The following is a 230,686-nucleotide window of genomic DNA, read 5'->3' as shown; positions in this document are numbered from 1 at the left end:
CGGTTTCTTTCATGTAAATGCGATTTATGATTCTTATGAATGGTGCGAAATTCAGATGAAACGAGTAAAAGGACAACATGCTCTAGGCGTAGCCGCCAAGCTGCTCGGTCCAGTATCCGGATTTATATTAAGCACACCAGCGGATGGTTCCATTTACATCGTCGGTGACTGTATTTACACGTCAGAAATTGAAGCGGTGTTTCGAGAATATCAACCAGATATCGCGATTGTGAATACGCCGCGCGCGCAGATGTTGTTAGGGACCATTATCACGATGACGGCTGAAGATATTGTCCGTATTGCTCACATATCTCCAACCACGAGAATTGTTGCCGTACATATGGATGCAATCAGCCATTGTACATTCAAGCGCGAGCATCTCCAATCCTTTCTGAAGGCGCGAAGCCTCGAACATGCTGCTATTGTTCCTTACGATGGGGAGGTTATCTCATTCTAACAATAACCAATTGCAGCAACCAAATACGGAACACCGGAGGTTCTCCGGCTCAAATTCTTGGAGGTGAACAACATGGTAGTAGGAGATGCTTCTTTAGATATTGACTTGCTCGTCATCGGAGCTGGCCCAGGTGGTTACGTAGCAGCCATTCGTGCAACTCAACTTGGTCAAAGCGTTCTAATCGTAGATAAAGCGGAATGGGGCGGCGTGTGCTTGAACAGCGGCTGTATCCCTTCCAAAGCGTTGATCTCTGCTGCTCATACCTATGAGCAAACACAGCACGCGGACAGCATGGGTATCACTGTAGAGAACGTGAAAGTGGACTTTGCGAAGGTACAAGCTTGGAAAAACAGCATTGTTGCCAAACAAACAGGCGGCGTGAGCGGCTTGCTTAAAGGCAACAAGATCCAAACGTTCCAAGGAGAAGTGATGTTTATCAATGAGCACGAAGCACGTGTGTTCAACGATGCGGAAGCTCCTCGCTACCGTTTCAAAAACTGCATCATCGCGACGGGGTCTCGTCCAATCGAGCTGAAAGCATTCCCTTTCGGCGGAAGAATCATTTCTTCCACCGAAGCACTCAGCCTGCATGAAATTCCAAAGAGCATGATTGTGATCGGCGGCGGCTACATCGGAATCGAGCTCGGGCAAACGTATGCGAAGTTTGGTACGAAAGTTACAGTGCTTGAAGGCTCCGATCACGTGCTGCCTGGCTTCGAGAAAGAATTCACGAAGCTGGTTGCACGTAACCTGGATAAAGTTGGCGTAGAAGTTCATACTGAAGCGTTGGCACAATCCTGCACGAAAAGCGACAACGACGTGACCGTTACGTTCACAGTCAAAGGCGAAGAAAAACAAGTCACGGCAGATTACGTTCTTGTAAATGTTGGTCGTCGTCCGAATACAGATGGCGAGCTTGGTCTAGATCTTATTAATTTGAAAATGACGGATCGCGGCTTGATCGAAGTCGATAACCAAGGCAGAACAAGTATCCCGCACATTTTTGCGATTGGTGATGTTGTGCCTGGTCTTGCTCTAGCGCACAAAGCTTCTTATGAAGCAAAAGTGGCTGCAGAAGTGATCGCAGGTCACACCAGCGTCGTAGACTACAAAGCTATTCCTGCTGTTGTGTTCTCCGATCCAGAAATTGCCAGCGTAGGACAAAGCGAAACCGAAGCTAAAACACAAGGCTTCCATGTAGTGATCGGTAAATTCCCCTACGCCGTGAATGGCCGCGCAAACTCTTTGAACGCAGGTCAAGGCTTTGTGAAGCTAGTCGCAGACAAAGAAACAGGCACTCTCCTTGGCGGTCAAATCGTAGGTCCGGAAGCTTCGAACTTGATTGGCGAGCTTGCACTTGCAGTTGAGATGGGCGCTAACCTGGAAGACATCGCACTTACCATTCACGCACATCCAACCTTAACAGAAATGATTAAGGATGCAGCCGAAAGTGCGCTTGGACATCCGATTCACACGCTTAAATAAATGACGGGAAAAGAAGCAAAGGGACGCTATTACAATCGGTAGGAGCAGTAGGATTAAGATGAAAAATCCGCAACCTCAATGGTTACGGATTTCTCATTTTTTATAGCGTATAGGAAGATCAAACCCCTGAGCCCATCGATGCCTGCAATTAACTGAAACCTCTCAACTGTTTGCGGATAGCCCATTCGGCCACTGCTAGGTTAATCACCCAGCCCGCGCCCATCAGCAGCGCTTCACTGAGCTCACTCGGCGGACCGATAATCAATTCCCCGGCCAATAGGGTCAGCACTTGCGTACCAGCCCCAAGCCCAATAGCATAGCCGCGTATCATCCAAGCGCGGTGCCGGATCACATCTCCTCGCCGGATCGTGGTGAAGCCGAGGAGCATGGACACGACCATGGCCGACCCGAATAGGAGCCGCAATGCATAAAGCAGCTCACCGGTGCCATCTGGGCGTGGATAAAACAGGGTCATCCACAGTCCTGAAAGCCCAACTATTAGTCCGCATAGAACCAATAACCGTCCGGCAGCACGGTGCCAGCCGGGCCTGCGCCGCCGGAAACCAGTTGCGAACTGGAACGCGCCCAGGACAGCATAAACACTAGCGCTCACGATATGAAGAACCACCGGCAGGGGCGCCGCAAAAAACCGTGCGTTGGCTGAGGTGATTTCCGTGCCACCAGCCAGCTCGGTTAGACGAATCGCGCCGAAAGTGAGCGGAATGACGCTTAGTAAGAGCAGTACGGCGACAAGCCACCCTGCCGAAAAGGGTTTGGTCGGTGTTTTGTTTTTTTGAGACTCAGGTTTCCCTAACTCATTGTGTTGAGGCACATCGGGGGCTCTGACTTTATCGGTGACATTCACTTGGCTGCAGTTTGACGGAGCTTGGGGCTTGGGCTTGGGACGGGTTCCGAGACTTGCTCGCGCCTTTCCGACCAGAGGGCATAGCCCAGCCAGGCCAAAGCTACCCCCACCGGCACCGCAACTTTCGGCTCGTGCTCGGGCGGAAGCAGCGCAGCCACGGGGGCCAACACGCACCCGACGGCAAGCAGACCAGCCGCTAAGCGTGGAAGGATCCTGGCACGGAATGTCGCGATGCCAAATAGCAAGCCGCCGAGGATATACAAGGGCGCCGTGAGCGTCCATAGATTTGCGAGGAGTCCGAAGTTCGTCTCGCCGGCGGAGCTGGTGAAGATCCCTATGAAGCCCTCCGCAAGCGTCGGTGCCTCCGTCGCCAACAGCGGCAAGATCGTGAATTCGGCCATGGTAAAGGGCGCTGTGAGCACCCAATTGAGGCTAAACAGGAGAAAGCCGGCCAGACCAAGCCACCCTGCCTCTTTCACTTGCCTGGCGTAGAGACCCGTAATGCCGAGCAGGAAGAAGAAGCACATGGCGGTTGCCAAGGCGTGGACTATTGCCCATTGCGTGGTGGTGACTGACGAAAGAATGTTAGGTTGATGGAATATTCCAACAACCACGTAAAATATCCCTGCTACCATAGCAGATAGACCTGCCCAACGGATGAGGCTCGAGTTTGTTATCTTCATTTTGCTCTCCTGATTGTTTCCTTCAATAACTGCGGTTCTACGATTGGAATTCATGTGTTTCTCTCCTTTTTCGAACGATTGTGATTTGTGTCGGTGTTGAAATCTAGCCCACTCGCCTGTTTGGGATCAATCTGAATGACCGAGATCAATGGCAGGACGAGATCACGTACTTTCCTCAGCAAGCCATGTAATGCGGCCTGATCGGCCACTGGGCCAAAGAGAATGGTCGTTCCGTCGCTTTCGTGGGTGAGGCTCATGCCCTCAAACTGGTCTGCCCAACGGGCATCTAGGCATCCCTTGAGCCGAATTTCGTACTGTCGAGGCTCAAGACTGCCCTCTGTTGATACGTGTGTTTCACTCATTCCGCACCTCCTTCATGTTCCTCCTGTGGATGTATCTCCATGTCGTTGCATGCCTTCCTTACTTCATTAGAATACACGTTCACTTGGTGATGAGGCATCACCACATGTGGTGATTGTTCTGGTGATTTATACATCAGGAGGCTGTCATTACATGAGCTATTTCTGCGCACAAACTGCTTTTGCGAAATTACTTCATACGTTCTCAAAACTGTGGTTCAGTGTTATATTTAACTTATGAACATTCCAATTTTAGCGACTAAACTATATATTCCTCCCACTCGCTCTTCCGTTGTCCGCTCGCGCTTAATCGAACGGCTAAATGAAGGTCTGGACCGCAAACTTACCCTAATCTCTGCCTCCGCTGGCTTTGGCAAAACTACACTGATCAGCGAATGGGTCGTTGGTTGTGATCGTCCTGTCGCATGGCTGTCACTGGACGAAGGAGATAACGACTCTACACGCTTCTTGACTCACCTTGTCGCTGCTCTGCAGACGATTGCGGAGAATATTGGAGAAGTCATCGTTAGTGCGCTCAAATCCTCACAGCTACCCTCAACAGAATCGATTTTAACGAGCCTTCTTAATGATATCTCAGCCCTCCCTTTCAAATTCATCCTCGTCCTTGACGACTACCATGTGATTGGTGCCAAACCGATCAACGATGTCCTTATCTTCCTACTTGAACACCTCCCGCCACAGATGCACCTTGCCATCGCCACCCGTGAAAATCCACAGCTTCCACTGGGCCGGTTACGCGCTCGTGGCAGCCTGACCGAGTTGCGTGCCACCGACCTGCGCTTTACTTCAGGCGAAGCAGCCATGTTCCTCAACCAGCTGATGGGCCTGAGGCTCTCGGCAGACGAAATTACTGCGCTGGAGACTCGTACCGAAGGATGGATTACGGGGCTGCAGCTGGCTGCACTCTCGATGCAGGGGCGCGAGGACATTCCTGCGTTCATTCGTGCATTCGCTGGAGACAATCGGTACATTGTGGACTATTTGGTCGAAGAGGTCCTGCAGCGTCAGCCCGACCATGTCCGGAACTTTTTACTTCAGACTTCCATTCTCGATCGATTGCATGGCTCACTGTGCGATGCCGTCACCGGTCAGGAGGAAAGCAACGCACGGCTCGAGGTCCTTGAGCGAGGCAACTTCTTTATTATTCCACTGGATGACAGACGTCACTGGTATCGCTATCATCACCTCTTTGCCGAGGTTCTCTCTGTGCATTTGAGGGCGGACCGGCCCGATGAGGTAGCTACGCTGCATCGGCGCGCGAGCATGTGGTACGAACAGCATGGCTCAGCGGCTGATACGATTCGCCACGCGCTAGCCGCCGAGGATTTCGCACGAGCAGCGGACCTAATTGAGCTGGCATGGCCAACCATGCAAAGGAGTAGACAGGAAACTGTCGTGTTGGGCTGGCTGAAGGCGCTCCCCGAAGAGCTGGTTCACTGCAGGCCAGTGCTCAGTGTCCAGTATGTCTGGGCGTTACTGGTTTGTGGCGAGTTGGAGACTGTCGAGAACCGACTGCAAGACGCCGAACGGTGGCTGGGGACGACAACAGAGATACATGAGCGACCGGAAGTCCCATTGGCTGAGATGGTCGTCGTGGACGAAGAGGAATTTCGCCGTCTCCCAGGTTCGATTGCCTTGTTCCGTGCCGCATATGCCCAAGCGCTGGGTGATGTATCCTCCACTATGAAATACGCCCGGCGGGTGCTCGACCTCGCACCTGAGGACGACCATATCCGGCGCGGATCAGCAGTTGCGATCCTGGGACTCGCATCCTGGACGGGCGGGGATCTTGAGTCAGCGCACCGGATGTTTGCCGATGGCATGGCTACTGTGAAGCAAGTCGGGAGCATCTCTGACGCAATCGGGGGCTCAATCGCTCTGGCTGATATACGGATTGCGCAAGGTCGACTCCGCCAAGCGATACGCACCTATGAACGGGGATTGCAGCTTGCAAAAGAGCAAGGCGAGCCTGCACTCCGGGGAACGGCAGACATGTACGTGGGAATGAGTGAGCTCTACCGTGAACATAACGATCTGCATGCTGCCACGCAGCACCTGCTGAGAAGCAAGGAGCAGGGCGAACACACCGGGTTCCCGCAAAACCGGTATCGCTGGCGCGTCGCAATGGCTCGAATACAGCAGGCTCAAGGAAATCTGGACGGTGCACTCGACCTGCTCCACGAGGCAGAGCTTCTATATGTGAGTGACTTTTTCCCAAATGTGCGTCCTATTGCGGCATTAAAGGCACGGGTGTGGGTCGTTCAGGGGAGGTTGGGTGAAGCCCTCGACTGGGCACAGGAGCATGGCTTGTCCGCCCGGGATGACCTAAGCTACCTGCGCGAATTCGAGCACATCACTCTGGCCAGGGTGCTCCTAACCCAGTATAAGTGCGACCGCACAGACCGCTCCTTGCTTGAGGTTATGAGATTCCTGGAGCGACTCCGCCAAGCAGCAGAAGAAGGCGGGAGGACGGGAAGTGCGATCGAAATTCTGGTCTTGCAGGCACTTGCTTACCATGTGCTAGGCGATATCCCTGCTGCGCTTATGCCGCTGGAACGCGCCCTGACCCTGGCTGAACCAGAGGGCTACATCCGCACCTTTGTGGACGAAGGTAAACCCATAGCGGCCCTGCTGGAAGCGGCCTTGAAACAGGGGATCGCTCTGAGCTATGTCCGTCACCTCTTGTCAGCCTTTGGCAAAGCTGAGAGCAGAGCATCTGTCAAACAGAGTTTGACTGAGCCACTCAGCGAACGTGAACGTGACGTGCTTCGACTGCTCGGAACCGACTTGAGTGGCCCGGACATTGCCCGTGAACTCATGGTGTCCCTGAACACCCTTCGGACCCACACCAAGAACATTTACGAGAAGCTTGAGGTGAACAACCGTCGGGCAGCAGTCCGCCGTGCTGAGGAACTCGATTTGTTCTAGGGGTTCAGCGCACGCTGCATAATTCAATACCAAATTCCAATAAATAAAAGAGCCGAATGGATCGTTCTCATCCACTCAGCTCTTTGGGTTACTTTACAATAATTTGTATAACATCACTTACCGTTGTTCCATTTCCATTCATAAACTCACCGCGATATTGATAAATGCCAGGAGCTTTGCCTGAAATTGATGACTGGACCCGATACGGGAAGGATGACCACTTGTTGACTTCCTTTGTGATATGCTCTCCGCCATTAGTCATTTTTTAGGGCGATTCACGTTTTCAGTAGATTTAACTCAGCGAACTTGTGTATTTGGCATTAAAGTGCCTCCTGTGTCTTTTATGTGAGATTTAAATTTGGACTACGATTTTACCGAAATATTGCTTTCCTTCAGCCATGAGCGCGAATGCTTCTCCAATTTGATCCAAAGGGAATACACGGTCGATGACGGGATGTAAACGATGATGGGCAATCGCTCGATTCATCTTTTCAAAGTGATCCCGATTGCCGACTTGACTACCGCGAACAGTTGCGGCTTTCTGCAAGATGCCGGTGACATCGTAATCCGGAATGGTCAAGCCCGATAAGAACCCGACCATACTCAAAGTCCCTCCAATGCGAAGCGCATTTATGGATTTCCCCATCGTAGCCGCTCCTCCAACATCCAGAACGTGATCGACGCCGCCAGTCAGCTCTAACGCTGCCTTATCCCAATCGGGAACTGTCGAATAGTTGATCGTTTGCCATGCACCGAGAGCCTTTGCTTGTTCCAGCTTGGCGTTGCTGCTCGATGTAATGATGGTTCGTGCTCCAGCCATCAGAGCGAATTGAAGCCCGAAGATGGAAACACCGCCTGTTCCTTGCAACAGCACGGTATCCCCCGCTTGCAAACCACCGTATTCGATTAGCATGCTCCATGCGGTCAATGCTGCGATCGGCAAGGTGGCGGCCTCCTCATAAGAGAGGTGATCGGGAATAGGCACGATTCCGTCTTCATGGAGAACGACGTACTCAGCCGCTACTCCGTTCAGCGGACCTCCCAGACTGTCTTCTAATACCCCCGGTCTTGGGTTGCCGGCAATAAATCGCTGTTGCAAATTACCCGCTACTCGGTGTCCGACCTGAAACCTTGTTACTCCTTGGCCAACGGCTACAATTTCTCCCGTTCCGTCTGATAATGGAATAAAGGGGAATTTGATTTCAATCGGCATTAATCCGCTGAGGATCACTAGATCCCGGTAATTGAGAGAAGCTGCCTTCATGCGGATCAGCACTTCTTGCGGACCCGGCGTTGGTATGTCGAGTTCCACCAAAGTCAGTTCCTCAAAGCCGAAGCCACTTGTCAGTTGTATTGCTTTCATCGAATTGCCCTCCCTGCAAGATCAGATTGATTACCCGGATTCTTATTACTGCCAGATCCCTCACGCGGACGAAGCATGCCTCCAACAAGTCGAAGACCTTGCTTGCGTGTTATGAATCGCGATAACTGCGCCCCGATATAATTCTGCACACCCGGAACGACGTATATTTTCCCTTCCTTCAACGCGCGAAGCGCAACCTCTACGACTCTTTCCGGCGTATCTTTTTTTCCGACGGATGCTTCTTCCGCTCCTACCACATGAAAGAAACTGGTGTCCGTCGAACCGGGGCAAAGCGCGAAAAATTTGATGCCGCGTTTGCGGTTTTCCCACCATAATGCTTGTGTAAACGACAAGACAAAAGCTTTCGTCGCCCCATATACGGCCATAAAGGGAAGCGGTTGAAATCCTGCCGTTGAAGCCACATTAATAACTGCTCCTGAGTTTTTGCGCAACATGTTTGGCAAGAACAAGTGCGTCATATCTACAACAGCAGCGACATTGAGCATAACTTCTTCATGTTGACGCTCACCTGACACTTGCTCGAACAAACCATGTGTAGCAAAGCCAGCATTATTGATTAGCAGTTCGATATCCACTTTCAAAAGTTCACATTGCCGATATAACTCGCTCGGTGCGCCCTCTTTCGCAAGATCCATAGAGATAACCTCGGCTTTGATGCCATACATCTTTCTAAGCTCATCTGCCAGGCTCTCAAGCTTACTTGTTGATCGAGCCACGAGTACCAAGTGGCTGCCTTGTTTGGCCAGTTGTCTAGCGAATTGTTCTCCAATACCGGAAGAAGCTCCCGTGACAAGCGCCCATTTCCCCTGAATTGTCATAACTCTACTCTCCTTTTAGTTACTACGTCATAATTATGAAACAACGTTACCAATTAGTCAGAAGCACCCCAAATTCCCAAGGGAAGTTAAGAATAAACATTTCTTTTTGGTAACAATGTTTCTATTGAGATTCATTGTAACTTTCCTTTTTAAGAAAGTCAACATGCGCTTTCCCACATTCTCGATCTCATTGACATCTCTCTAACAACTGTTTAGAATTTCTGATAAGAGAGTCAGAAACTTTGTTTCCTGACAAAAACACGAGAACCTAAGGTGATGATTATGAGCGACCAAGATATCCCTTCCAATACGAACACACGAATTTTGAAAACCTACAAAGAAGCTCGCTTGCAAAATAATGAAAATCTCCGCAAACTGGTTGTTGATGTGGCGGCAACGCTTCTGCAAGAAGAGGGCCCGGAAGCCGTTACGGTACGCCGAGTAGCCCAGGAAATGGATTGCTCTACAAAGATTATTTATAGCTTGTTTGTCAATAAAGAGGGTTTGGCACAGCAGTTGTATTTGGAAGGTTGTAAGCTTCTTGCTTACGAATTCGAGGGGACGCCGCAGACGAATGATCCCGTACAGCACTTACTGAATTTAGGCGAAGCCTTTTGGCAATTCGGGCAGCATTACTCCGGCTATTATAAATTGATGTTCGGAGGAGCCTTTGCCGATTTCAAACCGGATGAAGAAAGCATGCATGGCACCTTAACGGCCATGAGGCAATTTGTGATGGCGATTAGCAAAGCGCAAGAGCAAGGACTGATTCCAGCCCATTATGATGCCGAATCTGTTGTGCGTATATGCTGGGCCTCGCTCCACGGGGCTATACATCTGTACATGGGTGGGCACTTGGGAGATGTACAAGCAGCCTATGCGGTATATAAGCAAACGTTATCTTTGATTGTCAGCTCATTGTTACCGGATCATAGCACCTAAAATGACAAAAGACGAAATCATTAAAAAACGGAGCCGCAGATACTACGCGATCTCCGTTTTTTAGTTTTCCTATACCAAGCTTACTTAGTTACTTTTACAATCATCGTATCACTGGATGTGGCTCCGGCATAGTTGACGAGCTCACCACGATACTGATAGGTGCCAATTGCTTTATTCGTTACGGTCGTTACTTCCGCTTGGGCATACGGAGTATGATTCGTCAGTGCGTGCGTATAGATATGAACATCGTTCTCATATAAATGATACACCCCGCCATTGGTTCCCCACCACATGTTCATGCTGACTTTGAAATTTCCGTCACCATCCCAGTTATCGTTGGATAGAACTGGTTTGTTCGGCGCTGCTTTCGTGACTGTTACAACGTGCGTACTGCTCGTCGTTGTGCCGAACGCATTGGTAAGCTCCGCAATGTAACGATAAGTCCCATTCTTATTGGCGTAAACTGCGGTTACTACCGTTTGTGCGTTTGGTGAATTGTCTGTAAGGATTTTCGTATCGATTAAAACATCATTCTCGTAAAGCTTGTAAATTCTACCATTGTCTCCGTGCCACATGTTCATCGTAACATTGTAATTACCGTCTTGAAGACCTGTATCGTACCCATTGTCATCTGAAAGGATCGGCACACCCGGTATGGCTTTACTCTTCGATACGATATTGTTCACAATCGCCATTACCGTGCCATGATTTCCTGCTGCATCGACAATTTCAAAGGTAGAACTGCTATTAAAGTAGAACGTAGTGCTGCTTAAACCCCCGTTGTTCGTGATCGTTACCGGTTCACTCGGTGTCATCGTTGCGACAACTTCTTGTGTTGTGGGCGTTACTTGGCTGTATGCAAAAGTTGCGGTCGGTGCAGTCTTGTCAATCTTAAAACTGATCGTTTTCGCAACCTCTTCATTGCCTGTTTGGTTTGTCGAGCGATAGCTTATGGTATAATTGCCATCTTGTTCAAAGGTAACCGGCGCTGAATATAACTGCCATGTTATTCCTCCATCGAGACTGTATTCTGTTTTCGCTACCTCTGACAAATTGTAGACCGCGGAGAGGCCTACTGTAACTGGACTCACGTACCAGCCATTTTGTCCATCCGGTTGGCCAGGTGAGACGGCCGCACTCGTAAGGGGTGGCGTTTTATCTGCCGTTACCGTTACCGCTATGCTGCCGACAAAGGGACCGTATGATGCTTGAATAATCGCGTTGCCTTCCCCAATCGCCTTTACTGTGCCATAAGTATCCACAGTTACGCTTGATGGATCAGATGAATGCCAAACAGCTTTGCCAGATACATCTATAAACCCGCTTGCCGTCAGTCCATGGGCACCCAGAGTCTGTGTTTCTCCCTCCGTCATACTCGTTTGAGCTGCTTCAACAACTAGCCCATTCAACATCCACACTTTCCCATATTTCGCCGGATTTTTATCACTGCCAATCCCGCTACTCCACTCAAGCCATCCAAGCCGACCGCTGCCGTTATTGTCGTTGACCAGCACAGACAGTCGAAGTGGACTTTTCGGATCATGTACATAAGGATACAATTCAGAAGAATTCACATGGATATAATAAGTCGTTTCATTGGGGACTGTTTGATCTACCTTGAGGGACGCGTACTGTGCTACGCTGTTGCCCGGTGTCCAATTGGTTGGTAAATTGCCGCCAACATAAGGAACCGATTGTTTATATAGCACTGAGCCCTGCGGTGTCAGTGCTGCCTGGAATTCCACTTGATCTCCCGTAAATCCCTGTCCGAATGTGTCAATCGCGAACTGTACACTGTCACCTTTCCAGTAGCTTCCGAGTGGATTATCCTGAACAAATGTCCCATCCTTCACACGAACGATCAGGTCTAGCCCGCTTTCTGAATACCCCGCCGCAAACGAAGCGTCAAAATCCGCTGGTTTCGTCGACTGGGCAGCTGCTTTATACGCCCAATTATCGGTAGTCCATACAGCATCGTCAGCGACTTCTAATGTGGCAGGATTGAACAGTTCTCCGCTAGTTCCCTTCGACTCAGGGACATCGATTTGATTCGTATTACGGTCGAAATCCGAGATCAAAAACGGCTCTGAGATCGGTAGTAGCGCTAATGCTGCGCTATCCGCATTACTTATCCAATAAACCTTGCCAGGATGTACGCTAAGTAGGTTATTGGCACTTTGCACTTTCCCCTCCCAGTCCGTAACGAAAGTCTCACCCGTGAATGCAGCCGCTAGACGCGAATCGATCGGAGCTTCTGAAGATGCGTCAGACCACAACCCTATGAGCCGGGCTCCGTCATTGTCAAGTACAACTGCTTTTTGTCCTCCCTCGAGAACATACTCCCCTTTATAAACGAGCGATTGGCCAGCAAGATCGAGAAAATGATGGGCTACTGACGCTGCGAGTCTCGGCTCCACTCGCGGCTTAGAGCGGAATAAACCCGATGCATGCGTAACAGTACCGGTGCTCTTTGCATAAGATAACGTTTCCATCTCCGATAAATTCAGCATATGAAATAGGGCAATTTTTTGCGTTCCCCATTTGAGCTGCGACAGGAAGTCAACAATCATGCGCTTGGCGATCTCAGATTCCGTAGGCACTGTGCCTGTTACTGAATTGGAATTGACCAGAATCGCATGACTCTCCGAATCGGCCCACGGCTTGGATGCGATCCCAAAAGCCTGATCAATACGCTGGAATTCGCGAGGATCTGGCAGGTAACCATGCAGCGAGAGCTTATCAAAATAGGAAGCTCCGCCCAAGCTGAGCAGCTCTTTATAAAATGACAAATAGTTGCGTCCTGCAAGTCCGCCAATCCATACATCTGAATCCGGCTGCTCCTCTTTAATTGTCTGATACGCAGTTTTCAACAGCTCAACGAAACGTTCAGTCGAATCCAGCCAAAAAACGCTCAACCCCGGCAAGTTTGGCTCATTCCATACCTCCCACGTCTTAATCCGAGTATCGTATCGAGTAACGACGGCACGAACAAAATCTTCCCAGTCCTTCATATCCACAGGAGCATAAGCAGAATAGGCCGGCACACTAATATTCGCCTGCGTTTGCTCCGGATGCGGTGATGCCCACTGCGGCGTGTATAACAGATTTCCAATCATATCAAAGCCGTAACTTGACAGCTTGTTGATTTGGTCATCGAATCTCGACCACTCATAAACACCGCGTGACGGTTCAATCGCCCAGCTCGTATCGCGGAACTGCGATCCCCATGGCACTGCGTGAATTCGCGCAAAGCGAAATCCCACTAAATCAGCCAGTTTCATAGCATTCTCACCTTCCGAAAGCTGATAGCTAAAGCCCATCGTCGGCCATCTTTGCGATACTGGTTTTGTTGGACCCTGACTTACTACCAATGAATATCGCTCACGTGAAAACGTAGTAAGATCCGTCTGTGAATACGTATATTTGATGGGTAGGTCAGTTAAATCCGTAGAACCGTTCTGTTGATACGCAAAAGCAATTTCGTAATACCCCGGCTCTGGAGGCGTCCAGCTCCAGCCTGTATCGAGAAATGTCTGTCTCGATACAGGCACTTGTGCTACCAATTCATTGTCAGAATTGTAAGCGCTACCAATAATGGTATTAACGGAACTCGCTACTGCTCCGGCGTTCAATTGATACACTACGGGGTCCCCCAGATTCCACCAGCTAGCAAATTTATTGCTTTTCAACGTAAAAACAACCGGTCCCAGCGATTGATTCGACGCTTCCGCTTTCACATCATCGTAGTATAGTTTTCCGCTTGCTGGTGTCGCAGCATTTATGCTGGTAGTCGTCAAATTCAGCACAAGCGTGTTGGTCCCGGCCGGAAATTGGCTTCGATCAACGGTAAACGACACCTCTGTCCAATCCGCAAGGGACAAACCATCCGTCTTATCCGTCGTGTAGGAGCCTAAGAACGTCCCATTGTTCTGGAACGAAACCCAAAACCGCGGTTTATTCCCCAAATAATCTGGCGATGCCTTCAGCTTGGCTGTTATTCGAAACGATGTCATATTCGATGGGAGCGTTATGGGACTCGAAACCCACCCCGCATATCCACTGCTGACACTGCCTATAAACACCGAGCGCAGACCGCTGCTTTTTTCATTCTCTGTATAATTCGCTGCCGAAACTGGCGGATTGTTTGCTGATCCGTTCCACCACCACGTTTTCCAATCTTTTGGACTGCTAACGCCATTCGTCACGGTCAATGTCTCGAAGCTCGGATTCGAAACAGGTAGTTGCTGTACAACAGGGATCGGTTCTTCCGACGCTTCCACCTTCACATCATCGTAGTAAATTTTGCCGCTTACTGGTGTCACCGAATTGATACTGGTTGTCGACAGATTCAATACAAGCGTGTTGGTGCCTGCCGGAAATTGACTTCGATCGACGGTAAAGGAAACTTCCGTCCAATCTCCAAGTGACACCCCCTCCGTCTGATCCGTCGTGTAAGAGCCTAAAAAGGTCCCGTTGTTCTGGAACGAAACCCAGAAGCGTGGTTTGTTTCCCGCATAATCTTGGGATGTCTTCAGTTTGGCAGAAATTCGAAACGACATCATATCCGAAGGAAGCGTTATGGGATTCGATACCCACCCGGCATATCCCGTGCTGACACTGCCTATAAATACAGAGCGTTGACCGCCGCTTTTTTCATCCTCCGTATAACTTGCTGCCGAAATCGACGGATTGTTTACGGGCCCGCTCCACCACCACGTCTTCCAATCTTTCGGACTGTTGATACCGTTCGTTACGGTCAGCGTTTCAAATCCTGGGTTCGAGACAGGCAACTGCTGTATAACCGCTGCATGTGCGGCACGTGCTCCAATTACCATAAAAAATAATAGCCCCAAAACACAAACAAAATTCTTATATTTCCTCATAATTCCCCTCCTCGTATTCATGCATGGATAAAGTAAATCTGAGGACCGCAGATTCGTATAACGGCCCCCATCCTTTGTTAAATACGCGTTGCTTACTTCTTCATTTGCGCTTGTTTGGCAACGGTCTCCCATAAATCTTTCATCATGAAACTGCTGTCCTTACTGGTTTTATACCACTCGATTATGAAGTCGTCCATTTGTTTGCCGCCCGCTTTATCCCATGAAGTCTGAACGTCCTTAAAGGCTTGATCAACCGTATATTTGTCTCCGCTTAAGACTGCTTTCAACCACGTATCGGTAATTTGCTTTTTAACGGTGTTAAATGACGTTTGCATATCTTTAGGGAAAGACGGTATCAGCTCTTGCAAGGTGACGAAACGATATTTTTTAGTCGAATCGAGATATAAGGACTCGGCTTTGTTAAACATATCCAGCCCCGCTTTTTGTTCTGGAATGTCAGGATTGAATTGATTTTGGAAGAACGAACACTTCCCTAGCAGCAAACGGGAATAGGATTGCGCATAGTCGCCCGCCCAGCTAATTTCTGCTTTAGTTTTATTCGGATCGATGATTTGCGGACATCCGTTTGCATCCTTCTTATAATGCGTACCTTCCAATCCGAAAAGGAGGCTGGTACCCGTCGAGACACGATTGATAAAGTCGATGTATTTGATCGCCGCAACCGGATCTTTCGTCTTTGCATTAATCGCAGTTGTCATTTGCACTGGACTTTGTACGTCCGGAATAAATTCACCTACTGGACTTTTTGGCAGTGCGATAGGGATCACATCGGCATCTGGAACAGTCTTTTTCAAGGTTTGTATATCCGTTACTGTCGAATCGAACCAACTTCCTACAAAAGTCGGGAAAATGCCCAGCTTGCCATTCAAATAGTCTTGTTTGGCCTTTGCTCCATTTTTGTCATTTACGAAGTCTTTATCGATTAGCCCCTCGTCAAACAATCGTTTTTTGAACTCCGTCGCCAATTTCGCATTTTCAAATGCACGGCTCGGTTGATCGTTTACAAGACCATACATCTCAACAGGGTTCCCGAACATCATATCGATCGCAAACTCCGAACGAAAACTCAATGCCATCCCGTATGTGTCCTTCTTTCCGTTGCCGTCAGGGTCTTGCTCCGCAAATGCTTTTGCTACTTTATACAGATCCTCGGTCGTTTTCGGTACGTCCAGATTTAATTTTTTCAACCAATCTGCACGGACAAAGACCGCATAACTTGGAAATGATTCCAACACCCGTCCAATTTTGTACATCTTCCCGTCGGGGCTGGTCGCGACTTTCTTCAATGCGGGATAATCCTGAAGAACCTTCTTGTATTCAACACTGTTCTTGTCGATCAGGTCGTTTAGCGGCATAAGCTGCTTCTGATCGATGAGCGGGTTCACTATATTTGGATCAAACTCGTTAATAATGTCAGGCGCCGATCCCGAAGCAAACAGTACATTGAATTTTTGTGCCGCATCGTTGCGCGGAATTGGCACATATTTGACATTCGCAGGGCCGTTTTCATTAATAAATTTTGTCCAACGATTATCTTCTAATGTTCCTTCTGCAGCAGGAATACTTCCACGGTCATAAACCGATACGGATATATCCCCTTTCTTGGCTGGAGTTGTTGATACTGTTGGAGTTGTTGAATTAGCAGAGGAACTCGGCTCTACGGTAGGTTTCGTACTGCATGCCGTTAGAATCATTGAAGTCGATAATGCCATCGTTAGTGATGTCGCAAGCCATTTTTTCATGTTTGATAAACCCCTTTTGAATTCATTATTTGTTTGCTTAAGCTTACCTCATCGGATCTTTGGGTACCAGATTCTCCTTTGCAGCACCACCTCCTTATCGCATTCATGTTGCCTTAACCTTTCACGGAACCAAGCATCACGCCTTTGACAAAGTATTTTTGCAAAAATGGATAAACCACCAACATCGGGGTAATCAGGACGATCACGCCTGCAGCTTTAATTCCTTCCTCCACCACATGAACCTGATCGTCAGGCTGCACTAAGGTTTGCTGCAGCACGCTCTGATTTTGAATCATTTGCTGTACGAGCACGGTTAAGTTGTGCTTATCGGTATCGTTGATGTAAATCAGCATACTAAAAAAAATATTCCAGTACGCAACACCATAAAAAAGCGTTAATGTCGCGAGAACAGGCATAGAAATGGGCAATACAACTTGAAGTAGAAGACGTACTTCGCTGCAGCCATCCATTCGCGCCGCATCGTCAATTTCAGATGGGATGTTCTCAAAGTACGTGCGTAGAAGCAACATGTTATACGTACTTACTAAACCTGGTAACCATAGAGCCCAATAGGAGTTAACCAGTCCCAAACTTTGGATGACAAGGAAAGTAGGGATAATTCCTCCCGTAAAGATCATCGTAAAGATCATCGAGAGCGTAAAGAAGCGTCGTGCATAAAAGTTGGGACGTGATAAGGGATATGCGGCCATAATTGTGGTGAGCATACTTAACGTAATACCTACGAACGTGATCACAGCACTGTTGCTGAATGAGCGGATGATCGGTGTTCCCTTGATCAAAACATTAAACGTATCCCAGGTGAAGCCGATGGGCCACAGATTTACTTTCCCGGTTTCGATGGCGGATGAACTACTAATGGAAAGCGCAATCAAATGAAGAAGTGGAAACAAGCTAGAGCAGGCAATTAAGGCTAATACGATATAGTTCGTGAAGTAGAAAATTTTATCTCCATTGGATGGACGCATCTCGATTCCTCCTTTCTAAAATAGCCCCTGCTGAAAGCGACGTGCAATCCAATTGACAGAGAGCAGCAAAATTAAAGCAACGACTGATTCAAACATGCCCATTGCTGTAGTTAAGCTAAATTGTGCGCCTTGCAGTCCAACGCGATAAATATACGTGCTGATGACATCCGAAACGTCGTTCACTGCAGCATTTTTCAAGACGTAAATGGGGTCGAATCCGACTTCCATCACGCGCCCCATAGAAAGAATAAAGACCAAAATGATGGTCGGCGCAATTCCGGGAATCGTAATATGAATAATCTGTTTCCACTTATTAGCACCATCCATACTTGCTGATTCGTAAAGCGACGGGTCAATTGTCGTCATTGCCGCCAAATAGATGATGGCACTGAAACCCATATCCTTCCATATTCCCGCACCAACAAAGATGGTGATCCATGATTTGATATTGTATAAGAATGGAAATGGTTCCATCTTAAAAAGGGTCATCAAATGACTTAACCAGCTTCCTTCGATTCCGAAAATACTAAAGACGATCCCACCGACAATAATCCATGAATAAAAGTAAGGTAAATAAACAAGCGTTTGAACGATCTTCTTGAACCACATTTTTCTCACTTCGTTCAAAAGAATAGCTAATAGAATCGGAAACGGAAATCCCACGAATATATTTAGAGAGCTAAGTAGAAGCGTGTTTCGGATAATTTTTAATGTATTTGCGTCATTGAACAGCTTTTGAAAATGTTCAAATCCAACCCAAGGACTGTGAAACACCCCATCAAAAAAGTTATAATCTTTAAAAGCAATGATCAGTCCAGCCATTGGCACGTATTTGAAAATTAAGTAAAATAAAATGACGGGTATGAACATCAGGAGAAGTGGAATATTCTCCCTTAATCTCTTCATGTCGATTCCCCTTCGGTCTATTGCTTTCATATCGTTCCCTCTTTCTTTGTAGTTGTCTGCGATCCAACTGTACAACTGAAAGGTAAGGTAGAACAATCGTTCATTTTCCCTCGATCAACAATATTCGCAAATAAAAAAAGAACCGTCATCCCTGGCTTTTTCACCAGTGAATCCGATCCTATGGCCATCCAAATCCTATTCATCAACAAAAAACACCAATCAACAAAGTTCATCTTTATGATTTCACTTGAGCAGTCTTCCGAAAGTCTCCTGGTGTTTGACCAACCAGCTTTTTGAATGATCGAATGAATGTGTTCGGATGCAGATATCCGATTCTGACCGTAATCTCTTGTATGGAATGTTCGGTTTGAACCAAAAGCTCTTTCGCATGTTCCGTACGAATTCGCGTCAAATAATCAATAAAATTCTCACCAATTTCTTCTTTAAACGTACGACTAATACTTTTCATATGCACATGAAAAACATCGCTTAAATGAAGCAATGATAAATCCGGATTCTGGTAATGTTCCTCCATATACATTTTAATTTTGCGAATAAGCATATGATTGCTGCTCATCTCACGCAACGTCGCCATCGCTTCTGTTGTTTCCGTAAGAACATTTCTCAACATATCCTGTAGTTCGTCCACCGTGTCCCAGTCGTCTACTGCCTTTTGCAGTTTATTCTTCAAACCGTCTGCCCCTATTTTTTGCACGCCCGCTGGTAGGTCTGTAAACTCTTTATCAAGGAAAAATATCATGTAGCTCATTAGGTTGTCCAATTCCTTACGCGCATATCGACCGGCTCGAATACCATCGAAAAGTTGTGCGAAGCTAACCTGCCAATCTCCTTCCCCCGTTCGTAATGAAAAGGCAATCGCGCGGATATATTCGAGAAGATCGAGTGACTGTTGCTTACCCTCGGGTTTAATCTGCCAATAACAGATCACGCTATTCTCACCTAGTGTAGGTTTATATTGAAGTGCTTCCAACGCTTCAACGTATGCATAATGTACAAGTTCTATGCGATCGACTCCTGAACCTATGCCCATTGTAATATTAAAACCAAGGTAGGTCTTCACCCATTGCATCATGTCATTCGCTATATCATTCGCGATCTGCTCGGGCGTACTTTCCGACGAATCGTTCCGGACCAAGTGCAGCAAAGTCAATTGATCCTTGGACGTCCACTCGGTCCATATGGTTACATTTCGGCCAAATGCGATTTCCTTAATTACGCTACACAAAACGAATTTAAGCAAATTTTGATCATGATCTGAATAAAGATTAGCGAATTTACTATATTTATTAATTTCGAGCACACTCACACATAGCGAGTCAAAATCGCATGGCATTCCGAGGCTCTCCATCTCCTGTTGCCACTCTTCAACCTTCAAGGGACGATTCCCATCCATCCATTCGAAAAAGAAGTGTTTTCGCTTATAAATTAAATCTTCCTCGTGCTGCTTCTGATAGGCATTTGACTGCTCCATCAAATTTACCAAGGCGGTATCGATGAACTTAAATTCGTCTTGATTGCCTTTACGGAACAGTTCAGCACTTTTTTGCTGGGAGAATAATTGGATACGCTGTATGATCGTTTCTACAGGCTTATAGTTGCGTCGGGTAACCACAACAATCCATATCACACCAATACTAAAGAAAATCGCACAAACGAATATCCAATATTTAGATATCGCAGAGACAAGACGAAACAAATTACCATTCGCCACACTGCTGAAAATGGTCCATTCGGAATAATCAGAGTGCATCTCCGTCATCAGAGAATCGTTCCCATGAATATCACCATAAATAGGCGTACCCTCGCGGTCATAAAGGCTGAGATGATTGGAATTTTCCGTCGTCAGTGTTTGAACGAAACGGGCAACCGCTTGAAGCTGCACATTAACAACGATTAAACCGTCATTACCGGAATTCAATGGGACATATCGCACTAACGATACAAATTCGGTGGGTTCTCCTTGTTCCGTGTAGCCTTTCCGCACATCTGTCCATTGCTGATTTAGTCCGGATTGCTTCAAAGCTTCTATAATCAATTGTTTATCGTTAAATGCACCTAACTTGGAAACGGAGTAGGGTGTCTGCACCGTATCGTCCGACAGCCTGTATAAATAGATCGAGTCGATGAGAGGCATCGTTGCCATGAGACTTTTCACTTTGACAGACGACAAATAGCCTGAATAAAATCGGTCGTCGCGTAAAGCAGGATTAAAAAAAGCAAATAGCATATCATCGCTGGCAATCTCATTCGTAAGCGTGTTATCGATCAACTTCATCTGATTGTCTACGGATTGGAGCACTTGCTTGGTGAAAATTTTATTCGATTCAACCGCGGTTTTTCGAGACAACTCACTGAATGCCATCAACAGGATAAACATGAGGAGAGGCACAATAAACAGGAAAATCGTTACATAAGAAAACAGGAGACGACGAAACCATGTCTTGTTCAGCGAGATGTTCTTTATCATCGTTTACTCTCCTTTTTACAAATATTTTTTATCGTCAGTGTCGGATCACCCGTACTTGTTGCGGGAAATCCTGGGCCCACTGTCCATGGTTGTATGCAAGCCGAATCATACCAGAAGGGACTCGGACTTCCAGCGTAAAATGCTCCCAGTGTGCCGGAATTTTTGGTGAAAATGAGATCTCCTTCCACCCCGGTTTGGACGGTTTCAGTCCGATGATTTCCTCAATTAGCAAGGGTACAGGGGCGCTTGCCCAAGGGTGACAAAGACTGGTATTCCACTTTTGGTCTTTCCCCCAGGCCTCAAAACAAGTCGTAGCCCCTTCTTTCAGCATATTTCCCCAAGAATGTTCTTCTTCAGAGCTCATAAGCTCGTAAATCAACGTATGCTCTCCAACTCTCGCCAAAGCTTTTAGGACAAAATAGGAAAAGTACACGCCGCACGAAAATCTTTTCTCGCGAATTTGATCTACAATCGATGGAACGGATTCCTCCGGAGCCAGATCAAACAGCAAGGGCAGTACATTGGCATGCAGCGCGTGATGACTGCTTCCCTCCGCATCTGTAAATAAACGGCGAGTCGGATCATAAAAAACTTCGATGAAGCGCCTTTTTAACCGTGGAAGATCATCCTTGTAAGAAATCCCCAGCAAATCACGTATCTCATTCACTGCTTGGATGCAGCCAAGATAAAACGCATTAACCACGTTATGGCAACCGGGACCTATCGGCTTCGATAGCTCAAAATCGTATTCATCGCGCAGCTCCTTTGGCCAATCAACCAAATTCCATTTATCAGTGATTTCGTGTAACAATCCGTCGCCTCGATCATAAGCTTGAAAATGACAGAGCAATTGCTCCGCATATGGATACATGTCTCCCAAAAAAGTCAGATCCCCGCTGTAGCGATAATATTCCAACAGCTGCAGCGGCCACTGAAGTGAAAAATCAGCAATCTCTTGCATAAAGTTTCCCGGAACGACTGACATGAGACCCGGGCACGTAGAGGAACTAAGTGCAAATTGCTCAATTGCCTTCTTATACAATCGTAAATCGCCGCTGAGGAGCATGTGAGCATGCCCGATCACCGTATTATCGCCCAAGTATTGTCCTTTCTCACGGGTCGGACAGTCTACAAAGTTTTCTTGGGAGCCATATTTGACGCCGCTTTTACATATTTGAAAAATTTGGTTCATCAATTCATCCGAGCTTTGAAAACGGCAGCTTTCTTCATTAAAGGGATAGTGTCTGACGATCGCTTGAAACGAATCAGGGCGAATCGCTTGTTCGGGGCCAAACACTTCCACGTATCGAAAGCCTTTGTAATCGTAAAAGTCCAGTCTATCGCAATCCCCGGATAGCGTCCAACGCTCTTGATACGTACAGTTGCAGCGCATGTTAAATCTGACCGCTTGTCCGTCCGCTTCAAGTTCTTCCCCGCAGCGGATTTCGATTTCCGCGCCTGCTTCCCCTTCCGCCTCCATGGTAAACTGACCCGTGATTTCTTCTCCGAAATCAATCCAGTAATGACCGGGAGCCCTTCTTTCTACGCGATACGGCTTCTTCTCATAAACCGATAAAACAGGTGTCGGCTGCTCCATGAGCGTATAGTCCGCTTGATCGTTCGTGTGGACGGGAAGCCAAGCGGAATCATCAAAGGAAAGCTCCTTCCAGCCTTTCTCCGACTTTCTGGCATCGATATGTTCTACAAATTGAGTCAAATAGCCAAAAGTCTCCCCTTTTATGTATTCTGCTGCTCGTTTAGCTCGCCAAGACTCATCGGTTTTCACGAGAACACGTTCGCCCGTTGTCAGCTCTGCGATAAGCCCCTGCCTGTAATCGCCGCTGTTATATGCCCGATTAACTAGTCCTTGGTAATACACGTGGACAGCGATGGCATTGTTCCCCGCTTGGAGAAAGGAACCAACCTCGATCCGATTGTAATAGTAGTGGCCGGCATCGTTCTGAGCCGGTCCCTGAGCAACAAAACGGCCGTTCAGATACAGCTTGTAGTAATCATCCGCTGTGATATCCATATATAAGGAAACGGCTTCAAGATCAACAGACGCCAGATTAAATGTGGTCCTTACAAGCCAATGATGATGCTGCAAATCCTCGCGATGCGCCTCTGATTCAGCTGCATCCATCTCTTTATGAAATAAATCCAATGGTTCCATCGATCTAAACGGGGTATCTGTTATCCAACGTGCTTGCCAATGTTTAGACAAATCTTATCTCTCCCCTAAAGTTGAATTCGAATATTTGTAGTTTAACAGGAGAACTACAATTCTCCTGCGATCCAACTGTACAATTGAAAGGTAAGGTAGAACAATCGTTCATTTTCCCTCGATCAACAATATTCTCAAACAAAAGTTAAAACTTAAATTTCTCTCTGCAGCATCCCACTGATTCCCTTGCCTTTCTTTACCATAATCCTAGTGCTGTACTTGATTTAAGGCAAGCGCAACATTCACATATTGCAGCTAGTTGTCCTCTCGCTGGATACGCTCCTTGAATTGTCAGAGGGAAATTTATGCTTCTTCGCTACAGTGAATGTCTGACGCCGTTATCACACTATATTTGATTTGTTACAACAACCTGAGGCGACTTAGCTCTTACAAATATGTGAAAATGCCCTTCCCCTATAGACAAGGGAAAGGGCAACTAACAAATTAATGCTGGTCAATCAAATATTGAGCGTCTCGCAGCAGGTAAGATGCAGCTTTACTCGAAATATGTTTTCCGTTTTGTGCATGCACTTCGTGAACAAACGACTCTAGATTATTTTTCCCCAATTTTTGAAGCAAACTATTGGCAATTCCAGCATTATCGATTTGATGATCACTTGTAAAACGTGTGACTAGTGACTTTAAGGCATTGATGCTTGTTGAAGTTTCGAAAGTAATAATTTGACTCTTTTCGTTTCCGGCCATATCGCTTGCTCTCACAACATACGTATGCATACCAAGCGGCAGCGTATATAGGGCAATCGGCGTACCTTGTTGTACTACATTCGAATCCAGCGTTACCGTTACCTTGACAGGATCAACGCCCGACAACTGATCGTCCAACTCGATAACGGATGTAATATCCACAGAATCGCTGTACGTACCGTATACCAGACCGGATACCGTAATCGTCGGTGCAGTCGCGTCCAAATTGAAGCTGATCGTTTTTGAAACTTCCACATTGCCGGCGTTGTCCGTCGAACGGTATTTTACCGTATACTTGCCGTCTTGGCCCAATGTTACGGGCGCAGTGTAGCTTTGCCATGTGCTGCCACCGTTCAGACTGTAATTCATTGTAGCCACACCGGAGAGATTGTCGGCTGCGCTTAAGGTGATTACTACCGGATTCACATACCAACCATTTTGTCCATCCGGCTGCGCAGGCGTCACCGCAGCTGTTGAAACGGGTGCAATCGTTTCATGGACCGTCAACGTGAGGGACGCCGTCTTGACTGTGGATCCAATGCTCGCGGTCACCGTGATCTTAGAGCTGCCCGGCTTGATCGCTGTAACTAATCCGAGCGCGTCCACGGTCATTACGGACGTGTTATCGCTGCTATAAACCACAGTAGCTACGCTCATATCCACAGAGGAACCGTCCTCCATCTTCCCGCTAAGCTGCAATTGCGCAGTCTTGCCCGCTTCCACATATGGCACAACATGGGATAAGCTTATAGACTGAACTACAGGGCCTCCCGGCTGATCCGACTGCCAGGTCGCTATGCTAACGATGTTACTCAGCCCCGAGAGATTACCGCTGTCATCAAACGCCCTGAGCGAATAGGCATACGACGTTGACGGAGTAAGAAGCTGATCGGTATATGCATATACATCAGCGGCTACTGTCTCTAACGGCAGCTCATTCCGGTAAATCCAATAGCCCTTTACCGATCTATTGTCGATGTATGGCTCCCAATGAATCCTGATCGCTTGAGCCGACAGGGCTGCTCCATCGAGCGGCTGGCCCACGGTCGCCACAGGCGGCTCCATATCGGGCTCAGCCCGCTTGGTTGTGATCAGCAGATAAGGCTCATTCACCTTTCCCTTGCTCTCGATGACAGCATTGATGCTTGCTACAGGCAGCGTCAGGCCTAGGCTGATCTGCCCATTGGAGCCATCGGCTTTTACCAGACGTATGGCCTCTGTCAGATCGGTCTCGCTCCATCCCCAATCGGCGGCGAGTCCTAGTCCGGCCAACCGGTCCAGCCGGGCGGGCTTCGTATTCCACGTCACCGTCCCTTCCGACCAAGCCGCGTTAGTCCGGTACACGTCCGCTGTGACCGCAGAAGGGCTTCCAATGCCGTACATCATCAGCCTAGCATTCGTAATTTCGCCATCCAGACCGCTCACATCAAACTTGATGAAGCTTTCACGGGTAAAGCTCTCGCTGCCGTCCTTCTTAATCTCGAGATTACTCGTCCGGTAATTCGAGTTAGCATAGCTGCCTCCACGCACATAAGCATCATCGGTTGGCAGCAGTTTCGTCACGTTACCGTCGATCACCTGGATAAAGCTTTCTGCGCTACGCGAAACGCCGTTCAGCGTTACCGTAACGCGAATGACCGCTGTGCCTTCACCCAGCGCCGTGACCTGTCCAATGGTATTGACCTCCGCCAAGCTGGGCGTAAGGCTCTCATACCGGATCATCGCACTCCCAAGCTGTGCCGCGAAACCCGAGTTCATCACTCCAGCCGTTTGCAACTGTGCCTGCTGGCCTATGCCTAGAAGCTGTTTGTCGGCCGTAAGTGTGACGCTCTCCAGCTCACGCGTTGCGGACGTCTCAATCCGTAAGTATGGCTGATGGTCGCTCGTCTCCCGGCTGTTGAACAGTGTGTACACACCCAGAGAAGTATCCTGCACAACTGCGAGCGACACGATCCCCGCGGCCGCTTCGTGATCACCACCGGCGTTCAGCTGCGCCCTCACATAATCTGTAGCATCGAAAACCCGCCACGCATAATCGTCCTTGGTGAAGAGCGCCGTCGACAGCTTACCGCCCAACGCAGGCTTATTCGCCCAGACCATACCGGAGCTACCAGACTCGATCCAGTCGTCGCTGTCCACACCATACAGGCTGTTCACCGTATCGCTGCCCGAGGCCGAGGCCCTACCGTATACCAGTAGCTTAGCCAAGCTGACAGATCCGGTGAGGGTGCCCAGATCAAACTTCAAAAACGACTGGCGCGTGGAGAGGTTATTACCTCCCTGGACGATCAACGATCTATCCGTCCCCGTATTGGTCGATGTCCCTTGTCGGACCGACACATCGGCCACTGGTACAAAATCGCGCACTGTCACCGTCCGGTTGTCATAGTCGATGCCCGTATTGCCCGACAATTCATTGCCGGACAGCACAATCCCCGTGCCCGCCTCGATGAAAATTCCGTTCGTATTGCTCACGATCCGATTGCCTTCAATCCTGATGTCGCGGGGCTCACCTGCGCCGTTGCCCCCGTCGCTTGGATTCCCGATATCGTACAACGTATGAATTGCCCAGAAGCCCGGCCCCGTATTGTTCTCAATCACATTATCCCGAACCTGGGTGCCCGGAGCATTTTTCAATCGGATTCCCGTCGTACTGGGCTTCATGAAGTTGGCGATGACATTATGGGCAATCACCGTATCTGGTGACCCCAGATAAACCTGAATCCCATACAGGGCCGAATTCTCGATACGGTTGTGATGGATGTAGTTGCCCGGTCCGGCTGCGTCATGCGTCGCCCCCGGATTGCCGACGCCGAAGCCTGCTTCGCCGCTGCCGATCACAGTGTTACCAACGAATTCATTCATATATTCATCCTCGCCGTGCATATCGATCGAGTCCAGCTTCGTCTGATACAGCTCATTGTCCGCAATCAGATTATTATGCGTCCAATTGCTCAACAGGATGCCATGGCGAAGGGACGGCCCATAGAAGCGGCTGTTGCGCACCACGTTGAATAGCGAATCGTTGGCCCGGCCCAACCGGCTTTCCTTTGACACCCCCTCCAACGACACCCCGTAGCCCGCTCCGCCCTCGGCGGTATCAGTCGCATTGCGTAGCGTGGCATACTGGATAACGACATCGCGGCTGCTGCGGACAAGCACGCCAACGCGCTGGAACTTCTCGATCGTCACATGGTCGAGAATGATGTCGCGCGACGGATTCCCGTTGGCCGCCGTAATCAAGACAGCGGTCTTCGGACCGCCCCGCTCGGGATTGGCTACCGTCGTGCTCGTCGGATACGCACCCTGCCAGCTTGCCGTCAGCGTCATGCTCCGAACGGCAATGCCCTGCTGACCCGCGATACGCAAGATGATGCCTTCATTCGTCGCATAGTCGCCGATGTTCTTGGCATGGTCGGAGACGAGCAGCACTCCTTCCTCGCTTTCCCCACGAAGCTGAATGCCTGAGTGCAGCAGCAGGTGCGAAGCGCTGTCACTCGCCGTGCTGGTTAACTGGTAATGCCCATTGGGAAAGTACACCTCGTCCCCGGGCTGCGCCGCTGCGATCGCTGCCCGGATCGCAGCGGCGTCTTCCGTCCCGGTATCCGCCGTCGTCGCACCGAAATCCACGACATTAAGCGTCCGCCCCGTCACCACAGGAAGCTCGGGCACCGAATGGGACGTCCCGTCCGGCTCATACAGCCCCGGTCTCGTATGAGGCAGCGCCGCCGGATCGGGACCGGTCGGGGGAAGCTCAAGCGGACTCAGTACGAAGCCGTCCGGATGCGGCTTATATACCTGGACCTCAGTAATACTGTTCCAGTCCGTCGATCCGGCGCCGAGCCCCACAATCCGCACATATCTGCCCGTGGTTGGGGTGAAACCGAACGCCTCCAGTTGCACCGAGGTGCCGCTACCGCTGCCCGAGAACACGGTCGTCCAGGAGTCGGCATCGGCGGACACCTGAATATCGAACTTCAGACTACGCTGGTCGCCCCGATAAAAGGCCATGCCGATATAGCCGATCGGCTGTATCGCCCCCAAGTCGAGCTGCAGCCATTGACCGACGCCACTAGCCGACCAACGGGTCGTCAGATCATGATCGATCGCATTGTCAGGGATATTCTCATCACTCATACTAGCGCTGGCAGCCACAATCGTAAGCGCTTTCACAACTTCGGTTGCAGAAGCAGCCTGAACCACTGTCTCGCCGGCCCCAAGCTCTTGTCCGCCTCCGTTTGCTTCTGCTCCCTGAGCCGGTGCCCATGCCAGCGAAGAAAACAGAAGCAGCCCCGCCACTCCCGTGCTCAAAATCCGTTTTATCCTCTTCATCCTATGTCCCTCTTTCTCGTTAGGATAAGCCGATCCGTACGCCCGGTCATCCGGGCGAACGATCAACCGTTTTCCATATCGCTAAGCCTATTTCATATACCGGTCATAAGCAGCCTGCTGAATACTGATCACTTCATCCAGTCCCATCTCCTTGAGCTGCTGACGGAACTTCTCGAAGTTGCCAGCTACCGGCTCAGAGCCCAGCACCCACTTCTGGAATTTCTCGTCGGTGAACGTCTGGATGCTCTTCATGATCGAATCAAGCTTTTTCTTCTCCCCATCCGTAAACGTCAGCACCGGAAACTGCTCGATCGGGTATTTCTTCTCGTTGTATTCCTTCACTCCGGCCAACGCCGTCTTGTTCGTCCATTGCTCCTCATAGGCAAAATCCTGATGGAAGCCAACTTCCATCTGCGCCCCATCCGCCTGCAGCGCCTCAAGCACCGGCTTACTGCCTGTCAGCAGACTGTTCTTGAATTTCGGCTTGCCGTCTACGAGATCGTAGTGAATGCCTTCGATCCCAAAGTTCATCAGTCTCCGTCCTTCCGGAGTAAACCAGAAATCGAAATATTTGATCGTTTCGACCTGATGCTTATTAGAGCTGGAAATAGCCCACCCACTTTCGCTTACCGTAGCCCGCTTCGTCTCTTCACGGATGACCCCGTCGCTGCTGGCCGGGGGGGCCATCGGTGCGAACAGAATGCCCGGTACCTTATCCTTGAGAGTATCATTATAGCCCGTCGTACTGGAGAACCAGTCATGTGAAACGCCACCGACGTTATCGCCGAGCAGCACCTCGCGCGCCTTCGCCCCGCGGGTGAAAATTTCTGGATCAATCAAACCTTCCTTATACCACTTGGCAATATTCGCGACCGCCGTCTCGTAGTTTGCCTCATAAGGGCCATACTTCACCTTGCCCTGGTCCGCATATATGCCGCGGTATGAATTCCAGAACAGCAGCAGATCTTGTGCTCCTCCTTTGTTCACACGGTTGAAGTACGGAATTTCATCAGCCTTGCCATTCTTATTGGGGTCCTTCTCCTTGAACGCCTTTAGTACCTGGTACAGCTCGTCAACCGTTTTCGGCTGCTGCATATTAAGCGCTTTCAACCAATCCTGGCGGATAAACCAGCCCTTCGCGACCAGTCCATCCGGGACGAACGAAAGGAAATACATCTTGCCGTCAGGTGCCGTAGCGAATTTCTTCACATCCGGCCGTTGCTCCAGGAACGCCTTAATATTGGGCGCATGCTTGTCGATCAGCTCATTTAATGGAGCGAACGCGCCTTCGGAGCCGTATTTGTTGAAATCCCCCTTCACGTTGTAATGCACAATGTCGGGAATGTCGCCGGATACCATCATCAGATTGAACATTTCCTTGCTGTTGGTCGCCGTCTGCGATGCGGTTCCCTTCAACGTCACATTCGTACGCTTAGCCGCTTCCTTGAACACCGGGAAATTGTTGTCGTAAATATACCGGTCACCGTAATGCATATGCATCGTCAACTCCACCGGCTTGCCCAACTCCCGGCCTTGATCCGGTGCAGACGAAGGCACTGCTTCCTTGGCATCCTGACCGCATCCTGCCGCCGATAAAGCCACAACCAACGTCAGCGCAGCCCCTACTCCTTTTTTCCATACCAGTTGCTTCATATTTATACGTCCCCCTTATGTGTAGTGGAGCCAACTTACCCTTTCACCGAACCGACCAAGGCCCCTTTGGCAAAATATTTCTGAATTAGCGGATAGACGACCATCATCGGGATGATGGAAACAATAATAGTGGCGTAAATGACCGTCTCCTGGGAAACGAGTGTCGCGGAGCCGAAATCGACCAACTGCTCGCTCAGGTTGTTTTCCACAATCAGCTTCTTCAGCAGCACCTGCAGCGGAATTTTATCTTTATCCTTCAGGACGATCATCGCCCAGAAGTACCCATTCCAGCGTGTAACGGCATAGAACAACCCGACCGTCATCAGCGAAGCCCGGGACAACGGCAAGTACACCGTCCATAAAATCCGGTAATCGCCTGCGCCGTCAATCTTCGCCGCCTCCTCCAGTTCCACGGGCACGCTTTGGAAAAACGTACGCAGCAGAAACACATAGAAGGTCGTCACCGCGAACGCGATAATGATGGTAAAGCGCTCATTCAGCATGCCCATATCCCGCAAATTCAGATAGAAAGGAATCATCCCGGCGTGAAACCACATCGTCAGCGCGATCAGAAAGTTGATGACTCCCTTCCCCTTCAACCTTTTCTTGGATAGTGGGTAAGCCCCACAAATCGTCAGAAACAAGCTTACCAACGTGCCCACGACCGTGTAATAGAGCGTGTTGGCGTAGGCCACCCAGATGCTTTTCTGCATCAGGACTTTGACATAAGCCTCAAGATTGATGTTCACCGGCAGCAGCAGCACCTTGCCGGATACGACCGCATCGCCAGAGCTCAGCGAGGCCGACAGCACATACACGAACGGATACAGCGCAGCAAGTCCAATCATCGATAACAAGAGCGTATTGACCGCATTGAAGCATTTATCACCTAACGAGGTTCTCATTCCATTCACCTACCAAAGTCCAGTCTCGGTCAGCTTCTTGCTGAGCCGGTTAGCCATAATAACGAGCAGCAGACTGACGCTGGCGTTGAACAACCCAGCGGCTGTCGCCAGATCGTACTGCCCTTCCTGCAGACCGGACCTGTACACATAGGTGCTGATCACGTCCGCCGTCTCATATGTTGCGGGCTGATAGAGCAGTATAATCGCTTCGTAGCCAACTTCCATCAGTTGTCCGATCTTGAGGATCAGCATGATCGCAATCGTCGGAATGATCGAAGGCAGCGTGACATTCCATATTAGCTGGAAGCGGCCAGCCCCGTCGATCTTCGCCGCCTCGTACAGCGCCGGGTTCACCCCGGCCAATGCCGCAATGTACACGATGGCGCCGAAGCCCATCTCCTTCCATATATCCATGGAAATAATATAGATGATCCGGAAGTACTCCGGCTTCGTCAGGAAATACAGCTTTTCCCCCCCGAACAGCTGGAGGATGGAATTGACGACACCTGTCGAAGGGGCGAGAAAGTTCGTGACGATGCCTGCCACCACCACGATGGAAATAAAATGCGGCAAATACGTAAACGTCTGGACGAATTTCTGGAAAAGCCGGTTTCTCACTTCGTTCAGCAGCAGCGCCAGCACGATCGGCGCTGGGAAGGCGAAGATCAGCTGATATAAGCTGAGCAGCAGCGTGTTTTTCAGCGTTCTCCCGAAATACGGGCCATTAAAAAATTGTTTAAAATGCTCCAGCCCGACCCAGGCGCTGCCCTCGATGCCTTTGAACAGGCTGAAATCCTTGAAGGCGATCTGCAGACCATACATCGGTTTGTACATAAATAACGCATACCAAGCCAAGAATGGTATCAGCAGTAAATACAGCCGCCATTCCTGTACAATATGCTTTCTGATCGTTACCACCAAAAGCGCTTTCAACTCCCCCTACTTCTAGGATCATTTGTCGTATCCCGGATACAGTTCTCACTTTAACGAACAGGGTTGGAGGCGTCTATCACCATGATTTTGGTATCACCATCATTTCACGAAAAGGAGGAAAATCGACGTATTTTAGCTATCGAGCTTCGTTCAGACCCGCTATTTCTTCGCATATTGACCGGGAGAGATACCCTCATATTTACGGAACATGCGGATGAAGGTGTTAACGTTATTGCAGCCCACCCGCAAAGCCAGCTCAGCGATTTTCACCTTCTCCGTGTCCATAATTTCTTTGGCCTTCTTCACCCGATACAGGTTTAGGTAATCCTTGAAGTTTTCACCCGTATGCTTCTTGAAGGCTCCGCTAATATAGCCAAGTGAGAATCGATGCATTTCCGCAATCTCCGACAAAGACAGGTCGCGAGTGTAATGCTCATGCACGTAGTCGACGATGCCCTGCATCTGTGTCTGATCCAGCATCGTCTGCTCCGAATGAATGAGTCCGATCAACCGCTCGAACAGCTCAAACAAGGCTGACCTTGCCTCGACATCCTCAGCCGCATGATGAAGCTTCCGGAGTGCCTCCGCCACTTCGCCCTCATCCGTATCCAGTACTTTGTTCAACTGCTGGAGAATCCGGTTTACCGTGTTTTGTAGTGCGTATACGAAATGCGTCCAGCCGGTTCCGCCGATCGCCTCCCTGCTCCGATTCTCATCCAACAACCGCTGCAGCAGGAGGAAAACGTTCTCCCGTTGTCCGCGAATGACACTCCCGATCAGCTCGCGCTCCCCATCGAGCGGATAATAAAACCGGTCGTTCATCTGTCCGTCCAGATCGCTTCGCACGATGACGAGACGGGAGGTGCGCAGTACCCCATAATCCAGCCACTGCACCGCCTGCCGGTAAGCCCTTTCCCACTCGCCGCCCGCCAGAACCGGGTCGCCCAGCGCAGCGACCAGACGCAAGCCGACGCTCGCCTCGATCTCCATCAGCACCGAGCTTACGATCCGCTTCGCCAGTTCGCTATCGTCCCCCTGCAGCATGATGCCCATGCGACGGTAGTCGAAATCGAATACTTCGCACAAGCCTTCCTTACTCAGCCGCTCCGAGAGCAGCAATTGGAGCTGCGACTTAAACGTAACGAGAGCTTCCTTCGTGTAGTGGCTCGCCACCTCCGAATAGCTGGCGAATTCAACAACGCATACCAGGCTTGGCGAGGCTAGCCAGACGAGGCCGTGCTTCTCCAGCTCAGCGGCCGCCCGTTCCTGCGGCAGCAAGCCATGGAGCATGTCCCGCAGCAGCTTGTCCTTGAGCGAAACCTTGCTTTGCATCATCGCTTGCCGCATCTGTACGTTAGCCCTCTTCATCCGGGCTGTCGTATCACGTATAAACGTAAATTCATCCCTTTCCTCCGAATCCTTCTCCTCTAGGTCTTCATCCGAGCGCAGCAAGCTGACGACATGGCCGATCGGCAGGTACATCCGGCGGGAAATCCAGTAGGCCAGGCCCCCGCCGAGCAGCAGCAGCAGTACATAGACAAAACCCGTTACCGTTAACTGTTCCTTCATCGCCGACCAGGGGGCGAACCGTTCCGCCACGTAGACAAACGTCCAAGTTGGCAACACCTGGGAGCGCAGCGTATGCACGGACAAACCGTCTCGGAACGAAAGGCCGTCTTTTCCTGACTGAACCGTCGGCAGCACGTTATCGCGAACCTCATCTTTCCGCTCCGGCTGGAAAGCGGACTTGTAGGCGAGCAGCCGCTCCCCATCCAGAATGGCGATGGCACTTTCGCCGTCAAGCCCGAGTACCGGCAGTAGATAACGTTCGTGGAAGGATAAATAGAAGTACAAAGCGCTGCCCGAGAGCACTTCCACTTTTTTCGTAAGTGTAATCAGAGTATCGGCTTCGTATGGCTTCGGAGTCCGCCGCACCCCCATGTCTTCGGCCTCGTTCGAATCGGGCGTCAAGCCCATTTCGTTCCAGTACCGGTCCTTTGTAATCGTGTAGCTGGGCGTGATGACCAGATCGTCATTGTCCTTGGTAATGTCTATCCGGTAGCCGAAGTCACGGAACGCATTGCTGCTCTTCTGAAGCTCATTATAGATGCTCGTAATGTTCGCATAGTCCCGCTGCGGATTGCGCGCGTACGCGACAATCGTCTCCTGTTCCTTCATCTGGTCCGACAGCGTAAGTGCGAAGCGCAATTTCATATCCGCCTGATCGCGCATTTGTTCCAGATAGACCGCCTGCTTGCGGTACAGTTCCCGGTTGACGTGCTCGTTGCTCTGGTAAATGAATAAGCCTGCCGCAATCAGTGTATAGAGAATCACCAGCACCAGATAGGCGGACAGCAGCTTGAGAAAAAATCTTTTTTTGATCATGGGAACCCTCCTCTATCTACGAAAGAGATTCAGATACTATAACCGTAAGGCGACGGTCTGTCTATCATCAATATTTTGCTATCGCGATTTCTTCACGAATCTGCTCTCGGAAGTGTCGTACTGCCGCGCAGATCGCGTAGATTGATGGTTTTCCGCAAAAACACAATTAGTTCCTGCAAACGTATTTGGACAATCACCAATTGTGAAAATGAAATAAAGCAAAAATCCATCCCTCAAGGATGGATTTTTGTAATTGCGACCTGTTTTCAGATTGGGGTTAAATGAGCCTCGCCATCAGTAAAATTTTAACGTGCTTATGAAAAAACACCTTAATTTGATCTTACTACTTGGTTACATTTACTATCTTCGTATCACTGGAAGTGGTTCCCGCATAGTTGACGAGCTCACCACGATATTGATAGGTGCCAATTGCTCTATTCGTTATGGTCGTTACTCCCCCTTGGACGTACGGTGAATTACTCGTCAGTGCTTGTGTATAAATGAGAACACCGTTCTCATATAAATAATACACACCGCCATTGGTTCCCCACCACATATTCATGCTGACTTTGAAATTCCCGTCGCCATCCCAATTGTCATTTGAAAGGACCGGTTTAGCCGGTGTTGCCTGAGTAACGATAACGGTCATAATGTCACTTCTCGTTGTGCCAAAAGTATTGGTGAGTTCAGCGTAGTAGCGGTAGGTCCCATTCATCTTGTAGGTAACTGACGTTACGGTAGATTGGGCACTCGGTGAATTATCCACAAGAATTTGGGTCTCGATGAGCACATCATTTTCATACAGCTTATAGATTCTACCGTTATCTCCCCACCACATATCCATTTTCACCCTGTAATTACCGTCTTGAATGCCAGTATCAAATCCATTGTCATTAGATAGATCAGGTTTTCCCGGCACACCTTTGCTTTTCGTAATCATGTTGTTTACGGTTGCGGTCGCAGTACCTTGATTGCCTGCATCATCAACAAATTCAAAAGTAAAGCTGCCGTTCATGAGGAACGAGTAGCTGTTTGCCCCCCCGTTGTTCGTGATCGTTACATGTTCGCTTGGCGTAATGGACGCTACTACAATATCATTGGTCGGTGTTGTGCTGCTATATGCGACCGATGCAGTCGGCACTGTCATGTCTGCAATGTCTACGATCGTCATCGAATAAGGCTTCAATTGGATCTGTCCGGCAAAACTTGAGACAGGTGCCTCTGGCAACGGATTGACCTGAGGAGCGTCCAGCCAGCTCGCATTCGGATTGGTGAGGTAATCCGGCAAAGGATTTTCTCCCCCGTATATCCAATTCGTCTTGAGCGCCGCTCCTGGTACGGATACGTTAACTGGGTTCATCGTGCGGTTGGCAAATACGACCTTCTTAATGCCGCTTGCATCGCCGAATCCCCATGCGCCAACATCCGCGACATTATAATATACATTCGTTGCTATAAAGCGAAGTTTTTCATTTTGAACATTGCCCTGTGCGAGATTGATCTTGTAGAAACTGCTGTTTGCGTCAAGCAAATCGCCCAATGCTTTAAATACATGAAAATTCGGTAATTTGACGAGATCGCCATTCGATGCCTGCTGCACGATTCCAAACCCCTGAGTATCCACCATCGCGTGCACGTCGGTAATCGTCACTGCGCCTGACTCGATCATTTGCAGCACCCGTTCCATACTGTGGATCGCAAATCCTGGTGTCTTCATGAACTGTTTGCGTGCCTTCTCGTTTAAGTCCGTCTCTCCGAAAATGACCGTCGGAAGCGAGGACCATTCCGTTACCCACATTTCCTTGCCCGGGAATTGATTTTTTTGAATGATGAGCCCTTCCAATGCGCTTTGGTTATACGTATACAAATAGTCCATCATCTTGCTGTTCGTCAAATCATTCAGATACGGAATAGGGGAATACACATGGACGATGATCGCATCGTAGAAACTGGTGTCTTGCGCCAGGCTCTGGTTCCAAGCAGCAACCCGTCCCCCCTGCGTTGCTCCCCAGTCGACGTTAGGATCTGGCTGATTATTGGGGTCAGCAGCGATCCTGTCTTCAAGGTCTTTTGCGACCGCGACAATACCAACTTTTATGGTTGGGTCGATGTTTTTGATGCCCTGATAAATCAATTTGCATTTTGCAATGTACTCGTTTACCGATGGAAATGCTTTATCAAAGAAAATGGAATATAGCTCATTCCCCATTTCCACATAAATAGGCTGGGTTGTCAGCTGCTTCATCTGCCGAATTTGAGTCATAATTTCATCTACCGACTGTGAGATGACGTTCAAGTCATATACGTACGGCACACCCAAAGTATTAGCCAGATGGTACGAATTCGCAAGGGATAGCCCAGGAAAACCCGGCTTTAAGCTTACATTTTCAATAGCCCCGATCGTTTTATTTCCGTAAAATTGCTGATAACGCGGATCCTTCGAATTAATAAGGGTACCTTCGTTATACATGTAGAAATCAGCACCTGTTCCATCCGGACCACGCACGTTTTGCAGCTTGAGTTCCATGCCGAGATTATCATGACTTGCAGGTTGAAAATCGGTCACCCTGCCGATTTTTAAAACTTGTTCGTTATGCACCCCTAATAGATAAGGCGACAAAGCATTCGGAGTCGTATCGATCTGGAATTCCGCCGATGAAACGGTTGGACCCGGTATAGGATTCACCGTAACCTGGGTTGTGGCCGAAAATCCGCCGTCTACCGTAGTAACAGTAACCGTCGTCGTCCCGGCGGACAACGCTTTGATGGCTCTAGACTTGCTTGCTCCGCCGACCAAGCTTGCCACGGATGGGTCGCTGATTGACCATACGGTGAACAAGTTATCGGCATCAGTTGGAGCGATCGTCGCTGTAAGTTCCTCGGATTCCCCTACATATAGCGAAGTACTGGCCTTATTTAGGGAAACGCCTGTTGGCCGGACATAGACGACAACGTCACTCTTATCATGATAAGAACCGTCATACGTTGCAGCGGTAATAGTAGCCTGCCCCTTTGCGACGGCTGTGACAACACCAGTTTGATCGACTGTTGCTACAGCATGGTTGCTTGAGCTCAATACGACATTCTTGCCAGTTTTATTGGTGATCGGAATAGGCGCGCTATTTCCTCTGGCGTAAGCGGCCAGCTTGGTGCCCATGACTAACTTCGAGCTTTCATGGTTCCAAATTTTAATATCATCAATAGTCGCCTTTAGATTGTAAGTAGTCAACTGCACCTTGCCAAATGAATAAGCAACGTTGGAAATGGCTCCCGCAAACGTATAATCAGCATCCGCTGCGGTTTTTACATATACTTGAACCGAATCGTCCAAAGCAGCCAGTTTGATATCGTAATCTACCCCTTGATTAAATGTCCCGGAATAAAAAGACTGCTCCGTACCGCCTGCTTTAATATAGCTTAATCCGGTCCCCCTGATCAGCAGCCGTGTGTAATCGGATTCGCTCACATATCTAAGCTTAATGGAAATGAAGTTTCCGGCCAAATTGTCTCCACGATTAAACCGCATCGCAATCGTCTGATTTCTCCATTGTGCATTCGCCCCTTTGAGTTCAATCAGAGAGGAAGCGGTTGTTGTCGAAGATAAGCGGGAATTATCAACCATCCAAGTGCCCTGTACAGGATTCCATAGATTCATACCATTGCTGAAATCGTCCTGGAACTGCAACACCCCTATGGAATCCACCGGATCTTTCACATAGATATCGAATTTCACTTGCGACAAATTGTCTGCCGTAGCGGCAGTAATAGTAACTAGTCCTCTGCTTAACCCGGTAACCACACCGTTTCCATCAACAGTTACCTTCGCCGCATCGCCAGAAGTCCATATAACCGAATTTCCAGTCGCATTTATTAATTGCAAATTGGATTGACTTCCCACGTTCAAAGAAGACAATATGTTTCCGTTAGCCATAAAAGCCGAATCGCGCAAATTGACAACGCTTACATTATCGAGCTGCGCTTTATCGTTGAAGGTTGAAAATCTGACCTTTCCGCTTTGAACGGGTACACCCGTAATCGTTCCTACACTCGTATAATTGGTTTCCGATTCAGTTTTTGCATATACGGTTGCCGTGCTTCCCGATATATTCATCTTGATGTCGTAGTTACTGCCAACGGTAAATTTATAGCCGGAAAGGGACACCTCGCTAGACCCATTAATGGTATAACTTAACCCGATAGGCCGGATCATCAAGCTCAAATTGCTGGTATTGCTACTATATCTCGTATATACTCTTGTAAATCCACCTCCTGGCGTTTCCAAGATTTTCAGCCTAAAATCAACGATTTGATCCTGCCAAACCGAATTCGTCCCTTTCATCTCAATATTGTTCGAGCTGGACGATGTAACGCGAAGTGCGCCGTTATCGACGACCCATGACCCGTTAATTCCATTCCACAGTGACATCCCTGCACTGAAATCATCCTGAAATTGAAGGACGCCTGTACTTCCGGCGGCAAATCCTTTAGGTAGCGGGAGTAACAACGAAACTAGAAGAGTACATAAAATGAGCCCCGACATTATCTTTTTATACATCATGCATCCACCCTTTCTTTATTATATAATTCAATAATGTAAGCGTTTCACTTTCAATCTAAAAAGAAAACAACAAGGTTGTTCCGTGCCTACTTGAACACAGAGCAGCCTTGCTGCCCCCTCTTACAAACTACTTATTCCACAATCTCACATTGGAATTCATTGGCTCCCAAACGAATCACTCGGTTTTGGAAAGAAATCTGCTTCTCCTCAGCGGTATCATTCCAAAATACGAAGAGTCTTCTCGCATGATGAACGTATTCCGTTTTGATGATTCCCTCAGGCAGCTCCATATCAGTACCCAGTGAAAAAGTACCGTGATAGAAAAATTCGGCGTAGCGATCGCGTAAGGCGATCAGTTCCTTAACGTGGCTCGCATAGGCCGGAGCCGCAGTCACTGTTGCCCGAGAGCGGTAAATAGCAATGTCAAAGCGGTATCCATACACAAAAGCGAAGTGAAGCTGCTGTTTAAAATCGCTTCTCTCATCATGCATGTAGCGATTGGACATAATCGTCTCGGGGAACGTTTGCCGATAAAGCTCAGGGAACGACTCTTCGTCTTTAAAACTCGCGTATTGGCAACTATGATGGAAATCCAGGAGAGGCGCATAGCAGTCGACAACGAATTCAGAGCCGAAAGCTTTATCCCCTGTGCATAATTCACGCATTTGCTGCAAATTGCGCCGCCGATAAACCGTCTCGTTATCCCCCCGGTTTCCATGATCATGCGAAGCATCGAAACAGAGATGTGGAAAATGTCCAGCGATCTGATCGTAGAAAATGGAGTCCGGGTTGTAGCTTAGTTTTTGTTGACCGATCTGGGTAAGATGCTTATTCCATTCATCGGTCGCCTGACAGGCAGACACAAAGCTTTTGTAGCCAAAATTGCGCAGCAGCATGCCGTCATTGTTGAATTTATAATGCTCCCTGTACTCCATGCCATCAATATTTTTACGGCAAATCCGATATCCGGTTTCCTTGTAATAGTCTGATTTTACATCGATCAATACACCATTTGTGTAAAGCGCAACACGTCCCCCCCGACGCTGCACTTCCGCAATCGCTGCTTTAAACCCTTCTTCTCCGCCAAGAGCAGGATCAGGTTCATAAACCGGATAACCGTTATCGAAGCCGCCTTTCCACCATCCGAAGAGCAGAATCATTTCCACCCCGACTGCCTTGCCTTCCTCGTAGACTCGGGGTAAATCTTCATAACGGAAGTAAATTTTGCCGAACTGATGCTTCATAATGATTCGCTGCCAACCCGGGAGCTTCTGTACCCAATCGGGTTTCTGCGGTTCACTAAACCAACCGTCCGCCCATTGCCGGTAAATGGCCGAGCCTTGCCGCCAATCCCCGGGAACGAAGGCGACTACAGAGGTTGGGGAGGAAACTTCTTCTCCTCCTTGCACCAAAGGAAACTGAGAAACGGCTAGAACGAGACGCGGATCGCTGTTGCGCGGGCCTATTCCTGCGGCCAACACACACGTAGTGAAGTTGTCATCATGCCTTCCTACATAAAAGAAATGCGAACCGCTCTGCACACCGAACCAAGCCATACTGCCGAAACTCGGATAGGTCATGTCGAGCCAAATCTCATGGTCATCACTGGACATGTATTCAGTATGAGCCTTGTCAATTGCCGTCCAAGGATCTGCAAGTCGGTGTCCATGCCCCTGACTGCGGTACAGGACATCGCGAGAACGCTGTTCATCTGCAACGACGGATACATCTACGAACGGAAGTTTGACCTCATTAACCCTTACTTCGCTCTGATTGGTTACCTTGTATGAGAAGTGCAATTGCTCTCCTTCTACGAGGACCTGCACCCGAAACAATACGGGATAGGTATTCCCGTCCTCTGCTTCGAGCTGATTGTATTGGATAGCCAATCCACCCTCAATTTCGGTTACCGTCCCGCTCTGAAGACTTGAACGAACGGACATGTCGCGAAACTCGCCGTCATCCAGTTGAATTCTCCAGAAATCCGCTCCTGCACTCTCTTGTAATAGAAGTCCCTCCGCCGACCATCGTACGGATCGTCCCTGCGGATCTACAGCAAACTGTAATTGTCCTGCCTTAAGTGAAAAAGTCATTTTCCCAATCTGTCCTTTCCTTATCGTAAATAAAGACCGCCGTTCACATCCAGAATAATTCCGGTAATGTACCTAGCCTCATCGCTGGCTAGGAATACCGCCGCAGCCGCAACGTCTTCAAGCTTCCCTAAGCCTAAGGGGACGGATTCCGTTAAACTCTTTACCTTCTCATCCCCATGCGTTTGAAGTAATAATTCGGTTTCGATGATGCCCGGAGCGATCGCGTTAACGGTAATGCCATAAGGAGCGGCCGTGCGAGCGAGCGTTTTTGTGAAGCCGATCTGTCCACTTTTACTAGCAGCGTAGTGAACATGGCCATACAAGGCACCCTGATGTCCAACGACCGAACTGATGGAAATAATCCTTCCGCTTTTTTGCGGCATCATGATGTCCATGGCATACTTCGAGCATAAAAAGGTGCTCGTCAAGTTGTTGTTGATGATTTCATTCCAACTTTGCAGCGACGTTTCGCCTATCGTTTCCGCCCTGGAAGTGCCGGCATTGTTGACCAATATATCGAGGCGTCCATACTTCTCTACCGCCACATGAAACAATCTCTGGACATCCTCTTCTTGGCTGACATTAGCTTGAATCGCAATGGCATCCCGCCCCATCGCCTTGACCTGCTCAACAAGTTGAAGTGCGCTTTCCGTGATCTCCAGAGCGTTAATAATCACATTAGCTCCCGCTTCAGCCATTCCTAAGATCATCCCGCGTCCGAGACCTTGCGATGACCCCGTTACCATGACCACTTTGCCAGATAAATCAAACATAACGATGCTTCACCTCGGTTTCTAAAATGATTTAAAAGTAATGCTCGGCAGCCGGTGGTCGTATTTGAATAAGTTGCCCGTTATAATGCCTTAAATCGTGCGGGACAAAAGGATATTTAATGGCTGAGTCTTCATACAGTTCAATGCCTAACCCCGGTTTATCCGGGATCGTCATATAGCCATCCTCGAAATGCAGCTGTTCGTCCGTTATCTCTTTGCGCCAAGGCACATCACTTGCCATAATTTCCAGATAAAAAAAGTTAGGCGTGCAGGCAGCCAATTGAAGTGTAGCTGCGTTAGCTATAGGGCCGCTTGGATTGTGCGGGGCGAATGGAATATAGTTCGCTTCCGCCATTGCTGCAATTTTGCGGCATTCCATAATGCCGCCAGCATGGCTGATATCCGGCTGCACATAGTCAAGCGCTCTTCGCTTGAACACTTCACTGAATCCTTGTCGCGTAAACAATCGTTCTCCGCCTGCGATAGCCACCGGAGATTTCCGCCTTACATCTACCATGGCATCCAAGTTATCTGGCGGAACTGGTTCTTCGAACCACACTGGCTTGAAAGCTTCAATCTCCTTAGCGATATTAATCGCTGTAGGTACATTAAACCGGCCATGCCCTTCAATAAACAGATCCATGTCATAACCGACGGCATCTCTCACAATGCCTATGCATGCGAGAGCCTTATCCATTTCCTCATTCGAGAGGGTCATGTACGCTTTGCCGAACGGATCCCACTTGAGCCCTTTGAATCCTCGCTCCATCGCTTCCTTGGCTTTTACACCAAAATCCTCTACGCAAGTGGCGCCGGCAAACCATCCATTGGCATACACCTTCACCTTATCGTGAACCTTGCCCCCAAGCAGCCTGTGAACCGGAACGCTTAGTGATTTACCGTTAATGTCCCACAATGCCATTTCCACTGCACTAAGCGCAGACATCAGAACGGCTCCACCCCGCCAGTAGGCATCACGATATATATTGTGATAGTGCGCTTCGATATCAAACGGGCTTTTACCGATTAGGTAACGTTTTATATCTTCTATTGCCCCAGTTACAGCATTCTCTTTATACTCCAGCGTTGCTTCGCCAACCCCTGAAATACCTTCATCTGTGTAAATTTTGACGAATACGAAGTTTGTCCGGTAACAATCGACGACAAACGTATTCACGCCAGTAATTTTCATCTCCACACCCCTAAGAAACATGTCATATTTGTTCTCACGGACTGAATCGCCGCCCCTTGCACTCGATAGATAACACCCCCCAGAGCTGTTTGCTATGCAAAGTGATCTGGGGGGTGCGAAAGATAAGTTTTTCACCAAAGTATAGTTCCGGTAGCGTTAATCGCTGCTATCAGCCGTTACTTCAGCGGCTTGAAATCCGGCTGCAGATACTTGTTTAAATCCACCGTTTTCGCTTCCACATTGGCAGCCGTCAGTTTGTTGAACGCATCTCCCAGCTCTTGCAGTCCCTTCTCAATTTCCGGAAGCTCCTTGCCCCTGATAAACAGCTCCGACATGACGTCATTTACAACGGACGCTTTTTTGACATCGATTGAGCCCACTTTAAGCGGAGGGTTTAAAACGGAATAATCCAGCAGTGGCGCCACCGGATAATTCGTTGACTTCCCGTTGATGACAAAACCTGCTGATCCCTTGCGATCCACTGGTTGAATCGATTTTTCCTGAGCGGCAAGGTTTGTAAAGGAACCGAGACCCTTTTTGGCCAGCGTCACAAACATTTCATCGGAGATCATGAATTCCCATACCTTCTTTGCTTCTTTAAGATGCTCCGTTTTTTTGTTGATGCTGAATCCGCCCGCTGTCTCGTAGCCAGGCCCCCCCAGAACTTTCCCTGCCCAAGTAGGGAAGTCTGCCACGGCCCAGTCGATTTTTGCTGGAAACTGATCGTTGAATACCCCGATATCCCAGGTTGCGGCGGACAGCATGCCGATATTGCCCTCGGAAAACTGGGCGCGGATCATATCGTTGTCATAATTGCCTACGCCAGGAAAGACGCTGCCTTCCTTATTCACATCAATCCACCACTTCACATATTTAGCAAAAGGCGAAAAGTCATATTTTCCAGTTACGGCATTCCAGCCATCCCTGCCATAAATGTCTCCCGAAACAACTGCCGGATAAGTCACATAATACCGCCAGAATGCCGACTGCTTGATCGGCAGACCGAGACCGAACTTCTTGCCGCCTCCACTGGCTGTTATCTGTTTCGCATATTGCTGCATTTCCTGCCAGGTCGTTGGAGGTTTCTCTGGATCAAGTCCGGATGCTTTGAACAAATCCTTATTGTAAACTAATTTAAAAGTGGTGACGTTTTCAAAGACACGATCCAGTTCACCATTCTTGGAGGTTGGTGGAGCTGTAAGAGCGGATTTATCAAAGCGTTTGCGAATTTCCGGTGTGATCAAGGGATTCAAATCCAGTGGATAATCCGCAGTGGACAGATCGGGCGTATAATAAGCAATATCCGGAAGTTTACCCGCATTCAGCGCAAGCTTCAACTGCTCGTTATAGTTGTCCGAGTAAACCTTATAGTCAATTTGGATATTGTCAGGATTCGTTTCATTGAACTTTTTGATTAAGCCCTCACGAACCTCAAGATCATGCCGCGTGTTGGTCCAAACCTTGATCGTCACTTTTTCCTTAGGCTTTTCTTTCTCTACCCCCGCGGTGCTGCTGGCAACCTTGCCATTGTTTGTACCTGACGAGCACCCGGCAGACAAAGCCAGCGCCACGGCAGCTATCGTAATCAAACTGCGGCTTCCCCATTTACTTCTACTCAATTGCTTCAACCCCTCATCTTGATTTGAATTACACCCTCATTATAGAAAGGAATCCACCCGCAGTTAACCCCTCAAAACTCGTATTTACTGACAAACCAGCCACGATTATGGAAGCCCTTCCACAAAGGGAAGCAGCAGCTCAAAGCATTTTCCCCGCTCCAACTTCTTCATCCGCAGGCCACTATCTCCACCAAAATAAAGTCGGATCCGCTCATGAACATTACGGATGCCAAAGGAGTCCGGATCGGGAACCTGCTCGCTGAGCAGCCGCTGTACCCGCTCCTCGTCCAGAATTTGTCCATCATCAAAGACACTAATGCAAAAAGCATCCTCTGCTACGCGCCAGCCTTCAACCTTGATAAGACTTCCACCCGCCTGGCGGCTCATTCCGTACATGATGGCGTTCTCCACCAGCGGCTGAAGCGAGATTTTCACAATCTCCTGCTGCATGAATTCCTCAGGGATCTGGATGGCAATCGTAAACTGCCCCTTGTAGCGGATTTGCTGCATGCCAATATAGTTATTCAGGTGCCTGAGCTCCTGCTCAACGGTCACGACATCGATCTGATCCAGGCCTCCTCGAAGAAAGCCGCTTAGATATTCAATCATATTAGTAAGCTCTCGATCCTTGTGCTCCAGCGCTTTCCACTGGATAGTATCCAGGCTGTTGTAGAGAAAATGCGGGTTAATCTGATACTGCAACAGCCTCAGTCGGTACTCCTTCTTCAGTACCTGCTCCTGACGGATTTCCATTAACAGTTCACGAATCCCGTCATAGAGGACGCCGATTTCATCCGCCCGCACCAAAGGCGGGATGTGCATGTTGACCCCCTCGCTTTTCTTTCGGACAACCAGCGAGGCCAACCGTTCAATCGGCCGGGAGAAATTCCGTGCCAGCCTGATGGAGAGCAGCGTCATACCCAACAGCAATAGCCCCACCAGGCCGATGGTCCATTGATATACCTTATAGAGCGGCAGCAGCACTTGATGCCGTGGTACAATGCCGAGCAGCATCCATTCCGCCCCAATCGTTCGTATGGAAAAATAGCTATCCCCTTCTGTAAAGCTGTATTCCGACTTGTCCATACTCTTCTCTTCAGGAAGATGAAGGATTCTCGACTGGAGATCCGCATTCTCCACCGTTCCCGGAGAACGGATTAATCTTCCATTCCCGGCATCAACAATAAGATATTGGCTTTGGCCAAGATGCTGCGGCCCTTCCAGCATTGCGCTCATGGAGCTGTACGGGATGGTAATCAGAAGACAACCGTGCAATTGCTGAGCGGCAACACTTCCTAAAGGAACGACCCAGGTGAATTCCCCCGCTGTTTTATCGTCAGACAGCCAGTAAACGTGTTCAAGTGTTCGTTTATCCAGGGAAAAGCTCTCAATACGTGCGGGATCATTTTTTACAGGAAGGCCGTAGCTGGAAAGATAGTGATTTCGAGGCAAGAGAAAGGAAACGCGAAAGTCCGCGTTAATATACTTGATATTGGTCAGGTACTGAGATAGCCGGTTGGCCACCTCTACCTGCCTGAGAATAGGAGCTTGCGGATTTGCAAAAGCCTGCATCAGCTCTTCATCCTGAAGAAACAGCCCCTCTGCTGTTTGGAATTCCTGATATAGCTGCCCTAGAGGGGCAGCTGTGCGGGACATGATCAAGTCCGCGCTTTCTTCCAATTGCCGGGTAAATAAATTGGAGGTCACAAGGATATTAACAAGGCCGACAACCAGAAGTGGGAGGAGCGCCAATGCGAGCATTAGCAAGAACAGCTTTTGGTGAAACCGACGGAAAGGCGGGCGGCGTTTCTTCATACTAGAGCCCCCCGATACTCCGAGGGTGTCATGCCATATTCCCTTTTGAACAACTTCACAAAATGCTCTACCTTGTTGTACCCGACTTTATAGGACACCTCATAAACCTTAAGCGTGGGATCTTTCAGCAGCCTAATGGCTGCGCCCATGCGAGCCCGAAGCAGGTGTACACGGAAGGTGACTCCCGTTTGCTGCTTGAACAGCTCACTTAAGTAAACCGGGGAAAGGCCTAAATCCTCGGCAATGGTGGTCAATTGGAGATCCTGTTCGTATTCCCTGCCAATCCGCTCCAGGGCAAGACGAATCAACCGATGAAGGCCTTTGCCATGCCGCTGACGGAGCAAATGATGGATCTCATGGGTAAAGAAATACAGAAGTTCCTTAATTTTCGAATGACCGGAGATGCGCATCCTTAAGTCATCTGTACTCGGCAAAAGTCCTTCACCCTGGGCCCCAGCATGCTCCCGGATCGTGGACAGCCATTCAAAGCACCAACGCTGAGCCGCATTCAGATCCCATTCCACAAAGGCAGGAGCCAGTTGGTTGAGCCACTCTATCACTCGGTCTGTATCCCCCTGCAGCATCCACCCGATGAGCTCCGCCATAGGCTTCGTCCATTGCACATAGGCCATTTCGTCTCGAGACGGCAAAAGAAAGCGAACCGGCTCCTCCGGATTCGCTCCCATATATTCCATCATTTTCTCTGTTTCCCAAAATAATCCCGACAGTTGGAGCGGACTTTGTCCAGGCTCTGAAATCATAATGTGTACTTTCTTTTTGGTGAATCGTTCTATACAATCGTATAATCGCCAGGCAAAGACGAGGAGCTCCTCTTGGGAGCTGATGCCTCCCGTAACCAGCAGCCATTTACCGAAGGAAAGGCGAATCGGGCAAATAGCCTCGTATTCGGCTATAAGCTCGAACATGACATTCTGCACGGCAAACTGGTCAATCTTAGCAGTCTCTATATGACCGTGTTGATCAGCCCCATCCAGCGTAATCAGGTGCAGTCTCAACTCGCCATCTAGCAGCCATTTCAGCCCTACCTGAACACACTCCTCTTTCCACTCATAGCCAGGCTGATCTCCTAATATGAGCTCTTGAATATACTGGGAGCGGATGGATTCCTCATAATAGCGATTGCGGCGGTCACGTTCTCTTAGCACCTTCAGTTGCTCCAGCCTATCCACCTGCTTAAGAAGAACCTGCAGTAATTCTTCAGGCTTCGTCGGCTTGAGAAGATAATCCGTTACACCCAACTGGAGTGCCCTGCGGGCATAATCGAATTCACTGTAAGCACTGAGAATGATAAACTGGGTATTCGGCCGATAGGCCTCAGCCCGGGCTATCATCTCTAGTCCTGTCATGTCCGGCATTCTGATGTCTGTAATGACAATATCCGGAGAAACGGCCCGGATTTTCTCCAGGGCACTCTCTCCGTCCTCTGCTACACTGGCAACCACGAGATCGTATTCTTCCCAAGGAATAATTGTGACTAGTCTTTCCCGAATAAAATGCTCATCATCCACAATCAACACTTTATACATGCTGCATCCTCCGATCTGTCAACCCTTCACAGCACCTTGCGCAAGTCCACCTACAATTTGCCGGTTTAAAACAATAAATACGACAAGTACGGGAATAACCGAAATCATGGAGCCCGCCAGCAACAAGTTCCAGGCTGCTGCTCCAGAACCCATATTCCGCAGTTCAACCACACCTACAGTCAGTGTTTTGGTATCCGGATTACCGATACTCATGACTAATGGGAAAATATAAGTGTTCCATTCCGCAATAAATTCCAACAGGAAAAAAGTAGCGGTAATCGGAGCCATCAACGGTAGTGTCAGTCGATAAAAACGCTTGAAATAGGATGCCCCATCAACAATTGCCGCCTCATCCATCTCCTTGCCGAGCGATTTAACGAAGCCTTCGTACAGGAAAACACTAGCCCCCAAACCATACAAGGCAGCAAGTGGGATCGTAAAAATACTGTTCGTCAATCCCCAATCCACGGCGAGCTTGAACTTTGGAAACAAAGTCATCGGACCTAGGCTGACGAACATCACCCCGATAACCAACAGAGAGAGTAGTCGTTTTCCAGGGAATTGGGTTCTGGCAAAAACATACCCAGACATCGCCCCCATAAACACACTCAGCCCAGAGCTAACCGTAGCAAAAACCACTGAGTTATAGAAATACAGGGAGAAATTCAGCTCTTCCCATACCTCCGAATAGTTGGAGAATATCCACTTCCGAGGTAGCAAGCCGCCACCTGTAATCAGTTCCTGATTGGATTTGAAGGAATAAAACAAGACGTAAAGCACCGGAATCAATGTTAGGATGGCGACGACAGACAAAATTACATACTTTAACCACTTTAACAGATGTTTCACTTTGCTGTCCTCCTTAATTATGATAATCCATTTTCTTAGTCAACTTGAAATAGCCTATCGATATCACGACCAGGATAAGTGCGGTAAACACCGCGACCGTTGCCCCGTAGCCATAATTGGTGCCTGCATCTCCTCCGAAAAACTGATGAAAAATATACAAGAAGGTCAGCTCGGTAGCATAGTTCGGTCCACCATCAGTAAGGACGAGAAAGGGGCCCATCGACTTGAGTGTCCCTAGAATAGACAGGAACAAAATCATCTGCAGAATCCGCCCCATCATTGGAAGGGAGATATAACGCACCCTGGTCCACCCCGTAGCTCCGTCGATATCAGCGCTTTCATAGACATCCTTCGGAATGCTGGTCAGACCTACAAGTAAAAGCAGCATATTGATCCCGAAATTCTGCCAGGCGTCTAAAACCATCCCGCTAACAAAAGCTGTCCACCCGCCTGACAGGAAGGCAATGGGTTGATCGATCAGGTTTAAGGCGAGCAGCAGCTGATTAAGCCCCCCGTTGTACGGGTTCAGCAGGATATAAACCACCAAGGCCATCGTTGAGGCCGGCAGAATGTAAGGCATAACAAACATGGCCCGAAACACATTTTTTCCTTTCATTTGCGAACTGAGGAACAGAGCCAGCATAAAGGCCAGAGGAAGCTCAAGGATGATTTTCAGGGAGAAAAGAGCCTGCTTCCAGAGGCTAGACCAGTAAATTTGATCATCCATCAGTCCTCGGAAATTTGCCAGCCCCGTAAACCGCTCCGGCCTAACACCATCATAGTAATAAAAAACGTATTTAACCGCCCAAGCAATCGGGTATAAGGAAAAAATAACAAAGCAGCAAACAGGAATCAGCAGCATGAGGTACGCGGCGCCATACTTTCTCCAAAAGAGTCGAAAGGGGTTTAGGGCTCTCACACTTACAGCCGGAGTGATGTCAGACTTTACGGATAAATCAGTCATCCCTTCCGACCTCCTTTATTCCATCTGCTGGCAGAAGGCCTCGTAGCCCCAACGAGGAAATCCAATGCTTCACGCTAGTATTCATGGGTATTGCCCCCTTCTTTGTATTGGTAACGCCATTATAGCACCACCCTTTTCGACAATCCCCCCCTTAAACTTTATATATACTGCACATAACTGGAGAAATTCTGGACCCGGATTCATGCTCCTGCCAAACAACCCCACAAAGCGGAGTCTTTGCGTGGAAATGCGGGTAAGAGAAATCACCAGCAGCGTCTTGGTTGCCTGGTGATTGGTTAGGTTAACTTATATAGTCCTCTCCTCTCAAAATCACTGCTGTGAATTTCTGAGGGCCGGGTATTTCTATATGCTCTTCAAGAAAGCAGTCGGCATCACGCCGACGCAATATCGACAAAAACAACCTCCCAAAGGCTAGACGGCCCGCGAGAGGTTGTTTTGTCAAGATTCTAATAAAAGTATCGATTTCGGATTGGCGTAATAACGGCATTAATGTCTAAATGATGATCCCGATTTTGCCGTTATCGACCTGAACCTTATAGCTTCTCGTTCGAACTTTCTCGTCAAAGATCGATTTCCCAGTCTTGATCTCGAATTCCCAGCCATGCCAAGGACAACGCACCAGCTCGCCATTGCGGCCGAATTCGTATTCGTATACCTTGGACGGCAGCGTTGTTCCGCAAACCGGACCTTTGCACAACGGAGCGCCTTCATGCGGACACCTGTTATGCAGCGCGTAATATTCGCCTCCTACGCAGTAGATTCCGATAGACCGGCCCTCGACATCCACGATCTTGCTCTTGCCATCCCGAATATCATCCGCTTCAGCTACATAATGGATTGCCATTGTTCATCCCCCCTCCTATATGCGATACAACGCTTTGGCGTTATCGTAAAATATTTTTTGCCGCGCTTCGAAGCTAAGCCGCTTCAAAATCTCCGCCGGCATATCGTTGTCCCAATGTGGATAGTCGCTGGAGAACATCAATATATTCTCGGCATCGATCATATCGAAGATCGAGATCAGCTGCTTAGGGTCATCTGGTTCCTCGATCGGCTGTGTGGAGAACATGCAGTGGTCCCTGATATATTCGCTCGGCAGCCGCTTCAGCCATGGCACCGAGGAACGCAATGCCTTGTAGTTTTTATCCAGCCGCCACATGAGATGCGGAAGCCAAGCGATGCCGCCCTCCAGCATCACGAACTTCAGCTTCGGAAATTTCTCGAATACGCCTTCGCAGACGAGACTTGTCAGATGTGCCATATAATTTTGCGAAAGGCAGGTATGCCACTCTAGGTAACGGGTTGGATAACCTGCTGGCGTCGGGGCTGGCATCCCTGCTGCGCCTTCGCCCCCCGGATGAATGGCAATGGGCAGACTATGCCGCTCGGCTGCTTCGTAAATCGGATGGAACTGGCGCTGTCCGAGCCCTGCACGCTGCGCACTGCCCATGAGAACTTGTACCATTGCCGGATGATCGGCCAGACGATCGATCTCCCTCACAGCGAGCGACGGATCCTGCGGAGCGATGGTGATCGAACCCCGGAATGATTCGTGCTTCGGCAGCCAGTCGGCGACAATATGATCGTTGTAGGCCGAGACGAGCACTGCTGCGTAATCCGGATCATGGATCGTCGAGGAGTTCGTCAAGTTGCCCGTTAGGATCACTTTATCCATGTTGAACTGCTCGACAAGATCCTTAACGAGATAATCCGGATCGGAAGCAGACGGTCCTCCGGAAGGCGGAATGCAATCCTTGCGGACGACCCCGACCGGAGACCAATATCCGTGCCCAGGAAAGCCGAGCCCCGAGCTCGCTACTCTAGATCTCCACGGCTCTGGCAAATACGGCAGCAATTCTTGCGGACTCTTCAGGTCGTTATGGACATCGACATCAATGCATTTCATTTCCTTGTTCATACATCAAACCCCTTTCCTTCGTCTGTCCTTATTGTAATTTCTTTGGATAGCGGTTACGATTGGTAATCATACAATTTTTTTAAGGATTCTACGATTTTTAAAAGACCGAGGGGAGACGTTTCTGATGAAGATCGAACATATCATATTCGACCAACAGCCGGCCGGATCGAATTGGCATGTGGACCTGGGCCCGACTCGTCATCATATTCTGCTGCTCGTCGTGAAGGGAAAAGTACGCTATACAATTGGCGACAGGACATTATGCATTTCAAAAGGGGAAGGGCTGTTCCTGACCCAAGGTACATGGCGTGCTGCGGAAGCCGATGAGAGCGAGCCCCACCATATGTACTCCGCCCATTTTAGTGATTTACCTCTCGATAAGCTAACCGGATTCAGCAAGGAGCCCTACTTGCTATACCGTCCGATCGGTTTTGACTACATCAAGCAGCGATTCTCCGTTCTCAACGAATCGTGGATCGGCAAGATGCCTTTTTACGAGATGATATCCGATGGTATATTGACGGAGATACTTGGACTTGTGCAGCGAGAATTAACGAACGGAACGTTCTCCTCCTCGCGTCGAAGTCTCGCGCTGCGGCTCCAGCAATATATCGTTCAGCATTATCGGGAACCTCTGCGAATACACGATCTCGCCCAGCATGTCGACAGAAGCCCGAATTATGTTTCGAATGTGTTCAAGGAAGTGACCGGGCGAACTCCGGTAGCATATATGCATGAGATACGTATCTCCGCCGCAAGGGAGCTGCTTCTGACGACGAATATGACTATCGGGGAAATATCGGATTCACTCGGCTACTGCGACCAGACCTATTTCAACTACATGTATAAGAAAATCGTCGGGCATCCACCTTCCCACTCATTGAAGCTCGGGAAAATGTAATCAATGACTGCGCTATGAGGACCAAAAGAAATAAAAGAGCCGAATGGATCGTTCTCATCCACTCAGCTCTTAGGGTTACTTTACAATAATTTGTATAACATCACTTACCGTTGTTCCACTTCCATTCATAAACTCACCGCGATATTGATAAATGCCAGGAGCTTTGCCTGAAATTTGTGTAATTGCCGATTGGGCACTTGGTGTGTGTGAAGATAAAGATTGCGTTTCAATAAGTTCGCCATTTTCATATAATCGATACTGGTCTGCGTTCGTGCCCCACCACATATTAGCAGTAATGTGATAGTTCCCATCTTGATCCCAGTTGTCGCTGGACAACACAGGTTTGCCGGGATTCGCATCACTCACAGTGACGGTATGTGGATCACATGAAGTCGTTCCATACAAATTCGATAACACACATGTATACACATAGGTTCCATTTGGCTTACCTTGAATAGGAATAATGGAAGTCTGGGCTGCTGGCGATGCATCGGCCAGTGACTTCGTTAAGATCAATTGGCCATTCTCGTACAACTTATACAGTGAGCCATTGTTTCCCCACCACATATTCATCGTAACCTCATAATTGCCATCATGTAAGCCTGACGCATAACCACTATTATTCGATAGTATCGGTTTACCTGGCACCTCGTTGGCAAGCAATGCCGGACTGAAGGATTGCCGTTCGAACTTAACGGCATCAGCCCTCGTATAAATCATATCCGCAGGAAGGGTTGGCGGATCTACTGTAGTCGCAGTCTCCCTAGTTAATCGAACATACTCGCTGCCGTCTCCTGTAAAGTCAAACGTTCCAAGATTAACCCAACCCGACGAGCCGACCGTCGCATCGATATACGTGACCTCGGTAACCGACTGATGCTTCACTTCCACTTTGACATGATTATCATTTGCCGTCGTATGGACAAGCTTGTAAATAGAGACCGCATATCTCCCCTCTGGGAACTGCGCCTTCCATGTCGCCGACGATCCTTGAACAGTCGAGTAACGGGACTTCACTCCAATTTTGTAGCCGGCTAAATTACTTTGGCTCCAAGACCCTTCCGTCGTGTATAACCCAGCCGTATTCGTGCTGTCGACGATAACCGTTAGATCCCTGATTGCTATGGTCAAATGTGGTGTTGATAAGGTCACTCCGTCCATCGTTACCGTGGCCCACACCTCGATATGATCTGTTACTCCATCCAAGCTTTGAAGAGTCAACAAACCGCTACTGTTAACTGCAGCCAGATCGGTTCTATCAACGAAATACTGCACATTGGCCTGGGTCAGATCACCGATCAATCCGTTGTCCATATAGCCAGTTACATTCAGTTGAGCAGCTTGAGTCATCTGCAATTCATCCTGATTCGACTGGATGACCACCGACTCCAATTGGAGCGCCCTATTAGGGTCCACCCACATCATGGCATCGGCAACTACCCGTGACTTGTTGGCTTTATTCGTTAATTCGACATACCCACTATCCCCTGCTGCAAAAGGATAAGCTCCCAGGAATACCCACGTCCCATTGGCTATGGATTCATCAACGGTAACCGTCTCGGAGCCCCCGCTATAATAAACGGTAAAAGTAGCATTTGTTGCCCAATTTTCACTTGTAGCGGTTATTTGCGGCAGTTTGTAATACACGCTATAAGTGACACTTTCCGGCAGCTCTGGCCGCCATTTAATTGTGCTCGTTGCTGTGCCTGTAGTTGATTTGGCATATACATAGTTATCGTAGTAGTAGTCATTGGCCGTTGTATCTCGAATCCATACCCCTTCGGTATCCGCCTCCGTATTATCCACAATGATGGATGAGCCATCCTGCCATTCTGGTTGGACTGGCGTTACTGCTACGTGATCAGGCAAATATAGCGTCCGCTTGCGCGTCTGTTTGCCGTCCGATTCCACATAATAAGTGAACGTTTGGGATAAATCGTTTACCCGTATCGACCATTCCATCGGATAAATCGTATCTGGAACGGTCGTGTACGTGGCCCCGCCATCCAAAGAGTAATGGATCGTCGCTGGCTTCGTTGTTTTTGCCTCCACGTAAGCATCATAGGACGTTTTGTCGGGCTTGACGATGAGCATGCCTTTAACAGCATCGATTGGACTGTGAACATCGAAGAAATAGCTTGCATCCGATGTATCAGCTGTTCGAACCTGGTGCAGCGGCACATCGATGTCGAGCCCCTCCACAATGATAGCTGTTATTCCCTTGCTTGAAACCGTGGCCTGAATGATTCCGCCACTCATAATCGTTTGTTCTGGTGTGCCATTATCGCGAATGATGGTTACGTTATAATTTTGTGCTGGATTGAACCCGATCATTTGTGCATTCAATGCGATCGGAGTCTGTACCTCAGACGTCGATTCGTTACTTAAACTGATGTAGAATTTATTTCCGCTTTCTCCCGTTATCCAGTTCAATTGCGGATGGTTGGTCTGAATAATCCCCTTGGGCATCCAGAGCCAAACGTTGGAATTACCGTAGAATTGACCTGGCTTATTCCCATAGAGATGATATTTGAACCATAAAAAATTAGTTTCAAATACGGAAGGAAAAGTAATACTCCCATTCGATTTCAGTGATTGTTCGGTGATCAAATAATCCATCGTTTGCCCGAGCTGTGCCGGCATATGGTGATAATAAATGGATGTAGCCCCGCTTGGGCCCTCCAGTGGAAAATCTGGTTCCAGTTGACTAACGGCAAAACCCTTATAGTAATACCCTGGATAGTTGGAATATCGTCCGATGACCGCATTATGAGCGATATCCTGCAATAATTTATCGCCTGTATAGAGCGATAATCTCATCATGAATGGCGCCTCCTGCGCATTCATCCGGTAATAGCCAGTTGTACTTCCCGCTTCAAACGTCAGCCCATTGGGAGAAACAAGCCAACTGTCCGCTTGTACGCCCCCAGCTACATCTTCAGGAAGCTTGCTTCTAGGATAGTCGTATTTCCCGCTTTCCGGCCAATGGAACGACTCCGCGTAATTATACGTCTCCGGCTGTGGAATCGTAACGGAGCCTTCAGGAACCGGACGAGCTACGAACATGGTAGCGTACTGTTTGGCTTCCTTGTACGCGGCATTCAAGTATTTGGGATCTTGCGTTTCCTCGTACAGCTCCAAGATCTCCATCCACAGCTTGCTATAATAATAGATAAACTCATTTTTACTCACATTCGTGGTTGCAGGTGTATCAATATTCTGAGCGATATAGCTGTCAGCTGCATCCTTGGCATCCTGCAAATACTGCGCATCCCCCGTCATACGATACATCATGAGTGGTTGAATGACAGGCCCTCGATCTTTCTGATCAGGATCTCGTACAAGGTACTCTTCCTGCCCCAGCGCCCCAATCCCTGCCGAAGTGCCTAGCATCTGATTGACAGCGGCTACGCTTGAAACGTCGAACGGCAAGGTTGCCATTTTCCATAACGAGGGTACGCTGTATACGGGCTTCTGTGTAGGCGACCAACCGATACCATTTCGCGATACCCCGTACTGAATCAACGGCAACGCCCTACTATCGTAAAGCTGGTCGTCCCCGGTCAAATAATAAGCCCCCAGAAGAGCCGCATTCGATGTTGTCCGAACACTATCCTCGTTCTCGATATCAATGAAGCCCTTGGCCCGGTTCCACCACCCGCTTGGCGACGGGACATAATTGACAGAATCATCCCCCTGCGGCTCTATCTTAAGCAGATCGATCATATTGAACATCGCGTCAGTAAGCGAGTGATCGGCCACATTTTCCCGATATGCCGTATATTCGTATTCCGTGCGGAGAATATCCTCGTAGGCTTCATACAGTTTGCTTCTCTGAGCGATTAGCCCCATATGAAACTGATAGGTGCTTTCCGCGGTCATTTGTGAATAAGTCCCTAGTTGAGGCGCATAAAGGATCGGCTGCACGCTGCCTTCGTTGTTGACAAGACTCATGCCAAGCCGTTGCTGGGAAACGCCACCCGTCGGTTCAAACTCGACCGGCAGCTCCTCAGATGGTGCAAATATGCCATACGATATAGCATTCCCAGCTCCATCATTCTTCTCAACTAGACTCATCGGAGCACTTAACTCCCTCAAGCTAGTTGATTCAACTGATCCTACCATTTTCGCATGCGACCTGAAACCACTTAACACTTCATTGATGCCAGAGACTAGCTCTGTTGTGAAAGATTGATAGCCAATCACATAATTGCCGTTCCGGCGAGGTGTAAAAGCAAAGGAAACATCAGGTTTGTCCCCTGCCAAGGACCAGTTTACTTGTAAATCGTAATCGCTTCCATGCAAAGAATCGGTTAATACGGCCGTATGGCTATCAGGGAAATGGATCCCGTCGAATGTAATCCAGCGTTTGTTCATCGTATCGTAGTAATTGGTTCGACTTCCCGCATTCCCATCCAATAAGACCCATTGTTCTTCAAGTCTTTCCGGCACAGTATTAATTGGCACCCAGTTCCCTGTCCCCGTGTCCTTGTAGAACAGATCACGAACGATGGACTTGCCGCCATCCCAAGCGGCTTCATAGAAAGTCGCCTTATAGTTTGCGTTTTCAATGCTGCCTTTTTCCGTATAATTGAGATTCGCCAATGTGCGGCTGCGCAGCGGAGGCAAAGGTGGCGCTTGCTGCCGGATGTTCCCTTCGAACTTGACCGCATCCGCACGCGTAATGATTGTTCCAGTTGTAGGTTGTGTTCGTGTCAACCTGACAAACTCAGTATCATCACCACTAAAATAATAGTTCCCCAAATCAACCCAACCGACGGATGGACCTGATGATGGCCTTAAATCCATAAACATGACATCCGTAATCCCATTGTGAACAATTTCGATTTTCACATTACTATCCGCTTTATCCGCCCAGTCCAGCTTGTAGAACGATATTTTCGCCGTTCCTGCTTCCAATCGCGGATTCCAGGTGATGGTTCTTCCCACAGCATCTGTAAAGTTGGAACTGGAATTATTGTAACCCTTTACCCCCGTGCTAGTGCTCCAATAAGGAGCTGAATATCCGTTATTCTTGTTATCCACATCAACGGTGACAACACCATCCGTCGTGATGCTTCCATTATCAATAATGATCGTCTTATGGGGCTCTTTTTGCTGAATATTCCCTTCGAACTTAACCGCGTCCGCACGCGTTAGTATCGTGCTGGTGCTGCTGGTAGACCGGGTCAATCTAACGAATTCTTCACCAATCCCCGAAAAATAGTATTCTCCCAAATCAACCCAACCCACAGCCGCCCCGAATGAAGGTCTCAAATCAATAAATTGAACATCCGTCGTGCCATTATGAACGATTTCGATTTTTACATTGCTATCTGCTTTATCCGCCCAATCCAGCTTGTAGAATGATATTCTCGCCGTCCCTGCGTCCAATCGTGGATTCCACGTTATGGTTCTGCCTACTGTACTTGTATATTTGGAACTGGAGTTATCATACCCCTTCACACCTGTACTTGTGGTCCAATTCGGAGCCGAGTATCCGTTATTCATGTTATCGGCATCCGAGGTCACAACACCATCAATCGTGATGCTCCCATCATCGATGATGATCGTCTTATTCGGTAAGGAATCCGCATTAGCGGGGCTTACTCCGAAAAAACTTAATGGCACTATCATCGTCATCATTAAAACGATTAAAAGCAGCTTCCTTTTTATCATATAACTCACATCCTCTCCATTTATTGACAACGCTTTCAACATAAACAATAATACCCCCCTTTGTTAGAATGATCGTTACGAAGCGATTAACCGTATCCTTCTGGTAATCTCCTTCGTCTTTTGTAGCATAGCATGTAACCTAACCGTGAAATTTCTTCGATTTCTAGAATTTCTTATAAGATTTTAAGTGAAAAAACCTACATGGTAATAGACTGCTGGGCAGCAGTCAGGTACCATGCAGGTTTTCCAAGAAGCTAAGCCTCTCTATTATACGGGCGGCTGCACCAACAACAACTTCCCAAGCTGGATCACCGTTTGATCATACCAATCCGGATGCTCCTGGACATGCTGCCTGCTTCGCTCGTTACCGGATGCCTCAAACACAGCCGCTTTGTCTGTCTTCTCGTTATCGATTTCGAAGCGAACCGTATGTCTTCCATTCGGAAGCTCTGGCAAGAAAACAAATTGATTTCGATTGTGATCGTTGTAGGATGTGAATCGGTCGACAAGGAAGGGCTCTCCACCATCCACCGTAACCTTCAATCTACCGGAATCAGGTCCCCCGATATCGAACAGCCCGATGTGCGTGCCTTCGAACTGCACCGTGATCGCCTCTCCAGGATCGACTGCCCGCCATAGGCCGGGGAACAACCAATCGTACTTACGGGCCAGCTCAAAATCATCGGGCGTCACGTAAGACCATCCTGCCGATAAATGGGCAAGACCATCCAGCGGCTGCATGGATGCGTACTCCCACGGATTGGACGGGACCAAGGTGGCTTGAGGCAGGTTATGTTCAACACGTCCCGAACTAGCCCTAAGTTCACGAATCCTCTCAAATGACCGGGTGATCGTATCCGTGTAAATTTGGTGTCCTTCAGGGATTAGTGGATGGATCGAATCATGCGTAAAAACAACAGCCCCAGGAAAAGACTCTCCTGCCTTTGAAGTGAAAACAAGCTTGCCTTCCGTCACTAATTGACTGACCGCTACCCCCAGATGAATCGAAGGAATACCATAATAATCGGCTACTTCCTCTTGCATAAGAGCCCCTTTCTGGTATTCCCCGGACTGAAATCCGGCCACATCTCGCTCTTTCAGCGTATAAACGAACAGGATATCAGTAAACCGGCTCATCTTGCGGATCTGACGGACAATACCTTCAATCCGCGCCTTGGACTCGGGCACTCCGCCATCGTTGCCGACAAACTCAACAAACACAAGATCAGGCTGATGACGAAGCACATCCGTCTCCAAACGGGCACAGCCCAAATCCGAGCCAGTTCCGTCAATGCCTGCATTCACACTGCGGATATCCGCCTCAGGATATTGCTCACGAAGCCAGTCCGCCGTCATGACCCGATATCCTGCAGAACGCGTATTACTGCCGCCAAAATAGACGATTGTCACCGTTTCCCCATTTTCCAACTTCTGAATAACATTAGGTAACCCTCTTCGAGGGAAGAATTCCTGCATCGTGACTTCACCTGACCTCACTGATCGTTTTTAGGAGCAAACAATTTTACAGCAAACACTTCATGATAAGGCGAACCGTAAGTTGCGCAGAAATGAATCCGGATTCGGGTTACACATTTCGCATCCACCTTATGTTTATTCAACGTGAGATAATTGCCACGGATACTGAATCTACTCTCGGTTCCGTCTTCTAAGGTCAAGGTTATATCATAATCTTGCATAAGAGGCTCAATCGGATCGTCGAAATGCTCCAAATCCAGCTGTGAATTGAAAACGAGATGAATTTCATCCAGGTTTTTAGGACTTGCAAAACAGAACTCCAACCACTCCTGTCCTTCCGTACGTTCGGAAATCCAGCCGTTCGGCAGCCCATAAGGTCTGGAGTAGCCGTTGACGACATTCTCGGGATTATACATATTCTGGAGTGGCAGTAGGTCCTTGAAGCAAATGCTCTTACCCAATTTCTTCAGCCTGGACGGCTCTTCCGGCCTATAATGGAAGCTGACCGCTCCTGTCATTTTCTCTTCATTGGTGTATACGGCAATGCTAGCTGTACCTTCCAGTACGATGTAAATCTTGTCATCCTCTAGCTTATTGCAACCCAAGTCCAGCGTAATCCAGTCGTCATGACCGGCTGCAATAGCCAAGCTGTAGTCTTTCAACTGGCTGGTGGGAATGTAGTTTTCCTTCCGATCCCCGCCAAACAACTTCACATGCAGCGTTTCCGAATGCTTGGAACTATTTTTAATTTTGATCCTTACGCTCTCCGCCACGGATGTCTCAATCGGGAGGACCAAACATAACCCTTGCTCCAAGGGAATCACTTCGGTTGAATGAAGATTGTCATAGTTGCGCTGAGACGAGGCACGAATATGTAATCCGTCCGCGAAGTAAGGATCCAATTCCTCTTTAAGCCCTACAATCGTTTGCCCGTCTCGAAGCAGAAGCCCCTGCAGCTCCCCCATATGAGCTTCGACGATGTCCGCGGGGTCTACGTCATATTTCAAGCATAGCGAAGCGGCTGTTCCAACCGCCTGCCCCATACAACCGCAAGTTGCCATTACTCTAGTAGATCCGAAAGCAACATGGGTAGCACTTATATTGCGACCAGCGAACATGAGATTAGGAATATTTTGGGAAAATAAACTGCGAAACGGAATATTGTACAAGCCAGGCACGAAATTCCAGGCTGTAGCCGGCCCCTCATCGTAGATGCCCTTAGCAGCATGTAAGTCCATATACCATCCCCCGACGGCTACAGCATCTTCGAAGTGCGGCTTTGTGGTAAGATCGTTCTGAGACAACATGTGATTCCCAATAAAGCGCCTCGATTCCCGTTTTCCCGGAATTGGGCATACATAATCCAAGATGAGATTGTCGACATTATCAAATTCGCCGCTATTTTTGATATAATCCCAAATCCCATAAACCAATTTCCGCAGCTCCAATGCGATGTCTTCATTGTTTGTGATAACATCCATATGCCCGCCGTATTCCAGCCACCACAAACCGCCAAGACCGTTAATTTTCCTAGGGAAAGCCCGATGGTTCAAACCTTTTCGGATACTATCAAAAAAAGGCAGCTTCGTAATATCATACGCAAATCCAGGTCTCTTGTACGGAACGGAATACTCTACATCACGGGCTTGGAAAAGGATCGTGTCTCCCATGGTGTAATGATCAGCCACTTCAGGAGCCAGGTCTTCCTTGTATTCATGCTTCGCCTCCCTCCCCCATCGGAAGAGAGCACCTGCCTGATATCCGACAACCCCGTCTCCGGAGCAGTCGATGTAAGTTCGGCTTTCAAAACGGAATTTCCTTTCGGAAGCCAATTGAAGGCCCTCCACCCACTTGATTCTTCCGTTCTCCATACCCGTTTCATGCACGCACGTATTCAGAAATAGAGAAATGTTTGGCTCCGCATAGACCATATCCAACAAGACCGTGTCCGAAAGCGAAAGCATCAGCTTTTTGTTATATAACGGATTATAGTGGAAAATCTTCAACTTGAGCTCTTCTACCAACCCGCCCTCACGCGCATAATAGGATGGACTTTTTCCAAGATAGGCCGACCCATTGATATGAACCCTAACCTCGCTGCTGGCATTCCCCCCAAGAACAGGCCGATCATTAATAAGTGACACTTGCAACCCTTGACGAGCGGCAGCAATGGCTGCACATAGCCCAGCAATACCTCCGCCTACGACAGTTACATCCGCTTTAATAAGCTCCATTTTGATAACCTCCATGATTAGATACATCTATCATGGTAAGCCTTTTGTTCGCCGTTTATTTACATGATTTCAAGAAAAAATCATATTTTATTTAGATTCATACCGTGTCATTTTTATCCGATATTGCTTAGGTGTATCACCCGTATATTCTTTAAATAATTTGCAAAAATACCCTTCATTGACAATGCCTACTTCCTCGCACAATTCCAATAAAGAATAATCCTGAACATTTAACAGTTCGAGAGCCAACTGAATTTTTTTACGGTTGATATAGCTGATAACGCCTTCGTTCATTGTTTTCTTAAATAGGCTGCTAAAATAGGACGGCGCTAAATTCACATCCTCAGCAATAGCTTCCAATGTTAAACGCTGTTTCAGATTTTTCTCTATAAACCGCATGGCTCTCATGATTTCTGCCCGATGTAAAAGTTGGCCGGCGTGTACATATTCGAATGTGAAGTCGCTAATATAGGTTAATTGCTCCCGAAATGCCATAAATTCGATTGGAAACTCGGCTACTTCCGTGGTCAAGGTGTTCCCCGATTTAAATTTCGCAGTAATGTCTCTGTAGAAATCTCGAAGCATAGGAGCCATGATGGACTTATGGATTTTATGATCCGTGACAAATTGATTTAAATTAGCAAATTCTTTCTCCAGCTCTTCCTTCGAAACTTGTCTTTGCACCCATACAAGAAAATCAGCCAGTTTCTGCTGAAAATCTTCTCTTCTGTCATTCCGGTAATGGAACCGATGCGCGGGTGTTTTGACTACTTTCTCTGCATGATAATAGAAATCCTCACTCACATTTTGAGCTTCCGTGTAAGCTTGTTTGATCGATTCCCAGCCTCGATGCGGACCGCCAAAAGCTACGGACACCCTTTGATTCAAATACTGCTGCAAATGGGAAACGATCTGACTCCCCAATGCCTGGCAGGCATACTCCGTATCCATATCACTGCGATTATTTTCCCAGGAAAGAAAGCCAATAAAACGATTATCGGATAGATCCGTAGCTACACCTCTGCCACTATTCATCACCGTTTCTTCGATGACATTCGTAATCGCATATTTTAAGATGTTTTGGTCAACGGCTGAATATTCATTGCGAAAATTTTCATACTGATTCATTTCTACAATAAAGCAGCAATAGTTGGCTTGAAAGACATGGGACTCCATGTTACCCGCGAAGCTCGATGCCCGATGTGAAGGTATTTCGCCTCTGATCAGCTCGTTAAAAAATTGCTTGCGGACTCTATATTTATTTTCAAGAACGGATATGTTTAAAGATTGAAATTCCTCTTCTTTTTTCTTAACTTCATCCAAAATTCCGGCTGCCTTATCCAAAGCTCGATCCAAATCTGCTTCATTCAAGGGAACCTTAACAATGTACTCCATTACGTTGGCATGGATAGCTCTCTGTGCATATTCAAAAGTCGAATAGGCGGTCAATAGAATGAATTGGGTATGAGGCAGCTCCAGCTTTAACTGCTCAATCATGGCTATCCCATCCATTCGCGGCATAACGATATCAGAGATGACGATGTCCGGTTTGAGCTTTAAAATCTCCTCTATCCCCTTAAGCCCATTATTCGCTTTCCCCACTAAATGGAATCGCGTTTCCTTATGGGAGAGCTCGCTAAAATATAATTCCAAGCGTTGAATGATTAGATCTTCATCGTCAACAATGAAGCAGGTGTAGTCTCTCACCGTCATACATCTCCTTTAAACGAACCTACCGGGAATACGGCGCGGACACAGGTTTTTTCCTGAGGTGTGCTTATAATTTGGAGCCCGAACTGCTCCCCGTAGTGAAGTCTTATTCGACCATGAATATTATTTAACCCGATTCTTTTCCTTTTTACTTCCAGATCACTCGGGTCCGCCATTAAAATATGCTGGATTCGATCCGCCGGAATTCCCTCGCCTTGATCAATGACTTCGATCATGACGAGGCCGCCCTCCGTGTACGCATGAATCGTAATTGAACCTTCAATGCCCCCTCCGTTATAGCCATGGAAGATACTATTCTCCACAATGGGCTGCAGCAGCATTCGAAAAACCGGAAAATCCATTAACCCATCTTCGATATGCTCAATCAAGTGGAAGTGCCTGTTATAACGGATGTTCTGAATCGCGATATAGTCCGATACATTTTGCAACTCCTGACGTAGTGAAACCTTTTCCGAAGCGTCGGCAATCCCGTATTCCAATATTGAAATAAGAGACCCGATTACCACATCTACTTTCTCTATTTGTCCAAGACGTATGACATTGCTAATTGATCCAAGCGTATTGTATAGAAAATGAGGGTTTATTTGAGATTGCAGCACTTGGATTTCCAATTTCCTCTCCAGTTCATTATGAAGCTCTGCTCGCCGAATCAGCTCCACAATTTGCTGCAGCATACGATCGAATGCTAGGGAAAGGTCACCGAACTCATCGTTTCGCTTAATGGTAACTGTCGTTGTCAGATCGCCTTGCTCTACCCGCTTCATTTTTGTTTTGAGTGCATAGAGCGGATTCCTTATATACTTGGCGATAAAAAAGGAAATGAACAAACTTAAGAGCAGGCCTGCAACTAGAAGTCCGAGATAATAGTTTTCCAATCTGGACAACGCAGCTTCCATGCGAGATTCATCGTTGATCGAGATGAGGAACCAATTGAATTTCTCCGTCGGTTTCTTCAGAATGGAGACCGGTAAGCCATCTTTTGTATGCAGTTGGAGGCTTGTTCCCGTCGTATCAAGAATTTGTTCTGCCGATGTTTCCCCGATTGAAAAAGTATGATCTTGAATACTTAGGGGTCCTCTATTTTCCGAAAATCCAGCAATGATTTTACCTGATGCAGTGATCAAAGCCAGATTCATTTGTTCTTTTTTATTAATCTTAAACAAGGTTTCTTCAATGGCATTTAGATCCAAATCTACGGCAATGGCCATAGGAGTCGGAGCGCCGTTCAGATATCGCACCATCGTAACGGTCCAGCCGGAATACTTCGATTTATAAGGATCACTGACAAATGTAGTTCGTTTGTTCTTGTCAGCCGCATCAAATAAAGGTTTTCTGTCAGATAAAGGTTCATCGAAAATTCGCGTAGTCGTACTTCCGCCTAAAATAGATAAATCACTATTGATCAAGTAAATGTTACTCACGTAATTACTGTTGAGTTCATAAAGCTCTCTTAACTGCTTTTTAATAACTTCCGTATTGGTAATGTTTGCTTTCACCGATGTTTCGACCGAGAACAAGATCGTCTGGAAGGAGGAAAAATTAACCGTTAAATACTGGTCAACTTTGTCCAAGATTTGGTTAGTGTAATAAATGTCGTTAGTTCTTATTTCCTTTTGGACATAGCGATAGGACAATTGGCTTATCAAGATGATGCAGCTTAATACAAACGCAAACACGATCAAAAATAGTTTTATAGGCAAGCTGATTCTTCTTCGCATCGGTCATCTTCCTTTTACATCTGTATTAAACTAAGCATAGCATAGGACAACAAAGAGAGGGGCTATTATCGCCACTCTCTTCGTTCATTTACTTGATTAGGCCAGCTTCTTTAAATTGCTTAACTGCTGTTTCCTTATATTTCTGCATGTCGAACTTCGTATCCAATGTTTTGAGGAAATTGTCCCAGTTCGTAAGAGGGTCTTTGCCCGACATAAATTTGACTAAGCTTTCATTAATGAAACGTGTGCGGTCAGCTGCCAAGGTATCGCTCGGGTCTGCTGTCAACAAATTCCCAGGCAAAGTAGGGCCCACATATTGTTGATTGTTCGTGAAAGCTTCTGCCGTCTTCGGATTCTGGAAGCTGAAGTACTCGGCATCATCGCCACGGCGCGGCATTCTGTAATGATCAACCCATAGGTACTTTTCTTTCATTTCCTTGGATAATTCAGAGGTTTTATTTTTAATCTTGCCATCTACGACATCCCAATGAATGCCTTTAATTCCGTATGCGAAATTCGGATAAGCTTCTTTGTCCGTAAAGAGATATTCTAGCATAGACAAGATTCGAATGATTTTGTCCTTGTCGGCTTTCTTGGAAATGGCCCATGAATTGCCTTGGAACGACTTTCTCTCCACAATTTGATCGCCATAAGGCCCTTTCATTGGAGGAATAACGATCCATTCTGGTACCTCTCCGCCAATTTCTTTCATTTTCTGCTGATAATCCGGTTCCAGTCTGCGAGCATCTCTGATCATGAAGCCAACTTTACCTTTAAATAACTTCTGATCCAACAAGTCAGGCGTATTCATCGTCACCCAGTCTGGGTCTACAACTTTCGCTGTCATCATTTTATTGATGTATGCGAGCGCCTCTTTCATTTTGGGATCGATAAATAGGAACACTGGTTTATTGTCTTTCACTTCAATGGCTGAAGGCGGATTAACGCCAAACATCCACATTAAGCTATCGAAGCCGTAGGTTTGCAGATTGCCTTCTTTATTCATACCGCCTATGAATCCGAACGTATCGTTCTTGCCGTTTCCATCTGGGTCTTTCTCCGTAAAGGCTTTCATCACTTCGAACAGCTCGTCAGGGGTTGTCGGCACTTTTAAGCCTAGCTTTTTTAACCAATCATTGCGGATGAAGAAGCTTCGACTGATACCGTTTACATTATCATAACCTGGAACTCCAATCGTTTTTCCTAGATATGATGTAGCCTCCCAGGAGTCTTTACCAAAACGCTTCTTCAATTCAGGAAATTGATCCAAGTACGGGGTCAAATCTGCAAGAACGCCTTGGTCATAATATTGCGCGAGATCGGACCGACTCTTCAAGAAGAGCAAATCTGGAATATCTCCGCCTGCAATCAACGTATTCAGTTTGGTTGTTGCTTGCCCAGCTTGAGGAATCGACATATCCAAGTCGATGTTCATCGCCTTTTCCAACATTTGGCGTTGAATATCCTCTTCACGTGGAGGTATCGGAGCGGCAGCATTGAAAGTACCTTGGTTAAACATTGAAATCTTCATTTTGGTCGCAAACTTGTTAGCCTCGGATTGAGGGCTGCTCGAAGCTGTCTGCTTAACGTCTTCTTGGTTCCCACATGCTGACAATAGCGTTCCCAGCCCTACGATAGCAGCCAGAACAGTAAATGTAATCTTTTTACGTTCCATATTGACCTCTCCTTTTGCTTGTATATATATTATCACGGTGTCCCCGTAACAACCTAGGTAGGAATTGCTTTTAACCTTTAATCGATCCCATGAGCACACCTTTCGTAAAATGCTTTTGCATAAATGGATACACGATTAAGATCGGAACCGTCGTCACGACGACAGCAGCCATTTGCACAGCGAACTTGCTCACCGTTCCGGAATTAGCCATCGAATCAGCGCTTTGTGTTGCGACGTTAAGCAGAATGTTACGCAAGACAACTTGAAGTGGCATTAAGTTCGAATCATTTAAGTAAACAATCGCATCGAAATAACTGTTCCAATGCCCCACGGCGTAAAATAAGGAAATCGTGGCAAGCACGGGCATAGAGAGGGGTAAAATGATCCTCCAAAGCGATTGAAGTTCACTTGCGCCGTCGACCCTCGCCGATTCCTCGATTTCAGCAGGCAATTGCTCGAAAAAGCCTTTAATAATGACCAAATTAAATGCACTAATGAGATGCGGGATAATCAATACCCACGGACTGTTTAGCAATCCTAGAGAGCGGATTAACAAATATGTCGGAATTAAGCCTCCGCTGAACATCATCGTAAACACAATGAATATTAAAAATGTGCTGCGCCCCGGCAAATATTTTTTGGACAACGGATAAGCAGCTAGTACCGTAAAAAGCACATTTAGCGCCGTGCCTACGATCGTTCGAAACAACGTAATTTTATACGCCTGCCCTATTCCATGAGAAATGAATACTTCTTTATAGGCTACGAACGTAAAGGATTCTGGAATAATAACAATTCCTTTTCTTACTACTTCCGATTCTGGCGTCACTGATACAGCAACGACATATAAAAAGGGAAGTAAGCAAAGAAGGGCTAGTATAATAAGAATAAAATATACGACTACTTGCCATATTTTTTCCCCGACTGTCAAATTAATCATTTATAAAACCACCTCACCAAATTTGCCCATCGAATTTTTTGGCAATCTTGTTTGCAGCCAAAACTAAAGCAAATCCGATGATAGCTTTAAACAATCCCACAGCAGTAGCCAAGCCAATCTTAAGACGCTCTAACCCTTCTCGGTATACCCATGTGTCGATAATATCGATCTTCTCCTGGTTAAAACTGTTGGCAAACATGAATATTTGGTCAAAACCAGCGTCCAGAATATGGCTTAATTTCAGGATTAGCATCAGAATAATGACGCCTCGAATGCCGGGTAATGTGACGTGCCATAGCTGTCTCCACTTGGAAGCGCCATCAATCCGAGCCGCTTCATATAAGCTAGGATCAATACCTGCTAATGCGGCAAGGTACAAGATCGCTCCCCAGCCAATATCCTTCCATATTTCAGATAGGATGATCAGCAGTCTACCCCAGGCAGGTTCCGTTAGAAAGGAGATAGGCTGAATCCCATTTTGCTTAAAAATCATGTTAAAAAGGCCATCCCCTGGTGCTAATAATGCCACCATCAATCCATAAACAATGACCCATGACAGAAAATGGGGCAGATACGTGATCGTTTGTACGATTTTCTTAAACCATTGGGTATACACTTCATTGAGAAGCAAAGCAAGTACGATAGGAGCGGAGAAACCGAACAATAGCTTATAAAGCGATATGATAATCGTATTTCGCATAATGTCCCAGAAATAAACGCCATTGATAAAATCTTTAAAATTTTTCAATCCCACCCATGGGCTATCCCAAAGTCCCAAAGCTAGGTTATAGTTTTTAAAAGCAATAATGATTCCCGCCATAGGAATATATTTGAATACGGCAAAGTAAACTAATGCCGGGAATAAGAGAGCATACATCACTTTATACTTTTGTATCGTTCTTATCCATGAATCCCGCTTTTTGGGGGTGGGAATGGCGTCCGTTGCCAATTTTGCCTGCATATCATCACCTCGTCTTTGTTTATATTTGTATAATAGCATCCACCTATCGGATAAATTTCTGTGATTTCTTGAATTTCTTACAAGATATTAAGTAGTCGGCGATTGGATTTACGACGAAAAATATCACAATTGCCAACCCGTTACATTTAGCAGGTCTCTACGACGCCCAAGCGCCAAGATCATAGTTCAGCAGCCCTGATCGAGCGCCGCACGAATCAACTGACCTTCATTGTTCTATGTTATAATGATTATAAATCTAGACAGGAGGGGACTCGAATGCAGTTTGGGGAGCTGAATCATCAGCTGGCTCAAGTAGACATGTCGACGGCCGAACGGGTCAAGGCTTATTTCCAATTCATTTGCGAACATTATTCCGTCGGTTTGAACTTGCATGACATAGCCGGGCTTAGCGAGATGGACAGCGCGCTATTTATGGTATTGTCACCTTATCATTATCACAATAATCCCTTCTGCAATTATGTAAAGAAGTTTGAAGCTACCTTCCAAGCCTGCTCCCGCAACAAAAAAGTATTATGCCGAATGTGTACGCGGTCAACCACACCATTATACGGCTCCTGTTACATGGGTATTGAAGAACTACGATTCCCTATCCATTGGAAGGGACGTTTGATCGCTTTCCTGTGCGTTGGACAATTCAGCTCAGATTTCGAGGCCGCCACAAAGCGTCTGGAGACGCAAGCAGCAAAGTACGGTTTGAATGCGAACGAACTAAAACAACGTTTCCATGCGACCACCCGTCCCCTCGATCTTAATCTCGGAGCGCTGCATGCGCATATAGGGATGCTGACCCAGTACTTGATCTTGCTTTATGAGAACTTCCTGCTGAACACCCATCATGGACAAAGCATGGATCAGCGCGCTGAAGCTCATCAACAAAGCTTCATCGTGAATCGGACCCTTCACTATATTAAAGATAATTTTACCTACCCTATAACATTAAGCGCTCTGGCGGGTATCAGCTTCTGCAGCGAGACCTACCTAAGCCATCTATTCAAGGAAACGATCGGATCGACGATCACCGAGTATATCAATCAATTAAGAATTCAAAAATCGAAAAGCTTATTAGACATAACTACCTATTCGATTACTCATATCGCACATCAGTGCGGCTTCAATGACTCCAATTATTTCTCCAGAGTGTTCCGACAGCATACCGGCATGAGCCCGAAACAATACAGAGGGCGGACTAGTGATCATATTCAGACAAGTAGCCCTTCGGTTAACTGAAGGGCTATTTGTCTATTCTATTTTTTGTTAATATGCACTCTTCCCGTTGTCCCGTCCTGCAACATCTGCTTCAATGGAACCATGGATGGCTCCGGCAGGTAATATTTGAAGCAATTACTACTGATGTCGCCTAATAGCTGGCGTTGTATCGGGTTAGCTCCTTCCAGCAGTTCATCCGAAGCTTTATGGTAGTCGATAGGCCGCATCCAAAGTGGGCTGTACCCCATAAACAGTTGGCGACGCGTATACTCTGAACGGTTCGGGGCGCCGGCATGCCACAGGTTTTGCCCGAAAATAAATACATCACCAGGTTTGCCGCAGACCTGAAGTTCTCCGTCCAAAGGAACATTCACATTTTCCTGTGTAGGTCTGTATCCCGGTTTATTGTGACTACCTGGGATGATCTTGGTGTTTCCTCGATTCGGTTGGCTCATATCACTTAAAATATAGCACGCTTTCACGTAGAACAAGGAAGTCAACCCTGCGTGGGATGGGAAGTGCGGATTTGGTCCATCTTGATGCCAATCGATGAAACTTGATGATTCCGTTTTCTGATCATTCGGATTCGGCTTGCGCACTGTCAGATGGGAGATATGCAACTGTATATTATAGCCCAGAATGTTGGCCATCAACATCGTCACAGTAGGCTCATCAATCAAAGAGAGAAATGCCTTATCTCTGGCCACCGAATGATACCAATTGTAGCTTAAGCTCTCCTCTTCCTCTGATAACAACCGATCCACTGCTGTATTTAGAAGTTCTACCTTCTCTGCACTAAGCACATTGCGCAAAATCACATAACCGTCTGTTTGAAACTGTTGAACCAATGCCTGGATGTCTTGCGTTTGTTGTACCATAAGATGAATGCCTCCTTCACTTAGATAGCCTCATTTTACTGCGAATTCGCCTCTCCATACCTTCATTTTATTTCGAAAAACCAGCATTATTTTTAAGTAGAATTGCCTCTAGACCCACCCCATTTATGAGATGCGCTTTTAGAAGATTCAGATTTCCCTACTCATCTTTTTTCTGGGATTAGTCTCGTGTACAATGAAAAATCCCCCTACGGAAGTAGGAGGAAGGGAATTTGATAGTATAGATAAATTCGTGCTTTGTTATGTACTTTTCAGTCATTCGATAATTCAATTGCTTTCTCTTCCGACATTCTACTTTCGATAAGTCTTATTTTATAAGTTCCCCCCCAAGCCTTCATCGATAGGATGATCGGTTCCAAGGTCCTTCCAAAATCGGTTAGAGAGTATTCTACTTTGGGCGGAACTTCTTTATAAACTTCTCTGTGAATGATGCCATCCCGTTCAAGCTCCCGTAACTGATGCGTAAGCATGAACTGCGTAATTCCCGGATTGAAACGCCGGAGTTCATTGAATCTTTTCGTCCCATCAATGAGATGATAAAGAATAATCCCTTTCCACTTCCCGCCGATGACATCAAGAGTTGTCTCCACAGGACATCCTTCTACATTTGGATTTGAACCATATTTACTTCTTCGATCGCCCACAACTCAGTCCCCTTACAAAGGTATGATTTTTAATACTATATACGAAAATTCTGCGTACTTCCTTATACTAATTATACATTATATACTTCAAATGCACGAAAAAACTAAAGGAGCGCTATATTATGAAAATCAAATATCATGGTCATGCCTGCATTCAAATCCATACTGGTGAGAAATCGCTCATCATTGATCCTTTCCTAAGCGGTAACCCCGCAGCCACAATCAAGCCAGAAGAAATCATTACCGATGCCGTGCTGTTAACTCACGCCCATATGGACCATATTCTCGACGCAGCTCCAATAGCGAGTGCCAACAACGACGCGCCAGTCGTCTCTATCGTCGAACTCGCGTCCTACATGTCTTGGCAGGGCGTAAAAAATTCAATCGGCATGAATATGGGAGGCACGTTTGATCTCGGCTTTGCAAAGGCGAAGATGATCCAAGCTTTCCACAGCTCTGGTATCGTCATTGAGGAAACGAAACAGATTCTATATGCAGGTATGCCTGCCGGCTTCCTCGTGTTTGCCGAAGGCTTAACAATTCTGCATGCGGGCGATACATCATTGTTCAGCGATATGAAAATGATCGGTGAGCGTCATCCGATCGACGTCGTTTTCCTTCCGATCGGCGACCATTACACGATGGGACCGGAAGATGGGCTCCAGGCGGCGGAGTGGTACAACGCGAAGCTGACTGTTCCGATTCACCACAGCACTTTCCCAGGCATCACGCAGGATGAGAAACAGTTTATAAAGCAACTTGAAGAGCGAGGATTGAAGGGCAAAGCGATGGCTCCCGGCGACGTACTTGAGATCGTAGGCCGCTAACATATTACGTCTGTATTCATCATCCCAAAATCGGTAATGTACTACTTTTTTAACTAGTACTCTGTGAGAAATGTCACAGAGTACTTTTTCTTTTAGTGACTAATCTCCGTACCAAGCCAATATGGAATGGCTGCAGTAAATAATATTTTCTATCTTGGTCACTTTCTAAAAATGTGAGGATAATCACAGTCGTAAGTGCTAATACATGTTTCAATAAGGAAGGATGTGGAGGAAGGGGAATCGTACAAATGGACATTAATAAAGTCGGTGTAATTGGTGCTGGGACAATGGGACGTGGTATCTCTGAACTTCTTGCTGCTAAGGGCATAGATGTATTTCTCATGGATAAATCCCCAGAAAAACTGAATGATGGATTGCGATTGCTGGATGCTAGCTTAAATAAACAAATCGAACGCTGGGCTTTGACTCATCAAGAAAAGAAGCAAATAACTGCCAAGATCATTCCCATTTCAGATGTTCAGATGCTTCTTGAGTGTGACATGATTATTGAAGCTGTGTCGGAGCAACTGGACGTGAAAAAGCAATTGTTCTGCAACTTGGAAAATAGTATTAGACCTGACGCCATTCTAGCAAGTAATACGGCAACACTTAGTTTGACAGAGCTCGCTGAGGCTATGGAACATAAGGAGCGTGTAATAGGACTGCACTTTCTCTTCCCTGCAGGACAAGTGAGATTAGTAGAGATCGTTCGCGGTTTAAAAACATCCGATCTAACATTTCAAATTACGAAACAATTTGTTGAGCAGACTTTAGATAAGGCGAGTATTCAAGTCTATGAATCGCCTGGATATGTGACTACACGCATTATTTGTACACTGATTAACGAAGCACTTCACACCTTGTCTGAAGGAGTAGCAAAAGCTACAGATATTGATGAAGCAATCAGGATCGGTTATGGATTCCACTATGGGCCTTTAGAAATGGCTGATCGTTTTGGCCTTGATTCCGTGCTTGCTTCTATGGAGACGTTATTTCACGAATTAGGTGATATCAAATACAGACCGAATGTGTTATTGAAGAAAATGGTACGGGCTCGGCAACTTGGACTTAAAACTGGAAAGGGATTTTTTCATTATAATGAAGGAGGTGATCGTATATGAAAGTGCTTGTCATCAATTCTGGCAGTTCCTCATTAAAATTTCAACTATACGAGATGACGAATGAGATGATGTTGATCAAAGGACGTATTGAGCGAATTGGCTCTGAAACAGCCATCATTACTGTAGAACGAGGCGAGCGAGACGAAATACGGTTAACACAAGAAATCATACACCATTCTGATGCTGTCCGTACGATGCTGAAGCTTCTTATTCATAAAGATTATGGCGTTCTTGAACACATCTCCGAGATTAAAGCAGTTGGACACCGCATTGTGCATGGAGGAGAATGGTTTCGTTCCGCAACAATAATTAACAGTGATGTAGAGCAAAAGATACGACAACTCTACGATCTTGCACCACTGCATAATCCAGCACATATGGTTGGTATTCAGGCGGTCACCGGGCACATGCCGGATGTTCCGCAAGTCGCTGTATTCGATACAGCATTTCATCAATCCATTTCACAAAAAGCATATCTATACCCGATTCCACTATCTCTTTATAAAAAATACGGTATCCGGCGTTATGGTTTTCACGGTACCTCTCATGAATATGTAAGTCGAAGAGCGGCGCAGCTATTAAATAAACCAATTGAACATTTAAAGATTGTTACTTGCCATTTAGGTAACGGAGCCAGTTGTGCTGCGGTCTCAGGTGGACAATCCATGGATACTAGTATGGGAATGACTCCTTTAGAGGGTTTAATGATGGGGACGCGTTCAGGTGATATTGATTCGGCGATTATCCCATTTATTTTATCAAAGGAAGATCTGACAATTAACGAAGTGAATTCGATGCTTAATAAACATAGTGGACTTCTAGGTATCTCAGGTATAAGCAGTGATGTTCGAGAAGTTCAACAAGCTGCTACTGATGGAGATTCTCGGGCGATATTAGCCCTTGAAATGTACGAATATCGGATAAGAAAGTATATAGGTGCCTATAGCGCAGTGATGAATGGGATTGATGCTTTGGTTTTCACAGGTGGAGTTGGAGAAAATTCAGTTTCTTTAAGACGTAACGTCTGTGAACAATTAACTTTTCTTGGTCTTATGCTTGACGCTGAAAAAAATACCGAACGTACACAGACAGAGAGATTCATATCCACGGAATCTTCTCCTGTAAGTATCTTGGTTATACCAACAAACGAAGAACTTCTCATTGCGCAAAAAACATTTTCATTGTTAGAGGAGACAAAATGATGAATATCCCCGTTCCTGTAGGCGTTTCTGCCAGACATGTTCATTTAAATCAGAAAGATCTCGAAGCTTTATTCGGGATCGGATATGAACTGATTCCTTATCGCACACTATCGCAACCTGGTCAGTTTGCCAGTGAAGAGACATTGCAAATTATTGGTCCAAAAGGGCAGTTTAACAAGGTTCGAGTTCTTGGCCCCTTACGAAAAAAAACACAAATAGAAATATCTATGACAGACTCTGTCGTACTTGGAATAAAGGCTCCTTTGCGCGAATCCGGCGATTTAAATGACACCCCCGGAATTGTTCTATCGGGTCCGAAGGGCTCTATCACTCTAGACAGTGGCGTGATCATCGCTGCTCGGCACATTCATTTTCACTCTTCAGAGGCCGCTCGCTACGGAATTCTAGATAAGCAAGACTTGAGTGTACAAATTGAAGGGGAACGAGGCAGTATCCTTCATCATGTTATTGCTCGAGTGTCCGATGACTACCAAATGGAACTTCATCTGGATACAGATGAAGCCAATGCAACTGGAGCTAAAAATGGAGACAGCGCAACAATTATAATGAAACGGTAGTACCCGAATTGGTAATCTTCTTCACATTCGAACATTCTAAACTTCAATATGATGAAGAAGTGCTTATATGGATATTTAACAGCATTAATTGTCTCTCCAGTGTCGGAGCGCCTCGATATCATGAATCACAAACCCTGAACGATCGGCTTCTACAATGCCCTCCTTGCGAAGCTGATTTAATAGACGGTTAACCGTTTCCCTAGTCGTACCTATTGCACTAGCGATATCTTGGTGGGTCATAGGTATTTCAATAAGCAGTTTCCCGCTTTTTTCCCTGCCGTTCGTCTCTGCGAGCTTTAGTAGAAATAGCTGCCCTCGGTTTTGCACATCTTGTCCTGTCAGTTCCTGCAGCTTCCCTTGCAGTTCAAGGATTTTCTCGCTCATCACCCTTAACAGTTTAACCGCGATGCCGGGGGTATTACTAAGAAAAACCTCAAAGGGCTTGATGGGCATCGCAAGCAGCGTCGTGGGTACAATCGTTTCTGCCGTAGCTGGATATTGATTCGTATGAAACAACCCGGTATGCGGAAACATATCACCGGTTTTCAGAAAAGATACGATTTGTTGATGTCCATTTTCATCCGTCTTGTACGTTTTGATTAGCCCGCTTTGGATAAAATATACAGCTTCTTTTTCACTGCCTTCCGTAAATACGATCGTTTTTTTACGATAGGAGCGCTGAATCATCATCCTGCAAAGACCTTCCATTTCTCCGTCGGACAAATCGCGAAACAACGGAACTTGGCGAAGGAGCACTCCGGGATCCATAGTTCTTTCATTCATTGTCATTCCCCTTCCTGTTTACTAATTTAATGTTAACATGCAAAAAAATGAGCCAGACTTTACTCCAGCTCACCCACCTTAAGTTAAAAATAAGCTAACTACTCTTTAGCCGATTGTCGCTGTATAGCATAAAAAAACAGAAGTGCCCACTGGTTGGATAACACTTCTGTTTTCTCACGTTTATCACTGAAAATACATTAAATAGACAACCAAAACAACGACCAGAATAACGACATACAACGCATTCAAAAGCGTTAATCTGAACATATTGTTTTTCGTTTTCTTCGTATATTGGTCATCTTCATTTTGATTTCCTTTGGAAAACCCCACTGCAAATGTTGCTAGAATGGAGATGATTGAAATAGAAGCAATAAAAATGTAAGATACCATGGAGATCTCCCCTTTTCGTAAAAAATCTGACTCAGGTGCTCTTTACATTCTAATCCCTTTTGAGGCTAAACCTGTGTGATTTAAGTCACACCTCTTTAAATAAATAAAAAACAGACTCTGCATTTTGTGCCAAGTCTGCGTGTTGAAATACTGTCTACGCTTCTTTATTTACAAAAAAGTAGGCCGGACCTTTCAAGCGGTCTAAAATAATTGCACGCACCCCATTTGAAGGAACAACTTCCTCAAGTGCTCTTTGCATGCACGTAAGCCAAGCATCTGCCCGTTCCCTAGTAATCGGGAAAGGCGCATGCCGCGCTCTCATCATTGGATTACCATGTTCGTCTGTATATAAGGAAGGCCCGCCAAAAAATTGAGTTAAAAACTGAAACTGCTTTTCAATTAATGGTTCCATATCCTCTGGAAATATAGGTGCAAGCAAAGGATGTGCCAGAACTTTTGGATAAAAAGCGTCCACAATATTTCGTATTGTCGTTTCTCCACCGATATAATCATACAGTTCCATATCTGTTAATTGCCTCCCTTTCGACTCATCTAGAAATATTATACCTCCCTAGTTTACACGATACCTTTAACCTAAGATGTTATCTAAATCACACTTTTCATGAGCTAATCCAAAAAGGACGTGCCACCCTACTCAGGGAGTCACGTCCTCTAACAAACAGTGCCGCTACCACAATCATTTCATGGGAACAATTAAGGTCAATGTTGTTCCTTCTCCCAATTCCGAGTGAATCGATAACTTACCGCCAATACTTTTGGCTCTCTCTTCCATACTAAAGAGACCTACTCCTTTAAAGCTGTTATTTCTGGTAAAGCCTTTTCCCTTGTCTGCTATTTGAACCTCGACAATCGAGTCACTATCATGAACAATAACACTGGCCTCTGATACATCCGCGTACTTCGCAGTATTGGTAAGCGCTTCTTGTATCACTCGATATACAGTGGTTTCCTCAAGTGCTCCAAGTCGTCTGCGTAAATTGCTATCCAGTTTTACCCGTATACCGTAATGATCCGTGAAATTTTCAATATAAGTTCGAATCGCAGGCACAACGCCTAAATCATCCAATACGGAAGGTCGGATCTGCCACGCTAGACTTCGTACTTCTTCGATGATGCCAGAAACATTCTGCCTAAGAAACGCCATTTCCGGATTCATCGTCTCCCCTTCCCCGATCAGCCTATCCATCTGAATCAACAAGGAAAACAGACTTTGACCAATACCATCATGCAGCTCGCGGGAAAACTTCCTGCGTTCTTCCTCTTGGATTTGTATGACCTGTGACATCATCAGTTGGAGTTCTTCTTGCACCCGCTTTAATTCCGTTACTTCATTTCGAATGGCCAGATATTGGTAGGATTTCCCTTGTTCGTCCACAAAGGGAACGATAGTTGTGTCTACCCAATAGAAGCTGCCGTCTTTGGCCTTATTTTTAATTTCGCCACGCCAGACTTGCCCCGAGGAAATCGTCCGCCACAAGTCCATCATGAATTCCTTGGCGTGATAGCCCGAATTAATAATGCGATGATCTCTACCGAGAAGCTCCATTCGGTCATATTTCGATATTTCACAAAATTTATCATTCACATATTGAATCTTTCCTTTATGGTCAGTAACCGCAACGATCGATGATTCATCAAGGGCAAATTTGACATTGGCTAATTGTTTAAGCGACTGCCTCAAGTCCTGCTGAAACAAGGAGTCAGAGATATGTTCGTCAAGACGACTTAATAATTCCGTTACATTTTCGCCTATAACTTCCGGGTATTCCCGGTTCAAATCCTTACTCAAAGTTCAACAGTCCTTTCTTCACTGCATATTTCACTAATTCTGGCCTCGTCTTCAGACCTAGCTTCTCCATTACGTTGCTTTTATGTGACTCCACTGTTTTGACGCTGATGATCAATTGTTCCGCGATTTCTTTATTAGAGAATCCTTTGGCAATTAAGGCGAGAACTTCCCGTTCCCGCTCCGAAAGAGATTCAAAGGTGTCCGCATTTTCGCCTTGCTTCAAACGTTCTATATATTCATTCATGAGCCTCTTCGTTGCCGTTGGATATAAATACGCATTCCCCGCTGCAACGGAGCGGATAGCCGTCAGCAGTTCCTCGTGCGGCGCACTTTTCAAAATGTATCCTGAAGCGCCAACATGAATGGCTCTAAATAAGTATTCGTCATCATCATGCATCGTTAATATCAAAATGGCTAAATCGGGCATTAGACGCCTCAGTTCCGTTGTCGCAGTGAGTCCATCCATACCAGAAGGCATATTCAGGTCCATCAAGACCACATCCGGTTTCAGCAGTTGGGCTGCCTGGATCCCCTCTTCGCCGTCAGCAGCTTCCCCGATTACTTCCATGTTATGCTTACCATGGAGCAGCATCATTAATCCCGACCTAACTACGGCGTGATCATCTACTACTAGAACTTTCAGCATACCCATCCTCCTTTAAACCGGCTTGTGCTACCGATCCCTCTTATTCTGTTCTTATCATAACAAAAAAAATGAATTCCAGTAAGGGAACTCATTTCGCGGTTTCTTCTTTCATTCCCTCCAGTAACGAAGCTAATGTGTAGATTTTATCGTGAACCGCAAGCAATTCGTTTCGTTCAAATCTAGGATGTTCTCTCTTCCCGATGAAAAGCAACCCCTTTATCTGAGAGCTGGAATTTGTCACGAGTGGAAATGCAGCTGCCGTCTGTAATTGCTCCGCAAGCATGAGGGGACAATTGAGTCTTTCTTGATTAATCCTAGGATGCATATCATCGAGCTTTACCCATCTGCCAAGACGCAGAGCAGAACCTGCTAATCCTAAGCCTACTTTTATCACCATTTGTTGATAGCGATCATTACTGTTTCCCATTACATATTTCCAGCAGTTGCGCCCTGCATGCTCTTGAAGAGGCGCCAACGCAATGAAATCGCTCGATGTCAAGCTTCGCAGAAGCTTCAGTTCTTCTAGTATGCTTGCATCGCCAATCGCCATACCGGCCACCTCCGTTTCGACGAAACCATGCAGAATCTCCTTACCTACCATTGTAGTCCTTTCTTTTCTTCTTGTAAGTCAGGGAAAACCCTGATTTCCGCATCAGGGGTTTAAGCAATCTATCCCCCATTTCGCCTTAGTGTATCGCCAGAGAAGTAAGGGTTTAAACTGTGATTTTTCTCACAACAAGATAGGGAGTTTCACCTTAAAAGATCAGTAGAACTCCCGATAACCAAATTCAGGTAAAACCATTATGATATAGCTAACAAGAAACGTTGAGGAGTTGGTCCCCATGGCCATGAAAAATAAAGTGAAAGCTTCTGGAGGCATTAGGACATTTTTTTCGGAAGAAAATTTCAGCAAACTACAAAGCATTATGTATCTGAAGCATGCGGCAAATGGTGATTTCCTATTTAGGGAAGGCGATCTTGCAGATCGGTTGTATTATGTCATCCATGGCGGAGTCCGTATTACGAAGCTGTCTGAAACAGGTAAAAACTTCATTCTGTATCTGCATCAAGCGGGTGACTTATTCGGTCAGATGGATCCCTTTCAGAACTCGGCGCAGAGCTTCAGTGCTGAAGTGACAGAGGATTGTGAGATTGGTGTTATTCAGCGAAAAGATCTCGAAGTCCTGCTATGGCAGCACGGAGATCTTGCTATTGAATTTATGAAATGGATGGGGCTCATGCACCGCATGACTGAATCGAAATTTCGCGATTTAATGATGTACGGCAAGCCAGGCGCGCTCTGTTCTTTATTAATCAGGTTAAGTAATTCATACGGCGTACCCAAAGGGGAACATATCCACATTAACTATAAGATCAACAATTCCGAAATGGCTGATATGATTGGGGCTACACGTGAAAGCGTCAATCGCATGTTAAGTGATATGAAGAAGGAAGATGCTGTCGAGTTTCAACATGGACAAATCATCATTAAGGACGTAACGTACCTCCGCGATATTTGCCACTGCGAAAACTGCCCTATTGAAATATGCCGCATGTAAATGATTCAGGAGGAAATAACTCTTGTCCTACACAATACAAAACTAAAAGGACTACACATTTCTAGAGAAATGGAGTCCTTATTTGCGTTTTTAATGCCTACAGTCGGCTTTCTATGAACCGAAATGAACTTTATATACCAATTGCGCCGCAATGTCAGATGATCGGAGAACTGTTCCATGCTCTGAATTTACTAAGCTCGTCAGCTCTTGTCCCCTTAAAGGTATGGCTAGAAACTGATGTTCATTCATGTACATTTGCATATAATCTTGGTCTTCGGAAATGCGTATCTTCTCAAGTGTCATTTTTTTCGGAGGTGCTACAGGGTCGAGTCCAGCCTGATCCTCGATATGCACTTCAATTTGAGTGCCAAGCCACCGTGATAATTGTTCTTCCCATTTCATACATGTGCCTCCTTCTTCAAGCGGCAGCAGCCCGCATCTGCTTTTGGCGATACCTTCACTTGATACCCTTGGAGATGGTTCCAGCAATCATGTTCCGAAGGCTCACCGCTCATTGCGTACTTTTCTATATAATTCAGGATTTCTTCTTCGCTTTCCCAAATCGCCAAACCTTTGACTTCGGCAACAGCGATATCGAGCCCCTCTTGTTCGCGCAGATCAATATACCAGGTTCCCTTTCCTGCGAAAAGCTCATTCAATTGCTGTTCGATAATCGTATAGAAAGGAGACTGTGCATGTTCACGGATAAAGCATAAATCCAAAGCAAACTCACTCGGCATGTCACATCACCCCTCCTATTTCGCGCTTCTCAGTTTGGTGATATCGCTAAACATCCCCGAATAATAGACGACATCTCCGGCATCATTCTTGACTGCACTTATCGTCAGCCATTCCAGATACACATCGCCATTCTTCTTACGATTCCAAATCTCACCCTGCCAGAAACCGTGACCGCGAATATCATCCCACATCGTATCGTAAAAAGTTCGATCCTGTTTCCCTGATTTCAGGACACTTGGCGTCAGCCCCAAGACTTCTTCGGCTTTATAGCCTGTCAGTTGCGTGAAGGCCGCATTCACCGAATGAATTTTGCCAGTCTTATCCGTCACCATGATACCTTCAACTGTATTTTCAATAATCCGTGAAGATAACCCTAATTTCTCATTATAGAACATCCAAAGAATGAGAATTAAGCTGGCCAACGCCACTTGGGATAAGGCCATGAATCCAATGGCATAATGACCTGTCAGTTTGAAGAGAAAGGTAAGCAGCAGCGGCGGGAAAAATCCACCCAAACCACCCATTGCCGAGATGATACCATTCGCAATACCAGCTTGCTTGATGAAATACATCGGAACCAATTTGAAAATGGTACCATTACCTGTTCCTGCACACAGTGCAATGGTTAAGCAACCGACTGTGTACCACGTCATCGACGGAGCAAATGAAAGCAAAATACCAGAAGCCGTTAAGCCAGCAAAAACAAACATAAGAATTTTGAATGGGTTAAACTTATCTCCTAGGTAGCCCCCGATCGGCCTCATAGCCGTTGCCAGTACGATAAATCCGCCCGTACGCATCCCGGCATCTACTTTGGACAGGTGAAAGCTGCTGACCATGAAATTCGGTAAATACACGGTGAAAGCAACAAAAGAACCGAATGTAAGAAAGTAGAACAAGCATAATAACCATAGCTTCGAATTGCCGGCAACTCCTTTGATTTGCTCAACAAGTGAGGTCTGTACAGGAGGCTCTTTGCGATCCCCGGCAACGAAGTTCAATCCTGCCATGACGATCAGTAGAATGCTGTAGAGCATGACCGTTTTGGACCAACCTATTTGGTTGGCTATGACAGGCGCGCCAAAGGTGGAGAGCGCTGTTCCGAGATTACCGATCCCGTAGATTCCGTTCACGAAGCCATGACGTTCTTTCGGATAATATTTAGGCAAGGAGGTCACACCTACTGAGAATACAGCCCCGCCAATGCCGAGGAAGAACCCTCCAATAATGAGATCCCCGAAAGAATTCGCTTGGCTGACCCAGTAAACAGGCGCAAGCAATAGTATAAAGGAGATCGCAAACAGCTTTCTGGCCCCGTAACGATTCGTCCAATATCCCACAGGTACCCGCATGACTGAACCAAACAAGATAGGAATAGCGGTGACCCAGGTGAGCTGTGAAGGGGTTAGCTTGATCGTCTCTTTAATAAATGGCATTAACGAAGAAAGGATAACCCATACCATAAAGCCTAGAACCAGACTGATAGTTTGAAGCGGCAGTTGCACTTTTTTGATATTCATTCGACATCACGCTCCCGACGATAGATCATAATAGCAGTAGGGAATAACAACATATTCAACACAGCATAGATAATAACCGAACGGTAATGGTCGAAATAGTACGCGTTCACGGCCTTTTGAGTAAACACGATACAGAGAAACAACACCATGCATAATAAAATAACGCCGACATAGCTACGTTTCATATCGTTTCACTCCTGTCGCATAAATCGCGCCTTGCTCTTGCTTCAGAAGAACTTCTGGCAGTGGTCTCTTGGGCGGTCCCGCTGTTGGTGACCCCGTTCTGGCATCGAAAATGCCGTGATGGCAAGGACAGACCATTTCATCCTTCTCTTTACTCCAAAATACGGGACATTTGAGGTGCGTACACGCATTTTGATAAGCTTTATACTCGTTCTCGCCAAGGCGAATCAATAGTGCGGAATCATGCTCTCCAGGATAAGCGAACTGGACTGCATCTCCTACCTCCAGCGAGGAGATATCCGTAATTTTCAGCTGCGGATAAGACTTCTTCGTTAGTCCCGTCAGTTCTTTCGCGGCGAGTGCTCCCCACGGTATCGTGGATACAGCGAACACGCCTGCTGCACCAACCAGTGTCTTCATAAAGCCTCGGCGATCCAATTTTCTCTCATCATTTTTTCTTATATTGTGCGTATAGTTATCTTCTTTAAAAGGACTATGGTTATTGTCCTGCTTCATAAAGTCCACCTCATCACAAGCAGATTAGAACAACTTTTGTTTTCCTTGCAGAATACCAGGAAGGGAAATCTTCACATTCGTTTCTCCTTCTAATGGATCCCATGGCTCATGACTTGCCGTCCATTTTCCTAGCTTATGCTGGGCTTTCTTCTGAGCTAACTCATCCTCAGTCAACCACTGCAGCGTATTCGTCGGACAAACCGATGCACACATAGGAGGGATACCTTCTTTGGTCCGATCGTAGCAAAGATCACATTTGTACATCAGATTCTGCTCTTCATCGAATTTAGGGATGCCATACGGGCATGCGATGGTACAATTCTGACAGCCGATACATTTCTCTACCAATGCCGAAAGCACTGCGCCGTCTTCGGTGATCTGAATGGCCTGGGCCGGACAGCTTCTGGCGCAAGCCGGATTCACACAGTGAAGGCACATCAAAGGAATCGTTTGGCGGGAGACTAGCGGATTCACATCATACACATAATTACGATTTCTTTCATCGTGGCCTCCGCATTGTGTACAAGCAGCCAAACAGCTCCGACAGCCGATACAATTATCCATTTCAATGTATAGATGTTGTTTCATCGGATGCTCATCCTCTCTGGTTGCTTTGCGATCTGTGCTGCGCATGCCTTAAACTCCGGCATGCGTGACATCGGGTCCAGCGCCGCTATGGTTAGCAGATTAATCGACTGCTCATGGCCGAAATGATAAGGAACGAACACGGTATCCTTACGAATCGCTTCGATAATTTTCACTTTATACAAAGCTTCCCCGCGACGTGTAAACAATCGGATGACTTCGTCATGTGCGATATTGTAGCGCTCCGCTGTTTCCGGATGAACTTCAACGTACGGCTCCAGACACATATCCCGAAGGAAAGGAATTCTTCTTGTTTGATTTCCGGACAAGTAATGGTAAACAACTCGACCTGTGGTAAGACGAAGCGGATATTGCTCACAAGGCTCTTCGGCCGGCGGTCTGTAAGGAAGCGCGCATAGCTTCGCTCTGCCGTCCGCATGGTAGAACTTGTGATCCAGGAACATATGCGGCGTTCCCGGGTCTTCCTCACTTTTACATGGCCAGAACACACCGTCTTGCTTGTCGATCTTCTCCCAAGTGGCTCCATAATAGTCGGCATATCCGCCTTTGGAGGCCAAACGGAATTCATCCGCTACATCCCTGGCTGTCTTCAGATGGCCGAAATACTGTCCTCTGCCTAGTCGCTCCGCAAGCTCTACCTCGATCAACCAGTCAGGCTTCGACTCGCCAACGGGCTCTTGCGCTTTATTAATCTTGATGATCCGTCCTTCTAGATTCGTTACTGTGCCTTCATCCTCCGACCAGGTGACGGAAGGCAGTACGACATCGGCAAACTCGGCCGATTCGGACAAGTAAATATCTGCACAAACCATGAAGTCCAGATTTTTTAAAGCAGCACGGACAAAGTTCTGATTCGGCGCCGAGACAGCTGGATTCGAGCAGAGCAGGTACAAGCCGCGAATCGTTTTCTCTTGCATAAGCTCAAACATTTCATAGGCCGAGACACCCGGCTGCGGCATCTCTTCCGGCTTGATCCCCCACACCTTGCACACCTCTTCGACGTGCTTCGGATTCGTGATTTTGCGGTAGCCCGGAAGGGCATCAGCTTTTTGTCCGTGCTCTCTTCCGCCTTGACCATTCCCTTGTCCGGTAAAAGTAGCAACGCCAGACTTCGGACGACCGATCTTCCCAGTCACCAAGCACATATTCGTGTAGGCTGATACGTTATCAGACCCTTTAATTTGTTGTTCAATGCCCCGAGCGAACATGACGATGGCGTTCGGTGCTTTGCCATAAATCTCAGCGGCACGAATCAATTTTTCAGGAGCAACGCCAGTTATTTCACTCGTGTACTCAGGTGTGAATTCTTTCACAACCTCTTTCATTTCCTCGAAGCCGTTGGTGTGATTCGCTATAAACTCAGCATCGATGTGGTTATTTTGAATGAGTAGATGAATCATGCAATTGGCAAGCGCCAAGTCCGTCCCCGGACGTAAATCAAGATGAATGTCTGCCCGCCTGGCGATAGGCGTTTCCCGGGGATCTGCTACAATCAAGTAACCACCGCGGTTCTGTACTTCCCATATTCGGAACATCGAGGTAGGATGGCACTCGGCTGTATTGCTGCCTGCGATGAACAAGCAATCCGTCTCATGCAGATCGGTCCAAGGTAAGGTTGATCCTCTATCCACGCCAAAGCTGCGAAGGAAGCCTGCGGCTGCGCTTGACATACAGAATCGGCCATTGTAATCAATGTAACGTGTTTGCAGGGCGACTCTGGCGAATTTCCCAGTCAGATAGCATTTCTCATTGGTCATCGACACACCGCTGAATACAGAAAGCGAATCCTTGCCGTACTTGCCTTGCATCTCTTGAAATCTTTGCACGATCAACGAATAGGCCTCTTCCCAACTGGCTTCGCGGAAGCCTTCCTTCGTTCCCTTAAGCGATGCATCGTCACGGATTAACGGACGCAGCAGGCGATCATTGTGATTCGTTTGCTGATAAGCCGTCACACCTTTCGGACACATCTTGCCTAACGTCACAGGCCAATCATAGCGCGGTTCGACGCCAATAATGGTATTGGAAGAAGTATCCACCCGCAAATTCATCCCGCACTGCATACCGCAATAAGAGCAATGGGTTTTAACCAATTTTTCATTCGGGTGTGTTTTATTCGCGATAACTTTAAAGAATTTATCCTTTTGCATTTTGGTTGGCCTCCTTCACGCGAATCTGGTGGGTCGGTATCCCTGTAAATCGGGACATTCTATATTTTCGGCGGCATGGCAGGCACAACTCTGCCAAGTGGAAGCCTTCCTCCGTTTTGAATTCAATTTCATTCACTTTAAGTACAGCGATGACATCCTTGGATTGCTCGACAGAAACAAAACCTGTTCCGCAAACCTTACAGCTTTTCGTCTCTTGCTCTGCATAATGTTCTCTGTAATTTCGGGCAAACACGCTCATAGGACGGAATGGGATGTGAGCCAGTTTACCAAAAGGGATATAAATCAGCGTCACGATAACGGACCATTGGTGGACTAACGTGACCACCGGATGTCCATAGCCGTGAAGGACTATATTGCAGAAGGTGAGCAGCAGCCCAGTCAAGCTTACGAATAGCAACATATATAGCGGAAGAAAATCATAGACAAATGTCTGTTCCGCACGAGCCTGCATGTTCTTAATCCTGCGATATAAGGCCATACAAACACCACCGATTACCATGAAAGCTGTAATATTCAGCGCATTGTAGAACAGAAATCCGAGAGCGCCATCTGCTTTAATCTTCATAAGATCGATCCCGAAACCAACAACCGTGTACCTTCCGTTCTCGGCCATCGTGAAGTACATCCAACCGAACACAAGCGGGAACGTAACGAAGGCGGATAAAATGCAGCCCCAACCAAGTAGAACGTGCTGGGTCCAACGATACCATCCGCGATTCCAGATAAAGCGGTACGTGAGTAGATGCTCTGTTGTGGTCTGAGGCGTACTTTTTCGGAATAACAACTTTAACCCTTTTTTCAAAATAATTTTCGTAGGCGGGCGTTCTCCCCACGCAATAAAGCGATAAAAGAATCCGCAAATGAAAACTACGGTTCCTACCATATACCCATATAAAGCCAAGTCAATATGTGTAAAAAACCTTGAACCGACTCCCATGAGAATAATTAATCCGCAAACAACCAGAAAGACACATTTGGCGAATTTTGACGCGAACGCTCGATCCATGATTATCATTGCCCCTTCACTTGTGATTCTTATAGTTGTATTAAAACATGAGACCGCCCTACAGCACTGTGAGAAAAATCACTGTGTACCCCCGATCTCGGTTACATTTTTTTGGTTATCACTATTTGGACAAAAAAAGGGCTCTCCGTTAGATCTTTTCGGATCCAGAGGAAAGCCGCAGCCTTAGCGTGTAAAAACACGGGCGATTAAGCTCATATACAAAAGGGAAGATACGGAAAGCAGGCAACCGCCGAAGCCTGAACATAGGCACTTCCCCCTAGGTGCGATTAAATAAAATGTTGTTCTCCAAATGGATGTGCTGGAACATATCCGCTTCCAACTCCTCTAGCTTCAAGTAAGTGAGCTGAAACGTTGTGCAGGCATCCTCTGGCAACTCGTAGTTTTTGGTGATTTCCCTAATTTGTCTAAGCAGATCACCCGAGCCCTCATGCTCCTGCTCAAGTGTATCCAGAATTCTAAGCAGCCGTTCTCTTTTCACATCCGTAGGATCTTTCTCAAAATCAATGACAGCCGGGAATGCTTCTCCTTCTTCTTTCTCCATGTGATGTTCCATGTCACTTTTCAATGCTTCAAACCATTGATCGACTTGAAGGAGTTCAGGATGATGTGGCCCATGCACACGTGCCACTTTCTTCACATATTCACTTAAGTGCGGCAGTGCTGTTTTCAAATAGCCATGATGGATGCGAATAATATAATCGATTAATTCGCTGGAGCTTAATTCACTCCAATTCAAGCCGTCAGATTTAGGAGCTATTGCTGCTTCAGCAAGGCTTTTCAACAAATCCTCTGCCGCGATATCCTGGTCTTGAATGACTTGAAGGAGTGATTTATTGCCTCCGCAGCAGAAATCAATGCGGTATTCCTTAAACACCTCTGCCGTCTTGGGATATCCCGTCACAATATCTCCCACACGATCGGTTAATTGAATGTTCATTTTGTCAAATCCTCCTGTTCAGCTGTGATCTGAATCAACTATACCGAAAAGACAGGCAAGCTTGTGTGACAGCCGTCACACTATTTGAACATACTTCTCAATTAGATTTGTCGTAAACATCGCTCCAGCATTCGATTCGCAATCGGGAAAACCATCTCCTCTTCGGATATCAGATGCTCGGATAAGACAGAACAAGCCACACTAAGCAGCGTGATCGCTTTCTTCAGCTTTATACTGTCGGCACCTTTACATTGGTCTGCATAATCAAGAAATGAGCGAACAAACCGTTCCGCTTGTTTATGATCCTCTTCCAGAACCCAAGTTGAGGTGAGAAAGGTGGGCTCCATCCCCTGATTCGCATACTCGGTAAGGAGGGGGAGAACCTCCACTTCCTCCCAGTGTTCATGAGCCTCAAGCTGCTGCATGAAGGTAACCATTTGCTTTCGAATTTCTTGAAGTAAACGCTTTGATTCGTCTGTGCCAAGCACACCAACCATATGACTTGTCATTTCTTGGACATGATCAAGCTCTTTTTTTAACGCACCATGTTCGTCCTTTAACCGCCCCAGAACCTGCCCAATGCTTGAAGTCTGAGCGTCGTCTAACGGCATCCCAAGATCAATAACCATATATGATTCCTCCTCTTATTGCTGTAATCACATTGTATGCCTTTCTCTCGGCATTCTCTGTGAGGAGAATCACAGCTCTTGTTGCTATTTCGTGACTTTAAGAAAATAGTTTATTTCTAGATGCAAAAAAGAGCCATGGTAGACTAACCCATACCTCCTTCTATCATGCAGTTTTCGGCTCATCTCCTATGAGAAAAAGGACTCCAAATCTGTCAGAACTTTCTCTGTTAGTGGAAAAATAAGTTGTTCTTCCATGGTAAAGTGGTCATTTAATATCAAACATGCCTGTAAGAGATGCGCTGCCGCCTCGGCTAATTGCTTCTTCACAACGAGAGGTGTTACCTCAATAACAGCTTCTTGAAAAGATTGGATAAACGACATGCCAAGTTGATGGTCTTTCTCCAATACCCAGAAAGAAGGCGTCATAGAGGGAGCCGGTTGATGATGAAAATAGGTTAATAGGAACGGAAACAACTCCTGTTCCTCCCATTCCGAATGTTGGTTTATTTCATCTACAAATTGATTGGTCTGTATCCTGAGTTCTTGGACAAGCTGCATGCCTTTCACCGAATCGTCCAATAGTATCAGTTCCTTGGCACTCGTTTCGAGTATCCTTAGCTTTTCTCTCAATTTGTCATGCTCTACCATTAAACGATCGGTAGCAAAAGCAATTTCCTCTGGGTTTGAAGAAGCAATCCCCGAGATATAGCCTGTGGAATGTATCGCCATACTAAGTCCCTCCCAAGGTAATCGTTTCGTTCGATATCTGTGTTCAGTATAGCTTCACGAGCGGACTCTCGCTGTGCGATACATCACACTAACCGCCGATATGAGACATTTCAACCTTATGTACGGGAGTCGTGTGTGCTAGTCTCGTTTCGGAATAACGATCCTGACGCTCACCCCAAACTTGTTTGATTACTGATCTTACCTCATCATCGCTTGCACCGTCCCTGATCACACTTAGCAGGTCTGTTTTGTTTGAAGCAAACAAACATGTATACAAATGCCCTTCTGCAGATAACCGAGCTCGCGTACAAGTGCTGCAAAATGCCTGCGTTACAGATGAGATCAAACCGATCTCTGTCTGAGAATCCAGATAACGATAGCGCGTCGCAACCTCGCCCTTATAATTCGATTCCACCTGTTCCAACGGAAACTCTTTATGAATCATATCGATAATCTCTTGACTAGGAACGACGTGCTTTAAATTCCATCCGTTACTATTCCCAACGTCCATAAACTCAACAAATCTCAAAATGTGTCCGCGCTCTCGGAAGTATTTGGCCATTGGAACAATATCCTGATCATTAACCCCCTTTTGCACGACCATATTTACCTTCACCGATAATCCCGCCGAAGCTGCGGCATCGATGCCTTCCAGCACTCCTTTTGCCGAAAATCCTCTCCCGTTCATAGCACCAAATCGCTCATCATCCAAACTATCCAGGCTTACAGTAATCCGCTCTAGCCCAGAGTCTCTTAGCTCTTTCGCCTTAAGTTTCAATAATGAACCATTGGTTGTAACGGCAATATCTTTGACGCCTTCTATTTGGCGAATTCGAGCAATGATTTCGCAAACATCTTTGTTTAAGAGCGGTTCACCGCCTGTAATCCGTACTTTCTCTACGCCTAGAGAAACAAATATTCGCGTTAACCGCTCTAATTCTTGAAGGCTAAGCAGTTTTTCTTGCGGAAGAAACCGATAATTGGGACCAAACACCTCTTCAGGCATACAATATCGGCAGCGGAAATTGCAGCGATCCGTTACCGAAATGCGTAAATCGCGAAGCGGTCTTTGAAGGGCGTCTCTCATTGTAGGAACTTGCTTAGCAGGATTTTCCATATTTTGCCTCTCTCAGTACATGGTAATTTCATAGGGAAGAGGAATAACCTCTACTTGTTGGCCGTCTGCAATTCCTTTGGAACCCGCTGGTATCACTTCCTTTTATATATCGATCGTGTGGACACCCACCCCTCCGTTAACAATGAGCATATCACATTTTTCCAAGGCATTATTAATCATTCTTCCCCGCCGTATTGTTCGATTTGTGCCGCAAGCATGTAGGCATCAACTTTGACTGCCTTGCGAGCAAATCTCTGGTTCCAATTTATCATCATCAATCGTCCTTTCCAACTACGCTTATTATTTGATCATAAGTCTTTATGCTCAAAGTAGATGTGATAATAATCACATCTGATAGTGTGACCGAACAAAATAAGAAAAGAGGTAAACACCAAGTTACACTAGTGTTTACCTCTTTTTTCCTCCTGAAGTCGTGGTCATGCCATGATTCCCGATTCTGTTATCATTTGTTTAATGTGCAAGAACGCCCATCTCAATGAGTCTCCTCGCTCGGGTAACTTCCTGATCTGTTGGCGTAGGACATTGATCGAGCGGGTATTCCTTCCCCATTTGCTGCCATTTGTAGACGCCCATTCTGTGATAAGGCAGGAGCTCAATTTTATTAACATTACGCAAGGAGCCAATAAACATGCCGAGATCGACGAGATCCTTGTGATCATCCGTCCATCCGGGTACTAGGACATGACGAATCCAAACAGGTTTATCGATCTCACTCAGATGTTCAGCAAAGCGCTTAATTCGATCGTTAGGCTGTGCAGTAAGGGCAACGTGCTTAGCAGAATCAATTTGTTTCAGATCGAGCAGTACTAAATCGGTCACATCCAAAAGCTCCTGCGCATGACTCGGCTCACAAAAGCCGTTCGTATCCAGCACGGTATGCAGACCCCAGCGCCGTTTGCACTCAGCGAACAACCGGGCTAGGAAAGGAGCCTGCAAAGTCGGCTCCCCACCCGTTACTGTAATGCCCCCGCCGGAACGTTGGTAGTACGCCAAGTAAGGCTCAATCTCATTCAGAATCTCCTCGATATCCATCTGCCTGCCCGTATTCATCTCCCATGAATCTGGATTATGACAGTACTTACACTGCAGGGCGCAGCCCTGCATGAAGAGAACAAAGCGGATGCCCGGACCGTCAACGGTGCCAAAGGTGTCGAAGGAATGTATGCGTCCTTTCATCGGTCTGCACCCCTTTCTATCGTTACATCGTGCCGTGGAAAGTACGATGGATCACATCAAGCTGCTGTTCCTTGGTCAGCTTGATGAAATTTACCGCATAGCCGGAAACACGGATCGTCAATTGTGGATAGAGCTCTGGATGCTCCATAGCATCCAACAGCTTGGATCGGTCAAATACATTAATATTCAAATGATGTCCTCGATTCGCCATATAGCCATCGAGCAACGCGACCAGATTGGAGATGCGTGTCTCTTCTTCACGGCCTAGAGCCTTCGGTACGATAGAGAACGTGTTGGATATGCCATCGAGGCAATGCTCATAAGGGAGCTTTGCAACAGATGCCAACGAGGCTAACGCACCTTTGCGGTCACGTCCGTGCATGGGATTGGCGCCTGGTGCGAAGGGCTCGCCGGCTTTGCGGCCGTCTGGCGTGCTTCCTGTCTTTTTCCCATACACGACATTGGATGTAATCGTTAGAACGGACATGGTTGGCACAGAACCGCGATACGTCTTGTGCTTCCTGATCTTATTCATGAATGCTTCCGTTACTTGCACGGCAATCGCATCGACACGCTCATCATTATTGCCGTACTGCGGATATTCGCCTTCAATTTGGAAATCGACGGCAATGCCCTTCTCATCGCGGATCGGGCGGACCTTCGCATACTTAATGGCGCTAAGAGAGTCAGCTACGACGGATAATCCTGCGATACCGGTAGCCATCGTACGTACAATTTCACGGTCGTGAAGAGCCATCTCCAGCCGCTCATAGCAATATTTATCATGCATATAATGAATGACGTTAAGTGTGTTCACATACAGCTTAGCCAGCCACTCCATGACCGTATCGAATCTCTCCGCCACTTCTTCGTAATTCAGAACCTCGGAGGTTAACGGTGTTAACTGTGGGCCTACCTGTATCCCTAGCTTCTCATCCACTCCACCATTAATCGCATAGAGCAACGCTTTGGCTAAATTGGCACGGGCGCCAAAGAATTGCATCTGCTTGCCGACCCGCATAGCGGATACACAGCAAGCAATGCCGTAATCATCCCCATAATAAGGTCGCATCAGGTCGTCATTCTCATATTGAATCGAACTAGTTTCAACCGATACCTTGGCACAATAAGCCTTGAAGCCCTCCGGCAGCTGAGTCGACCACAGGACAGTCAGGTTAGGTTCAGGGGCAGGGCCCAAGTTATATAAAGTATGCAGGAAACGGAACGAATTTTTCGTGACACGCGCTCTGCCATCCATGCCCATGCCGCCAATCGATTCTGTCACCCAGGTAGGGTCGCCGCTGAAAAGCTCGTTGTAATCTGGGGTGCGCAGAAATTTAACGATACGAAGCTTCATGACAAAATGGTCAACAAGCTCTTGCGCCTCTGCTTCCGTCAACGTCCCCTCGCGTAAATCCCGTTCGATATAAATATCAAGAAAGCTTGATACGCGTCCAAGGCTCATCGCCGCGCCATTCTGTTCCTTAATGGCTGCCAAATAAGCAAAGTACAGCCATTGCACCGCTTCAGCGGCATTCACTGCCGGCTTTGCAATATCATAACCGTAGGTTTTGGCCATCTGCTTTAGTTCACCCAAGCTGCGCATTTGCTCGGAAAGTTCTTCGCGCAGCCGAATGATATCCTCGGTGATCGCGTCCACTTCCAATTGCAGAAGATCGTTCTTCTTCTCTTGGATTAGCCGGTCTACACCATACAGAGCCACACGGCGGTAATCGCCAATAATGCGACCTCGACCATAAGCATCGGGAAGACCAGTGATGATGGCAGCCTTACGCGCGGTCTTCATCTCTGAGGTGTACGCATCGAACACACCTTGATTATGCGTTTTGCGAATATCGGTAAACACCTGAACAATTTCTTCCGGCAGCTTAAAGCCATAAGCCTCACAAGCATCGATCACCATCCGAATACCGCCGAAAGGTTGTACGGAACGCTTCAAAGGAGCATCGGTTTGCAGACCGACGATTTTCTCCTTATTCTGTGCGATATAGCCTGGCGCATGGGAGGTAATCGTGGAGATCGTCTGGACATCAATGTCCAGCACGCCTCCGTTCTCTCGCTCTTGCTGGGTTAGCGTACTCACCATCCGCCATAGCTCATTCGTCGCTTCTGTTGGACCTGCCAGGAAGGCATGATCTCCTGGATACACGGTTATATTTTTATGAATAAAGTCGTTCACATCAATGGAACTCTCCCAGTTGCCTTGGATAAATTCTCTCCAGCAATCCGCTATCCTTATCTCTTTTTCTCTTATCGTCATGATAAAGCCTCCTTAAATATTCACGTTTAAAACTTACCGTAAAATGCATTTCGATATACGTCAGCCAGTTCCGTTACTAGCGGCATCCGAGGATTGGCCGTTGTACACTGATCTTCGAAAGCTCGATCCGCCAAGTAATCTACACGCGTCTCGAATTGTTCCGCCTGGAACCCAAGATCCTGAAATTTCTCCGGAATTCCGAGAATTTTGTTCAGCTTGCGGATCGCCTCGATAAGGCTGTTCACGCCTTCTTCCGTTGTATTAGCTGGAAGCCCCAGCATGCGCGCGATTTCAGCATAGCGTTGGTCGGCTACGAAGTGATCGTATTTCGGGAACGAAGTAAACTTCGTCGGCTTTTGAGCATTATAGCGAATGACATGCGGCATCAAAATCGCGTTGGTACGTCCATGTGCGGTGTGATACTCGCCGCCCCATTTATGCGCCAAGCTGTGATTAATACCCAGGAAAGCATTCGCGAAGGCCATACCGGCAATGGTTGAGGCATTATGCATTTTCTCACGGGCAATAGGATCTCCTGTGGCATACGATTTCTCTAAGTTTTGGAACACTAATTGGATGGCTTTCATCGCCATACCATCGGAATAATCATTCGCCATCACAGACACATACGATTCAATGGCGTGCGTTAGGACATCCATACCGGTGTCTGCTACCGCTGTCTTCGGTAAGCTGTACACGTAATCAGGATCAATGATGGCAACATCCGGTGTAAGCTCATAATCAGCAAGCGGGTACTTTGTATTGCCTTTTTCTTTATCTGTAATTACAGCGAAAGACGTCACTTCCGAACCTGTACCCGAAGTCGTAGGAATCGCGACAAATTTCGCTTTGCGTCCCAGACGCGGATATTTGTAAACCCGTTTACGGATATCCATGAATTTTTGCTTTAAGGCATCAAAGCTAGTATCTGGGTATTCATAGAACAGCCACATCGCTTTAGCCGCATCCATTGGTGACCCGCCGCCCAAGGCGATAATGCAATCCGGCTGGAAGCTTGCCATCTGTGCCTGGCCGCGTTCTATGGTTTCAACAGACGGATCAGGCTCTACATCCGAGAACACTTCGATATAGACGGGAAGCTGCCGTTTGCGGAGGTAGTATTCTACACGCTCTACATAACCGAGCTTCACCATCATCGGATCCGTGACAATCATCACCCGAGTAATGTCAGGCATTTTCTCTAAATACTGAGTAGCTCCCTTTTCAAAATAAATCTTCGGCGGTATCTTGAACCACTGCATATTGACCGTACGGTAAGCAACCCGTTTCACATTGATTAGATTCACCGCGCTCACATTAGAGGTCGTGGAATTATGTCCGTATGAACCGCAACCTAGTGTCAAGGATGGCAAATTCGTATTATAAATGTCCCCAATAGCGCCATGTGTGGAAGGTGAATTAACAATCACACGTCCCGTTTGAAGCTTATTGGAGAATGCCTGTATGACCTCTGTATTCTGTGAGTGAATGACAGAGGAATGTCCCATGCCTCCGAATTTCACCACTTCCACAGCCCTGTCAATGCCTTGCTCCGCGTTCTTCACTTTGTAACAAGCGAGTACGGGGCTTAGCTTTTCAGCTGACAATGGGTAGGCCTCACCGACACCCGCTAGTTCCGCGACTAGCATTTTCGTATTCACAGGCACCTGAATACCAGCCATCTCAGCAATTTTCACAGCAGATTGACCCACGATAACCGCGTTCACCGCACATTTCTCACTGTTAATTACCAGTTTGGAGACCGCTTCTGTTTCTTCTTTATTTAAAAAGTAACAGCCCTGATCCACCATCAATTTTTTTGTTTCCGCATAGACCGGTTCCTCAATAATGACTGCTTGTTCGGAGGCGCAAATCATGCCGTTATCAAAGGTCTTGGATAGGATCAAGTCATTCACAGCCTGCTGCAAATTCGCTGTCTTCTCTATGAAGCAAGGAACATTACCAGGTCCGACGCCCAAAGCAGGCTTACCGGTGCTATAGGCTGCCTTCACCATGGAAGAGCCTCCAGTAGCTAGAACTAGCGCCACATCGGGATGATTCATCAGCAACTGCGTAGCTTCCACAGATGGATGCTTCACCCATTGAATACAATGCTCTGGCGCGCCGGCCTTAACTGCCGCATCCAGTAATGTCGCTGCTGCCGCAGCACTTGATTGTTGCGCAGACGGGTGGAAGGCGAATATGATCGGATTACGGGTTTTGGTTGCAATCAATGATTTGAACATCGTCGTCGAAGTCGGATTGGTTACAGGCGTAACACCAGCGATAATGCCCACGGGCTCAGCCACCATTCGGTAGTTCTCATACGTATTTTCCTCAATCACACCGACCGTCTTGTTATTTTTAATGCTGTGGTAAATATATTCAGTAGCAAATAGATTCTTGGTGATTTTATCTTCATACACGCCACGACCGGTTTCCTCCACAGCAAGCTTGGCGAGAACCATGTGCCTATCGATGCCGGCTAATGCCATTTGCTGAATGACATGGTCTACCTGATCTTGATCTAGCTTTAGAAATTGCTGCTGTGCTTCTTTCGCTCTGGCCACCAGTTGGTTGACTTCCTCTTGCGCTGAAATCCGTTCATTCATCTTCGCTTCTTTGGTTGTCATGGTTTATTCACTCCTTTATTTTCATTCCATGTGAAGCCGTTACCTTGTTGTTCTACTCTTAGATTAAGCTTAATCAGGAACCCTAACTATGATAAAAATCACATAACGAGAGGTTAAAGCGATTTCTTCTTTGAATTTATTGTGAATAATTTCACATTCTAATTTATAGAAAAGGCAGCAGTTCTATTTTCATAAAATCGCTGCCTTGCTTCCGCTACATTTTGTTAATTACCAAGTGATGAATCCTTTTGAACATGTACTACAAAGCCCATGGCCTCGTATTCCTCAAACGTTTTGATATTGGAAACAAAATTCAAATCAACGCCGTTCTCAAGTAAGAAACGCTCCCCTAGTTCGCTCCAAAAAACATGGTTTAGCAAGGCAGAAACTTTGGTTTCCCCTTGATTTAATAAATGCGCGATGTGGGACGCACAGGCTCGGTCATAAATGCCATGTAATGGGTAAAGCTCGCTGGCCACCAAAGGAACAACGGCCTCAAATCCATCCAGTTTTCTTTGCATCAACAACTGCGCTGCTTTACTAGAAATAAAGGGCATATCGCACCCGACTACCCAGACGGAAGTATGTATAGCTAGAGATAATGCGGCGTGCATACCACCAAGAGGGCCATGACCTGCAAAAAAATCCGTAATAATACGAACGGAACGATCGACTTTATTTAGATAGGGCTTGGGATCATTGGTAACAATAATCAACTCATCGCATATTTCCCTCATACAATCTATCTGCCGGACAATAAGAGGCTTTCCGCCAAACGGGAGTAATGCCGTCAGTTCTCCGTTCATTCGACGGTTTGCTCCACCAGCCAAAATAACTCCTGAAAGCATACCCATCACTTCCCTTTCAAATTAATATATAGTTAATGAAAAAACACCCACTCTTACTCTCAGATTACGGAGTAGAAAGAACAGGTGTTATCACTATTTATCATTGGATTAGGCCCTCATCTTATCTGAATTTTGCTTTTAAATGGAACAGTTCTAAGATCTTATCCAACCACTTGTGTAAGTAGGGAAGGATCATATGGTCCACACCAAATTTACCTGCATTAGCGCCTGCCGCTAATATGAAGAATCCCAGAAGCATTAACCATGGATTACTGCTGACAGTACCAGCAAACATATACATAAAATTCATCATTAAGCCGAAGAAAATTGCTACAGTAGTCAACGCACCTAACAGTAGACCCAAACCAACCAATAATTCCCCCCAAGGAACCATAACGTTAAACCACCCAACATGCGGTAGAGCAAAATTTTTCAAGAAAGCAACATAATTCGCATAAACCATATCTGTCGTTCCGCTTTCAAGAACTGGTTTAGCAATTGCTCCTTTTAGATATCCTGTAGCGTCGAAAGCTTTTTCACCTGTGATTTTGTGCCATCCTGCTATCATCCATTCCCAACCGACATACAAACGAATGATCGTCAAGAGCATTGCAGCGTAGTTATTTTCCCTTAACCATTTCATCATTTGAACCATCTCCTTCGTCCTTTATGCTTTTATTGTAGATCGAAGAGAGTGACGTGTAAGTGATAATAATCACAGCTTCCTACATTTATCTTATTTATAATGAATTTAATTAATCTTTGATCTTGTGCGAGAACAGGGAGCTGGTCCAATTTATGAAGAGAGAATTTACAGTTCATTTTAAAGTAATCCACCATGATAAAAGTTCCTTATTAAGGGGCATTATTTTCTTGGAGGAGAATCAAAAGCCTACCTTGATAGATTATGAACAATGCCTTAGGGATTGTGGCCACGACGTAATTCTTGAAGATAAAGATCACGTAATTTTCAGAGCTTTTAAACCGGATGAAGATTATATCATTCACATTTTAGAAGAGGAAAACTACACTACTAGAGATATAATCGTCGAAAGTCTAGTTAGAAATCTTATTAATTTAAAATAACTTAAATAAACCAAGACAAGTGATTATAAAAATGTTGAGTGACAATTTAATTTTCAAAGTACAAGAAGCCAGCAAACACAAGGGTTTGCTGGCTTTTTCGCAGAAAACAGATGACAAATAAGTTTTGAAGCACTTCTTACAACTGCGTCATTGTATATCGTTCTTGGTTCTGATTTCTATTATAATCTCACTTCCTGCCCCGTTTCCGCCGACTTGTAAATGGCAGCTAGTATTTTGATCATATCAACGCCATGCTCCGGAGTAAGGATAGGCTCCACCCGTTGCTGCAGCACTTCAATAAAATGCCGGATATGCTCGCCGTGAGCATCGACTTGCTTTTTGCTCAACGCTGGCGATATATTCGTTAACTGCCCCGAGGTCTCCGTAAAAATTTGCAACTCGCCCTTCTTGATACTAGAACCGGATCGCGTTCCTCTCAGTTCAACGAAGTTCATTTCCTCGCCGATATTGGAAGCCCAGCTGAACTCGATCTGCAGTGAGGCACCATTCTCAAATCGAATGAACCCGATCGCTAAATCCTCGACATCGAAAGTTCCGTTCTCTTGTTTTTCTCCGAATTGACTGTGAACGGAATCGGAAATATCATTGTTAGCGAATTTGGTGTACGTGGCGCCGGAGACGGCAATCGGCTTTGGATTACCCATCAGCCATACGGCAAGGTCAATCATATGCACGCCCAAATCGATCAATGGTCCGCCTCCGGAAAGCTCCTTGGTTGTAAACCATCCGCCTTTACCGGGAATCCCGCGACGGCGAATCCAACCGCAACGGCCCGTGTATACTTCTCCCATATGGCCCTCACGGATATATTGCTTGAGAAACTGAGAGGCCGCTGTGAACCTGTTATTCCTCATCACCATGAGTGTTTTTCCGCTTTGTTTGGCCATGTCCGCCATCTTCTGCGCTTCTTCTGGACTGACCGCGTCCGGTTTTTCGCAAAACACATGCTTGCCAGCCTGCAGCGCAGCGATGGCGATCTCGGAATGAAACAGGTTTGGCGTACAAATATCAACTGCATCCAAGTCGTCCAGCTTCAGCAGCTCACGATAGTCTGAAAACACGTGCGGAATGCCATGTTCTTCTGCGATTTGTCGTGCTTTTTGTTCGTTAACATCACAAAGTGCGACAATTTCTACTTCTGGATGTTCCAGCAAGGGCTTCAAATGCGCTGCTTTAAAAATATTCCCTGTACCCACAATACCTATTTTAAATTTGTTTCCCATTTGGTATATCCCCCCCATCTTGCCTATTTCCTTATCAACCGCTCGAGTTGCGCGAAGCTGTTCCGAACGCAATCCATTGGATCACGCGGGCATTCATCCTGCTCCACAACGTACCACTCGATTCCATTCGCTTCCCCCCAATCGAGAATTGGGCGAAAATCAATGACACCGGTACCGATTTCAGCAAACGCTTGACTCTCATCCTTCGCCATATCCTTAAGATGGATGATCGGCATCCGATGCGCATACTTATCGATAAAATGCAACGGATCAAAGCCTGCTTTCCGAATCCAATAAACATCGATTTCAGCCAAGATCGGATTATCCGGCACGGGGTCCAGCATATAAGCCAATGCATGCTGTCCGTCAATCATCGTATCGAATTCAAATGCATGATTATGGTAGCTAATGCGGTACCCGGCACCTTGAAGCTGCCGTGCAGCATTACGAAGCGTTTCCTTCATTTCCCGGTAACCCGCTTCCGTTCTTCGCGCCGGTTGGACGAATGGACAAATAATGTCCTTCGTTTCAAACATCTCTGCATCTTTAACGATCTGTTCCAGACTCTGTACGATCTGATCATATCCGACATGCATGCCTGCGGCCTTCAAACCGGTTTCTTTCATAATGGCTGCAAGCTGTTTCGGATCATATCCGTTATAACCCGCGAGTTGTACGCCAGCCCAACCCATTTGTTTCAATTCGCGCAGCACTGCCGGAAAATTGGTCGTGCATTCGTTGCGCAGCGTATATAATTGGACGGCCCATTTATGTCTCATTATGTCTGTTTATTGGCATGAAGGTCTTCTCCAAGCCAAGCTCCTTGACGAATTAATTGCGATTGCAGCTCATCAATATCAATACTTCTGCTGCGATTTAACCCCCGCTTCGTTAATATCGCAGCAGCGGTTCCTGCGGCTTCGCCCATCGCAAAACAATTCGGCATGACCCGAGTAGAGCCTTGGGTTGCGCGGTCTGTCGAGATTGAGCGTCCGGCGACAATGACATTCTCAATGTCGACCGGAAGTAAGGCACGGTAAGGAATGCCATGCGAATGACCATCGGGAAGATGAGATATGATCATGCCGCCAGTCGGCTTAGCCATATGAACATCGATGAAATACGCGTTTCGTGCAATGTCGTCGGGGAAGCTGCGGCACGCTACGAAATCATCTGCTGTCACCACGACATCCCCAATGATGCGGCGGGTTTCTCGGATTCCGATCTGCTCCCCGGTCAACGCCAGATAGCCGCTTTCGAAACCCGGTATCGTGGATTTCAGCCATTCAGCAATATGATGGACTAAGGCGCGCCCTTCAACGGCACCACGTGTGAGATCCTCTGCTTTGGACCCGTCGATTCCAAAGATATGCCCGAAATTAAATCCAGCGGTATGATCGTTCACCCAGGAAATGCCGGCCCAATCGCGGACTACACGCAGCGTTCCCTTGGCCTTTGCCTCGTTGATGGCATGCTTCAAGCTATTGCCGAACTCCTTGCAGTACGCCATATAACGCTTCCGATCCAGATTGCTCATGACAAAACACATCGTTCCGGGCTGCAGCTCGCCTTCATCGCCACCCTGGGCAAACTGTCCCCCAGCATGATAGGTAATATCAGCGTCGCTCGACGTATCGATAAACATCTTAGCCTTAATTGCCTGAGTGCCTGTTTTGTTATGAATGATGGCTGCTTCCACGATCCCGTCCCGATGCAACACTTTGCTTACGAAAGTATGATATAACAGTCGCACGCCAGCTTCTGCCATTTTATCGTCAAGCAGCTTTTTCAATATCTCTGCATCAATCGGCACCCAATCCAGCCTATCTTTCCAAAGCTCCTGAAACCCCGGCTCCATTCTTGCTTTCATCTCATTCAAAATTTCAATGCCGATCCCACGAATAACCGGCTTTTGCTTATCCGTGTACGGGCACCATGCCGGAACCTGAGAAACAGTAGCCATTCCTCCGAGATAACCGCGTTGCTCCACGAGCAGCACAGATGCTCCATTGCGCGCCGCTGCCAGCGCCGCTCCGATGCCCGCCGGTCCTCCACCGGTTACCAGTACATCTACTTCATCAAAAAGTGGTACGTCCATTGCAGGAACGGTAATTCGTTCGCTCATATGCCAAGTCCTCCAGTATCGAAAAACTATTTCTTCTTGCTATGCTTTCTGTTCGATTTTCCGATGATTTCACTCTAATATAAGCACCTTAGCTTTCCTATAGTAATCTCATTGCGCTCTATAATACTTTGATGACTGATCCATTACTTTCATTAAGTTGAGTAGAGCTTGCGCAGTCTCCGCCCGGGTTGTAAAGCTCGCAGGAGCAAACCGATCGTCGTGTTGTCCGCTCATCAATCCAACATCCGTTGCTTGCTGAATATAAGGCTTAGCCCAATCGGAAATCTGCTCAGCATCGGTATAGACCATCTGTTTCGCTGTGGTCTGCCGCCCGGCCGCCCATTCGTAACTGCGAACGAGCATGACGGCCATTTCCTCTCTGGTGATGGGTGCATTCGGCTCAAACACCGTATCAGAGCGGCCTTCGATTAATTTTGCTTCATTAGCTGCCGCAACCGCATCCACGTACCATTCGCCTTCTTTCAAATCGACAAAAGGTGTGGTACCCTTGGCATTCAGCCCAAGTATTCGCGTCAATAGTACGGCAAATTGTGCCCGGCTTGTATAGCTATCAGGCGAGAACTCCCGTTCACTCACGCCTTCAATGATATGTTTCGCTGCAAGAGCCTTGACTGCCGAAGATGCCCAATGAGAAGAGGGCAAGTCGGCAAACGATTTATCATATTCCATAACAGCATACGTGCTGAAATGGTTCAATTTGACTTTGATCTGTCCGTTAACAAGGTCAGCCTCTCCTCCGACATACTCCCATTTCCCTAAAGCGTCATTGTGATAATACACACCTAGAACTGATGCATTGGCTCCTACTGGATATGGAAGCATTACCTCGATCGGTTCTGCAAAAGCATCCTGTTTGATCCTCCGGTTATCTTCGGTCCGTACGTACAAGTCGAAATGATACAAGTCTCCCATTTGCTTTAAGGATGCGCCTAAATCCGTCTGCCATGGCTCAACGCCCGATGCGGAAGCCTTCTCGACGACCATGACGATCTGCGCTTTTTTCGCATCCGTTTCGTTGATTGCCACGGCCATAGATACCAGTACTTTCGGAGGAATAACCACTCTCGCTGTACCCGTTCTCACTATTAAATTTGTGTTACCGATTAATGCCGCCGATTGCAGCGGCAATTCGAGTACCCTCTTCCCAGCTTCCAAATCTACAGTCACGGTACCTGAAGCCGTATCCTGCTTCAAATCTTTTTCCGTAACCGTTTGTTTATCGTTCGGTGAAACGCTGCCGGTACTATTAATCCCACCGGCTGGCGCATTCGGGCTGACCGATTCGCTGCCAGTGCCATTGTCCGATCCATTGTCAGGCGAATTGTCCTCGTCAGTTTCGGGTTCCGATCCCGTTTCCGTTTGGCTGCCCGTGACCACATAAGGATCTTGCTCAGTCCCAAGGCCACTTGCCACAGTTAGATTCGGCTTCAATACCAGAGCGGGAACAACACCGACGGTGCCTCCTCCGGCGTTGGCTGCCGCAATTACTCCCATCGAATGTACGATGCGTACCCCATAGCCATTTCCGCTATATGCATCCCGCAGCCAATAATACCACGCTGCTTGATCCGTTATGCCGGTTTTGTCCTTATATTCCGATCTGCTCACTGCGCTCGCCGTAGGTATGCGAAGTGGGTCCCCGCCTTGATCGATGATGTACTCCTTAAGTTCCTTCAAGCTAGGAATAAACACCCGATCAGTAACCTTTTGGTAATACGCTGTCTCCTCATTTTGCAGCACTGTTTCTGATGCTGAGCTCCAGGTATGAGCCTGGGTGCCGCCCTGCTTCTGTCCGGCGTCTTGCCCGGCAAGCAAAGTTTTGACAACCTTAGGCTGAATGGCCTCCCGTTCCGCTTGCGTAAACCCAGATAAAAAGCCCGCTTCACCTGCATAATCATTGAAATTTCCAAGCACATGGTTATTGTCAGGTGCCTGATGAGAGAAAGTTACCGTATCGTTCTCACTGTTCAGCCACTCCCTCAAGCTAGATTTCGCCCAATAATTACTTCCGTAATTAGCGCGCTGCTCGTCGTTCGTGTCGGGGCTGCCGTTGCCGTCATAGTCTACTTGATCTCCCGTTGCGTCAAATGGTTTCAATGCCAGTATCTGCCGTGAGACTAGGAGCCAACTTCCGTCATCCTCCTGATGGACAATTTGCCAAACAATCGAATCTTCCTGATATCGGCCAAACTGTACAAACTGGCCCTCCGATAGCTCGGAGATGCCGCTTTCCGCAAGCGCCCGTTCTCCGATTGCGGGCATAATAGCCAAGGCCGCAATAATATACGAAGATAATATCCGTTTCCACTTCCGCATAGTTGTTCTACCTCCTCTATCTATGGTTGTACACGGAACGGAAAATTGGCCGTTCCAACGTTGTTATGTCCATCGTACACGTACAGAAATACGCGGTAATCACCCGGCTTCACAGGTGCATAGAAGCTCATCGAATGCTCATCCTCCGGATTCGGTTCAAACAATGTATCCGGTATTAATTGTCCTGGTTTGCTCGTGGCATCCGCTTTATATTCGTACCGGATTTCCCAGGCAAAAGTCAGCGAGTCCTGCTCCGCATCTGTCACCGCTGCCGCCATGGTAAACCGCTCGCCAGGCTGAAGCAGCACATCACGTGCAAGTGCCGGATCCAGTTTCAAATCCTCATAAGCGCCCCCGGAGAGCTTCATATCCGAAACGCGCGGTGCTTGATTGGTTGGATACGCACCTGTCCACGCCCTGCTGATTTCGTCAAACAGAGGGGTCTTTTTGGTATTTTCCAGCTGCAAATTATACCAAGTATGCGTATTCCCGATAACTTCGGCAATTTTGAAGACATAAGAACCGACAACTTTATCGGGATGGCCGATAATATAGTCCATATACCTGCTATAAATCAAGCTGGATTTCGGGCCGCTGTCTAGCTCGATCGGAGCGATGCCGTTCACTTTTTTGACTTCGTAAGAAGCATCTGGACCGAACTCGGTAATCAAATACGGGCCAGTCCATCCACCCTGATTTACTACATTTTCATAAACATTATCAATGTGAATGTAAGTGTTAATACCCAAAATATCGATGTTCGGCGCATTGTCCTTCACACCCTTGACCTTCGTCGGCGAGGAGCCGGCGAGCACGCTGACTGTTGGATGATTCGGGTCATGATCATGAACGAATTTGGCCAATTCATTGATCGTGTAATAAACATCCATGTTGCCTTTATCAGTTTCGTTACCAAGTGCCCAAGCAATTACGGCAGGATGATCCTTGTATTTCAAAACGACCTGCTTGAAATCTTCCAGCTGTGCGGTAATCTTCGCCTTGTCCGCCGGATTGGAATAATCGATACCATCACCGTTCTGTACAAACCAAAGGCCGATCATAACGCCGACCCCCTGCTCATAAGCACGGTCTAATATTTCCCACCCGTTTAATGCGGTATGGTTATACGTTCTTAACGCATTTCCGCCTCGCTCAGCGATGACATCTACATCCTCTGCACCGGCAACTCCTTTGATAAAGAACGGCTGGCCGCCTCTTGTTAAGCTATAGTTTCCAAGATTGTCCTGCACGATAGCTACTTTGATCACACCTTCGTGTTTAGGCTCTGGGTATGGCTCGGATACAGAAGTTTTTTGTTTGAGCACGAATTTCACGGCATCGGCAGCAAGCTCACCGCCTTCACCTCCGGTCACTTTAACAAAGTAGCTTTTGCCAGAGTTAAACGTATACGCACCTAAATAATTCCACTCCCCGCCATGTTCCCGTTGGTTCACAAATCCGGATAAATCCACTTGATAGTTGCTGTTTGCTGCACTATATATTTCCGTTCCGTCTGCCGATTTGACCAAAACAGGTGCCGCTGCAGGTCGTTCCGCTGCCGAAGGCCATTTCATGTAAACGTCGTACTTGCCGGCGGTTTGAATATTGGAGGTAGACCAGGTTGCCGCATTGGCCTGATTCGGGGCCGTATCCGTTAACTTCATAAAGTTCGTGCCTTCAAAAGCCCCACCCGCTGTTGTGCTTGCCCAGCCGCTGCCGACCGTTGAAAATCTGGGGTCGGTATTATCAATCAACAACTCATCCCCTACGGAACTCGGCATGGCATAGATAGGCGCTGGCGCTGAAGTCGGCGGAGAGCCCTCTTTAAAGACCAGCTTTATGGCATCAGCAACCGTCACGCCATTACCACTGCCAATTAGCTTAATGTACTGCCCGTATTCCGGCGAGAAATAGTAGGTCCCGATCAGATTCCACTGGCTGCCGTTTGTCTGTTGGTTAACAGTCTTAGCGGAATCCAGACCCAGATCAAATTTGATCTCCAATGGCACTTGCGCAGCCCGATCGCCCCCACCGTTCCACATCATGTAAAGATCATATTTGCCAGGGGCTATATCATCTGGTATATCCCATTGCGCCGTGTTCAGCGGACTGCTCGAGGAAGTCGCCATGTAATCGCTTCCGTATACGCTTGAAGTTGCCGTAACCGCTGACCACGAGCCGGTTGTAGTAAAATGTGGCGACGCGTTATCCAACACCGTTGCATTCGGTTCAGGTTCCGGATCCGTTCCTGGACCAGGCTCGCCGGGAGGCTGCTTAAGCACGAATTTCACGGCGTCGGCAAAGATGTACTTGCCGCCTGCAGTGTTTAATAGCTTGACGTAGTTTTCAGATCCTGCCGAGAGCTGGTAAGTGCCTATGAGATTCCATACGGTACTCCCTCCCTCGCTTCCGTACACAGTTTGATTCACCGTCTCAGATGTATCGATCCCGCCGGCATACTTAATTTCAAGCGGTGCTGCTGTAGCACGGTTGGTATGGGCAAGCCATGTCATATAAATCTCATACTCGCCAGAAACCGGAATGTTAGGTGTCCATACCGCATAGTTGGCAGCGACATTGCTTGTAAAATAATTGCCCTCAAATGCATTAATATTTGTCGTCGTAGAACTCCAGGTGCCTGTTGATTTGACAAAAGTGCCGCTGTTATGCAGCGTATTGTACGAACTTCCGTTATCGACTATCACCTCAACGGCCGCTGCCGAGGCTACTGAAGAGCTGGCTGCTTGAAAGAGCATGGCCTGCAGCAAGAACAGTGACATGAGTACGCATACAATCCTGCTTGCCCTCATAAATCGTTTGCTTTGAAACATGATAATTCCCCTTCCTCTCTGATGCAGACTGGATACATCTTTATTGTAAAAAAACCTCCTGCTACATTCCTATAGTAATTAGATAACGTGTACTGATACTTTGATGACTTCATCCTTGATATTTCAATTCCCGGCAAGAAAAAAGAACCCAGCCTTTCCTCTACTTGGGATCGACGGGTTCTTTGGCGTATATAAGTTAAGGTGTGACGCGTATCTCTCCTGGTGTAACACCCCAATATTTTCGAAAAACTTTGATGAAGTAGCTATCCTCTTTGTACCCAGTCATTACGGCGGCATCGTGCACCTTACGACCGTCGAGCAGCAATTCCCTTGCTTTGGTCATTTTCCGTTCTAACACATAATCGGAAAAAGTCTTTCCCATCTCCTGCTTGAATAATCTGCTCAAATAAGAGGAGTTGATGTACATCGAATCTGCCACAGCATTTAGCGTTAAATCATGTTCCATGCGCTCGTCCACAAAAGATAATATTTGCTTTAGCAAATGCTCGTGCTGGGAAGATCGCTGCGTTCTGGCATACGAGGTAATGCTTTTTACCGTCCGCGAAAGCCATTCCAGCATTTGCTCCTTACTTAGTAGGGCGTTTAAATTTAAAAAATACGCATAATCGTCACCTACAACCTGCTTCACTGACCAATTTTGCGATTGAACAATTCTAGTAAGCAATCCAGACATCCACAGCAAAAACTCCTTTACCTCTTGAAGGGTGTCGGATCCCTCAATGTTCTCCCGGACAAAATCCTGGCTCAAGGCAACAGCCCTCTCCTGATCGCCTGTCAGCAAAGCTACCTCGATCGCTTTGGTGAACCCCGCATCGCTTATGCTATTCTCGTTTACGGACGTTCTTTCCCTGTACGAGATGACAAGATCGTGACCAAAGATAACACGGTCTTCCAGTGCACGTAAGGCCTGCTGGTACGATAGTGGGAGATGCTCCAGCTTGACGCAGGTTCCAATGCCGGCGCTTGCCGTCAGCTTAAGGCATTCCTTAACGACGGAAATAAGCTTTGAAGCGAAAGAATTCATTCTCGCCATCCATTCTTGCTCATTGTCCGACGCACCCATAAACAGCAGCACCGTATCCCCATTCGAATCTGTGATGATTTCGCAGTTTTCACCGGAAAACAACTCTTTAGCCATGCAATGCAATGAAAACTGCAGCAGTCCATGATCCTGTTGTGTAAATCGTTCCTCCTCTTTCGACAACGGGTCCATTTGAACGACAATTGCTGTATTCAGCTGTTTCTCGCTTAAATCAAGCATAAGATCTCGGCTTCTTCGCGAAATTTCCCAGTCCGCATAACGGCCGTTGATCAGGTTTTGGAAAAACCCAGCCTGCAGCCGAGGTAAATGTTCCGTCCATTTTTGCTGAAGAGCCATGTGGCTATGATTTCGCTCCCACTCCTCTTTGACCAAACGTACCGCTTCCAAAACCGCCTCAACGATCTCCTCGTCCTCCGCAGGCTTCAATAAGTATTTCACGATACCCAGTTTGATCGCTTGTTGAGCATAAGCGAAGTTATCATGTCCGCTCAGGATGATCACTTTGATTTGCGAATACCGTTCTTGAATGACCCGAGCCAAAGCTAGACCATCCATCTCCGGCATCTGAATATCCAGTAGAACAATGTCCGGCAGGTTGCGGCCGATTCGTTGCAGCGCTTCCTGACCATTCTCTGCGGACATCACTTCGATGCCATATTGATCCCAATCAATCTGATAAACCAGATTGTACAAAAATAAAGGTTCATCCTCCACAATAAGAAGCTTCATCGTTCATCCCCCTGATTCCCTTCCTGATCCACCGGTATTAGAATCGTGACAGACGTTCCAACATTCTCTTCACTATCTAAGCGCAGCTCCGCCGTTTTGCCATAAACCATATTCAGCCTTGCCTTGACGTTACGTAAACCGAATAATTCCGGACTTGATGTGAACGATTCGGATTGTGTGACCATCGACTCCTCATCCAATTTACCTAACTCGGCGCGTATATAGGAAAGCTGCTCCTGCGACATTCCGACTCCGTTATCGCTAATCGTAATCTTAAGCATTGGTCTTAAGTCTGAATGCTGCTCCAAACATGCCGTCAGCAGAAGCTCCCCCGGTTTCGCTGTTTTTTCCAAGCCGTGCAGGATCGCGTTCTCTACGAGTGGCTGCAGGAGAAGCTTTTGAATCGGAATGAGCAGCGTATCCTCGGATAGCTCCAAGCGGACGTGAAGCCTATCGCCAAAGCGAATTTGTTGAATGCGAATATAATACATCAAGTGTTCAACCGTTTCCTGCATCGTGAATCGGTCCACACCTTTATTTAAACTCAGGCGGAAAAATTTGGATAAATTTAGTGTCATGTCACGAATGTCGTTCGCATCATAGTTTTTGGCCATTTGATAAATTGAATTCAATGTATTATACAGAAAATGCGGGTTAATCTGCGATTGAATGAATTTAAGCTCTGTTTTGGCAATCCGCAGCTGTTGTTCAAATGTATCGCGTATGAACTGCTTTTGCTGCTTCACCATCGTATTGAACGATTCCACCACAAAACCGAATTCATCATCCCGCTTTTTGTTTAGCCTAACTTCGAGATTCCCCATCTGAACCTGTTTCATCCCCTGGGAAATGATGGATAACGGTGATGTAATCCATGAATAGACAGCCCAAGAAATAATCAGCGCCAAGATGCAGCTAATTACAATGATAACGATGGTATACGTCCGAACGGGCAACATTTCACGTTTGAGCTCATTCTCCGGCTGTGACATCACAAAATGCCAATTGGAATAGGCTGATCGTGCCCTAATAAAAAACTGAATTTGATCGGTCCCCTGCAATTCGCCCTCCATCGTATTAGCGGCATCGTCCTTCCATTGTGGCATTATTTGCACTTTCCCGGTCGTTCCTGCAAGCCAGCGCCCTTCTCCGGTAAACAAAGAGATATCCGTTCCACCAGAGGTTGGCAAATTTTTGGCGAACGTAAGAAGAGTCTCTTTGCGAACCGTGATTGCAAGCACATTTTTGCTTGATTGCCTTCCATACAGATCCATTAGGCGAATATAGGTTACACTTTGGGTATTGAATATCGGATCCAGATTGCCGCTTGCATCGAACCGATCCCGTTCTGGAATATAAATGACTGTCTTGCCATTCGCTTCTATCGTTTGCTTATACCAATCTTCATTCTGGAATTCGTTCCATTTGCGCCCTCCAAATTGGGAAGAAATCATCATACCCGATGCGGAATGCAGAATCGCTATTTCAGCGATCGAATGATTTAATGAATTGACATTCGTCACCTGCTTGACCAACGCCTGGAAATCAATCAGCATTTGCGGTGAAAGCTCACTCTCGTTATGATTCAGCAGCTTCAGGATGTTATCGTCAGTGGCAATTTGTGCAGACGTTTCTTCTATGCTTTGCAAAATAAGATCCACATACTCCATGGACGAAACAAGCGCATTGCCGGAACGCTCGCCAACCTGCTTCTCCAAAATATCACCAAGCTTATAGTTGACAAACAAACTAATGCAAACTAAAGGCAACAAGATGAGGAGAAAATATAGGGTAAGACGAATTTGTATCGACTTGACTTTAGCCATAGGTTATCCCCATCTCCTTATATAAAAACTAAAACACGGAAGCGAAATCGATATCGACTTCGCCCCGCGCCTGTGATCTTACTTTTTCGTTTTCACGTATGCTTCATTCACTTCTTTGGCTATTTCGTCACCGCCGCCTTTTTTCCATTGATCAACAAACTTGTCGAATTCGTCGATTGGCACAGCACCTGTAACAATTTTCATGAAGGTTTCCGATTCCAGCTTGGTTAAATTCACCCCGAATTTGCCCATGGCTGGCGTTGGTGTGCCCGTATATGCGGATTTCATTGCTGCTTTCGCGATACGATCTAAGTTTTCGGTCAGCCGGAATTGCATACCCAATGCGTCATTTTTCATATTCGTATAACTCATGTCAGCAGGTTGAACGAGCTCCGACAATGTAATGCGGTAAATATGCTTATTATGTTCTTCAAAATTCATCGTAAATTTGCCGTCTTTATTAGACCAAATTTCGTTTTCGTTACCGAGAGCCAATGTTTTTTGGCCTTCTCCCACGATAAAATTCAACATTTTGACAATCTCTGCGGCATTTTTGCTGCTAGCAGGAATAAGGTTGTAGGCTTTAACCAGATTAACAGCCGCAGTACCGGATTTCCCGCTTTTTCCTACCGGGAATTCAAGCGGAACCCAATTGGCTTTCGAGTCGTTCTTGCGATTCGTCTCTATAGGGCCCCGGGTATCGAAATAGGCTGCAGAGAACAAGCCTACTTTGCCGCTTGCGACTTTTTCTTCGAAGTTTTTCTGCTTGTTGAGAGCCCATTCCGGATCAATCAGTTTCTCCTTATGCAGATCCGCTAAAAATTTCAACGCTTCCTTCATTTCAGGTTGAACGCTGCTGTTTACGATCTGCCCGTTTCGTTCGATCCATTGGCTTCTTTGAATGCCGAACGCACCCATAATCGGGGACGTACGCGCCAAATTTTCCATAGCTGAGAAACCGAATGTATCGTTCTTGCCGTTGCTGTCTGGATCTTGATCGCGGAATGCTTTCATGACGGCTACATACTCATCTAACGTCTTGGGCTCTTTCATGCCCACCTTATCCAGCCAGTCTTTGCGGATGTACATGAGCTCGTTTCCTTGAATTTGGTTGATCAGCGGAACTCCGTAAATTTTCCCATCAAAAGTAACCGTATCCCAAGCCTCTTTCGGAATCAACTTTTTTAAATCCGGACCGTATTTGTCCAGCACATCGTTTAAGGGTTGAAACGCCTTTTGGCTTATGAAGTTGACGACCCAGTTAACATCGGACGTATACAGCATATCAGGCAAATCACCCGAAGCCATCATGACACTCATTTTATCCTGGTATCCGTCGGCTGGAGGGGAAATTACATTGATATCTAAATTCGTTTTCTCCTTCAGATACTTGATATACGGGTTATTATTCGCATCCATGCCATCCGGGTATTTCCTTGTACCGTTATTCACGACGATGCTGACTTTTGTCGGGTCCTGCTTTTTTACTGCATCCGTCTTCTCTCCAGCACTCGGGGCGGTCGAATTGGAACCGCAAGCGGAAGTAAAAGCGGCAAGCATCAGAATGGATATCCATTTCATTCTATTAACCATCGGTTTTTTCATAGAGAGTCCCCTTCATCTTTCAGATTCGATATTTAAGCTGTATTATCCTTTGACCGAACCTATCATAGCCCCTTTAACAAAATACTTTTGCAGAAAAGGATACACGATCAATATCGGCAAGGTGCTGGCGAACAAGGCTGCTGCTTTGAGCGATTCGCTCGCGATCAATTGCTGCTCCAAGCTGTCCTTGACATGAATGTTGGTCTGATCCGCATAAATTAGATCCCGCAGCACGATTTGCAGCGGATATAAATGGCGATCGTTTACGTAGAGGACAGCATCAAAGAAGGAATTCCAATGTGATACGGTATGAAATAGCCCAATCGTGGCAATCGCTGCCATCGAAAGCGGTATCACAATCTTAAACAAAATACCTATATTCGAGCAACCGTCTATTCTTGCCGATTCTTCTAGCTCTTGGGGAACGGATTGAAAAAAAGACTTCATAATGATTACGTTAAATGCGCTAATCGCTCCTGGAATGATGTATGCCCAAAATGAGTTCAATAATCCGACAGATTTGACAACCAGAAATGTGGGAATCATCCCACCACCGAACAGCATCGTGAAAACGACACCCATCAAAATGTATCTTCTGCCCCGAATATAAGGTTTGGACAGCGGATAGGCTAGTAAGCAGGTTAGCAAGACGTTCAAAAATGTGCCTGAGATCGTGCGCCCTATGCTTATCAGAAAAGCTTGAGTAAAAGCATTATCCTTAAACACTTCCACATAGGCTTTAAACGACCATTCCACTGGCCATAATCCGACTTCACCCGAGATGATTGCCCTATGGCTGCTTAGAGATTGGGCAAACACATGGACGAAAGGAGCCAGAGCAAGCAGCGCGAATAAACCAAGAGCCACATATATGAATATTGAAAATAGTTGTTCTCCGCGAGTCAGTCTCAACCTAATCTCTCCTTTACCATATGCCTTCATGCCCCATTCTCTTGGCAGCATTATTGGACACAATGACCAACACAAGTCCGATAAGTGATTTAAACAATCCGACAGCTGTCGAAAAACTGAATTGCGATTGTGTTAGTCCAACACGGTATACGTAAGTTTCAATAACATCGCCCACTTCATATACTAACGGATTGTACATGACATAAATTTGTTCAAATCCAACATCCAGAACATGTCCGAGCCTGAGCACGAACAAGATAATAATGGTCGGCAATAAGGACGGAAGGGTGATGTATCTCATTTGTTTCCACCTGCTCGCTCCATCGACGGTAGCTGCCTCGTAAAGTTGCGGATCGATGCCCGCTAATGCAGCCAAGTAAATGATTGCTCCCCAGCCGACATCTTTCCAAATATCGCTGGCCACTATGATGGTTCGAAACCACTGCGGACTTGCCATGAAAAAAACCGGCTCCATGCCGAGAAAGACGAGAATTTCGTTAACCACACCTGTTGTTGGCGACAAAATGTTGACTAAAATTCCGGCTACGATGATCCATGATAAAAAATGCGGTAAATAAGCCAACGTCTGAATCACTCGCTTGTACTTCACATGCCGGACCTCATTCAATAGCAGTGCCAAAACGATCGGTCCTGGGAAGCCCCATAACAGTTTATATAAGCTGATCAAGACTGTGTTCTTAAATATTTTGTAGAAATCTTTATTTTGAAACATGCTCTCAAAATGCTTAAGACCTACCCAGTCACTATGCCATATCCCGGAAAAGACGCTGTAATCCTGAAACGCAATCACAATGCCCCACATCGGCAAGTACTTGAAAATGATAAAGTATAGGATTCCAGGAACCATGATAAGATACAAATCCCAATATTGGCGCAGATGGTTTCTTCTTTTCTGATTAACCTTCTGCTGCGGGATACCCCTGCTTATGGTTTGCTCAGCAACCCCTCCTTGCATCCGATATCCACTTCCCTTCTGTCTTTAATCTTCGGATCCGATGCCTTAATTGTAAGATGAGGGATAGTGTTTTCCTATAGTAATCTGCTGACCTGATATAATACTTTGATGATATATCCACCATCGCCACAAATAAGTTTTGAAGTGCAAGAAGCCAGCAAACACAAAGGTTTGCTGGCTTTTCATATAAAATCGATTGACAATCTTCATCCTTTCAACCCAGTCGTGCTTATGCCATCCACAATATATCTTTGAAAAATAAAGAATACGGTGATAGGCGGAAGTAAAGATAAACTGGCCATCGCGAACATAGCTGACCAATCGGTTTGCGAGCTAGGATCCGCAAACATGCGCAGTGCTATGCTTACGGTATACATTTTCGGCTGTCCTAAATAAATCATCGCCTCATAAAATTTATCCCATGTCCAGTAAAATTCAAAGATCGCCGATGTAACAAGTGCCGGAACAATTAAGGGAATAATAATTTTAAGATAAATACCGAAACGATTGCTGCCATCCATTTTCGCCGACTCATCCAGTTCATACGGTATAGTCCGGATAAACTGCATAATAAGAAAAATAAAGAACGCACTTCCGAAGAATGTAGGTACAACTAACGGAAGAATAGTGTTGATCCAATGCATTTTATAAAAAATGATATACTGCGGAATTAATACAATTTGCGATGGCAGCAGCATGGTCACCATCACAGTCGCAAACCAGAAGCCTTTAAACCGAAATTTTATTCTTGCGAAGCCGTAAGCAATCAACGAACAAGATAACAGGGCTCCTAACGTAGACAGCAAGACGATAACGATTGTATTGGTAAAAAATGTGGCGAAAGAAATCCCCGCAAACCCCTTCCAACCGCGCGCATAGTTAGAAAAGTTCCATACTTGCGGCAACAAGGAATGCGATTCAGCAAAAACTCTAGCGCTTTCTTTAAAGGAACTTGAAATCATCCAAAATACGGGGTACAACGATATCAAAGCAATGAGTGCGCATATAATTTGAAAACTGATCCTAGGCAGTAACGATTTTTGTGTTGATGTCATTTCACTCACCCTTTGATTCATAATGAACCCACGAATTTGACGTTTTGAATACGATAGCGGTCAGGAACGCCACAATCACTAGCAGAATACAAGACAAAGCTGCGGCGTAACCCATTTCAAATAATTCGAACCCTCTTCGGTATACGTACAACTGGTAGAACAACGTTTTATCCAGTGGACCTCCGCCTGTAATGATCAACCCTTGTGTAAACGTCATAAAACCACCGATTATTTGCATGACTAAATTGAAGAAGAGTACCGGACTGAGTAGTGGCAAGGTAATTCGGATGAATTTTTGCCAGCCGTTCGCCCCATCGACTACCGCAGCCTCATAGTACGAAGCAGGGATGTTTTTTAACCCGGCTAGAAAAATCACCATGGGAGATCCAAATTGCCACATGCTGAGCAATATAATTGATCCTAATGCGCTACTCGGGTCCCCAACCCAAGAAATATCAGGGGTCTTTCCGAACAGATATCCAATCAGCGAGTTAACAGCACCCTCTCTAGAGAACAGCAATCTCCACATGACGGCAACAGCAACACTCCCCCCGATAATAGAAGGAATATAGAACACAGTGCGATAAACCCCGACAAGGCGATGCTTAGTATTGAGCAGCATGGCTATGGCGAGTGCTACAATCAGACGAGCGGGTATCGCGATGAGTACGTAAATGAACGTAACTTTTAATGATTGTATGAATTTCGGATCATTCGTTAATATTTGAATATAATTGTCAAATCCCACCCACTTAGGGGATGATAACAAATCATATCTCGTAAATGAAAAGTAAAACAAACAAATCAAAGGAACTAATGTAAAAGCTAAAAATCCGATAATCCACGGCAAAATAAACAAATAACCTGACGTGTTCTCAAAATCTGAGCGTACAGCTGTTTTTCTCACTTCTCGTCCACCTCTTCCGTTACATACACCTAAAATATTAATGGCTAGTCCGGGTCCTAGGAATATCAACCGTCCTACTATTATCGTACCTCTGCAAGGCTGCGGGAACAATGAAATAACTCGATGACCTCTATGCAAAAAGTCGAGATTTTACGATATATGCTATGGCAATATGAACGTCAAACAAAAAAAGGCTGCCCATTCATTGGGCTGCCTTATCTTGTGTCATATTTATTATTTCTTATTTTTATCCACAATTTTAACGGATTCACTTTTCAGCGTTGCATAGGCTTGTTGAGGAGTCGTCTTGTTGTAAAGGATTTGCTGTTCCAAGTCCAGCATGAGCTTCTCGATCTCCGTTGAACCAGCAGGTGGCTGAGGATCCATCGGAGAGCTTGCTTTGGCAACCTGATCGATATAGGCAGCAGCTACCTTCTGCTCTGGTGTAAATCCATCTTTAATGCCATCCCTTACTTTTGCGGCCACCGGCATACCTCTCTCCGCATTTAGCACTTTATTCGCCTCTAAACTGTTAACGAAGTAACTGATGAATTTTGCTGCTTCTTCTTTATTCGTAGAGTTGTTCGGAATTGAGAAATGATTGCCCGGACGCAAATCCATTGCTTTTGCTGCATTAGGACCTGGAAGGGGGATAAGTTTCAACTCCTTGCCTGCTGCCTTGGATATGCTCTGAAACTGATTGGTATAGATGAGATTAACAGCTGACTTCTTCTTTACAATATTGGACTCTTCAGGCGATTTGATCGAGAGGAATACGTCAATTGGCGGAATCAAGCCATCTTTACTCCAATTCTTTTTCATCGTATAAAAATCAACATAGGTCTTTTCATCAAATCCAATCCCCGTTTTATCTGCGTACTGAACCTGTCCCATCTGTCTAGCATAATAAGGAAACATAAAGTTTTCGCCAAGAAGATCGTCAGCCCCATATGCCCCTGTAACCGCCTTCAACTTGAGCAAGTCCTTCCCGAGATCTTCCCATGTAGCATATCCATTATCTGGAATCGTTAATCCTGCTTTCTGATACGCCTCAGGATCTACAACCATGGCCTTTGCATTAACACCAAGAGGTATACCATACAGCTTTCCTCCAAGCTTGCCGCTAGACAATGCACTCTCACTGATATCACTTACATCGATAAGCTTCTTCGCCACCAGATCATCAAGAGGTGCAATTAAATTTTTATCCATAAACTGCTGCGTATCAGCAGAGCCTACATAGTATTGCAGCACATCGGGCATATTGTTAGTCGCGGCTTGCAGAGTAACTTTCTGCCAATATCCATCAAACCCCTGAAATTCAGGCTGGAAAGACACATTTGGATGGTCTTTCTTATACATGTCTATCACTTTATTGGTTGCATCATGTCTAGGCTGAGATCCCCACCACAGCACGCGCAAATTGCTGTCTTTAGCGCCGGCAGTTTGACTTGGCGCGGTTGGTGTTACTGCTGCTGTTGCCGTACCTGCATCCTTCGTTCCGCTGGAGCAACCTGCTAGAGCCATAGTAACAGCTAAACTTGCGACTATCGGCGTTATCGCTTTATATTTCATCTCAAATAAACCCTCCTGTCATATACATTCCTGTGGGAAAACATGCGATCGAGGCTATTTTCGGGCCCTGAGAATACCACTCGTCATGATATTATCGTACCTCTGCGATGCTTTGGGAACAATGTAATAACTCGATGACCTCTATGCAAAAACTCTACTTCTTCTACTTGTCCGAAACTACGCACGTAATCCTTCATCGAAATTCCGTTTATACTCCGTTGGCGTAAAGCCCGTATATTTTTTAAACACTTTGCTGAAATACTGTGTGTCTTCCCTGAAGCCGGTTAGTTTGGAGATTTCGTAGATTTTTAAATCGCCTGCTTGTTCAATCAAACGGGTCGCTTGTTCCATTCTGCGTTCAAGCACAAATTGCGAGAATTTAACCCCGGTTTCTTTTGAAAATAATCTACCCAAATAGTCCACATTTACATAAAGAAGCTCTTTCCCAATCCAGGTTAAAGACAGCTCAGGGTTGCCGAGATGTTCATCGACAATGCGAATGACGGACGAGATCATCTTATTCTGATTCGTGGACGATTCTTGATAATTGGATATGGCTACTGTTTCTGATACCGATCGCAGAAACTCAAACGTTGCATGCAGTGTATCTAATTCTTGAAACTTAACGACTTGGAACATCTTTTCTGACGTTGGAGGCTGCTGTCCCTGGCGAATGACAATCATGTACAATTCCATACAGTGCGATTTTACTTCGTTAATCTCCATCCGCTTATTCTCAAAAATGTCGAAAAGTGATTGGAGTTTGTGGGACAAATCCTGCAAATTTCCAGCTTTAATGGATGCAGCGATGTCTTCGAAGAGTACATTAAAATCGACTTGCCAAGCTGACTTCGTGCTCACTTGGACATCTTCACTGGTAAGCAAGCATCCTTCTGTAAAATAGAATCGATACCGAAGTACGTCTTGCACCTCTTTATACATACTGCGTATATCCTTAAAGCCCCCAGCTCCGCTAACCCCCATAAAAAGCTCTAATCTGTAATAGGACTTATAGATATCCCTGACTTCATTCAAAATGTGAGCAAGCTTCTCAAATTCCATGCTCTGCACGAGGAGCAATACACTTTCGTCAACAACCGAACTTAGATAAAGCTTCTCCGAGGTAAATAAATCTTCAGCGATATTCTTTAAAGCGAACTTTTCCAAATAACCTCGACTCTCGCCAAACTGAACAAGAACAAGCTGGAACGACTGAACGTTGATATGGAACATCGCCATAAACTCTTCGAAATCCCGCTGATTATAGGTGCCGGTTAGCGCAATATCCTTTAGAAACTGTTCCTTCACATGAGGAAGCACCCGATTAAAATTGCTGTTCAGCTTCGCAAAGAACTCGCGTTCCCTGCACATACTAGCAATTTCCTGCTTAATTTCGTTCAAAACCTCTATAATTTGAATCTCATTACATGGCTTTAATAGATAATGCTTGATACCATAACGCATGGCTTCGCTCATATATTCGTACTCGTCATATCCGGAAAGGACGACGAATATGATATCGCTTCTTTTTTCCTTAATCTTCCCAATAAGTTCAAGACCGCTCATAACGGGCATTTTGATATCGGTAATCACAATATCTGGCAGTTCTTTATCCACCAAATCCAACGCTTCGAACCCGTTCTTAGCGGCTCCGATTAATTGAAGTTCATGATGATCCCATTCGACTAAACTTGCTATGCTGTCTCTAGATAACTTCTCGTCGTCTACCAATAGAACCTTATACATCTGACTCCCCCTCTTTCGGAATCTTAATTGTAACTTGAGTGCCATGTCCTTCCACGCTGCTAAAAAGAAGACCCGCCGACTCCCCAAACATGAGACGCAAGCGTTCGTGAATATTTTTGAGTCCAATACCCGTCTCCTTCGAAGGCATAGCGAATACCCTCAATAGTTCTAAGGCTTTCTCGTCCATACCTGGACCATTATCCGAAACGGAAATTTCGAGTGATTGATCCCTTTCCACGGCAGCCACTGTGATCTTGCAGTTTCCTATCATATTTTCCAAGCCGTGTTTAATTGCATTCTCGGCAATAGGCTGTAAAGACATTTTGGGGATACGATACATATAGAATCTTTCATCGATATCGAGAACAAATTGCAGCTCACTCTCAAATCTGACCTTTTGAATGTTCATATAGTCTTGAAGCAGTCCAATCTCTTCACCGAGTGTAATGACTTGCACATTATTACTAATGGCATTCCGCAGCAATCTGCTGAGTGATTCCACCATACTGGATATGGCCGCTTGTCCGCTTGTCCTTGCCATCCAATTGATCGAGGTCAGCGTGTTGTACAAGAAGTGCGGGTTAATTTGCGCTTGTAACGCCCTGTATTCTGTATCCTTCAACAACATTTGCCGGGTATAGTTCTCTTCGATCAGAGTATCAATTCTTCGAATCATGATAAAAAATCGTTTTTGCAAATAACCGACTTCATCGGAACGGTCAGTATCTGGAGAATGGGTAACAATCCATTCAAAATCGCCTTTCTCTGCATACCTCATCTGCTGAGTTAAATGCTCAATCGGCTTCGTGATCCCTCTGGCAAAGCGATAGCTAATGGCAATTACCGTAATGAATAAGAGAAGTACGACCACAAGAAGGGCAAGGCGCAAATCATTTTTCTTCTTAAAAATGTCGTTATAGGATAGGACACTGAAATAAGTCCATCCCGTTTCCTTGGAAGTGGTGTATGCGATAAACGAACTCAACCCATCTACCTCTTGTATGGTATACCCTTGTTTGGAGTCAATCATATCCATGCCCGGTTGAAAGCCCTCATCGGGTGCATAAATCGGTTGGTTACCTTTCCAGATGTACAGCGATCCGCTATCTTTGGAGACGGTTTGATGCTGCTGCACAACAGAGTCCAAATTCACTTGAAAAATAAGCGTACCCAGCGGTTCCAGTAAGTTTGCTCCAGTCGAACGTATCTCTCTGGCGGCTAGTAAGTAAGGATGCTCTGCATCGGGCATTGCCCAAACGTTACCTCCCTTAGCTTGTCTCGCTTCAATAATAACCTCTTCCTTCTTGCTTTCATCCGGCATCTGCGCACTCTGACCAACCAACAAACTATAACCGGAATCATTCATAAAATGGATGGATGAAATATGTTTTTCAGTCAGCATATAGACAAAAATTTTATTTTTGAAATCCGTTAACGTCTGCGCCCTCTCATATTCGTTGGTCATTTCTTTTACCTTAGTAAGTTGTTCTTGAATTCGCGTATCCGTCGCGATCGTCATCGACAGCTTTTCAATATTCCTAATTTCGTTCTCTATATCACCGATCGAATTATTAATGGTTTGAGCTGATTGTGCATAAAGCATTTCATCATAAGCATGAAAGATATACTGCAAACAAGAGATGACAACAAGGCAGAAAAACACGATCAACAGCATCATGACGACCATCAGCTTATGTTTGATCTTCATATCCCTGAAGGATATGCGACGAAATCGGTCAGTAAACAAGGTGTCAACTCCTTCAAGGAATAGTAAGAAGAGACACTGACCGCATCATCGTCAGTGTCTCTTCTTAGATTATCCCATTATGAATGTCATGCCTATAGAAAAATACGTGTTAAGTTATGCACTTTTCAGACTTAAATAACCTCGATGACCAGCTCTGCAGGATACATTCCCTCTGAAAAGGCGGATAAAACTACACGCCCTTTTTCTCCAGTCAACCGAAGGACCGTACTGACACAGCCCCGATACATGTGCATCCAATTTCTGTCGTAGGGCTCACTTGAACAGAGATCCCCATTATCTACTGCTACAATCTCCGCCGGTCCAGTCACATTGAAAATGACCTTTGAACTATCACGGAATACTGGAGTTCCATTCGAGTCCATGGCTCGTACCGTGAATAATTTCTGATAACCTGCCTTTGCTTCCAGACTTGTTACTTCGGAGTCAAAACCAAGCCTTATCGCAGGCCCTGCTGTTTTTAAGATATAGTTACATACCTCTTGATTGTTTCTGTACCCCCTGACCGTAATCGTTCCCGGAAAATAAGGAAGATACCCTGTAATCATTCGACTTGCGTAGGAAGAGGGCTTATTCACATAGAACTGTTTACCGTTTAAATCAATTGTAACTTCATCACAATTCGTTGCGATCATGTAAGGAATCACCGTCTTGTTAAACTGAGGAAAGTTCCAATGACTCGCATATCTTGGAGCATCCCAATGCTCTTTTACTCCATCGTCCTGCAGCGAATAGTCCATTACTGCCATATATACCATCGGTTTATCTGACCAATAGCTCTCATAAAGATAGGATATTGGCTTGCGCTCATTATTCGTCGAGAACAACGAGCCCGCCCATCCTTTAGCAGGATAACCCATAGATTCTCCCAGATAGTCGATACCTGTCCACAGCATACCGCCTATTACATAGTCGTGCTTTTCCACATCCATCCAAGGGACTTCCTCGCTAAAATTCTGCATCTGATCCGAGTGCCCCCGGAAAAATTGATAAGTCTCCGTTCCCAAAATCAATTTATCAGGGATAACCTCGTGTATCATCGGATACCATTGCTCCTGATAATTGCAACTGATCACGTCCACAATCTCAGCTATTCTCCGTATACGTTCCACTCTTTCATGGTTATCATAGATTTCAGTATCACTGACTTCATCAACAAACTGTTGAATATCCTTCACTTGAGACAAATCCATATTGCTCTCATATTTAAAATGTGGGTTCATAGCATAAGAAACCGGTCTAGTATCATCAAGGGTAACCAGATGCTCTTTCAGCATTTTTAAAATCTTAAGCATGGATTCCTGCCCTTGGTTTTCAACTTCGTTTCCTACACCCCACATGAAGATGCACGGATGATTACGATCCCTCTTCACCATAATTTCCAAGTCTGCTTTCCATTCCGTCTCAAAATATCTTCTGTAGGAACCGCCGGTCCATTTATCAAACGGTTCTTCATACACAAGCAACCCAAGCTCATCACAAATATCCAATATTTCTGATGCGGGCATATGGTGAGATGGACGAATTGCATTGCATCCCATCGCCTTGAATTTGGTAAGTCTGTCTTTCCATATTTCTGAAGGGACGGCGACTCCCAGACAGCCCGCATCTTGGTGAATACAGAATCCCTTTATTGTGGTCAGCGTGCCGTTGAGATACATCCCTTTCCCAGCAACCATTTGAATATCTCTAACACCAATCCGAAGCCCATAAGTATCAGCCTTTTGTTCTCCTTCTAAGAGGGACAATTCCAACAGGTAGAGATGAGGATCCTCTGGACTCCATAGCTTGACGTTGGGAATCTTCAGATGAATGATTCCGTTATCCGATTCTCCCGAAATCTGCACATTCGCATCCGTAATTGTTGCCCTGACCAAGGAGGATACGCCTGTTTGAATGGTAACGATCCCTATTTCGCCATCTATTGCGGTTTTCACTTGAATTTCTTCTGGGTTTAAATGATGTTGATGCAGCTCAAGCAGCTTGACCGTTCTGTATATACCTGCCCCTGAATACCATCTGTCAGAGGGAAAAGAGGTATTATCTACCTTAACCAGAATCAGGTTTTCTCCTTTTTGAATATAATCCGTGATATCCAGTGTAAATCTGGAATAGCCGTATTTTCTTCCTCCGATTTCTATCCCGTTCACCCATACCGTACTATTTTCATAAACCCCGTCGAATTGCAGTTGGTATACACGATCCTCTTTGGGTTCCTGAATGATCATACTTTTTCTATACCAGCCTACTCCCCATCTGTCTCTAAAACCTTGAGCTTCCGCTTGCTTCATTTTTCTGTTTATAGGGGCAGTGATTACCCAATCGTGTGGCAATTGAACGGGCTCGAAGTTTTCATCCTTCGGTTCTTTCAAAGTAAATTCCCATCCATCCATAATTAGAGTCTCAATTCGGCTCATAACGATACCTTCCTTTCGTTGCTCAGCAATCATGTATTTGTTATATTCATATTATAAAATTCACATTAAAACCAAACAATCTAACAATATTAATAAAACTTTAAAATATTAAGGTGGGTATTTGCTTGAAAAGACGCATACCAATCATTACGGAATCCGACAGATTGCTACCCTACTATTTAGTCGACGTGGGATCAAGTTGGAACCAAGAACACATTGTACGTCCGGATGGATATTTATATCAGTGGATTCAGTGTATTGAAGGGGAAGGCGAGCTGCTGACCGAGGGGAAAACCTACCGAATTAAAGAAGGCATGGCTATGCTGCTATTAAAAGGAACCCCCCATGAGTATTACGCCATAAGCCCGTCTTGGATTGTGGATTGGATCGTCTTCGACGGACAGCAGGTGGAACCGTTTTTAAGACAAACGGCAGGGACTCAATCCTCCGGTGCCCTTTATGTACTCAGACCCGATATTCTTTTATCCAAAATTCAACATCTCCTGGACATTCAACAATCGGAGGGTAACCTGAAAGGCATCCAGTGCTCAAGTGTCATCTATTCCCTTCTTACCGACATCGTGCAATATACCTCCATTCATCCTAACCATAGTGCTATCCATCTGAATAATAAACTTAAACCATTGTTTGATTATATTGATCAAAATTTTAGTCGTCCTCTTACTTTGGAAGTTATGGCAGAGATTACAGGAGTTACGCCGCAGCATTTATGTACAGTGTTTAAAAAAACAACAAATGTAAGAGTTTTTCAATATATTAATTCCGTTCGAATAAAAAAGAGCAAGGAGCTTCTCTTGCAAAACCCTCAGATGCAAATTAAAGAAATTGCCTATTTGACCGGTTTTGAAGATGCTAACTATTTCTGTACAGTCTTTAAAAATCTGGAACAAATCAGTCCTAACCAGTTCAGGAAGCTTCAATTGAAAATACGAAAATAAAAAGAGAATTAATTTAGAACAAAAACGTCAAAACAGGGCACCAAAGTGTCCCGTTTTGACGTTTTGTTGTTACAAAAGTTTACTCCATGGAGGAGCCATGTTTAACATCAACTGTTGCTATAGCTGTATACCTAACCCTCTTCACGGTATTGGCCCGGCGTCATACCTACCAATTTGCGAAAGGAGCGGATAAAGTTCGCGGAGTTGTTGTACTGCAATCGCTCAGCAATTTCAATAATTTTCATGTCGGACTCCTTAAGCCATTTCTTCGCCATATCAATCCGATACTGTGTTACATATTCGCCGAAATTAATGCCGGTTTCTTGCCGAAAAACACGGCTCACATAATGAGGATGATAGTTGATACGGGAAGAACATTCCTCAAGTGTGAGCTCTGAATCAAATTCCCTTTTAATCATATCGATGATCGCTTCTGAAATATGCTTAAATTGACTATCTCGACGCTTCTCTAGTTCTTGAATGTATGGATGTACAAAAATCGACCAAAACCAATGTTCCATCTCCTGTACATTCCGCAGCTTGAACAGAGACTGAATTAAGGAAGCTTCATCCTCGGCAATTCGGTCCAGGGGGATAGACAATTCCTGCCCGAACTTAAGGAGGTCGACAAGAAGCCGAAGTAATGATAGCTGGTAGTCCCGATGCTGAGTATCAGGTTGGAACAATTCCCCGATAAAATGCTTCAAGGCTAGGTTGGACTGTTCCAGGTTTCCTCCTCGAATCGCATCGAACAGAGCCTGCTCCCCTTCATTCGGAAACATAAACAAATTGCTTTTCTGTGGTTGTACATCCTCAATAAACAAAATCGACTCTTGCCCTAGTCCTACCCTAATCTTCAACGATGTCATAGCTTCGTGCAAAGCCTGCCGGATTTCCGTAAACGAGCTGAAAGAGCGGCTAATTCCGATGCTCACTTTTATATCCAAATATTGAAAAATAGCCGTTTGAATCTCGTCAGATAGGGTGAAGATTTGCTCTTTAAATTCCGCCCCCTCTTTCGTTGAACCAATCAAAGTGACTTGACTATCCGCTTTGACGATTGGTACCAGCCTTTGCTCAGACAACACAAGTTCACCGACGATATTGCTAATGGCAAACATGAGCAAATCCCGGTCCGACTCTTCATATCTGGTATCTTTTAGCGAGTCGATTTGAACAGCAAGTACGCACATGGAAGGCCAGGGCTTATCCAAATTGTATAAGCTCAATTTCTCCTCAAAATCAGCAGGATGCATAGCGCCGCTAAACAATTTTTGCATGAAAAACTCCTTGAGCTGATCTTTCTGCCCCTTGAGTTCATTCATAATCAGGGATTGATTTTTAATTAAATAATCAACACGTTCCCCAATAACCTGGAGCTCCCCATTCGGCTTCTGCTCATCAATCGAGGAAGGAATGCTATTGAGCGTAGCATAAATGGATTGGATCGGACTATACATCTTCTTTGACCCGATCCACGCAAGTACCAGCGTGACCAGCAAGATGACCATACATACAAGTAGTGTAATCCACCCGATAATTTTATTCTGTGCGTTGACTTGTTCGTTAGAAGCTACTGAGACATAGCTCCAGCCATTATATGAGGAAATCCTGTAGGTTACAGTCATTCCCTCTCCATCCAGCTCAGTTTCATATTGATCAGAAGCATTCTTCTTTTCGAGGATAGGCTTCAAGAAGGGTTGACCCGACATATTACTTCCAAGCTGAGTCCGGTCGTGACGATCAACTATCTTGAAATTTTGATCTAGAATAAACGCGCTCCCCAGCTTGCCGTTTTGAAACGTGTCAAACTCCTTTATCACATCAGACGATAGGACTACACAAATAATCCCCGTCGGATTTATAGAGTTAAAGGGATACTTTTTCACAAAGTAAATGAAATGGGAAGAATTCGACGAGTCATCAGGTCCGCTTGTCCAGAAGGAACCTGCCTCATTGGTGGAGAACGCCTCTAGCTGCGCCCTGAATTCCGGGGCGCTGTATTCGTTAACCCCGCTGCCTGAAACCATCCATTTGCTGCCAAGACTATATAGAAAAACATCCTTGATCCCTAACTCGTAGGTTTGAATCAGTGAGATACCCTTATACAACTGATGCACCATTTCGAAATCATGATTCGAGATCTCTTTTTCAAAGGCGCTGGTAACGATGGGTGACTGCAGCAGCTGCGTTGCCGAATTATCAATCGTCCTAAGCGTTTGCTCGACACGCATCTGCATTTGCTGCAATAGCTGTTTGTTGCTCTCATTTACTTTCTCTTGTACAGTTCGTGATGAATTATAATAGGCAAAGGTGCCCAGCAGAATGACCGGTATAGTCCCAATCAGGACGGACAATAACATCAGTTTTAATAAATAAGATGAGGAACGAAATCTCATAATACCTCCAAATCCTAGATCCCTATCAGTTGTAACATGCTTGTAGCTATGAAACAGCAGTTCCATCATACCAATAGACGAAAGTTACGTCGATAGTCCCTAGTTGTTCATATGGGCACTCGGATGCCGTTTTGACTCGTAAATCCCGGAATAGTCATAAGTTGTACTCGTTGTCACTAGTTGATATTTATGAGTAAAAATTAAAAATCCCCCATAGGATAAACAGATCTTATTATCTGTCTATCCTATAGGGGAGCAATCTAACCTAATACAAGTAATTTATTGATCTTAGCATCCGTTGCCGAACAGATTCTTCTGCGTATCCAACACTCCGGCAAGGAATGCTAGCGTAAGCCCTTGTCCCCAGCCCTGAATGCGTTTATCTGGTACGTTTCTATATCCATCGGCATCGTTCATGACCGCAGTGCCAGCAGAAACCCCTGTTACCGTACCATCCACACTAATACGTTCTAGGATACCCTCGATTGACCTCTGCGTATACTTATTATATAAGCTACCTCGAGTTAACAAGGCTGTCGCTATCCCTGCCGATCCCGAAGTTTCCAGCGGAGAGGCAGGATCATCAACAATCGTATGCCACAAGCCCGATTCATCCTGAAGGCGTACCAGCGTGCTCAACTGATCACCGAAGCGAACCATCGATGATCATGAAGGAGGGATGAGTAACTGGAACAAGGTCGAGCGCCCGGGCCATTGTCAGGGCTGCCCAGGAATTGCCACGCGCCCAATGGATAGCAGAAAGGTTGTTTTTCACAATGTTGTCCCAGCCATGATAGTACAAATTCGACATAGGATCCTGCAGGAAATTCTCATGTCCGTGGTACTGCCTTAGCCCATCCTCGATATAGTCCTGACGGTTGAGCAGAGTGCCGATGCGAAGCAAGAAGTATCCAGCCATGAACATCGTATCCACCCAAGCCTGTTCTGGAAAATTGTAGGTTTCTGAATTAACGGTATGTTGGAAAATACCTTCGTCAAAACGTACAGCCTCGTGTGTGAGAAACTCCGCCATATCCTTAGCCGCATCCAAATATCTGTCATTCTGTGTGACTTGAAATAAAGTGAGCAGCGAATGACCGATTGATACCGCGTTGACGGATAGTTTCGGCAGCCCGTCCTCCATATTTTCGTCGACCCAAACTTGCAATTTGGTTAAATACTCTTTCTTGCCGGTAGCCGCATACGCTTCACACACACCATAAAATGCAACCCCACCCGGCCAATCCCAGCTAAAATCCATCTTGAACGTACGTTCTACGACCCGGTCGATAGCCGACCGAATCTTTTCTTCGTCGAATAGTATCTTCGGCATCTCTTCTTAATCCTCTCCCATTAAAGATGTATGAAGAAAGGGACCTATCTCCCTTTCCTCAATAAGCCCCCATTACTTAGCTATTTTAGCGTATTCTGCATTAAATTCCTCGATGACCTTGCTTCCACCGCTTTGCAACCATTTATCAACCGTCGTCTTCCAATCGGCCTCATTGATCGCACCCATGATGAATTTTACAGTCGCATCCGCAATGATCTTCGAGAGCTCTTTGCCCTTCTCAATCTCCGTATTGGAGATAAAAGGTGCGGCTGGATTAGCTATGGCAATCGTGGCGTTATCTTGGAACAGCTTCGTGCTGAGCTTCTCCAGCTCGTTTCCATAGTTAACAACTTGATCTTGCATAATCATAAACTGGTTGCCATCTGTAATTTCTGCTTTGATTTTTGGATCCTGAGTTGGCTTATAACTGCCGTTTTCAATCGTATATTGCTTTCCTTCAATCCCATATTTCATCAGGTTTTGATTATCCTTCTCGGATATTTTATCGAAATAAGTAAGAATTTGTTTGAGCTCCGCTTCCGTTTTCACACTCGTTTTTGGAATCACGTACATGCCTAGATAGCCAGCACCGGCGCGAGTTTTTTCACCCTTAGGACCGGAGATGCGGTTGATTAAATTAATTTTCCCATTCGGATCGATCTTCTTGATGCTGTCCTCGATATTTTTGCCGTCAAGCATATTATCGATCCAAAGTCCTGCTTGACCCTTATTCATGACAGCACGGCCGTCCTGAACAAGCGCGAAGTCCTGATTAATAATTTTTTCATCATACAATTTCTTGTAGAACTTCATTGTATCCAAATATGCTGCCGTCATATGAGCTGGAACAAGCTTGCCGTCCTTCAGTTCCCACTCATTGGGACCGCCCATATAGACCAGAATATCTTTAAATCCAGCTATATTATTCCCCTGCATACCTACAGCAAGTCCAATTGTATCCTGTTTACCATTCTTATCGGGATCTCCTGTTGCGAAGGATTTCAGAACCGTATAGAGCTCATCAACGTTCTTCGGCGCCTGTATACCCAAGTTTGTCAACCAATCCTGACGGATCATCAAACCGAATCGAGCCAGATCTCGCTCACGGTACACGCCATAAATTTTGCCGTCGATGGATACGTTCTTCAGTACGATGTCCGACATCTTACTCAGGTTCGGAAAGTTTTTTAAATACGGCCCAACCTCCCAGAACATACCGCTACGAGCAGCGTTAACGATATTGGAAGCCTTCGGTTCCAGCGCAACAAACGTTTTCGGCAGCTCTCCAGATGCAACTGTCGCGCTTAATTTATCCGAGTAGGTTGAGGACGGCACCCAAGACACCGTAAGTTTTGAGTTTGTCTTTTCCTCAAGTGATTTAAGTACCGAGCTGTCCGCGGGCATTTGCTCAGCGTTGTAGGTTGGCAGCATCATCGTCAATTGCAGCGGCCCTTGATTCACCCCGGCATCACCACTTGCTTTGGGAGTGGCTTCATCCTTCCCCCCACAGGCCGTAAGAACTAGTGCAACTGTCGTGAGCAAAGCTCCGGCTTTCACCATTGTCTTCTGATTTTTTTTGTTCATTTTAATATCCTCCCTATGTCTCTTATACTATTATATCTCAACCCTTAACCGAGCCCATCAATACCCCTTTGGCAAAATGCTTTTGCAAAAATGGATATACGAACAGGATGGGTAGTGTAGATACCACAATTACCGCCATCTTCACCGATTGCTCTGGCGGAGTGACATAATCAGCATCCATCGCAGTGGAGTCACCGATCCCGCCCGAAGCCAAGATCACAATCTGCCTTAAGAGCACTTGAATTGGCCATTTCGTATTGTCATTGATATACAGCACTGCGTTGAAGAACGTGTTCCAGTGTCCTACCGCGTAAAATAACGAGAAGGTAGCGATTGCGGGCATGGATAGCGGAAGCACAATCTTGAAAAAGATGCCAAGGTCATTACAGCCGTCTATCTTGGCCGATTCCTCCAAGCCGTCCGGCAGCTGCTGAAAAAAGTTCCGCATAATAATTAAGTTGAAGGCGCTGATGGCGCTTGGGATCAGCAACGACCAGTAGGTATCGATCATCCCTAACTGCTTGACCACCAAGAACGTCGGAATCATCCCGCCACTGAATAGCATGGTGAACACAACCAGCATCAAGATTGGTTTGCGGAAATCCATATCTTTACGTGCTAACGGATACGCCATTAAGCATGTAAAGAAAATGTTGATCAGCGTACCAACGACAGTAATGAAGATGGTAACCAGCAAGCTTCTGACCAATGTTTGAGTCGAAAATATATATTTGTACGCATCCAGAGAAAATTCTGTCGGGAATAGGATAAATCCACGCGTCAGCAACTCCTTCTGTGTGGCGAACGAGCCAGCAACGACATATATGAATGGGATTACGGTAAGCAAAGCGAATACAATCAACAGCAACATGTTCAAGCTATCGAATATTCGGCTTCCCCAGCTTTGCTTTAGCGGCATAGCGGTCCAACACTCCTTTTCTAGTAGATACCTTCTTCTCCGAACTTTTTGGCTAAATAATTAGATCCGACGACAAGAATTAAGCCGATGATCGATTTGAACAAACCGATTGCTGTACTAAAGCTGTACTGTCCTTGGCTAATCCCAACAGAGTAGACATAGGTGTCGAAAACTTCTCCAACCTCACGGTTCATAGCATTAAGCATTAGGAAGATTTGCTCGAAACCTGTATCGAGGAAATGTCCCAGTCGAAGGATCAGCATAATGACAACCGTGCTGCGAATGGCTGGGAGCGTAATATGCCACAGTTGGCGAAGCCGGTTCGCTCCGTCCATGCGTGCCGCTTCGTACAGTTGCGTGTCGACGCCGGCCAGTGCAGCAAGGAAAATGATCGTACCCCAGCCCGTTTCTTTCCAAATGACCTCAGCGGTAATGACCGTCCGGAACCAATCGGTACTCACAAGGAAATTGATCTTTTCTCCCCCATAACGCACCAGCATCTCGTTCACTATGCCTCCTTCTGTCGTTAAGAAGATGTAGGCGATCCCAACGACTACAACCCAAGACATAAAGTGAGGAATGTAGACCAACGTTTGAACGATCTTCTTCATAAATTCCCGTCTTAGCTCGTTTAGCATGAGTGCAATCACAATCGGCAGTGGAAAGAAAAACAGGATATTATAGGTGGCCAGAATTAAGGTATTGCGAAAGAGAACGAGAAAGTTCGAATCGCTAAAAAGACGTTCGAAGTGTTTTAGTCCTACAAACGGACTATCCCAGAAGCCCAAAAACGGCTGATAATCTTTAAATGCGATAAAGATTCCGTACATCGGCCAGTACTTAAAAATAAGAAAGTACAAAAGACCAGGGAAAACCATGAAATAGAGCCATCGGTTTCGTACCAGTCTCCCCATCATCGTCGACGACCTTGTTGCAGAAGACATAGCGATTCGCGTATTCATACTTTTTTGCATACTACTTACTTCCTTTCATTCCCCAAATACATTCATTAATAACTTTGAAACTGTATTTCCATCATAATGTGGGGATTAAATTACAGTCGATAGTCCTTGGTTGTTCAAATTAGTTGCCCCACGCCATTTTTGTGACCACCAACCGTAAACAGTCATTAGTTGCACTTGCTGTCACTGGTTGATTTTTGTACGGTTCATGCCAATATGGGGTGAACACAAATAGCCATACGATTTCTCGTATGGCTTAGTATCAAGTAATGTTACAACCCGGTTCGCAACTTGCCGATTATTAGTCAACCAATAGTTCAGATCATACGTGAGATTATGCGATTTCATCCGATCGGCTTATGCTGCTTCATTATTGTTTGTCTTAAATTACGGAAAAGACACTTTTATCGCTACCCGTTTCGTTGTTCCAACGACTGCACTGAAATCAGAGGTGACGATGGATTTGACATATTCATTCGTGGCGAATTTTGAGACAAGCATCGGAACTGGATCCATCCCGTCTGGTACCCATCTGGCAGTTATCTCGTACTTAGCAATCGGCACTGATTGGAGACCTGGTCCGTCCGGTGAGAAGGTGCTTAACTCCTTAATCACTTTACCTTCGCTGCCGTCAATTAAATACTCAATTTGTTCCAAGTCGTATTCGTTTTAACCGTCGTAGACGACATGGCGGCTGCAATCAATACAACATTGAGGTCATTATCCTTGTAATTGCCATCGGGCAAATTATTCGTTCCGTATGCGGCTGTTATGATTGGTGCACCGCCGCCATCAGGGGATGTCCTGGTGCCTGTTATCGTAAGGTTTTTACTTTGTAGAGACAAACGGGTATTCTCTGTTAACTGAATACCTGCGTACGCATTATTCTTGAATTGCGTATCACGCACGGTCAGTTCAACAAGGGAGGTTCCTGCCGTAACCGTTACGGCACCAGTGGATCCCCCAGCGTACTCGATATGGGCAAAGTCGATGGAAGCGCGGCCTTTTACAGTCTGTTCATAGTAGTGAATGCCTTTCCAGAACCCAGGCTGTGCACCTGCCGTATCCGCTGTAAATATGCTTGGATTATTCTCCGTTCCTTCTATAACAAGTCCTCCGGGAGCATTCAGACCAACAAGAATTCCCGCTCCATTCTCGAAGCGAAACACGGCACCTGCTTCAATAACAAGATTAGGGCTATCCTTACCTTCAACATAGATGTCATCCTTTACAAAGTGAGGACTTCCACATACCCCCCATGTTTCCCCGCCTGGCTTAACTGTACCGCTGTGCACTTGTCCTCCAGGTAGGTTACAACTGTCATCTGTTGTAACGATGGCCGTATTGGTTGTTGAATCGAAATCAACGTCAGCCCCAAGAGCCTCAGAAACAAATCTTAAAGGCACATAAAGCAGTGCTTTATTAATCACAATTCCCTTAGCCATTCTAGGCATCTTAATAACATATTTATGTATTTTATTTAGCTATTTTGGGCATTGCATCTCGAGAATCTGTATATTTATCTTCAACAATTAAGTCTAAAAAGATGGTTCTTATAAATACTTACAAAGACTCGTACATCTTTGAAGAGATCGAGAAGTTGGCAAATGGAAAGTATCGATTAATTCAAACCATCAAAATTGTAAAACCGGATGATAAAAGTCAGTCAATAATTTCGCTTCAGAGTGAAGTATTAGGTTCACTGACCAAATAATGAGTGTCTGCACATCAGAGGGAATTTTTTGAGTCTGATATTAAATGCTCTTAATGTTGTTGTTATCATTTCTACTCTCTAAATCCCATAGTAAAAAAAAGACTGCAATCACGTAAGGAACAGTGATTGCAGTCTTTTTTTTGTTGACCATTCTTTGAACAGTCTCCAATTTAGCATCATATTTATTGATCTATCCGTACATCTCACGAAATTGCTGAGGTGTCATCCCCGTCATCTGATGAAAAAGACTGATAAAATAGCTAGTTTGGCTAAATCCTGTTTCATAGGTGATCTGCAAAATCGATAATTGAGTAGACACCAACATATTCCAGCTTCTTCTTTTCGCCTTAATTATAGACTACTTAATAACGACGTATTCCAAGTTAACCAGCTTGGCGTAGGTCACGATTTGGTCTGTTGTCAAGTTCAAAGAAGCAACGGTATGGTGGCCGCCACCATTCTCTATCCAGGCTCTCACCCCATCCTGGAAGTTCGGCTTCACGCTCCAGAGTACACGAGCCACAGGAAGCTTAGGAGCCGGAACCGTCGGCTCAAAAGCGGTAACCTCGTTGATCAGCAATTTATAATGAGTGCCGAAGTCCGCCATGGATACGACGACGCCTTCCCCGGCTTTACCGTCGAATACCAGACGCGCCGGATCTTCTTTACCGCCGATTCCAAGTGGCGAAACGATGATTTTGGGCTTGTTGCTTGCAAAGGTCGGATCTACTTCGAGCATATGGGATTGCAGGATCGCTTCCTGACCAGCCGCCATCTCGTAAGTGTAATCCTCCATAAAGCCTGTATTTTGATTGTGGCTCATCACTTTCAGCAAGCGGGCAAGAGCAGCTGTCTTCCAGTCACCCTCACCAGCAAAGCCGTAGCCTTGCGCCATCAGACGTTGAACAGCAAGACCAGGAAGCTGTTTCATTCCATGCAAATCTTCGAAGTTAGTAGTGAAGGCATTATAACCTTTCTCATCCAAGAAACGTTTGATGGCAATTTCGTAACTCGCTTGGATTCTGACGCTCGCTTCCCACGCTTCTTTACTGTTCGTTCCGAAATCGAATTCGTAAAGCTCCGCATATTGGCCCAGCAGATCATCAATTTCTTGCTCTGAAACGGCATTCACATATTGCACTAGGTCGCCGATGCCGTAATAGTCCACGGTCCATCCGAATTGAATTTGGGCTTCGACTTTGTCCCCTTCCGTTACGCCAACATTGCGCATGTTGTCGCCGAAACGGGCAACTTTAATGTTGAAGCTTTCATTATAAGCAACAGCTACGTCCATCCAATCCGCAATCTGCTGTTTCACTTCCGGACGTCCCCAGTAGCCTACAACGATTTTATTTTGTTTCTTCAGACGGGCATTAATGAAACCGTATTCGCGATCGCCGTGAGCGGCTTGATTCAGGTTCATAAAGTCCATGTCAATCGTTGCCCAAGGAATGCTTTCATTGAACTGTGTAGCCAAGTGAAGCAGAGGCTTCTGCAGCATTTTTGTACCGCGAATCCACATTTTTGCTGGCGAGAACGTATGCATCCATGTGATGACACCAGCCACTTCATCACGATAGTTGACCTCTTTCATGAGGCTTGTAATTTTATCCGCGGTTACTGCTAGGTCCTGCAAGACAAGCGGATACGGAAGTACACCGCTATTATTCAAAGCATCGGTCATTGTCTGCGCGTGAGCTTTTACTTCAGCCAGCGCCTCTTCTCCGTACAGATGTTGCGAACCTACGACGAACCAAAACTGTTTAGCTGCTGTTGTTGACATCTTAATCATCCTCTTCCTGTATTTATTAATGAGTACGGTTATTACTTCTGCCCGTAGTAGGCATCTTTCCCGTGTTTCCGAAGATAGTGCTTATCCAGTATGCCTTGAGGCAGTTCTTTTGCAAAATGATTCAATTGCCGCGCGTACAAATTCATCTTGCAAACTTCCTCTAGCACAACGCTGTTCACGACTGCCGAATTCGCATCTTTCCCCCAAGTAAATGGAGCATGCCCCTGAAGCAGGACGGCCGGAACTGCCATGACATCCAATCCGCGCTTCTCGAACTCTTCGATGATGACACGGCCCGTCTCCGCTTCGTACCCCCGGTCAATCTCCGCTTGGTTCAAGAAACGGGCGCAAGGCACGGCGCCATAGAAGGTATCCGCATGCGTCGTTCCCATAACGGGTACATCCAGTCCCGCCTGCGCCCAAATGGTTGCCCAGGTTGAGTGGGTATGTACGATACCGCCGATTTGCGGATAGTGTTTGTACAACACGGCGTGAGTCGCGGTATCGGAGGACGGTCTCATCTCTCCCTCGACCACATTACCGTCAAGATCCACAACGACCATGTCGCTCGGTTTCATCTTTTCATAGCTGACTCCGCTTGGTTTGATCACGAACAAGCCGCTTTCCCTATCGATGGCGCTCGCATTGCCCCAAGTAAATTTTACGAGTCCGTGCTTCGGCAAATCCAGATTCGCTTGATACACTTCTTCTTTCAGTTGCTCTAACAACGTTAGTCCCTCCCGTTCTCTAGCAGATGGTCTACTGCAGCTTGTTCGATGGCCAACCCTGCTTGATATCGTTTGATGAATGCTTGGAACCCTTTTACATCCGATGAATCTGGAGCAATCTCCTGTCCTTCGACATCTCTAAAGACCTTCTGCTCGAGAAAGTTATCCAGGCTCTCTTCTTGATCCTTATTGATCATATATGAAGCCAGAAGCGCCATACCCCATGCCCCGCCTTCGCCGGCCGTGGACATGACCGAGATCGGTACGTTCAGCGCGCCCGCTAAGATCTTTTGTCCGACGACAGGAGTTTTGAAAAGGCCCCCATGAGCCAAAATGCTGTCAATGGCGACTTGTTCGTTTTCGGTCAAAATGTCCATTCCGAGTTTCAATGCTCCGAAAGCAGTGAATAAGTGCGTTCGCATGAAATTAGCCAGATTAAAGTTGCTTTCTGGTGAGCGAACGAACAGCGGCCGGCCTTTGTCGATTCCCGTAATATTCTCGCCCGAGAGATAACCGTAGCTAAGTAAACCTCCGCCATCCGGATCAGCCTCTAATGCCTTATTCAACAACACGCTGAACAATTTGCCGGAATCTACGCCGTATCCCATGGCTTCGGAGAATTCACGGAACAAGCCCATCCAGGCGTTGAGATCGCTGGAGCAGTTGTTGGCATGCACCATGCCGACCGGATTGCCGTTCGGCGTCGTGACCATATCGATCTCCGGATAAACCTTGGATAATTCTTTCTCCAATACAATCATTGCAAAAACGGAAGTGCCCACGGAAATGTTACCCGTACGTTTCTTGACGCTATTCGTCGCAACCATGCCTGTGCCGGCATCGCCCTCTGGAGGACATAGCAGAATACCAGACTGCAGATCCCCATCTAGGTCTAGAATGCCAGCTCCCGTCTCCGTTAGTTCACCAACTTGCTCACCGGAGAGATATACTTTAGGAAGAAGATCCTCAAGCTTCCACGGATAACCTTTAGCTGCGATAAGTTCATCGAATTGTTTAACCATCGATGGATGGTAATTACGGCTTGCTTCATCAATAGGGAAGATCCCAGAAGCATCTCCGATGCCGATCACTTTTTTGCCAGTCAGCAGCCAGTGAATATATCCAGACAGCGTCGTTACGAAATCAATACTAGGTACATGTTCCTCTTGATTTAATATCGCTTGGTACAAATGAGCGATACTCCAGCGCTCGGGGATATTAAATTGAAACAAGTCCGTTAATTCCCTAGCTGCCACGCCGGTTGTTGCGTTGCGCCAAGTCCGAAACGGCACCAGCAGCTCACCCGTGCTGTCGAATGCCATATAGCCGTGCATCATAGCGGAAAACCCGATCGAACCCACGGTCCGGAGGGTAACCCCGTAATTCCGTTCCACTTCTTGCTTCATTTCACGATAAGCGGTTTGGAGGCCTTTAATAATATCCTTCTGGTTGTACGTCCAAAATCCGTCTTTCAACTGATTTTCCCACTCATAGCTTCCCGATGCGATGGTCTCGAATCGACGATCGATCAACACCGCTTTGATCCGCGTAGATCCGAATTCGATACCTAGCGAGGTTTCGCCCTTGGTTATCGCTTCTTTCAAGTCTACAAGATTCATAATCACATATGTCCCCTCTCTGTTTAACCCAAACGATTTTGATTCGTATACTAGCTAATTCCGATCGAATCGGTCACTCGATGAAATAAAAGGAAGATTTCGATCGCAAGAAGGCGCTTTCTCCAATTGATAGTTTTAGTATATTTTCTGTACGTACATTTGTCAATATATCGTTATAGTTATACTAACATGATCTGTAATCGCCCCTATTTTTTCATCACAGTCACCTTTATAAAGGAAATGGGTAGAAGTTGTACCATTGAATTCATGAGTAAATATAACTACATTTGCATTCCATGCAATTTATGCTAGAATGTGTACGTACAACTTATCGAAAAATGATGAAAGAAGTGGATTTCATGAAGCCAAAATACCAGATCATCATAGATGATCTCAAAAGTTATATCCTCTCGGGAACGTACAAAGCAGGCGAGAAAATCCCTTCGGAATTCGCTTTGCAGGAGGAGTACAATGTTAGCCGGCAGACGATTAGAAAGGCTATTCTGGATTTATCGAACGAGGGTTTCCTAAGAAGCGAGAAAGGATCCGGTACATACGTCAGCACCCAATACCGTTCCAGGACGGGTGGGAAAATCATGAATAAAACGATTGGCGTCATCACGACCTATATCTCGGATTACATCTTTCCCTCCATCATCCGCGGCATTGAAAGCCGATTAAATGAAGATAACTATTCCTTGCTGTTAGCTAGTACAAATAACGATATCTCCCAAGAAAAAAAGGCGTTAGAAATGATGCTGTCCTTCGGAGTAGATGGGCTGATTATAGAACCTACCAGAAGCAATGTATATAACCCCAACATCGCTTACTACCTGTCTTTTAAGGAGCAGGAGGTTCCCTTCACGATGATCAATGCCTATTATGAAGAGTTGGAGGTTCCTTTCTTCTGTCTAGATGACGTGCAGTCCAGCTATCTAGCAACTCGGGAGCTGATTGCCAAAGGACATACCCAGATTGGCATCATCGCGAAAATGGATGATTTGCAAGGGAAGTATAGAATGAAGGGATTTATCAGGGCTCTTGGTGAAGCTAAATTACGGTTCCAGCAAGAGCATGTACTTTCTTTCGATACGGCAACGAAGTCGGACCTGTCCGCTAACTTGGAAGTGTATCTGAACGACAATCGGGATGACTTGACTGCGCTTGTGTGTTACAACGACGAGGTAGGCTTGGAAGTCGTACATGTCTGCAGAAAAATGGGTATCTCCATTCCAGACGAGCTATCTATCATTGGTCAGGACAATTCATATATCGCCAAAAACGCGAATATCAAACTAACGACGCTGACTCACCCCCAAGAACAAATGGGACGCGACGCAGCGGATTGGGTAATTAAGAATTTACAAGGTAAAAAAGACTTGCCCACCAACACCTATTACCAGCCCGTATTAATTGAAGGTGAAACCGTAAAAGCGATCGAAGTGGAATAGTCATGGACTGTGTTATTACTTACGGTTCATCGTATCAGTTCTGCCGGCGAAGAAATCAGGGGTTTAACCCGGTGTAAAAAAAGTATACCGGCGTGACGCCGAAGCAATACAAGGAGCATACTGTTTAATCGCATACTCCTTACATTAGACTAACGCGGAAGCCGCAATGGATTTGATAGTAGGTGTCCTGAAATATTATGCCTCCAATAGTTGGAAGGTTCCGTAATATTGCCCGGTAGTTGAGCTCTAACGCGTGAGTCTAATAGTTCATTAACCCGGTTTATACATCTCTAGCAGTTGTTGTTGGGTGACAAATAAGTTCTGAAGTGCAAGAAGCCAGCAAACGCAAGGGTTTGCTGGCTTTTCAAAGAAAGAGAAGTGGGATGGGAGTACTCCCCCTCTGCTCTGTCCTATATTTTATTCCAATAATTACTACTTAAAGAATGTTACGGTGGTATAAATATAAAAATGCTATTGCTTTTTTCTTTTAAAAATTTCCGGCTCCCTTAAAATGCCGACTTTATTAAATTGGTACTGATAAGAAAAGCTCTCGTTATCCGTCCGCCATGAACCATCGCCGTACCATCTCATATTCTCGTCGGAAAGATGAAGCTGTCCAAACGTATTGATTCTGCTTCCGAATGCCTCCAAAACGACGCTGTGCTTCCCTTTTCCCAGATAGCCAAGTGGTGCGCGGTAAGGTGAGTACGCAATCGTTCCTGTTCGCTTTCCGTCCACGCTGACACCGATCAACGGTGCGCGGAATTTAGTAATCCCTACCTCGTACTCGGCGGCTTCCACCACTTCGAATTCGTATTCATATCGAACATTCCCACCATAGAACGGCAGACCCTGGTGGCATATATCACTAAATCCGAGTTTTTCAGGATGCTTTGTTATTGATGCTTTATTTCCAACTACCTTAACTCCGAAATCACCGAGCAGATACATATTCTCGACATCAATGTGAGATGCATAGGCTATTTTCATATGAATATTCAGCTCTCCGGCAGACACAGGCTTTAGTACGATTTTACGGATGCTCTCATCCACATAATAGCCGCAGTCATTCTGCTCGATCTTGATGCCATTCACAACGATTTCCGTCATTTCCGGCTGCTCTAACGCCAGATACAGTTCATCCAGCCCCGTTTCCAGTTCTACCTTGAAGCGGAGTTCAAGCACATGCTCCCGCTTTTCTTTTAAATTCGCAAACGGCTGAGCCACTCTCTCATAACGTATTGGCATGCCTAGCTGCTGGCGAATTTTATTGTCCAAGCGAAGAAGCTCCTCAACAGCTTGCCACTCCCCGCCATCCAGACGGTATTCCGCCATATCGAGCACAAGCACATTAGGTTCGGAAAGGGAGTAATTCACAGCATTAACAATTGTCTGTACGTTTTCCCATTCAGCTAGCCTTGCTGCATCCACGATTTCCGCCGGGCATTCCTGATTAACATCATCATTCCTCTGTAACTTCAAGAGAAGACTATCTGCTTCATGCATCCGCCATTTAAATACCGTGCTGCCATTAGCATAATCAGCCTTCACTTCTTTCGTTGAACCCTCTTGCGTATCGTAGAGCGTCACTTACCAAGTCCCTGGAATAGTTACCTTAAGCAGTTCGGATGTTGTCAAATCGTCATTGACGATTTTTCTTCCATTGGCCAAAAATACAAAACGGCTATCCTCGGTAACCTACTAACACTATACGAGCAGCATCCAGTCCTCGCAACATACTCATTTCAGTTTCAAAACAAATTTCCGTAAACGCTTGATTTAGCGGAGATTTCTCAGGGCATACTCCTTTAAAAGAAGAAACGTCTGATGATCCTAGGAATGTTGAGTCTTTTGTACTACATGCAAGAAGCCAACAAACACAATGGTTTGCTGGCTTCATTCGAATTAAAATGTTCTGCAGTAATATAACGGTATCGTTGTTATACCTTATTAATCACTTATTTTGTTAGTACGGGGTTAATTATTTAGTAGGTTATCATTTCTCCTTAAATGGATAGACTCTAAACCACTCTGCATCAAGATATCCTTTTCTTTCACCGTTGTCTAAGCCGGCGGCGAACATACCCATTTTTGCGCCAACCCAATGTCCTTTCGATGCTTGAAAATGCGGAATGTCGATAGGTTCGAATGCATCTCCATCCTCGCTAAATCGAAAGGAACAATATCCGCCATCTTCAACCTCAACTTGTAGATACAATGCCAACGAATTTATGGGTCTAGCCCATAATTGACGTTCCCCATTGGCATCGCCTGCCATTGCCACAAGTTCAAATTGTTCTCCCGCAGAGCTTGGGTTCATTGTACGATGAATCCCTATATACATATATTGATACCCAAAAACGATCAACCCGGCTCGGTCTCCACTCTCCAGTCCACTGACATCCAGCTTAACAGTAGCTACAAACTCAGGAGCTGGGAATTTCTGCAGCAGCAAATGTGGTGCATGGTACAGACTAGGAGCCCCAGCAGGCAAAGCTTCGGCAAACAATCTTAATGCGCCGGATCTTCCTTCCAGGGAATACCATCGTTGCATCGGATTAGCCTGCCATTGCCATTGCAGTCCTAAACGGGTGTCATCGAACTCATCGGACGTATCTGGCACTTCAATCGAAATTTGCTTACCAACATTAGGTTTGTTCCACTGAAGCCCCGGCTCTCCAATACCGTCCCCATTGATGTCCTTCCCCATTAGAGGCCAATCCTCTGTCCACTCCACCGGCTGCAGGTGCACGATTCGACCATAGGCATCGCGATCTTGGAAATGCATAAACCATGATTCACCCGATTCCAATTCCACCCAACCACCCTGATGCGGCCCGTTGACGGAAGTATCCCCTTGATGAAGTACAATGCGATATTCATATGGACCGAACACGCTCTTAGACCGGAAAACAGTTTGCCAACCTGTCTCGACACCGCCTGCAGGTGCGAAGATATAGTAATTACCATTTCGCTTATACATCTTTGGCCCTTCCAATGTGGGGTGTTTATCAGGATTGTCATACACGATAGTTCCCTCATCTAGAAGTCGCTTACCATCGGGAGACATCCTGCAAATTCTGAGCTTATGCTTAATCCCAGCACGGCTGCCAGCAAAGGCATGTATTAAGTACGCCTGACCGTCATCGTCCCAGAATGGGCATGTGTCGATCAAACCTTTACCGGCTTGAACCAAATGAAGTGCGGACCATTCTGCTGATGGGTCATCTGCTGTGCTCATGAAAATGCCAACATCAGGGTCACCGTAAAATACCCAATACTTACCGGCATGATATCGAATACTCGGCGCCCAGACCCCTTTGCCGTGCTGAGGCACTTCGTAACCGGGAAGGTCCATCTCTTTAATCACATGGTTAATGAGCTTCCAATTGATAAGATCCTTGGAATGCAGAATCGGTAAACCGGGGATATGGCCGAAACTAGAAGCCGTCATATAAAAATCCTCACCGACACGAATCACATCGGGATCAGAGTAGTCTGCGTAAAGAATGGGATTGAGGAAGGTACCATCTCCCTGATCGGATACCCATGCCTCCCGATTCAATATACCGTAATCAGTTTTATTCATTATTTTATCTCCTTTCATCATCATACTTCTAAAAGAAAATGAAGTGTGCCCAAGTCATATCGGGCTCACTTCATTTAAGTAGCCATGACTAGCGCTTCATATAGCGGTCATAAGCCGCTTGCTGTACCTTAGTAACTTCGTCCAGCCCCATCTTGTTGATTTTGGCGACAAAATCGTCAAACTTATCGATAGACTCGTTGCCGTAAATGAACTTATCAAACATTTCATCCTTAAACGTACTGATTTCTGTGTATTTGGCATTGATTACTTCCCGCTCTTCAGGCGTGTAGGACAGATACTCTTTCGGGAAACGATCCGTGACAAATTTTGCAGCCTCATCCCTTTTCTTAACAACATCCGCGGATTGTGAAGCGTTCTCGTAACGAATATCCAATTTGGACACGAAGTGCAAGCGACCTAGCGCTTTGATCACACTTCCTGCGGCAAGCTTCGGATCTTTGACAACCTTATCTGTATACTGAGGCTGTCCGTTCACCATCGTATACGTGTCTCCTTCGATTCCGAAATTGTATGACAGTTGTCCCTCTTGGCTGTAGAACCAATCTGCCCATTTGATGAGCTGATCGATATTCTTCGATTTTGCACTGATAGCAATTCCTGTTGTTGCAATAGGAAGCTGCTGATTCTTTGTATATTGCTTACCATCGGTACTTTTGAGCGGATTGATGATCGATATGTTTACGTCTTTATTGACTTGTTGAATGGACTTATTGAAATAATCCTGGCGAGCAAAAACATCCCAAGTCATACCTGATACTTGCGTGGACAGCCGTTGATCCCAAATTTTCGTATCATTGGTGGCATACTCGGTATCAATCAATTTCTCTTTATACAGCTTGTTCAAATAGGCAAGTGCATTCTTCAACTTAGGATTCGTATATGTGAAACCTACCTTGCCGTTTTCAACTATAAAATCTTCATCCAGCGAAACACCGAAAGGTTCGATAAATCCATTTAAGCCCGCTTTTTTATTTCTTGTCGTGAAAGGAATCTCATCCGCTTTACCGTTACCGTTCGGATCTTGTTCCTTAAACGCTTTCAAAACGTTATACATCTCATCCGACGTTTGAGGCTGCTTCAAGCCTAGCTTATCGAGCCAATCTTGACGTAGCAAGAAGGTGTTATTAGTTTTTACGGCCAAGAAGTGCGGAAGATAATAAATTTTACCGCCGTCTGTCTTTAAAGCACGGGCATAAGCAGGATTGCTATCCAGCAGCTTCTTGAGATTAGGCATTTTATCCAAATATTTGTCAATCGATAAAAAGGTCCCTGCTTCTCCACCTTTGTTCAGCATATCCCCCGGACTTTCCATAAGGTCGGGAACATCTCCAGAAGCGATGGTGAGATTAAATTTTTCTTTGTATTGATCGGCATTCTCGGGTCCCGCTATCCAGTCAAACTGCACACCTGTATGCTTTGTAAATTCCTTTACCCACGGCATATCATTGTTCATCGGAGCTCCAGGATCGTTTTGCACCATAAATCGGACCGTAACCGGTTTATCCAGTGTGACCGCCGAACTAGCACTCGGCTGTGTTGAACTGCTTCCTGCTGTTTCTTTCTCACTCGAGCAGCCTGCGAGCATTCCCATTAAGGCTGTCACGGAAAGTGCGGCAGGTACCATCCATGTATTTTGCTTCGTTCTAAATGTCATTGAAAACCCTCCTTATTAAATGTAAATCATTTATCAATCAAAGGCTATCGCCTGTGACTACAATTGAATGTGTTTACCCTTTAACCGATCCTACCATTGCGCCTTGTACGAAATATTTCTGAACAAATGGATATACCACCAAAATAGGCAGTGTTGCAGCCATAATCGTTGCATATTTTACGGTTTCTCCCCTTAGCGCCCGCTCAGAAGCATCCGTTCCCCCCAGTACAGAATCCGTATCATTCATAATGACAATGTCGCGAAGCAGTAACTGAATAGGCTGCATCGATTTGGAGCTTAGATAAAGCATAGCTGGAAAGAAACTATTCCACTGCGCAACTGCATAAAAAAGTCCTATTGTCGCCAAGGAAGGCAAAGAAAGGGGAAGCACAATCCTTAGCAAAATTTGGATATGTGAGCATCCGTCAATTCTAGCCGCTTCCTCCAGCTCTTGTGGAATCGCTTCAAAAAAAGTACGCATGATGAATACATAAAAGGAAGTTACAGCACCCGGAATAATAATAGCCCATATAGAATCCCTCATACCGAGAGCATTGACGACAAGGAAAGCTGGAATAATGCCGCCTGAGAACAACATTGGCAGAAGAATAACTGTTGTAAATGCTTTTCTACCCCACATATTTCTCCTTGATAATGGGTACGCGGCTAATACTGTCAAAGTGATACTAACCAGTGTTCCCGTAATCGTGTACAAGACAGTATTGAGATAGGATCTTCCCAGCATCGGAAATTCAAACACAAGTTGATAAGCTTTCCAGTTAAAACCCTTAGGGAATATCGTAATTTTCCCCTGCTGGATATAGATTGGCTCGCTTAAAGAAGAAGCTAAAATATAAAGAAAAGGGTACAGCGTCAATACGACAACAGCGATCATGATGACGGCATTTACGATATTGAAACTTACTCTCCCTATGGTTAACCGTTGATTTGGCATGAACTGTATCCTCCCTTACCACATGCTAGTTTCAGAATATTTCTTGGCCAGACGGTTTGCAGCAACAATCAAGATCAACCCAATGATCGATTGGAAAAATCCAACGGCACTAGCAAAGCTATAGCTAGAATCGATGATTCCCTTGCGGTAAACATAGGTATTGATTACGTCCGCTGTAACGTAAGTAGTCGGATTATACAGAAGCAATATCAGCTCATATCCGACTTCCAGCATATGGCCTATCTTAAGCAGCAACAAGATGATGATCGTCGAAGCAATACCAGGAATCGTAATATGAATCGCCTGCTTCCACCGGCTTGCTCCATCAACCATCGCAGCTTCGTACAATTCGCTGTTGATACCAGTCAATGCTGCAAAATACAATATGGCAGACCAACCAATCGTTTGCCAGCTATCTATAGCTGTGTAAATCCATTTGAAGTATTCCGGTTTCATCAAGAAATGAATCCTTTCAACTCCAAACATGGCGAGTATATTGTTAATCATCCCCACACTTGGTGACAAGAACGTAACAGCCATGCTGGCCACGATAACCGTAGAGACAAAATGGGGTAAGTAGCTTACGGTTTGCACGGTTCTTTTTACTACGCGGCTACGGACCTCGTTAATGAGAAGTGCGAAAACGATAGGCGCAGGAAACACAAATAATAAATTCAATAGGTTAAGCAATAGCGTATTTTTCAACAGCCTAAGAAAATAAACAGATTCAAAAAATGCGATGAAATGCTTTACCCCCACAAAGTGGCTACTTGCGAATCCTTTAAAAATATCGTAATCAAGGAATGATAATACAATGGCTCCCAGCATCGGCACATATTTGAAGAGCGCATAATACACTAGGACAGGTATAAACATCAAATAGAGGTGATACTCGTTCAGCAGACGTTTCTTTAATTTCGTACCGGTTCTCTCGCTTATTTTAGGTCTTGATTTTGCGACATCACCTGCGGCGTTCTCGATATTCATAGGCATCCCCTTTCTAGCCGAATCCAATGTTCAAGCTCATGCCCCTATTATGTCTGCTGCCCTCCTTTACGTAAATCGATCATTCTTTCGTAAGATCGTTCTAAAACCAAATCTGATCTTCTTTTTTTGGGATCCATCGTAATATTTTGCGTTTAACGAAAAAACCGGTCCCTGCTATGGCAGGAACCGGTAATATCCAATGTACGACTAAGGTAAAGATCGATATTGGCCTGGCGTTACTCCTTCATGTTTCTTAAATACTTTAATAAATGTGTTTGCATTAACGAAGCCAACTTTTTCCGCGATCACTTGTACGGCATCTTCTGTACTTTTCAAGTATGTTTTCGCTTGTTCGATTCTACGAATATTCACAAAGTCCACAAACTTCATCCCAGTTATTTCTTTAAATTTACTGCTGAGATAGGTCGGTGACATCTTAAGTTCCTTCCCTAGCTGGGGAAGCGATAATTCCTCATGATAGTGCTGCTCAACATATTCGCGAATATTGGCAAACAACTTCTCATATTGATTCTCAGTGCGGTCTTGAATATAGAGTTGAATAGCTTCAAATGCCTGAATTAATACTTTCCGTTTTGCCTCTACCGTAGAGCTCTTATCAATATCTGAATATATTCTGGAGTCTGACCCCAGCACCACTTCCATAGTCGCCCCTATCTCATATATCGTACGCACAGTAGTTCCAGCAAGTGCCCTGAATAATTGTTGAATGAGCTCGGGTGAAGACAACTCTCTACCCAGATTACTAGATAAAATGCGATCAAGAGATTTACGAGACTCATCAATGTCGGACGTTTTCAGTTGATTAATCAACTGTTTCTCCATATCCAAGGAATAGTTCAGGATGGTTTGTGGATTGACAGGCACCTCATCCACGAAAATAATTTCGCCTTGACCTTTTACAACTTTATAATGTAGTGCACTCAATGCTTCCAAGTAAGAATGCGGAATGTTGGAATGGGTGTCGTATGCTCTTCCAATACCTACCGTGAACTTTTTGTGGTACAACCTTTCGAAAGTAACATTCACATGATGAGCAAATTCAAATATTTTCTCGGGATCGCTAGTCTCCAAATCCAAATTCACAATGACCACAATCATATTATTATGTTTAGGAACATAATGAATCGATAATCCGACTGCCGCAAATCTTGAGAAAACTTCATCGAATGCTTCCATGATCGTTTCGCCGCTGCTGACAATTTGGTTTAGAAAGAAATCCATTGACTCGAAAACGATAAGTTGAAAGGTGGGGAATGGCAAGTCTAGTTGAATGGAGGTCGTCGTTTCTTCCCATTTCGCCGAGTAGGCTCTACCTTCAATCAGATCGTTTAAAAACTTTTGACGAAGTGCCGGCACCTGTTTTTCAAAGGTATTCTTAAGACTTTCATAACGGTTATGTACCGTATCAATCAATTGATTGATGAATACTAGTTCATTCTGCTTGTTATCACGATTCGAACTGATTCTGCCGCCAACGCCGATCACATTGATGTATTGAATAATGCGGTTAATCGGTTCGTAGATTCTCCTCGTTAGCATGTAAGACACGATTAGGCCGCAGGCTAGGCAAATTAGGACGGCAACGATCGTTATACTTTGAATTCGACGGGATTTCTCGGTAATGGTTGTAATAGGTACCATACTCATATAGTTCCAGTCATTCACATTAGACGAAGTGTATACGACGAGATACTCCTTCCCCTTCGCAACACGAACATGGAGGGAACCAGTACTGTGCTGTTTGTCATTCACTGTCTTAATAATATCTTTCAATATTTCTCCTATTTTCTCGTCATTTGTTTCCTTTAAGCGATTGTTCTTAATCACAATATTTCCTAGCGAATCCGTTATAAATACACCCGTATCGTCTCCCAGCTTGGAGCTATTGATTCCGTTTAGAAATTTAGAACCATCCACGCTTGCGTAGATGACACCTCGAAAAACCGTCTCTTCAATGGGAGCCGGTCTACCAAATAGCAGTTGCTGAGTGTCGTTAACCTTAACCGCTCCCAAATAGGAGACGCCAAACTGACTGCGTTTTTGATTGAACTCATTCTTATTAGGGTGAAACGGAAAGATGCTGCTGTAAAAAAATTCTTTCTCATATTTAGCATCGTTACTGATCGTAAAGGACTCCTTCGTAGGATCTAACCAGAGGTTAGCCACAATCGGATTTGAGAGTTTCACGCTACTTAGGTATTTCACTAATTCCGCATAGAGCGGTTCGTTATTCATTTCTCCATTGGAGGATTGATATATCGTCCGACGTGTAGTCGGTTGCAAAGCAATTTGTTGCGTCATACTGTCCAGAACTAAGATCTCTTTGTCTGTGTTATCCCTAGCCTGCTCCAAATAAACACTGCTAGAGTGTTCCGATTCTTCGATAAGCAGCGAAGATGAAGTCAAATATGAAATACCGCCCACTGTAACAATAGAAATTAGAATAACAATATTCAATATGAGCAACCATTTCACAAAAATACTATGTTGGCGAAAAAAAACTAAACTTTTAGGAAGCATCGGCAGAACCCCTTCTCTCTCTTAGATTCCATTATACAGAAGACTGCAACCGATACCTAAAGGGAAAGAGAGGAGAGTCAACTTGCTCAACTCTCCAGTGCGCATAGATTAATCAAACGATACTGATTTTTTGCATTGGTTGCATGTGAACAACAATAATATCCCCATCAAGATAGAAGGCAACCGAATTGCCGTTATCATCTACGATTTCGAGCGGAGTCCCCGAATTGAGGCGAATCAGGCAGTCTCCTTCATTATCCGCCGTAATGACTGCTTTCTTCAGCTTCCCTTCGTTCCATTCAATATCGACCTCATATCCACCTCTTGCCCGAAGGCCAGTAACCCAGCCTCGCTTCCAGCGGGAAGGGAGTGCAGGCAGCAAATGAATCACGCCGTGGTGACTTTGAAGCAACAACTCGGCGATACCAGCCGTCCCACCAAAATTGCCGTCAATTTGAAATGGAGGGTGATTATCAAACATGTTAGGCAGCGTGGAGTGCCGCAGCAGTTCCTCAATATGATGATATGCTTCGTCCCCATCTTGAAGCCTGGCCCAGAAGTTGATGATCCAAGCGCGACTCCAGCCTGTATGTCCGCCGCCATTATGAAGTCTTCGTTCTAATGTTACTTTGGCAGCAGCAGCAAGATCAGGTGTTGTGTTCGGACTAATTTTTGTCCCGGGATGCAAGGCGAATAGATGGGAAATATGCCGATGCCCTGGCTCCGCTTCCTCATAATCCTCGAGCCATTCTTGAATTTGACCGAACTTGCCGATACGGGTTGCGGGCATCCGATCCATGATGCGTTTGAGTTCATCACAAAACGATTCATCCACACCAAGGAATTGAGCTGCAGCGCAACAGCCTTCGAACAGCTCCGTCAAAATTTGACTATCCATAGCTGGCCCATAGCATAGCGTTCCTGATTCGCCTCCCGGCAAGATATAAGTATTTTCTGGAGATACGGAAGGGGCCGTCACCAACACACCTTCTGGTGATTCCGTGAGAAAATCGACGAAAAATAACGCTGCCTCTTTCATTGTTTCATATGCTTGAGCTAAGAATGTGCGGTCCTGTGTAAACAAATAGTGCTCCCATAAATGCAAACATAGCCAAGCCGCGCCCAGCGTCCAATACGTCGCAGGAGGATAAATATCCTGTGGAGCGGTATCCGCCCAAATGTCTGTGTTATGATGAGCCACGAAGCCACGGCAGCCATACATGACCGAAGCTGTCCTTCTGCCTGGCTCTCTCATTCTCTCAATCAAATCAAACAAAGGGACATGACATTCGGAGAGATTGCATGTTTCTGCGTGCCAGTAGTTCATTTGAGTATTTATGTTAATTGTAAATTTGCTGTCCCACGGAGGAAGCATTTCGTCATTCCAAATTCCTTGAAGGTTCGAGGGCAAGCTGCCTTGCCTGCTGCTGGCGATCAGTAAATATCGGCCGAACTGAAAATACAAACTAATCAGTGCCATGTCATCGTAGCCCTGCTTCATTCGTTCCAATCTTTCTGGAGTAGAAAGTGCGAGATTCTTTTCCATGTGATCATCATGCAAATGTAGTGAGACTCGCTGAAACAGATGACTATGATCATTTATGTGGCGAGTCAACAACTCCGAATAGGACAAGAGCGAAACAAGACCCAACATTTGCTGGCAAGCCAGTTCCGCATTTGCATAACGAAAAGTTGTAGCGACCGCTACCCTGAATTCGACGCTTTTAGCGCCTTCCACAACTAAATGCTCACCAATGGTTTTCGTCGTTCCTGTATCTGTATGGGCTTGAACCATCAGAGCATAATCGTTTCCATCTTTACCGTAACAGCTATTTCGCATCACAAGGCTGTTATTTCCTCGTTTTTCCGTAAAATCTACGTATTTCCCCTTTTTCCTATCGAAGCGCACGCGGAGAAACATCCCCTTTGGGCAATCCGTTTCCAGCCGAATGACAAGGATGCCGTCTGGGTAACTGGCAAATGCCTCGCTCCGATAACGATAACCATCTTGCTCATAGGAAGTGACTGCAACTGCGCGCTCCATATCCAAATGCCTGGAATAATGAGACACTTCACCTTCCTTGTCCGCAATTATAAGCAAATCTCCCGCAGGCATATAATGCCTTTGACTGCATGGGGTACCGGAGAAAGCGGTTTCAGCTAATTGATGCGCTTCTTTCAGTTTACCATCAAAGAGCAAGCCTCGAATGACAGATAGATGAGTTAGCGCATCCGGGTTGTTTCGATCTTGAGGTCCTCCGTACCAAATAGAATCTTCGTTTATCTGAATTCTTTCTTTCAAAGGATCTCCGAAGATCATGGCCCCTATTCGACCATTTCCAATAGGAATAGCTTCATTCCAATTTAGTGCAGGTTGCTTAAACCATATACGATTATCCATATTCATCTCCATAGTAAATGATTGATTATTTATTCCCTCAGTATAGGCATCATACGCTTCAATCCTCAATCGTTAAATATTACGATACATCGTCAATTTTTCAGAATGTGTGAAACTTAAAATATCCTCCATACATAAAATTAAACTGGTGATCACCCATTAGATTGAATGCCTATTTAACTTCAAAACTTAATTTGTCATTTCAAGACTTGTTGAGTAGTTGTTTGTTTGTTGTTGGGTGACAAATAAGTTTTGAGGTACTTCTTACAAATTAATAACAACTTTATAATTATTACCACAAAAGCATGTCTATTGCTTAATCTAGCCAGTCTCGTTTTTGTCTCTCATGTTATATCATTTAGTAAGGATCATAGAATTGTTGGAATCGTACTTTGAAATCAGCCTTAGAAAAACATTCTGCTCCATAGTCGGGATACTGAGCACTGCTGAGCCCATGAGAAATATACCTGTTCGCTTTTCACCTGCTGGTTAATCGCCATGCAATGCGTTACACACCATGAAGAGACCTGCCAAATTCTTTTTCTTGGTGGGTCTCTTCCTAGTCAATTACTATACTGCTACTACCGAACATTATCGGTATCGAGATAACAAAAAGGGTAGTTCATCATCCTTATACTCATCCTTTGTAGGCATTTCAACCATTACAAATTGCAAATAACAACCAGAAATTATTACCTCCGCCTTCAATTACTCCTAATAACACGTTCTACCCCTCGCAACTTTAGTCGTGTTTCTTCCCCTACTATCTGATATTTAGTTCGTACCGCCAACAGACGACTTTCACTGATGAATCATGTGATCCTCTCGATACTGACCTGGGCTAATGCCGACATGCTTTTTGAATACATGACCGAAATACCTTTGGTTATCGTATCCAACAGATTTTGATATTCTGGAAATTTTGAGACTGCTTTCCCTCAGCAGTTGTTTCGACTTTTGGATTCGTAAGGAAGTGATGTACTCCAAGATTGTCTGTCCGGTCGATTTGGAATATAAGTTGCTAATATAAGAGGCACTGAGGTCAACGTGCTCCGCCAATTGATCCAACTGAATATTCTCACAGTAGTGTGTCTCGAGATAAGTTTTAATCTCTTGAACCAATTTTTCTTTGAGGGTAGTTTTAGTCACATTCAGAAAGAACTGGACACTCTTCAACAGTTCGTGACATTCCGTTTTCAACGACAACCAGCTTGATGCTTGCAGCATATTATCGAGCACCGTTGACCGGTCTCCAATTACTTTCTCGATTTTCACGCCATAATCTTCCTCAATCTTATTAAGCATCCAGTTTGTCCACTGTACAGCCGTCTTCTTAATGATGAAGGGAGTGATCAAACCACTCGATCCCTTATCCGTCCACAAATCGAGCATTTCCTCAAATTTTCGGGAGTAAGGGATTATTACCTCGAGCCACTCCGATGCAAATTGATCGGAAACGTAGGAGAGTTCTAGCCACCTATTGCCATCAACCACAGCAATACTGAAAAATAGCCCCATTTGGCATGCTCCATCCGCAGCTAAAAAAGATTTGTGAGCATCCATAATATCCCCGACTATAGTGCCAGTCCCGAACACAAATGACAAGCAATCCGGAGTAATGCCATACGAGAATCTAGATGCTGCGACCTTAAGGATTTCACTCAAATGGATTGGATCATCTAATGAAACCATACATAATAAGATGATCTTTTGCTTTTCATAAAGAAGTTCAACCGTTATTCCTTTTGTGGAGAAAAAATCCAATATGGAATCTGTAATACCATCGGCTTTCAAACGTTCTAGCCAATGTGTTGTCACACTGCTTATTACAATTGCGGAATACTGGGTATATTGCTCAAACGGCTTATGGTCGAACGAAGAACTCTTCCCGTGAACAACAAGATCAGTAAGTACAGCCCTATCCAATGCCTCAGCTATCCGACGTTCTGGACGAATTATATTTTTTTCGAATTTCCGTTCTAAACGATTAATGGCTCTCTTAACTGTATTAGCCACCTCATCCAATTCCACCGGCTTAATGAGATAATCAACGGCCTCTAATTCAATCGCTTCCTTGGCGTATTCAAACTCTGAATATCCACTCTCGATTATGAACTCGGCCTTGATTCCATGTTCCTTAACGGCACGAATTAACTCAAGTCCGTTTAGACCTGGCATCCGTATATCCGTTAAAACGATATCCGGCTCCGTTTGGATAATCTGGTTCAGGGCTTGTTTACCATTGTACGCCGTTCCCACAATCTGAACTCCGTAATCGTTCCAGTTGATCATGGTTGATAATGTTTCCACAACCAACTGTTCATCATCCACTATGAAAAGTCTATACATGTTGTACTCCCACCTTCACTTCGTGAGTCATTTCATAATGCCGATTACAAGTTTGACTTTGGTACCGACGCCCGGTGTACTGTCTACGTAGATTCCGCATTCCTGACCATAATGCAGCTGAATTCTTTCCTGGATATTTTTTAATGCATATCCCCTTGGTCGAGCTATCGTTGGATCAAAACCCACGCCATCATCCTCAACTTCAAACAGCAGTTCGCTCTCATTCATTCGGCCCCGAATGCATATACTCCCCTTGTCTTCTTTCAATTCGATTCCATGATAAATAGCGTTCTCCACCAGAGGTTGAATTAGCAGCTTAAGCATACTTACCTTTTCAATTCCCGGTTCCAAATCAATCTCGACATCGAATTTCCCGTAATAGCGGATATTCTGAATCTCCAAATAATTTTTTACTTGTTCAATTTCATTGCCGACTGTGGTAATATACTCGCCGTTGTTCAAACTGAGCTTGAAAATGTTGGATAGTGACATAACCATTTTCGAAATGTTCTTGGCCTCGATCTTCTCCGCCATCATATAGACGGAATTCAGCGTATTATATAGAAAATGAGGATTAATGTGACTTTGCAAGGCTATCAGTTCCGCTTCTTTTTCTTTCAATTTCGCTTCCATTAGCTTATCTGTCAACTCCGAATTATTCCGGAAAATCCGAATAAACTGGTTGCCGATTCTGCCGATTTCATCTTTTTCTTTAAAGTGGATGCCTTCGATTTCTTCCCGCCTTGCCGCTTTCCACGCCACAGATGTGAGGAGAGTCAATTGCTTCGTAATTCTATCAGAGATTAGGAACGCGCCTCCTGCTGCCAGCAGGAAAGCCACCAGCGTCAATCCGATCGTCAGGTTTCGAATGAATGCGATTTCGGAGTTGATGCTGTTATATGGAATCATACTGACCACTTTCCACTGGGTGCTTGCGTTCGTATCGAACGTGATCACGTATTGTTCTCCGTCTATCGTTTGGATTTGGGTCCCTTTGTCAGGCAAAGCAGAAATCACCTTTAAGTCCTGTTCATTCAGTGGATTTTGCGTCCCGGTCTGTGCGTTGTAATAAATCAATCTGTCCTGCTCAAGAATCAGTAGGTTCCCGTTTGCCGGTTTATTGATATCGCGAAACATATCGTCAAATACCCGGCGGTCGATGGAGATGATCATCAAGCCGATCGGTTCCAGCGTATCGAGGTTGTTGAGCCTTTTTCCATAGAGAAGCAGGTCCGGCGTTTTGAGAATGTGAAACTCATCGCTATTCAGCCATATGCCTCGGCCTTGTATATCATCAACTTGACTGTACCACTGGGAATGAGTGACCGCTCCGTAAATGTTGTCGTTCGTTAGGGCGTCCCACTGGTTAGTTACGATTAATTCCCGCTGTGGGCTACCGACATACAGGTACCTGATATACGATTTATTATTAGTCATGTTGATGGCAAAATCCCGGGTCACGGTCTGCAGACGATAAATTTCCTTAAAATTGTCTTTGTTATACGTCAGAAAAGACTGTACATCCCGTGAAGACAGCATCAGCTTGGAGATGCCTTCTACATCGTTAACGAACGTCTGAATGTTCCAGTTAATCGAACTCAGAAGATTGGTCGTTGTGTCCGAAAATTTGTGCTCGATAGCCTTGCTTAAATATATAAACGTGAATGATGCAATTAAAACGAGCGGCACTAATGAACTGATAATGCACAAGATGATAATTTTGCTTCGAATGCTGATCGCAAGGAATGGCTTAGTCCACTTCATAATGTCTCCTTCTCGGCAGTAGATGGGTTATGGCCTCATCACTTATTATAACTCCAACCGTGAAGGCATGTGATGTCAACCTTTGGTAGCTCCTGCTGTCATCCCCGAAATTACACTCTTGTTAAAGACGAAATACACGAGCAACGTCGGGACCGTGGTTAGACTGATGGCCGCGAACGTCGCGCCCCAATCCGTCAATCCGTACTGTCCAATGAAGTCCATTAGGCCGACGGGGATAGTCCGGAATTTTATATTGTGGATAAACGTATTGGCGAAGATGAACTCATTCCAGATAAAGATTAGATTCATAATGGCGACCGTCACAATCGTATTGCGGGACAGTGGAAAGATAATTCGCAAAAACACCTGATATATCCCGCATCCGTCCATGACCGCTGCTTCAATAATCTCATTGGAGATGTACTTATAAAAGCTAACAAACAAATACACGGAAATCGGCAGCGCGAAGCCTACCTGCGGCAGGATTAAGGAAAGCAGCGTATTCATGAGTCCAGTCTTGTTATAAATCATAAACAGCGGGATCAATACCACCTGAATCGGAATCATGATGCCACACAGAAAAAAGAAAAGCAATCCGTTACTCCACTTGAATCGCATCTTTTCAAGCACGAATGCTGCCATCGCGCTTAGCACGATAATGAGCATGATCGACGAAATAGCCACAATGAGGCTGTTCATAAAGTACGTGCCGAGGTTACCCTTGTTCCAAACGTTCAAGTAGTTCTGAAGCGTGAACTGGCTTGGTAAACTAAGCGGATTATTGCTGGAAAATTCTAGTGGATCCTTAAAGCTGGATATAAAGATCCAAAACAGTGGGTATATTTGGATAATCAACAAGGCTAAGGAAACGAGCACCAAGATAGCCCTAGACTTTTGGGAAAGTTTCATCTACTTTGTCTCCTTACGATTTTTCATCCATCATTTTGCGGATAAAAGCGACTGCGATCAAACTTTCAATTACGATAAACACTGCCATCGCGCTCCCGTACCCATAGTTTAAGCTGGAGAACGCCGTTTTGTACATGTAGGTAGGAAGAAGTTCTGTCGCCCGTCCGGGTCCCCCGTTCGTCAATAGGAACGGAATGTCAAAGCCTTTGAGCGCACCAGTCGTCGCCATTATAATCGATACCATCAATACCGGCTTGATCATCGGAAATTTGATGCGAAAGAACATACTCCACTTGGAAGCCCCGTCAATGCCCGCCGCCTCTTCAATATCCGAAGGGATCGAAATCAGGGCTGTGTACAGGATAATCATATACAGTCCGATAAATCTCCAGCCTTCCGGTACCGACACGGCGACGAGCGCCAATTTCAAATCTGCCAGCCACGGCCGATTCCACGCTTCCAAGCCGATCTTTTGAAGGACATAATTCAGCAAGCCGATCGGTTCGAACGAGAACACGTTTTGGAACAACTGGGAGATCGCGACGGATGTAATAATAGCAGGTGTGAAATAAAGTGTCTTGAACAGCTCTCTACCCTTACGAATGTTGGTCAACAGCATCGCAACGAGCAGTCCAAGGCAAACTTGCATAAATACGATAATAACGACGTACACCATGTTGTTCTCAAAAGCTTTCCAAAACGTTTTGTCGCGAGTCAGCATTCTGACGTAATTATCCAATCCAATATACTTCATTGGAGAGACGCCATCCCATGAGAAGAAGCTATAATAAATGGACCATAGGATGGGGGCCATTACGGTAAACAAATACACAACAAGCGTTGGAAGTAAGAAGACAAGTATGGCTTTCCGATCTCGAAGTATTTTTTCCATGCCCTCACTCATTCCTTATCGAAAATCTTGAATGGAGCCAACCGGGAGATCTCGGTTGGCCAATTGCTATTTGAAATATTTCGGTGCGTTTTCTTTAATGGCATCGTCCATCTCACGAGCAAAATCCTTCGGATCGATAGCACCCATGCCCAAGGCATTCAGTTCATTGCCCAGCGTTTCGTTCGTCGCAGGATCGAGTCTAGTATCCCACGGTACAGCGAATACAGTACCCGATTTCGAGATTTCGTCCTGGATTTTGTAGAAGATATCCGGCATACCGTCCATTTTAGCCAGCGAATACTTAAATGGGGAGAATTGTCCTTTCTTCGTATAGGCCTCTGGATATTTATCTAGCAAATACTTCACGAATCCCTTCATATTATCGTCGAAGGTATTCTTGTTGAAAGCGAGACCGATACCCGAGTTAATGAAATAATCGTTCGAAGCTGTTTTAGCGCTATCCATAGTCGGCATCAGGAAGTACCCGATATTGTCTTTCATCTCAGGGCTAATTTTGTCATTGGCGAAATTCATCGTTTCCCAGGAACCCATGTAGTAGATTCCCGTTTTGCCTGCCAGGAACAAGTCCCGTGCCGCCGTGTAATCCGTCGTAGAGAATCCTTGTTGGAAGTATCCCTTCGAACCTAGATCATGGACAAAGTTAATCGCTTCCATTCCGGCAGGATCTTTGAACGACGCTTTTCCTTGTTTTACATTCTCGATGAAATCGTTGCCCGTCATGCGGAATGGTTTGAAGGCCAAGTAGCGCAGAACCGGCCATTTATCCTTTCCGTCGACTGCAATCGGTGTAATCTTGTTGCTCTTGATCGTGTCTGCAACTTTCATGAATTCGTCGAATGTTTTCGGCGGCGTGATACCGAGGTTCTTGAACATTTTGATGTTGTACCAGAATACCTCAATACCGAATTCCAGCGGAAGCGTGTACATGCTTCCGTCCGCAAATTGCTGGTATTGAAGCGCAATTGGGCGGAAATCATTATATTTGTCTAGTTCCTGAAGCATCTGTTTCGTGTCAACGAGCTTGCCTTGCTTGGTCAACTGCGCTGCGTAAGCATCGGAATCCGTGTCGAACATATCCGGCATTTCGTTGCTCGCGATCAGTGTATGAAGCTTCTGTAAGTAAGACGGTCGATCGCCAGTCCCTTCAAGAACGAGTTGGAATTCTGGATGCGTCTTCGAGTATTGATCTGCGATCTCTTTAACAGTAACGGCCGGAGCACTGTCTACACCTCGACCCACGAACCATTTGTACGTTTTCTTCGTGGCATTGCCAGCGGTAGCGGCCGGACTTGCTTTTCCCGTGTCCGCGTTCTGTTTTGCACTGCATGCACTAAGTAGAGGAATTGAGATCACAACCGAAAGGGCAAGCACAGACCATTTAGTAAAGCGTTTCATTGGATAACCCCCTTATGAATTTGGAACTGATAGTTCTACTTGTTCAAAAATGGCGCGTCCTTCCTGGACGAAGAACCCCCAGTCGCCTTCTTTCATGTTGTAAATCCTCGTGGTCATCGCTACTTGATTGTTCAAATAAACAACGCATACGGAATTTTCGACGATAACCTTGATTTCATACGCGATGCCGGCTTGTAAATCGATAGGTATTTCCAGCTCTACCGCATACGGCTTATCTCCCGCAATGTGCCATTGAGCTTCTCCCTTAATTCTTCTTGGCCAGAAGTCGAATACGAGCCGGTTATGCATCGGTTCGATGCGAATGTAATAGCACTCGTCCATATTCGAGTTTGCTCTTAGCATAACGCCACAGCCGCGTGTCTGGTCTGTGAACGTCACATTCGCCTTGATTTTGCAAGTGGCAGGCATCGCCCCTGCCGAAATGCAAGCGAATGTTTCATCAGCTTCCACGAATGCGGAAACGTCTATTGTATGCCAATTTCCAATCCGCGCCTGATATAGGATAGGTTGTCGGCTACCAAAATGTTGATCTAAAGCCTCCGGGGTGCGGACCGTCAACGTCCCGTCAGTCTGCTGGACCACCTCATGTACAACTAGATTGCCGGCCCATTGCCAATCGCCAAAATCATTTTCATGTTCCTTGCTGGGGACCCAACCGAACGCGTACCGTTTTTCTACATCGCCCCACGTTTTGGCAGCATAGAATGCTCGCCCATCGAACGCATCGTGTTTCGGCGCCGTCCAAGGACCGCTAATGGATTTGCTCATTCGGTAATGAGTAACAAAGCGTTCCGAGAACGTGGAGTACACCAGATACCACCATTCGCCAATTTGAAATAAATCTGGACATTCATGGGTCACATACAACTTTGGATCCCAGAAAGGCTCGCGAATTTCCCATGACTTCAGATCCTTCGACGAACAAAGTGCAATGCAGCCTCTTCGTCTCGCGAGTCCTTCTTTAAGTCTGGCAGCAAGCAGCATCCAGTATTCCCCTGCTTCTTCGTTCCAAGTCACATGTGGGTCTCTCCAGTCATGCCGTTCATACCGAATACCATCTGAATAGAACGTGTCCTCAGGGAGTTTCGTCCATGTCTCCATATCCTTGCTGACAGCATGCATAACACACTCGAGTGGTATGCCATCCTCACAAAAATCTGGATTAAGATTTTTGCCAGTATAGAAGAGATGATATTCGCCATTCGCTTCAATGATAGAGCCTGTATAGCAATTCATATCCTGCTCTTCATTACTGCCGTGCTTCAACTTTTCCCCCATCTCTTCATATGTAACGAAATCGTTAGAGCGAAGCTCGAACCAGGAAGTGCCTTCTCCGTATATTTGCTTGTTCTCTCTCCAATCATGAAGATAGAACAGTCTGAACGTCCCGTCCTTGTAGAAGGGAATTAAATCTCCTACCCAAGCTTTATCGGGTTTATAAAATCTGTTTGACATGTAGCGACTCCTTTCGGTTGTTGTAATTCTATTATAGAACGACTTAGAAAGCGCTTTAAATTCAAACATTTTTTTTAGATGTTCAATATTTTTGGATTTGATCTATACAGGTGCGAAGTCGTGTTTTATTTAGCGTGTTTGAGAGCGGATTTTTCGTTGTTGTTACAAAGTACCTGATCCCAGAATGATCCCAGAATGAAGCTATTTTTTCTTTTTTCATTTCTTCATCATAATTGATGGCCTATCGATGTCTCGCAGCAACGGCGTGACTTATCTAGCTACCATACGACTAAGGCCATACACTCTCTCATCCTCAATGTAACGCATATATGAAGTAATGCATGAAAAAATGAAATAAGCGTTCACCCAATTGATAGAGTGAACGCCTACTTTACTTCAAAGCATAATTTTCTACTTCTGAACTTATTTGTCACACGCAACTCCACTGTCCATAAAACAGTCCACTTTAACTAGCCCCTAATATTATTTAGTATGGTTATAATGCGACCAGAGTGGAGGGTTTATTTGTCGTACCATTACTCTTACTTAAAATTCATAATTCTGTTAATTAACACGCCTAGATTGCTTGCTAATATTATAACTGATAAATCCCTTGTTCAATCCGCTGAATGCAATATTCAGCAAACTTATAATAATCAAAATTATGGTTACTATCCCCTTTGGTAAGTCCACTGTAAAACATTCCCCACGCAACCTCCCGAACCATCGCCACGAATTTCATGTCCTGAAAAATGTGGAATGTTTCCTCCTCGAAATATCCGAAGTATAACTTTAACCACTCACGCTCATCTGTTTCACTGAACTGGTTTGTAAACGGAATAAGCGTCAATTCGAAAAACACATCTCCGACTCCCGACAACTCCCAATCAATGATTTGCAACTGTTGACCTGTATAAATCATATTGCATAAAAAGGAATCATTGTGACAGAATTTGCCATTATATTCTTTGTCATCACTCCTCTTATGCGCGATTTTTTCTACTTGACGCAACATTCTGTTTAATCCATCAGGATGCTTGACTTGAAACTGATCTGCGCCCTTCAAATATCCAAAAATTAAATCGTAAGGCGTACATGTTCTACCTTGACCTTCCATACGATGTATTTGTTTGAAGCGATCCATAATCATTACTTTGATATTATCGTCTTTCAGATCATTTTTTTCAAGCATTCGACCTTCAATAAATTCCGTGACTACAAATTGTTCCGGATGATTATTAGAAATCACTCTGGGAGCAAATCCTTCGTGGTTTGCCTTCTTCATCACTTCTACTTCAGAGCGGCGTGTCAGGTTCAGATACTCATTTTGCCTGCTATTGATACGAAGAACGTATGAACTCTGTTTGGTTTGTACCTTATAAGTTTGGTTGCATAGCCCTCCATTAAGACTATTAAAGCTTAGGAATTCATGGCTTAGCTCTGGTACTTTGCGAATAATCTCTTCAACTTTCATGTTCAACAAGATTCACCCCGCATCAAATATTCACTTGCCACAAAAAAACAGTACTGCCTCTTATCGATTAATCACAGATTTAGAATACTTGTAATATCGTAGTTGTGCTTAACTGAAGCTGTGTTGATTCCTCTATATGCATACCATTTGCCAACAATTTCTGTGAAATATACAGGCAGCTCACATTAATGTGTTTCTTATAAAAGCTACTTTTTGAAAGATTTCATTTCCTCGATCACCGAATCTTCATATGCGTGCATTTTTCCATTGATGATGTCTTGGACATTAATTGGTTGGCCAATTGTAGCTGACTCCAATGCCGCAAATACGACGCATAAGGCTTCAAGCCCCCGTTCACCGCTAGAGATTGGCTCCTTATGATCCGTAATCGCCTCCCATAATTCCACATAAGAATGGGCAAACGGATTTTGCACCGTATCGGGTGCAAAACGTTCGATGATTTCAGACATTGGGATAATACTTCCGTCTTCTAACGCCGCATGTTTGCCGGGACGGAAGCAACCTTTGCTGCCGTAAATCCACACCCCGCCTGTTCTTTCCCCATGCGCGGCAGTACTGCACATCCAGTGCCCCAACCCGCCGTTTTCAAAACGAAAAACCGTTACCGACGTGTCTTCGCCACTAGGACGTATAATGGTTTCCCCGTCGCTCAACTCTTTCTCGAAAATTTCCTTATATGAGAATACTTCTTTAATAGGACCGTTCACTTCAGTGAAAAAATGAGTGCGATGGACACCATGATCATTTATCCACCCGGCTCCCGCTCTTCCTTTCATATGACGCCATGCCGTACCGGCAAAATATTTCCGCCCAAGTGTAACTGTCGCATAATCCATAATCAAATAGACGGAGCCGATGATACCCTCTCTCACCGCTCTTGCCATTGCAACATTGTCAGCTCCCAATACGCTTGGTTCAGATATAGTCATAACCTTGCCGTACTTTTTCGCATCCGCAAGCATCTTCCGTCCAAAGGAAGGCGAAATAGCCAACGGCTTTTGCATTTGTACATGTACTCCCGCAGCAAAACAATCTTCCGCAACGGTATGATGCAAATCATGATCCAGTAGGACGGATACCGCATCCAATCGACCTTCCTCCAGCATCCGGCGATAATCTGTATATACTTCGGGCCGCTTTCCGAGCCGTTTTTCCACTTCAACTGCAAACGCCTCAGCCCGATCCTGTCTAAGATCGCAAACAGCGGTTAAATCAAACATTTTCTTGCCTTCATTTTTTAATTGTTGCAAACCTTCCAAGTGTGCAGTTGAAATAACTCCGCAACCGATGAATCCAAGTTTCATTAACGTATCCTCCCGAATAGTTGTATATCTAAAGGAAAAATACCTCCACTACGATGAATAGCTGGAGGTACTTTCCGGTATTTTCTTGGTGTCACACTTCTAAATATCCAAGGCTTGCTTAGCCAAGGCCAGGGCACCGCAAAGGCCAGCGTTGCCGCCTAGAGCGGGTTGTACAATGTAACTATCGTTGTCCTCTGAAAAAGCCGGATGCTGTACATAGCCGTTCAACAGTTTACGAACTTGTCCGCGTATAAGCGGGAATAAATGGAACTGGTTCATAACGCCGCCGCCGACAATGATTTTCTCCGGAGAAAGAATGAGCGCGTAATTGACTAGTGCCTGAGCGATATAGTAGCTTTCTATTTCCCAAGCGGAATGAGAATATTCAAGTTCAAACGCCTTCGTGCCCCAACGATCCTCCAGCGCCGGTCCCGCCGCCAGTCCCTCCAAACAATCTTTGTGGAAGGGGCAGTGTCCTTCGTAGCTGTCATCCGGATGCCGCCTTAAAAGAATGTGCCCCATTTCCGGATGGGTCAAACCATGAACGAGCCTGCCTTCAACGATTGCACCCGCACCGATCCCGGTTCCGATCGTCATGTACAGGCAGCTGTTCAATCCTGCTGCAGCCCCCCATGTTGCTTCCCCCAATGCTGCTGCATTCACATCGGTATCAAAACCAATAGGAATGTCAAAGTACCGCTTCAAATGCTCCACGATCCGGTAACCGCTCCAGTGCGGCTTTGGAGTTCTTGTTACGGAACCATAAGCCGGGCTCTGCGGGTTCACATCGATCGGGCCGAAGGTTCCGATTCCAATCGCTTGTATCTCTTTAGATGCAAAGAAATCCATCGCATTGCCGAGCGTAGCTTCAGGTGTTGTTGTTGGGATAGAGATGCGGTCAAGGATTTCACCATCTGCCGTACCAATTCCACATACGAACTTTGTCCCGCCGCCTTCGATAGCACCTAATAACAATTCGTTTCCCTCACAATCATCGTCACTTTGTTATACCGTCACAACTGAATAGATTGATTTCAATGGATGAAGCGCTAGGGAAATGACCTTAGCCTTTCCATCAAGAACATACAGTTCCAAACCTGTACTGGACGGATCTGGAAAAATTTGATCGGTAATCACGATCTTCCCGTCATTTGCAAATACTTCAATGGAGGAGTTATCGACAAAAAGGTGCAGCTTTAGCCGTCCATTTTGAAGCTCCAATTGTACATCATGCTTACATGCAAAAGCATGATGAAATCCGCTTTCACCGGAGTTACATCGATCAACAAACAATGTCTGCGTAGCGGTATTGTAGCCGACTACCGTATCTTCTCGCTCCGATTTCCGAAGCTTAAAACCGATTTCCGATGCTTCACCCAAATCGATTTCACATTCGAGCTCATAGATGTCGCTGTTCACGTCCGAAAGTATATTTTGACCGGGATTAACTGTAACCTCTTCCCAAATCTGCGCCTCTAACCGAAGCTTCTGCAAATCCGTCACAGGCTTTTGAACCAAACGAATTCCAGATGGCCCCCTCTTCAGGGAGAGCACCCGTGGCAGCGTCATAGCGCTTCTCCAACTGCTTGTCGGAGTGAGATTTGCGTACTTCCAATTGCTCATCCAGCCGATAAACAGCTTTCCTTTATCCGATCTATCAACATCCGACCATGTTACACCGGCATAGTTATCTCTTCCGTGATCCAACCATAATACGGTTTCAGGAGAAGCATCGTTCGTAAACGTACTTCCGTCAAAGCTCCCGACAAAATATTGTGTCCTTGAACCTTCCGCCATCTGTGGATGATCTCCAATGCTGACGATCAGTATCCATTTCGTTTCTTCAGCATGACCATTTATCGGTAGCTCTATTAAGTCTGGGCATTCCCATACTCCTGCGTGCGAGCCTTCTGCGGCACCGAACTCACTTGCAAAAGACCATTCCTTTAAATTGGCAGACGTATAGAAATGAACACGGTCACACGCTGCAAGCACCATGACCCACTGCTGCTTTGTAGCATGCCAGAAAACTTTAGGATCCCGGAAATCCGTTATTTGCTCGTTGCACAATACTGGATTCCCCTCATACATCACCCAGGTTCTGCCTTTATCCAAACTATAAGCAAGGCTTTGCCTCTGTCTCGAACGATCGGAATCCGGATAATGGTCCGCGTGGGTGAAAATAGCAACTAAACCCGGCTTACCGGAGAAAAATCCGCTGGTATCCTCCCAATCCACTACTGCGCTTCCGGAAAATATAAAACCATTTTGATCCGGCTTTAACGCAATCGAACGATGCTCCCAATGGGTCAAGTCCGTACTGATTGCATGACCCCAATGCATCGGTCCCCAAGTTGTACCTTCCGGATAATGCTGATAAAACAAGTGATATTCCCCATCGAAATATACCATTCCATTCGGATCGTTCATCCACTTAGCCGGCGGTGTAAAATGAAACTGTGGCCGGTACTTTTCTCTATACATAACAGTTGACATCTCTTCCACTCCCTCTATATTTAAAATCCGGAGCGTTACCTTCATACTCGATCCGCTCCGGGTCCTATAACAAAACTTATTTTTTTACGTTTCTGTCGTAACCTGCTTGTTTAATCTTCAACCAATCTTGTAGGCCCAGACGGTCCAATTCTTTTAAATAACCAGCCCATTCAGCTTCAATTTTCCCATTTTGGATCCACTCGGTCCGTTTTCTCAGCACATAGGCAAACATATCTGTTTCAATCGCAGTAAGTCGATCCAATTCTTCAAGAGAGAAGAACACTTTTGGATAAATATTTTTAGCCTTCATGTCCGGGACCATCACTTTTTTCATTAGATCCAATCTCCATGCCGCATCGTCTGGCTTCGTCGTAACATTGCCATAGTAAGAATCCAGAATCGCCAATGGTCCGCCAACAAAGGTTTTTTGCCTCAATTCCCAAGGAGACATGCCGTTCAACGGTAAATGTTTCAGCATTTTTTTAGATTCGTCGAATTCAAAGATATTTTGCTGCGCTTTATCTCCATAAGTGCCCCAGTTGTTTTGTACGGATTGGGTCGGATCGTATAGAGAATCAATCCATTTTGCAGTCGTTTCGATATTTTTATTTGCTTTTGTGATAACCATTCTTCCTCTATCGAGTCCCATTCCGTTCGTTCGCGTTACATTTTTCCAGCCATTCGGCCCTTCAAGCGCAGGCATTAGGTCATATTTATCGTTCATGCCGGTAATATTTCCTTTATCCCATGTGAAATATAGACCGTAACGATTTTCTTTTCCTTTTGCGAGATAGGTATTCCAATCCTGCGTAGGCGCTTCAACATCCATTAAACCTTCTTTATACAATTCATTTAAGTACTTGACGCCTTCCTTAAAGCTGTTGTCAGCGGATGTGAAAATAACTTTTCCATCATCACTTACAACCGTGTGATCCCAGTTTTCACCCTGACCAAAGGAGCCGAATAAGAAAGCCAAGTCTTCTCCGCCGGTTTTATTAATGAAGGACATTGGTATTTCATCCGCTTTTCCATTACCGTTCGGGTCTTTTGTTTTAAAAGCTATCAAAACTTGTTTTAATTCTTCAGTCGTTTTAGGCATTTTCAAGCCTAACTTATTTAGCCATTCCACGTTAATCCAAGGAAAATCGTCGACAGAATGGATACTTTCCTTACCCGCGCCCAGCTCCTCAATCCATGGGAATGAATAAATATGGCCATCTGGGGCCGTAATCATCGATTTATATTGCGGCGCTTTCTCCAATACCTTCTTGAAATTCGGCATTTGTTTTTCAATAATGTCATCGAGCGGAATGATGGTTCCGTCCTTTGCCAATTTAAGCAAATCGTAGTCACCCAAGGCTGCATCGAAAATCGCATCAGGAAGGTCACCGCTGGCAATCGCTAAATTCCTCTTCTCCGCAAAAGAATCCCAAGGATAATTCTCCCAATCAATGTGTATCCCCGTCTTTTCTTCTAGACGTTGGAATATCACCTTTTTATTAGGATCTTCGGGAGCTAGCGGTGAGCTTTGTGTCATAAACTTCAAAGCAGTTTTCGCTGTTGTACCTGGGGCAGCACTTGATGCTGCCGGCTGGCCTGATTCTTTGCTGCTGCTGCACCCCGTTACTGCCAATAATGCCGCCATAGAAATGAATAATGCCTTTTGGGAATGTTTCATAAGAATAACCCTCCTCTTTTTTTGGAAAACCTATATGTTTGCCGATCCATTATTTTAATGAACCGACCAAAACACCCTTTTCAAAATACTTTTGGAAAAAAGGATACATAATAAGTAACGGTAGACTAGAAATAACAATGGACGAATACTTAATAATCTCAGATAACCGTTTCAGTTCTGCCATAGCCAATTGGTCCGCAATCATGCCAGGATTTACTTGATTCTGAATTAAGATAGATCTTAAAACCAACTGTAGAGGCAGCAAATTAGCACTCTTCAAATAAATTAACGCGTCGAAATAAGAATTCCATTGACCTACGAATGCATATAGAGCTAATACGAAAATAATTGGTTTAGATAGAGGGAGAACAATCTTGAAGAAGATACGCACCTCAGATGCGCCATCGACCTTTGCTGCCTCGTTCAATTCATTCGGAATTCCACTAAAAAAGGTCCTCGCCAAAACAATATTCCAAACATTTACAGCCGTTGGTAGGATGATCGCCCATACCGTATCTAACATTCCCAAGTTTTTTATCACCAGATAGGTTGGAATTAACCCGCCGCCGAAAAACATGGTGATGACAAACAGGATTGTAAAAAACTTTTTACCTACGAAACCAGCAACCGATAATGGGTAGCCGGCAAAAATGGAGACAACGACGGTAACAAAAGAAAATACGACGGAGTAAAAAAGAGCATTTACAAATCCCCGGATCATCGCATGATTCGATAAGATGACTTTATAGCCTTGAATACTATAATCCGCAAGATGGAAGGAGATTCCTTTATTTAACAGTGCAGTCGGCTCCATAAACGATGCCACGACAACATAAATTAAGGGAACTACAACGATCAATACAGCAAAGAACAATAGAATGTAATTAATGGCCAGAATAAAACGGTCCAATCTAGTAGGCTTAAAATTCATACGGCATCTCCTTTTCTTTTAATAGAGGCCTTCACCTTCATTTAATTTCTTCACGACAATATTAACGAGGATAAGTAAAACGACATTAATCACGGAGTTAAATAGACCAACCGCAGAGGAATAGGCATAATTTCCTGCTTGCAAACCAATTTTATACACATAGGTTGGAATGATCTCTGAAGTCGGAACATTCATTGCCGTTTGCATCAAATAGGCTTTCTCAAATCCAATTGCCATAATGCCGCCTGCAGCTAAGATGAAAACGATAGCCATAACCGGTTTAATCGTAGGCAAGTCGATGTGTTTAATTCTTTGCAGCAGGTTAGCTCCATCAATGGTTGCAGCATTATGAAGCTCGGGGTCAACGCCGGCTAATGCAGCTACATAAATAATCGATGACCAGCCCGCTCCCTGCCAAATGCCAGATAAGATATAAAGCGTACGAAAATAATCCGGGTCTGACATAAAGCTAATAGGATGGCCAGTAATCAGGGTTAAAATCTTATTAATCGGCCCTACCGGCGATAAGAAGACGAATAGCATCCCGACAACAACGACGACGGATATGAAGTTTGGCGCATATAAGACCAATTGAATCCTTTTTTTAACCCCAGCTTTACGTAATTGATTCAGCATGAGCGCTAGTAAGATGGGAACCGGGAAACCAAGTATGAGTCCGTACGCACTAAGTTTCAGCGTGTTCATGAAAATAACTTCAAAATTTGGTGAGGTTAAAAACTTCGTAAAATGCTTTAATCCAACCCATTCACTGCCGAAAATCCCTTTGCTCGGACTAAAGTCTTTAAAAGCAATGACCGCCCCGTACATGGGCACGTACTTAAATATGATCGTCAGGATGAAGGCTGGTGCCATCAGTAGGTACAGAAAAGGATTTTTCCTCATATAATTGATTTTACTTATAAATGTATTACTTTTCTGTTTGACTGCTCTCATGTCAACTTCTGCTATTTCTTGCAAGATAGTACCCCCTAACTCAATATCCATAAAATTATTCAATTGCATAAATCATTGCACGCAATTGTGTTTCCACATGCAAACTCCTTGGAAGTAAGGGCTTACATTCTTCGTCTTATCCTCTCAACCACAATTACAATTTACACATTACATTTAATTTAGTCAACATAATTTTTGTATTTTTTTGTTCATATGCAAACAAATTAATATGCATATACCCACAAAAAATCGGAAAATCTGTTTATTCCCATTCTATTTTCCTTATTCTAAAGAAAAAACAAAGTGAACGCAGCATATTCTATCGATGAAAAAATTCATTTGCACAAATTATTTTGTTCATTTGTTTATAAATATAAATTCAAATGTTTGGTTGTTATCATTTTGCAAATGCACTAATTTATAAGTTAATATTTGTTCATTTGTAACATTTTTAATTGACGTTATAATTATAATGTTATACATTTAGTTTAAAATACTCATTCATTGATCTGAGTACTGATGTTGTTCGCAAAGGAGTAAGCACATGAGTAAAGAAAAAATCACCATACAGTATATCGCGGACTCTTTGGGGCTATCTAGGAATACTGTTTCTAAAGCTCTAAACGGCAGTGAAAGTATTCCTGCAGAAACAAGAAATAAGGTATTAAAACGTGCGATTGAATTAAATTATAAACAATTTGCTCTTATCGATTCGGACACGTTAACCACAAAAAATACGGGCAACATTGCACTTTTAACATCAAATATGCCGAGCAATAGTCATTTTGGCGCTTCATCGCTAAGCGGGCTTGAGAAAAAAATCAGTTCCGATGGTTTTAATCTATCCATTCACATTGTTCGTGAATCCGATATTCATTCGTTAGTATTGCCTAATAATTTCGATACTAATAAAGTGGATGGTATCGTTTGTATTGAGTTATTTGACAAGAAATACACCCAATTAATCAATTCCTTGGGAATCCCAGCCATTTTTATAGATTCCACAGCGGATATCTTTTATTCCGAGCTTCATGCAGATATTATTCTAATGGAGAACGAACAAAGTACTTATTATATGACAAAAAAATTAATCGATAATGGTTATTCAAGCTTTGGCTTTATTGGCGATTACAATCATTGTAAAAGTTTTAATGAAAGATGGGTTGGATTTAACAGGGCATTACTAGACTCTCATTTACAACTCGACCCTTTATTTTGCATAGTTGAAGAAGATCGATATATTGCGGATCCTAAATGGTTGGAGTCACGGTTGGATAACATAAAAAACCTTCCATCTGCATTTGTTTGTGCGAATGATTTTATTGCCATTAACGTGATGAGGATTTTAAAAAATAAAAATGTACGAATCCCGGAGGATATTGTTATTTGTGGTTTTGATAACTCTCCTGAGTCACAGATCGTAGAACCTCATTTGACAACCGTCCATATATTCCGGGACGAAATAGGAGTTCTGGCCGCTGAAATATTGTTGTCCAGAGTCGAGAACCCTCTCAAGCCTCCTCAAATTACTCACGTTCAAACGAAGCCGATATTTCGTGAATCTACGGGTAAGTTAAACTAATCGTAATTTATGAAACTATAAAACAATAAACCGTTGCACCCTATGAATGGTGCAACGGTTTTGTCCGCAGCTAAGCTGCTTGTCCGATGAACAGCCAGTGGCAATGACGTAGCGACTGATGTGCAGTCACCCGCACTGCCACTGACCGAAAGTATTCAGCCAAGATTCGTGTCGGAGTTACATCTCGTTCATTGCCCGGTGGACGTGCGCTTCGCCAACAATCTTGTTTTCGCGAACAAACGCATCTAATAGGGATTGGCTGCACAGAGTATTAATCTTTCTATGCACGCCATGACTAAATTGGTGAATGGCTATAAGTGCTTCCTCCGAAAAAATCCCCTGCTCAGATCCAGAAACCTTGACCTGGTGCTGGATGTACGTCCTCGTTTCACCCTATGTTTTCCATCCTAATTCCCTTATTCCTCTGAGTTTTACGTATAGCATTACCTTTACTCATTATTCATTCCCCCTAAAATAAAATAGGCGTTCACCCAATGGAGTGAACGCAGCTACTACCTGGTTCAGGACAAATGTCCTGAGAATCTTGGTATTATACAACAATCTCGCCAAACTGGTCATTTAATATACTTCAAAACTTTGTTTGTTACTTTAGAACTTTATTTGTCACTTCAAACCTTATTTGTCTACTTCAAAACTTATTTATCACCAAATAAACGTTGTTGTTGTTGGATTACAAATTAGTTTTGAAGTACTTCTGACAAATTAATTAATGCTAAATCGGATTACCCCTGGTAGTATCTGTAGAGAAGTTCAGTTATCTTTTGATTCCTGTCAGGGAATTTTACAACTCCATTTTTTCTGAAAATGTCGTACTCTTTCTTGCTTGACTCACGATTTCACAGCACCGTCCGTAACTCCTGAGATAATGAATCTTTGCGCCAGAAGATAAATAATCAGGGTTGGAAGCAGAACAGCGATAATACCTGCTGAAAGTACGTTCCACTGGGACGCACGGTCTTGGGTGAACAGCATCAAGCCGCTCGTAATCGTCGACAACTTGGACGAAGGCATATAAACAGTTGGCACAAAAAAGTCGTTATAAATGCTGACAACCTTCAAAATACTGATTGTGGCGATGGCCGGACGCATCAACGGTAAAATCAGGGACCAGTACACACGCCAGTATGAAGCGCCCTCGACTCGCGCGCTTTGATCCAATTCAGTCGGAATCTTGTACATGAATTGCATAAACATATAAATATCAAGAACCCCGGCTGCCGAATACAACACAAGTCCAGCGGTTAGCGTATTGTAGAGATGCAAGCTTTTGATAATCGTAAAAGTCGCAATCGCCGTTGTCGTAGTTGGCAGCACCGCTGCAAACACGTACATTCCAAGCAGCAATTTCCTGAATCGGAATTGAAACCGGGTAACCACGAAGGCCACCATCGTTCCCATAAATATACTTGTTAACAGAGCTACAAGAATCAGGATACCCACGTTCTTAAATCCTAGCATCATCTTTCCACGCTTCCAATAGACGGAGAAGTTTTCGAAATTCAAGAAACTTTTGGGCAAATCCCAGACATGAGAATATATATATTCTTGATTGGACTTAAAAGAAACAAGAAACACAATCAGTATCGGGGTGAGCACCATGATCACAAATAACAGTAAGATCGCATAATTAAAAAGGCGCAGCGCCGGGTGATTGACGACCAGGCCCGATTCAAAATTTCGACGCTTCACGACTCCTCGCCTCCCCCACGAATAACGATATTCTGTATAAGAAGCACTACGAGAACAATACCCAATAGGAAGATGCCCAGTGCGGAGGCTAATCCGAAGTTGTGAAAGTTAAATGCCGTGTAATATGCCATGGAGGCAAAAGTTTGCGTGCGATCGCCCGGCCCGCCTTTGGTCATAATAAAAGGCTGGAAAAAGGCCTGCAAGGCACCGTTTAAGCTTAAGAACAAATTAATCTGTACGACTAGTTTCATACTTGGGATTGTAATAAAGCGCACTTTATCGAAAAAATTCGCCCCATCTATACTCGCTGATTCGTACAAATCTTTCGGAATCGATTGCAGCGCCCCGAGAAAAATCACCATGGCCAAACCTGTGTTTTGCCATAACCCCATGAATGCCAGCGACATGTTGGCAGACCACGAGTTGGACAAGAAGTGAATCGCGTAGTCTCCAAGGCCAATCGCCTTCAATAGAATATTGATCGGTCCATCTTCAAAGTTATACAAATAACTGAACATATACGCAACAGCGACTCCGTTCAAAATGTATGGCATGAAAAGAAAAGAACGGAAGAATTGCTTTGCCCGTATATTGGAATCCAGCAAAATAGCGAAATACAAACCGAGGAATGTTTGGATAACCGATATGATGACATACGCCATGTTGTTAACTAACGTTTTCCAAGCGGTATTTTGAGAGATAATCTCTTTATAATTTGCCAATCCAATGTAATTATAATGAGACTTCATACCGTCCCAATCCGTAAAACTGATTTGGAACAATTTCACTGCAGGATAATAAGAAAAAACGAGCAGCATGATAAGAGGAAGTGTCAGGAATAAAACAATCGTCAGTCTTCTCTCCAAGTTATCGTTCATATTCCGCAACATTGTGGCCTGTAACCCCCTTTTTCACCAAAAACATATAAATTCTAACATTTGAATATAGCCGGTTAAGGTGACCCTAACCGGCTCTTGCTTACTGTCTTACTTGCTGAGCGTTTTGCGTGCATCATTCCATCTTTTATTGTATTTATCAACCACTTCTTGCGGGTTTTTGGAAAGGACATATTCTTGTGCCGCTTTCTTCGTATCAATTTGAGACTTGTTGATCAAATCCTGATATTCAGGGATAAGCGCTTCCCACTCAACGATTGGAAGATTGTATGCGAACAATTCTTTTAAGAACGGCTGATCTGCTTTGTAGTCTTTATTCGCAGGTATCATGCCCACTTTTTTCGGCATATTGCCGTTGTCCCACATAAATTTCACGAACGCTTTAGCTACATCCGGATGCTTCGAGTTTTTCGTTACACCGTACATGATGTCAGCAGAACCTACCAAAGCTTTAGCTCCAGGTACAGGGAACATGCCGAGATCTTCCGGCTTCGCGCCATTTTGCACGATCTGCGAAGGGAGCCAAGTACCAAGGAACATCATGCCGACTTTTCCTTGGGCCAAATCACGTTTGGAAGCATCCCAGTTAGTTGACATCAGATCTTTTTCTAGATAGCCTTTGTCTGCAAGATTTCTGAGAAATTTAATGCCGTCCAACAATCCGCCTGGATCGCTGTTAAAAAGATCTTTTGTAATTAACGTATTTTGATAGTTTTTGGATCCGGTAATATCATTGGAGTAAGCTCCATCCGAATAGTTGCCAAGCGGCCAGCTGTCTTTAAAGTTGGAGTCAACCGGTGTGATGCCTTTGGCCTTCAATTTTTCTGCGGCAGCCAAGAATTCATCCATGGTTGTTGGCGTTTTATCAATGCCAGCTGATTTGAAAGCATTTTTATTATAGATAAATCCTTGGTAGTTGACACCGATCGAAAGCGTGTAGAGCTTCTTGTCAGGACCAGTCCCATTATCGTAATACCAGAAGTTATCTTTCGTATAGCCGAGTTCGTCGATAGGCACGAAGTAGGTAGGATAATCTTTTCTTGTCATGCCTAATCCACCTGGGACAAACATAATATCAGGCAGCTCATTCGCTGCGATTTGCGTTTTCAACACATCGTCGCCTTTACTGGCTTCCACGTTAATTTTCACACCTGGATTTTTGGCCATAAACTCTTTTGCAATATCGGTTAGAGTCGTATCTGCTAGGTCCGTACGGTGAGTCAGAAAAGTAATTTCGCCCGATAATGCTGAATTTCCCGATGAAGCAGCCGGGCTTGCCTTTGTGCTTGATGAATCCGCTCCGCTTGAGCAGCCCGCTAAAAGAGCCATAGTGGTAATTGCTGTGGTAATCATAGCCAATTTACGTTTCAATGTGAGTCCCCCTAATTTTTATCGCTTGGATGCATCCTACCGTTATTGTAACGAATCCCTTCTTTGTGTAACATGACAGCGATAAAGATTTCTGTGCAATTCTACAGATAGGCAACAATTTTTACGCGGTTTCACGAAAAAAAATCCAAACAAGTCAACGTATAGGAATACACACAATTATATTTGTCCCCACTTCCAGGGTACTTACGACTTCAAGCCCATACTTGCTTCCGTAAAAGAGTTGAATCCGTTTATTTACGTTGTACAAACCGATTCCCGCCTCTCTAACTTCCGGATCTCGGAAAGATCGATTCAAAGCGACCGCTGTTTCTTCAGCCATGCCTTGGCCGTTATCGCATACCTCAAAGATCAAGTTATCGCCATCGCTATATCCTCTTACCTCGACAATCCCGCCGTTGGAACGATTGCTTATCCCATGATAAATCGCATTTTCCACAAGGGGCTGCAAAATAATTTTCAACATGCATAAATCCATGATATCCTCGCGAATTTCCAGGGAAATTGTAAATACGTCCTCGAACCGGACTTTTTGCAGCAGCATGTACTGCTCCAAATGATAAATTTCTTCCCGGACGAGTACGAGATCGCTTGTATGACTAATGCTGTACCGCAAAAGTTGCCCCAGTGAGAAAGCCATATCTGCGGCATCCGGAGCCTTACGCGATTCAGCAACCATCCGTATTGACTCCAACGTGTTGTACAGAAAATGTGGATTTATTTGCGATTTCAGCATCTGGAGCTCCAACTCTTTTTGAGTGATCTTCTCCAATGAAATTTCATTAATTAAGTGCTGGATTCTACCTAACATATGGTTAAAGGTACGGGCTAACTGTCCAATTTCATCTTCTTGAGGAAGCGTAATTTCCTTGTTGAAATCACCGCTTTCTACCAATCTCATTAAACGAATCAGTTTTTGAACTGGCTTGACGATACTTCTTGAGAAGAAAATAGTAAATACGATCATGATCAAAAGCAGCGATGCCGTGGTTAAGAATGTCGTCATTGCCAAGTGATTAATGTTCTTGTACAATTCGTTCAAAGGAATCATATTAACAACAGTCCAACCGGTAAGCTGCGAAGTGGCATAACTAAATAAATAAGTAACGCCATCCAATTTAATTTCTTTGGACATCTCGCTGGAACGATCCTCAAGCTTGGAAGCTATAACGGGGGATACGGGCTGTCCGATTATCTTGGTATCCTTGTCAGCCATAATTCGATTCTTTTCATCGAGCAGCAGAACCCGATTGTTCTTCACACTCTTCATCTCTTCACCCAACTGCAGCAAATAATCCATGCGGCTATTGACCATCACAACGCCTATGGTTTCGGCAGTTTCCAGTTTGTAAATCCCTCTAGAAACACCAAATAAGAAATAAGGTTTGGATGGGACCGTGTTGTCAACCCGGTAGGTTGGGAAAATAACTGGTGTTTTATAATCACGCAAAGAGGCTTCATACCAACCCTTTGCATCTGATTCATGTACATTGGGATCCGTGATCCATTTTCCTTCAATGTACATGATTCCTGCCCCAATACGATTATAGATGGCAAAAGATTCCACGTTCTTATTAGTAATCATATATTTACTCGCTTCATTTGAAAGGGCGTATTGGAAATTAAAATCAAAGTTTCCCGTCCGATTCGATTCATCGACATAATCAAACAGCTTCGTGTGAGCACCATTTTCCCAAATCATCGGAACTTTCGTCATGGCGATTAAACTGTTTACCGTTTCATCTATTTTGCTTACTGTCTGCGTATTCAAGCGCTGAACCACATCCAGTGTATTCTTCTGCTTATCTGTCTTGAAATTTGAATATGTCATCCATGTAAGCGTAATCATTATGGCGAAAACGAAAAAGAAACCGATATACAGCTTGATCGCAATTGGGAAATTCCGAAAATGTAGGTATTTAAATCGGGAGGTGCCTGGTTGTGGATCATTAAGGTGGATCATATTCAAACCTCCGCTTTTTCCATAAGATAGATTTGTCCTATTGTAGCATGACAAGAGATTTATAGGATATACATCATTAATTAACTTGAAAAAAACTAAGGATCTGGAGGAATTTATGCTGAAAATTGTAATCGTTGACGATGACAAAACAATCCGTGTAGGCATTCATGCCATCATTGATGGCTTAGATCGGGGTTATGAGATCGATTCGCAGGCTTCCGATGGGAAAGCCGCTCTCGAACGCGTTATCGAATGGCAGCCTGACCTCCTAATCACCGATATCAAGATGCCCGTCATGGATGGCATCAAACTGGTTCACACGATTTCAGAGATGAAACTTCCCGTCAAAACAATCGTGCTCAGCGGATATGATGAGTTTCAATACGTTAAGGAAAGCTTAAAAGCCGGCGTTCGGGATTACTTGTTAAAACCTCTGAACAAACGCGATCTGATTGAACAATTAGATCGTATTGAATCAGCCAAGCACCTTGAAAACTTTCAGACTCAGCAGCAAGAAAATCTTAAGCGAAGCGTCGAAGAGAGCCGCTTCTTAAGAAAAGAACGGCTGCTCTGGGATTTGGTCGTTAATCGCATTCAAGAGCCGCTTACTCTTGCTCAGCGCTTGTCTGAATTTGGTCTGGATAACGCAGCCTCATTTAATATAGCTATTATCAGGCTGGATAAAGACGATACAAAGAGAGGTCTCCCTTCCTTGGATTGGGAGCAATGGATCCACACTTTATCTGGAGAAATTCACTGGCTTGAGAATTGGTTCTTTAGTATGCAAAATGAACAAATAACGATTCTTGCTCCTCGGGATTCAGTTCGAGGTGATATCGATCCCGTCCCTTTCATATGGTTGTCGGAACAGATAAAGCAGCAAACTTCCGCCGCTTTTACTACTGGCATAAGTCAATCTTTTCAGCAGCTGGGCTATTCTCCTCTTGCTTATCAAGAAGCTTTCTCTTGTTTACAAAGAGCATTCTATGAAGGCATCGGAAAAATTTACATGTACAGCAAGGACGAGCCTTCCGTTTACAGCCAGTTTCAGGAGTTTGACATTACCGATGATACCCATGCATTGTTTCAAGCGATTGATACGTTGAATGCTCCGAAAGCCCAAGCTTCCCTTAACAGCATCGTTACAAAGCTAGCGGATAAATGGGTAGAACCTGCGCAGATCATCAGCGGCTTGTCCAATCAAGTGCGCAAGCTTTATGCACTTCATCCGGAAGCGGCCTCGGCCGCAGAGAAACAGCCCCGCTTTGATTTGCTGCCTATCATCGAACACGCTGTAACGGTTCAATCCTTGAAAGATCAGCTGAACGAGGCTCTAAATGGTCTAATTCTTCATATGCAAGAGGAACAGCTCAAGAAAGATAATCGGATCATCATGAAATCCAAAGAAATCATACAGAAGAATTATCAGCAGAACATCACGCTTCAGACGGTTGCCGCTCAGGTCAACCTGAATCCGAACTATTTCAGCAACTATTTCAAACAAGAGACTGGGAAAAATTTCCTAGAGTATTTACTCGAGGTACGTATTCAAGCCGCAAAAAAACTGCTTGCAGAACCAGATGTAAAAGTGTATGAAATCGGCTATTTAGTCGGATACGAAAATCCAAGTTCTTTTAACCGAGCATTCAAGAATGTAACGGGCTCTACGCCAAGCGACTATAGAAAGTTACGAACTTGAGAATTCAGGTTCAGGTGCAAGAATTTAAAAAGTTCACAATTAACCGACAAAAATTATCTTTAACCAAAATTGAAATCTGAACAAATGCTCCTTCTTTTTTAAAAATTAACATCATTCTAGGCCAAATTAACTATGTAAATGTCTAAGTTTTGAAACTATATCTTGAAGTGAATCCTCAAATCTATCGCATCGTAAACGCTACAAAAATGTGATATTTCATAATCGGTGAGAATTCACACGAAAAAAAACCGGATTTGATTTTACGGCCCATATCCTTGACCTCTACCGTCCTTTAGTCTATTCATATGCGTTTTGTGAATGGCACTACCTCTAGTCATCTTTTATCTCCCTAAAATAAAATATGCGTTCACCCAATGGAGTGAACGCAGCTGTTAACTAAGGACATATGTCCTGTAAATCTTGGTACTATCCACTCTCGCCAACAGTTGTAAGTAAATGGGGGGGTATTGGGAGACATTAAAATTCTGAAGTGCAAGAAGCCAGCAAACATAAGGATTTGCTGGCTTCTTCATGAAAGTAAAAAGACAAATATAGTTTGGAAGTGGTTGTGGTGATCGAAAAATCCTAAAAACAATTAAGTTATGAAGTACTTCTGACACCAATTAAAACAGACAGTTCATTGAACTAACGTTACCCGTTAGCGTAGAAAATGTTAACTCAAATATTCATTTTCCCTAAGCTCGATAAAGAAAAAAGGTCTTTTCTTAGCTCTGTAATAACATCCTCAAGCTTTTGGAACTGTTTTGTATTAAACATAAATGATCGTTCTGTTTCAATTTCAATCGCGAAAAAGTCATATGTGAAATCGGATACGATTGAGACTGATGCCATAAATTCTTTAAATGACAGTGCATATTCAACTTTTTTATCTCCGTACGAAATAAAACCTTCAATTGAAATACCATCTATTTTATTAATACATTCATCAGCCTTTTTCCTTATTACATCGAGCATTTGTAGTCACCTCGAGTTTATTAGCTAAAACTACACTAAATTATTTTACCATAAATCGGAAAATAATCACTAAGCAAAACTGCCCGTTACTTTAAAAAGACTGCCGATAAAAATCGGCAGTCTCGTCATATTTTCCATTTAGTACATCGGAGATTTCCAACTATTTAATTATTGGGGACTGTTTATCATCAATTCCTGGAATTGAAATTGGAAATATCATTCCCAGAAACCCTATTCCTGCGTAGTATTCTTGTTCGATAATTAAATCAGCATGTTGTTTCCTAATAATTGAAAGTTCATGCAATGAGAAAAACAGATAATTCTTGCTACGAAAATGAACTGGCGTTGAGTTAAATGTTTGAGAATTGGTGAGTTCTTTCTTAAGGACCCATTTTTTAAAATCGGAGTTATCCGGGTTAGTCCAAAGGAGTGTTAGTAAGATTATACCCACCACAAAAATTAGCAATCTCACGCAGAGCCCCCCTAAACAGCAAGTACACTTAACAATATGTCGTGTACAACCAAGAGATGACTCTTTTTCATTTATCTTTAATCTGTATCCAAATCAACCAAACTCCCGTTAATTTAACGAAAACAGGGCGCAGCTACCGCGTGGCTGGCCACTCCCTACCTATTACGTTATCGTTCTGCGTTAGCGCAACAAAACATCTTCCGTGAGAGAGATTTGCGAATAATTTCACTTAGATTTCAATATTTTATCTTCCTTGACTGTCCAAAGATTATTTTTCTTTTCAAAATTTTGTCGCATTTGTATGCTGCCCAAGAATGTTTTTCTACTGGTAAGTACCACAGTGCCATTAGAATTGAATCGGATATTCTCCAAAGCAAGCGACATCCCACCAAATTTACCCTTTGAAAGATTGGTTTCAATGTCAGAATACGTACCCTCGCTAACTTCAACCCCACTTATTTGTTTTATATAGCCCAATAAATCATTTTTTTCATCAGTCGTCAGTTCATCCAAATTATCTGTTCTTACATATAAGTATGTCATTCTTGAATCATTATATAAACTTGCTTCTTGCTCGAATATATTTTCAAAAGCAAGTTTATATATATCTAGATGTTCCGCTCTACCTATTTTGATGTCTTTAGAACACCCCACCAAGATTAGTATCGTTGAAATGAATATTAGAACTATATTTTTCATTTATTCTTAAACCTGCCCCTCGCCTATATCCATTTATTGTTGTTCTTATATAGACGCTTCCGATTATCAATCGTTGCGTAAATCTGCCTGCCCGATACCTCAATAAACAAAGCAGGTCGCCAAGGCACCTGCTTTGTTTGACTGTCTTTATTCAGCTAACGTTCTGCGGTTAGCTTAATCGACTTCTAGCATCGAGGGCCGAATGGCCCGATGCGTGAATACAGTGTTAGATGAAGTCCATGGCTAAGAAGGATTATCTAGAGCTCACTTAATATTATTATCAAACAAATCTTTGATGAAATTGTAATCAATGCTTCCTGTACTATCTCTATAAAACCTCATTTGATCATTCAAGCATCTTCCCCGTTTGGCGTTCTAACTTCGTAAAGTCTGATTTTATAAATCTCCCCCCATTCTTTCATAGATAGTATGATCGGTTCTAACGTCTTTCCAAAATCAGTAAGTGAATATTCCACTCTGGGCGGAACTTCTTTATAAACTTCTCTATGAATGATGCCATCCCGTTCAAGCTCCCGTAACTGTAGTGTAAGCATAAACTGCGTAATACCCGGATTGAGACGCCGAAATTCATTAAATCTTTTCGTTCCGCCAATGAGATGGTAGAGAATAATCCCTTTCCATTTACCCCCGATGACATCCAGAGTTGTCTCCACAGGACATCCTTCCATATTTGGATTAACACCGTATTTGTTTCTCCGGTCTCCCATTACTAAATCCCCTCCAATGGTATGATTTTTAATACTATATAATAAAAATATGCGTACTTTTTTAAAGTAAGTATACGATATATACTTCAACTGTACGATATACAAACTTGAAAGGAAGAAAAATATGAGCAATCGCCAGAAGATGAAAGCAGTCGGTGCTTACCGATATCTCCCTTTATCCGATCCGGAAAGCCTTGTTGACCTGTATATAGAAAAGCCGATTCCTACAGGTCGCGATCTATTAGTAGTAGTAAAAGCTATATCTGTCAACCCTGCCGATTTGGGCGTTCGAGAGAAAAACAATTATGAAGAAGAATCACCAAAAATTCTTGGTTGGGATGTAGCTGGGATTGTGGAACAGGTTGGACCTGAATGTCAGTTGTTTAAACCTGGAGATGAGATATATTATGCGGGGAGTGTGGCTCGTCCAGGGGGTAATAGTGAATTTCACTTGGTAGATGAACGAATTGTGGGAAACAAACCGAAGAGTTTGGATTTCGCACAAGCAGCCGCTTTACCGCTTACCTCGATTACGGCCTGGGAGGGTTTATTTGATCGTTTAGGAATCAGTCAAAGTGTAGAAGAAAACAAAAATAAAAGCATACTCATTATCGGTGCTGCAGGTGGAGTAGGGTCGATTGCTACTCAACTTGCCAGTTTAGCAGGTCTAACTGTAATTGGAACTGCTTCACGCCCAGAGTCAATCCAGTGGACCAAAAATCAAGGGGCGGATTTTACAATCAACCACAATAGTCATTTTGCATCACAACTCAAGAATATTGGATTTGAGACCGTGGATTATATATTTTGCTTAAATGACACGGTACAACATTTAGCGAATATGGCAGAGGTCATAACCCCCCAAGGTAAGATTTGTTCAATCGTTCCTGCAGATAAGGCTAGTTGGACGGGGAGCTTGGATATGGACCTGCTTTTTTCTAAAAGTGTTACGTTTGTATGGGAGCTTATGTTTACCCGATCCATGTTCCAAACCAAAGATATGATCAAACAACACGATCTACTGAATAAACTGGCTGATTTAATCGACAATGGTAAGTTGAAAACTACTTTAACTGAACGCCTAGAACCAATTAATGCAATAAACCTACGTGTAGTACATGAAAAAATGGAAACAGGTAGATCGATAGGAAAGATTGTGTTGGAAAACTTCTAATAAAGCTTCAATGATAAACGTAGTGATCATATTCCAAGGAAATCCAGAATATCGAACCAGGCTACACTAAACTGCCAATAGAATACAAAAATGGAGCTGCCGCGAGGCAAGCTCCTTCACTATCGTGTCCCGTTAGCTCAACGATGAAAGAACGGGGAGGAAATTATTAAAACGTAAACTTAATACCCAATCAAAAACCAGATGTCAAAATCTCGTCAAAAACATTTATAAAGCCTATTTTGATGTAATTGCTACAGTTTTGGTTTCACCAATCCACATTACTTTAGCTCCAAGGCTTTCAGACACAAATCTTATAGGTATGAATGTCCTTCCGCTTACAATGGCTGGAGAAACTTCAAGAAGTTTATATTCTCCGTTTATTATAACGCCATTATTATCAATTTGAAGTATAATCACTGTCCCCCCTTTTGTAAGGGTTACAGATTGGGTTTTATCATTCCATTTGACTTCCGCGCCCAAAGATTCAAATACGGCTCTTAAAGGGACTAAAGTTGTATCATTTAGGATGGTAGGTACCACATCAAAGATTATTGGTTTTTCATCTATTTTTACTTTTATAATGTCAAAAGGTATAGAAACAATTCCTACTTCTAAACTTACAGCACCGACATATTTATATCCGTTCCAATGTAAATCATATATATGTTGTTTAATATTTGAATCCACTTCGCTCCACAAAATCCCATTTTCAGAAAATAACATTAGATCTGATCCGAGTGCAATAAATCTTTTACCATCCCATACGATTGACTCTATGAACTTGGTTGTATTTGATTCTCTCTGTGTCCATAAATAACCGTCTTCAGAGGTGTAAATCAACCCGTTATTCCCAACGGCCACATACAAGACTCCATTCCAGGAAACTCGATTTAACCTATGAACTGGATCAATATTTTGTTTAGTCCAGTGGATGCCGTCTTGTGATGTTATGATTTCTGATCCGATTGCTAAAAATTGTTTCCCGTCCCACAGTATATCTGTCAGAGCGTTCTCCGCCTTGTAATCCGCATCCTCCCATTTCACTCCATTCAAAGACGTAACAATACTGCCATCATATCCAACGGCAACTAATCTGCTACCGTTGTATTCTACCGCATAAAACCAACCCTTATGTCCAGTTAAAGATTCTGTCCATTTAATCCCATCCTGTGAGATTAGAATACTCTGTGCACCAACTACTATAAACTGCTTTCCATCCCAGGCTGCTCCATGAAGTTGCTTGGAATAACTAAATACTTTTTCCCATGATTCACCATCTGTTGAAGTCCAGATTGATCCTTTATTCCCCTCGCCTCTAGCTACAATATATCGACTGCCATTCCATGCAAGAGACCCAGAACTAGCCGTATCTACACGATTTATATTGCTATATTTAGTCGACTTCCAAACCAGATCTCTTCCTTCAAAAGCATATCCATGTGTAACCATTACGGTAAAAAAGCATGTTACGGCTAATATTAATGTATAATAACACCTTTTCATTCAAGCCTCCCGAACTGATAATAGTTATTTTTTTCCACTAAATATTATTCGTAAGTATTTGACTATTTGAGATCCATCAGCGATAACTGATAAAAACATTAATCTTTTTCACGAACTAACGATTCCCGAAATTTGAAAGATCATTACTAAAAGCTGCTTAAGCTTTCCTACCCGTAACGCAGTAAGACTGCCAGTTAACGTAATGGAGGCTGCCGTTTGTGCCGGCAGCCTCGTTTCGTTCTGTATTGATCTATCGTTCTTACGTTAGCTTAGTCGTCTTTAAGGGTTTTATTCTTTGACATGAAAAAATGTTTCGTCAGTAAATTTCATTAAACTGACCAAAGCATCTTTATTAGATGGCTCATTTACCAATTTCATAAATATCTCTCTTAATTCATCTGTCCTTGCAAGTACTTTATTTTTTGATTTCTCTTCTCTCAATGAAATGTATAAATTATACAAACTAATATCCAAGTTATCATTTAGATTTTCATATGAAGTTAGCACAGACATCGCTGCAGCATTTGAAACACTTGTTAGAATTATTCTATAACTAGTTTCATCCACTTTCATACTTAAGCTGCTTGAAATATTGCTTAATTGAGACTTAAAGTTTTTGTCTATCGAACTCTGTAATTGTTTACTTGATTTAACAGCATCTGTATATTTATAGCCAATAAATACTAAGGCGAAAACGAGCAAAATTATTAAATATGTTTTTTTCATTACTGCCTCCATTGGTGTTTAATCATTAGACGTTTTATTCCTTTGAAGGTTGCATTATCCTGCCCGTTAACGTAATGAGCTGCCAGCATTTTCGCGGCAGCCCCGTGGTGATTGTTATTCTACAAACGTTCACCGTCAGCTTAATAATTAGTGATGTTCAGTCATAAACTCCAAAATGTAAAAGAAACATTCTCTTGTTACATGTAAAAATGAAATCATGCCATATACCTTCATAAAAAAATTAGGGTCACATTCCACTTCATGTACTGATTCAAGACCTTCAAAAAAATCTGACAGTAATTTGATAAATCCTTCTATACAGTGTTGTTTCTGAAAACTAACATATTTTGAAGTGGGAGTCGGATAACCGACTTGGAAAAACCATTCCTCACAAATTCCTTCAATCTTCACTTTCCAATCTTCGATTGGTATTAATTGTGTATCGCCAAGACTTTCATCCAAGTTCAATTTAAAGTTGCTTTCAAAAGCTGTAATAATATCCTTATTATATTCAATCTCAGTGCACTCAAACGTATACCCAAATGCTAATAAATAACCATTAATATTAGCTAGCTTGATGCTATTCATTATTTCTTCACTCATAGTTAACACCTCACGCGGCAGCCTCATTTTGTAGTTAATTGAAGTAACGTTTATCGTTAGTTTAGTCGGGTAAGGAAACTAAGTATTCTAGAAAACCAGTAAATGTGTCAGAGCATTTTGTTATTTCGTCTAGGTCTATACCTATAAAGGGAACTTCAACAATTGTTGTTTCCTCATACCTTGTATCGAAAGCATACGCAGTACCTCCACCATCGGAACCAAATATCACTAACCCATCTGCAAATTCTCTGACGGCATATCCTTCATTTAATTCTTCTAACTCGTCAATTGCCTACAGGTGTATATACATGTTTCCTACGGTACCTACCGCACCATTATATTGAACAATAAATTCTTTGTAATCCCTCGGAAATATTGCACCAAGCTTGCTTTCCGTTTCCATAACTAAATTCATGTTTGTAGGGGGATTCATCTCTAGTCCATTAATAAGATAGTTCAATATATTTCCGCCCTTTCTAACCAATTTAAAGTCTACCACTTACCTTATATTACCATATAATTGATAGTTATTATTACGGAATTCTGCCCGTTAGTTCAATCTCCCCTGAGCGCACTGGCTATTGGATACGACTAAGGACTTTCTCCTCTCTCCATACATAAAATTAAATAGGCATTCACCCAATAATAGAGTGAACGCCTATTTAATTCTAAAACATAATGTGTTACTTCAATACTTTAATGTCTTCCAACACAACAACAAGTACTTCAAAACTTTATTGTCTACTTCAAGACTTTATTGTTTACTTCAATACTTTAATGTCTACTTCAAAACTTTAATGTCTTCCAATAGGGGGGGGGTTACAACCTCGCCCATTGACTTTCCCTCCCTGACGTAATAAAATATTTGTACGTAACATATAATTTGTACACGGAGGCTATCCACTCCATGCCACAAGAAAAAGAAATCCAAGACAGCTACTACATCGAGTCCCCTGAGCAGGCAACTGTGCTGCTTAACCCTCTTCGCGGAGAAATTATCGCTCAGCTCTTAGAGCCAGGATCCGCCGCGGAAGTGGCGCGCACCTTAGGCGAGACGGCTCAACGCATCAACTATCACCTAAAAGCGTTGGAGAAGGCCGGTTTAGTTACGCGCGTTGGTACACGCCAAGTACGCAATCTGGTCGAGGTGCTCTACCGTTCGATCGCCAAAACCTTTGTACTGGCCGAGTCTCTCAGCATGAAGCCTGAAACCTTGCAAAAGCTGAAGGATCAGAGCTCGCTCGCTCATCTCGTGACGACTTCTGAACGAATTCGCCGAGATGCTATGCTGCTCATGGAGCAGTCGGATGTCGGCGAAGTGATTCCAAGCGCGACGCTGCAGCTTCAAGTGCAGCTATGCACGGAGCAACAACGGCATGCATTCATTGAAGAATACACGGCGATGGTTGGGCAGTTAGTGCAGCGTTACACAAGCGTTCGAGGTGACGATCCAAACGCTTATCAGGTATTACTGGCCGTTTACCCCAAACCGAAGGAATGAGGAGGCATTTACCATGAGCCATGAGCAAGAACAAGAACAAGAGCAAGTACATGAGAAACACACCAGTCTGCCACAGCAGAATACCGCTCCCTCATCAGTATCACCTATCATCGCTTGGGAACAGCCCCATCCAGAATCAAGCGATTCCTCCAAGAACAAAGTCATTTCGATTGATTCTTATCGCCGACAAAATGCCGCATCCATAGATTCCGAAGCAACCGTTACCGTTCGCGAGTTCCCAGCTTTTCAAAATGAAGAACCTGTTCGACTCATCATGGTTTCGTCTGGTTTTGGACAGAAGATTACGGTGCATACCCATACGATCCAATGCAAAGTTGCTTAATTGGCTAAACAACTTAATTACGCTAAACCTTAACCTCGTAAAAAATACTTCATCTTAGAAAGGATGATTTCAATGAGCTTCATACCTATGGTAGTCGAACAAACCGCGCGCGGAGAGCGCTCGTATGATATTTACTCCAGATTGCTGAAAGACCGCATCGTGTTCCTTGGCACGGAGGTTAATGATCAAGTCGCGAATGCGATTATTGCCCAGCTTTTGTTCCTTTCCGCGGAGGATCCTGAGAAAGATATTTCGCTCTACATCAACTCACCGGGCGGATCTACCTCAGCTGGTCTCGCGATTTATGATACGATGAACTTCATTAAACCCGATGTATCCACGATCTGCGTAGGTATGGCCGCATCCATGGGCGCTGTTCTTCTAACAGCTGGTGCTCCGGGTAAGCGTTTTGCCTTACCGAATGCTGAAGTTATGATTCACCAACCTTGGGGCGGCACACAGGGACAAGCGAGTGATATTCAAATTCGCACCCAGCATATTCTCCGCACACGCAGCATTCTGAATGGCATCCTTGCCCAAACCACCAAACAACCGATCGAGAAAATCGAACGGGATACGGACCGCGATTACTTCTTGGAAGCTGAGGATGCTCGCGCATATGGGTTGATTGATAAGGTGATTTCGCGGATCTAACTTTAAATACAATTGCCAAAAAAGAGCTGCATCAATGCAGCTCTTTTCTGTGCAGGGTACGGTATTCATTTGGTGAGATGCCTTCTACTTTCTTGAAAACTCTTAGAAATGTAGTACGGCTGTGGATCCCGACGATCTCGGCAATTTCGTTAACGCGCAGATCTGTTTGTACCAGCATTTCCTTCGCTTTTTCAATGCGTACCTGATTGATATAGTCAGTTAAATATTCATCTTTTTTATCTTTAAACACCCTGGATACATACTTGACGGAAACGCCCATCTCTTCGGCAATTTGTTCGAGCCCGAGATCTTGCGTGTAGTGATCGTGGATATATTGTTCAATTAGCGATACGAGGTTGCCCGATTTCGAACCACCTTTTTGGGCTTTCGTCATTTCGATGATTCGCTTGAAAAATTCACAAATCGTTGACTCCAGTTCTTTCGTGCCGAAAAACGACTCTTCGAACGCACTGCCGTTAAAGGGGATCTCCCTCTCCATGTTCAGCTGTGAGACCTGTTGTCCTTTTTCCGCTAAAAAACGGACACCGGTCACATACATTTCCTTATATAGCTGAAGTGTATGCTCATAAGAAATACTGCGCTGCTCATTGCTTTTTACGATACTTGCAACAACATCCCTCACGGCCTGCACATCACCGAGCTTTAAGTAGTTTACTATTCTTTGCTCATCGTGGAGCGAATACCGATAGCTGTTCTCAATCGACATTTGTTTGGAATCGACAATTTGAAAACGCTGATCTTTATTGCGCTTGCTGACCGCCGTCATCGCCTCGTTATAGGAAGCTCCAATATCATTCACATTCGCATAAAATGTACCGATACCGATCGTAATATCATAATACATGCGAATATCGTACTCAAAAATAGTAAGCATGCGTTGGAAAGCGGGATGCAGCAGCTCCGTCTCCTGCGGACCATTCATATTAATTAAGCATACAAACATATTTTGACGGTGATCCAAAACGTAACAAGGAACTTGACTACCCAGCAGATTCCATACAATCTTTTTAATGCCATTAATAATAAAGATTCGTTCCGTATCCTGAATATCCTCATAAAAGGCAGCCTTGAAATCAAAAAACACGGTGCAGCATATAAATCCGGAACGGGTGAAGCCGAAGCCCGCTTTCAACGTCTCACGTAAAATTTCTTCTTGGTTGATCGTGTGGCCTTTTAGCAAAAACAGCAGCGAATACTCCACATACTCGTGAGTCTGCTTATCATATTTCACTTTATACAGCTGGTGGCTGTCGGACATCCGATGGATTCCCTGCTGAATGAGCTCGAACTCGTCGGCCGCTGCACTGACCTCATGCTCTCCGTTCACCGGCACGCTTTTCTGAGCAATAATATCCCGGATATTACGGATCGGATTGTAGATGCGAAGGCTGAACACGAACGAGAATACGATTCCCATTACCATGAGCACCACACATAGCAGCAGCGTCATTTGCAAAATACCGACCGTATAATGATTGAATTCAGCAAGAGGCGTGAACGAGTAGTAATTCCATCCGTACATATCGGATTTCACATACGCCACTAGGTAACGTTTGCCACCGACCTCTAGCTCCTTCGAAAGGCCGTTTTCATCAAAAGAGGCTTTTAAGTTTTGGACGGTTAACGTATCGTTCAAGTACCCTTTGGCATCGTACATAAGCTCCTGGTTTCCGTCAAAGACGACAAAGCTGGTTGAACCGAACACGGCTCCCCCCTTCAATGTTCTTTCTATGGTCTCAACGGCGATATTAATGACCATAACAGCATTGTGGTTGCGGATCCGATTGATCATCACAATGGGAATCACTTGTTTGACGTGCATTTTTTCCTGAATGACTTGCGAAACCGGAAGCAGCTCCACGCTTTTCTTCGAGCTCATCTTGTTCATCCAGTAGCTAGCGTCATATTTTTCATACTTGTACATGTTGTTAAAAAAAGATTCGAAATAATTGACACCGCCGCTGACATAGACGTCCTGATTATCGATATAAACGAACATCGAATCGGAAAAATGGCTGACGATGTTCTCGTTGCGCTGCAAAATGCGCGGTAATCGCCACAGCTCGGATTTGACCTCTAAGCTTTGGGCATTTTTGGGCATGAACAGCGTCTGTACCGTATCATCGTACAAATAGCTAACGCTGGTTTCCTGTGCCGTTTTGATATAGGAATCCACCGTATTAGCCGAAGATTTCAGGTTCGTTGAAATACGCTGGTTAAACTCCTTTTTCATGATGCTGACAGAATACCCATATTCAGAAACACCGATAATGATAATCGGGATTAGAAGAGACAGGAAATAGCCTAAAATAGTTAGGAACAGCCTGTTTTGCTTATTTTGCATGCCGCTAATTTGCTTTGCCCATGGTATTTTCACAGCTATCCCGCCCTCTTTGGTATTTTCACAGCTATCCCGCCCTCTTCCCTGCTCCGATGTTACGACAATAAGTTAAGTCTCTTTCAACTTGATTATTTGTATTTGCTCCATTAAACCGTACCGCTGCACGATGTAATCGGGCGTGAATTCCTTACCCGTTGTACGGAAAGAACTCCAATCCGTAGTTGCTGTCCGCCCACGTGCGTCATGAAACGGGCCGAACATGTTGCGCGGACTGCCCATCACTTCAATTTCCAGCTTGTTGGAGCCTTCGTTCAAGTATGGCGTCAGATCGATACCATCCGCAGCCTTCCATGGCACATGCCCTGCTGTTACGCCGTTGACCCGGATTTCCGTTGTCACCGCCGAGCAATCTCCAAGCAGCAGTATGGCTTTTCTGTTCGCCTCATACTGATGATGATAATCTGCATAATAAATGATGCTGCCGTTGTAGTGATAGTAACCCTGCTGACACCAGTCTCCTATATGGAGTGTGTCTGGCTCGGCTGTTATGCACCTCTCTGCGCTCACTCCGAAATCACCTGTGATGTAGCAATCTTCCAATTCCACGGCCTGATTATAAGCGCATGATAATTCCAATTCATTGATCCCTTGACGGATACCGGTTAGCAAAACTCGGTCCATTGAACGGTCCACGAACCAACCATCGGCTTCAGATGACACCGTGTGTCCGTTCAATCTGATGCCGAACTGACGCGCACCTTCAATCACGAGATACATAGCTGCAGCCGGCACTTCCGTTACCTGAAAGGTTAGCTTCAAGCTAACCGGTGTGCCATCCTGTGGATGAGCCTTATGAATCCACTTGTAGCGTTGGGTAATCCCATTATAATACACTTGACGCATCCCAAGCACATCACGGATTTCACGTTGGGCCACCCAAACTTCCTTCACTTCTGACCAGTCCGCATCCTCTATACGGTAGGCGCACAGGTCTAGTGTCAGCACATTGGGCATCGTCCTTCTGAATCGAAACACAGGTCCGATGGCCGTATACAAATCATCGTCAGACAGACGCGCCGGCAGTTTGAGGCTAGAAGGCGCGCTCACGACACTATTCAGCTGTTCCGAAATGATGACATACAGTTTGGAATCCGTCGGTCCAAATCGAGCATAAAAGCGCAACTCGCCGTTCTCGGTCCAAGAAGGAATCTGTTCAATGCTGCCAGTCAGCGCGTTCCATTCTTCAACTCGGCCTGCCGCCTTGGCTTGAATACAGACATCAAACGACTGCTGCCTGTCATTGTTTACGATAAATAAGGTATGTCCGCCACCGGTTTCTTTCAACAGATACAGCAATTCGGGCACCTCAGCCGCATAGCGGTTCTGAATGCTGACAACCCTTGGCTGCAGTTGTTCAAGAGATGCGACTATTCGGGCGGTCGTATCGACGACCATTACGCCCGGATGAGCGTATAGCCTTGCCGGTTCCTCCGACACTCTGCCCTCGACCATTGTTGCAGCCGGCAAACTCGCAATAACCCGGCCTCCGGCTTCAAGGAAAGCCAAGAGCAGGTCAAGTGTGCTGCGAAGCATGGTGCGGATCGGTGGGATGACTATCGTTTTATATCCCGCCAAATTGACGAACAGCTTCCGATCATGAACCCGGCCGACTTCGGCCATAATCGTCTCGTCCCCGAGATCGAAATCGTAATGCGCACTGAGCAGCATGCGCAACAAATCATTAAATTCATCCCCGTATTGGTCAATGCTCGGAATATCCCGGTCCAAGCCGCGTCTTACGGCCCCATACGGATCCGTACCAAGCATCGACCAAGCGGTTGATGAAGGGTGCAGAACAAGAATGTCCCTGACAGGAATCCCTTCCGTCATAACAGCACCGATTCGGGCGAAATAGTCCTCAATAATCCGGTTATATTTCCACCAGGAAGTCTGGTAGTTGAAAACGGGTGGATAATCTCTTTTGCGGCAGCCCTTCATTGAATATAACGCAAGATGCTGTGATCTTACGTTCACGCCAAGCACATACTGCCAATCTCCCATCCATTTTTGCCCTTCAAATGTAAATTCCCAGCCGGTACACCCATACGTTTCTGAAATAACGAATTTCCTGCCGTACTGATTCGCCACACTTGTACATTGCTTTACCGTCATGTACTCGTCTGTCTGTTCACATAACATATCAATGCCGGGCACATGCTGATAACGGTAATGAGGCATCACGGCTCCACCCACTCTTGTAGCTACGCCCAAGGCGCTTTCCCACAAATAGTGCCCAGTAAAAGCTAGACCGTTCTCATCGCACCAATCCCCTAATTGTTTCGTGTAGGACTCGCAAAATTTGTCCGATATTGTACGCCAGAAATCATGGCGGGCCATCGAGGACATTTTACCATTAAAATATAGATAAGGAAGTACATCCAGAATATCATAACCCCGTTTCTCTAAAAAATAAACGGGCAACGAATACGTCCAGGGTAACCAGCCTCGGCCTGTCGTAAATTTACAGTTGCGGTCATGGATACCCGGCTCATCCGTGAAAATACCAGTGATGGTGCGCCCAAATTGGTCGCCAACTTCCGCTTTGTAGACTTCGTAGGTAGCGTTGATGAACTGGCGGATCGTATCCGCATTCATGCTGTCGGGCGGTGCTTCATCGTTAAACCATTCACTCGGGGCGGACACCTCGATACGGAAGACGAGAAGCACTTCCTCACCCGAGGGCAAAGGAGAACGAGCCGCAGCTGAAGAATCCGCTTGGACAGCTAATGGTGCCGAGGCCTCCATCGTTCCTAATGGAAGCCTCTCACAGCTGTGAACTTCATTCCCCTCGATGACCGCCTTAAATACGGCAGCCACTCGACCGTCGTCCTCAAATGAATCGTTCCAACGTACAACTTCTATCGTCAAACCTTTAGAACGGTATTCGTCACCTTGGGCCTGTACGCTGCCGCCAGCAGAACCCGATGGCCAACGGTCTTCATCGTACAGCCATGCCTGCATGCCAAGCTCTTCTGCTTTGGCTACCGATGCTTTGACAGCATCCATCCACGCCTCACTTAAGTAGGGCGTCTCCAAGCCGTCCCGGGAATGCATGAAAAAGCCGCCGATTCCTTGCTCTTTCATATCTTCAATCTGACGTTGCAGTTCTTCCTTCTGCAAATCGTCATTCCATGCCCAGAATGGAACGGACCGGTAAGCCACAGCGGGCAGCTCAAATTGCTTCTTCAGTTGCAATAGCCAAGTCATAATGAGCCTCCTCTTAAGCCGTTTCGACTTCCAGACTCCAGCATACAATTCGTTCCCGCTTCCACGTGTAGGTCACATAGATGCGGTTCCCTTTGGCGATGACCGCTGGATACGAGTACTCTCCCGGCTCAATAGGAATCGTGAACGAGCGGTATTCCGCCTCCAAAACCGCTAATTCCTCCCAGTACTCTCCGTTGTCCTTGGAGACACTCAACAGCAGAGGCATACGCGGTCCTTTATACATGCCGACCGGATTGTAAGCTAGTACAAGCGTTCCGTCATCCATTTGAGCCAAGTCGAACCCGCTGTTGTTGTTTGGCAGGTAAGTTCGGTAGGCTGGCGACCATGTTCTACCCGAATCGGACGAATCGCTACGGTATATAAATCCTGCCGTGCTCCGCATGAGCATATGCACATGCCCCGGCTTCGACTCCCAAAGTGTTGGTTGAATGAGCCCTTTACCCCGCACCAGCTGCATATCTCCCTTTGTACCCAACTGCTCCTCATTTCCATGATTGACCGGAACTAGCTCGCTGCGGGACCATGTTACGCCTTGATCATGGGAAATATCAGCGAAGCAATCCCACACATCGCCTTCGATTGATGCAGGGGCTAACCATGTGCCATCCTGTAGTACGATTAGCTTATTTTTAACTGGCCCTCTACCTCCTATGTCTCCTGGGACCAGATCGACCGGCTGGCTCCATGTCGCACCGTCATCATCAGATAGGACTACTCGTGTATACCATTCTGGGATCGGGGACCCAACTTTATAGTGAAGCACGATTTGACCGTTATCTTTGCGGTACAGCACTGGATTCCAATGAACGAGCCCTTCTTCATCAGCAACCTTGTACGGCTTCGACCAGACGTCATTCGTTCTCTTGGAGCACCAGATAGCGACGTCTGGGTTGCCTTCCCTGCTTCCGGCAAAATACGCTGCCAGCAGATCCCCATTAGGAAATTCAATAACCGTCGATGCGTGGCAGCTGTTGAAAGGACGGTCGTCCTCGAAAACAAATTGTTTTATTTGCTGAATCAGCTTCATAAATGATCTCTCCTCTACAATTGGTATTGCTCTCTATATTGGCGGGTTAGCGCAAACAGTTGCTCAACCTCGCGCCGGTTCGAATATGTCAAGTTCCGATGGTCTTTGGTCCTTGTATGCAACCCGACTGGCAGTCCTTCCAGACTTAAATAATATTTCGCATTGACTGGATAAAACTGACTTTCGATGACAGAGGACATGCCCAGAAAATGCTGCAGCTTCTCTGCTTTCTCCTGCTGTTCTGCGTAATGGCGGGTTAGCCAAACGTACAGATCTGGATGAAAATTGCCCATAATGCCGCTATAGCCATGAATTCCTAAGTGAAGCGTTTCCAATAAAGTTGCTGTATTAGCGTTATATATTTGCAAAGCGCCACCTCGCACCGCATCCAGCTTCTGCCCCATGTGTTCGGTATGACAGCACGTATCTTTCAAAAAGGTAAACCGGCCGGTTGACTCGCACCATGCCAACAATTCCGGCGAGATTAGCCGTTTGTAAGGATATGGACATTCATAAATACCAAATGGAATAGACGGTACAGCATCCAGCAGCCTTTCCGCATTGCACTTCCACACATCTTCAGATTCATTCTGCTGCGCCAGCCTGTTGCTGACCAGCACAACCGCCTGTACGCCTGCAGCCGCTATCGCTTGCAGCTCTATCACTTGGTCTTCGATCGAATCTGAAATGTGCCCAGAAGCAATCACTTGGACGCGACTTCTTACTTTTTCCACCACAAAACGGGCAATGGTCTCTCGCTCCTCGAGTGTTAAAAAGAACATTTCACTCGACTGACAAACAGCAAAAAGTCCAGCAACCCCATGCCCAATATACCACTCGATCATTTGCTCTAAAGCCTTATAATCCACTTGATTCGAGTCGGTGAAAGGAGTCACCATCGTAGGCCAAACGCCTTTGGCGATCGGTTGAATCTGCATGTGCTTAAGATACCTCCGTTATTAGAGTACTGACTCAGCAATTGAATAACCTGCATGCCGTTCACCGCACCATCCGTCCGATCAGCACGGTGAAACAGGCTATTGCTTCGGTTTCCTACTTTTCACTTATTTTTTCTGAGACAATCTGGCCAATGCCCCATTGTAAATTTTCTCCAACTCCGAACCACCCGTATCACGGGCTTTTTTCATAATAGCGTCGTATTCATCAATTTTCTTAACGCCCATAATAAACTTATCGTATTCTTGCTCCAGCATCGTGTTAAGCGGTGCCAAAATTTCCTTCACGCGAGCTGTTTCTTCTATTGTAAGCGGGGGATCGATGTACGGATCGTGGTAGGCTTTATCTTCAGCAACAGTTTTCCAGTATGTCTCATGCTCTGCGCTCCAGCTGCCTGTCAGCTTTTCAACCTGCACCTGCGGATCCATATTAGCGAACCAAGGTGTGAAGCTCAGCTTACCAGAGCCAAGATCCGAGTACATGGCATAGAAAGCTGTCGGCTGACCGTCTTTAAATTTCAAGACATAATCGGATTTCAGCTTCGGCTGACCTTTTTCATCCAATGTATGATGAACACCTTCAACGCCGTAGCTCATCAGATTGGACGCTTTCTCCGTGTACATCCAATCGATCAATTTAATAAGTGTTTCTGGATCTTTCGCTTTGGAGCTGATCGCATACATTTTGTCCGTCAGAGTCGTAGCATAATATTCCGCTCTAGCTTTACCACTTGCGTTAGCAGGGATCGGAATGATCTGGAAATTGCCATCCGGAACCGCCTTCTGCAGCTGCTTTGTATAATCCAGCGCGAAACCACTGTTGTCAAAGAAGAAGAACGACTTGCCGCTGGTCAGCTTTTCGGTCCATTGCTGCTGAGTTGCCACCGCGTAATCCTTATCTAACACGCCCGATGTGAATGCTTTATTGAAAAAAGCAAGCACATCTTTAAATTGGGATGTAGCCGGACCATACACATACTGTCCGCCGCCAACATCTTTGTCAAAGTAAATACCAGTACCTGTGCCCACGCCTGAGCCCAATGGATAAGCCATCGTTTTAAATAACTGGTGGATAGGTCCGCTGCCTTTGCGCACAGAGAACGGTGTGGAGTCCGGATAAATCTTCTTCAGCTCCGTAAGCACGGTCAACAGTTCATCGAACGTTTTCGGTGTCGCTAGGTTATGCTTTTTCAGCAAGTCCGTACGAATGACCGGACCAAAACCGTTCTTCAGCTCATTGCGACCTACTGCCGGAAATCCATACAGTTCACCGTTAGCCGTCATCTTTGCCATGTCTGGGTTCTGATCCCAAAACTTTTTGAAATTCGGCATTAATCCCTTATTCATATATTGCAGCAGTGGGACAAATACGCCGGTTGAAGCAAAGTTATTGACATCGGACATATTGATCTCAATGATATCAGGCAGGTTGTTCGTCGCTAAAAGTGTTTTCTTTTTATCGTTATAATTGCTGTTCGGCACATTTTCGAACTTTAATTTAATATTCGTCTGATTAAAAATTTCCTGTTGAACTAACGCGAAGTTTTTGACCGGCTGGTTCGGATGCTCCGGGAACGTTACTTTCACTTCCCGCTCTTTCTCCGAAATTTTAGATGACCCTGCAGCTGTGGCCGGTTTGTTCGTGGTTATGGAATTTGTGGACGGCGCAGCTTCCTTCTCGCTGGTGCAAGCGACTAAACCCGATGCAACCATTACGGTGCAAAGCGATAATGATAACCCTTTTACCCATGTTTTTTTCATGCAAAAACCTCCCTTTGCTTATCAATAATGTTACTCATACCTACTTGTGCAATCACTTCGTTTCTGCAGATAAGCTTACATCGTCATCGACGCTCAGGCATCCCCCCTTTCCTCTACTTCATGGTCACCCCTTCAATGCACCGATCATTGCGCCTTTAACAAAATACTTTTGCAAATACGGGTAGACGACCAAAATCGGCAATATGGTTATAATAATGACCGCAAACTTGTAATTGGCCGCAACGACCCGGAAGTTCGATGAAGCACTGCCTATATCTGCCGTCTGGTCGGAAAATTCCCCGGCAATGACAATATTACGAAGCAGCACCTGAACCGGAAACTTATCGCTGTCATTCAAGTAAATCAACGCTGGGAAAAAACTATTCCAATGATGAACCGAGTAAAACAGTACCATCGTAGCCATGACCGGCAGCGACAATGGAATAATGATTTTAAACAGTACCTGGATTTCATTAGCCCCATCCAAGTAGGCGGATTCCTGTAATGCCATCGGAATGCCCTCGAAATACGTTTTCATAATGATCATATTGAACGTACTGATAGCCGGAGGAAGCACAAGTGCCCACATCGTATCGACGAGCCCGAGCTTCTGTACCACCAGATACGTCGGAATTAGCCCTCCGCTAATAAACATCGTTACCGCGACCATAAAAATAAAAATGCCTCGACCGTAAAAATCTTTTCTGGAAAGTGGATAAGCACATAACGCTGTCATGATAACATTGATCATCGTACCTACTGTGGTATAAAGCAACGTGTTACCGTAAGTCCGCCATATTTCTGGATTTTTTAATACAACCTTATAAGCATCGAACGTGATATCCATCGGTATCCATTTGATCATGCCTCTTGTTACCAAATTGCCATCGCTGATCGACACGATAAAGATATAGTAGATTGGATATAAGGTGGCAAACACCAGCAGCACAAGAAACAATATGTTGAAGTTGTCAAAAATTTTTGAGCCGATCGAACCATGTTTGTTCATATCTACCTCCCCTTTCGTCTACCACAAGCCGGTTTCGCTGATTTTTTTGGAAAGCCGATTAGCCGATACAAGCAATATTAACCCCACAACCGCTTGGAACAGTTCAACAGCGGTAGCATAGCTGAAATCGCTGCCCAGCAAACCTCTTCGGTAGACATAGGTGGAGATGACATCTGCAGTTTCATAAGTCGATCCGTTATACAGTAGAATAATTTTTTCGTAACCGATGGCCATTAGTCTGCCGACATTCAGAATCAGCATGATGGATATTGTAGGTGCAATACCAGGCAACGTAATGTTCAGCAGCTGCTTCCAGCGGTTGGCACCATCGATGTTGGCGGCATCATACAATTCCTCGTCCACTGAAGTTAATGCAGCTAAATAAATAATCGAGCCCCAACCAATGCTTTGCCATACACCTGAGGAGATAAAAATGGTGCGGAACCATTCAGGCTTCATCAGGAAGTGAATCGGAGTACCTCCAAACCACACAATAATCTGGTTAACTAAGCCGTCTGTAGTCAGGAAGTTGACGAGCATCCCGCACACCACAACAGTAGATATAAAATGAGGCAGGTAGCTAACGCTTTGCGCGAATTTTTTCAATCGCTGGCTTTTTAATTCATTTAACAACAGCGCCAAAATGATCGGAGCCGGAAACGCCCAAAAAAGTTCATACACATTAATCAGCAACGTATTGCGCACTAGCTTCCAGAAGTAAGGGTCAATCAAAAACTTATTAAAGTGATCGAAGCCCACCCAAGGACTGGCGGTGATGCCTTTAACAATGTTGTAATCCTTGAAAGCAATGATGATTCCGTATATCGGCCAATAATGAAACAATACATAGTAGCAAAAGGGCAAGAAAAAAATCATATACAAGTATTTGCTTCGTTTCATATTACGCAAGGCAGGATAGGTCTTCATTCGCGAAACGCCGACCTCCTGCTGAACCTTGGACTGCTGGATAGGAATCCCTCCCATATGACTAGTGTTACGAATCGATTTCTCCAATGCTTTCGGTACTTGGTAACCGCTTCCGTGATTTCATTATAGAGAATGGTTTTCGCTCTTGGAAAGAACCGATGCAGTTTGCCATGGTGCACTTTTCGCACAAATCAGCCCATGAGTCATATTTCGCAGCATGTGCATATATCGCACAAAAGGCTGATGTTTCAGGCAGGGCGCGGGTTTATCTCATTCAGGCTATTCCAAAGAATGGACCCTTAAACATGAAAAGCTGTCCATGAAAGTAGATACTTCTACTTTCAGGACAGCCTTAACCACTTCATACTTAAATGCGCCGTATCCCATCACGGGTAACGGTCAATTTCTCGTACCCACCTTCGGTGATTAGATACGTATCTTCAATCCCGACGACACCTCGCCCAGGGAAGGTGAACTTGGGCTCAATCGCGATGACCATGCCGGGCGCCAGCGGGTATTTGAAGCCCTTGGCGAGAACAGGCAGTTCGTCGATTTCGAGCCCGATGCCGTGACCAAGGAACTTCACTTGGTCAGCGCCATACCCCATGAAGTGGGCGCTCAGCCCAGCTTCCTGCACTTGATCCAGCGCGAGCAGATACAAATGCTCAGCAATCGTACCCGGCTGCAGCCTCGCTTCCGTGGCGTGGAGGACCTCCTCCGCCACGTCATAAGCTCGCTGCAGCTCAGGGTCTAGATCCCCGATCACGAGCGTACGCGTCTGATCGATCAAGTATCCGTCGATGGTGCAGCCGATATCGACGAGGATCGGTTCGCCGCGCTGAATCAGCGCGCGGCCCGAGCTCTGCGGGCTGGACGGGTGGAGCCCCGTGCCCCCGGCCGGCCCGTCAAAATAGGTGGGCACCGCTGCCGAAGCGCCTGACGCGACCATTCCGGTGATTAACTCGGAATTGTACGCGCGCATGCGCATCAGCCCTTGGTGCCCGCGCAGTCTGAGCTGATGCTCGATGAGCGCCATCAGCTCAACCTCCGCCATCCCCTCACGAATGTGGGGGATGACTGCCTCCAGCGCGTCGTCGACGACGCGCGCTGCCTCCCGAATCGCCGTGACTTCGTCCGGCGATTTGATCATGCGCTGCTCTCGCACGAGCAGCGAGCCGTCCTCCCAGACCGCGCCGGGCAGCGCGGTCTGCAGCTTCACGTACAGCTGGACGGGTAACACGTCCAGCTCCGTCGCCACACGCAGCGGCTCAGCCGCCGCTGCGTCAGCGCCGCCCATGCGAGCGCGCAGCCGCTCGCCGAGCGTCTTCCAAGACCCGAGCGCTTCGACGGCCGCTGCCGCTTCCTCCTCCGCCCGGACCAAACTACGACGGACGAGATAGATCACTTCGCCATCCGTCGGAATGAACAAATACCCTGTCTGCATGGAGCCGCAGTAGTAATATATATCGACATTGTGCGTGACCAGGAAGCCTGACCACCCTCGCTTACGCATCTCATCTTGCAGCCATTGCTGCCTTTGCTGAAAAATCGTCATCGTAATCGACTCCTATACGCCGTAGATTAACACCTCACCTCCATTATACATCTAAATAACCTTTATCGCTCTAACGGTACTCTTTCTCCACTAGCTACATCTACCAACTCCAGTAAATAACTGGATTTCCTGTATCTATTTTGTCCACTTTTGGGCTCCTTTGCAGAATAACTGGATTTCCTCCAGCTATTTCCCTCGAATTTTGCGTAATTGAGTGTTTACGAGGAAATTACCTGTACATTTTCCATCTATACTCAAATTCATATCTTCTTCACTCGAATTAGCTGTATGTTTTCCAGTTAAACTGCGTGAGGGATGAGCGTAGGCGAGATTGAGAGTGAGAGTGAGGGAAGGCAAGACAAGATGAGATGAGGTGAGATGGGCTTACCTCAATAAACCATCTCCGCAGAAGCCTTAATCGTCCAAGTAATCGGCTGCAAAACCGAGTACGTCCGCGGAAAATCCAACCGAATAAACATAATGACCCCAGGTCGTTCCAGCGTGACCGTGTAGTCCTGCGCATCATCTCGATACGTATAGGGAAATATTTCCCCTTCATTAACAATCTTAAATAAATCAACTACCACCGTGCTCTGCAAAAACGTATCCGGCAAGGGCTCATTCTCCGCACTTAAGCGTAAATTGGACTGTAAATAGGCCATCGCAGCCTCTCTAGCTTTCGCCTCATCAATCGCATGAATCCCTTGTGCAAGCTTCGCTGCATCACTTTGTTGAGCAGCGGCATGCACAGCATTGTTCAGCCCATGTTTTCCCTGAAACACGGTATGCATGGCTAACTCTTCATCGGTTTGAAGGCCATACAACGACATAAATACAACGCTCATTAACACCATTAATAGCAGCTTATACACGCCATTCCCTCAACTCTCACGGCACATATTCACTCATCTTCATGCCCGTCGCACCCATTCGATCGGAAGCCAGCGGCACCGAAATGCCGACTAGCTGATCAATGACAAAAAGCCGCTGATACGGATATGTAATCGTTAACTTCAACCCCGTTCCTCGCCAGACTGGCGCACTTGCATCCGTTCCACCAACACCTGAGTTGGTAGCCACCATATACGCAAGCTCATCAACCAAGAAACCTCTTTCTGCCATACGCTCCCTGGATTCGGCAATCATCGCTGCATTGATATACCCATGGCCGCCGTTCGCTCCAACCTCGAGCAAATAATCCACTTCCTTTTGCAGCACGGCCTGTCGAACAATAATGATATGCTTGTACACCGGTGCGAACATGAACCAACAGAGCAGAGTCGCAAATAGTATAAACACCAAAATCTGCTTCATGGATTAATCCGCTCTATAGATCCACTTATTCTAGCCCCGCTATCGCTAACCTGTCTGCGCGTTCCCGTGCTTCCCCCAACAACATCCATATAAATGCCGATAACAACAATCATCAAAAGTACTGTAATAAGAATGGATCTCATACACCGCCTGCCTTTTCTAAGGTTGAAGTGCCGTAATATTCGTGTTCGCTGTCGTCCCATGGGTCCCGATATTCCTTCTCATACCTGTTGAGCCATCATTAATAATCGTTGTAAACAATAAAGCCACCACAATCAGCATCATCACCGTTACCAAAATATTTCTCATCTTCTTGCTCTCCCATCGCATGTTAGTTAATTGCATCAAATAATCGTTGCCCTTCGGCGATCCAAGGGTACATAAACACCCGGAACGTATTCAGAATCGGCAAACCCGCAAGTACAAAAAGCACATACGATACCGTTTCTTTCTTGCTGTCGCGAATCAACTCCATCTTCTCTTTGTAATCCTGAATGCGTTGCTTCAGCAACTCATAATAGCCCCCATGCTCATTCAACCTGAGCGCATTCAGCGTTTCGCCAAAGCTATGGGCTTCTTCCGTTCCTAGTCTCTTTTTAAAATGGGAAATCGCCTCTTCGGCCCCTTGATACCATTCATTGAGCAGCAGCTGAACATGAGCTCGAATCGACGTCGTTTGACCGACACATAAGGACAATTTGTCATGCAAATTCAATTTTGAATCATTGTAGTATAAAAGCTGTCGACTGATCGCATAAATATCCCGCACGATGCGCTGTGATCGTTTTTCTTTGAGCTGTGCAAGAACCTTGCTATCCCATATAAGAAAAATCGACACGACTGCCGCTCCAACTAACACATACGCAGGCTGCATATGCACGGCGATCCAAGGATGCTCGAAAGCCGCATATCCCATACCACCTACTAGCATTGTTCCTGCTAAAAGCAATCTTCTCGCACCCTCATATAGGTTCGCATTCAGCCAAATCCCACATCCCAACAACAATTGGCGCTTCGCCTCTACAGCTTTCGTACTCATACACAGCATTTTATACAACAACGGGGGGATTTCGGCCTCTTTTAACGTGCTCTTTACTTGTAAAGAACGCCATCTTCTCTTGCGCGTTGGTATGTACCTTAGGCCCTGGTAAATCATGATCATAAAAAGTATAAATAATAGCAAACGCGAAGCGTACTGCAGCATTAACAGCTGGGTATTGACCATAACCACAGCATTCACCTCCTCACATTCTTCGCATAGACAAGTAGATGCCCATCAGAAACGATACAAAAATCAGCAAAAGTGCATCCAAAATCATATTCCGACCAGCGGGATCGATCACATAATATAAATAGGCGTTATCTGCGTTTACTTTAAAGTTAATCCACATGAATAAGACCATAAAGCCGATTGGTGTAAAATTGGCGATGCGAATTTCCAATAGTCGATTTCTTTCCATCTGATCAAAACGTTGTGCTTTACGCATGTCGGTGATCAGTTCCTTCAAGCTATCTCCGACAAAGCTTCCCTCCTTTAAGGCCACACGCATGATTCCTGTAAAATAGTCCGCCCAGATGTGACCAAGCGTTAGGTTGAAAATCCTCAAGCTTTCTTCGGTATCCCTTTGCGTCATTAAATGGCGATATAATTGCTCGAATACAGGCTTAATCGGGTACAAAATACGATTTTCCTCTATACAATACTTCAGCGCAATCTTCATATTCTGATTAGGGTCCATCATGTAAGACTGGAAAAACACTTCAACAGCCGGAAGAAACTCTAACCTCGTTCGCAATCGGACACTTACCAACTTCACCCGAAGCAGTAAATACGGCAGCGAAGTGCCAATCACCGTCATAATAAGCGCGCCTTTGAAGGTTTGAAAAAACACGCCCCCAGCCAACAAGCCGAATAACAACCCAACAAAACTTATTGTGAGCACGGCTTGCATGCTTAGTCTTGATTCGACGGATTCCAGCAACTCCTTGATATGCTTATATATCCCGCCCCATGTCTCCAAATAAGTGGTTATTCGCGCGCTAACTGTGGCATTTCTTACATAGTGCAATCTGAACCTAGCCTTGCGTTGTCGGATAAGCAGCTCTAGCAGAGCTTGAAAAACGACATAGATGAGCACAAATAACAACAAGAGAAAGACATATTTGGCGAGAATCACGGCTCAAATCCGCCTTCTTTCCCTTCATTTTCAATAAATCCGTGCTCCGTCAACAGCGAATGCTGCACGCGATCGGCTTTCCTTATTTTTCGCGATGCATGAAGCGACAATTTCCCGGGAAATGTCCATTTGCCTGTCGAGTTGTCATAAAGTGCTAAATCCGTGACGAAAACGCATTCATTTTCATAGCGGTATTCGACGATTCGCACAATCTTTCTTTTCCCGAGAACAACTTGCATTTCAATGCCGATATGTGTCACAAATTCCGTAATCCTTTTCGTCAAACGCTTCGAATCCATCCCTCTGCCATCCAGCATACACATGTCAGTAATCGCATCTGGTACATCTTCCAGCTCACTCACATGGACAGTCGTCAAACTGCCCTCATGACCACGTGTACAAGCGCGAACATACAAATTGGCATCTTCATCCCTAATTTCTGCGTGACATATGCGCTTTGGAGACTGCCTTAATGCTAGCTTAAAAGCCTGCAAACCCGAATGCCTCGGATCCTCCTCGTCTATTTCGTATTCGACGATATTTTTATGAGGAAAATCTCGCTTTAAATTCAACTCAAATCGCGATTCGATTGTAATTATTCGTTCGTTATCGTCCATTTCGGCAATAAGCGCCTTAATTAAATTGGTTTTCCCCGAATTTGTCGGCCCAATGACAACCATATTGAAATACGTGTGAATAAAACAACGAAGTAACACTTCCATGCGGGAATCCATTGTGGCCAGTTCTGGGGAGGCAAGCGAGGCTAAATCAAATCTTTTTACAGTGTAGAAGCGAATCGTTAAGGTGGGTTCAGCCGTAAATCCGAAACCTGTCATCGTCACACGCGAACCATCCTGCAGAACAACCTCCGCCCAACGCTTTCTAGGATTGAGGGTATCGTGGTTAAATAACACTAAATTTTGTTGAATTCGCTCTAATTCTCGGATAGAAGGAAGCTCATAAGATGAAGGTGATGCCTTTCCTCCACGCACTTCAAAAATTTGCTTCCCCACAACCTGTATCTCTTCTAAGCCTTCCTTCTGTTTGAGGACGAGTTCAAGGACATTTAAGCCGATAATTTCGGCAAAAATCGCTTCAGGCAATGTCGTATACCCACTAGTCCTAGGCGGGATATCTGAAAGTCTCCTTTTCGACACGAGATCATGAATAATGGCCAGCAGCTTGCCACGATCCTCTTCATAGCCCAGAATTGCGCGATTCAGCGTTTCGTTATACAGTTGTTTTTCAGTCTCTGATCGGCCTTTCAAGGCAACAAGCTCACTACGAATCTCCTGCACCCATTGCTGGAAAAAGGCTTCCTCACCTGTGCCCGCTTGATCCTGACTGCTTCCGTTCCCACGCACTTCGTTAGTCCGTTCGACCACACTATCGCTTAGATCACTAGCACCAGCTGCCTGTAATGTCGGGTAGCGACCCCATCCAACCACAGCCTCTTCCGTCCTTCGTTCATGCATGTAGGTAATCATCGAAAACCTTTTCCCACTCACTCCCTTACCCTCCTGATACTGATTTAACTGACCGCGCGTTTGCCGGCGATAAGCTTTTGGAACCATGTTTCCTGCCGTTCACTCGTCCTCTGTGGCAGTTTGTAAAAATCAGCAAATTTACGCGCTACTGCCTTCACCTCATGATGCATGGGATGCGTTGGGTTCAGCAGTTCCATCAGCTTACCTTGGTTGCAACGCGCAAGCGCATCTCCATGTCGACTGACATGTCCAATTAAGTGAAGCTGCGTTTCTTTGCGAATATCTTTGATCGTGAACTCGCTTTGCTTCGCATGGCGATCCGTTTGTACAGCCATCAGCTCGAAAGCATCTGGTTGCAAGCCAAATACAGAACCAACCTGCCTAATCCACCTCGAGAAATCCTCCTGAAAATGTGCAATATCCCCAGTCGTGACGACAATTTTGCTATCTGCTTCCAGCAGCCCGCTTACCGTCGCCGCATTATCCCAATACGCGCTAACTTCGATGATGCAGATGTCAAAAGCGCCTCGCGCCACACGAAGTAAATGGATAATTTCCGATGGCGTGAAGAATTCCGCCTGCTCACGCAGCATATTGCCATACAGAATATGTAGGCCATGTGCCTCTTTCGGCTTATCACAAACGTGGAGCAACCTTTCTGGCGTTAAGCTTTGCGCCTTCAGTTCCGCTCTCAATCCATCTAACGTAAAAAAGTGTTCTTCACGCCCTAAATATCGATGAAGCTTTGAGCTTTTGAGATTCAAACACAAATAACCTACTTTCTTCGAAGTTTCCATCGCGAGTGCACAAGCTACCCCAAAAGACGCCAACGTCGTACCAATATTCGGTGTAGAGCCAACAAACGTAATTAATTTACCAGAAAGCGACTGATTGGATTGACCGCCGTTTGACCCATCAACCCATGCGCGGATTTCATCCGCAATCACAGCCGTACTGCGTCCTGGAAGAATATAATCTAGCTTCATCAACTTGCACATTTTCACATACTTCTCATTAATTGAAGCATCGTGATAATTCGAAAGTAACACCATGATTTTCATCATTGGCTCTTGTCCCTGCATGCCTTCAAGAAACTCTTCCAGCTCCCCGTACGTGAGCTCCCGATCCGAAAGAATGACATGGGAGTAAGATTGCTCCATTGATTTAGGATGTAAATCATTCGCCTCACCAAATATTCGCCACCCAAACGGTTTGGCATACACCACATTCGTAAGCTCATCAATTAATCGCTGATCTGTCGACACCAGTCCGATTTGCACTTGGTTTCACCTCTCTTTTTGCCGAAATACATCCTACTCCTGGACTTGAATCGACGTGGAACTAAACGCAATGACCAGCTTCGCCTTCTTCGCTGAGCATAATTGATCGATCTGGAGCCATTCGTTTTCCGTCAAATTCAAATTGATCTGATCTATGGCACCATTGGCTTCCAGTCTGGAAGTATACATCTTTTGCTCGTCTCCCTGGGCTTTGGATAGTAAATTGGAGTTCTTCGGGTTGTCTACCTCCACATTGGCGGATGACTTCACAGAAGCCACCGTAATTTCCTTCTCACCAAACAACCTGCGTGAGCTGCCATCGCTACCTGACACGTACATACGAACCCGATCTCCTGCACGAATACCATTCGAAACCGTAAGCAGGTACTCTTTGGGTATTTGAAAAGTTGCCTGTTGCTGATTAGGAAGGAGATGATAACGATTCAACTTCCACTTCAGAATAGGCTCCTGTGTGCCTAAAGGAATCATCGATTCCTGTCCAACAACATCTGTAAGCTTCGTCATCATACTCGATGTATAGCTACCTTTCTGAATCGCCTTGAACTCGACCATATCGGCATGAATAAACTGCCCCGCTCGAATAAAATCCTTCGGCACCACAACCTGAACGGTCTGCTGCAGCTCGACCTGATTCACTTGCAACACATACACCCCGTATACGAGCAATCCAGCCAGCAATGCCGCAACCACACTAATCAGCAGGCTTCTCCTGCGATTCAATCGATCACCTCCTTCCTTTCTCCTACGAACACAACGAAAAAAACGCAAACCCCGGAGAATTCATCTCCGAAATTTGCGTTCTTCGCAAATCAAACTATATCATCATAAGTTCGAAACAATATACTAAAAGTATCACATAAACTTCCAAATTTCAACATCTATTTACAATTATTTCGGGATTCTCAAATGAAAGCGCCTTACTCTATTTGTTATATCCGAGCGCACGCATGATAAATGTCGTGGTTTGCCCAATGAGCGTTTCCAAATCCGGACGTTCCTCTGTAAACATCGGTTCGAAGAACTCTCGTTGCTTGTAAAAAAACATAGCTCCTAACACAAACATAAGCGTACTATCCAGCGATTCAAACTCATAGAGCCCATCTTGTCTGCCCTTGTCCAATAAATCACGAACCTTTTTCCACAGCGGGAAAACAAGCTCTCTCATTTTATCCACACGTGGGGTAATCGTGATAATCTCCATTTGAATCAAGCTAATCATCTGCGGATCTTCATTTCGAATCTTGACAACTTCACTAATCACCAGTTGGATACCCGCAAGCGGATCTTCCACTTTAAAAAATTCGGTTAATTTATCTGCAGGGAAAAACTGTTTAAATATTTCATGGAAAACGCTCTCTTTTCCACCAAAATAATAGGAAACCAGAGCAACGTTGGCCCCGGCCTCCTCACATATTTGACGTACGCTAGTGGCATCAAATCCATGCTGTGCAAACAGCTTTTTCGCGGCCAATAGAATTTTCATTTTCATATCTGACTCTTGATGAACCATGCCTAGCGCCCTCCTAATACTTAGTTAAGCGTTTGATGGAACACGACCTACCGCTGGAACTGTCTTTGTTTTTTTCGCAAATACAACCAATATATCAATGACAAGCGCCACCGCGGCAATCAAAAATAAGAAGCCAATTTCGCTTCCAACACCAGGTCCACCGAACAAAATATTCATCAACCCGTTCACTGCATACGTTGCCGGGAAGAAATTACTGATCGAATGATAGAAATCTGACAGAAGCTCTCTCGGTACAATCGCACCTGATGAGACCAATTGAAGAGATAGCATAGCAATGTTAAATAGCATCCCTGCGTTCCCAAACAATGTCAAAAACATTTGAGCAACCAAGGCAAACGTTAATAAGAACAACGATTCAAAGCCCCAAAGAGCAACAAACCCTTTATCTACATGTCCTCCTAACGAAACAACCATGATGGCACTGATGAGTCCAACCACAATCGCAGCAATCACCGTTATTCCGATTCGTGCTGCCAGTTTTTGCGTTTTAGACAGAGAAGCACCTAATAGATTGGTTGAAACGCTGAAGTTCATTCCCATAATCATCGTACCTACAATGGAAGCTAGAACGAGCATCATCGGCAGCATTTGATTCGGCATATCCTTTACTTTATTGGTACTTTGGATGTCTGAACTCACCTTACTCGCCAACCCTTGTGCAATCTGAGTCGCTTGCTCAGCTGGAAGCTGTGGATTCATCTGTGTCAAGACAGCCGATGCCCCTGCCGCCACTGCCTCTTTATTTACCGTTGCCGTAATGTTCCCCGCCACAGCTTGCATGACTGACTTCGTCATAGACGGATTTGACTCATTCACCGTATAGGTAATCGGTGCTGTCTGTCCTGGCGTTTGCATTTTTTTCGAAAAATCCGGTGAAATATGCATAACCATCTGCACTTCACGCATATTAAGCTTGCTCTGTGCTTCTTCATTCGACGCGATAACTTCCGTTTTAAAAGGGAGATTGCTCTGCAAACTTTGAACAATTTTGCCACCCATAGCTTGATCTTCATTAACGATCGCGATTTTCAAATTCTTCGTATTATCCGAAACTCCCGAATACCCGGTCATCCATATGATGCTAAACAGCAGCTGAAACGTAATCGCTGTAATAATCCCTACCTTAGTTGTTGCAGGCTTCAAAAAAGCCGCTATTGACGGTCCCATTTCTACCACTCCTTTTATTAAACAATCATTTAAAACAACTGTTTAAATAATACGGTAGTAAAGATATTTTGTCAACAACACACTAATTTGACGTCACGTTAACTAAATAATGAGGTAAAGGACTATCGGTGTAATGTTCGATAGCCCTAAGTTTAATCTTATTTATTAATAATAGCATTATCACTTATTTACTAGATAAGCCGCTACTTCAGCTAATCGTGAAGCGTAACCCCATTCGTTATCGTACCATGTTGCTACGGATAGGAGTTCTCCCTGTACTTGCGTCAGAGGAAGGTCAATGATGGAAGAATGGGAATCGCCTACGATACGGGAAGATGCCCATTCACCTTCTAAAACATCCAAGACTCCCTTCAACTGGCCATCTGTGGCGGCACTGCGGAAAATATCGTTTACTTGTTGTGCCGTACACGGATTTTCCGTAACAAGGTTTAATTCAGCAATGCTTCCGGTACGAGTCGGAATTCGATATGCCTTACCTGTAATCTGTAAATCGTTCCATATGAATTTAAGGGCTCTTGCGGCCCCAGATGAAGAAGGAATGATATTTTCCGCAGCGGCCCACGAATCCCGACGATCCTTCATAGGCTGATCCGTAAGTGATTGCGTGTTTGTATAGGAATGGACGGTCGAGAATAGACCATATTTGATCCCGAAGTTTTCTCTTACGATTTTGACGACTGGAGCCAATGCATTTGTCGTACAACTCGCCATACTAATGATTTTGTGCTTTTCCGGGTCGAAACTATCTAGATTTATCCCTTTTAGCAATACAGCATCACAATCTTCAAGGCTCTTACTTGGTCCACTAACCAGTACTCGATTTGCACCGCGATCCAAATGGACTTGAGCAATAGCACGGGTAACGGCTCGGCCTGTACAGTCGATTACCAGATCCACATCCAAGGCCTTCCAATCCGGAACTTCTTTAGACGAATTGATAAACTGAATTTCCCGTCCGCCGATAACCATTAGACCATCCCCTCCGGAGACACCTTCTGGCCAGCGTTTATAGTTAGTATCCACTTCGAAAAGAGCGGCAAGCGTCACTTCATCTTTAATATCTGAAATTGAAACCGGAACGAAAAGTTGATCCTGCAAAGCGACTCTTAATAATTGCCTTCCAATACGCCCAAATCCGAATATTCCTATTTTGCCCATAGTTAACCTCCATAGATTGTTGAATAAAATTTTCTTAGCCATCCATGATTTAAATGCCAAATTTATCCGGAATATACTCGATCCGAGACTCGGCGAAAATAGTAATTTGCTTGAGCTGATTGTCGTACGTAACAGGACCTTCTTTAACATAAAACCAAATTTTTTTCGCAGATTGATCATCATATTCCCGAAATAGAAACACATTTAATTCCTGTTTCCAACGGAGAATCTCATGAATATCCACGTTCTGTGTAATGTTTAAAGCAATTCTCCAACCCTGACCCATACGTCTCACCGAATATTCCATAGGTTGTTGTTCGGTATGAATAAATGTCCTACCTCCAACCGAATGCCTAACCACAAGTACCTCTTTCATACAAACCCTCCTATTCGTTCTTATGGAAGGTCAATCAGCATTAGAAATGCATCTTCCTCCGCCATGATGCTCAACTGAGCCAAAGATTCGATTCGAGCCGTATCCCCTTCACCTAACCGAGTATTGTTTACAGTGAGTCGTCCCTCGATGACGAAAAGGAATATCCGGCGTCCATCTTCCTGCCGAAAGGTAATATCTTTATCTTTATCCAATCTGCATAAATAGAGAGTTAGATCTTGATGGATTTTAACAATCTGCTCTGATCCCTGCGGATCGACGATGGGGAGCAAGGCATTCTTTAACTTCTCTGAATTGTACCTACGGGTTTCATAGGAAGGATCTAATCCCCGTACATTTGGCATGAACCAAATTTGAAGAATTCTCATCGATTCAGTCTCCGAAGCGTTATATTCAGCATGGACGACTCCGGACCCCGCGCTCATTCGCTGTACTTCCCCAGTTGTTGTTACTTCCATATTACCCAAGTTATCTTCATGACGAACGGACCCTGAAAGTACGATTGTCAATATCTCCATATCACTGTGCGGGTGGGCACCAAATCCTTTGCTAGGATCTACGTCATCGTCATTGCATACTCGCAAAACCCCAAACCCGGTGTTATCGGGGTCATAGTAATTGCCGAACGAGAAGCTTAGACGGCTGCGCAACCATCCCTGATCTACGTTATACCGGGAATCAGATGGGAATACTTGGATCATTTTAGAACTCCCTTATCAGCTATTTAAATTGTTAAAACAAACTCACGAATACTTCATTCATTCCTATCAGGTTCCGTTCTTACTCCATCACACGTACTTGGATAGGTGATAAACCTTTTTCGATTTCTACACGGTTAGCCTCAAACCATTCCGGAAGCATTAGTTTTTGACCTAATACATCTGGCTGCTCATCAACTGCAAATCCGGGTGGATCCGTGGCGATTTCAAACAGTATGCCGCCTTCTTCACGAAAGTAAATCGCATTGAAATATTGCCGGTCGATAATGGGTGTAGGATGAAGACCGTGTTGCTCAACATGAGTTCTCCATGAAGCATGATCTTCATTATCCTTTGCGCGCCATGCAATATGATGAACTGTACCGGATCCACTGATGCCCCACTCCATTGCCGCAACGTTTACGTCGATAACATTACCAACACTCCCTGTCGATTTATAGCGAATAAAATCCCCTTCTTGGTTCACCTTTTGAAGACCCAAGACTTGCTCTAGAACATTTATCGTTTTCTCAGGTGCGGTACTATACAGGACAGCGCCGCCAAAACCTTTGATAGCTTTATCTACTGAAACACCACCGAACGACCACTGACTCAAATCCCCTTCCTCGCGCTCTACAATCTCTAGCTGTAAGCCATCCGAATCTGAAAATGTTAAGTAATTCTCATCAAACCTCGTCTTTAAAGAATAAGAAACATGAAAGCTTTCTAGGCGCGCTTTCCAAAAATCGAGTGCACCTAAAGGAACGACATATGTTGTAATACCGACCTGTCCTCCACCAATACGCCCTTTACGACCCAATTCATATGGGAAGAAGGTGATTACGGTACCTGGACGACCTGATTCATTACCGAAATACAAATGGTAAACTTCTGGAGCGTCAAAGTTGATCGTTTTTTTTACAAGTCTCAGACCTAGCACCCCTGCATAAAAGTTCACATTTTTTTGAGCATTCTTTACAAAAGCCGTTATATGGTGAATTCCTTCTGTTTGTTTTTCCATTTTGCTAACACTCCTCGCATGATCTTTCTGTTTTGTCCTATCATATTGAAATTATTATTTATGAACAATTCCATTATTTCTATATCATGTATAGTCATTAGCTATATCTTCAAGGGCGAAGCTAATATAATTTTATTTAAAAGAGGCTGTCCCAAAAGTCATTAAAATGACTTTTGGGACAGCCTCACTTGATACAGAAAACATTCTAATTATCGGCCGTTGCCCGGATGACTTCGAAAAACCAAGCATTTCCGGGTATACATACAACTAATTCTATTAGCAGAACAAAGCATCTATCAATTTGGTTTTCTCTATGGAACATATCGGGAATACTTATGTTATATAGAAGAACGATACTATAATTTTAATCTATAGAACGTATAGAAAAAAGAGAATTGATCGATATATTACGTTTCAATACTATAAGAGCATGCAACGGACTTCATAACTAGTTGTTTCAGATGCTGCCGTAACTAATAAAATGAAAGGTGGGATTCTACATGCTTAATGACAAAACCGATTTGCTTACTGCAGGTAACTCGGCCATCATCCTTATCGACCATTAACCACAAATGTTATTCGGTGTGCAATGTGCCGATAGACAGACCGTCATCAATAATACGGTGTGACTGGCTAAAACGGCAAAAGTATTCAATGCACCATCATCTTAACAACCGTTGTGGCTGTTACCTTCTCGGGTTCAATCCACCCGCAGATTCAAGAAGTTTTAGTCAAGAGACTTATGATGCCGTTATAGAAATTGCTATGCAACATGGCAGCGCTTACAGCGCGGGTGTATTTTATGCCCATACGATGTGGCGGGCACGAAGGGGCATTATGCTTGCCAAAATATAAACAAGTGGATACGGTGTCTGATATTTCAATAAAAAAGGAGCTAACAACCATGAAAAAATTACTTACAAGCCGCACAGTAACAACGCTAGCACTTTTAACTGCTGTCGTATCGACAAGCGCATTCGGATCTATGATCGTTGCAAAGGCAGAAACGCCTGCTGCGACTGCCGCTAGCAAAGACAAACCTGCCATTCAGGCAAAGGCGGTTCCGTCTCCAAGATTGCTGACTCCAACGAACCATACGCTGCTAATGATCGACCACCAACCGCAAATGGCAATTGGTACATCGTCGATTAATATCCAGGATTTGCGTAATAATGTAACTGGACTTGCTAAAGCAGCTAAGGCTTTCAATGTTCCGACCGTTTTGACAACGGTAGCTTCAAAGTCGTTCAGCGGACCGATTTTCCCGGAAATCCAAGCAGTATTCCCTGATCAGCAGCCAATCGACCGTACAACGATGGATGCCTGGGAGGATCAACGTGTTGTAGATAAAGTGAACAGCTATGGTAATAAAAAGCTAGTCATTTCTGGTCTATGGACAGAGGTTTGCGACTTATCAGCTGCGCTTTCCGCGATCGATCAAGGATATGAAGTATACATCGTTACCGATACTTCAGGCGGTGTATCAAAAGAAGCTCACGATATGGCCATTCAGCGCATGATTCAGGCTGGTGTGACACCAATTACTTGGGAACAGTACCTGCTTGAATTGCAACGTGATTGGGCACGTTCCGAAACGTACAAAGCGACAACAGATATTGCTAAAGAACACGGCGGCGCATATGGGTTAGGTATTTTTTACTCACAAGAAATGTTTGGCGGTAAAGAGGGACATTAATCGATAAGCAAGCAAAATTCTAGTCAGTAATTGATAAATGAAGCCATAGGAAGGAAGTGGATGAAAAGTGGTACTAATTCAGGTAAACGAATGGCTGGACGAATACAATGACTATATGCTGCTCTATAAAATGTTCGGTGATCAAATTTATTCTGATGAAGCAAAAGAAATATTGGAGAGCATGAAAAAGTATGTTGTGCTAGTGCTTGAACACTTAAAGCTTACAGCATCTTGTTAAAGAATTTTGCAGAAGTTTGATATTACCTGTTGCCATAGGAGGCCATAGCTCATGGTGGTCAACTCCCCTACATTCCTTCATTCAACCTGTCCATGAAGCGGAGGCCAGATATGCTGCCCGGCAGGATCTCCTCGTCCGTATGGATAGTACCTTTCCGACTCATGTCTAATTGCTGCCTTAGAAACCGAGTTTCTGCCTTCACGATACCATTTCTTCCAAACCTTAAGCTGTGTTGAATTATTTGTGGTGGCCATAGTAGTCTGCCAACTTTTTCGATTGTTCTAGAAAAAAGTTGATACATGGTTGAACCGAAGGATTGTTGTAATGATGTTTTTTAAAAATAAGCTTGATCTCACGAACAGGCGTTGGATCTACAAGACGAATCATTTTCAATTTCTGACCAAAAAAGCTTTCAATTAAAGAAGCAGGTAAAATAGCTACCCCCATCTTATGCAGTACCATAAAAAGAAGAATTTCCGCAGAAGTTGACTCAAACTTTGATTGCAAAGATTTGGTGATCTTATCGCTGAATGTATGAAGTTGCTCGATTACACTTATATCCCTAACAAATAAGGCAGATTCTAAATCTTCTAGCTCCTGAAAAGAAATAACGGTTCGATCTGCCCATGGATGATCCTCATAAACGACCAATGCTTGTTCTTCTTTATATAGGTGCATCATATGAATTTCTTTGTTTGGTTCATGATTGTCGGTAATGCCAATATCGATACTACTATTCAATAATTGCTGTGATGCATTCTCTTGACTGGAAAATTTTAATGTGATATCAGGATACTGTTCATGGAATTTCAAAAACCGGGGTTTTAAACAAAAAAAGTCCATAGACGAGATGCCTATCAAAAGTTTATTTGTTCGAGCATTGCGTAACTCGTAAGTTTCTTTCTTCGATTCTTCAATGAGCCTCATTACGAAAAGAGCTTTTTGGTAAAGTATTTCCCCGGCAGCTGTAATCTTTACCCCTCTACCAACTCTCTCAAACAAAGGGGTTCCAACTTCTCCCTCTAAAAATCGGATCTGTTGACTTAAAGTAGGTTGAGAAATCATTAAAACTTCTGCAGCCTTAGTATAACTTCCTTCTTTGCAAATTTGAATGAAATATTCTAATTGCCTGAACATGAAAATCTCACTCCTGTTTTCACAATAAAGTTGTAACGCACTTAAGCATTTGCTGGTTTGTTTTTGTCCTTCGGTTTCTTGAACATGGCGATTGCCCAGACACCTATACTCACCTGGCTGGCCGATTCTGTTATCCGTTAGCATAGGGTACTTTTCTTGGTGCTTCCCGTACTGGGTGTTCACCCGCTGGTGGTGATGAGCGTGATCGGGGTGATTGCTGGACTTTGTAAACATTATATCAAGGAACCTGTCATGTAATATATCCGCTAGATTTCAGGTAAAGGTTGCTGGATTTTAGGGTTGGTGCGTTGGGAACACTATGTGTGTAGTCTGAAAATATGAATAGCCCGCTTCTCGATTCGCGGAGCTGGACACTGGTTCGCCCAAGAGCACGAGATGTCGAACAGGCCTGGCCGATTACCTGAGCCTGTCTAAGATAAAAACCAAGGAAATCGACCACTTTTGTCTTGGTGGTGTATTTCTCAGTGGCCGGGGCAAATCGGACGTTCCCCTGGGTCTGTAACCCGTCGCTAAAACTGATCGACTCCTACTTGTAAAACCTTGTTTAAACTGGTTGAGACGATTAGATCTCGCATAACAAGCGATGTTATGGAACTATGAGCTGTTTTGGAGGTATTTTTGGGGTACAGCAATTTCACTAAGAAGAGAGAGCTTTTCATAGACTATGTGAGTTGTACTACAAAGAGGAATTTAAAGACCATAAACAACGAGGGGTCCAACTGCTGAATCTTAGGCATCTAACGCATCAATTTTGACTCGCTTACGCAAGTGTATGTACAGGTGGATCTAAGAAGCTTCGTCATGCCCTATATCTCGCTGTACTATGCGGTCTATAAAAGACTGGGAGCAAGATTCACTGGATTTATGACCTTCTAGTGAAACAATACAGGTTTATCGATTTAGTTTAGTCACTACATTTATCGTCCAAAAAAATAACCTTCCAGCATCCGCAGAGAAGGTTAAATAGCGCGCCTATTTTTCAGTATACCGTCATCCCAAACTAATTCAGAGGAAAATGTTGACAAGATATTAGCTGGTTTTAGCTAAGCGATTATCTTCAGCAATCTCCGTTACCACAGGCTCTGATATTGAGACAATGTCTACGATGTGGTCAAGACAACAAATCCCATAGTGTGTAAATGGACCTGGAATATCCTCTGTTGCAAAGGTTCCAACCGATCAAAATCCAGAGTCCTGCTAAGTTCAGTTCAATCATAGCTCACTTGGATTTCAAACAGCCTTCGCTGGCTTCGGTATTCCAGCGCTGTTACGCCTTCGGTATCCTTGAATATTCTCGTAAAATGTTTCACATTTTCGAATCCAACCTGATCACTGATTTCGTACACCTTCAAATCGGAGTGCACCAGCAGTTCCTTCGCCTTGTCCAGCCTTAAACGGCGAACATAGTTCGAGAAACTCTCACCGTAATATTCTTGGAAGGCTTGGCTGAAATACGAGTAATTGAGTGAGAAATGGTTGGACACGACTGCCATGTTCAAATCGTCGGCATAATGGGTCTGCAAGTAGGCGAGAACTTTTTGCATCGTATTTTGCTCCGTAGGCGCTTGCTCTCTCCGATCTTGGATAAACCGATCCAGACTATCGAGAAGCTGCCCAACAACTGCATAATAATGTTCAAATCGATCGAAATTCCCGATATGGCCAACTGAGGCGTACGGACTTAAGAGGCCAAGCACTCTGTTTCCGTATATGCGGAACACCTTGTCGAACAGCTCTTCATTGAGCAGCTGGCTGATCCGTTCCAGGTAGCCGATTTCACAGCAGCTAATGATACGAACATCTAGAATTTGATCGAGGAGCTGTTTCATTTCGTTCCCGCGTCCCATTCCCATGAGATTCGATAATCGTTGAATCAACTCAACAGGAACGACATGCCGCTCATTGCGCTCACTTATGCTGGTGTAGTCCAACACATCGAGTTCTGGAAGCACAATACTGTATTTTAAGGTTTGCTTCGCTTGACTGTATGCCCACCTTATCTGCTCTATCCCATGAACAGACTCGCTAATCGCGATTCGCAGCTGCGGCTCATATACACTCAACCTCCACCGTTCCGCCAACTGGTAGAACATAACCGGATCGCGTGCAATCATAATCGTTCCGCCTTCTCCATCTCGCGTGAGCATCCAATCCATATGCCCTTGTAACAGCTCAGCGATTTGATTCCTGAAAGCAGCAGCATCCGTACTGCTAGGCTGTGATCCTCCAGCGCGTCGCGTAAGCAAGCCCAGCGTATATCCAGCCTCCAACCAGCTAAGGCCGGCCTGCTTCAGCTTGTTCTGTGTTATCGTTTCACCCGCATCCTTCTGGGTCAAATGCTGAGTAACTAGCTCGGCAGCAATAAGGCTGGCATCTTTACCCGCCTTGTCTGCTTGCTCTTCTCTCATCCTTATGTCCCGCATTAATCGTTCCAGGACGGCAAACAATTCCTCCCGCTTCACAGGCTTCACGAGATAATCCTTCACGGCAAAACGAATCGCCTTCTGCGCATATACAAAATGATTATAGCCAGACAGCAGCACAATCTCGGGCCTTATGGGATGCTCTTCCAGTTGCTCAAGCAGTTCGATACCATCCATGATGGGCATCCGAATGTCCGTGAACATAATATCCGAAGGCTCCTGGCGAAGCAGCTCCAGCGCCTCCTGTCCATTCTCGGCAAATCGGTAGTTGAACAGATTAGGAAACTGCCTCTCAATCACCGATTGCAAGCCCCTCCGAATGATCTTCTCGTCGTCGACGATCAGCAAGCTAATCATGGATGTCCGTTCCCCCTCCCATGACCCGATATGGCAAAGTCATGATAATGCATGTATAGCTTCCTTCCTGACTCTTGATCTGAATCCCATATTCCGTCCCATAGCTCATTACTAGGCGTTGGTCCACATTACGCAGACCGATTCCATTGCTGTCGTGGTTATCTTTGCGAACGAATAATTGCCGGACATCCTGGTAAATGGACTCTTCCATTCGGAGCATTCGGTTCAATAAGCCTAGCTTCTCTTCCGATATGCCGCAGCCGTTGTCAGTGATCTCTATGACACAAGCTTTATCACGCCGGACGGCAGAGATCGTAATGACAAGATTTCCGTCGCTGGAATGCATGCGGCTCGTCCCATGCTTGATTGCATTCTCGACTAGGGGCTGCAGTGACATTTTGAGCGATTCCAGCTTGAGGCATTCCGGTGCAATCGACAATCGGAGATCAAGTCTTCCATCATAACGGATGTTCATGACGGATACATAATGCTGGACCTGCTGAATCTCATCGCTGAGCATCACGTGATCCTGCTTCCATTCCAACGAATACCGCATCATACCGCCTAGCGAGGTCATTATGTCCGATATAAGGTACTGCCCTTCAATCTCCGCCAGCATCTTGACGTTCTCCAGCGTATTGTAGAGAAAGTGGGAATCGATCTGGTTCTTCAGCGCCCGAAGCTCGGCTTCTTTGCCTGCCGCCTGCCTAGCTGCCTGCTCTTGAATGAGCTCGTTAATTTTCAGAATGAGCTTATGATAATGCAGGCCCAGCTCTCCTACCTCATCGGTACCGGTTATTGGAGGCAGCTCGACGTCGAAGTTACCGCTTCTTACCTGTTCCATCGATTCTCTTAACGCCTTAAGCCTGCGCAAAATCATCGCCTGCATCGAGTAAGACAGCAGTACGAGAAATGCCACTAGTAACGAAATGAGTACAATATAACGAACTCTCGATTGGTGAATACCTTCCATCGTATCCGCAAGACTAACCATATTGACCAGATGTACGTCAATCGATGGAATATAGCTCTGAATCGCCAAGTAGGACTGCCCTTTAACCTTGAACTGTACCGTCTCGTGATCTGTATTACTCGTCAGCTTCACGCTGTTCATCAATTGCTCCGCGCTGTGCTGCTCGAACACAGGTGAAGCCTTCAAGCTGAATACCTGTCTGCTCCTTGTTACTACGACTAGCTGGGATTTCATGTCCTGCACACTACTGAACGTTCGAGAGAAGAAATTCGACAGCTTCATCGATATCTCTAGAATCCCGTTATGTGTTGCGTTGTCCGCATATTTGAATTCCTGCAAGTATGTCATGAAGGGCTCATTCGGCGATGGTTCGGATGGCGCACCGGTGAGGACGACGTTATCCTGTATCTCCCACCAGGGCAAACCGCTCTGATTTATCACCTCATCATGCCAAGGTTTGTCCTGAATACGTGATTCCTGTAGGATGACTGGCCAAATCTCATTCACATAAGGGTTGTCCGTGAACAACCGGACATTCGCAATTCGTGGATTGTTGAACAGAAAATATTGAAAGCTGTTGACCACATCCTTCTTAATATGAAGAACATGTGCTGTATCCTGAATTTGTTCAATTTGCAGAAAATTGTTCATTTCCCGATTGGATAATGCAAGCTGACCGGTCCATCCCATCAGCTCAATGTTATTCTCAATGTTTATCTTCTCGACCGCCAGCACATTCTCGTTGTTCTTCGTCAATTCTTCCATTGCCTTGGTGGAATCTTCATTGAGCGTATACCAGGAGAATAGAACAACCGGTATGAAGATAACGAACACAAATGACAGAATCAGTTTGACTTGAAGCGAAAGTTTAAACGTAAATGCACGTATCCCCAATAACCAACGGATTACCGCGAATCCCATCTCCTGCTTCACATCCTGCTACTTCCTCTATAAAACTATTGATTGAGCGACGACTTCAGCTTCTGTACATTTCGTTCATAGGCTGCTTGGCGGCTAGCTACAATGGCTTCATACTCGTGATCCTTGGTAATGCTGTTCATGAATTCGGTGAACAGTTGATCGAATTCAGCATCCGAGTTGGACATCAGCAGCTTTGGCAGCGTCTCGGCCCAGAGCCGCGTGTTTCTGCCCTCTGCAATACCTTCTTTCGTCGTCGGGTCCGGATCCAGATTGTCGAACTCGGTCATGCTGATCGTCTTGCCCCTCGTCCAATCGGCAATTTGTTTGGCAGGCTCAGCATCCATTCCCGTCATCCATGCTAGATTCTTGTTCGTATCCATTAGCATCCAATACATATAAGAACCGCCATATTTTCTATTGAACGCTTGGCGGTCGGTGTTGAGCAGATGCATGACCTCCGGCAGGAACTGATCTTTGCCGTCTATCGTATCGTAGGTAACGCCCTTCTTTCCTAAGAACAGATCCTTGTTTCCCTCTTCGCTGAGCAAATAGCTGAGGAAGGCAATTGCCCGTTTCTTATCCTTGACGTTCTTCGAGATGAGCGTCACCGTCCAACCGGAGACGCCATTTCCTGCAAGTGTTGGCGCATCATGCGCATCATTCGCCGGACCATCAATCGCGATATACACCTTATTTGGGTCCTTCTGATACAACGCTTTATTAATCTCTGAAAAATCAGACCACTGATACAGCATGGCAAAATAACGCCCTTGCGATATTTTTTCATCCTTCTCCAGTCGTTTTTCATCAATATAGACATCTGTCGGCATCAGCCCGTCCTTATTCGCTTGGCGGAACACCTTCAGCCATTTCAGATAGGTTGGATCGCTTCGACGGTCGTAAAGTTTGCCGTTTTTCTGCTGCGGAATTGCTAGGAAGTTCTGAAGATACGCTTCCAGCGAATAGTTACCGGTTTCCGTAAATTCATGCAGGCCAATCGGAATGAGCGGATGGCCATCCACTTCAGGAAACTTCTCCTTCGCAGCCTTCAGAGCGCCGAGAAACCCTTCCGGCGTGCTCATATCTGGCTTCCCAAGTGCTTCATACATGTCTTTCCGAACAACAAATGTCTGATTAGATGTAAAAAGCTGACCATATTTTCGATAATCCGCAGGGGATGAAGATGCATTCGGGTAGCCATACACATTGCCGTTAGCCTGTGTATACCAGCTAAGTTTCGCTGGGTCTGCGACTTTAAAAAAATAAGGATCATACTGGTCCGCTAGCTCATTCAATGGAAGCACCATATCTCCCTTGATCATCTTCAGCGCGGAATCCTCGTACCAGCCTAGCGTTATGAAATCAGGAAGCGACCTTGCTGCCATCATCGTGTTGAGCTTCTCGCTGGCATCGCCAGCAGGCATGATAAAGTTCAAGCTGACGCCAGTCTTCTTCGTTATATAATCGGAAACGACGTTTCCTCCCCACTTGCTAGTGAACCAATCGAAATTGATATACCAGTCAAACGTAATCGGTTTCGTGTCTAGCTTCCAGGCAGGCTCATCCGGGGAAGGCTTCGTTTGAGAAGCATCTGCCTTCATAAGATTGGCGTTAGAGTTCGTATGATCCTCAGCAGTGTTCCCAAAACAAGCCGCTAACGTCAAACACATCATCATAGCTAGCAAAAGTATTGCTGATTTACGCATTTTACCCATTCATTATGCTCCTTCGTCTGTGTAGGTTGGCGAACTTAATGTCCTATGTATAGGAAAGTGGTGATCTTGCCAAACGCAAACAGGCTTTCAGCCATGCAGAACCATCCTGCTAGTATAAAGGTTACTGCAAAAAAAATAAAGAGCTTACATTTTAGGTAGGGTTACTATATTTCAGGTTTCTTAAGCCGCCAACGCTAAACGAGCATGACAAGGAAATATTCCTTCGTCATGCTCGCGTTCGTTAGCTATGATGTTCTAGTTATGATACATTACGCGATAGATCATCGCAGCTGCTATAGGGTAAAATAAGAATCTCTTGTCCTACTTCTTCATTATTGCAGCACCGCTTGGACATATGAATTCATCTCTTGAATGAATTTGCGTACAGTGGACTTCGTAGTAACGGAATTAAGATATACAAGAGATATATCCCAACATGGAACATTGCCTTCTAATTTTACAATACGCAAAGAATCGTCCCTTAGACCTTCGAGCAAAGATGTTGGTATAAGAGCTGCTCCAAGTCCATGACGGACCCCATGAATCAATACTGAAATGGAGGACGTTTCTATTATCGACTTCAAGGTAAACCCATAAGAGAAACAATACATTTCAATTAATGAATTGTTTTGTTCTCGAAACATGATCGAATTCATTTGCTTCAAGGATCGAAAAGGAATCGAAGATTTATCGGCCAAAGGATGTTCTGAATGAATCAATAGCGCCATTTCTTGTCTATACAAATGAGTCGAAATGACCGAAGCATCAGAAATCGGATTTGCAGTAATTCCAATGTCTACCCTTTGCTCCAAAACTTTATTCTCGGCATCCTCTGCAGCGATAATTTCCAATAAAATATTCGGGTACTTTTCGCGAAATCTCATGAAATAAGGAGCAAGGTATCCAAGCTCAGCAGGACAACATCCAATAGAAATTGTTTCTCTAGATATATTGTTTCGGCCATATATTTCATTTCGCGCCTCTTCAAGAAGATTCATAATAGCGTTGCCCTTATTCAAGAGAATTTTTCCCGCTTCCGTTACTTCAACTCCCCTACTTACCCGATCGAACAATGGAATATTATACTCATCTTCCAAAACCCGAATTTGCTGACTTAGTGTAGGCTGAGTCACACCTAATTCTTCTTTAGCTTTAGTGAAACTTCCCGATTTGCATATTTGAATAAAATATTCAAGCTGGCGAAGCTCTATATAGATCACCCCGATCATCCCAGAATTGGAAAGTACTGATGTATGAAACCGCCCCCAAGTGCCCATCCCTGTTCTCAAGGAACACTTGCGTATTTTGCATCCAAAATTCCCGTATCGGGTTGATTGCTGGACTTTGTAAACATTATAACAAGGAACCTGTCATGTAATATATCCGCTAGATTTCAGGTGAAGGTTGCTAGATTTTAGGGTTGGTGCGTTGGGAACACTATGTGTGTAGTCTGAAAATATGAAGAGCCTGCTTCTCGATTGGAAGCAGGCTCTTCTTTTACTAGGTTTTTAATTCGGAGGCAGTTCGACTTCAGCCAGTCGGGAAACATAGCCCCATGCATTATCATACCAGGCAGCTAATCGATTAAGTAAAATATTTCACACGCTCAGATACCGAATATATCGCTTTTTCCCCTGGCGTCGAAGTTGGCTTACCGAACGGCATCTGCGCAATGAGCTTCCACTGCGCCGGCAGTCCCCATTCTTTGACCACCTCTTGATCGATAAGCGGATTGTAGTGCTGAAGGGAAGCTCCCAGCCCCTCTTGTACAAATGCCGTCCAGATCACAAATTGAAGCATGGCCGATGACTGATTAGACCAAATCGGGAAATTATCTGCATACAAGGCAAACTGCATTTGCATTTCCTCTACTACACTTTGATCTTCGAAGAAAAGAATCGTTCCATAACCGCTGGAAAAGCCATTTATTCGCTCTTCCGTCGATGCAAATCGATCTTCAGGAACGATCTTTCTAAGAGTCTCCTTCGTGATGTTCCATAACTTATCGGACTGCTCAGCCAATAAAACGACGACTCGGGCACTTTGTGAATTGAATGCAGTAGGAGAATATTTTACAGCGTCATCAACAATCTCTTGAATACGAGCTTGCGATACAATCTGTTCTTTGCTCAATCCGTAAAAACTTCTTCTTTCCTTAACGGCTTTCATAAAAGCTTGACTCAATTTAAACGCCTCCGTCAGTTTATTTATTCCTTATTTATTCTTTAAGCCAAGTGTTCGCAAGTGACAAAGGTAATATCTTCTTAACCCTGCGTTTTTAGTTTGGCATCCTATTGGGCCTACTGGGGCCGCTTTATTGAAAATCGTTCTCCGAGCTTCGAATAGGAATCTCCTGCGAGCCGACTTACCGGCTGAAGTTTATTAGGATCAATCCGGCCTTCCTGATATAAAGATTCATGAATATGGAAGTGAACGATGCGCCCGATCAATAGATCGCAACCTGGCATTGCTGTATTCCCTCCAAGGGGTATCGCCTGCTCAAGGACACACTCCATTCTAATCTTGGCTTCAGCTACACCTGGAACATCAATTGCTGTACTAGGAACAGGAGTTAAGCGGGCCCATTCGACTTCACTTTCATGTGACGGCAAGTTGACCGCCGTTTGATTGATGGCCTCAATATTCGACTCATCCGAGATGTGAACGACAAACGCCCCCTTTTCTATCGCATTTCTTGAGGTGTCTTTCTGTTTGCCCTGTAGCCGTTGTACGGAAATCGACAGCATGGGCGGATTCGAAGTAACGATATTAAAATAGCTGAAAGGGGCAGCATTCAGTATGCCGTCTGTCGAGAGAGTCGTCACAAACGCAATCGGTCGAGGAAGAATACTCCCGATTAGCAGCTTATAATTGTCCCGTTCCGTTTGATTGTTGGGATTGATCGATATCAATGTTACCCTTCTTCCACATATAAAGTATGAGAACAGGTTAGGAATAGAAATGCTTTTTGAACCATTGAGCTGCCGCATTGATTTCTTGGTGCGTTAACTGATGACCCGCATGTTCCCAATGTATTTCAACGGAAGAGCCTGCACCTTCCAATAGCGACTGCAGCTCTCTGGTTTCTTGTTGAGAAGAGATCGGATCATTCGTTCCGGCACCAATAAATATAGGAATTTGAGCTAATTCGGGAAGTATTATACCTCGACGAGGAACCATGGGATGGAATAGAATCGCACCTCTTAATGCGTTCTTACAATGAAACAAGAGGCTTCCTGCAATGTTGGCACCGTTTGAATACCCGATGGCCACAACATTCTGGCGGTCGAATTCATATTTGTTCGCTACTTGATCAATGAATCCGTTCAACTCTTCCGTTCGAAGCAAAAGGTCCTCCTCGTCAAACGCACCCTCAGCCAATCTTCTGAAAAATCGAGCCATTCCATTCTCCTGAACCACACCTCGAATACTTAGAGCATTGGAGTCCGGGGCGATCCTTTGAGCAATCGGCAATAAATCGTTTTCCGTCCCGCCCGTGCCATGTAATAAAAGAAGCGTCGGCAGCTTCGGACTTGAGCCTTTTCGAAAAATATATTTCATGGCTTGAACGCTCCAATTCACGCACTTGAATGGGAGTTTACAAGCCGAAGACCCAGGACTCCAGCATAAAAATCTACATTGGCCTGCGCGTCTCTCACGAAAGAAGTAATATGATGTTTTCCTGACGTTTTCATGACGGTACTCATCTTGCACGACACTCCTTCTTTTGGTTTTACGATTTTTATAAAATATATTTACTTGATTCCTATGATAGGGGAAAGAAAATCGGAAAACCATTCCATTATTTCTATATTTTTATAGTTAATAACTATATCCAGCACTAACTTCAGCTAATCGTGAAGCATAACCCCATTCGTTATCATACCATGCCAGCTATTTTTAAAATTGATTATAACTAACGAACTCACGAACGGGTTTACGATAACCTCGTGGCCGTTGTTTGGAGGTATCCTCCTTACCTATTCCAACCAATAAGACAGGCACATATCGATCAGGAATGTGGAGTGCTTGCCGCATCAATTCAGGATCAAAACCGATCATTGGACATGTATCCCAACCTTTTTCCTTTGCAGTAAGCATAAATAACTGTGCAGATAAGGAGGCGTTACGAATGGCCTCATCCCGCATAAAGCTTTCTCCTCTATCTTCATAAAATTTTGTAACCGATTCGACTGTCATATTGTATTCTTGTTTATTAATTACCCCTAGATTAAGAAAACCTTCATTTATTCTTGCTGCATCCTTATAAGCATCCATGCTGCCAAGCACTAGAATTACGGCAGATGCTGTTTGGACCTTATATTGTTTTAATGCTGCTTGATATACATCTTCTTTGACAACGGGGTCTTTCACCACTACATAATGAGTATGCTGCAAATTAAATGCCGAAGGGGCAAATTTTACAACATTAAAAATCTCTTCAAGTTCTCGTTCAGATATTTCTGTTTCAGGGATAAATTTATTTGCAGATCTTCGCTCTTTAACCACTGAAATAAAATCGGCCAATTGAACACGCTCCTCAGAAAAGAATGATCATTTTAATAATACGTCATCATAATCATTATGTTGGTCAAATTGACTTTTGGCGAAAGGGCATAGCGGCATAATCTTTATCCCTTTCTCTCTAGCAAATTCGACCACTCGCCTAACTAATTCTTGTCCTACACCTTGCCCTCGCAGACGATCGGAAACAAACGTGTGATCTACAATTATGATATTATTCCCAGTTGGAACATAATGTATTTCTGCATCTCTTTGATTCTTTTCTCCTACATAAAAACTGTTCGTATCTTTATTAATCTCAATCATTATGGTTACCCCATTTAGTAAGGTTTGATTTTCCTTTCTAATATATTGCAAAGCGCCACTTGGGCATTTATCAATAATATCTGCAATTTTGTCAGCTGTTTCTTCATCTGTTTGAATCCATGGTTTCTTATTAACGTTGAACACTCTTGGTAACCCTCTAACGCAATTTGCCGAATGAGTGCATCTTCCATAGTGGAAAATAACCTTAATATCTTTCCCTTTATATATTTTGAATCCTTCATTAAATTTTTCATTCATCCTTTTCTGACTCCAACACACGTACTTTGATAGGTGATAAACCTTTTTCAATTTCTGCACGGTTAACCTCAAACCATTCCGGAAGCATCAGTTTTTCACCTAATTCATCTGGCTGCTCATCAACTGCAAATCCGGGTGGATCCGTGGCGATTTCAAACAGTATACCGCCTTCTTCACGAAAGTAAATCGCATTGAAATATTGCCGGTCGATAATGGGTGTAGGATGAAGACCATGTTGCTCAACATTAGTTCTCCATGAAGCATGATCTTCATTATCCTTTGAGCGCCATGCAATATGATGAACCGTGCCGGCTCCACTTATGCCCCACCCCATTGCCCCAATGTTTACGTCAATAACATTACCAATACTCCCCTTCGATTTATAGCGAATAAAGTCTTCTTCTTGTTCCACCTTTTGAAGGCCTAGGACCTGCTCTAGTACATTCATCGTTTTTTCAGGAGCGGTACTATAAAGGACAGCGCCGCCAAAACCTTTGATAGCTTTATCTATTGAAACACCACCGAACGACCAATGACTCAAATGCCCTTCCTCGCGCTCCACAATCTCTAGCTGTAAGCCATCCGGATCTGAAAATGTTAAGTAAATCTCATCAAACCTAGTCCTTATAAAATAAGGAACATTGAAGCTTTCTAGGCGCACTTTCCAAAAATCTAGTGCACCTAAAGGAACGACATATGTAGTTATACCGACCTGCCCTCCACCAATACGCCCTTTACGACCTTCATATGGAAAGAATGTAATTATAGTGCCTGGACTGCCTGCATCATTACCGAAATATAAATGGTAAACTTCCGGAGCGTCAAAGTTGATCGTTTTTTTTACAAGTCTCAGACCTAGCACCCCTGCATAAAAGTCCACATTTTTTTGCGCATTCATTACAAAAGCCGTTATATGGTGGATTCCATCTGTATGTTTTTCCATTTTGCAAACACTCCTCACATGATCTTCACCTGTTTATGTCCTATCATATTGAAATCATCATTCATGAACAATTCCATTATTTCTATATCATGTATAGTCATTAGCTATATCTTCAAGGGCGAAGCTAATATAAACAATATCTATACTAGATATAGTCAAATTCATATTGATAGTTGCCTATCAGGGCTTATAAGATAAAACTGAATAAACTTCCAATTAAAAGAAGTTTAAGTTTTAGGATAATTCCCGGCCGGATGAATTGTTCTTTATTACATGAATAAGGGGGAAATTCTATGGGAGTACGTTTTTTAAAAATGGCAGTCGTTTATATTTTGGTTGGTATTTGCATCGGTATTTACATGGGTACAACACTTAACTTTGCATTAACAAGCGTACACGCTCATACAAATCTTTTCGGGTGGGCAACATTGGCTCTTTGCGGATTTACGTATCTTCGTTTTCCCAAAGCAGCAGAATCTCCTCTAGCGAAGTGGCACTTCTGGTTGCAAGGCATTGGCCTGCCCATCATGCTTATTACCCTCACTTTAATGGCCCATGGCTACGCTCCAGATTGGATTACCACGTTAAAGCGTATCGGTGAAGCAGTAGCTGGAACCGGCATCTTGATTTTTGCAATCAATGTTTTTACTAACGTAAAAGCAATGGATATTCATAATAACCATACGCATGATGCTTCCATGATGCTCAAAAAGTAGCCGTTTGATTAGCTGAACATAAATAATCCATCTAAAAAATCTGAAGAAAAAGGGGGTAGGATCTTGGTTAACAAACCGTTGTCCAACTCGTCAAATTTCTCATTCATTACCGTCGTCCTTTTCTGGTGTACATTAGTTGTAGTATCTTGTGTGTATTTAACGATCCCATTAATAACGATTTTTGCAGACGTATTCAAGGTGTCGTCTTCTCAAGCTGCTTGGGCTGGCAGTGCTTTTTCGTTTGCTTTTGCAGGTGGAGGGCTGTTTTTTGGAGTTTTATCCGATCGTTTTGGGCGAAAAAAAATGATGTTGTCAGGGTTACTATTGCTAACTGTAATAACTCCTCTAATCGGAAGCGTCAGCAGCTTATCTTGGCTTGTTGCCCTTCGGGCCATCCAGGGTTTAGCAGCATCCATGTTCCCTCCGTCTGTCTTAGCCTACGCCATGGAAATGTTTCCGATAAAAAGAAGAATAACCATTATTGGGTTCATCAGTACGGCATTTTTAATGGCAAGTATCGTTGGACAAATATATAGCAGCTATATTGTCTTATACTTTAGTTGGTCTTATATTTTCTATATTCTTTTTGCGGTGTATTTAATATCCTTTATATTGATTACCTTTTTTGTTCCAAACGATAAAACACAACAACCAGATGGTAGCTTCCTTTCTGCCTTTTTGCGAATAGGCTATATTTTCAAAAGGAAGAGTCTACCTCTTTGCTACATCATTTCGGCTACGCTCTTTATTTCGCTTGTTGGTTTTTTCACGACACTTGGAAGTTATTTAAACAGTTCGCTCTTCGGATTAAGTCACCAAGATATTCTATGGGTTCGTGCGGTTGGTATTATAGGAATGCTAGTAGCACCGTTTGATGGAAGATTGGTTGCGAAAATGGGAGTCAAAAACGTTTTATGGTGTGGATTGATCTTTGCTGGAATCGGCTTGGGATTGTTAGGCCTCTGGCCTAACCTCATTTTTTTAGTTTCGATGAGTGTCGTGTTTATTATTGGAATTGCTATGGCTCTTCCCGCATTGATCTCACTAATTGGTCACATTGCGGGGGAGATCCGGGCGATCGCGGTTTCGTTCCACATGTTTATGGTGTTCATAGGTGCATCACTTGGGCCGATTCTTTCGATTTATCTGATCAATCACGGAGGCTTTTTATTCTCTTTTGAAGTATTAGCTGGATTGTTGTGCTTAAGCTTGATTGTCCCCTTTTTTATTCGTTTAGAAGAACCACGCAGTTACTCAGCATCATCCCAAAACGAGACCTACGCGAACTCAGCGAAATGATTCGGGATCGTATCCGGTAAATCCGGTTCACCAAGGCTCATCGTTGTATCCATTTATTACTTTGGAGGTTTATACATGGAAACTCAAAATGGCCATTTAACAACAAGTTGGGGCGCTCCCGTTGGAGATAACCAGAACTCCTTGACTGCCGGCTCACGCGGTCCAACCCTTATTCAAGACGTCCACCTTCTGGAAAAGCTTGCCCATTTCAACCGGGAACGCGTCCCCGAACGTGTTGTGCATGCCAAAGGTGCCGGCGCACACGGATATTTTGAAGTAACCAACGATGTTTCCACCTATACAAAGGCCCGCTTTTTGTCTGAGGTTGGC

Annotated in this window: 179 protein-coding genes and 3 pseudogenes (2 of these 182 cut by a window edge); 26 read left to right on the top strand and 156 right to left on the bottom strand. The window is 45.2% G+C overall.

Annotated features, from left to right (window positions below):
* On the top strand, positions 1 to 457 hold the 3' portion of the coding sequence (locus ACSQ8P_RS06070) for an MBL fold metallo-hydrolase (RefSeq protein WP_436234366.1). Its footprint begins 302 nt before the window's first position; the window shows 457 of its 759 coding nt (coding positions 303-759); its start codon lies beyond the left edge, outside the window; the stop codon is at positions 455 to 457.
* Positions 458 to 529: 72 nt separating this feature from the next.
* Positions 530 to 1,942: a dihydrolipoyl dehydrogenase gene (lpdA, locus tag ACSQ8P_RS06065; protein WP_436234365.1), complete on the top strand. Its 1,413-nt coding sequence runs from the start codon at positions 530 to 532 to the stop codon at positions 1,940 to 1,942.
* Positions 1,943 to 2,090: 148 nt separating this feature from the next.
* Here lpdA and ACSQ8P_RS06060 read toward each other — a convergent pair whose 3' ends face one another.
* From ACSQ8P_RS06060 to ACSQ8P_RS06050, 3 genes are read right to left on the bottom strand one after another with little or no spacing between them, the layout of a single operon-like run.
* Complete coding sequence (locus ACSQ8P_RS06060; RefSeq protein WP_436234364.1) at positions 2,091 to 2,807, bottom strand: DUF2306 domain-containing protein; 717 nt, start codon at positions 2,805 to 2,807, stop codon at positions 2,091 to 2,093.
* Complete coding sequence (locus tag ACSQ8P_RS06055; RefSeq protein ID WP_436234363.1) at positions 2,804 to 3,544, bottom strand: hypothetical protein; 741 nt, start codon at positions 3,542 to 3,544, stop codon at positions 2,804 to 2,806. Before ACSQ8P_RS06055 ends, ACSQ8P_RS06060 begins: the two co-directional genes overlap by 4 nt.
* A complete protein-coding gene (locus tag ACSQ8P_RS06050) occupies positions 3,541 to 3,852 on the bottom strand; it encodes a hypothetical protein (RefSeq protein WP_436234362.1) in 312 nt (103 codons plus the stop codon). The genes ACSQ8P_RS06055 and ACSQ8P_RS06050 overlap by 4 nt, the downstream gene beginning before the upstream one ends.
* Before the next feature lie 234 nt (positions 3,853 to 4,086).
* Here ACSQ8P_RS06050 and ACSQ8P_RS06045 point away from each other — a divergent pair, with 234 nt between their 5' ends.
* Positions 4,087 to 6,798 (top strand): LuxR C-terminal-related transcriptional regulator, encoded by a 2,712-nt coding sequence (locus tag ACSQ8P_RS06045; RefSeq protein ID WP_436234361.1) that lies wholly within the window; start codon positions 4,087 to 4,089, stop codon positions 6,796 to 6,798.
* 88 nt (positions 6,799 to 6,886) lie between these two features.
* Here the strand turns inward: ACSQ8P_RS06045 and ACSQ8P_RS06040 are convergent, their stop codons facing one another.
* The 3 genes from ACSQ8P_RS06040 to ACSQ8P_RS06030 form a co-directional block, all read right to left on the bottom strand.
* On the bottom strand, positions 6,887 to 7,060 hold the full coding sequence (locus ACSQ8P_RS06040) for a hypothetical protein (RefSeq protein ID WP_436234360.1): 174 nt from the start codon (positions 7,058 to 7,060) through the stop codon (positions 6,887 to 6,889).
* A 90-nt stretch (positions 7,061 to 7,150) separates the two neighbouring features.
* Complete coding sequence (locus ACSQ8P_RS06035) at positions 7,151 to 8,161, bottom strand: zinc-dependent alcohol dehydrogenase family protein (RefSeq protein ID WP_436234359.1); 1,011 nt, start codon at positions 8,159 to 8,161, stop codon at positions 7,151 to 7,153.
* Entirely contained in the window at positions 8,158 to 9,000 is an 843-nt protein-coding gene (locus tag ACSQ8P_RS06030) for an SDR family NAD(P)-dependent oxidoreductase (protein WP_436234358.1), read from the bottom strand. Before ACSQ8P_RS06030 ends, ACSQ8P_RS06035 begins: the two co-directional genes overlap by 4 nt.
* Before the next feature lie 282 nt (positions 9,001 to 9,282).
* On the opposite strand from ACSQ8P_RS06030, the gene ACSQ8P_RS06025 reads away from it, so the two are divergent.
* Entirely contained in the window at positions 9,283 to 9,942 is a 660-nt protein-coding gene (locus ACSQ8P_RS06025) for a TetR/AcrR family transcriptional regulator (protein ID WP_436234357.1), read from the top strand.
* Positions 9,943 to 10,022: 80 nt separating this feature from the next.
* Here the strand turns inward: ACSQ8P_RS06025 and ACSQ8P_RS06020 are convergent, their stop codons facing one another.
* From ACSQ8P_RS06020 to ACSQ8P_RS05990, 7 genes are all read right to left on the bottom strand, one after another.
* Entirely contained in the window at positions 10,023 to 14,825 is a 4,803-nt protein-coding gene (locus ACSQ8P_RS06020; RefSeq protein WP_436234356.1) for an OmpL47-type beta-barrel domain-containing protein, read from the bottom strand.
* 92 nt (positions 14,826 to 14,917) lie between these two features.
* A complete protein-coding gene (locus ACSQ8P_RS06015; protein WP_436234355.1) occupies positions 14,918 to 16,588 on the bottom strand; it encodes an extracellular solute-binding protein in 1,671 nt (556 codons plus the stop codon).
* Between the two features lie 113 nt (positions 16,589 to 16,701).
* Positions 16,702 to 17,574: a carbohydrate ABC transporter permease gene (locus tag ACSQ8P_RS06010; protein WP_436234354.1), complete on the bottom strand. Its 873-nt coding sequence runs from the start codon at positions 17,572 to 17,574 to the stop codon at positions 16,702 to 16,704.
* A gap of 15 nt (positions 17,575 to 17,589) precedes the next feature.
* Positions 17,590 to 18,480, bottom strand: coding sequence for an ABC transporter permease (locus tag ACSQ8P_RS06005; RefSeq protein ID WP_436234353.1), 891 nt, complete (start codon positions 18,478 to 18,480; stop codon positions 17,590 to 17,592).
* Positions 18,481 to 18,715: 235 nt separating this feature from the next.
* The gene (locus tag ACSQ8P_RS06000; protein ID WP_436234352.1) at positions 18,716 to 20,968 is read right to left on the bottom strand and encodes an AraC family transcriptional regulator; all 2,253 of its coding nucleotides are present in this window, start codon (positions 20,966 to 20,968) and stop codon (positions 18,716 to 18,718) included.
* A gap of 34 nt (positions 20,969 to 21,002) precedes the next feature.
* Positions 21,003 to 23,192 carry a family 78 glycoside hydrolase catalytic domain gene (locus ACSQ8P_RS05995; RefSeq protein WP_436234351.1) on the bottom strand — a complete coding sequence of 730 codons (2,190 nt, stop codon included), beginning with the start codon at positions 23,190 to 23,192 and terminating at the stop codon, positions 21,003 to 21,005.
* A gap of 444 nt (positions 23,193 to 23,636) precedes the next feature.
* On the bottom strand, positions 23,637 to 27,059 hold the full coding sequence (locus ACSQ8P_RS05990) for a CBM96 family carbohydrate-binding protein (protein ID WP_436239464.1): 3,423 nt from the start codon (positions 27,057 to 27,059) through the stop codon (positions 23,637 to 23,639).
* 30 nt (positions 27,060 to 27,089) lie between these two features.
* Here ACSQ8P_RS05990 and ACSQ8P_RS05985 point away from each other — a divergent pair, with 30 nt between their 5' ends.
* On the top strand, positions 27,090 to 27,365 hold the full coding sequence (locus ACSQ8P_RS05985) for a hypothetical protein (RefSeq protein WP_436239678.1): 276 nt from the start codon (positions 27,090 to 27,092) through the stop codon (positions 27,363 to 27,365).
* A 6-nt stretch (positions 27,366 to 27,371) separates the two neighbouring features.
* Here the strand turns inward: ACSQ8P_RS05985 and ACSQ8P_RS05980 are convergent.
* The 16 genes and pseudogenes from ACSQ8P_RS05980 to ACSQ8P_RS05905 form a co-directional block, all read right to left on the bottom strand.
* Positions 27,372 to 28,229, bottom strand: a pseudogene (locus ACSQ8P_RS05980) (discoidin domain-containing protein); the annotation flags it as partial.
* Positions 28,230 to 28,316: 87 nt separating this feature from the next.
* Complete coding sequence (locus tag ACSQ8P_RS05975) at positions 28,317 to 29,882, bottom strand: extracellular solute-binding protein (RefSeq protein WP_436234350.1); 1,566 nt, start codon at positions 29,880 to 29,882, stop codon at positions 28,317 to 28,319.
* Positions 29,883 to 29,917: 35 nt separating this feature from the next.
* Positions 29,918 to 30,787, bottom strand: coding sequence for a carbohydrate ABC transporter permease (locus ACSQ8P_RS05970; protein ID WP_436234349.1), 870 nt, complete (start codon positions 30,785 to 30,787; stop codon positions 29,918 to 29,920).
* A gap of 9 nt (positions 30,788 to 30,796) precedes the next feature.
* Complete coding sequence (locus ACSQ8P_RS05965) at positions 30,797 to 31,642, bottom strand: ABC transporter permease (RefSeq protein ID WP_436234348.1); 846 nt, start codon at positions 31,640 to 31,642, stop codon at positions 30,797 to 30,799.
* Positions 31,643 to 31,879: 237 nt separating this feature from the next.
* Complete coding sequence (locus ACSQ8P_RS05960; protein WP_436234347.1) at positions 31,880 to 34,105, bottom strand: helix-turn-helix domain-containing protein; 2,226 nt, start codon at positions 34,103 to 34,105, stop codon at positions 31,880 to 31,882.
* A 343-nt stretch (positions 34,106 to 34,448) separates the two neighbouring features.
* Positions 34,449 to 38,660 (bottom strand): Ig-like domain-containing protein, encoded by a 4,212-nt coding sequence (locus ACSQ8P_RS05955; protein WP_436234346.1) that lies wholly within the window; start codon positions 38,658 to 38,660, stop codon positions 34,449 to 34,451.
* A gap of 134 nt (positions 38,661 to 38,794) precedes the next feature.
* A complete protein-coding gene (locus tag ACSQ8P_RS05950) occupies positions 38,795 to 40,756 on the bottom strand; it encodes a DUF6259 domain-containing protein (protein ID WP_436234345.1) in 1,962 nt (653 codons plus the stop codon).
* A 20-nt stretch (positions 40,757 to 40,776) separates the two neighbouring features.
* Positions 40,777 to 41,529, bottom strand: coding sequence for an SDR family NAD(P)-dependent oxidoreductase (locus ACSQ8P_RS05945; RefSeq protein ID WP_057302473.1), 753 nt, complete (start codon positions 41,527 to 41,529; stop codon positions 40,777 to 40,779).
* A 31-nt stretch (positions 41,530 to 41,560) separates the two neighbouring features.
* The gene (gene dgoD, locus ACSQ8P_RS05940) at positions 41,561 to 42,721 is read right to left on the bottom strand and encodes a galactonate dehydratase (RefSeq protein ID WP_436234344.1); all 1,161 of its coding nucleotides are present in this window, start codon (positions 42,719 to 42,721) and stop codon (positions 41,561 to 41,563) included.
* A gap of 176 nt (positions 42,722 to 42,897) precedes the next feature.
* Positions 42,898 to 44,340, bottom strand: coding sequence for an ABC transporter substrate-binding protein (locus ACSQ8P_RS05935; RefSeq protein WP_436234343.1), 1,443 nt, complete (start codon positions 44,338 to 44,340; stop codon positions 42,898 to 42,900).
* Positions 44,341 to 44,445: 105 nt separating this feature from the next.
* Positions 44,446 to 46,155 carry a sensor histidine kinase gene (locus ACSQ8P_RS05930; protein ID WP_436234342.1) on the bottom strand — a complete coding sequence of 570 codons (1,710 nt, stop codon included), beginning with the start codon at positions 46,153 to 46,155 and terminating at the stop codon, positions 44,446 to 44,448.
* Positions 46,152 to 47,702, bottom strand: coding sequence for a response regulator transcription factor (locus ACSQ8P_RS05925; protein WP_436234341.1), 1,551 nt, complete (start codon positions 47,700 to 47,702; stop codon positions 46,152 to 46,154). The genes ACSQ8P_RS05930 and ACSQ8P_RS05925 overlap by 4 nt, the downstream gene beginning before the upstream one ends.
* A gap of 18 nt (positions 47,703 to 47,720) precedes the next feature.
* Entirely contained in the window at positions 47,721 to 48,551 is an 831-nt protein-coding gene (locus ACSQ8P_RS05920; RefSeq protein ID WP_056608742.1) for a carbohydrate ABC transporter permease, read from the bottom strand.
* Positions 48,552 to 48,564: 13 nt separating this feature from the next.
* Positions 48,565 to 49,515, bottom strand: coding sequence for a carbohydrate ABC transporter permease (locus tag ACSQ8P_RS05915; RefSeq protein ID WP_056608737.1), 951 nt, complete (start codon positions 49,513 to 49,515; stop codon positions 48,565 to 48,567).
* Between the two features lie 514 nt (positions 49,516 to 50,029).
* Positions 50,030 to 50,380: a Rieske (2Fe-2S) protein gene (locus ACSQ8P_RS05910; protein ID WP_436234340.1), complete on the bottom strand. Its 351-nt coding sequence runs from the start codon at positions 50,378 to 50,380 to the stop codon at positions 50,030 to 50,032.
* Between the two features lie 15 nt (positions 50,381 to 50,395).
* Positions 50,396 to 51,454, bottom strand: coding sequence for an amidohydrolase family protein (locus ACSQ8P_RS05905; protein WP_436234339.1), 1,059 nt, complete (start codon positions 51,452 to 51,454; stop codon positions 50,396 to 50,398).
* Between the two features lie 124 nt (positions 51,455 to 51,578).
* On the opposite strand from ACSQ8P_RS05905, the gene ACSQ8P_RS05900 reads away from it, so the two are divergent.
* On the top strand, positions 51,579 to 52,355 hold the full coding sequence (locus ACSQ8P_RS05900) for an AraC family transcriptional regulator (RefSeq protein ID WP_436234338.1): 777 nt from the start codon (positions 51,579 to 51,581) through the stop codon (positions 52,353 to 52,355).
* A gap of 75 nt (positions 52,356 to 52,430) precedes the next feature.
* Here the strand turns inward: ACSQ8P_RS05900 and ACSQ8P_RS05895 are convergent, their stop codons facing one another.
* The 8 genes from ACSQ8P_RS05895 to ACSQ8P_RS05860 all read right to left on the bottom strand — a co-directional run bounded on the left by ACSQ8P_RS05895 (position 52,431) and on the right by ACSQ8P_RS05860 (position 68,769).
* Positions 52,431 to 58,001, bottom strand: a complete 5,571-nt coding sequence (locus ACSQ8P_RS05895; RefSeq protein ID WP_436234337.1) for a hypothetical protein — start codon at positions 57,999 to 58,001, stop codon at positions 52,431 to 52,433.
* Between the two features lie 300 nt (positions 58,002 to 58,301).
* On the bottom strand, positions 58,302 to 59,531 hold the full coding sequence (locus tag ACSQ8P_RS05890; RefSeq protein WP_436234336.1) for a GDSL-type esterase/lipase family protein: 1,230 nt from the start codon (positions 59,529 to 59,531) through the stop codon (positions 58,302 to 58,304).
* Entirely contained in the window at positions 59,528 to 61,744 is a 2,217-nt protein-coding gene (locus tag ACSQ8P_RS05885) for an FAD-dependent oxidoreductase (protein WP_436234335.1), read from the bottom strand. The genes ACSQ8P_RS05890 and ACSQ8P_RS05885 overlap by 4 nt, the downstream gene beginning before the upstream one ends.
* An 87-nt stretch (positions 61,745 to 61,831) precedes the next feature.
* Positions 61,832 to 63,457 carry a response regulator gene (locus tag ACSQ8P_RS05880; protein ID WP_436234334.1) on the bottom strand — a complete coding sequence of 542 codons (1,626 nt, stop codon included), beginning with the start codon at positions 63,455 to 63,457 and terminating at the stop codon, positions 61,832 to 61,834.
* The gene (locus ACSQ8P_RS05875; protein ID WP_436234333.1) at positions 63,454 to 65,193 is read right to left on the bottom strand and encodes a sensor histidine kinase; all 1,740 of its coding nucleotides are present in this window, start codon (positions 65,191 to 65,193) and stop codon (positions 63,454 to 63,456) included. The genes ACSQ8P_RS05880 and ACSQ8P_RS05875 overlap by 4 nt, the downstream gene beginning before the upstream one ends.
* A gap of 88 nt (positions 65,194 to 65,281) precedes the next feature.
* Positions 65,282 to 66,868: an extracellular solute-binding protein gene (locus ACSQ8P_RS05870; RefSeq protein ID WP_436234332.1), complete on the bottom strand. Its 1,587-nt coding sequence runs from the start codon at positions 66,866 to 66,868 to the stop codon at positions 65,282 to 65,284.
* A 70-nt stretch (positions 66,869 to 66,938) separates the two neighbouring features.
* On the bottom strand, positions 66,939 to 67,808 hold the full coding sequence (locus ACSQ8P_RS05865) for a carbohydrate ABC transporter permease (protein ID WP_436234331.1): 870 nt from the start codon (positions 67,806 to 67,808) through the stop codon (positions 66,939 to 66,941).
* A 13-nt stretch (positions 67,809 to 67,821) separates the two neighbouring features.
* Positions 67,822 to 68,769 (bottom strand): ABC transporter permease, encoded by a 948-nt coding sequence (locus ACSQ8P_RS05860; RefSeq protein ID WP_436234330.1) that lies wholly within the window; start codon positions 68,767 to 68,769, stop codon positions 67,822 to 67,824.
* Positions 68,770 to 69,045: 276 nt separating this feature from the next.
* Here ACSQ8P_RS05860 and ACSQ8P_RS05855 point away from each other — a divergent pair, with 276 nt between their 5' ends.
* Positions 69,046 to 70,017, top strand: coding sequence for a helix-turn-helix domain-containing protein (locus tag ACSQ8P_RS05855; RefSeq protein ID WP_436234329.1), 972 nt, complete (start codon positions 69,046 to 69,048; stop codon positions 70,015 to 70,017).
* 17 nt (positions 70,018 to 70,034) lie between these two features.
* Here the strand turns inward: ACSQ8P_RS05855 and ACSQ8P_RS05850 are convergent, their stop codons facing one another.
* Together ACSQ8P_RS05850 and ACSQ8P_RS05845 are read right to left on the bottom strand one after the other, a co-directional pair.
* The gene (locus ACSQ8P_RS05850) at positions 70,035 to 70,874 is read right to left on the bottom strand and encodes a phytanoyl-CoA dioxygenase family protein (protein WP_436234328.1); all 840 of its coding nucleotides are present in this window, start codon (positions 70,872 to 70,874) and stop codon (positions 70,035 to 70,037) included.
* Positions 70,875 to 71,143: 269 nt separating this feature from the next.
* Entirely contained in the window at positions 71,144 to 71,536 is a 393-nt protein-coding gene (locus ACSQ8P_RS05845; RefSeq protein ID WP_436234327.1) for a winged helix-turn-helix transcriptional regulator, read from the bottom strand.
* A 122-nt stretch (positions 71,537 to 71,658) separates the two neighbouring features.
* On the opposite strand from ACSQ8P_RS05845, the gene ACSQ8P_RS05840 reads away from it, so the two are divergent.
* From ACSQ8P_RS05840 to pduL, 4 genes are all read left to right on the top strand, one after another.
* Complete coding sequence (locus ACSQ8P_RS05840; protein ID WP_436234326.1) at positions 71,659 to 72,363, top strand: metal-dependent hydrolase; 705 nt, start codon at positions 71,659 to 71,661, stop codon at positions 72,361 to 72,363.
* 248 nt (positions 72,364 to 72,611) lie between these two features.
* A complete protein-coding gene (locus ACSQ8P_RS05835) occupies positions 72,612 to 73,484 on the top strand; it encodes a 3-hydroxyacyl-CoA dehydrogenase family protein (protein WP_436234325.1) in 873 nt (290 codons plus the stop codon).
* The gene (locus tag ACSQ8P_RS05830) at positions 73,481 to 74,686 is read left to right on the top strand and encodes an acetate/propionate family kinase (RefSeq protein WP_436234324.1); all 1,206 of its coding nucleotides are present in this window, start codon (positions 73,481 to 73,483) and stop codon (positions 74,684 to 74,686) included. The genes ACSQ8P_RS05835 and ACSQ8P_RS05830 overlap by 4 nt, the downstream gene beginning before the upstream one ends.
* Complete coding sequence (pduL, locus tag ACSQ8P_RS05825) at positions 74,686 to 75,264, top strand: phosphate propanoyltransferase (RefSeq protein ID WP_436234323.1); 579 nt, start codon at positions 74,686 to 74,688, stop codon at positions 75,262 to 75,264. Before ACSQ8P_RS05830 ends, pduL begins: the two co-directional genes overlap by 1 nt.
* Before the next feature lie 84 nt (positions 75,265 to 75,348).
* Here pduL and ACSQ8P_RS05820 read toward each other — a convergent pair whose 3' ends face one another.
* The 6 genes from ACSQ8P_RS05820 to ACSQ8P_RS05795 all read right to left on the bottom strand — a co-directional run bounded on the left by ACSQ8P_RS05820 (position 75,349) and on the right by ACSQ8P_RS05795 (position 79,494).
* Positions 75,349 to 76,047, bottom strand: a complete 699-nt coding sequence (locus tag ACSQ8P_RS05820) for a Crp/Fnr family transcriptional regulator (protein ID WP_436234322.1) — start codon at positions 76,045 to 76,047, stop codon at positions 75,349 to 75,351.
* A gap of 183 nt (positions 76,048 to 76,230) precedes the next feature.
* Positions 76,231 to 76,437 (bottom strand): hypothetical protein, encoded by a 207-nt coding sequence (locus tag ACSQ8P_RS05815; protein ID WP_436234321.1) that lies wholly within the window; start codon positions 76,435 to 76,437, stop codon positions 76,231 to 76,233.
* A gap of 154 nt (positions 76,438 to 76,591) precedes the next feature.
* On the bottom strand, positions 76,592 to 76,960 hold the full coding sequence (locus ACSQ8P_RS05810; RefSeq protein ID WP_436234320.1) for a globin: 369 nt from the start codon (positions 76,958 to 76,960) through the stop codon (positions 76,592 to 76,594).
* Between the two features lie 174 nt (positions 76,961 to 77,134).
* Positions 77,135 to 78,247 carry a PAS domain-containing sensor histidine kinase gene (locus ACSQ8P_RS05805; RefSeq protein WP_436234319.1) on the bottom strand — a complete coding sequence of 371 codons (1,113 nt, stop codon included), beginning with the start codon at positions 78,245 to 78,247 and terminating at the stop codon, positions 77,135 to 77,137.
* Entirely contained in the window at positions 78,240 to 78,893 is a 654-nt protein-coding gene (locus ACSQ8P_RS05800) for a response regulator (RefSeq protein WP_436234318.1), read from the bottom strand. The genes ACSQ8P_RS05805 and ACSQ8P_RS05800 overlap by 8 nt, the downstream gene beginning before the upstream one ends.
* Before the next feature lie 88 nt (positions 78,894 to 78,981).
* Positions 78,982 to 79,494, bottom strand: a complete 513-nt coding sequence (locus ACSQ8P_RS05795; RefSeq protein ID WP_436234317.1) for a hypothetical protein — start codon at positions 79,492 to 79,494, stop codon at positions 78,982 to 78,984.
* Positions 79,495 to 79,741: 247 nt separating this feature from the next.
* Here ACSQ8P_RS05795 and ACSQ8P_RS05790 point away from each other — a divergent pair, with 247 nt between their 5' ends.
* Positions 79,742 to 80,452 carry a Crp/Fnr family transcriptional regulator gene (locus ACSQ8P_RS05790; RefSeq protein WP_436239463.1) on the top strand — a complete coding sequence of 237 codons (711 nt, stop codon included), beginning with the start codon at positions 79,742 to 79,744 and terminating at the stop codon, positions 80,450 to 80,452.
* A gap of 111 nt (positions 80,453 to 80,563) precedes the next feature.
* Here the strand turns inward: ACSQ8P_RS05790 and ACSQ8P_RS05785 are convergent, their stop codons facing one another.
* The 17 genes from ACSQ8P_RS05785 to ACSQ8P_RS05705 form a co-directional block, all read right to left on the bottom strand.
* The gene (locus ACSQ8P_RS05785; protein ID WP_436234316.1) at positions 80,564 to 80,854 is read right to left on the bottom strand and encodes a hypothetical protein; all 291 of its coding nucleotides are present in this window, start codon (positions 80,852 to 80,854) and stop codon (positions 80,564 to 80,566) included.
* On the bottom strand, positions 80,851 to 81,192 hold the full coding sequence (locus ACSQ8P_RS05780; protein ID WP_436234315.1) for a hypothetical protein: 342 nt from the start codon (positions 81,190 to 81,192) through the stop codon (positions 80,851 to 80,853). The genes ACSQ8P_RS05785 and ACSQ8P_RS05780 overlap by 4 nt, the downstream gene beginning before the upstream one ends.
* Positions 81,193 to 81,207: 15 nt before the next feature.
* Positions 81,208 to 82,713: an MFS transporter gene (locus ACSQ8P_RS05775; RefSeq protein ID WP_436234314.1), complete on the bottom strand. Its 1,506-nt coding sequence runs from the start codon at positions 82,711 to 82,713 to the stop codon at positions 81,208 to 81,210.
* Positions 82,710 to 82,898, bottom strand: coding sequence for a hypothetical protein (locus ACSQ8P_RS05770; RefSeq protein ID WP_436234313.1), 189 nt, complete (start codon positions 82,896 to 82,898; stop codon positions 82,710 to 82,712). Before ACSQ8P_RS05770 ends, ACSQ8P_RS05775 begins: the two co-directional genes overlap by 4 nt.
* Positions 82,888 to 83,412 (bottom strand): Rieske 2Fe-2S domain-containing protein, encoded by a 525-nt coding sequence (locus tag ACSQ8P_RS05765; RefSeq protein ID WP_436234312.1) that lies wholly within the window; start codon positions 83,410 to 83,412, stop codon positions 82,888 to 82,890. Before ACSQ8P_RS05765 ends, ACSQ8P_RS05770 begins: the two co-directional genes overlap by 11 nt.
* Before the next feature lie 24 nt (positions 83,413 to 83,436).
* On the bottom strand, positions 83,437 to 84,000 hold the full coding sequence (locus tag ACSQ8P_RS05760; protein WP_436234311.1) for a 4Fe-4S dicluster domain-containing protein: 564 nt from the start codon (positions 83,998 to 84,000) through the stop codon (positions 83,437 to 83,439).
* The gene (locus ACSQ8P_RS05755) at positions 83,997 to 86,168 is read right to left on the bottom strand and encodes a molybdopterin oxidoreductase family protein (protein ID WP_436234310.1); all 2,172 of its coding nucleotides are present in this window, start codon (positions 86,166 to 86,168) and stop codon (positions 83,997 to 83,999) included. Before ACSQ8P_RS05755 ends, ACSQ8P_RS05760 begins: the two co-directional genes overlap by 4 nt.
* On the bottom strand, positions 86,155 to 87,195 hold the full coding sequence (locus tag ACSQ8P_RS05750) for a hypothetical protein (RefSeq protein WP_436234309.1): 1,041 nt from the start codon (positions 87,193 to 87,195) through the stop codon (positions 86,155 to 86,157). Before ACSQ8P_RS05750 ends, ACSQ8P_RS05755 begins: the two co-directional genes overlap by 14 nt.
* Positions 87,196 to 87,472: 277 nt before the next feature.
* Positions 87,473 to 88,153 (bottom strand): iron-sulfur cluster repair di-iron protein, encoded by a 681-nt coding sequence (ric, locus tag ACSQ8P_RS05745; RefSeq protein WP_436234308.1) that lies wholly within the window; start codon positions 88,151 to 88,153, stop codon positions 87,473 to 87,475.
* Between the two features lie 101 nt (positions 88,154 to 88,254).
* Positions 88,255 to 88,782 carry a hemerythrin domain-containing protein gene (locus tag ACSQ8P_RS05740; protein WP_436234307.1) on the bottom strand — a complete coding sequence of 176 codons (528 nt, stop codon included), beginning with the start codon at positions 88,780 to 88,782 and terminating at the stop codon, positions 88,255 to 88,257.
* A 186-nt stretch (positions 88,783 to 88,968) separates the two neighbouring features.
* Positions 88,969 to 89,511: a hemerythrin domain-containing protein gene (locus tag ACSQ8P_RS05735; protein ID WP_436234306.1), complete on the bottom strand. Its 543-nt coding sequence runs from the start codon at positions 89,509 to 89,511 to the stop codon at positions 88,969 to 88,971.
* Between the two features lie 88 nt (positions 89,512 to 89,599).
* A complete protein-coding gene (gene moaA / locus ACSQ8P_RS05730; RefSeq protein ID WP_436234305.1) occupies positions 89,600 to 90,628 on the bottom strand; it encodes a GTP 3',8-cyclase MoaA in 1,029 nt (342 codons plus the stop codon).
* A gap of 471 nt (positions 90,629 to 91,099) precedes the next feature.
* Complete coding sequence (gene pflA, locus ACSQ8P_RS05725; protein ID WP_436234304.1) at positions 91,100 to 91,825, bottom strand: pyruvate formate-lyase-activating protein; 726 nt, start codon at positions 91,823 to 91,825, stop codon at positions 91,100 to 91,102.
* Positions 91,826 to 91,847: 22 nt separating this feature from the next.
* Positions 91,848 to 94,106: a formate C-acetyltransferase gene (pflB, locus tag ACSQ8P_RS05720; protein ID WP_436234303.1), complete on the bottom strand. Its 2,259-nt coding sequence runs from the start codon at positions 94,104 to 94,106 to the stop codon at positions 91,848 to 91,850.
* Between the two features lie 26 nt (positions 94,107 to 94,132).
* The gene (gene adhE, locus ACSQ8P_RS05715; RefSeq protein ID WP_436234302.1) at positions 94,133 to 96,739 is read right to left on the bottom strand and encodes a bifunctional acetaldehyde-CoA/alcohol dehydrogenase; all 2,607 of its coding nucleotides are present in this window, start codon (positions 96,737 to 96,739) and stop codon (positions 94,133 to 94,135) included.
* Between the two features lie 224 nt (positions 96,740 to 96,963).
* On the bottom strand, positions 96,964 to 97,593 hold the full coding sequence (mobA, locus tag ACSQ8P_RS05710) for a molybdenum cofactor guanylyltransferase (RefSeq protein ID WP_436234301.1): 630 nt from the start codon (positions 97,591 to 97,593) through the stop codon (positions 96,964 to 96,966).
* A gap of 115 nt (positions 97,594 to 97,708) precedes the next feature.
* Positions 97,709 to 98,233, bottom strand: a complete 525-nt coding sequence (locus ACSQ8P_RS05705) for a DoxX family membrane protein (protein WP_436234300.1) — start codon at positions 98,231 to 98,233, stop codon at positions 97,709 to 97,711.
* 152 nt (positions 98,234 to 98,385) lie between these two features.
* Here ACSQ8P_RS05705 and ACSQ8P_RS05700 point away from each other — a divergent pair, with 152 nt between their 5' ends.
* A complete protein-coding gene (locus ACSQ8P_RS05700; protein ID WP_436234299.1) occupies positions 98,386 to 98,673 on the top strand; it encodes a hypothetical protein in 288 nt (95 codons plus the stop codon).
* 179 nt (positions 98,674 to 98,852) lie between these two features.
* Here the strand turns inward: ACSQ8P_RS05700 and ACSQ8P_RS05695 are convergent, their stop codons facing one another.
* The 16 genes from ACSQ8P_RS05695 to ACSQ8P_RS05620 form a co-directional block, all read right to left on the bottom strand.
* Positions 98,853 to 99,917, bottom strand: a complete 1,065-nt coding sequence (locus tag ACSQ8P_RS05695) for a Gfo/Idh/MocA family protein (RefSeq protein WP_436234298.1) — start codon at positions 99,915 to 99,917, stop codon at positions 98,853 to 98,855.
* A 23-nt stretch (positions 99,918 to 99,940) separates the two neighbouring features.
* The gene (locus tag ACSQ8P_RS05690; protein ID WP_436234297.1) at positions 99,941 to 100,696 is read right to left on the bottom strand and encodes a sugar phosphate isomerase/epimerase family protein; all 756 of its coding nucleotides are present in this window, start codon (positions 100,694 to 100,696) and stop codon (positions 99,941 to 99,943) included.
* The gene (locus ACSQ8P_RS05685; RefSeq protein WP_436234296.1) at positions 100,696 to 102,042 is read right to left on the bottom strand and encodes an FAD-dependent oxidoreductase; all 1,347 of its coding nucleotides are present in this window, start codon (positions 102,040 to 102,042) and stop codon (positions 100,696 to 100,698) included. The genes ACSQ8P_RS05690 and ACSQ8P_RS05685 overlap by 1 nt, the downstream gene beginning before the upstream one ends.
* Positions 102,043 to 102,150: 108 nt before the next feature.
* A complete protein-coding gene (locus ACSQ8P_RS05680) occupies positions 102,151 to 104,379 on the bottom strand; it encodes an S-layer homology domain-containing protein (RefSeq protein WP_436234295.1) in 2,229 nt (742 codons plus the stop codon).
* A 20-nt stretch (positions 104,380 to 104,399) separates the two neighbouring features.
* The gene (locus ACSQ8P_RS05675) at positions 104,400 to 107,210 is read right to left on the bottom strand and encodes a glycoside hydrolase family 2 TIM barrel-domain containing protein (protein ID WP_436234294.1); all 2,811 of its coding nucleotides are present in this window, start codon (positions 107,208 to 107,210) and stop codon (positions 104,400 to 104,402) included.
* A gap of 196 nt (positions 107,211 to 107,406) precedes the next feature.
* A complete protein-coding gene (locus ACSQ8P_RS05670; RefSeq protein ID WP_436234293.1) occupies positions 107,407 to 109,002 on the bottom strand; it encodes a response regulator in 1,596 nt (531 codons plus the stop codon).
* Positions 108,999 to 110,828, bottom strand: a complete 1,830-nt coding sequence (locus ACSQ8P_RS05665) for a sensor histidine kinase (protein WP_436234292.1) — start codon at positions 110,826 to 110,828, stop codon at positions 108,999 to 109,001. The genes ACSQ8P_RS05670 and ACSQ8P_RS05665 overlap by 4 nt, the downstream gene beginning before the upstream one ends.
* A gap of 78 nt (positions 110,829 to 110,906) precedes the next feature.
* Complete coding sequence (locus ACSQ8P_RS05660; RefSeq protein ID WP_436234291.1) at positions 110,907 to 112,433, bottom strand: extracellular solute-binding protein; 1,527 nt, start codon at positions 112,431 to 112,433, stop codon at positions 110,907 to 110,909.
* Between the two features lie 42 nt (positions 112,434 to 112,475).
* Positions 112,476 to 113,345, bottom strand: coding sequence for a carbohydrate ABC transporter permease (locus ACSQ8P_RS05655; protein WP_436234290.1), 870 nt, complete (start codon positions 113,343 to 113,345; stop codon positions 112,476 to 112,478).
* Positions 113,346 to 113,358: 13 nt separating this feature from the next.
* On the bottom strand, positions 113,359 to 114,321 hold the full coding sequence (locus tag ACSQ8P_RS05650; RefSeq protein ID WP_436234289.1) for an ABC transporter permease: 963 nt from the start codon (positions 114,319 to 114,321) through the stop codon (positions 113,359 to 113,361).
* Positions 114,322 to 114,527: 206 nt separating this feature from the next.
* Positions 114,528 to 115,376, bottom strand: coding sequence for a carbohydrate ABC transporter permease (locus ACSQ8P_RS05645; protein WP_436234288.1), 849 nt, complete (start codon positions 115,374 to 115,376; stop codon positions 114,528 to 114,530).
* A 1-nt stretch (position 115,377) separates the two neighbouring features.
* A complete protein-coding gene (locus ACSQ8P_RS05640; protein ID WP_436234287.1) occupies positions 115,378 to 116,283 on the bottom strand; it encodes a carbohydrate ABC transporter permease in 906 nt (301 codons plus the stop codon).
* A 234-nt stretch (positions 116,284 to 116,517) separates the two neighbouring features.
* Entirely contained in the window at positions 116,518 to 117,858 is a 1,341-nt protein-coding gene (locus tag ACSQ8P_RS05635) for an ABC transporter substrate-binding protein (protein WP_436234286.1), read from the bottom strand.
* A gap of 177 nt (positions 117,859 to 118,035) precedes the next feature.
* Positions 118,036 to 119,604 (bottom strand): response regulator transcription factor, encoded by a 1,569-nt coding sequence (locus ACSQ8P_RS05630; protein ID WP_436234285.1) that lies wholly within the window; start codon positions 119,602 to 119,604, stop codon positions 118,036 to 118,038.
* The gene (locus ACSQ8P_RS05625; protein WP_436234284.1) at positions 119,597 to 121,351 is read right to left on the bottom strand and encodes a cache domain-containing sensor histidine kinase; all 1,755 of its coding nucleotides are present in this window, start codon (positions 121,349 to 121,351) and stop codon (positions 119,597 to 119,599) included. Before ACSQ8P_RS05625 ends, ACSQ8P_RS05630 begins: the two co-directional genes overlap by 8 nt.
* A gap of 131 nt (positions 121,352 to 121,482) precedes the next feature.
* A complete protein-coding gene (locus ACSQ8P_RS05620; protein ID WP_436234283.1) occupies positions 121,483 to 123,786 on the bottom strand; it encodes a glycoside hydrolase family 2 protein in 2,304 nt (767 codons plus the stop codon).
* Positions 123,787 to 123,911: 125 nt separating this feature from the next.
* Between ACSQ8P_RS05620 and ACSQ8P_RS05615 the strand changes: the two genes are divergently transcribed.
* Positions 123,912 to 124,745 carry an AraC family transcriptional regulator gene (locus tag ACSQ8P_RS05615; RefSeq protein ID WP_436234282.1) on the top strand — a complete coding sequence of 278 codons (834 nt, stop codon included), beginning with the start codon at positions 123,912 to 123,914 and terminating at the stop codon, positions 124,743 to 124,745.
* A gap of 131 nt (positions 124,746 to 124,876) precedes the next feature.
* Here ACSQ8P_RS05615 and ACSQ8P_RS05610 read toward each other — a convergent pair whose 3' ends face one another.
* From ACSQ8P_RS05610 to ACSQ8P_RS05560, 11 genes and pseudogenes are all read right to left on the bottom strand, one after another.
* Positions 124,877 to 127,144, bottom strand: a complete 2,268-nt coding sequence (locus tag ACSQ8P_RS05610) for a helix-turn-helix domain-containing protein (protein ID WP_436234281.1) — start codon at positions 127,142 to 127,144, stop codon at positions 124,877 to 124,879.
* 288 nt (positions 127,145 to 127,432) lie between these two features.
* Positions 127,433 to 128,477 (bottom strand): annotated as a pseudogene (locus ACSQ8P_RS05605) (glycoside hydrolase family 88/105 protein).
* A 72-nt stretch (positions 128,478 to 128,549) separates the two neighbouring features.
* Positions 128,550 to 130,061: an extracellular solute-binding protein gene (locus ACSQ8P_RS05600; protein WP_436234280.1), complete on the bottom strand. Its 1,512-nt coding sequence runs from the start codon at positions 130,059 to 130,061 to the stop codon at positions 128,550 to 128,552.
* Positions 130,062 to 130,098: 37 nt separating this feature from the next.
* On the bottom strand, positions 130,099 to 130,980 hold the full coding sequence (locus tag ACSQ8P_RS05595; protein ID WP_436234279.1) for a carbohydrate ABC transporter permease: 882 nt from the start codon (positions 130,978 to 130,980) through the stop codon (positions 130,099 to 130,101).
* Between the two features lie 20 nt (positions 130,981 to 131,000).
* Positions 131,001 to 131,924, bottom strand: a complete 924-nt coding sequence (locus ACSQ8P_RS05590) for an ABC transporter permease (protein WP_436239462.1) — start codon at positions 131,922 to 131,924, stop codon at positions 131,001 to 131,003.
* 405 nt (positions 131,925 to 132,329) lie between these two features.
* Positions 132,330 to 132,599 (bottom strand): hypothetical protein, encoded by a 270-nt coding sequence (locus ACSQ8P_RS05585; RefSeq protein WP_436234278.1) that lies wholly within the window; start codon positions 132,597 to 132,599, stop codon positions 132,330 to 132,332.
* Complete coding sequence (locus tag ACSQ8P_RS05580) at positions 132,578 to 133,387, bottom strand: stalk domain-containing protein (RefSeq protein ID WP_436234277.1); 810 nt, start codon at positions 133,385 to 133,387, stop codon at positions 132,578 to 132,580. Before ACSQ8P_RS05580 ends, ACSQ8P_RS05585 begins: the two co-directional genes overlap by 22 nt.
* 459 nt (positions 133,388 to 133,846) lie before the next feature.
* Positions 133,847 to 133,975 carry a helix-turn-helix domain-containing protein gene (locus ACSQ8P_RS05575; RefSeq protein WP_436234276.1) on the bottom strand — a complete coding sequence of 43 codons (129 nt, stop codon included), beginning with the start codon at positions 133,973 to 133,975 and terminating at the stop codon, positions 133,847 to 133,849.
* A gap of 39 nt (positions 133,976 to 134,014) precedes the next feature.
* The gene (gene araA / locus ACSQ8P_RS05570; RefSeq protein WP_436234275.1) at positions 134,015 to 135,439 is read right to left on the bottom strand and encodes an L-arabinose isomerase; all 1,425 of its coding nucleotides are present in this window, start codon (positions 135,437 to 135,439) and stop codon (positions 134,015 to 134,017) included.
* A 41-nt stretch (positions 135,440 to 135,480) separates the two neighbouring features.
* Positions 135,481 to 136,176 (bottom strand): L-ribulose-5-phosphate 4-epimerase, encoded by a 696-nt coding sequence (locus ACSQ8P_RS05565; RefSeq protein WP_436234274.1) that lies wholly within the window; start codon positions 136,174 to 136,176, stop codon positions 135,481 to 135,483.
* A 2-nt stretch (positions 136,177 to 136,178) separates the two neighbouring features.
* Positions 136,179 to 137,795: a xylulokinase gene (locus ACSQ8P_RS05560; protein WP_436234273.1), complete on the bottom strand. Its 1,617-nt coding sequence runs from the start codon at positions 137,793 to 137,795 to the stop codon at positions 136,179 to 136,181.
* A 359-nt stretch (positions 137,796 to 138,154) separates the two neighbouring features.
* Here ACSQ8P_RS05560 and ACSQ8P_RS05555 point away from each other — a divergent pair, with 359 nt between their 5' ends.
* Positions 138,155 to 139,246, top strand: a complete 1,092-nt coding sequence (locus tag ACSQ8P_RS05555; RefSeq protein WP_436234272.1) for a GntR family transcriptional regulator — start codon at positions 138,155 to 138,157, stop codon at positions 139,244 to 139,246.
* A gap of 471 nt (positions 139,247 to 139,717) precedes the next feature.
* On the opposite strand, the gene ACSQ8P_RS05550 is transcribed toward ACSQ8P_RS05555, so the two are convergent.
* From ACSQ8P_RS05550 to ACSQ8P_RS05455, 20 genes are all read right to left on the bottom strand, one after another.
* Entirely contained in the window at positions 139,718 to 140,836 is a 1,119-nt protein-coding gene (locus ACSQ8P_RS05550; protein WP_436234271.1) for a hypothetical protein, read from the bottom strand.
* A gap of 406 nt (positions 140,837 to 141,242) precedes the next feature.
* Entirely contained in the window at positions 141,243 to 142,835 is a 1,593-nt protein-coding gene (locus tag ACSQ8P_RS05545) for a glycoside hydrolase family 43 protein (protein ID WP_436234270.1), read from the bottom strand.
* Positions 142,836 to 142,923: 88 nt separating this feature from the next.
* A complete protein-coding gene (locus ACSQ8P_RS05540) occupies positions 142,924 to 144,510 on the bottom strand; it encodes an extracellular solute-binding protein (protein WP_436234269.1) in 1,587 nt (528 codons plus the stop codon).
* Between the two features lie 73 nt (positions 144,511 to 144,583).
* Positions 144,584 to 145,465: a carbohydrate ABC transporter permease gene (locus ACSQ8P_RS05535; RefSeq protein ID WP_436234268.1), complete on the bottom strand. Its 882-nt coding sequence runs from the start codon at positions 145,463 to 145,465 to the stop codon at positions 144,584 to 144,586.
* A gap of 15 nt (positions 145,466 to 145,480) precedes the next feature.
* The gene (locus tag ACSQ8P_RS05530) at positions 145,481 to 146,452 is read right to left on the bottom strand and encodes an ABC transporter permease (protein WP_436234267.1); all 972 of its coding nucleotides are present in this window, start codon (positions 146,450 to 146,452) and stop codon (positions 145,481 to 145,483) included.
* Between the two features lie 207 nt (positions 146,453 to 146,659).
* On the bottom strand, positions 146,660 to 148,993 hold the full coding sequence (locus tag ACSQ8P_RS05525) for a helix-turn-helix domain-containing protein (protein ID WP_436234266.1): 2,334 nt from the start codon (positions 148,991 to 148,993) through the stop codon (positions 146,660 to 146,662).
* A 112-nt stretch (positions 148,994 to 149,105) separates the two neighbouring features.
* Positions 149,106 to 151,400: a glycoside hydrolase family 95 protein gene (locus tag ACSQ8P_RS05520; RefSeq protein ID WP_436234265.1), complete on the bottom strand. Its 2,295-nt coding sequence runs from the start codon at positions 151,398 to 151,400 to the stop codon at positions 149,106 to 149,108.
* Positions 151,401 to 152,195: 795 nt separating this feature from the next.
* A complete protein-coding gene (locus tag ACSQ8P_RS05515) occupies positions 152,196 to 153,743 on the bottom strand; it encodes a response regulator transcription factor (protein ID WP_436234264.1) in 1,548 nt (515 codons plus the stop codon).
* A 27-nt stretch (positions 153,744 to 153,770) separates the two neighbouring features.
* Positions 153,771 to 155,507 (bottom strand): sensor histidine kinase, encoded by a 1,737-nt coding sequence (locus ACSQ8P_RS05510; protein ID WP_436234263.1) that lies wholly within the window; start codon positions 155,505 to 155,507, stop codon positions 153,771 to 153,773.
* A 75-nt stretch (positions 155,508 to 155,582) separates the two neighbouring features.
* Complete coding sequence (locus ACSQ8P_RS05505; protein ID WP_436234262.1) at positions 155,583 to 156,416, bottom strand: carbohydrate ABC transporter permease; 834 nt, start codon at positions 156,414 to 156,416, stop codon at positions 155,583 to 155,585.
* Between the two features lie 13 nt (positions 156,417 to 156,429).
* On the bottom strand, positions 156,430 to 157,308 hold the full coding sequence (locus ACSQ8P_RS05500; protein ID WP_436234261.1) for a carbohydrate ABC transporter permease: 879 nt from the start codon (positions 157,306 to 157,308) through the stop codon (positions 156,430 to 156,432).
* Positions 157,309 to 157,374: 66 nt separating this feature from the next.
* A complete protein-coding gene (locus ACSQ8P_RS05495; protein WP_436234260.1) occupies positions 157,375 to 158,724 on the bottom strand; it encodes an ABC transporter substrate-binding protein in 1,350 nt (449 codons plus the stop codon).
* A 12-nt stretch (positions 158,725 to 158,736) separates the two neighbouring features.
* Positions 158,737 to 160,200, bottom strand: coding sequence for a glycoside hydrolase domain-containing protein (locus ACSQ8P_RS05490; RefSeq protein WP_436234259.1), 1,464 nt, complete (start codon positions 160,198 to 160,200; stop codon positions 158,737 to 158,739).
* 595 nt (positions 160,201 to 160,795) lie between these two features.
* Positions 160,796 to 161,674: a phosphotransferase gene (locus tag ACSQ8P_RS05485; RefSeq protein WP_436234258.1), complete on the bottom strand. Its 879-nt coding sequence runs from the start codon at positions 161,672 to 161,674 to the stop codon at positions 160,796 to 160,798.
* 206 nt (positions 161,675 to 161,880) lie between these two features.
* A complete protein-coding gene (locus ACSQ8P_RS05480) occupies positions 161,881 to 162,999 on the bottom strand; it encodes a Gfo/Idh/MocA family protein (protein WP_436234257.1) in 1,119 nt (372 codons plus the stop codon).
* Positions 163,000 to 163,098: 99 nt separating this feature from the next.
* Entirely contained in the window at positions 163,099 to 163,974 is an 876-nt protein-coding gene (locus ACSQ8P_RS05475; RefSeq protein ID WP_436234256.1) for an ROK family protein, read from the bottom strand.
* Between the two features lie 30 nt (positions 163,975 to 164,004).
* Entirely contained in the window at positions 164,005 to 165,495 is a 1,491-nt protein-coding gene (locus ACSQ8P_RS05470; RefSeq protein WP_436234255.1) for a glycoside hydrolase family 32 protein, read from the bottom strand.
* A 76-nt stretch (positions 165,496 to 165,571) separates the two neighbouring features.
* Complete coding sequence (locus ACSQ8P_RS05465; RefSeq protein WP_436234254.1) at positions 165,572 to 167,173, bottom strand: ABC transporter substrate-binding protein; 1,602 nt, start codon at positions 167,171 to 167,173, stop codon at positions 165,572 to 165,574.
* A gap of 49 nt (positions 167,174 to 167,222) precedes the next feature.
* Positions 167,223 to 168,104 (bottom strand): carbohydrate ABC transporter permease, encoded by an 882-nt coding sequence (locus ACSQ8P_RS05460; protein WP_436234253.1) that lies wholly within the window; start codon positions 168,102 to 168,104, stop codon positions 167,223 to 167,225.
* A gap of 18 nt (positions 168,105 to 168,122) precedes the next feature.
* Positions 168,123 to 169,058 (bottom strand): ABC transporter permease, encoded by a 936-nt coding sequence (locus tag ACSQ8P_RS05455; protein ID WP_436239461.1) that lies wholly within the window; start codon positions 169,056 to 169,058, stop codon positions 168,123 to 168,125.
* 544 nt (positions 169,059 to 169,602) lie between these two features.
* On the opposite strand from ACSQ8P_RS05455, the gene ACSQ8P_RS05450 reads away from it, so the two are divergent.
* Positions 169,603 to 170,640, top strand: coding sequence for a LacI family DNA-binding transcriptional regulator (locus ACSQ8P_RS05450; RefSeq protein WP_436234252.1), 1,038 nt, complete (start codon positions 169,603 to 169,605; stop codon positions 170,638 to 170,640).
* An 849-nt stretch (positions 170,641 to 171,489) separates the two neighbouring features.
* Here the strand turns inward: ACSQ8P_RS05450 and ACSQ8P_RS05445 are convergent.
* From ACSQ8P_RS05445 to ACSQ8P_RS05430, 4 genes are all read right to left on the bottom strand, one after another.
* A complete protein-coding gene (locus tag ACSQ8P_RS05445; RefSeq protein ID WP_436234251.1) occupies positions 171,490 to 172,350 on the bottom strand; it encodes a carbohydrate ABC transporter permease in 861 nt (286 codons plus the stop codon).
* Positions 172,347 to 173,240 carry a carbohydrate ABC transporter permease gene (locus ACSQ8P_RS05440; protein ID WP_436234250.1) on the bottom strand — a complete coding sequence of 298 codons (894 nt, stop codon included), beginning with the start codon at positions 173,238 to 173,240 and terminating at the stop codon, positions 172,347 to 172,349. Before ACSQ8P_RS05440 ends, ACSQ8P_RS05445 begins: the two co-directional genes overlap by 4 nt.
* Before the next feature lie 96 nt (positions 173,241 to 173,336).
* On the bottom strand, positions 173,337 to 174,617 hold the full coding sequence (locus ACSQ8P_RS05435; RefSeq protein WP_436234249.1) for an ABC transporter substrate-binding protein: 1,281 nt from the start codon (positions 174,615 to 174,617) through the stop codon (positions 173,337 to 173,339).
* Positions 174,618 to 174,771: 154 nt separating this feature from the next.
* Positions 174,772 to 176,598, bottom strand: coding sequence for a cache domain-containing sensor histidine kinase (locus tag ACSQ8P_RS05430; protein ID WP_436234248.1), 1,827 nt, complete (start codon positions 176,596 to 176,598; stop codon positions 174,772 to 174,774).
* A 115-nt stretch (positions 176,599 to 176,713) separates the two neighbouring features.
* On the opposite strand from ACSQ8P_RS05430, the gene ACSQ8P_RS05425 reads away from it, so the two are divergent.
* On the top strand, positions 176,714 to 178,297 hold the full coding sequence (locus ACSQ8P_RS05425) for a response regulator transcription factor (protein ID WP_436234247.1): 1,584 nt from the start codon (positions 176,714 to 176,716) through the stop codon (positions 178,295 to 178,297).
* 678 nt (positions 178,298 to 178,975) lie between these two features.
* Here the strand turns inward: ACSQ8P_RS05425 and ACSQ8P_RS05420 are convergent.
* The 4 genes from ACSQ8P_RS05420 to ACSQ8P_RS05405 form a co-directional block, all read right to left on the bottom strand.
* A complete protein-coding gene (locus ACSQ8P_RS05420) occupies positions 178,976 to 179,272 on the bottom strand; it encodes a hypothetical protein (protein ID WP_436234246.1) in 297 nt (98 codons plus the stop codon).
* 160 nt (positions 179,273 to 179,432) lie between these two features.
* Positions 179,433 to 179,744 (bottom strand): hypothetical protein, encoded by a 312-nt coding sequence (locus ACSQ8P_RS05415; RefSeq protein WP_436234245.1) that lies wholly within the window; start codon positions 179,742 to 179,744, stop codon positions 179,433 to 179,435.
* A gap of 225 nt (positions 179,745 to 179,969) precedes the next feature.
* Complete coding sequence (locus ACSQ8P_RS05410) at positions 179,970 to 180,443, bottom strand: hypothetical protein (RefSeq protein WP_436234244.1); 474 nt, start codon at positions 180,441 to 180,443, stop codon at positions 179,970 to 179,972.
* Positions 180,444 to 180,793: 350 nt separating this feature from the next.
* Positions 180,794 to 181,171 carry a winged helix-turn-helix transcriptional regulator gene (locus ACSQ8P_RS05405; protein ID WP_436234243.1) on the bottom strand — a complete coding sequence of 126 codons (378 nt, stop codon included), beginning with the start codon at positions 181,169 to 181,171 and terminating at the stop codon, positions 180,794 to 180,796.
* Positions 181,172 to 181,295: 124 nt separating this feature from the next.
* Here ACSQ8P_RS05405 and ACSQ8P_RS05400 point away from each other — a divergent pair, with 124 nt between their 5' ends.
* Positions 181,296 to 182,345 carry a zinc-binding alcohol dehydrogenase family protein gene (locus ACSQ8P_RS05400; protein WP_436234242.1) on the top strand — a complete coding sequence of 350 codons (1,050 nt, stop codon included), beginning with the start codon at positions 181,296 to 181,298 and terminating at the stop codon, positions 182,343 to 182,345.
* A gap of 234 nt (positions 182,346 to 182,579) precedes the next feature.
* Here the strand turns inward: ACSQ8P_RS05400 and ACSQ8P_RS05395 are convergent, their stop codons facing one another.
* The 4 genes from ACSQ8P_RS05395 to ACSQ8P_RS05380 form a co-directional block, all read right to left on the bottom strand.
* The gene (locus ACSQ8P_RS05395; RefSeq protein ID WP_436234241.1) at positions 182,580 to 183,848 is read right to left on the bottom strand and encodes a stalk domain-containing protein; all 1,269 of its coding nucleotides are present in this window, start codon (positions 183,846 to 183,848) and stop codon (positions 182,580 to 182,582) included.
* Positions 183,849 to 184,136: 288 nt separating this feature from the next.
* The gene (locus ACSQ8P_RS05390; protein ID WP_436234240.1) at positions 184,137 to 184,574 is read right to left on the bottom strand and encodes a hypothetical protein; all 438 of its coding nucleotides are present in this window, start codon (positions 184,572 to 184,574) and stop codon (positions 184,137 to 184,139) included.
* A gap of 147 nt (positions 184,575 to 184,721) precedes the next feature.
* Complete coding sequence (locus ACSQ8P_RS05385; RefSeq protein ID WP_436234239.1) at positions 184,722 to 185,177, bottom strand: hypothetical protein; 456 nt, start codon at positions 185,175 to 185,177, stop codon at positions 184,722 to 184,724.
* Between the two features lie 61 nt (positions 185,178 to 185,238).
* A complete protein-coding gene (locus tag ACSQ8P_RS05380) occupies positions 185,239 to 185,466 on the bottom strand; it encodes an SMI1/KNR4 family protein (RefSeq protein WP_436239460.1) in 228 nt (75 codons plus the stop codon).
* A 618-nt stretch (positions 185,467 to 186,084) separates the two neighbouring features.
* On the opposite strand from ACSQ8P_RS05380, the gene ACSQ8P_RS05375 reads away from it, so the two are divergent.
* The 3 genes from ACSQ8P_RS05375 to clpP all read left to right on the top strand — a co-directional run bounded on the left by ACSQ8P_RS05375 (position 186,085) and on the right by clpP (position 187,675).
* Positions 186,085 to 186,678 carry an ArsR/SmtB family transcription factor gene (locus tag ACSQ8P_RS05375; protein WP_436234238.1) on the top strand — a complete coding sequence of 198 codons (594 nt, stop codon included), beginning with the start codon at positions 186,085 to 186,087 and terminating at the stop codon, positions 186,676 to 186,678.
* 13 nt (positions 186,679 to 186,691) lie between these two features.
* The gene (locus ACSQ8P_RS05370; protein ID WP_436234237.1) at positions 186,692 to 187,021 is read left to right on the top strand and encodes a hypothetical protein; all 330 of its coding nucleotides are present in this window, start codon (positions 186,692 to 186,694) and stop codon (positions 187,019 to 187,021) included.
* Between the two features lie 72 nt (positions 187,022 to 187,093).
* On the top strand, positions 187,094 to 187,675 hold the full coding sequence (gene clpP, locus ACSQ8P_RS05365) for an ATP-dependent Clp endopeptidase proteolytic subunit ClpP (protein WP_436234236.1): 582 nt from the start codon (positions 187,094 to 187,096) through the stop codon (positions 187,673 to 187,675).
* Positions 187,676 to 187,706: 31 nt separating this feature from the next.
* Here clpP and ACSQ8P_RS05360 read toward each other — a convergent pair whose 3' ends face one another.
* The 23 genes from ACSQ8P_RS05360 to ACSQ8P_RS05250 form a co-directional block, all read right to left on the bottom strand.
* Entirely contained in the window at positions 187,707 to 190,073 is a 2,367-nt protein-coding gene (locus ACSQ8P_RS05360) for a helix-turn-helix domain-containing protein (RefSeq protein WP_436234235.1), read from the bottom strand.
* A 72-nt stretch (positions 190,074 to 190,145) separates the two neighbouring features.
* Entirely contained in the window at positions 190,146 to 193,304 is a 3,159-nt protein-coding gene (locus ACSQ8P_RS05355; protein WP_436234234.1) for a glycosyl hydrolase, read from the bottom strand.
* A 13-nt stretch (positions 193,305 to 193,317) separates the two neighbouring features.
* Entirely contained in the window at positions 193,318 to 194,352 is a 1,035-nt protein-coding gene (locus ACSQ8P_RS05350) for a sialidase family protein (RefSeq protein WP_436234233.1), read from the bottom strand.
* 14 nt (positions 194,353 to 194,366) lie between these two features.
* Entirely contained in the window at positions 194,367 to 195,290 is a 924-nt protein-coding gene (locus ACSQ8P_RS05345; RefSeq protein WP_436234232.1) for a dihydrodipicolinate synthase family protein, read from the bottom strand.
* A gap of 126 nt (positions 195,291 to 195,416) precedes the next feature.
* On the bottom strand, positions 195,417 to 197,069 hold the full coding sequence (locus tag ACSQ8P_RS05340; RefSeq protein WP_436234231.1) for an extracellular solute-binding protein: 1,653 nt from the start codon (positions 197,067 to 197,069) through the stop codon (positions 195,417 to 195,419).
* Between the two features lie 124 nt (positions 197,070 to 197,193).
* Entirely contained in the window at positions 197,194 to 198,078 is an 885-nt protein-coding gene (locus ACSQ8P_RS05335) for a carbohydrate ABC transporter permease (RefSeq protein ID WP_436234230.1), read from the bottom strand.
* 18 nt (positions 198,079 to 198,096) lie between these two features.
* On the bottom strand, positions 198,097 to 199,092 hold the full coding sequence (locus tag ACSQ8P_RS05330) for an ABC transporter permease (RefSeq protein WP_436234229.1): 996 nt from the start codon (positions 199,090 to 199,092) through the stop codon (positions 198,097 to 198,099).
* A gap of 280 nt (positions 199,093 to 199,372) precedes the next feature.
* Positions 199,373 to 200,560 (bottom strand): M24 family metallopeptidase, encoded by a 1,188-nt coding sequence (locus tag ACSQ8P_RS05325; protein WP_436234228.1) that lies wholly within the window; start codon positions 200,558 to 200,560, stop codon positions 199,373 to 199,375.
* 389 nt (positions 200,561 to 200,949) lie between these two features.
* Complete coding sequence (locus ACSQ8P_RS05320) at positions 200,950 to 201,405, bottom strand: hypothetical protein (protein ID WP_436234227.1); 456 nt, start codon at positions 201,403 to 201,405, stop codon at positions 200,950 to 200,952.
* A gap of 43 nt (positions 201,406 to 201,448) precedes the next feature.
* Positions 201,449 to 201,874, bottom strand: coding sequence for a hypothetical protein (locus ACSQ8P_RS05315; RefSeq protein ID WP_436234226.1), 426 nt, complete (start codon positions 201,872 to 201,874; stop codon positions 201,449 to 201,451).
* A complete protein-coding gene (locus tag ACSQ8P_RS05310) occupies positions 201,871 to 202,017 on the bottom strand; it encodes a hypothetical protein (protein ID WP_436234225.1) in 147 nt (48 codons plus the stop codon). The genes ACSQ8P_RS05315 and ACSQ8P_RS05310 overlap by 4 nt, the downstream gene beginning before the upstream one ends.
* A gap of 16 nt (positions 202,018 to 202,033) precedes the next feature.
* Positions 202,034 to 202,183 carry a hypothetical protein gene (locus ACSQ8P_RS05305; protein ID WP_164483567.1) on the bottom strand — a complete coding sequence of 50 codons (150 nt, stop codon included), beginning with the start codon at positions 202,181 to 202,183 and terminating at the stop codon, positions 202,034 to 202,036.
* A gap of 22 nt (positions 202,184 to 202,205) precedes the next feature.
* Entirely contained in the window at positions 202,206 to 202,913 is a 708-nt protein-coding gene (locus ACSQ8P_RS05300; RefSeq protein ID WP_436234224.1) for a hypothetical protein, read from the bottom strand.
* Positions 202,914 to 203,118: 205 nt separating this feature from the next.
* Positions 203,119 to 204,051: a hypothetical protein gene (locus ACSQ8P_RS05295; protein ID WP_436234223.1), complete on the bottom strand. Its 933-nt coding sequence runs from the start codon at positions 204,049 to 204,051 to the stop codon at positions 203,119 to 203,121.
* Positions 204,048 to 205,559 carry an ATPase, T2SS/T4P/T4SS family gene (locus tag ACSQ8P_RS05290; protein WP_436234222.1) on the bottom strand — a complete coding sequence of 504 codons (1,512 nt, stop codon included), beginning with the start codon at positions 205,557 to 205,559 and terminating at the stop codon, positions 204,048 to 204,050. The genes ACSQ8P_RS05295 and ACSQ8P_RS05290 overlap by 4 nt, the downstream gene beginning before the upstream one ends.
* 23 nt (positions 205,560 to 205,582) lie before the next feature.
* Positions 205,583 to 206,818, bottom strand: coding sequence for an AAA family ATPase (locus tag ACSQ8P_RS05285; protein WP_436234221.1), 1,236 nt, complete (start codon positions 206,816 to 206,818; stop codon positions 205,583 to 205,585).
* A gap of 33 nt (positions 206,819 to 206,851) precedes the next feature.
* On the bottom strand, positions 206,852 to 207,559 hold the full coding sequence (locus ACSQ8P_RS05280; protein WP_436234220.1) for a flagellar biosynthesis protein FlgA: 708 nt from the start codon (positions 207,557 to 207,559) through the stop codon (positions 206,852 to 206,854).
* 202 nt (positions 207,560 to 207,761) lie between these two features.
* Positions 207,762 to 208,349, bottom strand: a complete 588-nt coding sequence (locus tag ACSQ8P_RS05275) for a TetR family transcriptional regulator (RefSeq protein ID WP_436234219.1) — start codon at positions 208,347 to 208,349, stop codon at positions 207,762 to 207,764.
* A 24-nt stretch (positions 208,350 to 208,373) separates the two neighbouring features.
* Positions 208,374 to 209,537: a YhgE/Pip domain-containing protein gene (locus ACSQ8P_RS05270; protein WP_436234218.1), complete on the bottom strand. Its 1,164-nt coding sequence runs from the start codon at positions 209,535 to 209,537 to the stop codon at positions 208,374 to 208,376.
* A 180-nt stretch (positions 209,538 to 209,717) separates the two neighbouring features.
* The gene (locus ACSQ8P_RS05265) at positions 209,718 to 210,716 is read right to left on the bottom strand and encodes a type I glyceraldehyde-3-phosphate dehydrogenase (RefSeq protein WP_436234217.1); all 999 of its coding nucleotides are present in this window, start codon (positions 210,714 to 210,716) and stop codon (positions 209,718 to 209,720) included.
* 49 nt (positions 210,717 to 210,765) lie between these two features.
* Complete coding sequence (locus tag ACSQ8P_RS05260; protein ID WP_436234216.1) at positions 210,766 to 211,092, bottom strand: hypothetical protein; 327 nt, start codon at positions 211,090 to 211,092, stop codon at positions 210,766 to 210,768.
* A gap of 20 nt (positions 211,093 to 211,112) precedes the next feature.
* Positions 211,113 to 211,811 (bottom strand): pirin family protein, encoded by a 699-nt coding sequence (locus ACSQ8P_RS05255; protein ID WP_436234215.1) that lies wholly within the window; start codon positions 211,809 to 211,811, stop codon positions 211,113 to 211,115.
* A gap of 79 nt (positions 211,812 to 211,890) precedes the next feature.
* Positions 211,891 to 212,829, bottom strand: coding sequence for a ring-cleaving dioxygenase (locus ACSQ8P_RS05250; protein ID WP_436234214.1), 939 nt, complete (start codon positions 212,827 to 212,829; stop codon positions 211,891 to 211,893).
* A gap of 1,105 nt (positions 212,830 to 213,934) precedes the next feature.
* On the opposite strand from ACSQ8P_RS05250, the gene ACSQ8P_RS05245 reads away from it, so the two are divergent.
* The gene (locus ACSQ8P_RS05245; protein WP_436239459.1) at positions 213,935 to 214,525 is read left to right on the top strand and encodes a hydrolase; all 591 of its coding nucleotides are present in this window, start codon (positions 213,935 to 213,937) and stop codon (positions 214,523 to 214,525) included.
* A 67-nt stretch (positions 214,526 to 214,592) separates the two neighbouring features.
* On the top strand, positions 214,593 to 214,763 hold the full coding sequence (locus ACSQ8P_RS05240; RefSeq protein WP_436234213.1) for a hypothetical protein: 171 nt from the start codon (positions 214,593 to 214,595) through the stop codon (positions 214,761 to 214,763).
* Between the two features lie 237 nt (positions 214,764 to 215,000).
* On the opposite strand, the gene ACSQ8P_RS05235 is transcribed toward ACSQ8P_RS05240, so the two are convergent.
* The 12 genes and pseudogenes from ACSQ8P_RS05235 to ACSQ8P_RS05180 form a co-directional block, all read right to left on the bottom strand.
* Positions 215,001 to 215,900: a LysR family transcriptional regulator gene (locus tag ACSQ8P_RS05235; protein WP_436234212.1), complete on the bottom strand. Its 900-nt coding sequence runs from the start codon at positions 215,898 to 215,900 to the stop codon at positions 215,001 to 215,003.
* Positions 215,901 to 217,129: 1,229 nt separating this feature from the next.
* Positions 217,130 to 218,701 carry a response regulator gene (locus tag ACSQ8P_RS05230; RefSeq protein ID WP_436234211.1) on the bottom strand — a complete coding sequence of 524 codons (1,572 nt, stop codon included), beginning with the start codon at positions 218,699 to 218,701 and terminating at the stop codon, positions 217,130 to 217,132.
* Complete coding sequence (locus ACSQ8P_RS05225; protein WP_436239458.1) at positions 218,694 to 220,595, bottom strand: sensor histidine kinase; 1,902 nt, start codon at positions 220,593 to 220,595, stop codon at positions 218,694 to 218,696. Before ACSQ8P_RS05225 ends, ACSQ8P_RS05230 begins: the two co-directional genes overlap by 8 nt.
* A 35-nt stretch (positions 220,596 to 220,630) precedes the next feature.
* Positions 220,631 to 222,310, bottom strand: coding sequence for an extracellular solute-binding protein (locus tag ACSQ8P_RS05220; RefSeq protein WP_436234210.1), 1,680 nt, complete (start codon positions 222,308 to 222,310; stop codon positions 220,631 to 220,633).
* 332 nt (positions 222,311 to 222,642) lie between these two features.
* Positions 222,643 to 223,530 carry a LysR family transcriptional regulator gene (locus ACSQ8P_RS05215; protein WP_436234209.1) on the bottom strand — a complete coding sequence of 296 codons (888 nt, stop codon included), beginning with the start codon at positions 223,528 to 223,530 and terminating at the stop codon, positions 222,643 to 222,645.
* A 364-nt stretch (positions 223,531 to 223,894) separates the two neighbouring features.
* Positions 223,895 to 224,494, bottom strand: coding sequence for a nitroreductase family protein (locus ACSQ8P_RS05210; protein ID WP_436234208.1), 600 nt, complete (start codon positions 224,492 to 224,494; stop codon positions 223,895 to 223,897).
* 116 nt (positions 224,495 to 224,610) lie between these two features.
* A complete protein-coding gene (locus ACSQ8P_RS05205) occupies positions 224,611 to 225,222 on the bottom strand; it encodes a flavin reductase family protein (protein ID WP_436234207.1) in 612 nt (203 codons plus the stop codon).
* A gap of 37 nt (positions 225,223 to 225,259) precedes the next feature.
* Positions 225,260 to 225,871, bottom strand: coding sequence for an alpha/beta hydrolase (locus tag ACSQ8P_RS05200; protein ID WP_436234206.1), 612 nt, complete (start codon positions 225,869 to 225,871; stop codon positions 225,260 to 225,262).
* Between the two features lie 38 nt (positions 225,872 to 225,909).
* Positions 225,910 to 226,005: pseudogene (locus tag ACSQ8P_RS05195) on the bottom strand (VOC family protein); the annotation flags it as partial.
* 205 nt (positions 226,006 to 226,210) lie between these two features.
* A complete protein-coding gene (locus ACSQ8P_RS05190; protein WP_436234205.1) occupies positions 226,211 to 226,837 on the bottom strand; it encodes a nitroreductase family protein in 627 nt (208 codons plus the stop codon).
* Positions 226,838 to 226,864: 27 nt separating this feature from the next.
* The gene (locus ACSQ8P_RS05185) at positions 226,865 to 227,398 is read right to left on the bottom strand and encodes a GNAT family N-acetyltransferase (RefSeq protein WP_436234204.1); all 534 of its coding nucleotides are present in this window, start codon (positions 227,396 to 227,398) and stop codon (positions 226,865 to 226,867) included.
* Positions 227,391 to 228,341: a ring-cleaving dioxygenase gene (locus tag ACSQ8P_RS05180; protein WP_436234203.1), complete on the bottom strand. Its 951-nt coding sequence runs from the start codon at positions 228,339 to 228,341 to the stop codon at positions 227,391 to 227,393. The genes ACSQ8P_RS05185 and ACSQ8P_RS05180 overlap by 8 nt, the downstream gene beginning before the upstream one ends.
* Before the next feature lie 293 nt (positions 228,342 to 228,634).
* On the opposite strand from ACSQ8P_RS05180, the gene ACSQ8P_RS05175 reads away from it, so the two are divergent.
* The 3 genes from ACSQ8P_RS05175 to katA form a co-directional block, all read left to right on the top strand.
* A complete protein-coding gene (locus ACSQ8P_RS05175; protein ID WP_436234202.1) occupies positions 228,635 to 229,057 on the top strand; it encodes a hypothetical protein in 423 nt (140 codons plus the stop codon).
* 63 nt (positions 229,058 to 229,120) lie between these two features.
* Entirely contained in the window at positions 229,121 to 230,356 is a 1,236-nt protein-coding gene (locus ACSQ8P_RS05170; protein ID WP_436234201.1) for an MFS transporter, read from the top strand.
* A 75-nt stretch (positions 230,357 to 230,431) separates the two neighbouring features.
* Positions 230,432 to 230,686 carry the beginning of a catalase KatA gene (katA, locus tag ACSQ8P_RS05165; protein WP_436234200.1) on the top strand. The gene runs 1,203 nt beyond the window's last position, so 255 of the gene's 1,458 nt are visible here — the first part of the coding sequence; the start codon lies at positions 230,432 to 230,434; the stop codon falls past the right edge of the window.

It is taken from the genome of Paenibacillus sp. LjRoot153, from assembly GCF_964253085.1.
Lineage (GTDB): Bacteria > Bacillota > Bacilli > Paenibacillales > NBRC-103111 > Paenibacillus_E.
Note: the sequence above shows the minus strand (reverse complement) of the source record. Positions and strands in the feature narration are given on the sequence as shown.

Excerpts from the sequence above, each read along its gene's own strand:
- ACSQ8P_RS06045 (WP_436234361.1), top strand. The coding sequence starts at position 4,087 with ATGAACATTCCAATTTTAGCGACTAAACTATATATTCCTCCCACTCGC.
- ACSQ8P_RS05535 (WP_436234268.1), bottom strand. The coding sequence starts at position 145,465 with ATGCCAAATCAACGGTTAACCATAGGGAGAGTAAGTTTCAATATCGTA.
- adhE (WP_436234302.1), bottom strand. The coding sequence starts at position 96,739 with ATGACAACCAAAGAAGCGAAGATGAATGAACGGATTTCAGCGCAAGAG.
- ACSQ8P_RS05245 (WP_436239459.1), top strand. The coding sequence starts at position 213,935 with ATGATCGACCACCAACCGCAAATGGCAATTGGTACATCGTCGATTAAT.
- ACSQ8P_RS05755 (WP_436234310.1), bottom strand. The coding sequence starts at position 86,168 with ATGCAAAAGGATAAATTCTTTAAAGTTATCGCGAATAAAACACACCCG.
- ACSQ8P_RS05870 (WP_436234332.1), bottom strand. The coding sequence starts at position 66,868 with ATGGAACGTAAAAAGATTACATTTACTGTTCTGGCTGCTATCGTAGGG.
- ACSQ8P_RS05270 (WP_436234218.1), bottom strand. The coding sequence starts at position 209,537 with ATGGGACCGTCAATAGCGGCTTTTTTGAAGCCTGCAACAACTAAGGTA.
- ACSQ8P_RS05850 (WP_436234328.1), bottom strand. The coding sequence starts at position 70,874 with ATGGTACAACAAACGCAAGACATCCAGGCATTGGTTCAACAGTTTCAA.
- ACSQ8P_RS05840 (WP_436234326.1), top strand. The coding sequence starts at position 71,659 with ATGAAAATCAAATATCATGGTCATGCCTGCATTCAAATCCATACTGGT.
- ACSQ8P_RS05395 (WP_436234241.1), bottom strand. The coding sequence starts at position 183,848 with ATGAAAAGGTGTTATTATACATTAATATTAGCCGTAACATGCTTTTTT.
- ACSQ8P_RS05510 (WP_436234263.1), bottom strand. The coding sequence starts at position 155,507 with ATGAAGTGGACTAAGCCATTCCTTGCGATCAGCATTCGAAGCAAAATT.
- ACSQ8P_RS05910 (WP_436234340.1), bottom strand. The coding sequence starts at position 50,380 with ATGGCAATCCATTATGTAGCTGAAGCGGATGATATTCGGGATGGCAAG.
- mobA (WP_436234301.1), bottom strand. The coding sequence starts at position 97,593 with ATGGGTATGCTTTCAGGAGTTATTTTGGCTGGTGGAGCAAACCGTCGA.
- ACSQ8P_RS05480 (WP_436234257.1), bottom strand. The coding sequence starts at position 162,999 with ATGAAACTTGGATTCATCGGTTGCGGAGTTATTTCAACTGCACACTTG.
- ACSQ8P_RS05735 (WP_436234306.1), bottom strand. The coding sequence starts at position 89,511 with ATGGCGATACATTCCACAGGCTATATCTCGGGGATTGCTTCTTCAAAC.
- ACSQ8P_RS05795 (WP_436234317.1), bottom strand. The coding sequence starts at position 79,494 with ATGGTAGGTAAGGAGATTCTGCATGGTTTCGTCGAAACGGAGGTGGCC.
- ACSQ8P_RS05180 (WP_436234203.1), bottom strand. The coding sequence starts at position 228,341 with ATGGAAAAACATACAGATGGAATCCACCATATAACGGCTTTTGTAATG.
- ACSQ8P_RS05560 (WP_436234273.1), bottom strand. The coding sequence starts at position 137,795 with ATGAATCTTGTAGACTTGAAAGAAGCGATAACCAAGGGCGAAACCTCG.
- ACSQ8P_RS05955 (WP_436234346.1), bottom strand. The coding sequence starts at position 38,660 with ATGTATAAAAAGATAATGTCGGGGCTCATTTTATGTACTCTTCTAGTT.
- ACSQ8P_RS05690 (WP_436234297.1), bottom strand. The coding sequence starts at position 100,696 with ATGAGACATAAATGGGCCGTCCAATTATATACGCTGCGCAACGAATGC.
- ACSQ8P_RS05580 (WP_436234277.1), bottom strand. The coding sequence starts at position 133,387 with ATGGCTAAGGGAATTGTGATTAATAAAGCACTGCTTTATGTGCCTTTA.
- ACSQ8P_RS05740 (WP_436234307.1), bottom strand. The coding sequence starts at position 88,782 with ATGGTTATTGATCTTGGGATGCCGTTAGACGACGCTCAGACTTCAAGC.
- ACSQ8P_RS05485 (WP_436234258.1), bottom strand. The coding sequence starts at position 161,674 with ATGAAAGTTGAAGAGATTATTCGCAAAGTACCAGAGCTAAGCCATGAA.
- ACSQ8P_RS05925 (WP_436234341.1), bottom strand. The coding sequence starts at position 47,702 with ATGTATAAAGTGTTGATTGTGGATGATGAGCATTTTATTCGGGAAAGA.
- ACSQ8P_RS05650 (WP_436234289.1), bottom strand. The coding sequence starts at position 114,321 with ATGCAAGGAGGGGTTGCTGAGCAAACCATAAGCAGGGGTATCCCGCAG.
- ACSQ8P_RS05855 (WP_436234329.1), top strand. The coding sequence starts at position 69,046 with ATGCAGTTTGGGGAGCTGAATCATCAGCTGGCTCAAGTAGACATGTCG.
- ACSQ8P_RS06025 (WP_436234357.1), top strand. The coding sequence starts at position 9,283 with ATGAGCGACCAAGATATCCCTTCCAATACGAACACACGAATTTTGAAA.
- ACSQ8P_RS05680 (WP_436234295.1), bottom strand. The coding sequence starts at position 104,379 with ATGCGGAAGTGGAAACGGATATTATCTTCGTATATTATTGCGGCCTTG.
- ACSQ8P_RS05465 (WP_436234254.1), bottom strand. The coding sequence starts at position 167,173 with ATGAAACATTCCCAAAAGGCATTATTCATTTCTATGGCGGCATTATTG.
- ACSQ8P_RS05760 (WP_436234311.1), bottom strand. The coding sequence starts at position 84,000 with ATGAAACAACATCTATACATTGAAATGGATAATTGTATCGGCTGTCGG.
- ACSQ8P_RS05630 (WP_436234285.1), bottom strand. The coding sequence starts at position 119,604 with ATGTATAAGGTTCTATTGGTAGACGACGAGAAGTTATCTAGAGACAGC.
- ACSQ8P_RS05425 (WP_436234247.1), top strand. The coding sequence starts at position 176,714 with ATGCTGAAAATTGTAATCGTTGACGATGACAAAACAATCCGTGTAGGC.
- ACSQ8P_RS05500 (WP_436234261.1), bottom strand. The coding sequence starts at position 157,308 with ATGGAAAAAATACTTCGAGATCGGAAAGCCATACTTGTCTTCTTACTT.
- araA (WP_436234275.1), bottom strand. The coding sequence starts at position 135,439 with ATGTCAACAACAGCAGCTAAACAGTTTTGGTTCGTCGTAGGTTCGCAA.
- ACSQ8P_RS05460 (WP_436234253.1), bottom strand. The coding sequence starts at position 168,104 with ATGAATTTTAAGCCTACTAGATTGGACCGTTTTATTCTGGCCATTAAT.
- ACSQ8P_RS05410 (WP_436234244.1), bottom strand. The coding sequence starts at position 180,443 with ATGAAAAATATAGTTCTAATATTCATTTCAACGATACTAATCTTGGTG.
- ACSQ8P_RS05310 (WP_436234225.1), bottom strand. The coding sequence starts at position 202,017 with ATGAGATCCATTCTTATTACAGTACTTTTGATGATTGTTGTTATCGGC.
- ACSQ8P_RS05875 (WP_436234333.1), bottom strand. The coding sequence starts at position 65,193 with ATGCGAAGAAGAATCAGCTTGCCTATAAAACTATTTTTGATCGTGTTT.
- dgoD (WP_436234344.1), bottom strand. The coding sequence starts at position 42,721 with ATGAAAATTACTGGCGTGAATACGTTTGTCGTCGATTGTTACCGGACA.
- ACSQ8P_RS06050 (WP_436234362.1), bottom strand. The coding sequence starts at position 3,852 with ATGAGTGAAACACACGTATCAACAGAGGGCAGTCTTGAGCCTCGACAG.
- ACSQ8P_RS05320 (WP_436234227.1), bottom strand. The coding sequence starts at position 201,405 with ATGAGCGTTGTATTTATGTCGTTGTATGGCCTTCAAACCGATGAAGAG.
- ACSQ8P_RS05930 (WP_436234342.1), bottom strand. The coding sequence starts at position 46,155 with ATGAAGAAACGCCGCCCGCCTTTCCGTCGGTTTCACCAAAAGCTGTTC.
- ACSQ8P_RS05590 (WP_436239462.1), bottom strand. The coding sequence starts at position 131,924 with ATGTCTTCTGCAACAAGGTCGTCGACGATGATGGGGAGACTGGTACGA.
- ACSQ8P_RS05695 (WP_436234298.1), bottom strand. The coding sequence starts at position 99,917 with ATGGGAAACAAATTTAAAATAGGTATTGTGGGTACAGGGAATATTTTT.
- ACSQ8P_RS06015 (WP_436234355.1), bottom strand. The coding sequence starts at position 16,588 with ATGAAAAAATGGCTTGCGACATCACTAACGATGGCATTATCGACTTCA.
- ACSQ8P_RS05945 (WP_057302473.1), bottom strand. The coding sequence starts at position 41,529 with ATGTTTGATTTATCTGGCAAAGTGGTCATGGTAACGGGGTCATCGCAA.
- ACSQ8P_RS05775 (WP_436234314.1), bottom strand. The coding sequence starts at position 82,713 with ATGAATATCAAAAAAGTGCAACTGCCGCTTCAAACTATCAGTCTGGTT.
- ACSQ8P_RS05450 (WP_436234252.1), top strand. The coding sequence starts at position 169,603 with ATGAGTAAAGAAAAAATCACCATACAGTATATCGCGGACTCTTTGGGG.
- ACSQ8P_RS05325 (WP_436234228.1), bottom strand. The coding sequence starts at position 200,560 with ATGACGATTTTTCAGCAAAGGCAGCAATGGCTGCAAGATGAGATGCGT.
- ACSQ8P_RS05975 (WP_436234350.1), bottom strand. The coding sequence starts at position 29,882 with ATGAAGCAACTGGTATGGAAAAAAGGAGTAGGGGCTGCGCTGACGTTG.
- ACSQ8P_RS05230 (WP_436234211.1), bottom strand. The coding sequence starts at position 218,701 with ATGATTAGCTTGCTGATCGTCGACGACGAGAAGATCATTCGGAGGGGC.
- ACSQ8P_RS05600 (WP_436234280.1), bottom strand. The coding sequence starts at position 130,061 with ATGAACAAAAAAAATCAGAAGACAATGGTGAAAGCCGGAGCTTTGCTC.
- ACSQ8P_RS05440 (WP_436234250.1), bottom strand. The coding sequence starts at position 173,240 with ATGTTGCGGAATATGAACGATAACTTGGAGAGAAGACTGACGATTGTT.
- ACSQ8P_RS06005 (WP_436234353.1), bottom strand. The coding sequence starts at position 18,480 with ATGAAGAGATTAAGGGAGAATATTCCACTTCTCCTGATGTTCATACCC.
- ACSQ8P_RS05985 (WP_436239678.1), top strand. The coding sequence starts at position 27,090 with ATGGTCGAGAATGATGTCGCGCGACGGATTCCCGTTGGCCGCCGTAAT.
- ACSQ8P_RS05225 (WP_436239458.1), bottom strand. The coding sequence starts at position 220,595 with ATGGGATTCGCGGTAATCCGTTGGTTATTGGGGATACGTGCATTTACG.
- ACSQ8P_RS05950 (WP_436234345.1), bottom strand. The coding sequence starts at position 40,756 with ATGACTTTTTCACTTAAGGCAGGACAATTACAGTTTGCTGTAGATCCG.
- ACSQ8P_RS05660 (WP_436234291.1), bottom strand. The coding sequence starts at position 112,433 with ATGAAAAAACCGATGGTTAATAGAATGAAATGGATATCCATTCTGATG.
- ACSQ8P_RS05470 (WP_436234255.1), bottom strand. The coding sequence starts at position 165,495 with ATGTCAACTGTTATGTATAGAGAAAAGTACCGGCCACAGTTTCATTTT.
- ACSQ8P_RS05685 (WP_436234296.1), bottom strand. The coding sequence starts at position 102,042 with ATGAGCGAACGAATTACCGTTCCTGCAATGGACGTACCACTTTTTGAT.
- ACSQ8P_RS05300 (WP_436234224.1), bottom strand. The coding sequence starts at position 202,913 with ATGAGTACGAAAGCTGTAGAGGCGAAGCGCCAATTGTTGTTGGGATGT.
- ACSQ8P_RS05810 (WP_436234320.1), bottom strand. The coding sequence starts at position 76,960 with ATGGAACTGTATGATTATATCGGTGGAGAAACGACAATACGAAATATT.
- ACSQ8P_RS05305 (WP_164483567.1), bottom strand. The coding sequence starts at position 202,183 with ATGAGAAATATTTTGGTAACGGTGATGATGCTGATTGTGGTGGCTTTA.
- pduL (WP_436234323.1), top strand. The coding sequence starts at position 74,686 with ATGAATATCCCCGTTCCTGTAGGCGTTTCTGCCAGACATGTTCATTTA.
- ACSQ8P_RS05645 (WP_436234288.1), bottom strand. The coding sequence starts at position 115,376 with ATGACATCAACACAAAAATCGTTACTGCCTAGGATCAGTTTTCAAATT.
- ACSQ8P_RS05780 (WP_436234315.1), bottom strand. The coding sequence starts at position 81,192 with ATGCCGAGTGAGTTTGCTTTGGATTTATGCTTTATCCGTGAACATGCA.
- ACSQ8P_RS05895 (WP_436234337.1), bottom strand. The coding sequence starts at position 58,001 with ATGATGACGATGATAGTGCCATTAAGTTTTTTCGGAGTAAGCCCCGCT.
- ACSQ8P_RS05490 (WP_436234259.1), bottom strand. The coding sequence starts at position 160,200 with ATGTCAAACAGATTTTATAAACCCGATAAAGCTTGGGTAGGAGATTTA.
- ACSQ8P_RS05175 (WP_436234202.1), top strand. The coding sequence starts at position 228,635 with ATGGGAGTACGTTTTTTAAAAATGGCAGTCGTTTATATTTTGGTTGGT.
- ACSQ8P_RS06020 (WP_436234356.1), bottom strand. The coding sequence starts at position 14,825 with ATGAGGAAATATAAGAATTTTGTTTGTGTTTTGGGGCTATTATTTTTT.
- ACSQ8P_RS05915 (WP_056608737.1), bottom strand. The coding sequence starts at position 49,515 with ATGACTGATTTATCCGTAAAGTCTGACATCACTCCGGCTGTAAGTGTG.
- ACSQ8P_RS05765 (WP_436234312.1), bottom strand. The coding sequence starts at position 83,412 with ATGAAGCAGGACAATAACCATAGTCCTTTTAAAGAAGATAACTATACG.
- ACSQ8P_RS05880 (WP_436234334.1), bottom strand. The coding sequence starts at position 63,457 with ATGACGGTGAGAGACTACACCTGCTTCATTGTTGACGATGAAGATCTA.
- ACSQ8P_RS05335 (WP_436234230.1), bottom strand. The coding sequence starts at position 198,078 with ATGAACAAACATGGTTCGATCGGCTCAAAAATTTTTGACAACTTCAAC.
- ACSQ8P_RS05345 (WP_436234232.1), bottom strand. The coding sequence starts at position 195,290 with ATGCAGATTCAACCGATCGCCAAAGGCGTTTGGCCTACGATGGTGACT.
- ACSQ8P_RS05220 (WP_436234210.1), bottom strand. The coding sequence starts at position 222,310 with ATGGGTAAAATGCGTAAATCAGCAATACTTTTGCTAGCTATGATGATG.
- ACSQ8P_RS05635 (WP_436234286.1), bottom strand. The coding sequence starts at position 117,858 with ATGAAATATAAAGCGATAACGCCGATAGTCGCAAGTTTAGCTGTTACT.
- ACSQ8P_RS05430 (WP_436234248.1), bottom strand. The coding sequence starts at position 176,598 with ATGATCCACCTTAATGATCCACAACCAGGCACCTCCCGATTTAAATAC.
- ACSQ8P_RS06030 (WP_436234358.1), bottom strand. The coding sequence starts at position 9,000 with ATGACAATTCAGGGGAAATGGGCGCTTGTCACGGGAGCTTCTTCCGGT.
- ACSQ8P_RS05390 (WP_436234240.1), bottom strand. The coding sequence starts at position 184,574 with ATGAAAAAAACATATTTAATAATTTTGCTCGTTTTCGCCTTAGTATTT.
- ACSQ8P_RS05420 (WP_436234246.1), bottom strand. The coding sequence starts at position 179,272 with ATGCTCGATGTAATAAGGAAAAAGGCTGATGAATGTATTAATAAAATA.
- ACSQ8P_RS05595 (WP_436234279.1), bottom strand. The coding sequence starts at position 130,980 with ATGCCGCTAAAGCAAAGCTGGGGAAGCCGAATATTCGATAGCTTGAAC.
- pflA (WP_436234304.1), bottom strand. The coding sequence starts at position 91,825 with ATGAAAGGACGCATACATTCCTTCGACACCTTTGGCACCGTTGACGGT.
- ric (WP_436234308.1), bottom strand. The coding sequence starts at position 88,153 with ATGAACATTCAATTAACCGATCGTGTGGGAGATATTGTGACGGGATAT.
- ACSQ8P_RS05815 (WP_436234321.1), bottom strand. The coding sequence starts at position 76,437 with ATGGTATCTTACATTTTTATTGCTTCTATTTCAATCATCTCCATTCTA.
- ACSQ8P_RS05265 (WP_436234217.1), bottom strand. The coding sequence starts at position 210,716 with ATGGGCAAAATAGGAATATTCGGATTTGGGCGTATTGGAAGGCAATTA.
- ACSQ8P_RS05515 (WP_436234264.1), bottom strand. The coding sequence starts at position 153,743 with ATGTATAGACTTTTCATAGTGGATGATGAACAGTTGGTTGTGGAAACA.
- ACSQ8P_RS05350 (WP_436234233.1), bottom strand. The coding sequence starts at position 194,352 with ATGAAGCTGATTCAGCAAATAAAACAATTTGTTTTCGAGGACGACCGT.
- ACSQ8P_RS05610 (WP_436234281.1), bottom strand. The coding sequence starts at position 127,144 with ATGAGATTTCGTTCCTCATCTTATTTATTAAAACTGATGTTATTGTCC.
- ACSQ8P_RS05790 (WP_436239463.1), top strand. The coding sequence starts at position 79,742 with ATGAAAAATAAAGTGAAAGCTTCTGGAGGCATTAGGACATTTTTTTCG.
- ACSQ8P_RS05315 (WP_436234226.1), bottom strand. The coding sequence starts at position 201,874 with ATGAAGCAGATTTTGGTGTTTATACTATTTGCGACTCTGCTCTGTTGG.
- ACSQ8P_RS05820 (WP_436234322.1), bottom strand. The coding sequence starts at position 76,047 with ATGAATGAAAGAACTATGGATCCCGGAGTGCTCCTTCGCCAAGTTCCG.
- ACSQ8P_RS06000 (WP_436234352.1), bottom strand. The coding sequence starts at position 20,968 with ATGATAAAGAACATCTCGCTGAACAAGACATGGTTTCGTCGTCTCCTG.
- ACSQ8P_RS05385 (WP_436234239.1), bottom strand. The coding sequence starts at position 185,177 with ATGAGTGAAGAAATAATGAATAGCATCAAGCTAGCTAATATTAATGGT.
- ACSQ8P_RS05545 (WP_436234270.1), bottom strand. The coding sequence starts at position 142,835 with ATGAATAAAACTGATTACGGTATATTGAATCGGGAGGCATGGGTATCC.
- ACSQ8P_RS05520 (WP_436234265.1), bottom strand. The coding sequence starts at position 151,400 with ATGAATATGGATAATCGTATATGGTTTAAGCAACCTGCACTAAATTGG.
- ACSQ8P_RS05340 (WP_436234231.1), bottom strand. The coding sequence starts at position 197,069 with ATGAAAAAAACATGGGTAAAAGGGTTATCATTATCGCTTTGCACCGTA.
- ACSQ8P_RS05835 (WP_436234325.1), top strand. The coding sequence starts at position 72,612 with ATGGACATTAATAAAGTCGGTGTAATTGGTGCTGGGACAATGGGACGT.
- ACSQ8P_RS05495 (WP_436234260.1), bottom strand. The coding sequence starts at position 158,724 with ATGAAACGCTTTACTAAATGGTCTGTGCTTGCCCTTTCGGTTGTGATC.
- ACSQ8P_RS05375 (WP_436234238.1), top strand. The coding sequence starts at position 186,085 with ATGCCACAAGAAAAAGAAATCCAAGACAGCTACTACATCGAGTCCCCT.
- ACSQ8P_RS05900 (WP_436234338.1), top strand. The coding sequence starts at position 51,579 with ATGAAGATCGAACATATCATATTCGACCAACAGCCGGCCGGATCGAAT.
- ACSQ8P_RS05905 (WP_436234339.1), bottom strand. The coding sequence starts at position 51,454 with ATGAACAAGGAAATGAAATGCATTGATGTCGATGTCCATAACGACCTG.
- ACSQ8P_RS06055 (WP_436234363.1), bottom strand. The coding sequence starts at position 3,544 with ATGAATTCCAATCGTAGAACCGCAGTTATTGAAGGAAACAATCAGGAG.
- ACSQ8P_RS05260 (WP_436234216.1), bottom strand. The coding sequence starts at position 211,092 with ATGAAAGAGGTACTTGTGGTTAGGCATTCGGTTGGAGGTAGGACATTT.
- ACSQ8P_RS05255 (WP_436234215.1), bottom strand. The coding sequence starts at position 211,811 with ATGATCCAAGTATTCCCATCTGATTCCCGGTATAACGTAGATCAGGGA.
- pflB (WP_436234303.1), bottom strand. The coding sequence starts at position 94,106 with ATGACGATAAGAGAAAAAGAGATAAGGATAGCGGATTGCTGGAGAGAA.
- ACSQ8P_RS06040 (WP_436234360.1), bottom strand. The coding sequence starts at position 7,060 with ATGACTAATGGCGGAGAGCATATCACAAAGGAAGTCAACAAGTGGTCA.
- ACSQ8P_RS05505 (WP_436234262.1), bottom strand. The coding sequence starts at position 156,416 with ATGAAACTTTCCCAAAAGTCTAGGGCTATCTTGGTGCTCGTTTCCTTA.
- ACSQ8P_RS05530 (WP_436234267.1), bottom strand. The coding sequence starts at position 146,452 with ATGAATATCGAGAACGCCGCAGGTGATGTCGCAAAATCAAGACCTAAA.
- ACSQ8P_RS05675 (WP_436234294.1), bottom strand. The coding sequence starts at position 107,210 with ATGTTTCAAAGCAAACGATTTATGAGGGCAAGCAGGATTGTATGCGTA.
- ACSQ8P_RS05800 (WP_436234318.1), bottom strand. The coding sequence starts at position 78,893 with ATGCTGAAAGTTCTAGTAGTAGATGATCACGCCGTAGTTAGGTCGGGA.
- ACSQ8P_RS05250 (WP_436234214.1), bottom strand. The coding sequence starts at position 212,829 with ATGGAAAAACAAACAGAAGGAATTCACCATATAACGGCTTTTGTAAAG.
- lpdA (WP_436234365.1), top strand. The coding sequence starts at position 530 with ATGGTAGTAGGAGATGCTTCTTTAGATATTGACTTGCTCGTCATCGGA.
- ACSQ8P_RS05370 (WP_436234237.1), top strand. The coding sequence starts at position 186,692 with ATGAGCCATGAGCAAGAACAAGAACAAGAGCAAGTACATGAGAAACAC.
- ACSQ8P_RS05885 (WP_436234335.1), bottom strand. The coding sequence starts at position 61,744 with ATGGAGCTTATTAAAGCGGATGTAACTGTCGTAGGCGGAGGTATTGCT.
- ACSQ8P_RS05860 (WP_436234330.1), bottom strand. The coding sequence starts at position 68,769 with ATGCAGGCAAAATTGGCAACGGACGCCATTCCCACCCCCAAAAAGCGG.
- ACSQ8P_RS05525 (WP_436234266.1), bottom strand. The coding sequence starts at position 148,993 with ATGCTTCCTAAAAGTTTAGTTTTTTTTCGCCAACATAGTATTTTTGTG.
- ACSQ8P_RS05555 (WP_436234272.1), top strand. The coding sequence starts at position 138,155 with ATGAAGCCAAAATACCAGATCATCATAGATGATCTCAAAAGTTATATC.
- ACSQ8P_RS05540 (WP_436234269.1), bottom strand. The coding sequence starts at position 144,510 with ATGACATTTAGAACGAAGCAAAATACATGGATGGTACCTGCCGCACTT.
- ACSQ8P_RS05355 (WP_436234234.1), bottom strand. The coding sequence starts at position 193,304 with ATGACTTGGCTATTGCAACTGAAGAAGCAATTTGAGCTGCCCGCTGTG.
- ACSQ8P_RS05865 (WP_436234331.1), bottom strand. The coding sequence starts at position 67,808 with ATGATTAATTTGACAGTCGGGGAAAAAATATGGCAAGTAGTCGTATAT.
- clpP (WP_436234236.1), top strand. The coding sequence starts at position 187,094 with ATGAGCTTCATACCTATGGTAGTCGAACAAACCGCGCGCGGAGAGCGC.
- ACSQ8P_RS06035 (WP_436234359.1), bottom strand. The coding sequence starts at position 8,161 with ATGAAAGCAATACAACTGACAAGTGGCTTCGGCTTTGAGGAACTGACT.
- ACSQ8P_RS05770 (WP_436234313.1), bottom strand. The coding sequence starts at position 82,898 with ATGAAACGTAGCTATGTCGGCGTTATTTTATTATGCATGGTGTTGTTT.
- ACSQ8P_RS05750 (WP_436234309.1), bottom strand. The coding sequence starts at position 87,195 with ATGGATCGAGCGTTCGCGTCAAAATTCGCCAAATGTGTCTTTCTGGTT.
- ACSQ8P_RS05455 (WP_436239461.1), bottom strand. The coding sequence starts at position 169,058 with ATGAGAGCAGTCAAACAGAAAAGTAATACATTTATAAGTAAAATCAAT.
- ACSQ8P_RS05700 (WP_436234299.1), top strand. The coding sequence starts at position 98,386 with ATGAAGAGAGAATTTACAGTTCATTTTAAAGTAATCCACCATGATAAA.
- ACSQ8P_RS05970 (WP_436234349.1), bottom strand. The coding sequence starts at position 30,787 with ATGAGAACCTCGTTAGGTGATAAATGCTTCAATGCGGTCAATACGCTC.
- ACSQ8P_RS05785 (WP_436234316.1), bottom strand. The coding sequence starts at position 80,854 with ATGAAATGGGAAGAACAATTATCACGGTGGCTTGGCACTCAAATTGAA.
- ACSQ8P_RS05235 (WP_436234212.1), bottom strand. The coding sequence starts at position 215,900 with ATGTTCAGGCAATTAGAATATTTCATTCAAATTTGCAAAGAAGGAAGT.
- ACSQ8P_RS05670 (WP_436234293.1), bottom strand. The coding sequence starts at position 109,002 with ATGAAGCTTCTTATTGTGGAGGATGAACCTTTATTTTTGTACAATCTG.
- ACSQ8P_RS06010 (WP_436234354.1), bottom strand. The coding sequence starts at position 17,574 with ATGCGTCCATCCAATGGAGATAAAATTTTCTACTTCACGAACTATATC.
- ACSQ8P_RS05665 (WP_436234292.1), bottom strand. The coding sequence starts at position 110,828 with ATGGCTAAAGTCAAGTCGATACAAATTCGTCTTACCCTATATTTTCTC.
- ACSQ8P_RS05960 (WP_436234347.1), bottom strand. The coding sequence starts at position 34,105 with ATGATCAAAAAAAGATTTTTTCTCAAGCTGCTGTCCGCCTATCTGGTG.
- ACSQ8P_RS05200 (WP_436234206.1), bottom strand. The coding sequence starts at position 225,871 with ATGAAATATATTTTTCGAAAAGGCTCAAGTCCGAAGCTGCCGACGCTT.
- ACSQ8P_RS05400 (WP_436234242.1), top strand. The coding sequence starts at position 181,296 with ATGAGCAATCGCCAGAAGATGAAAGCAGTCGGTGCTTACCGATATCTC.
- ACSQ8P_RS05705 (WP_436234300.1), bottom strand. The coding sequence starts at position 98,233 with ATGATGAAATGGTTAAGGGAAAATAACTACGCTGCAATGCTCTTGACG.
- ACSQ8P_RS05185 (WP_436234204.1), bottom strand. The coding sequence starts at position 227,398 with ATGAATGAAAAATTTAATGAAGGATTCAAAATATATAAAGGGAAAGAT.
- ACSQ8P_RS05405 (WP_436234243.1), bottom strand. The coding sequence starts at position 181,171 with ATGGGAGACCGGAGAAACAAATACGGTGTTAATCCAAATATGGAAGGA.
- ACSQ8P_RS05620 (WP_436234283.1), bottom strand. The coding sequence starts at position 123,786 with ATGAGCCGAATTGAGACTCTAATTATGGATGGATGGGAATTTACTTTG.
- moaA (WP_436234305.1), bottom strand. The coding sequence starts at position 90,628 with ATGGAAAATCCTGCTAAGCAAGTTCCTACAATGAGAGACGCCCTTCAA.
- ACSQ8P_RS05830 (WP_436234324.1), top strand. The coding sequence starts at position 73,481 with ATGAAAGTGCTTGTCATCAATTCTGGCAGTTCCTCATTAAAATTTCAA.
- ACSQ8P_RS05275 (WP_436234219.1), bottom strand. The coding sequence starts at position 208,349 with ATGGTTCATCAAGAGTCAGATATGAAAATGAAAATTCTATTGGCCGCG.